This is a genomic window from Litorisediminivivens sp. KMU-197 (assembly GCF_056858395.1).
In genome coordinates, this window is the sequence record NZ_JBXEQG010000003.1 from 165,565 (window position 1) to 387,058 (window position 221,494).

Below are 221,494 nucleotides of genomic sequence, written 5' to 3' on the forward strand. Positions count from 1 at the left end.
CACGATGAACATGCAGCCCGCCGCCGAAGCCGGTTATGCCAACGATGCGAACCTGATCGCGATTCAGGAGTACGTGCCCGAAGCCACCATGGCCGATCTGGAAGCCATGGGCGGTGAAACCGTCGCCAGCATCCTGAACGAGATTTCGGATGGCGGCACCGAGGAAGACATCCAGGGCACCGTCGAAGCGCTCTACAATGACGCGCTGGGCATGGACCGCGCCGCAGTGCCGGCCGGCCCCGACTATGCGACCGAAGCCAACCTGATCAAGATTCGGGAATACGCTCCGAGCCTGACCATGGCCGAGCTGACCGCTCTGGGCGACGCCAAGATCGCGTCGATCCTGAACGCCATCTCGGGCACCGAAGGCCAGTCGGACACCGAGCAACTCGTTCAAGCGCTGCTGATGCAATAAGCTGACTTCGATTTCGTATCTCTGATACGGCAGGACCGGCCCCAGGGCCGGTCCTTTGCGTTCGGGGCATGGGCCCGGAAATGACAAACCCCCGAAGCATCAGCTCGGGGGTCGTCGTGTACTTTGTGTCCAAAGCCGGGTTAGCCTTACAGCATACCTTCGCGCTGGGCTTTCTTGCGTGCCAGTTTACGGGCACGGCGGATCGCTTCAGCTTTCTCGCGCGCTTTTTTCTCGGACGGCTTCTCGAAATGTTGCTTGAGCTTCATTTCACGGAAGACACCTTCACGCTGCAGCTTTTTCTTCAGGGCACGAAGCGCCTGATCGACGTTGTTGTCGCGAACACTAACCTGCATGTGGTTTTCACCACCTTTCTAGTTTTGAGTTGCAAGGAATTTGCAGGAAACGCGCGTATAGCAGCGCACAGGGCCTTTGTCCAGTGCGCCAGTGCCGCACAGTCTGCGCGGAACAGCCATGGCGCGCCCGGGGTTGACCATATCCTTCCGCATCATGACGCGGATCCATGTATCCATGCCGCGAACCGGGTTTCGCCGCCGCGCGCCGCGATGTACCCTTGAGACCACAGGAGACACCATATGACCGATCCGACCCCGCAAGACAGGCTGCTCACGGCGATCAAGCCGCATGTGCCCTTCGATGGCTGGACCGAGACCGCCTTTCGCGCCGCCATCGCCGACAGCGGTGTCAACGAAACGGTCGCGCGCGCCCTGTTTCCGCGCGGTGCGGTGGACCTTGCGCTGGCCTATCACCACAAGGGCGACGCGGCCATGGTGCAGCGTCTTCAGGACACCCACCTCGATGGCATACGGTTCCGCGACCGCATCGCTTTTGCCGTCCGCGCGCGGCTTGAGGTGGTCGAGGACCGCGAACTGGTGCGCCGGGGGATGACACTGTTTTCGCTGCCGCATCACGCCGCCGACGGCAGCCGCGCGATCTGGGACACCTGCGACAAGATTTGGACGGCGCTGGGCGACAGCTCGGACGACATCAACTGGTACACCAAGCGCGCCACGCTCAGCGCGGTGTATTCCGCCACGGTGCTGTACTGGCTGGGCGACACCTCGCCCGGGCATCAGGCGACCTGGGATTTCCTCGACCGGCGCATCGACAACGTGATGCAGATCGAAAAGCTGAAGGCGCAGGCGCGTGAAAACCCGGTGCTGTCGAAGCTGATGGCCGGGCCGAACATGCTGCTGTCACGCATTCATGCGCCGCGCCGGCGTGATGACCTGCCGGGGCGCTGGAGCGTGCCGCACACCGAAAAATAGGGATAGAGAATGACCAAGACGATGCAGGCGGTGGAAATCACCGAAGCCGGCGGGCCCGACGTGCTGCGCCTCACCGACCGCCCAATGCCGCTGCCACGCAACGGCGAGGTGGTGATCCGCGTGGCTTGGGCCGGAGTGAACCGCCCCGACGCGCTGCAAAGAGCGGGCAAATACGCGCCGCCACCGACAGCCTCCGATCTGCCGGGGCTGGAGTGCTCCGGCGAGATCGTGGCGCTGGGGGCAAATGTCTCGGACTGGGCCGTGGGCGACAACGTCTGCGCGCTCTTGCCGGGCGGAGGCTATGCGGAATACGTGGCCACCCCGGCGGCGCATTGCCTGCCCGTGCCCGAGGGCATGGGCATGAAGGAAGCCGCCTGCCTGGCCGAGACCTTCTTCACCGTCTGGTCCAACGTCTTCCAGCGCGGCGGTTTGCAGGGTGGCGAGCGGTTTCTCGTCCACGGTGGATCGTCCGGCATCGGCACCACCGCGATCCAGCTGGCGCAGCATTTCGGGGCGCGGGTCTTCGCCACCGCAGGCTCGGCCGAGAAGTGCAAGGCCTGCACCGATCTCGGTGCCGAGCGGGCGATCAACTACCGCGATGAGGATTTCGTCGAGGTGCTGAAGGCCGAGGGCGGGGCCGACCTGATCCTCGACATGGTCGGCGGGGACTATATCGTGCGCAACCTCAAGGCGCTGGCCGAAGATGGCCGGCTGGTGCAGATCGCCTTCCTTCAAGGGCCCAAGGCCGAGGTGAACTTTGCCCCGCTCATGACCCGGCGGCTGACGATCACCGGCTCCACCCTGCGGCCGCAGTCCGACCTCGCCAAGGCGCGCATCGCTGCCGACCTGCGCGAAAAAGTCTGGCCGCTTCTCGACGCGGGCAAGGTGGCGCCGGTGATGGACAGCGAATTCCCCCTGGCCCAGGCTGCCGCCGCGCATGAGCGGATGGAGGCCAGCCAGCACATCGGCAAGATCGTCCTCAAGGTCTCGGGCTGACGCAGGGTTCACCCGGACCGGTGGTTTGCGACCTCCCATGGCGCGGCCAAGTGGCTTCCCCGGCTTGACGGTCGGCTCAACCCTGACCGATCATCCAGCGGATCAGCAGCGCCACCGCCCACAGCGCGGTGACGCCCGCCAGCCAGAGGCCCGCGAACCAAAGCCAGCGCATCAGTGATAGCCCTCTTCCGGGTCCATCTTGCCGCGAAACACCCAATAGGCATAGGCGGTATAGCCAAGGATGATCGGGATCAGTACCACCGCGCCCACCAGCGTGAACATGAGGCTGGAGTCGGGGGCGGCGGCGTCCTGGATGGTCAGCGCGGGCGGCACCATCATCGGGTAGAAGCTGATGCCGATACCGACGAAGCTGACGATGAAGAAGCCCAGCGCCGACAGGAACGGCGCGAGGTCCCCGTAATTGCGCAGCCCGGTGAAGAACGTATAGGCCAGCCCCAGCATCAGCACCGGCACCAGCATCGTCCAAAGGCTGCCGGGAAGGCTGAACCAACGCTGGAAATAAACCGGGTCCTGAAACGGGGTCAGCAGGCTGACCACGCCGATCAGGGCCAGCGTCGCCACACCAAGCACCATGGAATAGCGTCGCATCTGGTCGTTGATCAGGCCTTCGGTCTTCAGCACCAGCCATGTCGCGCCCAGCAGGGCATAGCCCACGACCACCGCCACCCCGGTCAGCACCGAAAACGGTGTGAGCCAGTCGAACCAGCCGCCGGCATATTCGCGCCCCGCGACCTCGATCCCCTGAACCAGCGCGCCAAGCGCGATCCCCTGACACAGGGCCGCCACCAGCGAGCCACCGAAGAACGCCGCGTTCCAGCCGGTCTTCTGCTTGGTTCTCCACCGGTATTCAAAGGACACGCCGCGGAACACCAGCGCCAGCAGCATCAGGGTGATCGGCATGTAAAGTGCGGGCATGACCACCGCATAGGCCAGCGGGAAAACGGCAAACAGCCCGCCACCGCCCAGCACCAGCCAGGTCTCGTTGCCGTCCCAGACCGGCGCGACCGAGTTCATCATCAGGTCGCGATCGGCTTCGGACTTGGCGAAGGGAAACAGGATGCCCAGCCCCAGATCGAAGCCGTCTAGCACCACGTAGACCAGCACCGAGAACGCGATCAGCCCGGCCCAGATGAAAGCGAGGTCAAACTCCATGGTTCAGGCTCCCTGTTCGCGTGTCATTTCGTCCTGGTCGACCTGCTGCGCCGGGGTCAGCCCGGCGGTGCGGATCGGTCCGTCCCGCAGGCCCAGCCGCATGGTGCCCGGCCGTTTGTTCATCATGCGCAGGATGTAATAGGTCCCGGCCCCGAAGACAGCGAAATAGACAAGGATGAAGGCAATGAGCGAGGCTGCGACGGCAGGCGCATCCACCGGCGCGAGGCTGTCGGAGGTTCGCAAGAGGCCATAGACGGTGAACGGCTGGCGGCCGACCTCGGTGGTGATCCACCCGGCCAGCACCGCGACGAAACCCATGGGCCCCATTGCCAGCGCGGCGCGGTGCAGCCAGCGACTGTCGTGCAGCGTTCCGCGCCAGCGCGCCCAGAGGCTCCACAATCCCAGCCCCAGCATGGCGAAGCCCAGCCCCACCATGACGCGGAAACCGAAGAAGACGATGGCGACCGGCGGTTCCTCGTCGTCGGGGATGGTGTCCAGCCCGTCCAGCGGCGCATCGAGGTGATGCTTGAGGATCAGCGAACTCAGCTTAGGGATCTGCACGGCGTAATCGACGCGTGCCTCGTCTTGGTTGGGAATGCCGAACAGGATCAGCGGCGCGCCGTCGGGGTGGCTGTCGAAATGGCCCTCCATCGCCATGACCTTGGCGGGCTGGTGCTCCAGCGTGTTGATGCCGTGCATGTCACCGGCGAGGATCTGCAGCGGCGTCACCAGCGCCAGCATCCACATCGCCATCGAGAACATGCGCCGCGCCTCGGCCTCGGTCCGGTCGCGCAGAAGGTGCAGCGCGCCCACCGCGCCGACCACCAGCGCCGTGGTCAGGAAGGCCGCCAGAACCATATGCACCAGCCGGTAGGGAAACGAGGGGTTGAAGACGATCTGCCACCAGTCCTCGGGCACGAACTGGCCGTTTTCTGCGATCGAAAAGCCTGCCGGTGTCTGCATCCAGCTGTTCACGCTGAGGATCCAGGTCGCCGACATCAGCGTGCCGATGGCGACCATGGCGGTGGCCAGCATGTGCAGACCTTCGCCCACACGGTGCCGCCCGAACAGCATGATCCCCAGAAAGCCGGCTTCGAGGAAGAAGGCCGACAGCACCTCGTAGGCCATCAGCGGCCCCACCACCGGCCCGGCCTTGTCCGAGAACACCGACCAGTTGGTGCCGAACTGGTAGGACATGACGATGCCCGACACCACGCCCATGCCGAAGGCCACGGCGAAGATCTTCTTCCAGTAGTTGAAGAGCGTCAGGTAGGTCTCGTCACGCGTCCGGATCCACATGCCGTTGAGCACCGCGAGGTAGCTGGCAAGCCCGATCGAGAAGGCCGGGAAGATGATATGAAACGACACCGTGAAGGCAAACTGGAACCGCGCGAGGGTCTCTGCCGAGAAGCCGTCCAACATCATCAGTCACCCCGCCGCGAACCTTGGTCATGAGATCGACATAGGGCTGAGGCCCGGTGCGGTCCACGCGGCGCCCGGTCCCTGCGCCGCTTTGTCGCCGTTTTGGAAGAATCACTGTAAGCTGCGGCCGGTACACCATGGTGCGCCAAGCGGCGCCGACGGTCACCGCTTGCCTCGCAAAATTGCAGGCAAGTCCAAGGTGCGCGATCCGCTGCCGATGTCGGATATGAACCGGTTTCGCCGTGTATGGACGACGTAGCGCATTGGAAACGTGGCAATGAACAAACTGCGGAATGCCTATCGGCTCAGCGAAATTGACGGCAAGCGCGCGTTGACCTGTGCGCGCAATTGACGGCAAGATCACGTTGACCTGTAGGAAAATAACATTCATACAGGTGAAATATTGGTTGGGAGGCCGTCATGGCACTGGATGACACCAAGGGCGTGTGGAAATCGGGCAAGGGGCGCGGGCGCAAGACCCCGAAGGGCCGCCAGCTGGACGATGCCGCACTGGCCGAGGTCCAGGCGCTGCTGGGCGACCGGCCCCGCCGCCGCGACCTTCTGATCGAATACCTTCACCTGATCCAGGATGCCCATGGCCACCTGAGCGCAGCCCACCTGCGGGCCCTGTCCGAAGAAATGCGCATCGCGCAGGCCGAGATCTACGAGACCGCCAGCTTTTATGCGCATTTCGACGTCGTGCGCGAAGGCGAGGTGCCGCCGCCGGCGCTGACCATCCGGGTCTGCGACTCGCTGTCGTGCGAGATGGCCGGCGCGCAGCAATTGCAGAAGGCGCTGGAGGACGGTCTGGACGCATCGCAGGTCCGCGTGCTGCGCGCGCCCTGCATGGGCCGCTGCGACACCGCGCCGGTTCTGGAACTGGGCCACAACCACATCGACCACGCCACGCCCGAGAAGGTGCAGGCCGCCATCGCCGCCGGCGATACCCATGCGCATCTGCCGGATTACGAAGGCTATGACGCCTACGTGGCCCAGGGTGGTTACGAAACGCTGTCCGACCTGCGCGACAATGGCGACTGGGAAGAGGTTCAGACCAAGGTCAAGGAAAGCGGGCTGCGCGGGCTTGGCGGTGCGGGCTTCCCCTCCGGTACCAAGTGGGGCTTCGTGCGCGGCAATGAAGGCCCGCGTTACCTCGCCGTCAATGGTGACGAGGGCGAACCGGGCACCTTCAAGGACCGCTACTACCTCGAACGCACGCCGCACCTGTTCCTTGAAGGCATGCTGATCGCCGCTTGGGCGGTCGAGGCGGAGACCTGCTTCATCTACATGCGCGACGAATACCCCGCCGTGCTGGAAATCCTCCGCCGCGAGATTGCCGCGCTGGAAGAGGCCGGGGTGGTCGCCAAGGGCTATATCGACCTGCGTCGCGGCGCCGGGGCCTACATCTGCGGCGAAGAAAGCGCGATGATCGAGTCGATCGAGGGCAAACGCGGCCTGCCGCGTCACCGGCCGCCCTACGTGGCGCAGGTCGGCGTGTTCAACCGCCCGACGCTGGTCCACAACGTGGAAACGCTGCTCTGGGTCGCGCGGGTCTGCCGCGAGGGGCCGGAGTGCCTGAACACGACCGAGCTGAATGGCCGCAAGGGGCTGCGCAGCTACTCGGTCTCGGGCCGGGTGGCCAAGCCGGGCGTCTACCTGCTGCCCGCCGGATCGACGATCACCGACATCATCGAGGCCTGCGGCGGCATGGCCGAGGGCCACAGCTTCAAGGCCTACCAGCCGGGCGGGCCGTCCTCGGGCCTCTTGCCCGCGTCGATGGACGACGTGCCGCTGGATTTCGACACGCTGCAACCGCATGGGTCGTTCATCGGTTCGGCTGCGGTCGTCGTCCTGTCCGATCAGGACAAGGCCCGCGACGCCGCGCTGAACATGCTGCGGTTCTTCGAGGATGAAAGCTGCGGCCAGTGCACGCCCTGCCGGGTCGGCTGCGAAAAGGCCGTGAAGCTGATGCAGGCCGAGACCTGGGACGCGTCACTGCTGGAAGAGCTTTGCACCGCGATGGGCGATGCCAGCATCTGCGGGCTGGGACAGGCGGCGCCGAACCCGATCCGCCTGACCATGAAACATTTCGCCGATGAGGTCGGCGGGTCCGCGGCGGGCGTACCGCCGGAAGATGGGTATGGCACCCGACAGGGACTCGAAGGCGGGGAGAGCTGAGATGCCGGACGGAGCAAACGTGAAAACCGTAACATTCACCCTCGATGGACAAGAGGTTCAGGCCCAGCCCGGCATGACCATCTGGGAGGTCGCCAACGGTCGCGGCCTCGTCATCCCGCACCTCTGCCACAAGCCCGCGCCCGGCTATCGCCCCGATGGCAACTGCCGCGCCTGCATGGTCGAGATCGAGGGCGAGCGCGTCCTCGCGGCCTCGTGCATCCGCGAACCTTCCGAGGGCATGGTTGTCACCACCAACAACGCCCGCGCGACCAATGCGCGCAAGATGGTGATGGAGCTTCTGGTCACCGACCAGCCCGAGCAAGAGGTCGCGCACGACAAGTCGTCCCACCTGTGGGACATGGCCGAGGCGCAGGGCGTCGCGGAAAGCCGCTTTCCCAAGCTGGAAGAAGGCCGCATTCCGCTGCTCGATGACAGCCACGTCGCGATGTCGGTCAACCTCGATGCCTGCATCCAGTGCGGGCTTTGCGTCCGTGCCTGCCGCGAGGTTCAGGTCAACGACGTGATCGGCATGGCCGGTCGCGGCCATGATGCCTATCCGGTGTTCGACATCAACGATCCGATGGGTGAATCCACCTGCGTGGCCTGCGGCGAATGCGTGCAGGCCTGCCCGACGGGAGCGCTGATGCCCTCGACCGTGGTCGATGAGAACCAGGTCGGCGACAGCGAGGATTATGACAGCGAAACCAAGAGCGTCTGCCCGTTCTGCGGCGTCGGCTGCCAGGTGTCGCTCAAGGTCAAGGACGGCAAGGTCAAGTATGTCGAGGGCATCAACGGCCCCGCCAACGAAGGCCGGCTCTGCGTCAAGGGCCGCTTCGGGTTCGACTACATCCACCACCCGCACCGCCTGACCAAGCCGCTGATCCGGCGCGAGGATGCGCCCCCGAAGGGGCTGAACGTCGATCCTGGCGATCTGTCCACACATTTCCGCGAAGCCACATGGGACGAGGCGCTGGACGCCGCCGCCGGCGGCATGGCCCGGCTGGCGCAGACGCATGGCGGCAAGGCCATCGCCGGCTTCGGCTCGGCCAAGTGCACCAATGAGGAAGCCTACCTGTTCCAGAAGCTGATCCGTCAGGGCTTTGGCCACAACAACGTCGATCACTGCACCCGGCTCTGCCACGCCTCTTCCGTGGCGGCGCTGATCGAGAACGTGGGCTCCGGTGCCGTCACCGCCACCTTCAACGAAATCGAGAATGCCGACGTCGCGATCGTCATCGGTGCCAACCCGATCGAGAACCACCCCGTCGCCGCGACCTACTTCAAGCAGTTCGCCAAGCGCGGCGGGAAACTGATCGCGATGGACCCGCGCGGCGTGGGCCTCAAGCGCTATGCCAGCCACCGGCTGCAATTCCGCCCCGGCACCGACGTGTCAATGCTGAACGCGATCATGAACGTGATCGTCGAGGAGGGGCTCTACGACCGCCAGTACATCGAGGCCTTCACCGAGAACTGGGACGCCGAAAAAGAACACCTCAAGCAGTTCCCGCCCGAGAAGATGGCCGAGATCTGCGGCATCGAGGCCGACGTGCTGCGCGACGTGGCCCGCACCTTCGCCACCGCGAAGTCGGCGATGATCTTCTGGGGCATGGGCGTCAGCCAGCACATCCACGGCACCGACAATTCGCGCTGCCTGATCAGCCTCGCGCTGATGACCGGCCAGGTCGGCCGCCCCGGCACCGGCCTGCACCCCTTGCGCGGCCAGAACAATGTGCAGGGCGCGTCCGACGCCGGCCTGATCCCGATGTTCCTGCCGGATTATCAGTCGGTCACCGATGACAGCGTGCGCAATGCCTTCACCAGCGTCTGGGGCAGCGAGGATTTCTCGAACGAGAAGGGCCTGACCGTCACCGAGATTGTCGATGACATCCATGCCGGCAACACCAGGGCGATGTACATCCAGGGCGAAAACCCGGCGATGTCCGACCCGGATGTCGATCACGCCCGCGAGGCTTTCGCCAAGCTCGAACACCTCGTGGTACAGGACATCTTCCTGACCGAGACCGCCAACTATGCCGACGTGATCCTGCCCGCCTCGGCGCTCTATGAAAAGTCGGGCACCGTGTCGAACACCAACCGGCAGGTGCAGATGGTGCGCCCCGCCGTTGCGCCTCCGGGCGAGGCGCGCGAGGATTGGGCGGTGACCGTCGATCTGGCCAAGCGGCTGGGGCTGAACTGGACCTACACGCACCCGCGCGAGGTCTTTGCCGAAATGGCGCTGAACATGAAGTCGCTCGCCAACATCACATGGGACCGGCTGGAGACCGAGGCGGTGACCTATCCGTCTCTGTCGCCGGAAGATCCGGGGCAGGCGGTGGTCTTCGGCGACGGCTTCCCGCGCCCCGAGGGCCGGGCCAAGTTCACCCCCGCCAGCATCATCCCGCCGGACGAGGCGCCTGATGCCGAGTTCCCGATGATCCTGACCACCGGGCGGCAACTGGAACACTGGCATACCGGATCGATGACCCGGCGCAGCCATGTGCTCGACGCGGTCGAACCCGAGGCCAACTGCTCGATGCATCCCGCCACCCTGCGCCAACTCGGCGTCGAACCGGGCGAGATGCTGCGTCTGACCACCCGGCGCGGCACCATCGAGATCATGGCCCGCGCCGACCGCGCGATCAGCCCCGACATGGTGTTCGTGCCCTTCGCCTATGTCGAGGCGGCGGCCAACATCCTGACCAACCCCGCCGTGGACCCCTACGGCAAGATCCCCGAGTTCAAGTTCGCCGCGGTGCGGGTCGAGCCTGCAACGCCCCTCGTCGCCGAATAACCCATAACCCCGCCCCGCCGCCACGCGGGCACCAACGGAGAGAGACATGAAGGACATGGCCTACAAATCCGACATCGAGATTGCGCGCGAAGCACAGAAACGTCCGATCCAGGAGATCGGCGCCAAGCTGGGCATCAGCAGCGATGACCTGCTGCCCTACGGCCACGACAAGGCCAAAGTCAGCCAGAGCTTCATCGACAGCGTGCAAGGCAACAAGAACGGCAAGCTGATCCTCGTCACGGCGATCAACCCGACGCCGGCGGGCGAGGGCAAGACCACCACCACCGTGGGTCTCGGCGACGGTCTGAACCGGATCGGCAAGAAGGCGGCTGTCTGTATTCGCGAAGCCTCGCTCGGTCCTTGCTTCGGCATGAAGGGCGGCGCGGCGGGCGGCGGTTACGCCCAGGTCGTGCCGATGGAAGAGATGAACCTGCATTTCACCGGCGACTTCCACGCCATCACCAGCGCGCACAACCTGCTGTCGGCGATGATCGACAACCACATCTACTGGGGCAACGAGGCCGAGATCGACCTGCGCCGCGTGGTCTGGCGCCGCGTGCTGGACATGAACGACCGGGCGCTCCGTGACGTGGTGACCTCGCTCGGTGGCGTTGCCAACGGCTTCCCGCGCCAGTCGGGCTTCGACATCACCGTGGCCTCGGAAGTCATGGCCTGCCTCTGCCTCGCGCTGAACCTCGAGGACCTTCAGAAGCGTCTGGGTGACATCATCGTCGCCTACCGCCGCGACAAGTCGCCGGTCTATGCCCGTGACATCAAGGCCGATGGCGCGATGACCGTTCTGCTCAAAGACGCGATGCAGCCCAACCTGGTGCAGACGCTGGAGAACAACCCGGCCTTCGTGCACGGCGGTCCGTTTGCCAACATCGCGCACGGCTGCAACTCGGTCTCGGCCACCACCACGGCGCTGAAACTGGCCGACTACGTGGTCACCGAGGCGGGCTTCGGGGCCGACCTCGGCGCCGAGAAGTTCATGAACATCAAGTGTCGCAAGGCGGGCATCGCGCCTTCCGTCGTGGTCTGCGTGGCCACCGTGCGCGCGATGAAGATGAACGGCGGCGTCGCCAAGGCCGACCTCGGGACCGAGAATGTCGAGGCCGTCAAGAAAGGCTGCCCGAACCTCGGCCGTCACATCGAGAACCTGAAAAGCTTCGGCGTTCCGGTGGTGGTGGCGATCAACCACTTCGTCACCGACACCGAGGCCGAGATCCAGGCGGTCAAGGACTTCGTCAAGGCGCATGGCTCGGAGGCGATCCTGTCGCAGCACTGGGAGTTCGGCTCCAAGGGCTCGGAAGCGCTGGCCAAGCGGGTGGCCGAGATCGCCGACGCCAACATGGCGAACTTCTCGCCGATCTACGACGACGACATGCCGCTGATGCAGAAGATCGAGACTATCGCCAAGCGCATCTACCGCGCCGACGAGGTGCTGGCCGACGGCAAGATCCGCAACCAGCTGAAGGAATGGGAAGAGCAAGGCTATGGCAACCTGCCGATCTGCATGGCAAAGACGCAGTACAGCTTCTCGACCGATCCCAACCTGCGCGGGGCGCCCACCGGCCATTCGGTGCCGGTCCGCGAAGTGCGGCTTTCGGCGGGTGCGGGCTTCGTGGTGGTGATCTGCGGTGAGATCATGACCATGCCGGGCCTGCCGCGGACGCCCTCGGCGGAAGCGATCATGCTGAACGACATGGGCCAGATCGAAGGCCTGTTCTAAGACAAGGGCGGAGGCCGGGGGCATCGAGCCCCCGGCCTCCGGTCGCCGCGGAGCGGCTCCTGCCTCCGGCGGGGATATTTTTGGCCAGAAGAAGGACAGGGCATGCGGGACATGAGTGCGACGATCATTGACGGGAAGGCCTTTGCCGCCAAGGTGAGGGGCCAGGTGGCCGAGCATGTCTCGGCGCTGAAGGAAAAGCACGGCATCACGCCCGGGCTGGCCGTGGTGCTGGTGGGCGAGGACCCCGCGAGCCAGGTCTATGTCCGCTCGAAGGGCAAGATGACCAAGGAAGTCGGCATGAACAGCTACGAGCACAAGCTCGATGTCGACACCTCCGAGGAAGACCTGCTGGCGCTGATCGACCAGCTCAACAATGATCCCGACGTTCATGGTATCCTCGTGCAACTGCCGCTGCCCGATCACATGAACTCGGACCTGGTGATCAATGCGATCAACCCGGCGAAGGACGCGGACGGGTTTCACATCTCGAACGTCGGGCTTCTGGGCACCGGGCAGAAGTCGATGGTGCCCTGCACGCCGCTGGGCTGCCTGATGATGCTGCGCGACCACCATGGCTCGCTCTCGGGCATGAACGCGGTGGTGCTGGGCCGGTCGAACATCGTCGGCAAGCCGATGGCGCAGCTTCTGCTGGGCGACAGCTGCACCGTGACGATTGCGCACAGCCGGACCAAGGACCTGCCCGACGTGGTGCGCGGCGCCGATATCGTGGTGGCCGCCGTGGGCCGTCCGCAGATGGTGCCGGGCGACTGGATCAAGCCGGGCGCGACGGTGATCGACGTCGGCATCAACCGCATCGACAAGCCCGATGGCGGCACCCGTCTGGTGGGCGACGTCGACTATGACAGCTGCGCCGAAGTGGCCGGCGCGATCACCCCGGTCCCCGGTGGCGTCGGGCCGATGACCATCGCCTGCCTGCTGGCCAACACGCTGACCGCCTGCTGCCGTGCCAACGGCCTGCCTGAGCCCGAAGGTCTGACGGCATGAAGGACGCACCGCGCCCGGACCATCGGCTGATCGACGGCAAGATCGTCCGGCGGCGGATTCTGGGCGAGGTGCGCGCCTACGTCGACAGCCATGACAGCGTCGGACGGCTGGTCTCGATCAGTATTGGCGACAATCCCGAGGTCGCGGTCTATGTCCGCAATCAGGCGCGGGGCGCCGAGGCCGCGGGCCTGCGCTTTGACGAACAGCTCTGGGACAGCGATGTCACCCAGGACGAATGCAAGCGGCTGATCACCGAGATGAACGATGATCCGGACGTGCTGGGCATCATCCTGCAACGCCCGGTGCCCGATCACATCAACGTCCGCTCGCTGCAATCGGCGATCCACCCGCTGAAGGACGTCGAGGGCATGAACCCCGCGTCGATCGGCAACATCGTCTATTCCGACGTCGCGCTGGCGCCTTGTACCGCCGCTGCCTCGGTCGAGTTGATCAAGGAAACCGGGCTCGACCTCGAGGGCCTTGAGATCGTGATGATCGGCCACTCCGAGATCGTCGGCAAACCGGCCGCGATGATGCTGATGGCCGAGGGCGCGACGGTGACGGTCTGCCACCACATGACCCGCTCGGTGGCGATGCATTCGCGACGTGCCGACGTCGTCGTGGTGGCGGTCGGCAAGGCGCATCTTGTCGGGCCGGAGATGATCAAGCCGGGCGCTGCCGTGATCGACATCGGCATCAACCAGATCACCGATGGCGACGGCACGCGAATCGTGGGCGACGTGGACACCGACGCCGTCTGCGACGTGGCGGGCTGGATCACGCCGGTGCCGGGCGGCGTCGGGCCGGTGACGGTGGCGATCCTGATGCGCAACGCCACGGTCGCGCACCAAAGGCAGCTGGCTGCCGGCTGGATCGGATAAGCGGCCCCGCACCCCATCAGGCTCTGCCTGACTGACCCGCGCGGGATTCGGCGGCTCCGTCACGGAATTTCCATGCCAAATCGGAAGGTTGACGTTGCGATTACGCAACGTAAGCTGGGTTTGCGGCACCCTGGCTAACGGAAACTGTCTTGGAATACGGTGGAAAGCACTAGATGACACAGGTATGCAAGTGAAAGACCGGAGTCCTGCGCCTGACATGAACCGTATCCAAAGCCAGATGCAGGATCACGCCGCATTCCAGACCGGCACCCATGACTTCCAATCCGACATTGAACTGATCGTCAACAGTGACACCGTTTCGGTGATCCTCGAAACCGTGCGGCTGGCCACGGGAATGCGCTTTGCCGCCGTGTCGCGGGTGACGAACGACCGCTGGGTGGCCTGCCGCACTTCGGACGAGATTCACTTCGGCCTGAAATCCGGCGACGAGATCGAGATCGAGAACACCTTCTGCCAGACGGTGCGCGATCAGGCGGTGGCGGTGATCTTCGACGACGTCAATACCGACGAGGAGTATCTGAACCACCCGATCGCCAGCAAGTTCGGTATTGTATCCTATGCGTCGATCCCGATCTTCCGCCGCGACGGCAGCTTCTTCGGCACGCTCTGCGCCATCGACACGGTGCCGCGCAAGATCAAGCGGCGCAAGGTCATCGCCATGTTCGAGATGTTCGCCGCCGCCATCGGGGCGATCCTGGAAACCGAGGAACGCCTGACCGCGCAGGAGATGATGGTCGAACACGAACGCAGCATCGCCGCGACCCGCGAGGAATTTCTCGCCATCCTCGGCCACGACCTGCGCAATCCCGTGGCAGCGTTCGGGGCCGGCCTGCGCCAGCTTGACGGAGAGGACCTGACCGACCGCGGGCGCAAGCTGATTTCGCTCATGCGAGCCTCGGTGATGCGGATGGAGGACCTGATCGGCAACATGATGTTCCACGCCAAGGAACGGCTGGGCGGTGGCATAGCGGTCGAGGTGTTGGCCGATGCGCCGGTCGGTGACGCGATCACCCAGGTGGTGGAAGAAGTGCGCGCGGCCTATCCCGAAAACCAGATCGTGCTGGACATGGAAATCGACGCGCCGGTCAGCTGCGACGCGCGCAGGGTCGGGCAGGCTATCGCGAACCTGCTGTCGAACGCAGTACAGCACGGCGAACGCGATGGCCCGATCCGGGTGCATGCCTTCTGCGACACCGAGGGCTTGAACGTCTCCGTCACCAATCGCGGCCCGGCGCTCTGCGGCGATCTGACCAAGCGGCTGTTCGAGCCGTTCCGCCGCGCGGGGTCGGGCAGTGGAGACGGGCTTGGGCTGGGGCTTTACATCGCCTCGGCCATCGCCACGGCGCACAATGGCCACGTCGAGGTTAAAAGCGGCGACGGTGAGGTGACCTTCTCGTTCCGCCTGCCGCTGTTTCCGCAAGAGTGAGCGGGGCCCGGGACCGGGCCGCGCAACCCGCAGGATGACGGCTCAGCCGCGCACCATCCCGAGGATGTCGTAGGTTTGTTCGAGGATCGGCGTCGCGATTTCCCGCGCCCGCTCGGCGCCGCGTCCGAGGATGCGGTCGATTTCGGCCTGATCACCCATCAGCCGCGCCATCTCGGACGAGATCGGCGACAGCTTCGCCACCGCCAGCTCGGCCAGCAACGGTTTGAACTCCGAAAACTGTCGTCCGCCCGCCTCTGCCAGCACTTCTGCCACGGTCTGATTGTTCAGCGCGGCATAGATATTGACCAGGTTGCGCGCCTCGGGCCGGTCTTCCAGACCCTTGGCCTCCGAGGGCAGCGCCTCGGGGTCGGTCTTGGCCTTGCGGATCTTCTTGGCGATGGTGTCGGCATCGTCGGTCAGGTTGATCCGGCTGGCGTCCGACGGGTCCGACTTTGACATCTTCTTCGCGCCGTCGCGCAGGCTCATCACCCGGGTCGCGGTGCCCTCGATCACCGGCTCGGGGATCGGGAAGAAGTCCACCCCGAAATCGTTGTTGAACTTGATCGCGATGTCGCGGGTCAGCTCAAGGTGCTGCTTCTGGTCCTCGCCCACCGGCACATGCGTGGCGTGATAGGCCAGGATGTCTGCCGCCATCAGCGCCGGATAGGCGAACAGCCCCAGCGAGGCGTTCTCCTGGTTCTTCCCGGCCTTGTCCTTCCACTGGGTCATGCGCTTCATCCAGCCCATGCGGGCCACGCAGTTGAAAATCCACGCCAGTTCGGCATGGGCGCTGACCTGGGACTGGTTGAACAGAATCGAACGTTCCGGATCGAGGCCGGAGGCGATGAAGCCTGCCGCCAGTTCGCGCGTGGCACGGCGCAGGTCGGCCGGGTCCTGCCAGACGGTGATCGCGTGCATGTCCACCATGCAATAGATCGACTGGACACCGCTGTTCTGGCTGTCGGCAAACCGCTTCAGCGCACCAAGGTAATTGCCAAGATGCAGGTTCCCCGAGGGCTGAATGCCCGAGAAGACGCGCGGGGTGAAGGCAGATGGGGTTTGGACGCCCTCTGTCATGGGGTTTCTCCGTCTGGATTTCCGGTCGTTCAGCGCTTACCCATGGCACCCGGGGCCGTCAAGCCGACGCGCCCAAAGCAAAGTGAGCCCAGCCATGTCCGATCCCGTCAATCAGGCACCGATCAATCCCCTGCCACCGGTCATCGCCGCGCTGTTTCTGGTAATGGCCGGGATCGAGTTGACCCTTCAGGTCGGCGCGCAAGGCTATGTCGGCGGGCCGCAGGCGGTGGGCTGGCGGCTCTCGGCGATCCAGAGCTACGCTTTCTCTGGCGACATCTTCGACTGGATGCTGTCCAACGGCATCTGGCCGCCGGAACACGTCATGCGCTTCGTGACCTACCCCTTTGTGCAGGCAAATTTCACCCACGCCTTGTTCGTCGGCGTGATGCTGTTGGCGATGGGCAAATGGGTGGGCGAGGTCATGGGTGGCGTCCGGACGCTCGCGCTGTTCCTTTTCGCGTCGGTGACGGGGGCAGGGGTCTATGGGCTTCTTCTGGACGACCCGGTGCCGCTGGTCGGCGGGTTTCCCGGCGTCTACGGGCTGATCGGAGGCTTCACGCTGCTGCTCTGGCGCCGTCTGGGGGACGAGGGCGCCCCGCAGGCCCGCGCCTTCGCGTTGATCGGCATGCTGATGTTCATACGGTTGGTCTTCGGTCTGCTGTTCGGCGGGGATGCCACCTGGGCCGCGGATTTCGCGGGCTTCGTGGCCGGCTTCGGCCTGGCGGTTCTGCTGGCGCCGGGCGGCTGGTCGGCCTTCCTCGCGCGGGTCAGGCGGTGATGCGTAGGCCGGGCTTCAGCCCGGCGTGGCGGCCGCCGGGCTGAAGCCCGGCCTACGGCTCAATGGTGGCCCTGGGTGCGCACTCGTAGCTTTTGGAAGGCGCGATGTATCGGGAACAGGCTGCGGCGGGACGTTCCGCCAAGGGATCGGAGGCGCGGCCCGCCGATTAGAACATGTCGTCCGGCAGGAAGGGGATCAGGCGTGAAAAGCGGCGGACCTTGCCCAGCGGGTAGGGCAGGGCGAATCCGATACGCTCTTCCGGTCTGCGGTCGGCATTGGCACGGGAAATCTGCGCCCATGTCTCCGCACGGGTGATGTCTGCGCCCTCGGCAGCCTCCTGCAGCCATGCCTTCGCCAGCCGGTTGCGCATGTCGGTGATGGCCTCGGGGTCGCGATAGTGAATGCAGGCCTCGGTATCCCAGCGCAGCGAACGGCCGTTGAGGTTGGCCGAACCAACGATGGCGTGGCTGTCGTCCACCAGCGTCACCTTGGAGTGGATATAGATCGGACCCGCGCCATGGATCGATGGCACGTCGGGAGGCGCCTCGGCAGGGATGGCAGGGGCGATGATGGCCAGCCGGTCGCCATAGGCTTCGGTCAGTCGGGTAAGCCCGCGCACCTGAAGCGCATGGGCATGACGCGCGTCCCAGCCGAAGTCGCCGTCAAACAGCACCCGGTCGGCAAAGGACGGCAGAATGATTATCAGGTTGGTCTCGGTGCGTCCCGCAACATCGACCAGAGCGTCGAACACCGGTTTGTGGCGCAGGAACTGGGTCTCGAGGTAGATGCTGTGCCGCGCGGTTCCGATGACGTCGAGCGTGGTTTCCTCGATCTCGCTCACGCTGGTGCGGGGCCCCAACCGGCTGGGTCCGGGGCAGGGATCGGAAAAGGTGCGCAGCAGCCGGTGCTCGCTGTCCTCCTCACGCTTGTCGGGCAGCGGCATCGGCTGCGGGTCGAAGCCCTCCGGTGCGCCGCCGCAGTCAAGCGCATTGTTCCAGGTCTCGACGAAATGCGACACCAGCGCATGCGCAATGCCGCCATCGACGCGCACGGCGACGTCGTGCCATGTCTGCTCGGTCGGGCGGTCGTGGTCGGTCGTGTCGTACCGGCGTTCGTTGATGTCGAGCCCGCCGATGATACAGCGTTCCCGGTCGGCGATCATGAACTTCTGGTGGATGGTCACCGGGCGCAGGTAGGTGGTGCCGCGCAGCGCCGCCTTTTCGACCGGGGTCAGCTGTTTCGGGTCGCGCGCCTCCAGCTCGGCCAGTGCCTTGCGCAGGCGGCCCCGCATGACGAAGCGCCAGAACCAGCCGGCCTGCTGGCCGTGCGGCGCGCAGAGCACCTTCGCGTCGCCATCCAGGCTGTCACGCAGGGTGGTTGCCGCCGTCCACGAGAACTGGTGCAGGTCGTTGGTGAAGAACGGGTCGAAATCCGCCAGCAGCACCCGCAGGCGCACGCCCCGGTCGGTGATCTCGCGCAAAAGATCGACCCAGGTTTCAAGGCCACGCTCTTTCAGCTCGGGGCTGTGCAGCCGCATCGTCGGATCGAAGATGCGGAACGACATCAGCAGTTCTTCTTGCGCCGAGGCGGCGACGCGCTCCATCTCGGGAAAGCCTTCGGACGCGGTGATCAGGGGGATCGGGCGGGTCATGCGCTTTTCCTCCGTATCTTGGTGCGCAACTCGGTCCAGGTAAAGGCGCCGAAGACCTGGCCGAAGGCAAAGTAGCCCAGCGCGCCGGCAAGGATCAGCACCGCAAGCGCAGGGTAGCGGATGTAATCGGTGACAAGAAACCGCCCGAACGCGGCGTTGAGCACCCAGAGCAGCACGCCCATCGCCACGGATGCGAAGATGATGCGCCAGATGCGGGCCCGGAAGCGCGTGTCGAATTTCACCGTGTCGCCGAACTTGCGACTGCCCAAGGCCAGCATGGCAACCATCGCCCAGGCCGCCAGCGAGGTCGCAATGGCCGGCGCGATCCACCCGATCACGGGGGCGAGGCCGATGGCGATGGCGGCGTTGATGATCATCGCCCAGACGGCATAGCGGAACGGGCTGCGGGTGTCTTCGCGCGCGAAATAGATCGGTTGCAGCAGCTTCTGCAGGATGAAGGCGGGCAGCCCCAGACCATAGATCGCCACGGCGACGGCGATGGCCGCGCTGTCGTCCGGCCCGGTGGCACCGCGCTCGAACAGGACCGAGACCAGCGGCAGCGGGATCACCACCAGCGCCACGGCGCAGGGCAGCGACAGGATGAAGGCAAACTCGCTGGCGCGGGACAGGGCGTCACGCGCACCCGCATCATCGCCGGCCTTCAACCTGCGCGACAGGTCGGGCAGCAGCACGATGCCGGCGGCAATGCCGACCACGCCCAATGGCAGTTGATACAGACGGTCGGCGGCGTAGAGCCATCCCACAGCCTTGTCGAAATGCGACGCGACCTGCTGGCCAACCAGCAGGTTGACCTGCATCACGCCCCCGGCCAGTGCTGCCGGCAGGGCGATCACCGCCAGCCGCTTCATGTCGGGCGTCAGCCGTGGCATCCGCCAGTCCAGCCGGAAGCCCGCCCGCCGCGCCGCAACCCAGACCAGCGCCAACTGAGCGACCCCGGCAAAGGGCACGGTCCAGATCAGCACGGCGGCGACGGGGCCGCCAACCAGCGCGGCCACACCCATGGTCGCGATCACGAAGACGTTCAGCAGCACCGGCGCCGCCGCCGCAGCGGCAAAGTGACCGGCGGCGTTCAGGATGCCCGAGAACAGCGCCGCCAGTGAGATGAACAGCACATAGGGAAACACCACCCGGCCATAGTCCACCGTCAGCTCGAAGCGCGGATCGCCTGTGAAACCCTCGGCCGTGGCCCAGACCAGCGCCGGCATGAAGACCAGCGCCAGACCGGTCAGGCACAACAGGATGAAGGCAAGCCCGCTGAACGCCTCGGAGGCAAAGCCTACGGGGTCGTCCTCGGCCTCCAGCCGTTTGGAAAACATCGGAACGAAGGCCGCGTTGAAGGCCCCCTCGGCAAAGAACCGGCGGAACATGTTGGGAAGGCGGAAGGCGGCCACGAAAGCGTCCATCACCGGCCCCGGTCCGATCAGCCCGAGGATCATCACCTCGCGCGCCACACCAAGGACGCGGCTCATCAGCGTCCATAGCCCGACAGTGAACATGCCGGAGATCAGGCGGATCGGTTTCATGTTCTGCGTGGCCTCATGGCAGGGCGGAAGTGGGGCAGGGCGGGCGGTACGGGCTTGCTTATCCGATTGGCCAACGCGGCGGAAGGGGGCGGGTTCCGCGGCGTGCCCGGCCACCCGGTCCCTGCGGCATATGACTTCACGTCACGCGACACGCGCCCCGGACCCTGCCCCGACGGCTTGCGCCAAGGTCGGCAGGGAGGTCCCGGAGCAGGGTCCGGGACGGGCGGGGAATACATCCGGCTGTGGCGGGACAGGCCACAAAAAAAGCCCCGCCGGGCAAGGCGGGGCCAGTCGGGTGCCTAGGGCGAGGGGCCCGGCACCGGCGGTGTCGTTTCTTGACTTGAGAGTCGGATCAGTTGGGGCGGTGACCCATTTCGGCGCGGATCTGCTGGCGGAAGACGTCGATCGGGATGGTCTTGCCCTCGCGCCGGATGTGCCAATAGGTCCAGCCGTTGCAGCTTGGCGCGCCTTCCAGCGCCGCGCCGACCTGGTGGATCGACCCGCGCACATCGCCGCCGATCAGCGTGCCATCGGCGCGCACCTTGGCCTTGTGGCGCTTGTTCATCGAATATAGCTCTTCGCCCGGGCGCAGCATTCCGCGCTCGACCAACTGACCAAAGGGCACACGCGGAGCGGCCCGCTTGGAGGCCGACACCTCAAGACAGTCACGGTCGAACTTGCGGATTTTGGACAACCGCTTCTCGGCAACGTCCCGATAGGCCTCTTCACGCTCGATCCCGATGTAGTCGCGGCCCAGCATCTTGGCCACCGCGCCGGTGGTGCCGGTGCCGAAGAACGGATCGAGCACCACGTCGCCGGGGTTGGTGGACCCCACCAGCACCCGGTGCAGCAGCGATTGCGGCTTCTGCGTCGGATGCGCCTTCTCGCCGGCGGCATCCTTCAGACGCTCGCCGCCATTGCAGATCGGCAGCACCCAGTCTGAACGCATCTGGATACCTTCGTTCAGCGCCTTCAGCGCCTCGTAGTTGAAAGTGTACTTCGCGCCCTCGGACTTCGACGCCCAGATCATGGTTTCATGGGCATTGGTAAAGCGCTTGCCGCGGAAATTCGGCATCGGGTTCGACTTGCGCCAGACCACGTCGTTGAGGATCCAGTAGCCCTGGTCCTGCAGCGCGGCGCCGACGCGGAAGATGTTGTGGTAAGAGCCGATCACCCAGATCGCGCCGTTGGGTTTCAGAAGACGGCGGGCGGCGGCCAGCCAGTCGCGGGTAAAGCGGTCATAGGCCGCGAAAGATGAAAACTGGTCCCAGTGATCGTCGACCGCATCGACGCGGCTATTGTCCGGCCGGTGCAGGTCGCCGCGCAATTGCAGGTTGTAGGGCGGGTCCGCGAAAATCAGGTCGACGGACGCTTCCGGCAGGCGGTTCATCTCTTCGATGCAATCGCCGGCGAGAATCGTGTTGAGAGGGAGCGCTTGCGCGCCCTTGGCTTTGGTCATTGTCTTCATCTTCTGCCTCTGTCCCCGGCGCATTTTGCGCTCGTTGGTTGAGACAAGGATGAGTCAAAGCCGAATCGCGGTCAATTTCTTTTTTGAATCAAGAGGTTATGTTTTCCTCTTGATACAAGATATTGTGCACCGGTTTGAACGAACGTCTATGGTGTGGGGTGACCCCAAGATTTGTCAGCGCCGCCCTGTGGCTTTTCGTCGGGTAACCCGCGTTGGTCTCCCAGCCGTATCCCGGGAAGTGTTGCGCCAAATCCCGCATGACATAATCCCGCCTGATTTTGGCCACAATCGAGGCCGCCGCGATGGACACGCAAAGGCTGTCTCCCTTCACGATCGGCTCGGCCGGGCAGGTCAGATCGCGCGGCAGGAGGTTGCCGTCGATCAACAGGTAATCGGGCGGCTCGGGCAGGGCGGCCACGGCGCGGCACATGGCGATGTGGCTGGCGCGCAGGATATTGTGGCAGTCGATCTCCTCGACACTGGCAACGCCGATGCCGATCTGGGCGCAGGCTTCCAGCTCGGCCAGCAGGTCGCGGCGTCGGGCCTCGCTCAGTTTCTTGGAATCGTTCAGCCCTTCGGGAATGCAATCGGGGTCAAGCACCACCGCCGCGGCCATCACCGGCCCGGCCAGCGGGCCCCGGCCCACCTCGTCGACGCCGGCGATGCGGGCATACCCGCGTGTGCGGACCGTGATCTCGAAGCTGTAATCAGGCTGGCTCATGCAGGTCTGATAAGACGGCGGGTGGCGTGATGGCAAGGATTAGACGGCCGTGCCCTGCAATCCCAGTGGCCCCGGGCCCTGGGCCGGGCGCATAGGGTCGGCCTCGCGTCGCTTCAACTCGCAAAAGATGCGGGGCGCCCCTCGGAAGGAGCGCCCCGGTTGCGGTGCGGACCGCAGGGGAAGTGAGCCGCACCTCTGCTCGACCCAAGCGACCAGGATCAAGCAATCCCTGGATCAGCCGATGCGATAACCGCGTTGTCTCAGACAACGGGGCTGGTAACCGACGCGGGTCACCCTCCGGCCATGACGCCAGGTCTTGACGTGTATCTTGCAGGCTTGCGGCAGACGGTACGCCTGCCGATAATTGCGTTCCAGGCAGCGCTGGCCCAGCATCCTCACCGGCCCACGGATGGTCTCAAGCCGCCGCAGGCAATGGCGCGGCAGCACGGCCAGCCCGCGGTGGCCGTAGAACTTGCGGAAATGCAGGCTCGACCGGCCCTTGTTGAATTCGTGCAGCAACAGCAAGGCGCCCGCTCCGGCGATGAAGCGGTCGAGGTTGCGATTGCGGTCATGCGCGGCGGCCGGCACCGCCGATAGCGATGTCAGTGCCACGGCAGCGGCGGCGAGGGCGGCAACGAATTTGCGCGGCATGGGAATATCCTTTCGGGCGATCTTCCTTTCATCGACGATCCCGGGCAGACGGGGGACCGGTAATGCTCCGATGGTGGGGTGAACCCGGCAAGACAGGCAATAACGGCGGGTTGTTATCGAATAACACCTGCGCAAAGCCCCTGAGGTTATTGATAAACAGCCGCGTCTCCACCAGTTTGGGCGCATGACACGCACGCTTTTATCCCTCGCGCTGGCCGCGACTCTCTCGATGACCCCGGCTCTGGCCGGGGCCGCCTGTCTTGCCGAATACAAGGCCAAGCGGGATGACCCGCTGACCCTGTTCTACGAGGTCGCCCGCATCACCGGGCCTTGCACCGTCGAGAACGCCGAGCGGCAGCTGAAACAGGCCCTCGCGGCCCAGGGTCTCACCCTGCTCAAGATCCTGTCGGTCGGAGAACACTAAGCGTGGTTGACCTTCGGCGTGCCTTGGGGCGTCATGGCGTTCAGGCATCGTTCAGGGAGGCGCATGTGCAGGATCACGAACCCACCGCCTCGGAGGCGCGCCGGTCAGGTAGTCTGGTGGTTCAGGGCGGCATCATCGCGGTCGTTCTGATCCTCGCGATGGCGGCGATCCTGCTGTTTCTCAACCTGCCCGACGCCAATGCCTTCAACGCCCGCGTCGAACGCATCTTCGTGGAAAACGATGCGCTGACCAGCGATGCCGAGATCAAGCTGCTCGAGATCCTCGCCCTGTCGGGCACCGCGTTCTCCGAGACGCTGACCTCCTACCGCGTGGTGATCTTCGTTCTGCTGATCTTCGCGACGGCGCTGCTGGTAGCCTCACTGGTGTTTCTGGTGATGCTGATCGCGCTCAACCGCCGCATGGCGCAGATCGAGCGCTCCGGCATCCAGGTGTCGTCGCTGCTGATCAGCCGCGAAGAGCGGACGGTCTACCTCAACAACATGGGGTTCAAGCTGACCGACGCCGCGATGGAGACGCTCTGCGTGCTGGCCGAGGCGCGCATGGACGACGACGTGCTATCAGGCGCCGAAATCGAAGCCGTGGTGTCGGGCAAGGACGCTTCGGATTGCGAAGAAGCCGCCGGCGCGACCCGCATCAAGCGTCTGCGCGATACCCTCGGCAATCAGCTGGTGTCGGAACTTCTGGTCAAGAACATCGCCCGCAAGGGCTACATGCTGTCGGTCGGCAAGGATGTGATCCGGGTGCTGTAACCCGCCGCAACCGTCTCGCCCAAAGGGGGCGCTGCCCCCTTCGGCCTGCGGCCTCACCCCACCAGTTTACCCGGCAAGATGAAGATGGAGTGCTGAGCCCGGTCTTCATCTTGCCCGTAAACTCTGGGGGTCTGGGGGCAAAGCCCCCAGTGTGTCGACGCAGCGCAAGCGCCGCGAAACAAGGATCTCAGATCCCCGCCAATTCCTGCTCCAGATCGGCCATCTCGGCGCCACCGGCCATCAGCCTGCGGATCTCGTCGTGGTGCAGGTCGCCCGACCTGCCCGCGCCGATCACCTGTCCCAGCGCGAGGAAGGTATATCGGTCGGCCACTAACTGCGAGTGGATCTCGTTGTGGGTGATGAAGATGATCGCGATGTCGCCGCGCTTGCGCACGCGCATCATCGTCTTCAGCACCTCCATCTGCTGCTTCTGACCCAGGGCGCTCGTCGGTTCGTCCAGGATCAGCACCTTGGCCCCGAAATAGATCGCCCGCGCGATTGCCAGTGTCTGCCGCTGGCCGCCCGACATGGTGCCCACCGCCTGCTGCGGGTCCGAGATGTCGATGCCGATCTTGAGCATCTCGTCATGGGCGATCCTGTCCATCTCGTCCATCTTCAGCAGCCCCAGCCCCTTCGGGCCGCGATAAAGCTCGCGCCCCATGAAGAAGTTGCGCGTGACCGAGATGAGCGGGTTCACCGCGAGGTCCTGATAGACCGTGCCGATGCCCGCGTTCGACGCGTCGCGCGGATTGCGGAACTTGACCGGCTTGCCCTCGATGTAAAGCTGCCCCGAGGTCGGCTCATGCACCCCCGCCAGCACCTTGATCAGCGTTGATTTGCCGGCGCCGTTGTCGCCCAGCAGCGCATGCACCTCGCCGGGGTGAACCTCGAGCGAGACGCCGCTGAGCGCGGTGAAGGGGCCGAATTTCTTCACGATGTTCTCGACCCGAAGATACGGTTCCACCATGGCTCAGATCCCTCCCGTGATGCGTTTGCGGATGCGTTCGTTGGCGAACACGGCGGCCAGCAGGACGACGCCCACGAAGACCCGATACCACGACCCGTCGAGCCACGGGATATAGAACACCGCGTTGGCCACCAGTCCGAAGGTCACCGCGCCGAAGATCACCCCGATCACCGATCCGAAGCCGCCGGTCATCAGCGTGCCGCCCACCACCGCGATGGCGATGGCGTTCAGCTCCATCAGGTTGCCCTTGGCCGCGTCAGCGGTGTTGGTGTCGAACACCTGGCAGGCGGCGAAGATGGTGGCGCAGAAGGCGGTGAACATGAACAGGCCGATCTTGACCCGGTTCACCGGCACACCGTTGGCGCGGGCGGCCTCCTTGTTGTCGCCGGTGGCGAAGATCCAGTTGCCCAGCTGGGTGCGCGACAGGATGATATAGGCGGCACCCGCGATTACCATCCACCACACGACCCGGGCATCCACACCGGTCACCCATTGCTCGCCCCGTCGGTTGAGGTTGAACCCCATCTGAAAGGCGAGGTCATAGAGCCAGCCGAAGGCCTCGCCGCCGAAGATGTTGGCGAACCACGAGGTCTCCTTGTAATCCGGCAGGCCCGAAATTTGCGTCGACTGGTTGATCAGGCGGAAGCAGACCTCGGTTGTACCGCGCAGGAAGAACAGGAAGGCCAGCGTGACGATAAAGCTCGACAGACCCGAGCGCACCACGATGGTGCCGATCAGCCAGCCCAGCGACAGGGTCATCGCCAGCGTGATGAAAAAGGCCGCCATCGGCGTCGCCTCGCCCAACCCGAAGGGCAGGCCCCATTTCAGCATCATCGCGATCGACATGCCGGAGAAGCCGATCATCGAGCCGATCGACAGGTCGAATTCGCCCGCGATCATCAGCATCGCCGCGCCGGTGGCGATGATGCCGAACTGCGCGATGATGGCGAGGTTGTTCTTGATCCCCAGGGCATTCAGTGCGTTGCCGTTCGACGCGAGGGTGATTGCCACGATGGCGACGATCATCACCATGAAAGCCCCGGCCTCCGGCCGCCTGATCAGTTGCTGAAACTTCGTTTCCTGTTGCCGTCGGTCTGATTCGCTTCTTCCGCTCATTGGTCCCTGTCCCTCCCGTGGTCGTTCAGAAAAGACGCAGCCGGAGGCGAACCCCCGGCTGCGATCTGTTCAGTCTGCGAGCAAGTGCATCGGATCAGCGGTTCACGCCGGCCTCAGCCTCGACATTCTCGGCGTTCGACGCATCGACGAAACCGGGGCCCGACGGGATGTTGGCGCCCGGCAGCATGCCTGCGTAGTTGTTGTAGAGGTGCAGCACCATGACCGGCATGAAGCCCTGCAGGTATTGCTGCTGGTCGATGGTGAATGCAGCCTTGCCGTCCTTGATCATGTTGATCACGCCGGGGCTCATGTCGAAACAGGCCAGGTGTACCTCTGCGCCAACTTCCTCAACCGCGTCATAGGCCGCTTCGCAGACGTGCGGGCCAACCGCCAGCAGTCCGTCGATCTCGGGATCGGCCTGCAACGCCGCGGCGGTGCGGGTCTTGATCTGCGCCGGGTCGTTCGACACGTCGATCTGGTTCAGTTCGGCCCCCATGGCGTCAAAATAGCCGGTGCAGCGGTCGACCAGTGCGGTGTTGAAGGCCTCTTGGTTGAGGCAGAGTCCCTTGGTCACGCCTTCCGCCTTGGCCCGTTGACCGGCGGCGAAGCCCGCGTCCTTCTCGGGCTGGCCGACGTGCATCAGCGCGCCGACGTCCTTGGACGATTCGAGACCGGAATTCATGGTGATCACCGGGATCCCCGAATCGACTGCCGCCTTGATCGCGCCGCCAAGCGCGTCGGCATCGGGCAGCGAGGTGATAATGCCGTCCGGCTGCGTCGCCGCCGCGGATTCGATCAGCTTGGCCATGCCGGCCATGTCGCCGGAGGGGTCGTAGTTGTATTCGATCGTGGCGCCGATCGCCTCGCCAGCGTCCTTGGCGCCTTTCTCGACCACCGGCCAGAACGGGTCGGTGCCCTGGCTGTGGGTGATGACGACATAGCGTTCGTCCTGTGCCAGCGCAGGTAGCGCTACCATCGACGCGGCAGCGGCGGCGATCAGGGTTTTCTTCATGGTTGGTCCTCCCGTTGGTAATTGCGGACCCCCTGTCTTGGCGCGTCAGCCAAGATGCTGCTGGCCACGGCCCTTGTCCCGGGCGCTTGTGACGCGACACACCAGCAGAGGTATCCTACTTGTCGTCCGTCCTCCTCCCAGACTCCGGACAGTTGATTTGTTACGCAAAACAATAACTCAGGCAAGGTTTAATGGCCGCGCGCCCTGTTCACCCCGCGCCAACCTGTGACGACCGGGCGCTGCCGGTCCGAAGGGCGCCTGCCCGGGGTGCGCGCCGCTTGAGCCTTCCGGCCCGGCGGTCTATGTCTGCGCGCGTGTCTGCAGGAGCCCGCCCCATGCCCGTCTTTCTCTCGACCCAGGATGAAGGTTTCGACGCGGCCTTCGGCGCGCTGCTGACCGCGAAGCGTGAAGACAGCCCCGACGTCGACGACACCGTCGCGGCAATCATCGCCGCGGTGCGTGCGCGGGGGGACGACGCGGTCATCGAGCTGACCGAACGCTTCGACCGCATGGCGCTGACCGCCGACCGCCTCGCCTTTTCATCCGACGAGATCGAACAGCACTGCGCCGAGGTCGGTGCCGCCGAGCGCACGGCGCTGGAAACCGCGGCCGAACGCATCCGCGCCTACCACGTCCGCCAGATCCCCGATGACCAGCGCTGGACCGATCCCGAAGGCGCGACGCTGGGCTGGCGCTGGACGCCGGTATCGGCGGCGGGGCTCTACGTGCCCGGCGGTCTGGCGTCCTACCCGTCGTCGGTGCTGATGAACGCGATCCCGGCCAAGGTGGCAGGCGTCGGCCGGCTGGCGATCTGCGTGCCGACGCCCGACGGCGTGGTGAACCCTCTGGTGCTCTATGCCGCCCGGCTGGCCGGTGTCGACGAGGTCTACCGCATCGGCGGCGCGCAGGCCATCGCCGCGCTGGCCTACGGCACCGACACCATCGCGCCCGTCGACAAGATCACCGGTCCCGGCAATGCCTTCGTCGCCGCCGCCAAGCGCCGCGTCTTCGGCAAGGTCGGCATCGACATGATCGCCGGCCCGTCCGAGATCCTCGTGATCGCCGACGCCGACAACGACCCTGACTGGATCGCCCTCGACCTGATGAGCCAGGCGGAACACGACGAAAGCGCGCAATCGCTGCTGATCACCACAGACGCCGCGTTCGGCCGCGCCGTGGCAGAGGCCGTGGACAAGCGCCTTGAAACCCTCGACCGCCGCGCAATTGCCGGTGCCAGCTGGCGCGATTTCGGCGCTGTCATCACGGTGCGCGACCTCGACGAGGCGGCGGCGCTGTCCGACCGCATCGCGCCGGAACACCTTGAGCTTTGCGTCGCCGATCCCGAGGCGCTGTCGGACAAGATCACCCACGCCGGCGCCATCTTCCTCGGTCAATGGACGCCCGAGGCCATCGGCGATTACGTCGGCGGCCCCAACCACGTGCTGCCCACCGCACGCTCGGCGCGGTTCTCGTCGGGCCTATCGGTGCTGGATTTCATGAAGCGGACCACGATTTCGCAGCTCACCCCCGATGCCCTTCGCGCCTGCGGCCCGGCGGCCGAGGTGCTGGCGAAGTCGGAAAGCCTTGAAGCGCACGGGCTGTCGGTCACGGCCCGGCTGCGCAAGCTGAACGGATGACGCCATGGCCGTGGTGATCTTTCACAACCCAAGATGCTCGAAATCCCGCCAGACGCTGCAGCTGATCCGCGATGCAGGGCAGGAGCCCACGTTGGTGAAGTACCTCGATGCGGGCTGGACCAAACCGCAGTTGCAAGCGCTGTTCGCGGTGGCGGGCCTCACCGCCCGCGAGGCATTGCGCGCGAAGCAGGACAAGGTCGACCCCGCGGCTGACGAGGCCACGATCCTCGACGCCATGGTCGCCCACCCGGAGCTGGTCGAACGCCCGCTGGTCTGCTCGCGCAAAGGCGTCCGCATCTGCCGCCCGCCGGAGGCGGTGATGGACCTGCTCTAAGCGAAGCAGGCCACTGACAAAATGTGCGAGGGCACCTGTTACAGGCCCGGTCGCTCAGCCAGTGGCGTATGCGTCGAGGCTACTGCCAGGGAGCCGGGCCGTCGCTAAGCGTCTGTCCAAAGATGTTCTCGCGATGCCATTGCAGATTGGCCGGGTGCGGCGCGTCCCTGGGGTCGTCGGGCTTCAGCAACTTGCCATCCGACGGCAGCAAGCGGCAAATGACATCTTGCGGCACCTTGTTGTGCGAAACCAGGATCGTCTCGTGATCTTCCGCGACCGAAATCAAGCCCCTGTCAAACATCCAATGCAGCGTGCCTGACAAAGCGAGTCCGTTGCGGACTGAATCACTGCCCTGGCTTTCGACCGGCCTGATATGTGCTGCCTGCACCTCGGGCCGGCCACCGCCGTTACGCAGCATCAACCCGGACATGGCGCAGCGATACCCATAGGCTTCCCGAACTTTTCGGCGGAATGCTACGTCTCGGTAGGGTCGCCGGGTCAGACGCTCGATCACCGGCCTCTCGAAGACGACCGCGCCTTCGGACAACTGCATCGACTGCGGCGCATAGCGTCGCTCCTCGATTTGCTCCAGGTCGTGCGGCAGGCCGAGGTTGACGATCCGGGCGAAGTCCGCGTCCGGCAAGCGCCGCACCGCCAGTTGCACCGTCCCACCTGACTTCGGCGTGCCATCCGGATTGGTGAGAGAGCTTTCCAGCGGGCTGCCATCGATCAGTCGCGGTACGTTACGATCAAAGGGCAGGAAACTTCTTGGTTCGATCAGGGCTAAGAAACGCCCCTCGGCGCCCGGTTTCTGGATCACGCTCGCGATCTTGGCGACGGCAAAGTATCCGCGAGGTCCTGCTTTGACAGGCTCGTAGTAGACGGCCCAATCGCCCACAGCCTCCTCGACCGCTTTCAGGTAGGTTCGGGGGAAATCGTAACAATCTTCAGGAACATCCTCGTATATCGAGTCAGCCCTGTGAAGAAGAACAATCTTAACCATGCGGCCCAGGAAAACAGTCACGTGCAGGAAGGCAAGCGCTTTTCCCTGCGGAATGAGGCGTTCTCGGAACGCTGGTCAGGTTCAAGCACCCGGACCATGACCCGACCCTGCCTGGTTGCCTCTCCCTCTGCGGTAGGATGGGTGCTCAGCACCCATCCTACGGTCCGAAAGCACCGATTGCCGACCGCTGCGCGATCCGCTAGCAACGTCACGACCATACCCGCGAGGCCCCGCCCCATGAGCCGCATCATCGAGATTGACCTGGACGACGCCAACCTGCCGGCGCCGACGCCGGAGGTCGAGCAGGAGCGCAAGGTGGCGATGTTCGACCTGATGGAAGAGAACTCCTTCTCGCTGCCGCTGCGCGACGATCGCGCGGTGCCGCCCGGACCTTACCGGCTGGGCCTGTCGATCCGCGAAAAGCGGCTGGTGTTCGACGTCGCCACCGAAGACCACCAGAAGGCGGCCGAATTCCACCTGTCGCTCAGTCCGTTCCGGCAGGTGGTCAAGGATTACTTCCAGATCTGCAAAAGCTACTTTGACGCCGTCAAATCCCTGCCCGCCAGCCAGATCGAGACCATCGACATGGCCCGGCGCGGCATCCACAACGAAGGCGCGCGCATCCTGCAGGAACGGCTTGAAGGCAAGGCCGAGGTCGATGCCGATACCGCGCGACGGCTGTTCACGCTGATCTGCGTGCTGCATTTCGGGGCCTGACCGCGTGGTGCGCGCCCTGCCGCAATCGGTGCTGTTCTGCTGCGATCATAATGCCGTCCGCTCTCCCATGGCCGAGGGCATCATGAAGAAATTCTATGGCCACCAGACCTATGTACAGTCGGTGGGCGTTCACAACGACCTCGAGATCGACGGCTTCGCCATCGCCGTCTGTCAGGAAATCGGTGTCGAGCTTGACCGCCACCGGTCACGCTCCTTCGACGAGATGGAGCAATTGGGCGAGGCGCTGTCGTCCTTCGACATGGTGGTTGCCCTGTCGCCCGCCAGCCAGCACCGCGCAATGGAATTGACCCGGTTCTTCCATCTTACCGTCGAGCACTGGCCGATCCTCGACCCCACCGGACAGGGTGAGACCCGCGAGGCCAAGCTCGCCGCCTATCGCATGACCCGCGACCAGATCGTGAGCCAGCTGGTCGATCACTGGGGGCCGCGGCGCAACGGGGCCGGCTGAGGCCCTCGTTCGGCCGGATTGCGCCAAAGGCCGCCGATGTGATTTTGAAACCGGCCCGGGCGCGCCTATATTAGCGGCATGATGCGCAAGATCCTCACCGTCTCCGCCCTGATCCTCGCCCTGCCGCTATCCGCGCAGGAGACCGAGGAGGACGAGGGTTTCAACCTGATGGAAGAGGGCGCCCGGATGTTCTTTGAGGGCTTGATGGGCGAGATGGAGCCTGCCCTCCGCGAGCTTGAAGGTCTGGCCGAAGGCATCGAGCCACGGCTGCGCGATTTCGTTCGTGAAATGGGGCCGGCGATGCGCGATCTGATGGCCGAGGTCGAGGATTGGAGCGCCTATCACCCGCCTGAAATCCTGCCCAACGGTGACATCATCATTCGCCGCAAGACCCCGCAGGAAATGCTCGATGCGCCGCAGGAGACACCGGAAGAAGTCGAGCTTTAGCGACGCAAATGTTTCGCGCGCGAAACATTTCTGCTTTTTAACAACGGGTTAAAGGCATGTCCGTTGCATCCTACCCTTGGCCGTAGGAACGCCGTCGTGCCGGCATACGCAGGATCGACAGCATCGCGCCCAGCATGAACATCCCGGCCAGGAAACCGACCCCGGCAAAGACGGCACCTTCGAAGGTGACCGGTATGGCAGGTTTGTAGGCCTGCCAGGCGCGCTCGGCAATCTCGCGGTCCGTCAGGTGCGCGATGCGCAGGGCGCGGGTGAAGGGACCGGCGCCTTCGATCGCGGCCAGATCGACCGAGAGCCGGGCATGGCGGGCGACAGTCCGCGCCATGGTGGCGGAGCGCTGGCGTCCCATGGCGCTGCCTTCGGCCAGATCGTCGAGCGCCTGTTGCCGGCTCAGGCCAAGTTCGGCGGCGTCGGCATCGAAGTCGGCGACGACGCGCGACAGTTCGTCCACCGCACCGCCCAGCCGCTGGGCGTATTGCTGAGAGAACTCGGGAAACTGCGACAGGCTCGCCGCGCCGATGAGACCGCCAGCGAGCGACAGGACTTTCGCGACCATGGCCATTCCGTTTGCTGCTCGGGGGCAGGGTAACGCGGGGCGGGCAGAGGGATCAAGCCGGGAGCGCTGGGTGCATGGCGATCGACCGGACCGAGTGGCGCGGTCGCATCGGCCGCGGCCCGCCGCGACGTGCTCAGAGCACCCCGTCGTAGATGGCCGAGATGCGCTTGACCGCCTCTTCCGGCGGCAGCTCCTCGCTCTCGCCCGTCCGGCGCGAGGTCAGTTCGACCACGCCGTTCTTCAGCCCGCGCGGACCCACGGTAATCCGCCACGGCAGCCCGATCAGGTCCATGGTGGCGAATTTCGCCCCGGCCCGGTCCTTCCGGTCGTCGTAGAGCGGATCGAGCCCCAGCGCCTTGAGCGAGGCGTAGAGCGCGTCGCAGGCCGCGTCCGCCTCGGCGTCGCCCTGCTTGAGGTTGACGATGCCGCAGTGGAAGGGTGTCACGCCCTCGGGCCAGATGATGCCTTTGTCGTCGTGGCTGGCCTCGATGATCGCGCCCAAGAGCCGCGACACCCCGATCCCGTGGCTGCCCATGTGCACCGACACCTTGTTGCCGGCGTCGTCGGTGACGGTGGCGCCCATCGGCTCGGAATACTTGGTGCCGAAATAGAAAATCTGGCCGACCTCGATGCCGCGCGCCTGACGGCGGCGGTCCTCGGGCACCTTGGCAAACTCGGCCTCGTCATGGGTTTCGTCGGTGCGGGCGTAGCGCGAGGTGAATTCCTCCAGCACCGCGCGGCAGGCATCATGGCTGTCGTAGTCGATCTCGCGGTTGCCGAAACGCAGGTCGGTGATCGCGCTGTCGTAGAACACCTCGGATTCGCCGGTGTCGGCCAGCACCAGAAACTCGTGCGTGTCGTCGCCGCCGATGGGGCCACTGTCGGCGCGCATCGGGATCGCCTGCAGGCCCATGCGTTCATAGGTGCGCAGGTAGCTGACAAGATGGCGGTTGTAGGCGTGCAGCGCGTCTTCCTTGGTGAGGTCGAAATTGTAGCCGTCCTTCATCAGGAACTCGCGGCCGCGCATCACGCCGAAGCGCGGGCGGATCTCGTCACGGAACTTCCACTGGATGTGGTAGAGCGTCAGCGGCAGGTCCTTGTAGCTGCCGACGTGGCTGCGGAAGATGTCGGTGATCAGCTCCTCGTTGGTGGGGCCATAGAGCATGTCGCGGTCCTGCCGGTCGCGGATGCGCAGCATTTCCGGGCCGTAGGCGTCGTAGCGCCCGCTTTCGCGCCAGAGGTCGGCCGATTGCAGGGTGGGCATCAGCAGCGGGATGTGTCCGGCGCGGGCCTGTTCCTCGTGCACGATCTGCTCGATCCGGCGCAGCACCTTGTAGCCCAGCGGCAGCCACGAATAGATCCCCGCCGAGGCCTGCTTGATCATCCCCGCCCGCAACATCAGCCGGTGCGAGACGATCTGCGCCTCCGAGGGGGTTTCTTTCAGCACGGGCAGGAAATAGCGGGACAGGCGCATGTCAGGGGAACCTTTGGACATTCCGGGTTGCCCGCGGTTTTGCGGTATGGGGCGGGGGATGGCAAGAGGCGGGCTATGCAAACGCCGCGCCTTGCGTCACGCAGGACGGTTGGTGGGCACCCAACCTTGCCCGCCCTAGCAGTCCGATTGCCTGTCGTCGGATCGTCCCGCTCTTGCAACGACAGCCGTGACAGGCGATGTATCTGCAAAGGCAGAGGGCACGCGCATGGCGCTTCCGGTAGGGCAACAGTTGAAATTTTGGGGGATCGTGGCGCTCGTGCTGGTCGTGGCGCTGTGGTTCCTGGGCGATGTGCTGATGCCGTTCATCCTTGGCGCGGCGGTGGCCTATCTGCTTGATCCGGTGGCCGACCGGCTGGAGCGGCTGGGGCTGTCGCGGGTCGCCTCGGTGGCGCTGATCACCGTCTTCGCGCTGCTGGTCTTCGTGGTGCTGGCGCTGCTTGTCGTGCCGACGCTGGTGAAACAGGCCGCCGACCTGGTGGCGATCGCGCCGGAATTGTTCAACAATCTCCGCGACTTCCTTGTGGCCCGCTTCCCCGACCTTGTCGAGGCCGAGTCGGTGCTGCGCAAGTCGCTGTCCTCGGCAGGGACCAAGGTGCAGGAATATGGCGGCGCCCTGTTCGAGACGCTGCTGACCTCTTTCGCCTCGATCTTCAACGTGGTGCTGCTGTTCGTGATCGTTCCGGTGGTGTCGGTCTACCTGCTGCTCGACTGGGACCGGATGGTGGCCCGCATCGACGCGCTGCTGCCGCGTGACCATGTCCGCACCATCCGCCAGATCGCCCGCGACATCGACGAGGCGCTGGCCAGCTTCATCCGCGGCATGGGCACGGTCTGCCTGATCCTCGGCACCTATTACGCGGTGGCGCTGATGCTGGCGGGGCTGCAATTCGGGTTGATCGTGGGCTTCATCGCGGGGCTGATCACCTTCATCCCCTATGTCGGCGCGCTGGTCGGCGGCGCGCTGGCGGTGGGTCTGGCGCTGTTCCAGTTTTGGGGCGACTGGTTGCAAATTGCCATCGTGGCCCTAATATTCGTTGTGGGTCAGGTGATTGAGGGCAATTTTCTCACACCGAAATTGGTCGGGGATTCGGTTGGCCTCCACCCCGTCTGGTTGCTGCTTGCGTTGAGTGTTTTTGGTTCTCTGTTCGGGTTTGTCGGCATGCTGGTTGCCGTGCCTGTCGCCGCCGCACTGGGGGTGATCGCACGGTTCGCCACGCGGCAGTATCTGGACAGCATGCTCTATCGCGGATTGTCCGATGACTGAGCAGTCGAGCCGCGGAATGTGGATGATGACGGAGCAGTTGAGATTCGACCTGCCGGTGCGCCCGGCGCTGGGACGCGAGGACTTCTATGTCTCGCCCACCAATGCCGTCGCGCTTGCGATGCTGGATGCCTGGCATGACTGGCCGAACCGCAAACTCGTCCTGAAGGGCCCCAAGGGCAGCGGCAAGACCCACCTCGCGCATGTCTGGGCCGAGATGTCGGGCGCGCGGATCGTGCGCGCGGCGGACCTGCCGGGGGTGAGCGTCGCCGAACTGGCGCAGGGTTCGCTTGTCATCGAGGATGCCGAGGAGGCTGCCGGCAACGCCGATGCCGAGGCGCACATGTTCCACCTGCACAACCTCGTGCTGTCAGAGGGTCATGCGCTGCTGGTGACCGCGATGGACGAGCCTGCCCGCTGGAACCTCGACCTGCCGGACCTGCGCAGCCGGATGGAAGGCACGCAGCTGGTGGCCCTGAGCGAGCCGGACGACGAGTTGCTTGGCGCGGTGCTGAGCAAGCTGTTCGCCGACCGCCAGCTCAGCCCCAGCACCGACGTGGTGCCCTATCTGGTGCGCCATGCGCCACGGTCCTTTGGCGCGGCGCAGGAGATCGTGGCTTGGCTGGACGACCGGGCGCTGCGCACCGGCAAGCCGATGAGCCGGGTGATGGCGCAGCGGGCGCTTGCGGCCCTGGCCGAGCCCGGCGACTGAGCGGGAATGTCGCAGGCCGATTTCCTCCACTCGGGTTTCGCCGCCGCGGTGGCGCTGGACGATCTGGACCTGACCGGGCCGGGCCGTTTCTTCAACCGTGAGCTCAGCTGGCTGGGCTTCAACTGGCGGGTGCTGGAAGAGGCCGGCAACCCGCGTGTGCCGCTGTTGGAACGGGTGCGGTTCCTCGCGATTTCTGCGGCCAACCTCGACGAGTTCTTCACCGTCCGCGTCGCCGGGTTGCGCGAGCTTGAGAAAAAGGGCCATGCCACCCCTGCCTCGGACGGGCTGAGCCCTGCCGAGCAACTGAAGCTGATCCGCGAAGACGCCCGCCGGCTGATGGCCTCGCAGCAGGAAACATGGGCGGCGCTGCGTCGCGAGATGGAGACCCAGGGCATCGAGATCGTCGACCGCGTCGATCTGAAGCTTTCGGACAAGCAGCATCTGGACGACGTGTTCCTGCGGCAGGTGTTTCCGATCCTGTCGCCGCTGGCGATCGACCCGGCGCATCCGTTCCCGTTCATCCCCAACACCGGCTACAGCCTTGCGCTGGAACTGGAGAAGGAAAAGGACGGCAGCGTCCTGCAGGCCCTGCTGCCGATCCCGCACCAGACCGACCGGTTCGTGCGGCTGCCCTCGGCGGAGGGCAAGCACCGCTTCCTGCCGCTGGAACAACTGCTGCTTCTTCACACCGAGAGCCTGTTCCCCGGCTACCGTCTGCGGGCGCATTTCCTGTTCCGGGTGCTGCGCGACAGCGATCTCGAGGTCGAGGACGAGGCCGAGGATCTGGTGCGGGAATTCGAGGTTGCGCTGAAGCGCCGACGCCGGGGAGAGGTGGTGCGCCTGACCTTTTCGCGCGGCGCGCCAGAGCGGCTGCTGGCGGTGGTCAAACGCGAGTTGCATGTCCGGCAGGAAGAGATGATCGAGCTTGACGGCATGCTGGGCGTCGCCGACCTGAAAGAGCTGGTGCTGGAAAGCCGCCCCGATCTGCTCTGGCCCAACTTCACGCCGCGCGTGCCCGAGCGGGTGCAGGACCACGACGGCGACATGTTTGCCGCGATCCGCCAGAAGGACATGCTGCTGCACCACCCCTATGAGACCTTCGACATGGTGGTGCGCTTCCTGCAACAGGCCGCGCGCGACCCGCAGGTGGTGGCGATCAAGCAGACGCTTTACCGGACCTCGAAACGCTCGCCCATCGTCGAGGCGCTGTGCGAAGCGGCGGAGGACGGCAAATCCGTCACCGCGCTGGTCGAGTTGAAGGCGCGTTTCGACGAGGCCGCCAATATTCGCCAGTCACGGCGGTTGGAACGGGCGGGGGCGCATGTGGTCTATGGCTTCCTCGAATGGAAGACCCATGCCAAGGTCTCGACCGTGGTGCGGCGCGAGGGCAACGAACTGGTGACTTATACCCACTACGGCACCGGCAACTATCACCCCATAACGGCGCGGATCTACACCGACCTCAGCTTCTTTACCTGCGATCACGGGCTGGGCATCGACGCCACCAAGGTGTTCAACTACGTCTCGGGCTATGCCCGCCCGCACGACCTGAAGAACATCTCGATCAGCCCGCACGACATGAAACGCGACCTGCTGGCAATGATCGAGGCCGAGGCCACCCATGCCCGCGAGGGCCGCCCGGCGGCGATCTGGGCCAAGATGAACTCGATCATCGAGCCCGACGTGATCGACGCGCTGTACGCGGCCAGCCAGGCGGGGGTGAAGATCAGCCTTGTGATCCGGGGCATCTGTGGGCTGCGCCCCGGCGTGAAGGGGCTGAGCGAGAACATCCGCGTGAAATCGATCATCGGGCGGTTCCTGGAGCATTCGCGGATCGTCTGCTTCGGCAACGGCGGCGGGCTGCCGTCCGACAAGGCGCGGGTGTTCTTCTCCTCAGCCGACTGGATGGGCCGCAACCTGAACCGGCGGATCGAAACGCTGGTCGAGGCACGCAATCCCACGGTGAAGGCGCAGATCACCGAGCAGATCATGGCCGCCAATCTTGCCGATGTGGCGCAGAGCTGGGTGATGGGACCGGACGGCAAGTTCCGCCGGGCGGAGATTGCCGAGGGCGAGTTTGCCTTCAGTTGCCACAGGTTCTTCATGGAGAACCCGTCGCTGTCCGGGCGCGGGTCCGCCGGGGCCGAGGACGTGCCCAAACTGGCGCACGCGGCCGAGTAGCGCTCAGGCCGCCGTGACCCGCAGCACCGCGTCCGCCCGCTGCGGCCGGGTGGCATGGCCGCGCAGGACCGAGAACCTGACGGTGCCGGGCTGCGCGAGCTTGTCATCAGGCAGCTGGACGGTGATCTTCCGCCCGTCCTCGTCCAGCGTGACCGGTTGCACCGTGTCGTCGACCAGCACCACATCGCTGGTCAGGAACCGTCCGGTCAGCACCGCCGCATGATCCGTGGTGCCTGACGTCACCGTCTTGGGATCGGCCAGTTGCACCGCCAGCACCACGTCCTCTTCCAGCTTGTCGTCGCGGCGCGCGTCCTGATTGGTGCGGAACAGGGTGTCGAAGACCTCTTGCAGCTTGTCGGTCGCCTGTTTCGAGAACATGCCCGTCAGCCCGGCCATGCCGGCGAAGCCGAAGGGATTGACGTAATCCTGCGGATCGGTGCCGTTGCCGGCCCCCGAGGGGATCGACATGAACCCACCGCGCAGCAGCAGGTAGACCAGCACCGCCAGACCGATGCCGATCGGGATCCGCAGGATGTACCACCAGCCCCACGAGGCGACGAACTTGCCGTTGCCGACGTAGCTGGCAAAGGAGGTGGCTATGTGGATCGAAGCGCCGATGCCGCCACCCGCGGCCACGATCAGGAGCATCCGCGCCTCGAACGGCAGGTTGCGGCAGGTTTCACAATCAAGCCAGCCGGGCAGCGGGCCGGTGCCCGCCGTGGGGTCACTGTCCAGCGGCCAGACCCAGACCAACAGAAGCGAGAAATAGATCAGCGCCCCGAAGGTCAGCAGCCCGAGGATAGCCTGCAAATATCTCATGGTGCAATTCCAGATCGAAATTCACGCATAAGTATAGCAGATCCGCGCCATCGCGTCATGACCGACGCGAGACCGCACCACAACCGCAATTGTCGGATACCTTTCGCCACGGCCTCGGTTGACCCCGGCGCCCGCGGGTTGGCATAACCCTGAAAAACCTCGGGGATGGACATGGACGGCACCACCGACGCCAGGGAGCAGGATCACGGGCCGTTCGGACGGGCGCTGTTCGACGATCCCAGCGCACGCAAGCTGGCGCGGGTGGGGGTGGTCGACATCGGATCGAACTCGGTCCGGCTGGTGGTGTTCGACGGCGCGGCGCGCTCGCCGGCCTATTTCTACAACGAAAAGGTGATGTGCGCGCTGGGCGCGGGCATGTCCGAGACCGGCAAGCTGAACCCCGAGGGCCGCAAGCGGGCGCTGTCGGCGCTCAAACGGTTCCAGTACCTGGCGCGCGGAATGGACCTGCCGCCGCTGACCGCGGTGGCCACGGCTGCGGTGCGCGACGCCACCGACGGGGCCGAATTCTGCCATCAGGTCGAACGCGAGACCGGCCTGCGGATCCATGTTATCGACGGCGAGGAAGAGGCCCGCCTGTCGGCGCAGGGAGTGCTGCTGGGCTGGCCCGGATCCTACGGGCTGGTCTGCGACATCGGCGGCTCGTCGATGGAACTGGCCGAGATCAACGACGGCAAGGTCGGCCGGCGCGTGACCTCGCCTCTGGGGCCGTTCAAGCTGGCCGAGATCGAAGGCGGCGCCAAGGGGCGCAAGGCGCATATCAAGGCTGTGATCGAGGATCTGCACGCGCGGATGGGCACCCAGTCGAACCGGCTGTTCCTGGTGGGCGGGTCATGGCGGGCCATCGCGCGCATCGACATGGAGCGCCGCGGCTATCCGCTGCACGTGCTGCACGAATACCGGATGAGCACCAGCGCGGTGCGCGAGACCGCGAAATTCATCGCCGAGCAGGACCTCGAGGGGCTGCGCAAGCGGTGCAGCCTGTCGTCGTCGCGGATGGCGCTGGTGCCCTATGCCATCGAGGTGCTGAAGCGGCTGGTGCAGAGCTTCCGGCCCAAGGACATCGCGATCTCCAGCTACGGCATTCGCGAGGGCATGCTCTATCAGCAGATGCCGCAGCAATTGCGTGACCGCGACCCGCTGATCGAGGCCTGCCTGTTTGCCGAGGCCAAGGACGCGCGCATGCCGGGCTTCGGGCGTGATCTCTATGAATTCATCCTGCCGGTGTTCCGCAACGTGCGCCCGGTGAAGCTGCGGCTGGTGCAGGCGGCCTGCCTGTTGCACGACGTCAGCTGGCGGGCGCATCCCGACTATCGCGCCGAGACCTGTTTCGACAATGCCACCCGTGCCAACCTTGGCGGGCTGAAACACTGGGAGCGGGTGTTCCTCGGGTTGGCGCTGCTGCACCGCTATCGCAACAGCCGGTCGGGCACGCGGTTCGAGGAACTGTTCGGCCTGCTGGACGAGACCCACCAGCGCGAGGCCGAGATCCTCGGCAAGGCGATGCGCTTCGGGGCGATGCTGTGGATGTCCGAAGGTGGCCACATCGGCGAGTTGGGCTGGCGGCCGAAGAAGAAGCAGCTTGTACTGCGGCTGAGCGACGGCGCCTGGCCGCTGTATGGCGAGGTGGCCGAAGCCCGGCTGATGTCGCTGGCGGCCTCGCTGGGGGCCACGGTCGACGTCAAGCTGGTCGGCTGAAGCGCGCGTTTTCAGATTGAGTGCTTCCGCACACTCATTTTGAGGCAAGCGGAGAGGTGACGTGCCGGGGTGGGCGGGGCGCTGTCTGGCGGCGGAGGGTGTGAGGGGCCAGCCCCTCACACTCCCCGGAGTTTACGGGCAAGATAAAGGATCAGAGTTCTGACAGGCGCGCGAGGGCGTCTTTCAGCTTGGTCTCTTCCTCCTCGCGGGCTTCGAGGTTGGCACGGGTCTCCGCCACCACCTCTTCCGGTGCGCTTTCGGCGAACTTGGGGTTGTTCAGCCGACCGCGCAGCCCGCCCAGTTCTTTCGCCAGCTTGCCGAGGGTCTTTTCCAGCCGCGCCTTTTCGGCGTCGACGTCGATGATCTCGGCCAGCGGCAGGCCGAAGGTGGCGCCTGACACGGGCAGGGTCGCGGTGCCCTTGGGGAAGGCGTCGGTCTCGGTCAGGCTGTCGATGCGGGCGAGGCGCTTGATCAGGGTTTCGTTGCGGTCCCATGCGGCGCGGGCCTCCGGGTCCATCCCGGTAACCAGCATCGGCACGTGCAGACCGGCCGGAACGTGCATCTGGGCGCGGACCGAGCGGGTGGTCTCGATCACCTGGATCACCCAGTTCATCTCGCGGTCGGCGGCGCTGTCGACGAGGCGCGAGTCGTAGTCGGGCCAGTCGGCGTGCACCAGCAGGGTGTCGCGCGAGGCCAGGGTGCCCCAGAGCTCTTCGGTGATGAAGGGCATGATCGGGTGCAGCAGGATCAGGCACTGGTCGATGACCCAGCCCATGACCTGTCGTGTCTCGGCCTTGGTGGCCTCGTCGCCGTCGAGCAGGAGCGGCTTGGAGAATTCCACGTACCAGTCGCAGACCTTGCCCCAGGTGAAGGCATAGAGCGCCTGCGCGGCGTCGTTGAAGCGGTACTCGGCCAGCGCCTGATCGACGGTTTCGCGGACGCGGGCGGTTTCGCCGATGATCCACGTGTTGACCGGGTAGGTGGCGGCCGGGATGGTCCCGTCCGAGCCCACGGCGCCGTTCATCTCGGCGAAGCGGGCGGCGTTCCACAGCTTGGTGCCGAAGTTGCGGTAACCGGCGATGCGCTGCATGTCAAGCTTCAGCACCCCGCCGAGCGAGGCCATGGCGGCATTGGTGAAGCGCAGCGCGTCGGCGCCGTACTCGTCGATGATCTCGAGCGGGTCGACCACGTTGCCGGTGGATTTCGACATCTTCTTGCCCTTGGCGTCGCGGACGAGGCCATGCAGGTAGACGGTGTCGAAGGGCACCTGATCGACGACGGCCAGCTGCATCATCATCATCCGCGCGACCCAGAAGAACAGGATGTCCTGCCCGGTGACGAGGGTGGAGGTGGGGAAGTATTTCTTCAGCGCCTCGGTGTCCTCGGGCCAGCCCAGCGTGCCGATCGGCCACAGCCCGGACGAGAACCAGGTGTCCAGAACATCGGGATCGCGAAACACCGGGATCGCCTGCGGGCGGTGGCGCTGGTCGACTCCGGTGATGTCGGGATCGGTGCGGATGGTTTCGGCCAGCAGGTCGATGGCGGCCTTTTCGTCCTCGACCATCAGGAACTCGGCATCGTCGCCGAAGACCGCGTGCATCTGCGCCAGTGCCTCTTCCTCGGTGGTGGCGCAGAACGAGCGCCATTCCGATCCCATGCCCGGCGTGTGCCAGACCGGGATCTGGTGGCCCCACCAGAGCTGGCGCGAGATGCACCAAGGTTCGATGTTCTCGAGCCAATGGTAATAGGTCTTCTCACCCGATTCCGGCATGATCTTCACGGTGCCGTCGCGGACCGCGTCCAGCGCCGGCCCGACGATCTTGGCGGTGTCGACGAACCATTGGTCGGTCAGCATCGGTTCGATCACCACTTTCGAGCGGTCGCCGAAGGGCTGCATGATCGGCTTCGATTCAACGAAGGGGATGTGGGCCGGGCTTGAGCCCGGCTCTTCTTCCGCGGGTGCCGGGCTCAAGCCCGGCCTACCGGCATCCGTGTGTTGCGCGGGGGCCATCACCGCCAGCCCTTCGTCGGTGATCTGCTGCACCACCCGTTTGCGGGCCTCGAACCGGTCTAGCCCGCGCAGGTCGTCGGGGACGAGGTTGAGCGCGTCGGCCTCGGATTCGTTCAGGGTGCGGTCACCGGTGGCGGCCTCGACGGCGGTCTCCGAGGCCTCTGCGTAAGGGGCGCCGTCATCACGCATGCGCCCGCGGGTGTCCATCAGCCGGTACATCGGGATGCCGCCGCGCTTGGCCACCTGGTAGTCGTTGAAGTCATGCGCGCCGGTGATCTTGACCGCGCCGGAGCCGAAGTCGGGATCGGGGTATTCGTCGGTGATGATCGGGATCAGCCGGCGGTGCTCTTTCGGGCCCACCGGGATTTCGCAGAGCTTGCCGACAATCGGCGCATAGCGCTCGTCCGAGGGATGCACCGCGACCGCGCCGTCGCCCAGCATCGTCTCGGGCCGGGTGGTGGCGATCGAGATATAGTCGCGGGTCTCGCGCAGGGTGACGTTGCCGTCCTCGTCCTTCTCGACGTATTCGTAGGTTTCGCCACCCGCGAGAGGGTACTTGAAATGCCACATGTGGCCCGGGGTTTCGATGTTCTCGACCTCAAGGTCCGAGATCGCGGTTTCGAAATGCGGATCCCAGTTGACCAGCCGCTTGCCGCGGTAGATCAGGCCCTTGTTGTACATCTCGACGAAGACGCGGATCACCGCGTCGTGGAAGTTGCCCTCTTCGCCGGCAGGTGCGTTCGGTGCGCCCGACATGGTGAACGCCGCGCGGTCCCAGTCGCAGGAGGCGCCGAGGCGCTTCAACTGCTGGAAGATGGTGCCGCCCGACTGCGCCTTCCATTTCCAGATCTCGGCGGTAAAGGCATCCCGATCCCAGTCGCGGCGCGGCGGTTTGCCGTCCTCGGCCAGCTTGCGTTCGACGACCATCTGCGTGGCGATGCCGGCGTGATCGGTGCCGGGCTGCCACAGCGTGTCATAGCCCTGCATGCGCTTCCAGCGGATCAGGATGTCCTGCAGCGTGTTGTTAAAGGCATGGCCCATGTGCAGCACGCCGGTGACGTTGGGCGGCGGGATCATGATCGAATAGGTCTCGGGGCGCGAGGCATTGGCACCGGCCCGGAACGCGCCTGCCGCTTCCCATGTCGCGTAGATGCGCTCTTCCGAGGCCTTTGCGTCGAATGTCTTGTCCAGTGCCATGGGCTGCGTCCCGCTTGTCTTTCCTGCGTCCGGCAAGGGTCTAGCGAATGTGGCGGGCAAGGGGAAGCAGGTATGGCATCGGGCTTGATCGACAGGGCAAGGGTGGTGATGATGGGCCCATGGCAAAGGTGGCTGGCGACGATCCGGTGCCGTTCTGGCGGCTGTTCCTGCGGATGGGCGGGTGGCTTCCCTTTGTCTTTGCGCTGGCACTGGGGTTGCTGACCTTCATCGCGTCGCATCAGGTGGGACTGGCCGAGCGGTTCGACAGCGAGGGCCGGGAGGCCCGTGCCACGGTGCGCGACAAGTATTTCACCGAACAAACCGACAGCGACGGCGACCGGACAGTGACCTATTACCTCGATCTTGCCTTCGTGACCGACGCGGGCGAGGGAATCGCGCTGGCGCGGTCGGTGAACAACAGCCTCTACAACAGGGCGCAGGTGGGCAGCGAACTGCCGATCTGGTATCTCGAGAGCGAGCCCGAGAGAACCGAGGTCACCCGAGGATCGCACCGCAGCGGGTCGCGGGTGGCGCAGGTCATCGGGCTGGTCTTCGGGCTGCTGATGCTCGGCTCTGGCTGGTATGCCGGTTATTGGGCGGTGGCTGCGGTGCGGGCGCGAAGATACGGCGCGCGCGAGCCGGCCAAGGTGACCGGGCTGAAACGCACCTCTTTCGAGGTGAACAACAAGCCGCGCTACCGACTGATGTGGGAAGAGGCCAGCGGACGTGAGGGCGAGAGCCTGATGTACCGCCGCAAAGACCTCGAGCAGATCGCGCCGGGGACCGAGATCGAGGTTTATCAGGGGCTCAAGCGGGCGTGGTGGTCCGGCGATGTCGGGCATCGGGATCAGGCGTAGAGAGCAGATGGCCGCGAACTTCGGGTGACGTTCGGTCTGGACCGGGCCCGGAGCGAGGCCCTGCAGCCGTCAATCGGTGACCGGTTCGACCTCGCGTCTGACGTCCTCGATCTGGGCGCGGTGGTCGTGTCTTGCCCGCGCCGCCGTTACCAGCGCGCGGAAGATCGCCCGCTGGCGGCGGGCGTAGAACAGGTGCTCCGGATGCCACTGCACGCCCAGTGCAAAGGGGTCCGAGACGCGCTCGATCGCCTGCACCATGCCGCCCTGATCGCGGGCGGCGACCCGCAGGCCACGGCCCAGCACGTCCACGGCCTGCGAATGCAGCGCGTTGATCTGCATCGGTTTCACGCCGGAAAGACCCGCCAGCCGGGTGCCCCGGCAGATCGACACCCGTTTGCGCGGCAGGATCGTGTAGACCCGCCGCGAGGCCGTATAGACCCCATAGGCGTCCTGGTGCAGCGTGCCGCCAAGCGCCACGTTCAGCATCTGCGACCCGCGGCAGATGCCCAGCACCGGCTTGTCATGGGCAAAGGCCTCGTCCACCAGCCGCCGTTCCAGCGCGTCGCGGTCGGGGTCGAGCCGGGCCGAGGTGACAATCTTGCCGCCGTAAAGATCGGGCGAGATGTCGTCGCCGCCGCCGATGATGATACCGTCGACCGAGCTGATATCGGCGTCGCGCCCGGCCACCCAGCGTACCGCCCGGCCGCCCGCCATCCAGACGTTCAGCGCCACCAGCGGAAAGATCCGCCAGCCGGAGCGGCGCGATGTGGTCACCCCGATCAGTGGCGTCGTCATGCCAGCGGCTCCCGGGTGAGACCGGCGCCCAGCAGGATATCCCCGGCCCGCTGCGCCCAGCTGTGGCGCAACAGGGTCATGCCCTCGTGGGCCTGCCGCCAGGCCTTGGCCATGCCGCGCATCAGGTCGGGGTTGCCTGCCACCGTCTCGACCAGCACCCAGCGGTCCCATTCGCGCGGCAAGGACCAGCCGGGTTCGTCGATGCGGCTGTCGGGCAGCCGGAAATGGAAGGTTGGCCGGCTGTTCACCGGGTCGGGGAAAACCCGTGACAGGTGTGTCGGCGCCAGGTGCCCGAAGATCGGCAGCATGTCGAGCCCGCGATTGCGGGTCGGGTTGTGCGCCACGTAGAGGTCGATCAGCGCGGCCAGCGCGGCATCGTCAGGTAAATCCAGCAGGGCGCGCACGAAGCCGGTCGGATAGGGCTGGGTGAAGGGCAGCAGGCGGCGGGTGTCGTCGATCGGCCCGGCGTCGCGCAGCCAGTCCTCGAGCAGCGCATAGGCGGTCAGCGGCGCGCGGATGTCGGCGATGGCGTCCGACACGATCTCGATGTTGAAATGCACGCCGAACCCGAAGAACACCCCCGCCGAACTGCCGCGCGCGCCGGCCTGACGCAGGGCGGGCGTCAGGGCCGACAGCCGCGCCAGCCCCGCGTGATCCAGCGGGTCGGAGACGATCTCGACCGGGATCACCTCGCGCCCGAGCGCCAACGCGGCGTCACGCAACTGGCTCTTGGCGGACAGGCGCAGCGAGGTGTCGAGGTAGATTTCAAGCGACCCGATGCTGCTGTCGCGCAGGAACCACGCCGGTTCGGCGCCGGGTTCCAGCCGGCCGCCCAGCACCTCGCGGGCCACCTCTGCCACGGCCTGTTCCGACAGGCCGCCCAGTTCGATCTCGACCCCGATCATGCGCGTTCGGCCATCGGCGGTCTCAGGACGCGGGAGCGGGGCGAAGGGGGGGACGTCGGTCATGGGGCATGAGTTTAGGGCCGGCGCGGAAAAAGGAAACGCGCGTCGTCACAGGGGTTGCGGATTTTCGACCACCGCGCCCTGTCTGCCGGTCGGGCGCCGGAGCTAGAGCAGGAACAGGCTCAGGTAGAGCGCCGCCGCACCGCCGAAGATCGCCGCCAGTACGTTGCGGGTGACAAGACCGACCGCCAGTGTCGTCACCGCCGCGATCAGCCGCGCGGCATCGGGCTCGCCCCCGGTCGCGGCGGGCCAGACCACCAGCGGCGCCACGAGCCCCGGCAGGATGGCCACGGCGGTATAGCGCAGGTGCCGCAGCACCCAGGGCGGCAGGTCGCGGTCGCCGACCAGCCCGGTGAAGCTGAAGCGCAGAAGGAAGCTGCCGAGGCCCAGCCCGACGATCACCACCCAGATTTCCCATGTCTCGATCATGCGCGTCGCTTCTCGATCTGGCGTTCCGCCTCGGCCCCGGCCATCATGCCGGCGACCCCCGCGACCAGCAGGCCAAGGTTGTAGGGCAGGAAGGCGAAGACCAGCGCCGTCACCACCGAGACCACGGCCGCGATCACATGCGCGGGCGTCCGCAGGGCCGGCGCGATCATCGCGAGGAAGGTGATCGGCAGCGCGAAGTCGAGCGCCATCCAGTCGGGCACGCTGTCGCCCAGCATCGCGCCGGCGACCGTCGCCGCCCACCACGGCGGTGCCACCGCCAGCGACACACCGAAGAAATAGGCGACGCGGTTGGGCAGCGGCATCTGCGGTTCACGTTCGTATTGCAGGGTGGCGCTGGCAAAGGTCTGGTCGAGCGTGAAATAGGCGATCAGCCCGCGTTGCCACAGCGGTGCCCCGCCCAGATAGGGCGTCAGCCCGGCGGAATACATCGCCATTCGTAGGTTTACCGCCAGCGCCGAGACCAGCACAATCAGTGTTGGCACGTTCTCGACCATGAGTTGCAGCGCGGTGAACTGCGCCGCGCCCGCGATCACCACGATCGAGAAGCTCAGCGTTTCGACCACGTTCAGCCCGGCTTCGGCTGCGACCACGCCAAACAGCGCACCGAAGGGCACGATGACGACGAAAAAGGGAAAGGCGTGCCGAACGCCGCGCCAGAAATCGCGTTTGGGGGTGGAGGGTGGCATGGCTTCATCCTAGGTTCGGCTCAGCCCTACTAGGACAGCACAGGAGACGCAATTGGCCCCGACCGACGATGCCGCGCCTTATCTGATCGCCCCCGATCCGGCAGCCCCCCGGCTGACCCGGACGGTCGAGGGCGTCGACCACGACGGCCGGCGGCAGGAAATTTCGGTAGTCGAGGAACGGCCGCTGACGATCTTCCTCAACAGCCGCGAGATCGTCACCGCGATGACCATCGGCGATTACCCGGAATACCTGGCGCTGGGCTTCCTGCTGAACCAGGGCATGCTGCAGGCCGATGACGACGTGACCGGCGTCGACTATGACGACGATCTGGACGTGGTGGTCGTGCGGACCGCGCGTGAAACCAGCCACGAGGAGAAGCTGAAGAAGAAGACCCGTACCAGCGGATGCGCCGTGGGCACTGTCTTCGGCGACATGATGGAGGGGCTGGAGGGGCTGACCCTGCCGCAGGCGGAACTGCGGTCAAGCTGGCTTTATGCGCTGGCGCACCGCATCAACGTGACGCCCTCGCTCTACCTTCAGGCCGGGGCGATTCACGGCACCGTCCTGTGCCAGCGGGACCGGCCGCTGGTCTACATGGAGGATGTGGGCCGCCACAACGCCGTCGACAAGATCGCCGGCTGGATGTTCCGCGAAGCGGTGGGGGCGGAGGACAAGATCCTCTACACCACCGGGCGGCTGACCTCGGAAATGGTGATAAAGACGGCACTGATGGGGATACCCGTGCTGGCCTCGCGCTCGGGTTTCACCGCATGGGGGGTGGAGATCGCCCGGCAGGTCGGGCTGACGCTAATCGGCCGAATGCGCGGCAAGCGGTTCATCTGCCTGTCGGGGGAGGACCGCATCACGTGGGACGCGGACCCTTCGGCGGTGCCGGAGGAAAAGGGCAAGCACAGGCGCAAGGGGGCGGATACGTGAGCGGGAAAAATCGTCAACGATTTTTACAAAATCCGTCGACGGATTTTCCCCCCGTCCGGACCGGAGGTCACGCATGACGAAACCTCTTGGTGTGATCCTCGCCGGTGGTCAGGCGACCCGCATGGGCGGCGGCGACAAGGGCCTGCTGCGGCTTGGCGGGCTGGCCATCCTCGATCATGTGATCGACCGGCTCAACCCGCAGGTCGGCGGGCTCGTGCTGAACGCCAACGGCGATGCGGCGCGGTTCGCGGGCTATGGCCTGCCGGTGGTGGCCGATAGCATTCCCGGCTTCGCCGGCCCCCTTGCCGGGGTGCTGGCCGGGATGGACCATGCCGCCGAAGAGGGCGCCAGCAGTATCGTCACCGTCGCCGCCGACACCCCGTTCTTCCCCCGCGATCTGGTGACGCGGCTGCAGGGGGCCGCGGAGGGGCAGGCGCATCCGCTGGTGCTGGCCGCGACCGAACGGCAGGGCGCCGACACCCGCTCGATGAAGGGCGGACTGGTGCGCCACCCGACCTTCGGGCTCTGGCCCGTCGACCTGCGCGACGATCTGCGCGCGGCATTGGAGGGCGGCATCAAGAAAGTGGTGATCTGGACCGAGAAACACGGCGGACGCGAGGCGGTCTTCCCCGACGAGGACGCCTTTTTCAACGTCAATACGCCCGCGGATCTGGAGCAGGCCGAGGCCATGGTCGGATGAGGGTCTACGGCGTCACCGGCTGGAAGAACTCCGGCAAGACCGGGCTGATGGAGCGGCTGGTCGGCGAAATCACCGGCCGCGGCTTTGCCGTGTCCACCATCAAGCACGCGCATCACGCCTTCGACGTCGATCATCCGGGCAAGGATTCGCACCGTCATCGGGTGGCGGGGGCGTCACAGGTGTTGCTGGCCTCGCGCAGGCGGGTGGCGCTGATGACCGAACTGCGCGGCGCCGAGGAACCGACGCTTGCCGATCTGCTGGCCCAGCTTGCGCCCTGCGATCTGGTGCTGATCGAGGGCTACAAGCGCGACCGACACCCGAAGATCGAGGCGCACCGCGCCGCAACCGGACAGGACCTGATCGCGCCGGAGGACGAAACCATCCGCGCGGTGGCCTCGGATTCCGCGCCTCGGGTGGACAGGCCGGTGTTTCACCTCGACGATACCGTTGCGATTGCCGATTTCATCCTGCGGGAGGTCGGGCTGTGAGCTTCGACAGCTTCGCGATCGTCGACTGGTCGGGCGGCAATGACCGGGGGGCAGCGCCCAAGTCGGATGCGATATGGATCGGGCTGGTGCGCGGCGGGGTGTCCGAAGCGCCGGTTTATTGCCGCAACAGGGCGGCGGCCGAAGCCTATCTGGCGGCGCTGATCGCAGAGGAGACGGGGGCGGGACGCCGGCTGTTCATCGGGGTCGATTTTCCGTTCGGCTATCCGCAGGGGTTCGCCGAGGCGCTGACCGGACGCGCCGACCCTTTCGCGGTCTGGGCGTGGTTCGCGGACCGGGTCGAGGACGCGCCGCAGGCCAACAACCGCTTCGATCTGGCGGGCGAAATCAATCGCCGCTTCGGCGGAGACGGCCCGTTCTGGGCCAATGGGTTGCAGCGCGATATCGACTGCCTGCCACGCGGCAAGGCCGGCTACCGAAACCCGTTCCCTGGCCGCCGCGCCTGCGAAGAGGCCGCGCAGGGCGCCTTCACCTGTTGGCAGATGGCGGGCGCGGGTGCCGTGGGGTCTCAGGTCATGATGGGATTGCCCGTGCTTGAACGCCTGCGCCACAGGTTCGACATCGCGGTCTGGCCGTTCGAGCCGCTGGACCGCCCGGTGGCGCTGGTCGAGGTCTGGCCGTCGCTGATCGCCGACGCCGTGGCTGCCCGGCGGGAAGACGGCGAGATCAAGGACCGCGCGCAGGTGCGCGTTCTGGCCGAGGCGATCGCGGCTCTACCGCCGGAGACTCTGTCACAGGTGCTAGCGGTCTCGGCACCGGAGGAAGGGTGGATTTTCGGGTTGGGACATGAGGATGCTCTGCGTCAGGCGGCTTCGGGCGCGCTGATGCCTCCGCCGCTGCGCAACGATTGTTTCGCCCTGCCCGCCGGGGTCGACTGGGTGCCGGTGGACGCGGCGCTGGCGCACCTGCGGGACGGTCTGAACCCGGTGGTCGGCGAAGAATCGGTGGCGCTGGGCGCGGCTGCGGGCCGGGTGCTGGCGCGGGACATGCAGGCGCTCAGGTCGAACCCGCCGCAGGCCAACTCGGCGGTGGATGGCTATGGATTCGCGGGCGCGGTGCCTGACGGGGTGACCCGGATGCCCCTGCTGGACGGACGGGCGGCGGCAGGGGTGCCTTTCCCGGGGCGGGTGCCGGAGGGTCGCGCGCTACGCATCCTGACCGGGGCGGCGCTGCCCGAGGGCGTCGATACGGTGGTGCTTGAGGAAGACGTGACCTCGGACGGGGTGCAGATCGCCTTGCGCGGGCCACTGAAACGCGGGGCGAATACGCGGCCGGCGGGCGAGGACGTGACGCAGGGCCAGCCGGTGGCCCTGTCGGGGCGGCGCCTGACGCCGGCCGATCTGGCGCTGCTGGCGGCAGTGGGGCATGACAAAGTGCCGGTGCGCCGCCGGTTGCGTGTGGGGGTGCTGTCGACCGGTGACGAGATCCTGCCCCCCGGCGCGGACGCGGGCGACGGACAGATCTTCGATGCCAACCGGCCCATGCTGCTGGCTCTGGCGGAGCAATGGGGCTTCGATGCGGTCGATCTGGGCATCGCCCCCGATGACCGCGACGCGCTTCGGGCAAGGCTGGATCAGGCGGCGAACCTGGCTGACGTCGTGCTGACCTCGGGCGGTGCCTCGGCCGGCGATGAGGACCACATGTCGGCCCTCCTGCGCGAGGCCGGCGCCATGCAGATGTGGCGGATCGCGGTCAAGCCGGGGCGTCCGCTGGCGCTGGGGCTGTGGCAGGGGGTGCCGGTGTTCGGGCTGCCGGGCAACCCGGTGGCGGCACTGGTGTGCACACTGATCTTTGCACGTCCCGCGCTTGAGGTGCTGGCGGGCGGCCCGTGGCAGGAGCCCGAGGGCTTCACGGTGCCGGCGGGCTTTGCCAAGCGCAAGAAGCCCGGGCGGCGCGAATACCTGCGGGCACGGATGCGGGGCGGACGGGCCGAGGTTTTCGGTTCGGAAGGGTCGGGCCGGATCAGCGGGCTCAGCTGGGCCGAGGGGCTGGTGGAACTGCCCGACGGCGCGGCCGAGATCGCCGTGGGCGACCCGGTGCGGTTCATTCCCTTCGGCAGCTTCGGCTAGGCCGGGTCCAGGTTTCAGCGGGCACTTGCGGATGTGACTTAGGCCGGGCTTCAGCCCGGCGCTCCGGGTGCCGGGCTGAAGTCCGGCCTACGGGTCCGTGCCAGCATTGGGCGCCGAATCGACGCAACGGCGCGCTCGGGTCTGAACTTCTGCGGCAAACGAGAGATCATGTGGCCTGAACTGCAGTTGGTTTGCCACCTCGGGGGTCGGGGATTGCGCGGCTCTCTGTGCAGCCGCGGCCGATCAGAGGTGCGTGAGATCACGCACCCTACGGCATTATTACAGCCGTAGCTTCCGACCCGCAGACGGCGCCTTGTGTTCAGTTAAACGTGCCCGCCACCCGGCCCAGCAGCATGAAGGCGCGCGAGGTGCGGGTGTTGGAGAACGCCGAGACCTCGGAATCGCTGGCGCGTTCGGCGAAGCTCTGGAACGTCTTGTCGTAGACCCGCAGGAAGTGGTGCGCCGCGTCGCGGAAGATCGGGTCCTGCTTCATCCGGCCGGCGGTCAGCGCCAGCGACGACCGATCCCTTACGCCGCCCAGACCGGCGATCGCGCGTCCGCGCGCGCCTTCGGCGAAGCGGCGCCAGACGTCCGGCTTGGCCATGTCAGGGCGCAGGTCGTCCATGTAGATACCGTCCTGGCTGAGCAGCGTCAGCACGTCCTGCGCGGCCTGCACCAGCTGCGCGGTGGGGCGATGCTTGAGCGCGCGCCGCAGGGCCGAGAAGCCCTCACGGTCCTCGGCGGTTTCGGGGAAGTTCAGGGCGCGGATGAAATCCTGTGTCGACAGCGCCGGCTCCAGCGCCTCGGCGGGCGTCCCGAGCGCCAGCGCCGGCTGATCGTCGGCGGCAGGCGGGGCGGCGGCGGCAGGGCGCGCGGCGCCGGACGAGGCCGCGCGGTGCGACCCGATCTCGCGCGTTGACGAGAACATCGCCATCGTCGCCTCGGCCTTGCGCTGGGCAGCGGCAATTTCGTCCAGCTTGCGGCTGACCGAGGTGGCCGCCGTGCCGCCCTGGCTCTGGCTGACATAGGCGTGGCGCAGCGCGTCGATGGCAGTCTGCAACCGGGTGCTTTCGTCCCGCATCACCTTGGACGCGCGCGCCGCGGTTGCCGCGACCCAGATCATCCCCACCGGCATGAAGATTGCCAGAATGGTCATCAGGACCCGCAGGTTGCCGTCGCCCGAGGTGTCCGGCTCCAGCAGCACGAAGAACACCGCCGTCGCCAGCAGCCACAGAAGCGACAGCGCCACCGCGATGATCTCGACGCTGGTGATGTTGCCGCCCCGGCTGCGCTCGTAGATGCCGATCGGCGTTGGTGCCGACGGCGCCACCCGTGCCGGGCGCTCGGAGGTCTGCGGATCTTGGGTCGCGTCGGGCATGGCCGGGCTCTCGATGGACGGCGGTCTGAACCGTCAGATATAGGCGATCTTGAGGATCTCGTAATCCTTGGTGCCGCCGGGGGTGCGCACTTCGACGCTGTCACCCTCTTCCTTGCCGATCAGGGCGCGGGCGATGGGCGACTTCATGTTCAGCAGGCCCTTCTCGACACTGGCCTCGTGCTCGCCGACGATCTGCCAGGTCTTCTCTTCGTCGGTCTCCTCGTCGACGACGGTCACCGTGGCGCCGAACTTGACCGGGCCGGACAGTTTGGTGGGGTCGATCACGTCGGTCAGGCTGAGGATGCCTTCGAGTTCCTTGATGCGGCCTTCGATGAATCCCTGCTTTTCGCGCGCCGAATGATACTCGGCGTTTTCCTTCAGATCGCCCAGCTCACGCGCCTCGGCAATCGCCTTGATCACGGCGGGGCGCTCCTCGGACTTGAGCACCTTGAGTTCGGTTTGCAGCGCGGAATGGCCCGCGCGGGTCATCGGTATCTTTTCCATGGCCGGGTCTTGCCTTCAAAGCGAATGTTTGTCGAGTGTTTCTGCCTGCATCCGGGATGTAAAGCCTGACCGGCCCGCTTTCCAGAGCGGATTTTCGCTGCTGCGGCAGAGCCTGCGGCCCGGAAATTCGCAGGATTTTGCGCTAACATTCGTCGGCACCGGCTTGTGACGCAGCGCAGCACGTTGACCGCGTGTTCATTTCCGGGCAGGAAAAGCGCCAGGTTTACGCAGGTGCAGCAATTGCCGGAAGGACGGGACATGAGCGACTCTACGCGCGAGGCAATGGAATACGACGTGGTGATCGTGGGCGCGGGGCCGGCTGGCCTGTCCGCCGCGATCCGGCTGAAGCAGCTGGACGCCGATCTGAACGTCGTGGTTCTGGAAAAGGGCTCCGAGGTCGGCGCGCACATCCTGTCGGGCGCGGTGCTGGACCCCTGCGGTCTGGATGCGTTGATCCCCGACTGGAAGGAGAAGGGCGCGCCCATCAACGTGCCGGTCAAGGACGACAACTTCTACATGCTGGGCGAGGCCGGCAAGGTCCGCATCCCGAACTGGCCGATGCCCAAGCTGATGAACAACCACGGCAATTACATCGTGTCGATGGGCAACGTCTGCCGCTGGATGGCCGAACAGGCCGAAGGGCTGGGCGTCGAGATCTTCCCCGGCATGGCGTGCAGCGAGATCGTCTATGGCGACAACGGCGAGGTGAAGGGCGTCGTGGCGGGCGAATTCGGCCGCAACCCCGACGGCACCGAAGGCCCCAACTACGAACCCGGCATGGAACTGCACGGCAAGTACGTCTTCCTTGGCGAAGGCGTGCGCGGCCACCTGTCGAAAGAGGTGATCGCCAAATATGACCTGAGCGCCGGAAAAGAGCCGCAAAAATTCGGTCTCGGCATGAAGGAAATCTGGGAGATCGACCCGGACAAGCACCGCGAGGGAAGCGTCACCCACACCATGGGCTGGCCGCTGAACAGCAACGCCGGCGGCGGGTCGTTCATCTATCACCTCGACAACAACCAGGTCTACGTGGGTTTCGTGGTCCACCTGGGCTACAAGAACCCCCACGTCTTCCCTTACATGGAATTCCAGCGCTTCAAGCACCACCCGATGGTGGCCGAGCTGCTCGAGGGCGGCAAGCGCGTCGCCTATGGCGCGCGGGCCATCACCGAAGGCGGCTGGCAGTCGATGCCCAAGATGGTGGCACCGGGCGTGGCGCTGTTGGGCTGCTCGGTCGGCATGGTCAACGTGCCGCGGATCAAGGGCAACCACAACGCCATGCTCTCGGGCAAGGCGGCGGCCGAGGCGGCGCATGCCGCGATCAAGGCCGGCCGCGCGGCGGACGAGCTGTCCGACTATGAAAAGGACGTGCGCGAGGGCGCCATCGGCAAAGACCTCAAACGGGTGCGCAACGTCAAGCCGATGTGGTCGAAGTGGGGGCTCACCGCCTCGCTGGCGCTGGGCGGCTTCGACATGTGGACCAACGAACTGTTCGGCGGATCGCTGTTCGGCACGCTGGGCCATGGCAAATCGGATGCCGAGGCGACCGAGCCCGAGGACAAGCACAAGAAGATCGACTACCCCAAGCCCGACGGCAAGCTCAGCTTCGATCGGCTGACCAACGTAGCGTTTTCCTTCACCAACCACGAGGAAGACCAGCCCTGCCACCTGCGGCTGAAGGATCCGTCGATCCCGATCGACGTGAACCTGCCGAAATACGCCGAACCGGCGCAGCGTTACTGCCCGGCGGGCGTCTACGAGGTGGTCGAGAAGGACGGCAAGCCCGAGTTCGTGATCAACTTCCAGAACTGCGTGCACTGCAAGACCTGCGACATCAAGGACCCGTCACAGAACATCAACTGGGTCACACCCCAGGGCGGTGACGGGCCCAATTACCCCAACATGTAAACGCCGACGGGGCCGATCCAGCACAGGATCGGCTCCGATTGGCCTTCGAACCGCCTTTCGGCCCCTTGTTCACATGGACGTGAAACCGCCGATGGGGGTGAAAACCACCATGCTGCATTGCCTGTAAACCTTCGCCCGTCTAGGTTCAGCCGGTGAGCAGCAAAGGAGTGGCCTCTTGTCCACCAGCAAAAAGGCATGGATCGCAGCGCTCGGCCTCGGGGTCGGGCTGGCCCTCGCGGCAGTTGGCCCCACGTCGGCGGCAACGCTTTCGGGCGCTTACCTCGCGGCGCGGCAGGCCGGGTATCAGAATGATTTCGCCGAAGCCGCCCACTATTACGAACAGGCCATCCAGCATGACCGCGAAAACCCGACCCTGATCGAGGCGGCCACCGCCGCGCGCCTGTCGCTGGGCGCGGTCGACAAGGCCCGCGACCACGCGCTGAAGCTGCGCGAGATGGGGCACCGGTCCCAAGTCGCGCAGATGGCGCTGATCGCCGGGCACGCCAAGGAAGGCCGCTACGGCGACATCGTTGCAATGGTCGAGGATGACCGCGGTATCGGCCCGCTGATCGATGGGCTTCTGGTGGCCTGGGCGCGGTTGGGCGACGGCGACATGACCGCCGCGCTGGTCAAGTTCGACGAGGTTTCGCAGGAGAAGGGGCTCAAGGGCTTCGCGCTTTATCACAAGGCCCTGGCGCTGGCCTCGGTCGGCGATTTTGAAGGCGCGCAGGCGCTGCTCAGCGGTGACAGCGGCGCGGGGGCGATGCTGACCCGCCGTGGCGTGATCGCGCAGGCGCAGATCCTCAGCCAGCTGGGGCGCAATGCAGATGCCGCCGCGCTGATGGACGAAAGTTTCAACGGCCGCCTCGATCCCGGTCTGCAGGTGGTGCGCGACGCGCTTGACCTCGAGGCTCCGCTGCCCTTCGACATGATCGCCACCCCGCGCGACGGTATGGCCGAGGTGTTCTATACGATTGCCGGCGCGCTCGGCGGCGAGGCGGGCGACGATTACGTGCTGCTCTATACCCGCGTGGCCGAATACCTTCGCCCCGGCCACGTCGATGCCATCCTGTTGTCGGCGCAACTGCTCGAGACGCTGCTGCGTCACGACCTCGCGGTCGAAACCTACGGTCGTGTGCCCGCCGATCATCCCGCCTATCACGCCGCCGTGCTCGGCAAGGCCGAGGCGCTGCGCGCCGCCGACCGCGCTGGCGAGGCCATTGCAGAGCTTGAGAAACTGGTCGAGACCCACGGCCACCTGCCGGTGGTGCATGTCTCGCTGGGCGACCTCTATCGCGGCGAGACCGACTATGCCGCTTCGGTCGAGGCCTATGATACCGCTGTCGAACTCTACGGTGATCCCGAGGAGGCGCAGTGGTTCGTCCATTTCGCCCGTGGCATCGCCCACGAACGGCTTGATCAATGGACCGAGGCCGAGGCCGATTTCCGCAAGGCCCTAGAACTGAGCCCGGATCAGCCGCAGGTCCTCAATTACCTCGGATATTCGCTGGTCGAGAAGCGCAAGAACCTCGACGAGGCGCTGGCGATGATCGAGACCGCGGTACAGGCCCGGCCCAACTCCGGCCATATCGTCGATTCGCTGGGCTGGGTGCTCTACCGTCTCGGCCGCTATGACGAGGCCGTGGGTCACATGGAACGCGCCGCCGAGCTGATGCCGGTCGATCCGGTGGTCAACGATCACCTGGGTGACGTGCTCTGGGCCGTGGGCCGCAAGCTGGAAGCGCGCTTCCATTGGCACCGCGCGCTCAGCTTCGTCGATCCCGAAAACCCGGACCACGAAGCCGATCCCGACCGCATCCGCCGCAAGCTTGAGGTCGGGCTCGACGAGGTGCTGGCCGAAGAAGGCGCGCCGCCGCTGCGGGTGGTGGAGAATGGCGTCGACTGAGGCCTTTGCCCCGGCAAAGATCAACCTGACCCTGCACGTCACCGGCCAGCGTGCCGACGGCTACCACCTGCTCGATTCGCTGGTGGCCTTTGCGGGCGTGGGCGACGTCCTGCGGGTCACACCTGCGCCGCGGATGGCGCTGACGGTCACCGGGCCGATGGCGCAGGGGGTGCCCACAGACGCCCGCAACCTTTGCTGGCGCGCGGCCGAGGCGTTTGGCGAGACCGTTCACATCGAACTGGAAAAGCACCTGCCGGCCGCGGCCGGAATAGGCGGCGGGTCGTCCGACGCGGCGGCGGTGTTGCGGGCGATGGAGACCGCCTTTGGCCGACGGTTCGACGGCGACGCGCTGGCGCTGGGCGCGGATGTGCCCGTCTGCATGCAGGCCCGGGCCGCGCGCATCTCGGGGATCGGCGAGACGGTCGTGCCGGTGGACCTGTCGCCCCGCGATGCGGTCTTGGTCAATCCGCGCGTGGAGGTGCCCACCCCGGCGGTGTTCCGCGCGCTGAAGCGCAAGGACAACCCGGCCATGACGGACCTGCCGGCCGAGGGAGAGGCGCTGGACTGGCTTTGCACCCAGCGTAACGACCTCGAGGCTCCGGCCGTGGCGCAGGCTCCGGTCATCGGCGAGGTTCTGTCTGCCCTGCGCGATTCCGGTGCCGCCCTCGCGCGGATGTCCGGATCCGGGGCCACCTGTTTCGGCCTGTTCGACGACACGGCGACGGCCCGGGCGGCGGCGGACCGCCTGCGCGTCACCCATCCGGGCTGGTGGGTCGCGCCGACCCGATTGTCCTAAGGTTATCCGCGCGCCCCGGAGCTGATCCGGGACGACAGCGCGATCAGGTCACCCGCGCCACGACGTAATCCGCCAGATCGTAGAGCATCTCGCGGATCGGGTGATGCGGCAGAGGTTCCAGCGCCTTGCGCGCCTTGTCTGCCCACACCAGCGCATCCTTTCGCGCGGCCTCGAGCGCGCCGTGCCGCTCTAGCAGGCTCAGCGCATGTGCCAGGTCGCCGTCCTCCTGCCTGCCCTTCTCGATGGTGCGCTTCCAGAAGGCGCGCTCCTCGTCGTCGGCCTGCGCCACCGCCTTGATCACCGGCAGGGTCAGCTTGCGCTCGCGGAAGTCGTCACCGACATTCTTGCCGGTGGCGTCCGAGCCCCAGTAATCCAGCAAGTCATCGACCATCTGAAAGGCGATTCCCAACGCGTCGCCATAGTCGAACAGCGCCCGGATTTCCGCTTCTGGCCGGCCTGCGATGACGCCGCCGACCTCGGTCGCGGCGGAAAACAGCGCCGCCGTCTTGCCCCGGATGACCTGCAGATAGACGGCTTCGTCCGTCGCAAGGTTCTGTGCGGCCGAAAGCTGCAACACCTCGCCCTCGGCAATCGTCGCGGCAGCATTCGACAGGATGTCCAGCACCCGCAGATCGCCCGGCTCGACCATCAGCTGGAAGGCGCGGGCGAACAGGTAGTCGCCCACCAGCACGCTGGACTTGTTGTCCCACAAAAGGTTCGCTGTCGGCCGCCCGCGACGCTGGGCGCTTTCGTCCACAACGTCGTCATGCAGCAGCGTCGCCGTATGGATGAACTCGACCGTCGCCGCCAGCTTGATGTGATCGTCGCCGTCATAGCCGCACATCCGCGCGCAGGCGAGCGTCAGCATCGGGCGCAGCCGCTTGCCTCCGGCGTCGACAAGGTGCGCCGTCACCTCGGGGATTCGCGGCGCGTGTTTCGACGCCATCCGGGCCCGGATCAGCGTCCCCACCTCGGCGAGGTCCGCCTCCAGCACCTCGGCCAGCCGTTCATGCGGTTTGATCGTGCTCATGTCCAAGCCTGTCACACTCCTGTCACGGAGGCTCGACAACCCCCGCGTCCTGCCCTTACATCGCGCCCATGGAAGAGCTGCTGCGCACCAACGACATCACCGTCATCGCCTATGCCCGCGCCCTGTTGCAGGACGAGGGTATAGAATGCTTCGAGTTCGACGTAAATATGAGCGTGCTCGAAGGATCCATCGGCATTCTGCCCAGACGCCTGATGGTGCTGCGCGATGAGCTGCCCCGTGCACGCGTGCTGATGCATGCCCATGACATCCGGCTGGATGGCTGATCTCACCGATAACGCCTTTCTGGGCGGGCGTCTGCAGCTGCTGCAACCTGCCAAAGGCTATCGCGCCGGCGTCGATCCGGTGCTGCTGGCCGCCTCGGTCCCGGCCGAGGCGGGGCAATCGGTGCTGGAACTGGGTTGCGGGGTGGGCACCGCGCTGCTGTGCCTTGGCGCGCGGGTGCAGGGGCTGCGCTTGACGGGGATCGAGCTGCAGGCCGATTACGCCGGGCTTGCACGCGACAATGCGCTGCGCAACGGGCAATCGGCCGAGATCCACGCCGCAGACCTCGACCTGCTGCCCGACGCGGTCAAGGCGCGCCGCTTCGATCACGTGATCGCCAATCCGCCGTTCTTCCTGCGCGACAGTACCCGCGCCAGCGCCGATCCGGGCCGCGAAACCGGGCGCGGCGAATGCCTGCCGCTGGCCCGCTGGGTCGACGTCGCGGCACGGCGGCTGACGCCCGGCGGGCACGCCACCTTTATCCAGCGGGCCGAGCGTCTGCCCGAACTGATCGCCGAATTCGGGCAGCACCTGGGGTCGCTGGAGCTTCTGCCGCTGACCCCGCGTGCGGGACGGGCGGCGCGGCTGGTCCTGCTGCGCGGACGCAAGGGCGGGCGCGCGGCTTTCCGCCTGCATCAGCCGCTGTTGCTGCACCGCGGCGCCAGCCATCTGCGCGACGGCGATGACTATGCTCCGGCGGTCTCGGCGGTGCTGCGCGAGGGGGCGTTTTTGCCCTTCGAACCGGCATCAGTAGAATCTTAGGCAAAGTCTCTCTCCTTTTCGCGGCTGCAGCGTGACAGGCATGTAAAAATGTGATGCACTGACTTCGCACATGAACCAAAGGAGGACACTCATGAGCCTGAGTTCGCACCTGCAGGAACTGAAGAAGAAACACCAAGTCCTTTCGGAGAGAGTAGAAGAGGCGCAGCGCGCGCCAGGCACCGACGACCTGCAAATCGCGGATCTCAAGAAGCAGAAGCTGCGACTGAAAGAGGAAATCAACCGAATTTCCTCTGAGATGGCCTAAGCGACCTCCGGGGGCGGCACGATCTGATGTGCCGCTTCCAAGTCGGCCATCGGCCGCGCTTCGGCGGCCAGCCAGTCGATGAATGCGCGAAGCTGGGGGCGGTTTTCCGCCCCTTTCTTGCGCAGAATCCGGTACTGCGCATTGACCGACAACGCGATCGGGAACGGCGCGACCAGCAGTCCGCTGCGCAGGGCCCCCGCGGCCAGTGCCGCCCGTCCCAGCACCACGCCCGCGCCCGAGATCGCAGCGGCCAGCGCCTGATCGGCTTGGGCGATGTGCTGGCCGTGGCTGCAATCGGCTTCGATTCCCGCCACGGCGCACCACGCGGGCCAGTCCGGCCGCGGTTCGGCGAAGGCGGTGGAATCGTCATGCAGCAAGGGCGCTTCGGCAAGCGTCGCCGCGGATCCGTAGCGCTCGACCAGCGCAGGCGCCATCATCGGCGTCAGGAAATCGGTCATGAAGGGACGCGACACAAGATCGCCGTCATCGTCGCCTGTCCCGTAGCGGATGGCTATGTCGACGCCGTCGCGGGCGAAATTCAGCTTCCGCATGCTTGCCAGGAAACGCAATTCGATGCCCGGATGCGCCTCGGCAAAGGCGTACAGGCGGGGCGACAGCCACATGGCGGTGAAGGCCGGGCCGGCGGTCACCGTCACCACGGAATGCTCCTGCAGACGTCGCGTCGCGGTCCAGGCACGGCGGATCGCCTCGAACCCCTCGGACACGCCGGGTGACAGGGTGCGGCCCGCCTCGGTCAGGTCCACGGCGCGGTTGAGCCGCAGGAACAGTTTCTCTCCCAGATGCTCCTCAAGTGACTTGATCTGGAACGAAAGGGCCGCCGGAGTGACGTGCAACTCCTCGGCGGCATTGGCGAAAGACATGTGCCGCGCGGCGGCCTCGAAGGCACGAAGTGCTGTCAGGGGGGGAAGGGTCTCGGCCATGTCAGTCGGGCTTTTCAATGCGGCAATCGCAGGCATCGGACCCGCAAAACCGGGCGTACGGCGCAAATTGACTGATACAAGCAACGGTCTGTGCCATGTCTGAAATTACCACCTGAAATACTGTCGGCATCACGTGCCTTCCCGCCCATGATGGACGAGGTCGGCCGTTTCGGCAAATTCTTGTTCAAGTTTTCGTTAGAACGGGGTCTGGTTGCGCCGCAATTGGCTGCAAAACCGGTTCCATTGCAACTGAAAAGGCTGGCCCATGACAGGCCAGCCCCGGTCCTTGCGAATTGGCGAAAGCTCAGACGAAGAACTGCGCGCCGTTGGCCGAAATCGTCGAGCCGTTGATGAAACCGGCGTCGTCGGAAGCCAGGAATGTCACGCAGCGTGCAATTTCCTCGGGCTCGCCTAGGCGGCCTGCGGGGATCTGGCCGATGATCGACTCGCGGACCTTCTCCGGCACCGCCATGACCATCTCGGTGGCGATGTAGCCCGGGCAGATGGCGTTGGCGGTGATGCCCGCGCGCGCGCCTTCCTGCGCCAGCGACTTGACGATGCCGAGGTCACCGGCCTTGGTGGCGGCATAGTTGACCTGTGCAAACTGGCCTTTCTGACCGTTGATCGACGAGATCACGATGACGCGGCCGAACTTGCGCTCGCGCATGCCGGGCCAGACGGGGTGGATGGTGTTGAACACGCCGGTGAGGTTGGTGTCGATGACCTCTTTCCACTGCTCGGGGCTCATCTTGTGGAAGGGCGCGTCGCGGGTGATGCCGGCGTTGGCGACGACCACGTCGATCGGGCCCACTTCGGATTCGACCTTCTCGATCCCGGCCTTGGATTCGTCGTAGTCCGCGACGTTCCACTTGTAAGTCTTGATGCCGGTTTCCTCGGTGAACTTGCTGGCAGCCTCATCGTTGCCGGCATAGGTGGCGGCCACGTCGTAGCCTTCGGCCTTCAGCGCTTTGGAAATCGCCGCGCCAATACCGCGCGAGCCTCCGGTGACGAGTGCAACTCTTGCCATGGTCTTCCTCCATTCTGGCGTATTCGAAACGTTGTTACTGGGTTGGCTTTCCGGGCGCAACATTATTACTTTGCGCCGCGCCATCATTTTGCAATCGATCCCGTGCGTCGCGCTGGCCCTGATCCCAGGTGTCGCGCAACTTCTGAGGATCGGTGAAGTCGATCTTGTCGGCGGGTGTTTCACCAGAGGGCATGACGTAGTGCCGGCCCTCGACCTGCGGGATGTTGCGATAGTCGCGGGTCAGCAGGACAAGCGTCGTGCCCCGGTCCGGGTCGGGCATCGGCGCCTGGTCGGACATGCCGCCGTCGACCACCCGCTTGCCCTGCCACAGCGGCGGCTCGAACACCGGCGGGATCACCGCGGCGGCGGACACCAGATCGGCCAGTTTGCCGTCGCGCGCGGCCTGATTGGCATCGACGAGATGGGCGCTCAGGCCGATCTTTTCGGCCCAGTTGAAATGCGGTGAATTCACGATGTGCAACTCGGCCTCATAGGTCGCGGCCAATGCGGTGCCGGACATCGTGGGCAGCCCTGTTTCAGGCGGATGGGCAATGAGGATCTGAAACTGCGGGCCCTCGGCGATCTTTCGCGCGGCCTCGGCGTCCAGCACGCGTTCGACCACCTGGCAATAGACGGTCTGATGCGGGGTTATTCCGTCCTGGCCCGGCTCGAACCAGCCTATGTTGCTGTCCTGTTTCTCGAAGGCGGCACACATCTCTTCCAGCAGACGCTCTTCGACGCCCGCCAGGAAGGCCGCGCCGGCAAGCGCGCCGCCGCTGACCCCGGTGACCCGCTGCGGCGCAAGCTCCTGCACCCGCGTCACTTCCGACAGAAAGCCGCCCTGCCAGAAACAGCGCAATCCGCCGCCGGAAAAGACGATCTGGTCAGGGTTTTCAGGAACTACCGGCATGGCGGGAATGGGACCGCCCGAAGGCGGCCCCGTTAACTCAGTCGCGCTCCACGCAGAGCGCGACGCCCATGCCGCCGCCGATGCACAGCGTGGCAAGGCCCTTCTTGGCGTCGCGGCGCTGCATTTCGAACAGCAGGGTATTCAGCACGCGGGCACCCGAGGCACCGATCGGGTGACCGATGGCGATGGCGCCGCCGTTGACGTTCACGATCTCCGGATCCCAGCCCATTTCCTTGTTTACGGCGCAGGCCTGCGCGGCAAAGGCTTCGTTGGCTTCCACGAGGTCGAGGTCGCTGGCCTTCCAGCCGGCTTTTTCCAGCGCCTTGCGCGAGGCATAGATCGGGCCGACACCCATGATCTTGGGGTCGAGACCGGCTGTCGCGTAAGAGGCGATGCGCGCCAGCGGTTTGATGCCGCGCTTTTCGGCTTCCGCAGCCGACATCAGCAGCGCACCCGCCGCGCCGTCGTTCAGGCCCGAGGCGTTGGCCGCGGTGACCGAGCCGTCCTTGGTGAAGGCCGGGCGCAGTTTCTGCATCGAGTCCAGCGTCGCGCCGTGGCGGATGTATTCATCCTTGTCGACCACGATGTCGCCCTTGCGGGTCTTGACGGTGAAGGCAACGATCTCGTCGTCGAACTTGCCGGCCTTCTGAGCGGCTTCCGCCTTGTTCTGGCTGGCCAGCGCGAATTCGTCCTGCTGGTCGCGGCTGATCTGGTACTTCTCGGCGACGTTTTCGGCGGTCTGGCCCATGTGATAGCCGTTGAAGGCGTCCCAGAGGCCGTCCTTGATCATCGAATCGATGTACTTCAGGTCACCCATCTTCTGGCCATTGCGCAGGTTGGCCACGTGGGGCGACATCGACATGTTTTCCTGGCCGCCGGCAGCGACGATATCGGCGTCGCCCAGCTGGATGTGCTGCGCGGCCAGTGCCACGGCGCGCAGCCCCGAGCCGCAAACCTGGTTGATGCCCCACGCGGCCGAAGCCTCGGGCAGACCGGCGTTGATGTGGGCCTGGCGGGCGGGGTTCTGGCCCTGACCGGCGGTCAGCACCTGGCCGAGGATCGTCTCGGAGACGTCCGACTTGTCGATGCCGGCGCGTTCGACCAGCGCTTCCAGCACGGTGGCGCCGAGATCGTGGGCAGGCGTGTTGGCAAACGAGCCGAGGAACGAGCCCACCGGAGTCCGGGCGGCCGAGGCGATAACGACATTGGTCATGATTTCTTCCTTCACCAAGTTTGGCGCAGGACGATATCAGGTGTGCCCAACGGCCCCGACATCCCCCCGCCGCTCGGGAAGATGCCATAGCGTAACTTTGCGCTTGCAGCAACAGGTCTGCCCCTGCGCGCGGCCCCTATCCCATGCACGCAATCCGGGTATGCGACGAAGTCACGCAGTCGCGCGGTGGTCTTCGCTCCAGGGGGGATGAACTGTCGGCGCGCCGAAGAAATAGCCCTGCATGCAGTCGACGCCCATGGCCGTCAGCATCGCCACGTCTTCGGCCTTTTCCACGGTTTCAGCGACGGTGAACATGTCGAACTGCTGGGCGATGGACAGCATCGCCTGGGTCAACACCTGGTTGTCCGGATCGGCATGGATGCCACGGATGAACTGACCGTCGATCTTGAGGATGTCGAACTGGAACTGCTTGAAGTGGCGTAGCGCGGTATAACCCGCCCCGAAGTCATCGAGCGCAAAGGCGATGCCCTGGGTCTGTAGGTCCGACATGAAGCCAGTCACAATCTCGGGCACCATCATGGCGGAATTTTCGGTGATCTCGAGGATCAGCCGCTCGGCCACTGTCGGATCGGCCTTGAGCCCGCGCTCCAGCGTGCGCATCCAGGGGCGATAGCCGATCGAGCGCGCCGACATGTTGATCGCCAGCCGCAGCGTAGGGGTCCGCGCCAGCGCCAGCAGCCCCTTTTCCAGGGCGAGGCAGTCGATCCGCCGCCCGGTTTCGGTCTCTTCGATCACGCCGATGAAGTCGCGCGCGGGAATCACCCGGCCGGTGTCGTCGAGCACACGGATCAGCCCTTCGTAGAAGGCCATGCGGTCCGGCCGACGTGCCTGCACTACCGGCTGAAACGCCAGCATGACCTGTTTGTGTCTGACCGCGTCCTCGACCATCTGAAGGGTGTTCTGGTCGCGCAGAACAAGCGCCTGTGCCAGGGCATTTCCCCTGCGCCTGGGCTTTTCATCCTGTCTCGCCTGCTTCATCGTCGACCCCTTGATTGCGGACGAGGCCCAATTTGCGCCACAAGGTTTAAACTTGGGTTTACAAAAGCCGGCCGGACCGGTCCGGAAGGGGGAAACAGTGAACGATGCCCTGACACGTTGCGGCTGGGCCGGACCCGAGCCGATCTATATCGCCTACCACGATACCGAATGGGGCGTGCCCGAGCGCGACCCCCGCGCGCTTTGGGAAAAGCTGATCCTCGACGGCTTTCAGGCCGGCCTCAGCTGGATCACCATCCTCAAGAAGCGCGACGCCTTCCGCGACGCCTTTGCAGGCTTCGACCCGGAGGTCATCGCCACGTGGGGCGAGGATGAAGTCGCACGCCTACTCACCAACCCCGGCATCATCCGTCATCGTGGCAAGATCGAGGCTACCATCACCAACGCACGGGCCTACCTTGATCTGGGGCAGGGGTTCGACGATTTCCTGTGGCGTTACGTCGACGGGGTGCCCTTGCAGAATCGGTTCGCCTCGGATGCCGATATACCGCCTTTCACGCCGCTTTCAGAGCAGGTGTCGAAGGATCTGAAGAAGGCCGGTTTTCGGTTCTGCGGCCCGACGATTACCTATGCCTTCATGGAGGCCTGCGGGCTGGTGAACGACCACCTGACCTGCTGCCCGCGCCACGCGGCGTGCGCCGCGATGGCGGGGGCTGATCTGTCGACAGATCAGCCCTGATCCATCGATGGATCAGGTTCCCTCAGCCTGTTGACTCTGTCTCAAGCCCCTCGTATACGCGCGGCTTCATTGGTGTTGGTGGCCCCCGCGAGGGGATGCCTGTCGAAGCTCAGGCTTAGAGGACAACGCCCTTTGCAACTGGCACGAGGCCCACTCCGGGTCCGGCGCGCACCTACGGTCCGAGGCGGAGACGCGACATCGGCCCGAAAAGTGGGAACCGGTTTTCGGAACAAGCCGAATTGCCAATATAAAGGAGATCAGACGGTGACAAAACGCACCTCTGCCAAGTACAAGATCGACCGCCGCATGGGCGAAAACATCTGGGGCCGCCCGAAGTCCCCGGTCAACCGCCGCGAATACGGCCCCGGCCAGCACGGCCAGCGCCGCAAGGGCAAGCTGTCCGACTTCGGCCTCCAGCTCCGCGCCAAGCAGAAGCTGAAAGGCTACTACGGCGACCTGACCGAAAAGCAGTTCCGCCGCATCTACCGCGAAGCCGAGCGTGTGAAGGGCGACACCGGTGAGAACCTGATCGGCCTGCTCGAGCGCCGCCTCGACGCCGTGGTCTACCGCGCCAAGTTCGTCGCCACCGTGTTTGCCGCACGCCAGTTCGTGAACCACGGCCACGTCACCGTGAACGGCAAGAAGGTCAACATCCCCTCCTACCGTGTGAAAGAGGGCGACGTGATCGAAGTCCGCGAGAAGTCCAAGCAGATGGCCGCGATCCTCGAAGCCACCCAGCTGCCCGAGCGTGACGTGCCCGACTACATCGAGGCCGACCACTCCAAGCTGAAGGCCACCTTCACCCGCGCGCCGGGCCTGTCGGACGTGCCCTACCCGGTGGTGATGGAACCGAATCTCGTCATCGAATATTACGCGCAGAACTAAACCGTTCTGGCACCGATGTTCCGAAAGGCCGCGCTTGCTTGCGCGGCCTTTTGTTCATTCAGACCTTCGCGCCGACACCGAGGAGACAGGCATGACGCAGGACTATCCCATCTATGGCCGCATCGACGGCCCCATCGTGATGATCGGTTTCGGCTCGATCGGCAAAGGCACCTGGCCGCTGATCGAACGCCATTTCGAATATGATGCGGATCAGTTCGTGGTGATCGAGCCCGACAGCGGGCACCACAACTTCCTGCGCCAGCACAAGCTGAACTTCGTCGACACCGCGCTTACACCCGACAATTACCGTGAGGTGCTGGGCGGGCTGTTCCCGGATGGCAAGGGCTTCTGCGTCAACCTCAGCGTCGACACCTCCTCGCTCGACATCATGAAATTCTGCCGCGAGCTGGGCGTGCTCTACATCGATACCGTGGTCGAGCCCTGGGCCGGCTACTACTTCGACACCGAGGACAACGCCGCTCGCACCAACTATGCGCTGCGCCAGAAGGTGCGCGACGAGAAGGCCGCCAATCCCGGGGGCACCACTGCGGTCAGCTGCTGCGGCGCCAACCCCGGCATGGTCAGCTGGTTCGTCAAGGAGGCTCTGCTGACACTGGCCAAGGACACCGGTCGCGAGACCGAGGAGCCTGAAAACCGTGAAGGCTGGGCAAAACTGATGCAATCGCTCGGCGTCAAGGGTGTCCATATCGCCGAACGCGACACCCAGGCGCGGCGTACGCCACGCCCGCGCAACGTCTTCGTCAACACCTGGTCGGTCGAGGGCTTCATCGCCGAGGGCTTCCAGCCCGCCGAACTGGGCTGGGGCACCCATGAGACATGGTTCCCGGAAAACGCCCACCGTCAGGACACAGGCTGCAAGTCCGCCATCTGGCTGGAACGCCCCGGCGCGATCACCCGCGTCCACACCTGGTGCCCGACCCCCGGCCCGCAGTTCGGATTTCTCGTGACCCATAATGAGGCGGTGTCGATCTCGGACTATTACACCGTGGGCGAGGGGCATGAGCCCGAGTACCGCCCGACCTGCCACTACGCCTATCACCCCGCCGACGACGCGGTGCTGTCACTGCACGAGATGTTCGGTTCAGGCAAACAGCAGCAGAAGCACCACATCCTCACCGAGGACGAAATCGTCGAAGGTATCGACGAGCTGGGTGTCTTGCTCTTCGGCCACGAAAAGAACGCGCTCTGGTACGGCTCGCGCCTGTCGAACGAGGAAACCCGCGACCTCGCGCCCTACCAGAACGCCACCGGGTTGCAGGTGACTTCTGCCGTACTGGCTGGCATGGTCTGGGCGCTGGAGAACCCCGAGGCCGGCATCGTCGAGACCGACGAGATGGACCACGCCCGCTGCCTAGAGGTGCAACGCCCCTACCTCGGCCCGGTCGAAGCGCATTACACCGACTGGACCCCGCTTCAGGACCGGTGGGAGCATTTCCCCGAAGACATCGACGAAAGCGACCCCTGGCTGTTCCGCAACGTGCTGGCCAGCTGACCGACACGCCCCGCGGTCCCGGCCCCCGCGCCGGGACCGCGCTGGCAGCTATCCCCTGCGCTCGCGGTCTTCCCGCGCGGAATCAAGGCGAAGCCGCCGCGCAATCAAATGGACATGCTACCTGACATCCGGAACTTCTACGGTAGCTTGTAGATCAAGTGCCTACCACCCCCGTTGCATCGCCTCCCCGAGGGTCAGCGACCGCACGGCTCCGCATCCAGCCGCTTTGCTCCCTCACCGCCGTTCGTGATCCCGCAACAGCTTGATCGCCGCCGGTGCAGTGAACGCCGTGTCGTGGCCCGAGCTGTCCTCTTCGGCATAATCGGTCAGGTCGACCACCAGGATCGGCAACCCCTCCAGCCCCTCGGACGACGTGATCCCGCCCAGCCGTCGCGGTTGCCCGGTGAGCATGGCCGACAGGTCGAGTATCCTGTCCTTGGCCGAGGTCATCAGCACGAAGGGCTGCGGGAAGGGGTGCACCCGCTGCGCCTGCCGCAGGAACACGTCGGTATCTATGTCGGGCGAGATCAGCGCCACCCCTGACAGCCGCCGCAGCACCGCCCCCTTGCCGCCGATCGAGATCTGACGCAGCGTTTCCATCGTCAGTTGCGATCCCATCGAATGCGCCACCACCATGACCTCGCGGCCCGGCGTCAGCTTCAGCAGCAACGCTTCCAGCGCGTCCCGCGAATGGATCACGCTGTCGCGGTCATAGACATAGCCGCGCGGATCGCCCCCCGACGGCCATGAGAACGAGATCACCGGAACCCCGGGATCGAAGTCGTGCGCCATCTGCGCCAGCCGGTAGACCGCCTCGGGATGGGTGGTGTTGTAGCCATGAACGAAGACGATCACCTCGTCCCGCGTCCCCTGCGCCCGGTCGAGCGCAGCCAGAAACGCCCTGCTGTCCGGAATGGCCCAGGCATTCGACAGAACGAAATGCTTCGCCGGATCGGGCGTGACATCGAACGGCCACTCGATCTGCCCTTCCTGATGCGCCGGCGGGATCGAGACATCGACCCGCGCGAAGCTCAGGTCCTGCGCGCGCTTGGCGGTGAACTGCACGCCGTTCTCGATCAGCGCGGCCCGGTTCGAGGCTATGAACACCGGCTGTACCTCTCCGGCATCGACGCCGCGCTGCAGGGAAAACACCCCCCGCGGCCCGCAGGCGGCAAGGACAAGCAACAGGGCAACGGTCGTTATACGCGAAATCATGGCCCGAGATTACCGTAAAGCGATATTTTGGCAATAAGGTGCGCATTCGCGCCGGGTCGGCTCATGCGTCGGACAGGGCGGCACAGCACACCTTCCCTTGCCCGGCGCGGCGCTTTAGAACCTGCTGCAAAGGAGCCCGCCCATGACGCTACACACGCCACAGCCCGGCATCATGCAGATCGCCCTCTACCAGGGCGGCAAGTCGAAGATTGCCGGACGCTCCGAGGTGCTGAAGCTGTCGTCGAACGAAAATCCGCTGGGCGTGCCGCCTGCGGCGCAACGGGCCATCCGGGACGCGGCCGGGCAAGCGCATCTCTATCCCTCCACCGACCACGCCGCCCTGCGCGCTGCCATCGCAGAGGTCCACGGCCTCGACCCCGACCGCATCATTTGCGGTGTCGGCTCGGACGAGGTGCTGCAATTCGTGACACAGGCCTACGCCGGCCCGGGGGATGAGATCATCCACACCGCGCACGGCTTCTCCATGTACCCGGTCCTGACCCACATGGCCGGCGCCACCCCAGTGGTGGTGCCCGAGGCGGACCGCGTGGTTGACATCGACGCCATCCTCGGCGCGGTGACCGACCGCACCCGCATCGTGCTGCTCACCAATCCCGGCAACCCCACCGGCACGATGCTGTCGGATACCGAATTGCACCGCCTCGCCGATAGCCTGCCCGAGCGGGTGATCCTGGTGATCGACGCAGCCTATGCCGAATATGCCGAAGGCTACGACGGTGGCGCCCGGCTTGCCGGCGAACGGCCCAACGTGTTGATGACGCGCACCTTTTCCAAGATTTACGGTCTGGGAGGGCTGCGCATCGGCTGGGGCTACGCCTGCCGCGAGATGATCGACGTGCTGACCCGCCTGCGCCAGCCGTTCAACCTGTCGGAGCTGCAGATGCAGGCCGCCGAGGCCGCCGTCCGCGATCCCGCTTGGCGCCGCGACTGCGCCGCGCTGAACCGCGACCAAAGGGCCCGTCTGACTGGCGCGCTCCGCCAATTGGGCATCGCCTGCGACGACAGCCAGACCAACTTCGTGCTGGCCCGCTTTGCCAGCGAGGCCGAGGCCGGGCAGGCCGACGCCGCCCTGCAAGCCGACGGCATCCTCGTGCGCGCGGTCAAAGGCTACGGCTTCCCCGAGGGGCTGCGCATTACCGTGGGCGACGAGGATCAGACCGGCCGCGTGATCGCCGCGCTGACCCGCTGGCGGGAGGCAGGCGCATGAGCCAGGCAAACGGGCAGGTTTACGGCAAGGTTGCGCTGATTGGGCTGGGGCTGATCGCCTCGTCGATGTTCTGGGCGATGAAACGCGGTGGCGTTGCGGGCGAGGTTTCGGGCTATGCGCGTTCGGACGCCACCCGCGACACCGCCCGCAGGATCGGCCTGTGCGACACGGTTTGCGACAGCGCGGAAGCGGCGGTCGCGGGCGCCGATCTGATCGTTCTCGCCGTTCCCGTGGGCGCCATGGGGCCGGTCGCAGCAGCCATTGCCCCGCACCTGAAACCGGGCGCCACGGTGATCGACGTCGGTTCCGTCAAACGCTCGGTGGTCGAGGCCGTCGGCCCCCACATCCCCGATGGCGTCCATTTCGTGCCCACCCACCCGATGGCGGGAACGGAGCATTCCGGACCGGAGGCGGGCTTTGACACGCTCTTTGACAACCGCTGGACGCTGGTTGTCCCGCCCGAAGGCGCCGACCCCGCCGCCATCGACAAGGTCGAGGCCTACTGGCAGGCGCTGGGCGCCAATTGCGAACGCATGGAGGTCGAGCATCACGACCTCGTCTGCGCCGTGGTCAGCCACATCCCGCACCTGATCGCCTATACCATGGTGGGCGTCGCCGACGACCTCAGCCGCGTGTCCGATCAGGAAGTCATCAAGTTCTCGGCCGCCGGCTTCCGCGACTTCACCCGCATCGCCGCCTCGGACCCGACCATGTGGCGCGATGTCTTCCTCACCAACAAGGACGCCACGCTGGAAATGCTGGGCCGCTTCACCGAGGAACTTTTCGCGCTGCAACGCGCTATCCGTACGGGTGACGGTGAGGAACTGTTCGACTACTTCACCCGGACCCGCGCCATCCGGCGCGGGATCATCGAGGCCGGACAGGACACCGATGCGCCGGATTTCGGCCGCGACAAGAGGCACGGATGATACGGATCTGGGTGAGCATGATGGTCTGCGCGATGGCCCTGCCGGTGCTGGCAGACCCCATGGACACCAGCCCGAGACCCCGCGCGCGACCCGTGGTCGATGCCCCGCCCACCGCCAATGCACCGCGCTCCGGCACCGTGCTTGCGTCAGGCGAAGTGCTCTACACCGGCGAGATGCTCGCCGCCGGCGAAACGCTTCCCGCGGCCGAGGTGCTGTCGCTCTCGACCATCTCGCCGGTGCGTTCGGCCCGGCCCCTGAAGCGGCCAGCCGGCCTGCTGAAAAAGGCGATGGGCCAGCGCGAACGGCAGAAGGGCGGCGGGTTGTGCAACAGCCCCGGCATCATCGGCGATTACGTCGGCACCGTGCCCGGACGTCTGCCGGGCTGCGGCATCAAGGACGCAATCAAGGTCCGGTCGGTGTCCGGGGTCAAGCTGAGCCAGCCCTCGCTGATGAACTGCGGTGCGGCGCGGGTGCTGAACGGCTGGGTGCAGAACGGTTTGCGCAAGGCCGTGGGCCGGATGGGTGGCGGAGTTGCGGGGCTGCGGGTCGCGGCGCATTACTCCTGCCGCACGCGCAACAACCAGCCGGGGGCAAAGATCAGCGAACACGGCAAGGGCAAAGCCATCGACATATCGCAGATCCGCTTGCAGACCGGCGACACGCTCAACGTGCTGCGCGACTGGGGCAAGGGCGAGAAAGGCCGCGCCCTGCGCCGCATCCGCGACAGCGCCTGCGGCCCCTTCGGCACGGTGCTGGGGCCGGGTTCGGACGGCTTCCACCGCGATCATTTCCACTTCGACGCCGCCGCGCGACGGCGTAGTGCTGTCTGCCGGTAACGTCCGCTCAGCGCCGCCGGAAGGCCCGCATCAGTCGCGCCACCGGTGTCTGCTCACGTCGCGCGATCCGCTGCATCTCGCCCAGGAGGGCGTCACGGCGGGCGTCGTCCACCACTGTGACATCCTCGATATCCGACAGCGCTTGATAGGCCGCCTCGGCCTCGGCCCGGGTCAGGCCGCCGGTGTCGCCATGAAAGTCGATCCCGAAGGTCTCGGCCAGCCAGTCCAGATCATGCGCCCGTGCCAGCGCCACCTCCGCAAGGCCGGGTCTGAGACGCGGCCTAGCAAAACCCGGCACGACAGCGTCGGCAGCCATCACCAATCGCTTGAAGCGTTGCGGGCGTCGGGCGTACCAGGGGTGAGGCGGCGAGACCTTGTCACGGAAATAATCCTGCAGAATCGCGATCGCCTCGGCACTGATCGATTCGTTGTCGTGTTCGGCCTGCGCGGCGATGGTTTCGGCGGAGACTTCGGGAACGAAGCGGGTGCAGAAATCGGTGACCACATCGCCGCCTGCCAGGGTCTTGCGGTCGAAGGCGATCGCGCGCACCGGCCCGGGACCATGCACCAGGAGCGGCTCCAGCGCGTCACGGTAGCGGCTGGCCGAGATCGGCTTGAAGGCGGGTCGCTTCTTCAGGTCCTGCTGGATCACCGACATCATGTAGGACGAAGGCGGCCGCAGGTAGGCCACCACCTCGACACTGTCGCTGACCTCTGCCAGCACGCGCCCGAGATGCGTGACCTCCGCCACCTGCCATGGGCGAAACTCGATCTCACTGCTGATGAGCAGCCGCCGGATGTCGCCCTGTGCCAGCCGCTGGCGCGTGGCTTGCCACTGCGCCTCGGCCGCCCGCCAGGCCGCGTCGAGACTGCGCGCCAGGGTCTGCATCTGCACCGGGTCGTCGGGCAGACGCCCGCTGAGCGCCGGCATCATGATCTGATGGTTGGCATGCTTGCCCGGAGCCGGAAACAGCACGCCCGCGTCCTGCAGAACGCCGTCACACCGCGCCAGCGCACGCTGGATCGCGGTGGAGCCGGTCTTGTCCTGACCGAGATGAAAGATCACATGGGGTCGCGCCATGCCCGTTCATAGGATCGCGCAGGTCGCTTGACCAGAGGCAGGCGCGACTTGCTCACGTAGGCGCGCGCTTCCGTGGTGCAAAACCCCCGCGCGATCTCTCGCACGGGGGCATGTCGGCGAGGCGGTAAACCTCAGACTTTCAGATTGGGGATGATCTGCTTCTTGCGGCTGACCACGCCCGGCAGCACCACGGTGTCGCCGGTGGCTTCGGCGTCGAAGCTCTTGGCGGCAACCGTCTTCACCAGATCGTTGGGCACGAGCAGCGTGGATTCCTCTTTCAGGATGTCCACCACGAACAGCAGCACCTGATCGACGCCGTCCTCTTTCGCGACCTCGCCCATGGAGGTCATCAGGCTGTCCTTGCGGTCCAGCACGGTCTTGGGCGAGGTGGTCTCAAGAACCGAGACCCGGAACTTGGTGCCGTCGACGCCGTATTCCTTGCTGTCCATCCGCAGCAGTTCGGCATCCGAAAAGGCCGAGACGTCGGACTTGGCGGCAAACATCTCTTCCGCCAGCGTGCCGATATCGACACCCAGGTCATCGGCCAGCGCGTGCGCGACTGCCTTGTCTTCCTGCGTGGTGGTGGGCGAGCGGAATTCGAGCGTGTCGGAGATGATGCAGGACAGCATGGCGCCCTTCACGGCCTCGGGGGCCTGCGCGATGTCGTCGCCCATCATCTTGTACATCAGCGTCGCGGTGCAGGCGAGCGGCTCGATCCGAACGTCGATCGGCGATTTGGTCTCGATGCCGCCAGTCAGCTTGTGGTGGTCGATGATCGCGAGGATGTCGGCGTCGTTGATCGAGGCCGGCAGCTCGGCGGGGTTGTTGGTATCGACGATGACCACCGGCGCGTCGGCGGCCACGTCCGAGATGATCTCGGGCTTGTCGAGGTTCCAGCGCTTCAGCACGAAGGCGGCCTCGGTGTTGGGCTCACCCAGAAGCTTCGCCTCGGCCGGGGTGCCCTTGATCTCGGAAAGATACCAGGCCCAGGCGATGGGCGCGCCGGTGGAGTCGGTATCGGGGGATTTGTGGCCGAAAACCTGAATGGTCATGTCTGTCATCCTCGGGGAGTGTGGAATTTCCCGCGCCTTATAGGCGGGCGGCTGGGGGATGTCACCCTGCGGCACCCGGGTGCGACGATGCGGCCGAAGGTGGCCGAACCTTTGATGGATCGGTGAAAATCCGTTGACGGATTTTGCCACCTCAGCGCAGGATCGGCGGCTTGCCGGGATCGCTGCCCGGGGCCGGGCGGGCAGGGGCCTCTTCGGGCTGCGGCAGGTCGAAGCGCAGGCCATGACGCGCCAGCGCCGCCGCCAGCGGGTCCGCGGCGGTCAGGAAGGTCACGTCCAGCGCCCCGGCCTCGATGCCCGAGAACGTCAGCGCCTCGTTGATCGCTCCGGCCAGCGCGGCCTCGGCCCCGGGGGCCGCGTCGATGAAGCCCAGCAGGTGCCCCCGGCTGGCATCGGCATAGGTGACGCCGGCCAGATAGGCCATCCGCGCCAGCCCCCGCGCGCTGGCCAGCTTGCCGTCGAGCGCACCCAGCAGGGCATCCGGCAGACCGGCGGGCGGACGCACCTCCGATGGCCGCGCCTCGGCCTGCGACGGGCCCTGCGCCAGCATCTGCGCCAGCCAGTCCACCGCCTCTGACGGGATCAGGATCGACGAGGGCGCGACCTCGGGGTTGACCGCCAGCCCGATGCCCTGACCCGCCAGCATTGCCGCCACCGCCCGACCCGACAGCCCGACATAGGGCGTGGGCCGCCCGGTGAAGTCCGCCAGCCGCTCTTCGCGGTCGAACACCAGCACGTAGCGCGCGCCCTCCACCTCGAAGGTTTCGGGCTCGACGGCGTCACCCTGCGGCTCGCCGGTCAACAGCAGGAACAGCTCGCTGTCCGCCAGTCGGTCGTAAAAGCGCAGCCGCCGCGCGGCGTCCTCGGGCGCGGCCTGCATCGCCTCGTGCGCGGTATCAAGCGCGGTTTCCTCGGTCATGACAGCACCTCCTGAACGCGGGCGCGCAAGACCGGCAGAAGCTCGGCGGCGAACCACAGGTGTTTCTTCAGCCACCCGGTATTGCGCCACGACGGATGAGGCAAGGGGAACACCCGCGGGGCATGGTCGCGCCAGCCCTGCACGCAGTCGGTGACCGGGGCACGGGTCTGCAGGTGCCACTTCTGGGCATAGCCGCCGACCAATAGCGTCAGCGGAAAGTCCGGCAGGGTCTCCATCAGCTCCGCGCGCCAGGTCCGGGCGCAGACCACCGGCGGCGGCAGGTCGGACCCCGCCGCGGTGTAGCCGGGAAAGCAGAAGGCCATCGGCAGGATCGCCACCTGCGACGCGTCATAGAAAACCTCGTGCCCGACCCCCATCCAGTCGCGCAGCCGGTCGCCCGAGGGATCGGTGAAGGGCCGGCCGCTGGCGTGCACCCGCGCGCCGGGGGCCTGACCGACGATCAGGATGCGCGCGCCCGACGCGTATTGAAACACCGGGCGCGGAGCGTGCGCGGTTGCCGTCGCGGCGAAACGGTCGGCGCAGAGCCGGCAGCGGGCGATGTCGTCGAGAATGTCCATGCGGGGCTATGTGCGCATCGCGCCGGCCGGGCGCAAGCCTTGGCCGTCGGAGCGGAAAAATGCGCGACAGCCTGATTATCAAAAGTTCCGAGAAGGCGATTCGGCCGAAACGGCGATGTAAGCCGCCTGCCTCGCGTTGTCCGGGGATCGCGGTTACGCTAGGGAACCGGTGATACTGCGGGATGAGGGGGACACATGTATCGCGTCTGGAATTTTCTGACCAATTATTCGCTCCTTCTCATCTTCGGCGCGTTGATCGCGCTGGTCTGGGCCAATCTCGATGCCGTGGCACCGGTGGCCGGAGCGCCGCATTACTGGGCCGACATGTACCATGGCTTCGTCGAGTTCGTGATCTGGGATCACGCCCCCATCGGCCATTACCACGCCGCCCATATCACCGCTGCCGATCCGGCCTTCGCCGAGATGGTAGCCCGGGGCGCCGAAATCCATCGGCAGGCCGACGGCACCGATTATGTCTACGGCGAGGGCCACCGCACCCTGACGCTGCACTACCTCGTCAACGATCTCTTGATGGCGTTCTTCTTCGCCATCGCAGCCAAGGAGGTCTGGGAGGCGGTGATCCTCAGGCACGGCTCCCTGCGTGGCAAGAAGGCTGCCACTCCGCTCTTCGCCACCGCCGGGGGCATGTTCGGGCCGATCGCGGTCTATCTCGGCCTCGCCGCCGTCATGGGGTCCGAGACCTATTCGGCAGTCGCCAACGGCTGGGCCATCCCCACCGCCACCGACATCGCGTTTTCCTACCTCGTCGGGCGGCTGGTATTCGGCGCGGGCCACCCCGCCGTGCGCTTCCTGCTGCTGCTGGCGATTGCGGACGACGCGGCGGGGCTGATCATCCTCGCGGTGTTCTATCCCTCGGGTGAGCTTGCGCCGGCGTGGCTGCTGCTGTCGCTGGGCGCGGCCGTGGCGGTTTTCGTGCTGGCCAACTGGCTGCCGCGCCGGCTGGACCGGCACAGGCAGGATCGGCCCACATCGACCTGGGTGCGGCGGACGCTGTCGTTCTGGCCCTACCTGCTGGCCGCCTGCGCCAGCTGGTACGGCTTCATGATGTCCGGCCTGCACCCGGCGCTGGGCCTGTTGCCGATCGTGCCGACGATCCCCCATGCCGACCGTGACTTCGGCATTTTCGAAGAGTCCGAGAGATACCTGACCGACCTTCTGAACATGATCGAACATGCGCTGAAGCACCCGGTCGAGATCATCCTGTTCCTGTTCGGCCTGCTCAACGCGGGGGTCGAGTTTTCGTCGATGGGCGCGGCCACCTGGCTGGTGCTGGCGGGGCTTCTGGTGGGCAAGCCGGTGGGCATCCTGCTGTTCGGTTGGATCGCCGCGAAGCCTCTGAAACTGGGCATTCCGGAGGGCATGCGGATCGTCGATCTGGTGGTGATCGGCTTCGTCGCCGCCATCGGCTTTACCGTGTCGCTCTTCGTGGCCTCGGTGGCCTTCGACGCCGGGCCGGTGCAGGACGCGGCCAAGATGGGCGCGCTGTTCAGCTTCGCCGCGGCGCTGGTGTCGATCGCGGCGGGCAAGGTCTTCAAGGTCACGAAACAGACGATCTGACAGCAGCCGCGCGCGCTGCGCCATACGCACCGGCCTACGGGGTGAAGGCACCGGCGTTGCGGAAGCCGTGCAGCACCGCGTCGAGGTCTCTCTCGCGGGCATAGGGATAGGTCTCGCGCACGTAGGCTTCGCTGAAATCGGGCTGCAACTGCCGCAGCCGGGTCAAAGCCTGCGCGGCAAGCTCTGGCGCGTCGAAATAGCCGAACACGAAGACGCAGCGCTGCAACCCGCGGGGATAGTCCCCCGCCAGCGCCAGCAGCTTGCGCGCGGCCTCCAGCGCCCTGTCGCGCCGGTCAAGAAACATCTCGCAGGTGGCGACCTGTCCCAGCACCGCCGCGCGTCCGGGGTGTCCGGGATTGAGCCGGAAGATAAGATCGAGATGCTCCAGCGCCTCCTCGGGTTCGCCCAGCCACTCCAGCACGCAGCCCAGACCGTGCCGCGCCACCGCCGCCGAGGGATTGAGCCGCACCGCTTCGCGCGTATGGAACTCGCCCGAGCTGTACTCGTGCCGCCCGAAAATGTGGGCCAGCCCGAAATAGGCATGCGCCTCCCAGCTCGACTGGTCGGCGGCCAGCGCGCGGGAGGCGTAATCGAGAGCGCGCTCATAGGCCGCGTCCCTGTCCTTGGCCCAGCTCAGCAGGGCGAACCTGAAATGCACCCGCGCGATGCTGGCCAGCGCGGGCGCGAAGCCGGGGTCGATCTTCAGCGCCTCCTGCATCAGCCGCTCCTGCGCCTGATTGCTTTCGGGCGTGCCGTATCCCTCGCCGCGGATGCGCTCCAGCTCGCCCGCCTGTGCCAGAAGCTGCCAAGGCCCGACCGAAGCGGGACGCACGCGCGCGATCCGGCTGGCCTCGGCATGGGCGATCTGCGGTTCAAGCTGGGCGACGATGGCGTAGCTGACCTCTTCCTGAAAGGCGAAGATGTCGTCGAGGCTGCCGTCGAAGGTCTGCGACCAGCGCGACCGCCCGGTCTCGACTTCGGTAAGGCTGACGGCGATCTTCACCCGGTTGCCGGCGCACCGCAGCGTGCCGGTCACCGCATAGGCGGCGTCCACCTGCCTGGCGGCGTCGCGCAGGTCGGTCTCGCGCGCGGTCTTCCAGCCGATCGCCTCGGGGCCGATGACCGGGAACCAGCGCCAGTAACTCAGCGTGGTGCGCAGGTCGTCGGCCAGCCCAAGCGCGATCATCGCGTCCTGATCGCCCTGCGACAGCGCTTCGAAGGCAAACAGCAAGACCGCCGGCCGCGCCAGAAACTTCGCTTGCTCGGTCGCGCCGCCCCGCATGTCCCGCAGCCAGTCTTCGAACCCCTCCGAGCCCAGGTCGAAGCCGTCCATGAAAACGCCGGCAGCGGTCTCCAGCCGCACCCGTTCGGGATCCAGCCAGACATGCTGGCGGTTGGCGTCCAGCACGCCCTCGGGCAAGGACCGGCGCAGTACCGACAATTCCTGCCGCAGCGAGGCGCGGGCCTGCTCTTCGGGTCGGTCGCTCCACAGCAGGTCGGCCAGCCGGGCGCGTTCGGCCCGCATGCCGGGCTGCTGCGTGAGATAGGCCACAAGCGCCTGCCCGCGGCGTGACAGCCCCTCCAGCGGACCGTCTCCGGACCGGGCGGAAAACGCGCCTGTCAGCCCAAGATGCAATTGCGGAATCATCTGTGTCATCGCCGCCATGATACCGGATAAGGCGCTGGTGCGGCCAGATCTCTGCCTCTGCCGCGCCCTGCCGGCGCCACCCGATTGCACAGCCCGAGGCACCGAGGCCATAATATGACCAGATTCACTGTCTAATACCGCGTTAACCAAACCTCCGCTAAGATGAGGTCAGCAGATCCCGAGGCAGACCGCGACATGCTAGAGTTCGACACGGTGAGCAAGTCCTTTTGGACTGGCACGCAGCGCAAGGTGATCCTTGACCGCGCATCGTTTCGCGTCGACCTTGGGGAATCTCTGGGCATCCTCGCACCCAACGGCACCGGCAAGACCACGCTGATCAAGATGATGGCGGGGCTGGAAAAGCCGGACGAGGGCGAAATCCGCCGTGGCTGCCGCATCTCGTTTCCGCTGGGCTTCATGGGCGGGGTGGTCAGCAAGCATTCGGCGCATGAAAACGCCCGTTACATCGCGCGGCTCTATGGTATCGACCCGGATTATGTGGAAGCCTACTGTCGCTGGCTCTGTGGACTGGGCGAGTACTTCGATCAACCGCTCGGCACCTATTCGTCGGGCATGCGGGCGCGGTTTACCTTCTCGCTGATGCTGGCGCTGGACTTCGACATCTACCTGATCGACGAGGGCATGCCGAATTCGACGGATGCCGAGTTCAACAAGAAGGCCGCGTCGATCCTGGCGGAGCGGCTGCGCACCACGACGATCATCATCGTGTCGCACCAGCCCAACATACTTGAAAAATTCGCCCGCAAGGCGGGCGTGTTGCTGAATGGCCAGTTGCACATGTTTGAAACCTTGGAAGAAGCGAAACAGCTCTATGACTACGAAACCCAAGGCTAAGAAATTCCGCGTGCGCCGCGACCGGGGGACCGGCCGCGGCTCTGTCGGCCCCGAAGGGGCGGACCCCGTCGAAAGCACGGGCAAACCGCCCGTTCCAACCCCTGTGCAAGAAGTCCCGAAGCCGACCGCGTCCGAGGACACCGCCACCCCGCGCGAACAGCGCGACATTCGCAATTCCGCCACCATCGCCCGCATCACCGGCACCCGCCCCGAGACAGCCACCAAGGCCTCCGAAGCACCGCGCGACGGCGAAGTCTCAAGCGCCGCGCAGGTCGCTGGCGAGGTCGACATGGATGCGATCCGCAAGGAGGGTCTGACCGGCCGGCAACTGCGCATGGCCCGCCGGGTGGCGCAGAAACACGGGCTGGCGGTGACCAGCGATTTCGACGCCGTCCGGCAATTGCGCCAGCGCGGCATAGACCCGTTCCAGCGCGCCAACATGCTTGAATTGGTGGTGCCGGAAAAGGACGATGCCGCCGAAGGTCCGAAGGTGCAGCTTCCGCAGACGGTGCCGTCGAAGGACAGGACCCTGCCGTCCACCGAACAGGCCAGCCCGATGGAGCGCCGCATCCGCGAAATCGGCGACATCCAGAAGGACATCGCCAAGCGCCGCCGCCGCAAGTCGGCCCTGCTGCTCACCCGGCTCGCGTTCTTCGTGGGCCTGCCGACGCTGATCTGCGGCTATTATTTCTACGCGGTGGCCACCCCGATGTATGCCACCAAGTCCGAATTCCTGATCATCGCCAACGACGGCGGCGGCGGCGGCATGGGCGGTTTGCTTTCGGGCACCCAGTTCGCCACCAATCAGGACGCCATCGCGGTGCAGAGCTACCTGCAGTCCAAGGACGCGATGCTGCGGCTCGATCAGGATGTCGGCTTCCGCAGCCACTTCACGCAGGATTTCATCGACCCGATCCAGCGGCTTGGCAACGATCCGTCGAACGAAGAAGCCTACAGGCTTTACAAGAAGAACATCGAAATCGGCTACGACCCCACCGAAGGCGTCATCCGAATGGAGATCGTCGCCGCTGACCCCGAGGTCAGCGCGCAATACTCCAAGGCCCTGCTGACCTATGCTGAGGACCGCGTCGACAGCCTGTCGCAGCGCAAGCGCGGCGACCAGTTGAAAGGCGCCACCGAGGCGCTGGAAGAGGCCGAGGCCGCGCGCCGCGATGCGCAGCTGCGGCTGGTGGAATTGCAGCAGGTCTCCAAGGTGCTCGATCCCGAGGGCCGCATCGCCTCGCTCCGCCAGCAGATCGGCAGCGTCGAAGTGCAGATACAGGAGCGCGAGCTGCAATTGCAGGCGCTGCTCGACAACGCCCGCCCGAATGCCGCCAAGGTCGAGGGCGCTCAGGGCGACATCCGGCGGTTGAACGACCTGCTCGAACGGCTGCGCGCCGACATGACGCAGGCCGCCGAGGGCGAGAATTCGCTGGCCCAACTCACCGCCGAGATCCAGATGGCGCAGGCCGACCTCGCCACCCGCGATCTGATGCTGCAAGAGGCGCTGACATCGCTCAGCTCGACCCGTCGCGAAGCCAATTCGCAGGTCCGCTACCTGCAGACCGCGGTCGAGCCGGTGCCCTCCGAGGACCCCAGCTATCCGCGCAAGTTTGAGAACACGATCCTGGCGTTCCTGATCTTCGGCGGCATCTACCTGCTGATCTCGCTGACCGCCTCGATCCTGCGCGAACAGGTGTCGAGCTAGGGGGTCGGCTGTCGCGGAGCCTGTGGGTCGCCAACACTGGCCCAAAAGGCGCGCATGCGCCATGCCCGACCTCCCCCCCGGGAGGGCATATTCCAACAGAGGTCACGCACGGGGCGATTGCGGGTCTCGTGGAACAGATGCCCAACGAAACTGACAGGCCTCCCGAGGTCGGGCATGGCGCATGCGCGCCGGGTGCTCGGTTAAGGCGACATTACGCCCGAATTTGAACAGGCTGAGAGGTCCGCTTCAGGCCGGCTTCCCCATGAACCTCAATACCCCGCCCGACGGTCCACAAGGTGCAGCAGCGGCTCACCCGCCTCGCCCCGGCGGATGTTCTCGGCGATCACCTCCGCCCCCGGACCGGGCCGCGTTTCCGAGGCCACGTGCGGCGTGACCGTCACCCCGGGATGCGCCCAGAACGGATGATCCCGCGGCAGCGGCTCCACCCGGAACACATCCAGCGTCGCATGCGTCACCTGTCCGCTGTCCAGCGCCGCAATCAGCGCGTCATCATCGATCAGCGGCCCGCGCCCCGGGTTGATGACAAAGGCGCCCCGCGCCGGCAGCCCCAGCGTCTCCGCGTTCAGCACGTTCCGTGTCGCCGGCGTCCCCGGCAACAGCAGCACCACCACCTGCGCACCCGACAGCGCCGCGCGCAGCCCCTCGTCGCCGCTCAGGCAGAGTACCCCGGGCAGGTCCTTGGCGCTCCGGCTCCAGCCGGTTACCGGAAACCCCAGCCCGGTCAGCGCCTCGGCCACAGCGGCCCCCAACGCGCCAAGCCCAAGCAGCGTCACCGGCCGATCCATTGCCAAGGGTGCCGGCGCCCAGTGCCACCGGTGATCGGGGTTGACGATATGCGCGTCCATCCCGAGGTGATGGCGCAACACGTGCCCCGTCACCCATTCCACCATGCCCTCGGTCAACCCGCCGCCGACCATCCGCGTCAGGGGCTGGGTCAGCGTTTCATTGCCGACGATGCTCTCGACCCCGGCCCAGAGGTTCAGCACCGCCTTGGCGTTCACGTAAGGCCGGAAATCCTGCACCGGGGAATCCGGCGCATAGACGATGTAGTCCACATCCTCAGGCGGCATGTCCCGCGCGAGGTCATAGTTCAGCCCGAGCCCGTCCAGCGCCGCCCGCAGCGGCGGGGCCCAACGCTCCCACGCACACGAACCGCCGGCGGCAAACAGAATGCGGATCATACCGGTCCTCTCGGACGATGGACATGCGCCGATTGCACCAGCCCGAAGCCGATCATCAGGATCAGCATGGCCGAGCCGCCATAGCTCACCAGCGGCAGCGGCACGCCCACCACCGGCGCAAGCCCCATCACCATCGACATGTTGACCGCGAAGAACAGGAAGAAGGTCACCGCAATCCCCAGCGTCAGCAGCGCCGAAAACCGGTCGCGGTTCTGCAGCGCCGAGGCGATGCAGAAGGCGATGATCAGCGCATAGAGCCCCAGCAGTGAAAACGCCCCCACGAAACCGAATTCCTCGGCCAGCGTGGTGAAGATGAAATCGGTGTGCTTCTCCGGCAGGAAGTTCAGCCGCGACTGGGTGCCCTGCATGAATCCGCGCCCGGTCCAGCCGCCCGATCCCAGCGCGATCTTCGACTGGGTGATGTGATAGCCCGCGCCCAGCGGGTCAGTCGACGGATCCAGAAAGGTGTCGATGCGCCGGAACTGATAGTCCTTCAGCAGTTGCCAGTCGGTGCCGCGGCTTTTGAACACCGCCGTGACCAGCCCGCCTGCCGCCGCCAGCACCACCGCGAAATAGGCCCAGTGGACCCCCGCGATGAAGATCACCAGCCCGCCGCCGGTCATCAGCAGGATCGCGGTGCCGAGGTCCGGCTGGCGCAATGTCAGGAAGGTCGGAAACAGGATCAGCAGCACCGGCACCAGAACCCAGAACGGCCGCGAGGTCTTTTTCGTAGGCAGCCAGTCGTAATAGGCCGCCAGCACCATCACCAGCGTGATCTTCATCAGTTCCGACGGTTGCAGCCGCATGAACCCCAGATCGATCCAGCGTTGCGCGCCCATCCCGGTGGAGCCGACGAACTCCACCGCCAGCAGCAGCGCCACCGACAGGCAATAGCCCACCACCGCCATGTTGCGCCAGAACCAGATCGGCACCATGGCGACGATCAGCATCAGCGTGAATCCCATGGCAAAGCGCTTCATCTGCGGCTCGGCCCAGGGCGTGAACGACCCGCCCGCCACCGAATAGAGCATCAGGAAGCCGATGGCCGCAACCGACGCCAGCAGCAGCGCCAGCGGCCAGTTCAGGTAGAGCACCTTGCGGATGCCCGACGGCACGTGTTTGACGTTGTACTCAAGATAGGACATCGCGCTGCCTCAGGCCTCTTCCTTGCCCGGCCTGCCGTGCAGCAGCCGTTCGCGGGCAAGCCGCTCCTGCAATTCCTTGATCCGCTCCCGGTCCGACGATGGATAGGCTTCCAGCGGCGGATCGCCATTGTAGAGCGCCTGCAAGGTCACGTCGCGGGCGATCGGGGCCGCCGCGGTCGAACCGCCGCCGCCGTGCTCCACCACCGTTGCCACCGCAATCCGCGGCTTGTCGACTGGCGCGAAGTTGACGAAAAGCGCATGGTCCCGCCGGTTCCACGGCAGATCGCGGTTGTTGACAACGCCGCGCGCACGTTCGGCCGCAGTAATGTTGCGCACTTGGGAGGTCCCGGTCTTGCCGGCCATCTCCATCCCCTCGGCCACGATGCGCGAGCGGAAGGCCGTGCCTCGGTTGCTATTGGACACCGCGTTCATCGCGCTGCGGATGCGGCGCAGGTGGTTTTCGTTCAGCCCGATAGGCTCGCCGCCCTTGATCGGCTGTTCGACCCCCTCGATGCGCTTTATCAGCCGCGGCTCGATGGCGCGCCCGGTGGCCAGCCGTGCCGTCATCACCGCCAGTTGCAGTGTCGAGGCCAGCACGAAGCCCTGCCCGATGGCCGAGTTCACACTGTCGCCCACCAGCCACTCGGCGCCCCGGTTTGTCCGCTTCCATTGCTTGTCGGGGATCAGCCCGGCGGTGATCGCCGACATCGGCACGTCATGCACGACGCCCAGCCCCAACTTGCGGGCCATCGCCGCGATGTTCTCGATCCCCACCTTCACCGCGAGGTCATAGTAATAGACGTCACAGCTTTCGCGCAGCGATTCCTCAAGGTTCACGTGCCCATGCCCGGCCCGCTTCCAGCAGTGGAACCGCCGCCCCGAGACGGTCAGATGCCCCGGACACCACACCGTGTCATCCGGCCCCATCAGCCCCGATTCAAGCCCCGCCAGCGCGGTCACCATCTTGAAGGTCGACCCGGGCGGATAGGCATCCTGCACCGCCTTCGAGGCCAGCGGCCGCCGGTCGTTGTCGCGCAGCAGACCGTAATCCTTGACCGAAATTCCGCGCACGAACTTGTTGGGATCATAAGCCGGCGAGGACACGGCCGTCAGCACATCGCCGTTTGCGACGTCCAGCACCACGACCGAAGCGCTCTCGGTGCCCAGCCGCGCCTGAGTGTAGTTCTGCAGGGCGCTGTCGATGGTCAACTGCACCGTCTTGCCCTTGGTGCCCTCGCGCCGGTCCAGCTCGCGCATGATCCGCCCGGCGGCGTTGACCTCGACGCGTTTGGCCCCGGCCTCGCCGCGCAGCACCTCTTCCAGCTTGGTCTCGACACCCACCTTGCCGATCTGGAAGCGGGGAATGCGCAACATCGGCGGCGGGTCCTCATAGCGCGCAAGGTCGCGCTCGGACACCGGCCCGACGTAGCCCACCACATGCGCCAGATCGTGACCCAGCGGATAGGACCGCGACAGACCGACCTCGGGCGTGACGCCGGGCAGGGCAGGGGCGTTGACCGCCACCCGGCTGATATCCTCCCAGCTGACCCGGTCAGCGACCGTCACCGGCAGGAACGGTGCCGAGCGCTTCATCTCGGTCCGCGCCCGCTCCAGCTCTTCGGGGTCCAGCTCGACAAGTTTGCCCAACTCGGCCAGCACCGCGTCAACGTCGCCCGCATCCTCGCGCACCATGGTGATCCGGTAGGCGGGGGTGTTGGCGGCTACCGCCACCCCGTTGCGGTCAAAGATCTCGCCACGGGCCGGCGGGATCAGGCGGATGTTGATGCGGTTCTCTTCGGCGAGAAAGCGGAACTGGTCGGCCTGATCGACCTGCATGTGACGCATGCGAAAGCCCAGCAGCCCGATGAACCCGGCCTGCAAACCGCCCACGATCAGCCCGCGCCGGCTGACCCGGCGATGGCTTTCGGCGGTATCACGAGGCGGACGTTTCACAGCGATCTCCCGGCGGCGATTTCGGCATTGGTGCGGGCCTGCACCCCAAGGACGCTCTGCGACAGCAACACCACGACCGGATAGACACCCACCGTCATCAGCGCCTGCACCAGCGACATGCCCAGCGACGGCGCGGGCAGCAGAAAGACCATCAGCACCAGCCGGTAGCCCAGCGTCACCGCCAGCACCGTCAGCGCGATCAGGATCCACTCTGTCACGAACCCCGCATCCCGCAGGCCCGGGCCGCGCTTGCGCATGTTCTCGCAGGCGATGACAACCAGCGCGGCCATCAAGCCCGGAGGCCGCTGGAAGAAGAAGTCGGTGAGCAGGATCGCCGCCGCGACGAAGGTCGCCGGGACATACTCGGGCCGTCGCAGCGACCACGCGAGGCAAAGCGCCAGCAACAGGTCGGGCGCGGGCCAGCGGGCCGGGCCGGTCTGAAGCGGCAGCAGCGGGAAGAAGACCGCCAGAAAGGCAAGGCCGATGAAGGTCACGCGCATGACCCAGAGCCGAGGCGCCGCATTACCGTGCATCTTCGGCCACCTCCTGCTCGGGTGCATCCGGCTCTTCCGCGGACCCGATCGGTGTCACCAGCGTGCCCGCGGTCGAGACCTCGGGCGTGCCGTGATCGCGCAGCACCCGCAGGAACTCCAGCCGCTCGATATCCGCCGACAGCCTGACGCGCAGCCGCCCGCCCGGATCCTTGGCCACCTGCCCGATCACCAGCCCCGGCGGCAGCACCCCGGCATCGCCCGAGGTGATCACCCGGTCGCCGGGCCGCACCCGGTCGGGGTCTTCCAGAAAGTCGATCGGCGGCACCATCGAGTTGTCGCCCACCACCAGCGCCTTCTGCCCCGAGGGCTGGATCAGCGCCGGCACCTTCGACGAGGTGTCGGTCACCATGATCACGCGGCTGGTGCGCTCGCCCACGCCGGATATGCGCCCGACCAGCCCCAGCCCGTCCATCGCCGCCCAGCCGTCCTGGATGCCGTCGCGATTGCCCACGTTCAGCAGCAGCGATTGCCGGAACGGCGAGCCGCTGTCAGCCAGCACCACCCCGGTGATATAGGTCAGCCGCGGATCAAGCCGCACGTTGTTCAGATCGAGCAGCCGGGCGTTTTCCTGCTCCAGCTGCAGCGCCGCTTCTTTCCAGCTTTTCATCTGCTGCAATTCGCGCCGCAGCTCCTGGTTCTGGGCGTAAAGCGATTCGTAGGACTGGAAGTCGCGGATCAGGTTGATCGACGCGGTCACTGGCGCCATCGCCCACGAGAACCCCGGCATCACCCGGTCGATCACCTGCGCCCGGAAGCGTTCCACCCGCGGGCTGTCGATCCGCCAGACCAGAAACAGCGCAAACAGGCACAGCAGAAGCACGAAGATCATCAGCCGCCGGAGCGGGGTGCTGAAATCGTCCTGCTGTGCCCGATCGCGTGCCAAATGCGCCCCTGTTCACAGTTCAGCTTGTCATATCACGAAGCGTCGCGCCCGATCCAGCGGCCCGCCGATCACGTTTGCGCCGCAGGATGAGGCGCGTCGCCCATGCCGGCTCAGCTGTCGTAGTCGATGGCGTGACGCAGCTGCTTTTCGTATTCCAGAGCCTTCCCGGTGCCCAGCGCCACGCAGCTCAGGCATTCGTCCGAGATCGACACCGCCAGCCCGGTCTGCTCGCGCAGCGCCAGATCAAGATCGCCCAGCAGCGCGCCGCCGCCGGTCAGCATCACACCGCGGTCGACGATGTCCGCGGCAAGGTCCGGCGGCGTGGTCTCGAGCGCGGTCATAACCGCCTCGCAGATCGCCTGCACCGGCTCGGCCAGCGCCTCGGCCACCTGCGCCTGGGTCACTTCGGTCTCTTTCGGCACGCCGTTAAGCAGGTCGCGGCCGCGCACCTGCATCGTCGCGCCGCGCCCGTCGTCGGGCATCCGCGCGGTCCCGATCGAGGTCTTGATGCGCTCGGCGGTGGATTCGCCGACAAGAATGTTCTGCTGGCGGCGCAGGTAGTTGACGATGGCCTCGTCCATCCGGTCGCCGCCGACGCGGACCGAGCGCGCATAAACGATGTCGCCCAGCGACAGCACCGCCACCTCGGTGGTTCCGCCGCCGATGTCGACCACCATGTTGCCGGTCGGATCGGTGATCGGCATTCCGGCCCCGATGGCCGCCGCGATCGGCTCCGCGATCAGCCCGGCGCGGCGCGCACCGGCGCTCAGCACCGACTGGCGGATCGCGCGCTTCTCGACTGGGGTCGCGCCGTGCGGCACGCAGACGATGATCTTGGGCTTCGAGAAGGTCGAGCGTTTCGTCACCTTGCGGATGAAGTGCTTGATCATCTCCTCGGCGGTGTCGAAGTCCGCGATCACGCCTTCGCGCATCGGGCGGATTGCCTCGATGCTGCCCGGGGTCCGGCCCAGCATCAGCTTGGCATCCTCGCCCACCGCCAGCACCTTCTTGACGCCGTCCTTGACGTGATAGGCCACCACCGACGGCTCGGACAGGATCACGCCCTTGCCCTTGACGTAGACCAGCGTGTTGGCCGTGCCGAGGTCGATGGCCATGTCAGCGGAGAACAGGCCGGTCAGATCGGACAGTGAGAACATGTCGGGGTGTGCCTTTGCTTGGTGCCGGGTGCGGATGAGGGTCACATGACCTGTGGCCGCGACTCTGCACCAGAGCACGGCCAAACCGCTTATACGCAGGCGCTCGCAGCGTGGGAAGGGCCAGCTGCCACCGATCAGCGCGATTCTGCCAGACCCCGGCCAAACAGACCGGAATTCCGCCAATCGAAAACATGCCGAAATTGGTTGAAATATTGATTAATGACAATTTAAGATGAAGGTGAGTGCCGCATAGAGGCCAATATTTTGAATAAGTGCAATCGTGGTTCGATGGCGGTGGCTGCCAGACACCTGTGGATAATCCTCCGGCGCTCCTGTGGATAAAGGCCCCACGCGGGCATGCGCCGCCCTTCCACCACCGAGTCATGATCACGAACCGCCCCCTCGAAACGCCATCAATTCCGCCGTTCTCTCGCGGCATATCCCCCCGCAACCTGCCCGACAGCGCCCCTGATCCTTACCTATCACCACGGTGAAATCCGCCATCATGGGCCCCTCCGTCCGGGCCCGCCCCCCGCCGGCGCGTCCACGATACGCCGCAGGGATTCTCATCCGCGCCCCACGACAGAAGCATGCCGCAAACTTGCGACGCCGATGTCGGCGAATGTCGCTTTCCCGCCTTCACTGGTCGGGCTGGTTTTGCGCGAAGGTCTTTGCGTCGATATGCACGGGGCAAGATCCTTCAGGAGTGAGCCCGAGATGAAAACCCATGTCAAAGCGCTGGTCGTCGGTGGTGGTGCCGTCGGCACCTCGATTGGCTATCACCTGGCCCGGGCGGGCTGGTCGGATGTCATGTTGCTGGAACGTGACGAGCTGACCTCCGGCTCGACCTGGCACGCCGCCGGGCTGCTGCCGTTGTTCAACATGGGCTACGCGACAAGCCATATCCACGATTATTCCGTCGACTTCTACAAGACGCTGGAAGAGGAAACCGGCCTGAACGCCGGCTTCTACGTGGTCGGCAACCTGCGCATGGCGCAGACGCAAGAACGGATGGACGAATACGCGCTCTATGCCTCGACCGCCGAAACCGTGGGCATCCCCTACGAATGGATGAGCCCCGACCAGATCAAGGAGCGGTGGCCGCTGGTGCGCACCGAGGATCTGAAGGGCGCGATCTATCACCCCACGGATGGCTACATCAACCCGGCCGACGTGACACAGGCCATGGCCAAGGGCGCCCGCCAGCGCGGCGTCACCATCGAACGCCGCTGGCAGGTGGACGGCTACGAATGGTCCGGCTCCGAATGGAAGGTCACCGTCACCAAGATGGTCGAAAAGGGCGGCAACCTCGTGCCCTCCGACGAACAACAGGTCATCACGGCCGAGCATGTGGTCACCGCCACCGGCAACCATGCGCAGCGCACCGCGCGGCTTCTGGGCATCAAGATCCCGGCGATCCCGGTCGAACACCAGTACATCGTGACCGAGCCCGATCCGGCGCTGGCCGAATGGCGCGCCGCCGGCAACGAAGAGCACCCGGTGCTGCGCGACGCCGATGCCAAGTGGTACGTCCGCGAGGAACGCAAGGGCTGGATCCTCGGCCCCTACGAACGGAATGCGCCGGCCCGCTTCCTCTATGACGTGCCGGAATCGTTCCGCGCCGACCTGTTCCCGCTCGATCTCGACCGGATCGAAGAGGAATACATGTCGATGATCCACCGCATCCCGTCGTCGGAGACGGTGGGCCTCAAGGACGATTACAACGGCCCGATCTGCTACACCCCCGACGGTAACCCGCTGGTCGGCCCCGCGCCGGGCCTGCGCAACATGTGGCTGGCCGAGGGCTTCTCCTTCGGGATCACCGCCGCCGGCGGCACCGGGCACTATCTGGCGCAGATGATGGTCGAGGGCGAGGCCGAGATCGACATGGCCGCGCTCGACCCCAAGCGCTACGGCCGCTGGATGACGACCGAATACGCCGCGCGCAAGAACGAGGAGTGCTACGAGCACGTCTACATCCTGCACCACCCCGACGAAGAGCGCGAAGCCTGCCGCCCGCTGCGCACCGCGCCCTGCTATGACCGGATGAAGGCGCGCGGCGCGCAGTTCGGTTGCGTCAACGGCTTCGAGCGTCCCAACTACTTTGGCCCGCTGGACGCGCCCGAAAGCTTCGATCACGACGCGCGGTCGTTCCGCCGCGGCGGCTGGTGGAAATACGCGGTCGAGGAGGCCAAGGCGGTGCGCGAGGGCGTCGGCATGATCGATGCCACGGCTTTCACCAAGCATGCGGTGACGGGGGCGGGCGCGACCGAGTTCCTCGACTGGTTCACCACCAACAAGCTGCCCAAGGTGGGCCGCATCAACCTGACCTACGCGCTGACCGAGGCCGGCACCACGCGCACCGAATACACCATCGTGCGGCGCGGCGAGAACGACTATTACCTCGTCTCCGCCGGCGCGCTGACCGATTATGACGGCGATTACCTGAAGAAGTCCGCCGAGGACTTCATGGAACAGACCGGCAAGCTGGTGATCGTGCAGGACGTGACCACGCAGTGGGGCGTCTTCGCGGTGGCAGGTCCGAAGGCGCGGGCGCTCCTGGGCGACGTGGTCAAGGATGCCGATCCGGACACCGTGCTGTCCAACAAGCGTTTCCCGTGGCTGTCGATGCGGCAGATCGAACTGGGCATGTGCCCGGTGATGGCGATCCGCGTCGCCTATACCGGCGAACTGGGCTGGGAACTGCATCACCCGATCGAGATGCAGAACTACCTGTTTGACCTGCTCGAAAAGGCAGGCGAAGCCCATGGGCTCAAGCTGGTCGGCGCGCGGGCGCAGAATTGGCTCCGGCAGGAGAAAAGCTATCGCGCCTTCGGCACCGAGCTGGGCCGCGACGCCACGCCGATGGAGGCCGACCTGCCGCGCTTCGTCGATCTGGACAAGGACTTCCGCGGCAAGGCGGCCATGCAGGCGCTGGGCGTCCGGTCGCAATGCTGCACGCTGCTGGTCGACGGGCCCGAGGATGCCGACCCATGGGGCCGCGAGGCGCTTTATCTCGGTGACGAGAAGGTCGGGCGTCTGACCTCGGGCGGCTATTCGGTGGCCTTCGGGAAATCCATCGGCATGGGCTACGTGCGGCCCGAGCTGGCGGTGCCGGGGACGAAGCTCAAGGTGCGGATGCAGGGCCAGCTGTGGGATGCCGAGGTGGCCGAGGATTCGCCCTACGATCCGAAGAACGAAACCATCCGCAAGGACGGGTGACACCCGGATGGGTCATGCCGATGCCTGCGGCCTCGGAATGACCCATCCCACCCCGGACCGGTACGCCGCAGGGTGGGTGGCTCGTCGCGTCAGCGCAGAGCCACCTTTTTTTCGGTTATGTCATGTGAAGAACGGCGCTCGCCCGCGGCTGGTGCCGCTTTCGCTCATCCGGCGTTGTGCTGCATCCGCTCGACGTAGGCGCGCAGTTCCTCGGCCTCGTGCCGCGCGTCGCGCAGGCCTTCCATGGCGGCGTTCAGCTCGGCCTCGGTCTGCGCCAGCTGGTTGGTCAGCTCGGCCTCGCGCTGCTGCAGGTAGGTGATCGCCTGATCACGGGTCTCTTCGGCCTCGTGCAGCTCCTGGCTCATGCGCTCCAGCTCGCCGACGTCGGACTTCGACACCGCGGTAAAGCGGTTCAGCAGCCAGTTGGCGAACCAACCGAGGCAAAAGGCCACGAAGAGGATGATCGCGGTGGCGATGACAAACTCAGTCCTGTTCATGCGCGTCGTCCTCCGTGGATGAAGTTTCGCCTTCTTCCACGGAAACCTCAGCGGCTTCAAGGGTTGTTTGGCTGTCTTCTTCCGCCTCCGCCACGATCAGGCTGAATTCGATGCGCCGGTTGGCTTCGCGGCCCGCTTCGGTCTTGTTGCTCTCGATCGGCCGCGCCTCGCCATAGCCCTTGGCCCGGAAGGTCGAAGTCAGCACCCGCCGATTGCGCAACTCGGTCAGGATCGCCTCGGCCCGCGCCTGGCTGAGCGTCAGGTTCATGGTCTCGCGCCCCTGGCTGTCGGTATGGCCCGCGATTTCGAGGTTGATCGGCCCGCAGCCCTGCAGCACCTCGGCAATGTCGTCCATGATCGCCTGTCCGGCACTGTCCAGCGTATCCGATCCCGGTTCGAAGTTCAGCTTGCGGTCGCCCAGCACGGTCTGGATGCGGATCAGGCATTCCTGCGGCGTCGGCAACGCCGCCAGCGGATCGAGCGCCTCGACGTAGGTCACGTCGATGCTATAGGTCGCGCCCTCGCCCAGCTTCTCGGCCAGCAGGCCCGCGATCGCCGCCTTGGCGCCCTGGTCTCCGGTCTTGCCGCGCACCGTCAGATCGTCCGGGGTGGCGGTCGCCGCGCCGCTGTTGAGATAGGACAGCACCTCGATCGCCGCCAGCGCCCGCACCGGCCAACCGGCGGGCAGGTTTTCGTCGACCCGCGCCGTCATGTTGACCGCGGAGCCGGTGAAGGCCGCCTTGGCATAGCTCTCGGCGGTCTGCCGGGCGATCTCGGATGAAACCCGGCCGCGCAACTGCACCTGCCCCTCGGGGCTGAGCGTCACCGTAAAGTCGGGCGGGCCGTCATCGCTGGTCTCGGGCGTTTCCGGCAGGACGGCAGTCAGCGCAAAGACCGGCGGCAGCGCGTTTTCCAGCTCTCCCACGGTCTGGTCGAATGCCTCCTGCGCGGTGCCCTCCAGCGCGATCAGCGAAATGTCGGCGTCTGACAGGGTGACCGTGCCGCCGCCGAGGTCATGCAGCGCGGCCATCGACAGTTCCGCCGCTTCGACCCAACGGGTGCTCGGCACCCCGAGACCGATGGTGCAGTCGGCCTCGCCGGCCAGCCCGTTGACCTTCGCCGCCTCTACGATGCGGTCGCGGGAGGTCTCGCTATCGGCCGAACAGGCGTCGAAGCGGCCCTTCTTTCCGTCCAGCACATAGCGCAGCGTGAAGGGCGTGATCACCGGCCGCGGCGCCGAGATATCCAGCACCACCTCGACCCCGTCGGGCCGCCCCATGCGCAGCGCGGTCTCGGCGGCCAGCTTCTCCTCGGCGCTCTCGGTCATCGCGGTGACCTCGACCCGGGTCGCATCGACCGAGATCTTCGAGCGCGGCAGCCGGGTCAGCGCGTTCAACGCAAAACGCATCGCCCCGTCCCAGCCCTTGGGCACCTCGTGGTCGGCGGTCTCCATCAGGTCGGCCACCTGCTCGGCGCCGACCATCTTTTCCAGCCGGTCCACCATCGCTTCGTGCTTTGTCCCCTTGGGCACCAGCCCGATCAGCGACACCCCGGAATCGTTGCGCAGGATCTCGACCGAGAACCGCGGCGGCGCCAGGTCCTGCGTGTCCTCGACATCCATCTGGTCGATCACCCGCGCCGCATCCACGACCTGCCCGGCATTGCTGAGCGCCCGGAAGCGGTCGGCCTCGTTGGGGGCGGTGCCGATCACGAAGACCTGCAAGCCGGTGGCATCGGCCGAGGCCCATGTCAGACCGGCGGCCTGAAACTTCTCGGTGATGGCGGTACGCGACGCGTCCTCGACCTGGGTGACGGCGAAACCGGCTGCGACGACGGAAAACACGGCGGCAAGGCCGAAGGACGAGGCGGGCAGAACGTAGGTCGACAGACGCATGCCGGGAATCCGGAGTTTGGAAAGATTGATGTCAGATACGCCAGCCGGGCGGGGGGATCAATCACAGCGCCATGGCTGTGGCGAAAAACAGCACAGGCAGGATCCCGGCATTGCGGTTCGACCGGAACAGCATCAGCAGGCGGTCCATGTCGTCCATCCGCAGCATCCGCATCTGCCACGCCATGTGCCAGCCCATCGCCCATGGCCCGCCGAGCGCGATCACCAGCGTTAGGATTTCGCCCTGCGGCGCCGCCAGCAGGATCGCCAGCCCCATCAGCGAGATGCAGGCAATCAGGAACCACATCAGCCATTTCGGCGTCGCCTCACCGAACAGCCGCGCGGTGGACTTCACCCCGATCAGCGCATCGTCCTCCTTGTCCTGATGGGCATAGATCGTGTCATAGAAAAGCGTCCATGCAATCCCGGCGAGGTAGAGCACGAAGGCCGGCCACTCCAGCCGCCCGGTATGCGCGGTCCAGGCCAGCAGCGCGCCCCAATTGAAGGCGAGGCCCAGAAAAATTTGCGGCCACCATGTGAAACGCTTGGCGAAAGGATACACAGCCACCGGCAAAAGAGACAGGATTCCAAGGGCGATGGCGGCCATGTTGAATGTGAGCAGAATGCCGAAGGCGATCACCGCCTGCAAAACCATCCACAGGGTTGCCCCCAGCACCGAAACCTGTCCCGACGGAATTGGCCGGCTGGCGGTACGCGCCACGGAGCCGTCTATATGGCGGTCCGTGATATCGTTCCATGTGCAGCCAGCGCCGCGCATCAGGAAGGCGCCGATGCCGCAGCCGGCAAATATCCACAGGTCGTGCAGGCTGGTCTGGCCGGTGTGGACCATGGCCAGCAAAAGCCCCCACCAGCAGGGCAGCAGCAAAAGCCATGTGCCGATCGGCCGGTCGGCGCGGCTGAGCCGCAGGTAGGGCCGCAAAGCCATGGGCGCGTAACGGTCGACCCAGTTGCCGCGCACCGCGTCGGAGACCTGACCCCCGGTTTCCGGTGCCTTGGCCTCTGGTGTCGGGCGGGTCTCTGGCATATCTGTCATCCCATGAGTGGCACGGTCAGGCTGTATGTAGAACATGGGCTGGGGGAGGAGCAAACGCTTCCTCTGACCCGCGAGCAGGCACATTACCTCTTCGGAGTGATGCGGCTTGGCCGGGGTGCGGACCTGCTGGTGTTCAACGGCGCCGACGGTGAATGGCGGGCCGAGGTGCTGGAGGCCGGCAAACGGGGCGGTGTGCTCGTGTGCCGTGAACGGACGCAGCCGCAGCAGATGCCGCCCGACCTCTGGCTGGTCTTCGCCCCGGTCAAGAAGGCGCGCACCGATTTCATCGTCGAAAAGGCGGTCGAGATGGGCGTGCGCCGCATCCTGCCGGTGCAGACCGACTTCACCAATTCCGACCGCTTCCGCGTCGACAAGCAGCGCCTGCACGCGATCGAGGCCGCCGAGCAATGCGTCGCCACCTTCGTGCCGGAAGTGGCGGACCTGCAAAAGCTGAACCGCGTGCTGGACGGCTGGCCGCAGGATCGCCGGCTGATGTTCTGTGACGAGGCAAGGGCAGGGGAGGCTTCAGCCGTCGCCAGCCTCACCGCCACAGGCTCCGGCCCCTGGGCCATCCTCATCGGCCCCGAGGGCGGCTTTTCCGACGCCGAGCGCAGCCGCCTGACCGGCATGAGCCAGGCCCAGCCCATCGCCCTCGGCCCCCGCATCCTGCGCGCCGAAACCGCGGCGGTCGCCGCGCTGACCCTCTGGCAGGCCACGCTGGGGGACTGGCAATGAGCTTTTTCCGCCCCGAGGCCCGTGCCGCCCTCTGGCGCTGGCGCGAGGTCCTGACCGGGACGGGGCTTGTCACGCTCGGCCTGTGGTGGGGCTTTGGCGCAACTGGCTGGATGATCAACGGCGTCGGCTACGGGCTGGTCCTCGCCGCCGTCGCGCTGATCGTCCTCGGCCTGCAACGCGCCCGCTTCCGCGCCACCGGCGACGGCCCCGGCGTGGTGCAGGTGGTCGAAGGCCGCGTGGCCTATTTCGGCCCGCTCACCGGCGGCGCGGTGGACATCGCCGATGTCACCCGGCTGGGCCTCGACCGGCGCATGCATCCCGCGCATTGGGTGCTGCACCAGCCCGGCCACGATCCGCTGCACATTCCGGTGACCGCCAAGGGCGGCGACACGCTGTTCGACGCCTTCGCCACGCTGCCCGGCCTGCGCACCGAATACATGCTGCGCGAGTTGACCCGCGACACCTCGAACGAGGCGCTGATCTGGCAGCGCGACCGGACCGCCCCGGGGTTGCCCCCGACCTCGCATTGACACCTGCGGCGTTTGGCTCCAAGGCTTGTCTGACCTGACGGCCGAAAGCGGAGCAACCCCCATGTCCATCCCCCAGTCCGGCGGCGCTCCGGTCGAGCGTTACGAACAGCTTGTCGAGTACCTCGCAAGTGGTTGTAAACCCAAGGACATGTGGCGCATCGGCACCGAGCACGAGAAGTTCGGCTATTGCAAGGACACGCTGAAACCGCTGCCGTACGAAGGCCGCCGCTCGATCGAGGCGGTGCTGGAAGGGCTGCGCGACCGCCACAACTGGGCCGAGGTGCGCGAGGCCGGCAAGCTGATCGGGCTGGAGAAGGACGGCGCCAATGTCAGCCTCGAACCGGGCGGCGCGCTCGAACTCAGCGGCGCGCCGATGGAGACCATCCACCAGACCTGCGACGAGGTGAACGTCCACCTGCGCGAGGTCAAGGACATCGCCGACGAGATCGGCGTCGGCTTCATCGGGCTGGGCGCCGCGCCGATCTGGACGCATGAACAGATGCCGCTGATGCCCAAGGGCCGCTACAAGCTGATGGATGCCTACATGGGCAAGGTCGGCACCATGGGCCGGTCGATGATGCGCCGCACCTGCACCGTGCAGGTGAACCTCGATTTCGGGTCCGAGGCCGACATGGTACGCAAGATGCGCGTCGCCATCGCCCTGCAACCGGTGGCCACCGCGCTGTTTGCAAATTCGCCGTTCTTCGAAGGCCGGATCAACGGCCACAAGTCATGGCGCTCGCGCATCTGGCGCGATCTCGATCCCGTCCGCACCGGCATGGTCCCCTTCGTGTTCGAGCAAGGCTTCGGCTTCGAGCGCTGGGTGGAATACGCGCTCGATGTGCCGATGTACTTCGTCTACCGCGACGGCGAATACATCGACGCGCTGGGCATGTCCTTCCGCGACTTCCTGAAGGGCGAACTGCCCGCGCTGCCCGGCGAGAAACCCCTGATCTCGGACTGGGCCGACCACCTGACAACGCTCTTCCCCGAAGCCCGCCTCAAGAAGTTCATCGAAATGCGCGGCGCCGACGGCGGCCCGTGGCGGCGGCTCTGCGCGCTGCCGGCCTTCTGGGTCGGGCTGACCTACGATCAGGGCGCGCTGGACGCGGCTTGGGATCTGGTGAAAGGCTGGGGCCCGGAAACCCGCGAAGGTCTGCGCGTCGCGGCCTCCGAGCTGGGCCTGCAGGCCGAGGTGAGCGGCATCCGGATGCACGATCTGGCGCGCCAGGTGCTGGACATCGCCGAAGCCGGGCTGAAAGCCCGCGGCCGTACCGGCTCGGGCGGGCTGGTGCCGGACGAGACGCATTTCCTCAACGCGCTGATCGAAAGCGTCGAAAGCGGCAAGGTCCCGGCGGACGAACTTCTGGAGCAATACGAAGGCGACTGGGGCGGCGACCTGACGCGGATCTACGCAGCGCATTCGTACTAATAAGCCCCCCGGAAGGGATCGACGTCCAAGTGCCACAACAGGCGGGTTAACAGCGGCAAAGCCGCCCCGCATCGCCGGGCCGCCTCACGGCGCGGCGATACCGCCGGTGGACGCCTGACCCTCTCAGGGTTTACGGCAACCGCTAGCATGAAGTGGCCCTCACCAATGTCGGTTCGCCGCACCTCGGCCCGGCGATGCGGGGCTACGAACCCGCCAGCACCCTCAGGAACCCATCAATCTCCGCCTCCGACATCGACCAGTCACACACCAGCCGCGCCGTCAGAACCTCATCCTCCGGCCCCTCCAGCGCCCCGTTCACAGAATACCGCGCCCCGGCCGCATTCAACCGCCGGTGCACACCGCGCGGCAACGCACAAAACACCATGTTGGCCTGCGGCTCCCACAGCAGCTGCACCGAACAGCCCCGCAACCCATCGACCAGCCGCGCGGCATTGGCATTGGCCTGCCGCGCCATATCAAGCCACAACCCGTCGTCCAGATAGGCCGCCATCTGCGCCGCCAGAAACCGATGCTTGGAAAACAGGTGCGCCCCGCGCTTGCGCCGCAGTTCGAATTCGGCGGCCTTCGCCGGATCGAAAAACACCACCGCCTCGACCGCCATCAGGCCATTCTTGGTGCCGCCGAAGGACAGCACGTCGACGCCCGCCTTCCACGTCATCTCGGCCGGGGAACACCCTAGCGCCGCCACCGCATTCGCCAGCCGCGCGCCGTCCAGATGGACCGGGCTGCCATAGCCATGCGCCACGTCGCAAAGAGCCGCAAGGTCGTCCAGTCCGTAGACCCGCCCGTTTTCCGTCACCTGTGTCAGTGTCACCGGCCCGCATTGGGCCGTGTGCACGTCCGCCCGGGCATATTTCGCCATCGCCGCGTCCAGCGCGGTCACCGGCATCAGGTCATCCGCACCCACCAGCGTCAGCTTGGCGCCACCGGTGTAGAATTCCGGGGCGTTGCATTCGTCCTCCTCGACATGCGCCACCGGCGTGCAGAACACCGTGTCCCAAGGCCGCGTCAGGCTCGCCAGCGCCAGCACATTGGCCGCCGTCCCGGTTGGCACGAAATACACAGCCGCCTCCGGCGCCTCCAGCGCGTCGCGCACCCGGTCGCGGGCCAGCGCCGTCCACGGGTCGTTGCCGTAGGGCAGGGCGTGGCCTTCGTTGGCCGCCAGCAGGGCCTGCATGACCTTCGGATGCACCGGCCCCGCGTTGTCCGAGGCAAAGTTCATCCCAGCGGTTCCTCGATGATGTGGTCTTCCCAGTCGTCCTCGTCGACCTCGAACTCCGGCACCGTGCGGTGCTTCATCGACACCCCGGCCGCATGCACTGACTCCGGCGTGCCGGTCAGCAGGGGATGCCACTCCGGCAAGGACTTGCCCTGCCACAAGAGACGATAGGCACAGGTCCGCGGCATCCAGTAGGCGTGATCGTCGATGTTGTCGGGCGTCATCACGATGCATTCCGGCACGAACTGGTGACGGATCTCGTATTGCGCGCATCGGCAGGTTTCGTCGTCGAACAGCCGGCAGGCGACGCAGGTCAGCTCGACATGGCCGGTGTCCTCGTCCTCCAGCTTGTTCAGGCAGCACTTGCCGCAACCGTCGCAGAGCGCTTCCCACTCCGCCGGGTTCAGCTTCTTGAGCGGCTTTGTTTCCCAGAACCGGGGCGCAAGTCCGGTGCGGTCGATCGGATCGCTCATCGGTTCAGGATCTCGCGGGCGCGCAGGCAATCAGCATCCATCTGCGCGATGAAGGCCTCGAGGCTGTCGAAGGTCGCTTCCGGCCGAAGATAGCTGACCAGCCCGACCGAAAGCATCGCGCCGTAAAGATCGCCCGAGAAGTCGAACAGGAAGGTCTCGAGGTTCGGCAGCGCGCCACCGAACTGCGGCCGCACCCCCAGCGAGGCCGCGCCGTGATAGCTGCCCTTGTGCGGCCCGTCCTGCACGTCGACCAGTACGGCGTAGACGCCGAAGGCAGGCAGGTGTAGCCCGGTCAGGTCCATGTTGGCGGTCGGATAGCCCAGCGTTCGCCCGCGCTGTTCCCCGCCCACAACCGGGCCGGCAATCCGGTGCCAGTGGCCCAGCATCTCGGCGGCCAGCTCCGGTTTGCCATCCGAAAGCGCCTGCCTGATCGCGGTCGAAGAAACCTGTGCCAAGCCCTCCTGCACCAGCGGCGCGATGGTCACGTCAAAGCCCATCTCCGCGCCGAAGGCCTGCAGATCCGCCGCCGTTCCGGCCCGTTTGCGGCCGAAGCAGAAGTCCGACCCCACCACCACGTGGCTCAGCCCGAGTCCGTCGCGGATCACGGTCTCGCAGAACTCGCGCGGGGTCAGCCCGGCAAGGGCGTGGTTGAAATTCAACTCGTAAAGCTTTTCCACCCCCATCTTCTCAAGCCGCGAGGCCCGCGCCTGCGGCGACATCAGCCGGAACGGCGGCGCGTCGGGTGCAAAGAACTCACGCGGGTGGGGCTCGAAGGTGAGAATGCCCAGCGGCGCGTCGCTGCGACGGGCAAGATCGATCACCGAGACATGACCGCGGTGCACGCCATCGAAATTGCCGATGGCGACGCTGGCCCCGCGATCCTGCGGGTCGATGAACTGAAAATCGCGGATAATGCGCATGGGCGCAGGGGTAGCGGCGCGGCCACCTGCTGACAAGAGGCCGCGTCGTCTTCCGGTGCGTCCGTTGTTTCAGGTCCGGCTGGCTAGGCCTGAATCGGCCCGCGCAGGCGATAGATCGCGTCGCGCACCTTCTGCCAGTCGGTGGCTTCGTCAGTCTTGCCCGCGGCCTCGCATTCACGCATCTTCTCCGAGGCTTCGACAATCGCCTTGTCACCGTGGGCGGCAAGCAGGCGGTTGGCATAATCGCTGGCTTGAATGGCGTCCATTGGGGTCCTCCCTTCCCGATACGGAGTCACTTCAGGGAGGCCCACCATAGCACATCGGCGTCAAAATTCGACCGTCAGGCCCAGGTATAGTTGAAACTGATGGATATTCGCTCATCTGCCGAAACATTCATCGGCACCTCGTGCCGCAGCCAGCTTTCCCACAGCAGCACGTCGCCCACCTTGGGTGTTTCGTAGACGAAGGTCCGCAGCTCTTCGCGCGCCTGCTTGCGGCGCGGCGGCGCGGCCATCATCCGGGCCGAGCGCGGATCTTCCAGCTTCAGCGCACTGGCGCCCTCGGGCATCGAAACATAGGTGGTGCCTGAGATCACGCTGTGCGGGTGCAGGTGCGAGGAATGAAAGCCGCCCTCGGGCAGGATGTTGATCCAGATGTCCTCAAGCTTCAGCGCCCGATCGTCGAGGTCGAACTCCAGATCCCCGGCAAAGGCCGCGACATGCGCGTCGAGCGATTTCACCAAGTCGGCGAAGATCGGGAACCGCCAGGGCAGGTCCGACAGCGAGGCATAGGAGGTATAACCGGGATAGTCGTTGGCCTCGCACCACTCCTGCCCGGCCTCGTCATCCTCGGCGATGGTCATGCAGGAGGTTTCGAGTTCCCGCGCGTTGATGGCAGGGGACTGCTCGGACAGCGGCGCGCGATAGAGGCGGGTGACGAAGAGAGAGCGGATCTGGGGCATGACACCGGCTTTAGCGCGGAGCGGGCGAGGGGGCAATTCGTAGGATGGGTGATTTTCACCCATCGTGGCGAAAGATGGGTAGAGACCACCCATCCTACCGCACACGGCAGGCCGTCCGCGAAAACGCTTGCCAACCCCGCCCATCCCGCCTATAGGCACCCTTCATCCATGCACTCCAGCGGAATCAGGGTGACCCTCACCGGGGGCCCTCCGTTGATGTTGAGAAAGGAAACAGGCGATGAACGCCAAGGAACTGCGTGACAAGACGCCGGATCAGCTTCGTGAAGATCTGGCAAACCTGAAAAAAGAAGCCTTCAACCTGCGCTTCCAGGCCGCCACCGGCTCGATGGAAAACACCGCGCGCATGCGCACCGTCAAGCGTGACGTGGCCCGTGTGAAGACCGTGTTGAACGAAAAAGCCGCTGCGGCAGCCGCTGAGTAAGGAGCCAGACATATGCCCAAACGTATCCTCTCCGGCACCGTCACCAGCGATGCCAACGAACAGACAGTCACCGTGTCGGTTGAACGCCGCTTCAAGCACCCGGTCCTGAAGAAAACCATCCGTAAGTCCAAGAAGTACCGGGCTCACGATGAAAAGAACGCCTTCAAGGTCGGCGACACAGTCCGCATCATCGAATGCGCGCCGAAATCGAAGACGAAACGCTGGGAGGTTCTGGAGGCGTAAGCCTTCCGAGCCTTTTGGTTTGATCGAAACCCTGGGGAACAGGCAAGCAACGCCCCCCAAAGGTCAGGAGAAACCCCATGATCCAGATGCAGACCAATCTGGATGTCGCTGACAACTCCGGCGCTCGCCGGGTGCAGTGCATCAAGGTCCTGGGTGGTTCCAAGCGTAAATACGCCTCCGTCGGCGACATCATTGTCGTCTCGGTGAAGGAAGCCATCCCGCGCGGCCGCGTGAAGAAAGGTGACGTCCGCAAGGCCGTCGTCGTGCGCACCGCCAAGGAAGTCCGTCGTGAAGACGGCACCGCGATCCGCTTCGATCGCAACGCAGCCGTCATCCTGAACAACGCCGGCGAGCCCGTCGGCACCCGGATCTTCGGACCGGTCGTTCGCGAGCTGCGCGCCAAGAACTTCATGAAAATCATCTCGCTCGCTCCGGAGGTGCTGTAATGGCTGCGAAACTCCGCAAAGGCGACAAGGTCGTCGTGCTGGCCGGCAAGGACAAGGGCAAGGAAGGCACCATCGCTTCCGTCGACCCGAAATCCGGCAAGGCCATTGTCGACGGCGTCAACATCGCCATCCGTCACACCAAGCAGTCCCAGACCTCGCAGGGTGGCCGCGCCCCCAAGGCGATGCCGATCGACCTGTCGAACCTGGCCCTGCTGGACGCAAACGGCAAAGCGACCCGCGTCGGCTTCCGCATGGAAGGTGACAAGAAGGTCCGTTTCGCCAAGACCACGGGGGACGTGATCGATGCTTGATTCCGCAACCTACACCCCGCGCCTGCGCACGCTGTACCAGGACACGATCAAGGCCGCTCTGAAAGAAGAGTTCGGCTACAAGAACGACATGCAGATCCCGCGTCTGGACAAGATCGTTCTGAATATCGGTTGTGGCGCAGAGGCGGTGAAGGACTCCAAGAAGGCCAAGTCGGCCCAGGAAGACCTGACCCGCATCGCAGGCCAGATGGCCGTGACCACCAAGGCCAAGAAATCCATCGCCGGTTTCCGCGTTCGCGAAGACATGCCGCTGGGCGCCAAGGTCACGCTGCGCGGCGCGCGCATGTATGATTTCCTCGACCGGCTGATCACCGTCGCCATGCCCCGTATCCGCGACTTCCGCGGCGTCTCGGGCAAGTCGTTCGATGGCCGTGGCAACTATGCTCTGGGCATCAAGGAACACATCGTGTTCCCGGAAATCGACTTCGACAAGGTGGATGAGGCCTGGGGCCTCGACATCGTGATCGCCACCACCGCGAAAACCGACGATGAAGCCAAGGCGCTTCTGAAGGCATTCAACATGCCTTTCAATTCGTGACGCGGGCGAGAGGATAGAGACATGGCTAAGAAAGCAATGATCGAACGCGAGAAGAAGCGCGAGAAGCTGGTCAAGCAGTATGCTGCCAAGCGCGCCGAACTCAAGGAAATCGCAAACGACGAATCCAAGCCCATGGAAGAGCGCTTCAAGGCACGCCTGAAACTGGCGAAACTGCCGCGCAACTCTTCGGCAACCCGTTTGCACAACCGCTGCCAGCTGACCGGTCGTCCCCACGCGTACTACCGCAAGCTGAAAATCAGCCGTATCGCGCTGCGGGATCTGGGCTCCAAGGGCCTGCTTCCCGGCGTCGTGAAATCCAGCTGGTAAGGGAGGGTATATAGATGAACGATCCTATCGGCGATATGCTCACCCGTATCCGCAACGCATCGCTGCGCGGCAAGTCGACGGTGTCGACCCCGGGTTCGAAACTGCGTGCCTGGGTGCTCGATGTCCTCGCGGACGAAGGCTATATCCGCGGCTACGAGAAAACCACCGATGAGCGCGGTCACCCCGCCATCGAAATCAGCCTGAAGTACTACGACGGCGCCCCCGTCATCCGCGAAGTCAAGCGGGTGTCTACGCCGGGTCGTCGCGTGTACCTGGGTGTGAACGAGATCCCCACCGTCCGTCAGGGCCTGGGCGTCAGCATCGTTTCCACCTCGAAAGGCGTCATGTCGGATGCAAACGCACGCTCTGCCAATGTTGGCGGCGAAGTGCTTTGCACCGTATTCTAAGGAGGGCTTGCAGATGTCTCGTATCGGCAAACAGCCCGTGACCCTGCCCGACGGTGTGCAGGCGAACCTTTCCGGCCAGACCATCGAGGTCAAGGGCCCGAAAGGCACGCAAAGCTTCACCGCCACCGACGACGTGACGCTGACCGTCGAAGACGGCGCGATCACCGTCGCGCCGCGCGGCAAGTCGAAGCGCGCGCGCCAGCAGTGGGGCATGAGCCGCACCGTGGTCGCCAACATGGTCCACGGTGTGTCCAACACGTTCAAGAAAGAGCTTGAAATCCAGGGCGTCGGTTACCGGGCGCAGCTTCAGGGCAAGACCCTGAAACTGAACCTCGGCCTGTCGCACGATGTGGATTTCGAGATTCCGGAAGGTATCACTGTCACCGTTCCCAAACCGACCGAGATCATTGTCGAAGGCAATGACATCCAGGAAGTCGGCCAGGTTGCGGCGAACATCCGTGATTGGCGCAAGCCCGAGCCCTACAAGGGCAAGGGCATCCGCTACAAGGGTGAGTATATCTTCCAGAAGGAAGGCAAGAAGAAGTAAGGACGCGGACAATGGCAAACAGCAAAAGACAACTGTTCCTCAAGCGCCGTCTGCGCGTCCGGAACAAGCTTCGCAAGATGAACCGCGGGCGCGTGCGCCTGTCGGTGCATCGCTCGAACAAGAACATCTCGGCCCAGTTGATCGACGACGTGCAGGGCAAGACCCTGGCAAGCGCGTCCTCGCTCGAAAAGGACCTGGGTGTCGTGGGCAAGAACAACGTCGACGCGGCGACCAAGGTGGGCACTGTTATCGCAGAGCGCGCCAAGGCGGCCGGTGTCGAGGATTGCTACTTCGACCGCGGCGGCTTCCTGTTCCACGGTGGCATCAAGGCTCTGGCCGATGCCGCGCGTGAAGGTGGCCTGAAGTTCTAAGTGACACGGGGTGTGCCCTTCGGGGCGCACCCTGCTTGCAGGCCGCAAGGCCTCGATGATCCGGGGGTGCGCCCGCGCCCACCTGGATTGGACAACCGGGCCGATGGTCCGACCAGTTAAAGGAAATGCCACATGGCAGAACGTGAAAACAGAAGCCGGGGCGGCCGTCGCGATCGTGACGAAACTCCGGAATTCGCAGACCGCCTGGTCGCGATCAACCGGGTCTCGAAGACCGTCAAGGGTGGTAAGCGCTTCGGCTTCGCAGCCCTCGTCGTCGTCGGCGACCAGAAAGGCCGCGTCGGCTTCGGCAAAGGCAAGGCGAAAGAAGTGCCTGAGGCCATCCGCAAGGCCACCGAGCAAGCCAAGCGCCAGATGATCCGCGTGCCGCTGCGCGAAGGCCGCACCCTGCACCACGACATCGAAGGCCGTCACGGCGCCGGCAAGGTCGTTATGCGCACCGCACCGCAAGGTACCGGTATCATCGCCGGTGGTCCGATGCGCGCCGTGTTCGAGATGCTGGGCGTGCAGGACGTGGTCGCGAAATCGACCGGTTCGCAGAACCCCTACAACATGATCCGTGCCACGCTGAACGCGCTTGGCCGCGAATCGAGCCCCCGCATGGTGGCTCAGCGTCGCGGCAAGAAAGTGGCCGACATCCTGCCCAAGCGTGAAGACGCGCCGCAGGAAAGCACCCAGATCGCCGAGGAGGCCTGAGCACAATGGCAAAAACCATCGTCGTCAAGCAGGTCGGTTCGCCGATCCGCCGCCCCGAGATCCAGCGCAAGACGCTGATCGGTCTCGGCCTCAACAAGATGCACAAGACCCGTGAACTGGAAGACACGCCTTCCGTCCGCGGCATGATCAACAAGATCCCGCATCTGGTGGAGATCGTCGAAGAGCGCGGCTAAGCCCCCTTCCTCGTACAGAACAGGCGCCCTCCGGAGTGATCCGGGGGGCGTTTTTTGTTGCCAATTATCCAAATCGCTTTGGCGGAACCGGCCGCCGCCGTTCGGCTCACGCCGCGTCAACGATTTATGTGAATGCGGTCAATAGGTTATGCGTCGCCCGCGTCTAAGTTCGGTGTCGGGCTTGTCAACCCGTGCTGCGTTGCAGAAATTGCATGGCGGCTTGCCGAAACTGTGGATTGTTAGCGCCAGCGGGCGACCCTAACTCTTGGGCACGGAGGAAACGAACCCATTCGGGGAATCCGCCCCGACCCATCAAAGGACGATCCACATGGCATACGCTCTGTCCAATACAAGCTCCGCTACGGGCTTTTCGGCCCGGATCCGCGAACTGGCTTCGGCCTGGCATACCGCGCGCGCAAGACGCGGTGCCTATAACCAGACCTTCGACGAGCTCAGCGCGCTCGACGATCGCGACCTGGCCGACATCGGCATCTCCCGCGCACAGATCCCGGCCGTTGCGGCCGACGCCGCGAGGAAAGCGGCCTGACCCCAAGGCACGTGTCCCTAGGGCGCGCAGCCGCACTCATCACCCCGTCGCAGGCATCACGCCAAGGGATTGCACCGGACGCATGGCGGCTTGCCGCTTTTGCCAATTGTCGCGGACCGCACCCGACCACAGATCATGCTGCGACGCAGAAACACGCACGGGGAATACGCCCCGGACATCGAAAGGACGCCTGACAATGGCATACGCACACACCACCCAGACCGCCGGCTTCAACTTGGCCGAACGTTTCAACGCCTTCGCCGCGAACTGGAAACTGAACCGCGCGCGCCGCGCCGTGTTCAACACCACCTTTAACGAACTGAACGGCCTGTCGGACCGCGAATTGGCCGACATCGGCCTCGGACGCAGCGAAATCCGTCAGGTTGCACAGGAGCACGCCGAAAAGTCGGTGTAAGCTACAACGAACATCCGGGTGCCCCGGCACCCCGCAAACGCGGGCCGTCACTTCGGTCCGCGTTTTGCGTTTCATCCACAACAGGACTCTGCCTCAACTCCCTGATCCGACGAGAAATCTCTTTATGCTGCATTGCAGAAAACGCATGGCAGGTCGACCGAACTGTGCGTTGTTAGCGCCACCATACAGGTCTAGATAAGGGTCACGGAGGAAATGAGACCTCCCGGGGAATACGCCCCGCACACCGAAAGGACTTAAACATGGCTTATGCTCTGTCCAACACGACCCCCGCCGCCCACGGTATCCTGGGCAAACTGAACGAGATCGCCGCCGCATGGCAGGAAGCCCGCGACCGCCGCGCCGTTTTCACCCGGACTTACAACGAGCTCAGCGCTCTGTCCGATCGTGACCTGGCCGACATCGGCGTCGCCCGCCGCGACATCTCGGACATCGCACGTCAGGAAGCCGCGAAAGCGCTCTGACCACGGAATTTCACAGCCGCGTCCATTGACCGCTGTTCCACGCGGGCCGCTCCCTCGGCCCGCGTTTCATATTCCAGCCCCCGGAGAGGGACATGACCACCCTGCTGCTCATCGCGCTGATCCGCGCCCGCCGTAAACACGACGGCACCTGGGCCAGTTTCCTGCGCCTGACCTTCCGGAGAGGCTAGGCCGCTCGGCAAGGCGGGGCAGGGCGCAACGCAGGTCTTGCGTGACGTTCTCTCCCCCGCTATACGCCCCCGGTGGCCTCACGGGCCGCGACTCAAATCAACCAAGAAACGCCGTGGTCTGCCTGTTTCGCTTCGGGGCAGCATCCGGCAAGGAGAAGCGACATGAAACTGCACGAACTGCGCGACAACGAAGGCGCCACCAAGAAACGCAAACGCGTTGGCCGCGGCCCCGGCTCCGGCATGGGCAAGACCGCCGGTCGCGGTATCAAAGGTCAGAAATCCCGTTCGGGTGTGGCCATCAACGGCTACGAAGGCGGCCAGATGCCGATCTATCAGCGTCTGCCCAAGCGCGGCTTCAACAAGCCGAACCGCAAACAGTACGCCGTCATCAACCTCGGCCTGATCCAGAAATTCATCGAAGCCGGCAAGCTCGACGCCGGCAAGATCGACGAAGAGACCCTCGTGGCCTCGGGTGTCATCCGCCGCAAGCTGGATGGTGTCCGCGTGCTGGCCAAGGGCGAACTGACCTCGAAAGCCACCATCTCGGTCACCGGCGCATCGAAGTCGGCCATCGAAGCGGTCGAGAAGGCCGGCGGCTCTCTGACGGTCACGGCAGCGAAAGCGGCCGAATAAGCGGCTAGAACCGGGTTGTGAGCGGCGGCATCGCCGCTTACATAGCTTTAAGTTTTCCAAACGCCGCCCGCCGGAAAACGGCCAGGGGCGGCGTTTTCATAGAGCGAGATTAACGAGCCATGGTATCAGCAGTAGAGCAGATGGCGGCCAACACCAGCTGGGCGGCGCTCGGCAAGGCCACCGACCTGCGCAACCGCATCCTCTTCACCCTCGGGCTTCTGATCGTCTACCGTCTGGGCACCTTCATCCCGGTCCCCGGCATCGACGGCGCCGCGCTGCGCGAATTCATGGAGCAGGCCGGTCAGGGTATCGGCGGCATGGTTTCGATGTTCACCGGCGGCGCGCTGGGCCGCATGGGCATCTTCGCTCTGGGCATCATGCCCTACATTTCGGCCTCGATCATCGTCCAGCTTCTGGCCTCCATGGTGCCGGCGCTGGAGCAGCTCAAGAAAGAGGGCGAACAGGGCCGCAAGAAGATCAACCAGTGGACGCGCTACGGCACCGTGGTGCTGGCCACCTTCCAGGCCTACGGGCTGGCCGTCTCGCTCGAAGCGGGCGACCTCGTGACCGATCCGGGCTGGTACTTCCGCGCCGCCACCGTGATCACGCTGGTCGGCGGCACCATGTTCCTGATGTGGCTGGGCGAGCAGATCACCGCCCGCGGCATCGGCAACGGCATCTCGCTCATCATCTTCGTCGGCATCATCGCCGAGGTTCCGGCAGCCCTGGCGCAGTTCTTCGCCTCCGGCCGCTCGGGCGCGATCTCGCCCGCCGTGATCGTGGGCGTCATGCTCATGGTGGTCGCGGTGATCATGTTCGTGGTCTTCATGGAACGATCCCTGCGCAAGATCACCATCCAGTATCCGCGTCGCCAGCAGGGCATGAAGATCTCCGAGGCGCAGCAGTCCCACCTGCCGGTCAAGGTCAACCCGGCCGGCGTGATCCCGGCGATCTTCGCCTCCTCGCTGCTTCTGCTGCCCACCACCATCGCCACCTTCTCGGGCAACCAGACCAGCCCGATCATGTCGACGATCCTCGCCTACTTCGGCCCCGGGCAGCCGCTCTACCTGCTGTTCTTCGCGCTGATGATCGTGTTCTTCGCGTATTTCTATACCTTCAACGTGTCGTTCAAACCCGATGACGTGGCCGACAACCTGAAGAACCAGAACGGCTTCGTCCCCGGCATCCGCCCCGGCAAGAAGACCGCCGAATACCTTGAATACGTGGTCAACCGCGTGCTGGTTCTGGGCTCGGCCTACCTTGCCGCGGTCTGCCTGCTTCCGGAAATCCTGCGCGGTCAGTTCGCGATTCCCTTCTACTTCGGCGGCACCTCAGTCCTGATCGTCGTGTCGGTGACCATGGACACCATCCAACAGGCGCAGTCGCATCTTCTGGCGCACCAGTACGAAGGTCTCATCCAGAAATCGCAACTGCGTGGTAAAGGTAAGGCCCGCAAGAAACGCAGCCCCGTCCGGAGGTAACCCCCAACATGAATATCATCCTTCTCGGGCCCCCGGGGGCCGGCAAAGGCACGCAAGCCCGCAAGCTGGTAGACGAGCGCGACATGATCCAGCTCTCGACCGGCGACATGCTTCGCGACGCCAAGGAAAGCGGCACCGAGATGGGCAAGCGCGTCGCCGACGTCATGGCACGTGGCGAGCTTGTGACCGACGAGATCGTGATCGGGCTGATCGAGGAAAAGCTGGAAAGCGGCCCCGACGCCGGTTTCATCTTCGACGGCTTCCCCCGGACTCTGGCGCAGGCCGACGCGCTGGACGCGCTGCTGGCCAAGCACGGCAAGAGCCTCGGCGCGGTGATCGAGATGCGGGTGGACGACGAGGCGCTGGTTGCCCGGATCACGGCGCGTTCGACCTGCGGCAACTGCGGCGAAGTCTACAACGACGATACCAAGCCCTGGCCCGCGGACGGCAAATGCGCCAACTGTGGCTCGACCGACCAGAAGCGCCGCGCCGACGATAACGAGGACGCGCTGCGCACCCGGCTGATGGCCTACTACAAGCAGACCTCGCCGCTGATCGGCTACTATTACGCCAAGGGCAAGCTGCGCCCGATCAACGGCATGGGTACGCCCGACGATGTCCGCCGCGAGATCGAGATCCAACTGGGGTGATACAGACCGTAAGCCGGGCTTCAGCCCGGCACCCCGGACGCCGGGCTGAAGCCCGGCCTACGGTCTCGCGAAACCGCCCGTGAAACCGCCGAGGCACAAACCGCTTGACAGGGGGTTGACCCTGCCGCGCAGGTCCAATAGTCAGCCCTATCTCGCGATCAGCGAGCGATTCCCGGACGGGAACCGACCACCTCGAATTCAGCCGCGGCCCGGGCGCAGATTGCCTCGGGCTAACGTTGTGAAAAAAGGTTCCGGCACTACGGAACCGCAACGAAAAGGAAAGTGACACTTGGCACGTATCGCCGGCGTTAACATCCCGACCCACAAGCGGGTCCCGATCGCCCTGACCTACATCACCGGAATTGGCCACACCTCGGCCAAGGAAATCTGCGACGCCGTGAACATCGACGTCTCGCGTCGCGTGAACGAACTGTCCGACGCGGAAGTCCTGGCCGTTCGCGAATACATCGACGCCAACCTGACCGTCGAAGGCGACCTGCGTCGTGAAACGCAGATGAACATCAAGCGCCTGATGGATCTTGGCTGCTATCGTGGCCTGCGTCACCGCCGCAACCTCCCGGTCCGCGGTCAGCGGACCCACACCAATGCGCGCACGCGCAAAGGCCCGGCGAAACCCATCGCTGGCAAGAAGAAGTAAGGGAGGCTTACGCAAATGGCACGTGATACCCGTCGTGGGGCCAAGAAGAAGGTCTCCAAGAACATCGCAACCGGCGTTGCGCATGTGAATTCGTCGTTCAACAACACCAAGATCCTGATCTCGGATGTGCAGGGCAACGCGATCGCATGGTCGTCGGCCGGCACCATGGGCTTCAAGGGCTCGCGGAAATCGACCCCCTATGCCGCTCAGATGGCTGCGGAAGACGCAGGCAAGAAGGCACAGGAGCACGGCATGAAGACGCTGGAAGTCGAAGTTCAGGGCCCCGGTTCGGGCCGTGAATCGGCGCTCCGCGCGCTGGCCGCCGTCGGCTTCAACATCACCTCGATCCGTGATGTGACCCCGATCGCGCACAACGGCTGCCGCCCGCCGAAACGCCGCCGGGTCTGATCCGAATTTATCAAGTTTGGGGCCTTGCATACTGCAGGGCCCCATTCCGTCATTTTAACCTCGGGCGCTTTTGCCTTTCGGACATGGGGCAATCGCAGGAATGGAGGGACGCATGATCCACAAGAATTGGGCCGAGCTGATCAAGCCGACACAGTTGGAGGTCCGCCCCGGCAACGACCCCACACGCCAGGCCACCGCCGTGGCCGAGCCTCTGGAACGCGGCTTCGGTCTCACCCTCGGCAACGCGCTGCGGCGCGTGCTGATGTCGTCGCTGCAGGGCGCCGCCATCACCTCCGTCCAGATCGACAACGTGCTGCACGAATTCTCGTCCGTGGCCGGTGTCCGTGAAGACGTGACGGATATCGTTCTGAACCTCAAGGGCGTCGCGCTGCGCATGGAAGTCGAAGGGCCCAAGCGCCTGTCGATCAATGCCAAGGGCCCGGGCGTCGTCACCGCCGGCGACATCTCGGACAGCGCCGGTATCGAGGTGCTGAACAAGGAACATGTCATCTGCCACCTCGACGAGGGCGCGGACGTCTACATGGAACTGACGGTCAACACCGGCAAGGGTTATGTCTCGGCTGACAAGAACAAGCCCGAGGACGCCCCCATCGGCCTGATCCCGATCGACGCGATCTATTCGCCGGTCAAGCGCGTGTCGTATGACGTGCAGCCGACCCGTGAAGGCCAGGTGCTTGACTACGACAAGCTGACGCTGAAGATCGACACCGACGGCTCGGTCACGCCCGAGGACGCCGTGGCCTACGCCGCGCGGATCCTGCAGGACCAGCTGTCGATCTTCGTCAACTTCGACGAACCCGAAAGCGCCTCGCGTCAGGACGACGACGACGGTCTCGAGTTCAACCCGCTTCTGCTCAAGAAGGTGGACGAACTGGAACTGTCGGTGCGTTCGGCGAACTGCCTGAAGAACGACAACATCGTCTATATCGGCGACCTGATCCAGAAGACCGAAGCCGAGATGCTGCGCACCCCGAACTTCGGCCGCAAGTCGCTGAACGAGATCAAGGAAGTGCTGTCCGGAATGGGCCTGCACCTCGGCATGGATGTTGAGGATTGGCCGCCCGACAACATCGAAGATCTCGCCAAGAAATTCGAGGACGCGTTCTAAGCACGTCCCCGATCGGGTGCGCGCCCTTGGTGCGCACCCCCTTTTGTACAAAACACCCCCCTGTTTTGTACAAATTGTACAAAACTCGACCGGGCATTCGCCCCAAGGAGAGCCGGTGACACGCATCGCCGGCCGGACAAAGCAAAACCGCCCGTAGAGGGCAAAGAAGGAACAGACACATGCGTCACGCAAAAGGTTATCGCCGCCTCAACCGCACCCACGAGCACCGCAAGGCACTCTGGGCAAACATGGCCGGCTCGCTCATCGAACACGAGCAGATCAAGACCACCCTGCCCAAAGCCAAAGAGCTCAAGCGGGTGATGGACAAGCTGATCACCCTCGGCAAACGCGGGGATCTTCACGCCCGTCGCCAAGCCGCGTCGCAGCTCAAGGAAGACAAGGACGTCGCCAAGCTGTTCGAGATCCTCGGCCCCCGCTACGCCGACCGTCAGGGCGGCTACACCCGTGTTCTCAAAGCAGGATTCCGCTACGGTGACATGGCACCGATGGCGATCATCGAACTGGTTGACCGCGATGTCGACGCCAAGGGCGCAGCCGACAAGGCGCGCGTGGCCGAGATGGAAGCATCCGAAGAATAAAAAGACTGACCTCGTACGAGGGACAGGAAAGGGCCAGCCATCGCGGCTGGCCCTTTTTCGTTGGGTAGGGCTGGAAGGGAATGGCGCCTTAACGCGCGTCGAGTTCCTTCTTCACCAGCTTCTCGATCTCGTTCACCGGGTGGTTCGCCAGGTTCTTGTCGATTTCGGCAACTACCTTGTCGGCAACCTCTTGGTGCAGTTCAGAGCGGATATCGCCCAGGACGGACGGCGCCGCGACCAGGATCAGCCGGTCGAATTCGCCCTTATGTGCCTGTTTATAAAGCTTTTCCGCAAGGTCCGCTGCAAAACGTTCCTTCGCCAGCTCATGCCAATCGGTGTCGTCCATCGCCGAGCGCTGCTGCACCCCTGTGTCCTGCATCCGGCCCGGTCGGTTGGCAGATTGCTCCTGGTCCGAGGGATTTTCCTGTTCGTCCTTATCGGTGACCTCGAGGTTGGGGTTCTCATGGTCCGTCAGGTTGCGGAGAAACAGGGCCTTTTCGCTGTCGGCCACCACCACGAGGGTGTCGTTTTTCATCCGTGCCATATCAGGTATCTCCGTTTTCGCGCTTGTCGCGGCCTTCCACGCGGGTAGCGCCGGGGCCGTGCTCGGCCTGCTTCAGCAGGTCACGGGTGCCGACCTTGCGCTCGAGGTTGCCATCAGCGCGTCCCTGCTGGCTGGGGGTGTCTGCGTCGTCGATGAACTTCTCGGTCTCGCGTTCGCCGTCCTGCGATCTCTTGCGGTCTGCCATGGCAACCTCCTGACTTGGGAATTATCACTGTCAGGCAAACGCGCGGATCGCCCCCGCGGTTCCGGTCTCGGCTTGATAAGAGCGCGCGCGGGGGGCATATCAGGCGCAAGCTTCCGGAGGGGTATCATGCGGTTGATTGCGGCAATTCTGACGGTCCTGATGGTGCAGCCCCTGTGGGCCGAGACACGCGTGCCGCAGAGCCGGTCCGAGATCTCGCTGAGCTTTGCGCCCCTCGTGCGCGAAGCCGCTCCGGCGGTGGTCAATATCTACGCCAGCCGTGTGGTCGAGACCCGCCGCCGCAGCCCCTTCGCCGACGATCCCTTTTTCCGCGAATTCTTTCGTGATTTCGGGACGATACGACCGCGGGTTCAGAATTCTCTGGGCTCGGGCGTGATCCTGTCGGACGACGGCATCGTGGTGTCGAACTATCACGTGGTCGGGCAGGCCACCGACATCCGCGTGGTGCTGAACGACCGCCGCGAATTCGGCGCGCGTGTGCTTTTGGCCGACGAACAAAGCGACCTTGCGATCCTGCGGCTGGAAGGCGCCAGCGACATGCCGCACCTGCCGCTTCGCGACAGCGACACCGTCGAGGTGGGCGAACTGGTGCTGGCCATCGGCAACCCCTTCGGTGTCGGACAGACCGTGTCTTCGGGGATCGTGTCGGGGCTGGCGCGGTCCGGCATGGCGACCGGCAACATGCGCGGGTATTTCATCCAGACCGACGCGCCGATCAACCCCGGCAACTCGGGCGGGGCGCTGATCGACGTTGAGGGCCGGCTGATCGGCATCAACACCTCGATCCTGACGCGATCGGGCGGCTCGAACGGCATCGGCTTCGCCATTCCCGCGTCGCTGGTTGAACAATTCGTCGATCAGGCCCGCGACGGCGAGGTGCGGTTCCGCCGTCCCTGGGCTGGCATCACCGGTCAGGCGGTGGACGCCGACATCTCGGATTCGCTTGGACTGGCAGTGCCGGGTGGCGTGGTAATCTCGGAATTGCGGCCGGGCAGCCCCTTTGCGGCGGCCGGCCTGCGGGTGGGCGACGTGGTGCTCTATGTCGATGGCCAGCCGGTCAACACGCCGGCCGAGATGGCCTTTCGCATGGCGGTGCGCGGCATCGGGGCGGCGGCGCGGGTGACCTATGTCCGCGGCGGTGACGAGCTTGAGGTCGAGGTGGCGATGATCGCCCCGCCCGACATTCCCCCGCGGGAAGAGGTCCGGCTGGGCCGCCGCGAGGTTCTGCACGGGCTGGTTCTGGCGCGGGCCAATCCAGCGTTGCGCGATGAACTGGGTCTGCCCGACGGACCGGAGGGTGTCATGGTGGTCGAACCGGGAGAGCTGGGCACGCGGCTAGGGTTGCAGCCCGGCGACATCGTGCTGTCGGTGGGGCGGGTGCGCATCGACCGGCCGTCCGATGTCGGCGCGGTGCTGCGCCGGGCTTCGGGCCGCATCGGCATCGAGGTGCTGCGCGGCAACCGGCGCATCGCCCTCAGATTCCGGGTCTGAGCGGGTGGCGGACCTTTTCGACAACGCCCCCGACGCTCTGCCCGATACCGCCCCCCGTCCGCTGGCCGACCGGCTGCGGCCCAAGGCGCTGGACGAGGTGATCGGGCAGGAACAGGTGATGGGGCCGGAAGCGCCACTGGGCGTGATGCTGTCGTCGGGCGCTTTGTCGTCGCTGGTGTTCTGGGGGCCGCCGGGGGTGGGCAAGACCACCATCGCGCGGCTGCTGGCGGACGTTACCGACCTGCATTTCGTGCAGATCAGCGCGATCTTCACCGGCGTGGCCGAGTTGCGCAAGGTGTTTGAGCAGGCCAAGCACCGGCGGGCGAACGGGCAGGGGACGCTGCTTTTCGTCGACGAGATCCACCGTTTCAACAAGGCGCAGCAGGACGGGTTCCTGCCGCATATGGAGGACGGCACGATCCTTCTGGTGGGGGCGACCACCGAGAACCCGTCGTTTGAACTGAACGCCGCTTTGCTGAGCCGGGCACAGGTGCTGGTGCTGACGCGGCTGGAGTTGAGCGACCTCGAGCGGCTGGCACAGCGCGCCGAGCGAGAGATGGACCGCGCCTTGCCGCTGGACGGCCCGGCACGCGAGGCGCTGCTCGAGATGGCCGACGGCGACGGGCGGGCGCTGCTGAACCTGATTGAGCAGATCATGGCCTGGGACGTTGCCGACCAGCTCGACCCCAAGGCGCTGTCGCAGCGGCTGATGCGGCGGGCGGCGCAGTATGACAAGTCGGGCGACGCGCATTACAACTTGATCTCGGCCTTGCACAAATCGGTGCGCGGCTCGGACCCGGACGCGGCGCTCTATTGGTATGCGCGGATGCTGGAGGGCGGCGAGGACCCCCGCTACCTTGCCCGGCGGATCACCCGCATGGCGGTCGAAGACATCGGTCTGGCCGACCCGCAGGCGCAGGCGGTCTGCCTTCAGGCATGGGAAACATTCGAGCGGCTGGGCAGCCCCGAGGGTGAGTTGGCGATCGCGCAGGCGCTGACCTATATCGCACTGGCACCGAAATCGAACGCGGTCTACGTCGCCTACAAGGCGGCGCGGAACGAGGCCAAGCGCACCGGATCGGAGCCGCCGCCCAAGCATATCCTGAACGCCCCGACCAGGCTGATGAAGGAACAGGGGTATGGCGACGGCTATGCCTATGACCACGACGCCGAGGACGGGTTTTCGGGGCAGAACTACTTTCCTGACGGGATGACGCGGCCAGTTATGTACCTGCCGGTGGAGCGCGGGTTCGAGCGGGAGTTGAAGAAGCGGGTGGATTATTTCGCTAAGTTGCGGTCGAAGCGCGAGGGGTAGCGAGCCCCTCGCCGGATGACGTAGGCCGGGCTTCAGCCCGGCGTGGCGATTGCCGGGCTGAAGCCCGGCCTACGGTGTGCGCGCCTTGACAACCCGCCGGCACCGCGCGACAGACGCGGCATGACAGCAACCCTTCTTCAAGTCGCATTCGGCGGCGCCATCGGCGCGACAGCGCGGTACCTGACCGGCATCGCGGCGGTGCGACTGATCGGGCACGGCTTTCCCTGGGGCACGCTGATCGTGAACGTCGCGGGCTCTTTCCTGATGGGGGCGCTGGTGGTGGTGCTGGCGCATTACCACGCGACGCGGTTTGCGCCGCTTTTGATGACCGGGGTGCTGGGCGGGTTCACCACCTTCTCGGCTTTTTCATTGGACACGGTGGCGCTGTTCGAGCGCGGGCAGGTGACGACGGCGGCGCTTTATGTCGTGGGCTCGGTCCTTATGGCAATCGTGGCGCTGTTTGCCGGGATGATGACAGCGCGGGGGTATTTCGCATGAGCGGCGTGCAGAAGCAGATCGTGGCCGAGGGCGACGGCGGGCAGCGGATCGACCGCTGGCTCAGGCGGATGTTCCCGCACCTGAGCCAGGGGCGGATCGAGAAGATGTGCCGCAAGGGCGACCTGCGGGTCGACGGCGCGCGGGTGAAAAGCGCGACCCGGATCGAGGCCGGGCAAGAGGTGCGCATACCGCCGATTCCCGACGAGGAACTGTCGAAGCCAGCGCCGAAGGCCACCGACATTTCGCAGGCCGACGCCAGGATGATCCGGGATGCCGTGATCTGGAAGGACGATCACATCATCGCGCTGAACAAGCCGCCGGGCCTGCCGACGCAGGGCGGCAGCAAGCAGACCAAACACGTGGACGGATTGGCCGAGGCACTGAAGTTCGGCTATGACGAAAAGCCCCGGCTGGTGCATCGGCTCGACAAGGACACCTCGGGCGTGCTGCTGCTGGCGCGGACACAGGCCATGGCGCGGGCGCTGACCGCCGCGATCCGCCACCGCGAGACGCGCAAGATCTACTGGGCCGTGGTGGCCGGCGTGCCGACGCCCTACCTTGGCGAGATCAAGTACGGGCTGGTGAAGGCCGCCGGTCACGGCCGCCACGGCGAGGGTGAGAAGATGCGCGCGGTGCACCCCCGCGAGGTCGAGGCCACGCCGGGTGCCAAGCGCGCGATCACGCAATATGCGACGCTCTACCGGGTGGCCAGCCGCGCGGCGTGGGTGGCGATGGAGCCGATCACCGGGCGAACGCACCAGTTGCGGGCGCACATGGCCGAGATCGGGCATCCGATCATCGGCGACGGCAAGTACGGCGGCTCGGGTCAAGAGAATCTGGGCGATGGCTGGGGCGCCAAGTTGGGCGGGATCATCTCGTCCAAGCTGCACCTGCACGCCCGGACGATGACCTTCGAGCACCCCGAAACCCGCAAGCAGGTCAGCATCACCGCGCCGCTGCCCGCGCATATGTCCGAGACGTTCGAGACGCTGGGATGGACCGAGGATCTGGCCGCGGACGACCCCTTCGAGGCGCTGCAATGAGGCCGTTGCGGCTGGCGATCTTCGACGTGGATGGCACGCTGGTCGACAGCCAGGCCGATATCGTCGCGGCGATGCACGCCAGTTTCGATGCGGTCGGGCGTACCGCGCCACCCCGGTCCGAAGTCCTGTCGATCGTCGGCCTCTCGCTCGATCTGGCGATAGCGAAATTGGCGCCGGACGCATCGCGAGACACGCTGGGCATCATGATGAGCGCCTACAAGGACGCCTACATCAGCCGTCAGAAACCCGGGGTCGCGGCGCCGCTGTTTCCCGGCGTTCTGGAGATGCTGGCCGAGCTTGAGAAACGCGACGGCTGGCTTCTGGGCATCGCGACCGGCAAATCCCGGCGCGGGCTGACGGCCCTGTTGCAGGCGCATGGACTCGAGCGGACCTTCATCACCGAGCAGGTGGCGGATTATCACCCGTCGAAGCCGCATCCGGCGATGCTTCACGCCGCGGTGGGCGAGGCCGGGGTCAATGCAACGGATGCGGTCATGATAGGCGACACCACCTTCGACATGGACATGGCGCGGGCCGCAGGGGTCTTCGGCATCGGCGTGAGCTGGGGGTATCACCCGCGCGAGGAACTGACGGCGGCCGGCGTGATCCTCGATGACATCGCGGAATTGCCGGCGCTACTGGACGACAGATGGGGGCACCGGGCATGAGCGAGTGGAAAGCCAAGCGGTTCTGGAAACAGGCGACGGTGCAAGAGACGGCCGGCGGTTTCGGCGTCGCTCTGGACGGTCGTCCCGTCAAGACCCCGGCAAAGGCGCCGCTGGTGATGCCGACCCGCGCCATGGCCGATGCGGTGGCCGAGGAATGGAACGCGGTGGACGAACATATTGACCCCACCAGGATGCCCTTCACCCGCACCGCAAATGCCGCCATCGACAAGGTCGCGGTACAGCAGGCCGAGGTGGCCGACATGATCGCCGATTACGGCGGCACCGACCTGCTGTGCTATCGCGCGGGTGTGCCTGAAGCGCTGCGCGACCGCCATGACGCGGGCTGGGACCCGCTGCTGGACTGGGCGGAAAGCACCTATGGCGCGCGGCTGGCGGTGACCAGCGGCGTGATGCACCTGGCTCAGGACGACGCGGCGCTGAAGCCGTTGCGCGACGTGGTCCACCAGTGCAATCCGTTCGAACTGGCCGCGCTGCACGATCTGGTGTCGCTGTCGGGGTCGCTGGTGATCGGTCTGGCGGTGACCCGGGGGCACCAAACGGACGAGGCATTGTGGCGCTTGTCGCGTATCGACGAGACCTGGCAGGAAGAGCAATGGGGCGCGGATGAAGAGGCCGCCGAGCAGGCCGCGATCAAGCGCGCGGCCTTTCTGCACGCGGCGCGTGTCTGGCGCCTGTGCCACGCGCGTTGACCTTTCGTCATGCGCCGTGTTGTCGGTTCGGCGACGGTGAATTTACCCCGCAAGGCTTGACCTTCGCGCCAAATTATTCACACACTCAGCCCTGTCAGGGGGCCTCGGCCCTCTTGGACACCGAATCCGGCCCAGGGCCGGCGAGACCGTTTGCGTAAAACGGCTGAAAACAGGAAGAGGTAATCCATGAACAAATCCGTATTTCTTGGCGCGATGACCGTCGCCGGTCTTGCTGCCGGCGCTGCCGCCGCAGCCACGCTGGACGATGTGAAGGCACGCGGCAAGCTTAACTGCGGTGTGACAACCGGTCTCGTGGGCTTTGCCGCCCCCGACGCCAACGGCAACTGGGACGGCTTCGATGTCGGCATCTGCCGTGCGATCGCAGCCGCTGTGCTGAACGATCCGACCGCTGTGGAATTCGTGCCCACGACAGGCAAGACGCGCTTCACCGCGCTGGCCTCGGGCGAGATTGACACGCTGGCCCGCAACACCACCTGGACCTTCTCGCGCGATGTCGACCTGAAGTTCGAATTCGTGGGCGTCAACTACTACGACGGTCAGGGCTTCATGGTTCCGAAGTCGCTGGGCGTGTCCTCGGCCAAGGAACTGGACGGCGCCACCGTCTGCATCCAGACCGGCACCACCACCGAGCTGAACCTGGCGGACTACTTCCGCAAGAACAACATCTCGTATGAGCCGGTTCCGATCGAAACCAACGCCGAAGCACAGCCGCTGTACCTGGAAGGCGCCTGCGACGTCTACACCACCGACGCCTCCGGCCTGGCCGCGACTCGCGCCGCGTTCGAGAATCCGGGCGACCACGTCGTTCTGCCCGAGATCATCTCGAAAGAGCCGCTGGGCCCGCTGGTCCGCCACGGCGACAACGACTGGGGCGACATCAACCGCTGGGTGCTGAACGCGCTGATCGCCGCGGAAGAGTACGGCATCACCTCGGCCAACATCGAAGAGCTGTCGCAAGGCACCGACAACCCGGAAATCAACCGTCTGCTGGGCACCGAAGGCAGCCTGGGCGAGATGCTGGGTCTGGACGCCGACTGGGCCAAGCGCGCCATCATGGCGGGCGGCAACTATGGTGAACTGTTCGAGAAGCACATCGGTGAGAACACCCCGGTGGGCCTGTCGCGCGGCCTGAACGCACAATGGACCGACGGCGGCCTGATGTACGCCCCGCCGTTCCGCTAAACACTGATACGGCAGGGGCGCGGGTCATGCCGCGCCCCTGCTGCCCTTTGCAAGACAACAAGAATATCCGCGACCGGTCACAGAGCGGGACAGCCGCCGGCCAGACGATACAGCGGAAACCCAGGGATCTGAAAATACATGTCGACTTTCTCCGACCCACCGGCGGAGTCGTTCCGGCTTTCGCAGCTTGTCAACGACACCCGATATCGATCCATCACATTCCAGTTCATTGCGCTGATCCTGCTGATCTTCGCCATGGCCTATCTTGGATGGAACCTTGTCCAGAACCTGGCCGCGGCCGGGTTGAACATTTCCTACGACTTTCTGGGCGAGCCTGCCGGCTATGACATCAACCAGACCCTGATCGACTACAACAGCCAGTCGAGTCACTGGCGCGCCGCCATGGTGGGTGTGCTGAACACGCTGCTGGTGGCTGTCCTGGGCTGCATCATGGCCACCATCGTCGGCGTCTTCGTGGGTGTGCTGCGGCTGTCGCCGAACTGGCTGATCCGCAAGCTGATGTCGGTCTATGTCGAGATCTTCCGCAACGTGCCGGTGCTGATCTGGATTCTGGTGATCATGGCGATCTTCGTGGCCGTCCTGCCGCAGCCGCGCGACTTCCGCGGCGATCCGGCCGAAGCTTCGATGCTGTGGGATGCCTTCGCCTTCACCGGCCGAGGCTTCTATCTGCCGGCACCGGTGTTCGGACCCGGCGGTTGGTTGGTGGTCGCGACCTTCATTGCCTCGATCGTGGCGATCGTGTTCTACCGTCGCTACACCACCAAAAAGCTTTATGACGAAGGCGTGCTTTTGCCCCGTGCCTGGCCCACGGCGGCGCTGTTCTTCATTCCATCGCTGCTGGTGTTCTTCGTGCTTGGCATGCCGATCACGCTGGAATACCCGGAGCTGAAGGGCTTCAACTTCCAGGGCGGCATCTACATGCGCAACTCGCTGATCGCGCTGTGGTTTGCCCTGTCGATCTATACCGCCGCCTTCATCGCCGAGAACGTCCGCGCCGGCATCCTGGCCGTTTCGAAGGGCCAGACCGAGGCTGCGGCCTCGCTTGGGCTGCGCCCCAACCGGATCATGAATCTGGTGGTACTCCCGCAGGCGCTGCGGGTCATCATTCCGCCGCTGATCTCGCAGTATCTGAACCTGACCAAGAACTCGTCGCTGGCGATTGCCGTGGGCTACATGGACCTGACCGGGACGCTGGGCGGCATCACGTTGAACCAGACCGGCCGCGCCATCGAATGCGTGTTGTTGCTGATGTTGTTCTACCTGACGATCTCGCTCGCCATTTCGGCGCTGATGAACGTCTACAACAACGCCGTTAAGCTGAAGGAGCGCTGATCATGTCCGACATGCATGCCGAAAGCGTCGCCTACGTCCGTGAAACCATGCTGCCCGAGGCAGAGCCGCCTGCATCCGAAGTTGGTGTCGTCCACTGGATGCGCGAGAACCTCTTCAAGGGGTGGGTCAACACCCTGATGACATTGCTGGCGATCTTCGTGATCTACAAGATCGTCGCGGGCGCGCTTCCATGGTTCGTCAACGGCATCTGGTCCACGGATTCGCTGGCCGAGTGCCGCGAGATCCTGCAGGGCACGACGGGGGGCTGTTTCTCGGTCCTGACCGAGCGCTGGAACCAGCTGCTGTTTGGTTTCAAATATCCGACCGATCAATACTGGAGGCTGATCCTTGCCTTCTTGCTGCTGGGTTTGGCCGCCGCGCCTGTATTGTTCAGCCATTTGCCCAAGGGTATGCTGATCTTCACCGGCCTCTACCCCTTCATCGCCTTCTGGCTGATCTGGGGCGGCAGCATCCTGGCGCCGCTGGTGGCGCTGGCAGGATTCGTGATCGGTTACATCGCCTTCAAGAAAGTCGAGCACCAAAGCTTCGCGATGGGTGCGCTGGCCTTCCTTGTCGCCGCGGTGGTGACATGGGCGCTGGGCGGGTTCCTTGTTGACGCCATGCCGGGTTTCCTGGCACTCGAGCAGGTGGCGTCGCGCGACATGGGTGGCTTCATGCTCAACATGATCCTCGGCGTGGTCTGCGTGTCGCTTTCGCTGCCCATCGGCATCCTGCTGGCGCTGGGCCGGCAGTCGGACATGCCGATCATCAAGTGGATCTGCGTCGTCTTCATCGAGTTCATCCGCGGCGTGCCGCTGATCACGCTGCTGTTCGTCGCCAACGTGGTGCTGGCCTACTTCCTGCCGCCGGGGACTAACTTCGACCTGATTATCCGCGTCATCATCATGATCACCGCGTTTTCGTCGGCCTATATTGCCGAGGTGATCCGGGGCGGTCTGGCGGCGCTGCCGCGCGGCCAGTACGAGGCGGCGGACAGCCTGGGCCTCGACTATGCTCAGGCAACGCGGCTGATCATCATGCCGCAGGCGCTGAAGATCTCGATCCCCGGCATCGTCAACGTGGCGGTGGGCCTGTTCAAGGACACCACGCTGGTGTCGGTGATCTCGATGTTCGACCTTGTCGGCATGATCCGCGGTCCGATCCTGGCCTCGACCGAGTGGAACGGCGTTTACTGGGAGCTGTGGGGCTTCGCGGTCCTGCTGTTCTTCATCGTCTGCTACTCGATCTCGCAATATTCACAATGGCTGGAGCGTCAGCTTCAGACCGATCACCGTTAAGAAAGGGGTTTGGACATGGCTCAACCTGCACAAACTCAACTGCACATCACCGACGAAGTCGCGATTCAGATCGAGAACATGAACAAGTGGTACGGCACCTTCCACGTGCTGCGCGACATCGACCTGACGGTGCACAGGGGCGAACGGATCGTGATCGCGGGGCCTTCGGGGTCCGGTAAATCGACGCTGATCCGCTGCATCAACGCGCTGGAAGAACACCAGAAGGGCAAGATTACCGTCGATGGCACGATCCTGTCGTCGGACCTCAAGAACATCGACAAGATCCGGTCCGAGGTTGGCATGGTGTTCCAGCACTTCAACCTGTTCCCGCATCTGACGATCCTTGAAAACTGCACCCTCGCGCCGATCTGGGTCCGCAAGACACCCAAGAAGGAAGCCGAGGAAATCGCGATGCATTTCCTGCGCAAGGTGAAGATTCCCGAGCAAGCCAACAAGTATCCCGGCCAACTTTCCGGCGGTCAGCAGCAGCGCGTGGCAATTGCCCGGTCGCTGTGCATGAAGCCGCGGATCATGCTGTTTGACGAACCGACTTCGGCGCTCGATCCCGAGATGATCAAAGAGGTTCTGGACACCATGGTCGAGCTGGCCGAGGAAGGCATGACCATGCTCTGCGTGACCCACGAGATGGGCTTCGCGCGGCAGGTGGCGAACCGTGTGATCTTTATGGACGCCGGCCAGATCGTCGAACAGAACGAACCGGAAGAGTTCTTCAACAACCCCCAGAACGAGCGCACCAAGCTGTTCCTGAGCCAGATCCTGGGGCACTGACGCGCCGCGGATTGCCAAGATCCCGTCCCGGGCCTGACCCGGGACCTCCTTGCGCCGCCCCTTCCCGAGACGGCGGCGCAGGCCACAGGTACCATGATCGTCGGCTGTCTCAGCCCAATTCGCGCGGTATCACGAAGTCGCGCGCCACGGTCGTTCCGAACCGTGCCTCTGCCCAACTGCCCGGAACATCAGCCACAAGCGTCGCGCAGGTGGGATAGTCGCGGAACCGGGGATGATCCGGCGGGTGCGCCACCATCCGCGCGGCGAATTCGGCGATGCCCGGATTGTGGCCGATCATCAGCAGCGTCGTGCCCTCGGCATCTTGTAGCTCCGCCAGCATCTCTTCAGCGCCGGCGTGATAGAGGTTGGCCGTGAACCGCACCGGACAGGTCAGTGCCAGCCCTTCAAATGTCGCGCGCGTGCGGGTGCTGTCGGAACTGATCGCCGCGTCCGGCAGGTGGCCCCGGTGTCGCAGCCAATCGCCCATGGCCTTTGCCGCCCGCGCCCCGCGTCGGTTCAGGGGCCGCGCATAATCGGCAAGGCCGGGGTCGCCCCAGCTTGATTTGGCATGTCGCATCAGGATCAGGCGTCGGACCATTCCGGGTGAAAGCTCCTCATGTGGAACGCCGATTGCGCTTCGGCCCGGCCCCACGATTGCGAGACCGGGCAAGCCCTCCGTACCGCGCAGCCCCGCGTCATGCAATCGCGCCCCGGTGCCGTGTCCAGATAGGCCTTGCAGCGCGGCACATCGTAGGTCTGCGCCCCGGCCAGCGCGCCGACAGGGCAGGCGGTAAGGCAGGGTTTGTCGTCGCAACTGTCGCAGGGTCTTGACGGGGCAGGGGGCAGGTCCACCGTCTGTGACAGGGCCAGCGCCCCGCGAAACGACACCATAAGACCGGCGCGGTCATGCACCAGCACACCCGCGGGCGAGTTCCAGACCCGCCCCGTGGCCTTGGCCCAGGCGATGAAGGGAGCATAGGGGCGGCCGTCCGACGGAAAAAGTGCCGCGGCGCCGATGTCCCGCGCCCAGCCGCCCAGCACACGCTTCGACCACCGGTCAAGCGGGTCGGCAAGGCCGTCACGGTATTCGGCACTTTCTTGGAAAGCCGGCCAAAAGGCGGGCTCGGCCGGACCGATCATCAGCAGCGTGGCGCAGTCCTTCGGTGCGCCGTCCTGCGGCCCCGGGTGAAACCCGCCCAGCACCCGCAGGTGCCGCGCCTCGGCGTCGGAGACTAGCGTTTCATAAACGGCAGCCACAGGCTCCACCCCAGTTGCGTCGGCCTTTCGTCCTGCCACTCCAGCCCGATGGTCATGCCGTCGTGCCCGGCCTCGGGCTGGGGCCGGTAGGTGCGGAACAGCCGGTCCCAGACAGAAAGCGCGAAGCCGTAGTTGCTGTCATGCTCGTGACGATGCACGGAGTGATGCACCCGGTGCATGTCGGGCGTCACCAGCACCCGGCGCAGCGCCGCGTCGAGCCAGAGCGGCAGGCGCAGGTTCGAATGGGTGAAGAGAGCCGTGCCATTCAGCAGCACCTCGAAGATCAGCACCGCGACGGCGGCCGGACCCAGCAGATAGACCAGCCCGATCTTCAAGAGCATCGACAACGCGATTTCGACCGGATGGAAACGGATCGCCGTTGTCACGTCGAACTCGACATCGGCATGGTGCACCCGGTGCAGCCGCCACAGCAGCGGCACCTTGTGGGTGATCAGGTGCTGAAGCCAGATCGCGAAGTCGAAGATCAGCACCGCCAGCCCGATCTCGAGCCACGCGGGCCAGTCCAGAAGGTTGAACAGCCCCCAACCCTGCGCCTCGGCGTCCACCGCCGCGCCGATGGCCAGCAGCGGCAACCCGAAGGCCAATGCACGCAAGGTCAACGTGTCGACGACGGTGATCCCCCAGTTGGTCAGCCAGCGTCGCGTGCGGGGCCGCTGACGGTCCCTGCGCGGTGTCCATGCCTCGAGCGCGGCGAAGAGGGTGAACAGCCCGAGGAAAAACCCCAGGCGAATGACGGCTTCATGCTCCATGCGGTGCAATATATGCAGCAGACCGCATGTAACCAATCACTGCTTCGGCATGTCCCGGATCAGCGATCCCGCGCCGTGTTCGGTGTAAAGCTCCAGCAGGCAGGCATTGGGGGCGCGGCCATCGAGGATCACCACCGCGCGCACCCCGCGTTCGATCGCATCCAGCGCGGTCTCGGTCTTGGGGATCATGCCGCCGGCAATCACGCCGTCGCTTGTCATCTGCCGGATTTGGGCCGCCGTCAATTCGGTCACCACCTCGCCGCTGTCATTCTTGACGCCGGCCACGTCGGTCAGCAGCAGCAGCCGGTCGGCCTTGAGCGCCCCGGCGATGGCCCCCGCCGCGGTGTCGCCGTTGATGTTGAAGGTCTCGCCCTTCCGCCCGGCGCCCAGCGGCGCGATCACCGGGATGGTATTGGACCGGAACATGTCATGCAGCACCGCGGTATTGATCTCCTTCGGCGTTCCGACAAACCCCAGATCGGCATGGGTCTGCTCGCAGACGATCAGGTTGGCATCCTTGCCCGACACGCCCACCGCCTTGCCACCCTGACCGTTGATCGCCTGCACGATGCGCTTGTTCACGAGGCCAGAGAGCACCATCTCGACCACGTCAACCGTTGCCTTGTCGGTGACCCGCTTGCCGTTCACAAAGCTCGACTCGATCCCCAGCTTGTCCAGCATGGCATTGATCATAGGGCCGCCGCCGTGCACTACCACCGGGTTCACGCCGACCTGCTGCATCAGCACCACGTCGCGGGCGAATTCCTCCATCGCCTCGTCCGAGCCCATGGCGTGACCGCCCAGCTTGATGACGACGATGGCACCGGTGTAGCGCTGCAGATAGGGCAGGGCCTGGGAAAGCGTGCGGGCGGTGGCGATCCAGTCGCGGTTCATGTCCTGTTTTCTCATGTCTGGCCCTCTGGTCACGCCGTTATCACAAGCGCCCGTGCCGGGCGCAAGCACAATGCCCCGCGCCGAAGGTCAGGCAGGTCCAGTGCTTCTTCTGGCCGAAAACATCCCGGGGGGAGCCGAAGGCGGGGGCAGCGCCCCCGATTGCGCGGCCTCAGCGGTCCAGACCGGCCTCGGCCTCGATCGCCTTGCGCGACTTGCGGGCACGCTCGGTGGCGGACTTGAGCTGGCCGCAGGCGGCCATGATGTCCTCGCCCCGGGGCGTGCGAATCGGGCTGGCATAGCCCGCCTTGTGCACGATGTCGGCAAACTTCTCGATCCGCTCCCAATCGGAGCGCTCGTAGGGCGAGCCGGGCCATTCGTTGAACGGGATCAGGTTGATCTTCGCCGGGATGCCCTGAATCAGTTTCACCAGCCGCCTCGCGTCGGCGTCACTGTCGTTGACGCCCTTGAGCATGACGTATTCGAAGGTGATCCGCTCGGAGTTCGAGATCCGGGGATAGTCGCGCAGCGCGCCGAGCAGTTCCTCGATGTTCCAGCGCTTGTTGATCGGCACCAGCGTGTTGCGCACCTCGTCGGTGGTGGCGTGGAAGCTGACCGCCAGCAGGCAGCCGATCTCTTCGGCGGTGCGCGCGATTTCTGGCACAACGCCCGATGTCGACAGCGTGATGCGGCGGCGCGACAGTTGGATGCCTTCGGGGTCCATAGCGATCTTCATCGCGTCGCGCACGTTCTCGAAGTTGTAGAGCGGCTCGCCCATTCCCATTAGCACGATGTTCGACAGAAGCCGTGTCTCGTTCTTCGGCGCACCGCGCTCGGGCCATTCGCCAAGGTCGTCGCGGGCCAGCATGACCTGGCCGATGATCTCGCCCGCGGTCAGGTTGCGCACCAGTTTCTGGGTACCGGTGTGGCAGAACGAGCAGGTCAGCGTACAGCCCACCTGGCTTGAAATGCAGAGCGTGCCGCGGTCGGCCTCGGGGATATAAACCACCTCGACCTCGTGTCCGCCGGCGATGCGGACAAGGTATTTGCGCGTGCCGTCGGCCGAGACCGACTTGGTCACAACCTCCGGCAGTTCGATCACGAAATGCTCGGCCAGTTCGGCGCGATAGGCCTTGGAGAGGTTGGTCATCACGTCGAAGTCGCGGACGCCCCATTGGTAGATCCACTGCCAGATCTGGCCGACCCGCATCCTGGCCTGTTTTTCCGGCGTGCCGATCCGGATCAGCGCGTCGCGCATGGCGTCGCGGGTCAGACCGACGAGGTTGGTCTTGCCGGACTCGGGCAGCTTGCGGGGGATGGTCAGCACATCCTGGGTGATCGGCGCGGTCATAACGGGGCTCTCATGTCGAACGAAGTGCCCCACATATAGGATTCGGGGCAGGAATCAAAGAATTTGCGCGCCCGGACCCGGACGCGCAACTTGCTGCCTGTGCGGCAGGGATGACGGATGCGACCCGCGAGGGCCGCAGCACCGGTTACCCGGCGCAGCGCTTTTCGGCGTCCTCGATCATGGCGGTGAAGCCCAACAGAGAGAACGTGTCCTTGGTGACGGTCCCGCGCGAAGAACGCGCGGTCAGCACCGCCTCGGACCCGCGCTTCATCGCGGTGATGATCTTGGCGTCATCTGCCGGGCTCGCCGCCCAGGCCCATTCCCCTTCGGTGAACAATTCGAACGACGTGCCGCTGATATCGATATTGACGGTCGATCCGCTGGCGAAAGGGTAGCCGCCGGTGAAGGTCAGCTGCGGTTTGTTCACCCCCGCCTCGGGGCGGTAGAAGGCAAACAGCAGGATGTCGCCACGCCGCACGGCCACCACGCGGCCATCCCTCGTGTTGACGGTTTCCTTCGGCCGGGTGACCGCCCAGCACTCTTTCGGATCGTCCTCGGTGAACACGCTCCAATCGGTCTGGGCCGCGACGCGATTGGTACTTTCCTGCTGTGCTGCCACGCCGGTTGCGACCGCCAGTGCAATCACTGCGGCCATACTGCGCGCAATACGAAAATTCATATGTCCAGCCTCCAAGCTGTCCTCAGCCTCAATTTCTGATCTTTGGCGGCGCCCCTTTTGGCTCATGGGTCTTGCGCGGCCATTTCCTTCTCGACCAAAGCATATTAGCGTCAAAGGTGCGACGGGCGAAAGGTCCGTTGGCAGAAAATCGCCAATAGTTGAACGGTGTTTGATGACCCAATCCCCCCTGTCCGCCGCGGTGCCTCTGGTCGAGGTCTGGCGCGGAAATATTCTCGAGTCGGCCCATGCGGGTCATGCGGTGATCTGCGATTCCAGGGGCGATATCGTGGAGGCCTGGGGCGACCCGGATTTGCCCATACTGCCACGGTCGTCGATCAAGATGGTTCAGGCGCTGCCCCTGCTGACCAGTGGCGCGGGCGCGGGGTTGTCCGAGCGGCACCTGGCGCTGGCCTGCGCAAGCCACGACGGCGGCGCGATCCATACCGACCTGGCGACCTCCTGGTTGACCGACATGGGGCTTGGCGAGGACGACCTGCGCTGCGGGCCGCAGATGCCGGTCGACCGCGCGGCGCGCACCGCGCTGGTCAAGGCCGATGCCTCGCCCTGTCAGGTGCACAACAACTGCTCGGGCAAGCACTGCGGTTTCCTGATGCTGAACCGGCATATCGGTGGCGGGCCAGAGTATATCCTGCCCGACCATCCCGTGCAGCGCGCCGTGCTCGAGGCCTTCGAAACGGTAACGCGGGAAACCAGCACCGGCTACGGCATCGACGGCTGCTCGGCGCCGAATTTCGCGGCCTCTATGCACGGGATTGCGCGGTCGATGGCGTATTTCGCATCGGCTGAGGGCCGTGACGATGCCATGAGCCGGGCCGCCGCGCGGCTGGTGGCCTCGATGTGCGCCCACCCCGATCTGGTGGCGGGCGAAGGCCGCGCCTGTACCGAACTGATGCGCGCCGTGCCGGGTGCGGTGGTCAAGACCGGGGCCGACGGTGTCTTTACCGCGATTCTGCCGAAGCAAGGGCTGGGTGTGGCGTTGAAGATCGCCGATGGTGCCACGCGGGCCAGCGAGGCCGCGATTGCTCAGATTCTGATACGGCTGGGCGCGTTGGAGCCGGAGCATCCTGCGGCCCGTCGCCGTGTCAACGTGCCGATACTCAGTCGGCGCGGGATCGAGGCCGGCGTCATCCGCGCATCGGGCGCGCTGCAATGACGATCGAGGCCGTGGTCTTCGACATCGGCAACGTGCTGATCGAGTGGAATCCTCAGCGGTTCTTCGATGTACGCCTCGGGCCGGAACGCCGGACGCGGTTCTTTGACGAAGTTCCGCTGATGGCGATGAATGACCAGGTCGACCGCGGTGTGGACTTCGCCTCTGCCGTCAACGATCTGGCCGAGGCGCACCCGGCCTGGGCCAGCGAGGTCAGGCTGTGGCGCGACAACTGGATCGAACTGTGCAGCCCGGCCATCGACCGCTCGGTCAGGCTGCTGCGCGGCCTTAGGGCCAATGGCGTGCCGGTCTATGCGCTCAGCAACTTTGGCGTTCGCACCTTCGAGATCGCCTGCCAGCACTATCCGTTCCTGACCGAGTTCGACCAGGCCTATATCTCGGGCCATATCGGGTCGATCAAGCCTGAGTCGCAGATTTACCAGCTGCTCGAGACTACGTGCGGCGTGGCGCCCGAGGCACTGCTCTTTGCCGACGATCGCGCCGACAACATCGCCGTGGCCGAGGCGCGCGGATGGCAGGTACACCTGTTTCAGGGCGCGGACGGCTGGGCCGCGCGGCTGGTGTCCGAGGGACTTCTGACCGAGGAGGAGGCCGAATGAGCTTTCCGACCATCCCCTTTGCCGAAGGTGAACGCCTGCTGGACTGGATCGCCCTGACCGAGGCGTTGAAGGCCGGGCACCGCCTGCCGCGGGCCGAGATCGGAGACACCGTTCTGCGCCGTGGCGAGGATACCCTGCTCAGCCGGGCGGCATGGATCGACGGGCTGGGCTCGCTGGTGAAGACCGCCACGATCCATCCCGGCAACGGCACTCGCGACCTGCCCAGCGTCAACGGTGCGGTCAGCCTGTTCGACGACAAGACCGGCGTGCTTGAGGCGATGGTCGACTTTCATCTGGTAACCAAGTGGAAGACCGCCGGCGATTCCCTGCTGGGTGCCCTGCGGCTGGCGCGTCGTGACGCGCGCAAGGTGCTGATTATCGGGGCCGGCACGGTGGCACGATCGCTTTACGAGGCCTATTCGGCAGGTTTCCCGGAGGCGCAGTTCGCGGTCTGGAGCCGCACCGCCTCAAAGGCGCGTGAGCTTGCAGCGGCGTGCGCAGGCATGACGGTCGCGGACGAGCTTGAGGCCGCGGTGCGCGAGGCCGACATCGTCACCAGCGCCACCATGGCCACGGCGCCGGTTTTGCGCGGTGACTGGCTGCAGCCCGGCCAGCACATCGACCTGATCGGGGCCTACCGGGCCGACATGCGCGAGGCCGATGACACGACCATGCAGCGCGCCCGCGTCTTCGTGGACAGCTTCGACACGACGGTGGGACACATCGGCGAGATCCAGATGCCGCTGGACAGCGGTGCGATTGCCCGGGCCGACCTGCTGGCGGACTTCTACGAACCGGAGAAGATGCGGCGGAAAAACGACGACGAGATCACGCTGTTCAAGAACGGCGGCGGCGCGCATCTGGATCTGATGACGGCGCGCTTCGTGCTTGACCGCTGGTCCACGCAGGGCTGACGCGTACCGGCCCGGCGACGGTTCGGCTAGGCCGTGACCGGCTGGGGCCGGTGTTCCTTCACCGGCAGGTGGACGATGGCCGAGAAGGCGCCGACGCCGACGCCGATCCACCACACCATGGTGTAATCGCCATAGACGTCATACATCCGCCCGCCCAGCCAGACGCCAAGGAAGCTGCCCAGCTGGTGACTGAAGAACACGATGCCGTAGAGGGTGCCCATGTAGCGCAGCCCGTAGAGATGCGCGATCAACCCCGAGGTCAGCGGCACCGTCGCCAGCCAGAGTGAGCCCATCGCCAGCGAAAACAGCAGCACCGTTGCCGGGGTGATCGGGAACAGCATGAAGGCAGCGGCGACGATGGTCCGCCCGGCATAGATGCCGGCCAGCAGGTATTTCTTGGAATAGCGCTTGCCCAGATACCCCGCCGTCAAGGTGCCGGCGATATTTGCCAGCCCGATAAGCGCTATGGCCCAGGCCCCAAGTGCCGAGGTCGTCGTGATGCCGATGGAATGCAGCACGCCGCCGGGCAGGATCGGCCCGCACATCTCGGTCACCAGTGCCGGGAAGTGCGCGGTGACAAAGGCCAGTTGATAGCCGCAGGAGAAGAACCCGAGGAAGATCAGCGTATACGACGGATCGCGGAACGCGCGGCTGAGGATTTGACCCATGGTCTCTTCCAGTTCGGCCCGGCTGACCGGCTGCGGCGCGCGCATCAGCGGCAGTGCCAAGAGCGCACCGAGGATCACCGCTGCGAAAACCAGAAACACCGACTGCCAATCCATCACGCTCAGCAGGTACTCCGCCACCGGCGCGCCGAACACTTGCCCGGCGCTGCCTGCCGCGGTGGCGATGGCAAGGCTCATTGACCGGTGGTCGTCCGAACTGGCGCGGCCCACCACGGCAAGGATCACCCCGAAGCCGGTGCCGGCGATGCCAAAGCCCACGAGGATTTCCAGCATCTGGTGCGCCTCGGGCGTAACCGCGAAGGACGACAGCACCAGTCCCGCGGCATACATCACCCCGCCCAGCACGATCGCCACGCGGTCGCCCATCTTCTCGGCCACCGCGCCGAACAGCGGTTGGCCGATGCCCCATGCGAGGTTCTGGATCGCGATGGCGAGCGAGAACTCGGTGCGCAGCCAGCCGAAATCCTCGGCAATGGGTATCTGGAACACGCCGAAGCTGGCCCGGATGGCGAAGCTGAGCAGCATGATGAAGCAGCCGACAATCAGGACGGGCGTGAAGAGGGGGGTCTTGGCCTGCATGGCTGGCTCCTTGGATCAGGCCGGCAATCTACTTGTTCTGAACGCTTGGTCAATTCAGCAATTGTGATGGCTGCAATTCGGGTGTGTGGCGATGGCCCTTCGCGGCCCGGGACAGGGTGGGAAATGGTGCGGGCGGTCTGGGCAAGACCAACGCCGCGGGTTAAGTGCAGGTCATGAAGACGATGCAGGACATCTATGCCGCCAAGGTGGCTGAGGGCGCGTTGGAGCCCGACGAGGCGCAGCGGGCCGTGCTGCCGGAATTCGAACGCATTCGCGCGGCGTTGACCGAGCCGGTCAAGCGCGGCTTCTTCCGCAAGGCGCCTGAGCCGCCGAAGGGGCTGTATCTCTGGGGCGGTGTCGGGCGCGGCAAGTCGATGCTGATGGACCTTCTCGTCGACACCCTGAAAGCGCAGGAGGTGGCCGTCCGCCGCGTGCATTTTCACGCTTTCATGCAGGAAATACACCGCGGCATGCACGCCGCGCGCCAGCAGGGCGCCGAGGACGCGCTGGCGCCGGTGGCCAAGGACGTGGCAAAGGACCTGCGCTGCCTGGCCTTCGACGAGATGCAGATCACCGACATCACCGACGCCATGGTGGTGGGGCGGCTGTTCGAGTTCCTGTTCGACGCCGGCGTGGTGGTGGTGACCACCTCGAACCGGGTGCCCGGGGATCTCTACAAGGACGGGCTGAACCGCCAGCTGTTCCTGCCCTTCATCAAGCTCATCGAAGGGCGGCTGGTGGTCTGGGAACTGCTCAGCCCGCGCGATTACCGGCAGGACCGGCTGTCGGGCGCACAGGTGTACTTCACGCCCGCCAACGAGGCGTCGCGCGCCGAGATCCAGCAGATCTGGGAGCATCTGACCGGCGACGAGGGGGCGCCGCTGACGCTGGTGGTCAACAAGCGCGAGGTCACGGTCCCGGCGTTCCACAACGGGGTTGCGCGGGCGCGGTTCTACGACCTCTGCGGGCGGCCGCTGGGGCCGGCGGATTATCTTGCGCTGGCCGAGGCCGCGCGGGTGCTGATCCTCGAGGACATCCCGCAGCTTGGCCGGTCGAATTTCAACGAGGCGAAGCGCTTCGTGACCCTTGTCGATGCGCTTTACGAAGCGAAGGTGAAGTTGATCGCCAGCGCCGCGGCGGAGCCCGAGATGCTTTATGTCGAGGGGTCGGGGGCGTTTGAATTCGAACGCACGGCATCGCGCCTGCGCGAGATGCAGGCCGAGGGATGGGGGCAGGGCCCGGCGCCGGAAGCCTGAGGCTTCTGGTGGTTGGCAGGATGTCGCCGCGCCTGCGCGCGCCGACGGACCGGGGGGCCAGTCCCCGGACCCCCGGGATATTTTCGGCCAGAAGAAGGGCGGGGCGCCTCAGAGCCGTGTCAGAACGGCGCCTTGACGCGGAATTTCAGACCCGCGCCGCCGTCGGGGTGACGCAGGCGCAGTTCCTCGGAATGCAGCATCAGGCGGTCGTGCGCGCGGGCGGCGCCCTTGGCGTAGAGCGGATCGCCGAGGATCACGTGGCCAAGCGCCTTGGCATGCACCCGCAGCTGGTGGCTGCGCCCGGTCTTCGGCATGAAGCGCACCCGGGTCTCGTCCGCGCCGTAGGAAACCACGCGCCAGTCGGTCTGGGCTGGACGGCCGGTGTCGTGGCAGACCTTCTGCAAGGGCCGGTTCGGCCAGTCGACGATCAGCGGCAGGTCGACGGTGCCGGTGCGCGGCTCCAGCCGGCCGTCGAGGCGCGCGACATAGGTCTTCTTGACCATGCGCTTTTCGAACTGCAGGCCGAGGTGGCGCTGGGCGTGGGCGCTGAGCGCAAAGATCATCACGCCTGATGTGTCACGGTCGAGCCGGTGCACCAAGAGTGCCTGCGGAAACACCTCCTGCAAGCGCGCGATCAGGCAATCGGCGAGCTCCGGCCCCTTGCCGGGCACCGACAGCAAGCCGGCGGGCTTGTTGACCACGATGATTTCGTGGTCCTCGTGCACCACTTCCAGCGGCGTGTCGGGGGGGTGATAGTCGCTCATGGCCTGCCCTCTCGCAAATGCGGGGCGGTCCCGCAAGGGCCGAAGCTAAGCCCCGGCACGTCGCATGCGGCGCAGCATCGAGACCGAGTAGATCACCAGCGCCGCCCAGATCAGCGGAAAGGCGATCATGCGCGAGGTGCCGAAAGGTTCGTCGAAGACGAAGACGGCGATCAGGAAGATCATCGTGGGCGCGATGTATTGCAGGATGCCGATGGTCGACAGGCGCAACAGCTTGGCGCCGTTGGCATAGAACAGCAGCGGCACGGCTGTTACCGCACCGAGACCGAAGAGCAGCGCGGTGTCGATGGCCGACGCGCCGAAGTTGGTCTGGCCGCTGGTCTGCATCCAGCCGAAGTACACCAGCGCCGGGGCCAGCAGGATCAACACTTCGAGCAGAAACCCCTGATTGGGTCCGACCGGCAGCTGCTTCTTGGCCAACGCATAGAACCCCCAGCTCAGCATCAGCCCGATGGCGGGCCAGGGAAGGCGGCCGGCGTCCATCGCCAGCACCAGCACCGCAAGCGCGGCGAGGCCCACCGCGACCATCTGCGCGCGGCTCAGGCGTTCGCCCAGAAGCACCGCGCCGAGGAAGATCGAGAACAGCGGGTTGACGTAATAGCCGAGCGCTGCGTCCAGCGCCCGGTCGTTGGCGATGGCCCAGACGTAGATGCCCCAGTTGATCGAGATCAGCGCCGCGGTGACGCAGGCCCAGACCAGCGTGCGCAAGCTGCGCAATGCCTCGCGCAGGTCGCGGGTCCGGCCCAGGACGATCAGCACTGCGCCCGCCACCGGTACAGACCAGATCACCCGGTGCGCCACTACCTCGACCGGGGGGATATGGGCGAGGAGCTTCATGTAGAGCGGCAGGAACCCCCAGATCACATAGGCGGCCATGGCGAAGACAAAGCCCTGCGGGGTGTCCTCGGCGGCCTTGGGGGTCAGGGCTTCGGCAGAGCGCATGGGGGGGATCCTTGTACCTGAGACGCGCCCCGGACCTGATCCGGGACCGCGTGAAGAATGCGGTCAGCCCAGGTCTTTCGCCAGTCTGTCGAAGGCGGCCAGCCGCCCGATAAGCGCCTGCATCTGGTCCACCGGGATCATGTTAGGCCCGTCGGAGGGCGCGTTGTCGGGGTCTTGGTGCGTTTCGATGAAGAGCGCCGCGACGCCAACCGCCACTGCCGCGCGTGCCAGCACCGGGGCGAACTCGCGCTGGCCTCCGGAAGTGGTGCCCTGACCGCCGGGCTGCTGCACGGAATGGGTGGCGTCGAAGACCACCGGGTAGCCGGTCCGCGCCATCGTCGGCAGGCCCCGAAAATCGCTGACCAGTGTGTTGTAGCCGAACGAGGTGCCACGGTCGCAGAGCAAGATGCGGGTGTTGCCGGTCGAGGCGATCTTGTCGGCGACATTGCCCATGTCCCACGGCGCGAGGAACTGGCCCTTCTTGACGTTGATCGCCGCGCCGGTTTCGCCGGCGGCCAGCAGCAGGTTGGTCTGGCGGCAGAGGAAGGCGGGGATTTGCAGCACGTCAACGGCTTCGGCCACCGGTGCGCATTGGGCGTCGGAATGCACGTCGGTCAGCACCGGGCAGCCGAATTCGTCGCGTATCTTCGACAGGATCGTCAGGCCTTCGTCCATGCCGAGGCCCCGCTTGGTGGCAATCGACGAGCGGTTGGCCTTGTCGTAGCTCGACTTGAAAATGAAGGGGGTCGCGGTCGGTGCGCAGGCCTGGGCGATCTTCTCGGCCATCATCCGCGCGTGATCGAGGCTTTCGAGCTGGCACGGCCCGGTGATCAGCGCGAAAGGCTTGTCAGCGGCGATCTCGATCTCGCCCACGGTGACGGTTTTCATGTCGGTCATTGCTCGCTCAGCACCTTTTCGATCCGCGCCACGTCGGCGGGGTTGTTGAGTTCCCAGAACACGCGGCCCTTGGCCTGCACCTCGACGCAGCGCACCGGGGTGCCGTGGACGAGGAAGCGCAGCTGTTCAAGCCCCTCCAGCAACTCCAATTGGCTGACACCCCATGACGTGTAGGCACTGAGCGCCTCGGGCCGGTAGGCGTAGACGCCGACATGATGATAGACCGGGATGTCGGTCGTGGGCACCTTGCCCGGGTCAATGTAGGGCACGATCTCCTTGGAGAAATAGAGCGCCCGGTGATCGGCGCCGAAGACGGCGGTGGTGCCGCCGACGCGGCCGTGCTGGCGATCCTCGACGAACATCGCGTAGGTGGCGGGGTCGCATTGCAGCACCGGGGTGGCCATCTGCGCGCCCGGGTCGGCCTGCATGGCGGCGATCAGGTCCTCGACGAACCACGGCGGGGTCAGCGGCGCGTCGCCCTGGAAGTTCACCACCAGATCGGCCTCGATTGCTCCGCTCGCCAGCGCCTCGGCACAGCGGGCGGTGCCGTTTTCCGCCTCGGGCGAGGTCATCAGGACCGAGGCGCCGAAAGCCTCGGCCGCGTCGCGGATGCGGTTGTCGTCGGTGACCACGTGGACTTCGGCGACGCCGGCGATGGACTGCGCGGCCTCCCACGACATCTGGATGAGGCTCTTTCGCGACCCGTCTTTCTGCGTCAGCTCCGCCAGCGGCTTCCCGGGATAGCGCTGCGACGCATAGCGGGCAGGGATCAGGATGACGGTCTTCATGCCACGCCTGCCTTCAGCACATCGTGGATGTGCAGGATGCCGACCGGGTGATCGTCTGCGTCCACCACCATCAACGCGCCGATCTTGCGCTCGTTGAGGATGGCCAGCGCCTGCGCGGCAAACACGTCCGGCGTCACCGTTACCGGGTTGCGGCTGGCCAGTTCGCCGGCGGTCTTTTTCATCAGCCCGGCCATGTTGCGGCGCAAATCGCCGTCCGAGATCACGCCGACCAGTTTGCCGCCCTCGACCACCGCGGCGATGCCGAAGCTTTTCGAGGTCATGGTGATCAACACCTCGTCCATGGTCATGTCGGCGGGCACCAGCGGCAGCATGTCGGGGCCGTGCATCAGATCCTCGACGCGGGACAGCTGCGCGCCCAGCTTGCCGCCGGGGTGGAAGACCTGGAAATCCTCGGACTGGAATCCGCGCAATTCCATCACCGCCACCGCCAGCGCATCGCCCAGGGCCAGCGTCAGCGTGGTCGAGGTGGTGGGGGCAAGGCCCATCGGGCAGGCTTCCGGCAGTTTCGGCAGGGTCAGCCTGTAATCGGCGGCCTGCATCAGCGTGCTCTCGGGGTTAGATGAGATGCCGATCATCGGGATCGAAAAGCGCCGCGTGTGCAGCAGGATGTCGCGCAATTCCGACGTCTCGCCGGAATTCGAAATGAGCAGGCAGACATCGTGCCGGGTGATCATGCCCAGATCGCCGTGGCTCGCCTCGGACGCATGCACGAAATAGGACGGGGTGCCGGTCGAGGCCAGCGTGGCCGAGATCTTGCGGCCGATGTGGCCCGACTTGCCGATGCCCGAAACGATCACGCGGCCCTCGACCCCGGCCAGCAGGCGGGCCGTGGCGTCGAAATCATCGGGCAGCGCGTCGGCCAGCGTGTCGAGCGCCTGCGCCTCGGTCCGCAGCACGCGCCTGCCGCTGTCGGTGACCGTCTGGGGGGATGCCGTGTCCATGGCGTTTGCCTCTTGTCTTTGCTCCCCGATACACCTTTGCGCCATAACGCGCCAGTGCGGGCGGCGGCCCGATCCGTTGCCAGATTGGTCAGCGCGTTCCGAAGATCGCCGGGGCGTGATCGGCCATGTAGATGCGCATCCACGGCGTGTAGGCCTCGGGGTGGGCTGCGATGTCGGCTTCCAGGTCGGTGCGGGTCATCCAGCGGACGGCCTGCACCTCGTCGGGGTTGGGGGTCACCGCAAGGTCACGGCTGGCCGCCACCGTGAAAATCTCGACCACCTCGTGCTCGGTCAGGCCGCCGCCCACGTCGGCGCGGTATTCCACCTGTTGTAGCCACTGCGGCACGGTGCCGCGGATGCCCAGCTCTTCGTCTAGCCGCCGCACCGCGCAGGCCTCCGCCGGCTCGTCCCACAGCGGATGCGTGCAGCAGGTGTTCGCCCAGAGTCCCGGCGTGTGGTACTTGCCTGCCGCGCGCTGTTGCAGCAGCACGGCGTCGCCGTCCAGAACGAAAACCGATACCGCCTTGTGCCGCAGGCCCTTCTCGTGCGCTTCCAGCTTCCCGACCGGCGTCAGAACGCCGTCGACCCAGGCGGGAACCTTCGTGTCCATGTGATCCTCGTCTTGCTGGCGGCGATGGCGTCCTGCGTTACCCGCGGTGGCCCGCCAAATCAACCCGCGCCCTGGCGCGGGCCTGTCAATTCGACCATCGGCCCCGCCCGAAGGCCTGTCAATCCGACCAATCAGCGTGGTCGGGTGGCTTGACCAGAGCGTCGCGCTGCTATGTGTTTGCCTCAGATTGTGAGGAGACACCGATCATGAAAATGCTTGTTCTGAGCTCGACTCTGGCCATGGCACTGGCCGCCCCCGCCTGGGCCGAAAGCCACGCCGCCGATCTTGACCTGACGGCGACCGGCGATGCGGAGGCCGGCGAAACAGCTTTCCGCAAGTGCCAGTCCTGCCATGTCGTGATGGATGACGACGGCGAGGTACTGGCCGGCAAGAAGGCAAAGACCGGACCGAACCTCTATGGTGTGGTGGGTCGCACCGCGGGCGTCGTCGAGGATTTCCGCTATGGCAAGGATATGGTGGCCGCAGGCGAGGCCGGGCTGGTCTTTGACGAGGCCAACTTCGTAGCTTACGTGATGGACCCGAAGGGCCACATTCAGGAAGTGCTGGACGACAGCTCGGCCCGTTCGAAAATGTCGTTCCGGGTGCGGAAGGAAGACGAGGCGCGTGACCTTTATGCCTTCCTCAAGGACGTCGGGCCGGAGATGGAAGACGCCGCCGACGAAGGCAGCTGACGGCTTTCGGGGGGCGGCCTACCGCCCCTCGCACCCCTTGATGTCGACCGCGCGATCGGCGCCCAGCACCGTGATACGCAGGCCTGAACGGTCCAGTGCGAAGGGCGCGCCTTCGACGTGGCTCATCTCGGTGGTGGCGATCAGGCGGTCGCCGCTGCGGCGGGTTTGCGCCTCGGCCACCCAGACCGCGGGGTTGGCGGTTTCGATCACCACGAATTCGGTCCCGCCCGCGGGCGGCATGTTGATCTCTGCCGTCAGCGCGAGGCCCCCGCGCGCCGGCGAGATGCGACAGGCGACCTGACCCACACCGGCTTCGCGTTCCGTCAGCGGGCGATTTGCCAATGCGGCAACGATTCGAGGATCGCGTTTGCCCTCGGCGGGCAAGGTGCCGCTGAAGGTCAGCTCTGCCGGAACACAGATGTCCTTGCAGACGCCCAGTTCCATCCTTGCATTGACGCGCACCTTGCGACCGGAGGCACCGGGGCGAATGATCAGCGGCACCACGACATCGCTGGGATAGCCGACCGAGGTCATGCCGTTTTGATCCATCGCCTTCGGCGTCGGCCACTGGATGCCGAGCGACCCGACATTGCGGCTGCCGGCCCAGTCGAACCGCGGCGGAATGCCGGCATCGCCGGGGCTGCGCCAATAGGTCTTCCACCCCGGTTGCAGGTCGATCAGCACACCCGCAACATGCGTGCCGTCGGCCTTGCGCCAGCCGGGCAGGAATTCGGCCCGCGCGATGTCGGACTGTGCGATAGCGGAAGACGCAAGGCCGATCATACAGGCGGCAAGGGTCAGAAGATGGTGTTTCATACCTTATCACATGCGTGAAGGACCCCTGAAATCCAACTCACTTTGTGGCGAGCCTTGCCCTCTGCCGTGCTTCGGCCCATCTTTGAACGAAGGATCAGAACATGAGGCAGCGCGCATGACCGAGACCGAGGCCGATACCAGCGAGTTGACCGGACAATTGCTGATCGCCATGCCGGGCATGCTTGACCCTCGGTTCGCGCATTCGGTGGTTTACCTCTGTGCCCACTCCGAGGAGGGCGCGATGGGGCTGATCATCAACAAGCCGGTGGCGGATCTGAACCTGGGAGATTTGCTGAAGCAGCTTGACCTGTCGGTGACCGACGATTTCATCCCCGGACGCATCCATTTCGGTGGTCCGGTCGAGCAGGCGCGCGGATTCGTGCTGCACACGCCGGATTACAAGTCACCGGTGGCAACGCTGCTAGTGGACGATGCGGTGTCGATGACCGCCACTATCGATGTGCTTGAAGAGATCGGCGCCGGACGTGGCCCGAAGCGCAAGCTGGTGGCGCTGGGCTATGCCGGCTGGGGGCCGGGGCAGTTGGAGGCGGAACTGGCGCAGAACGGATGGCTCACTTGTGAGGCCACCCCGGATCTGCTGTTCGGCCTGCCGGACCAGGACCGCTGGGAGGCGGCGCTGAAAGAACTTGGCGTCGATGCGCTGGCGCTTTCGTCGACCGCCGGACATGCGTGAGATGACCCCGTCACGGGCCTGATCCGGGACGCGCGCGCGCCTAGTGGCTTTGCCAGAGCCACGCGCCGTCGTCGCGCATGACGCGGGTCGCGCGCTGCTCGTGCCAGAGGTGCAGGCAATGTGCCATGGCCTCGACCAGCGCCAGCCCGTATTCGCCCTCTCCGATGGTGCGCTTGAACAGCGGCGGGAAGCATTCGGCTGCGGTGTGTGGCCGGGCCAGATGCGCCGAAAGCCGTTTCAGTGCGCCATGATGGTTGTCGATCAACTGGTGCAGGCGCAGGGGCAGCCCGGTGAAGGGCAGCTTGTGACCCCCGAGCACGAGGTGATCCTCACGCGCAAAGGTCAGGAACCTCTCGCAGCTTTCCAGCCACTCGGCCACCGGGTCGGCCTCGGGCTCGGTGGCATAAACGCCGAGGTTCGAGGATATCGATGGCAAGATCTGGTCACCCGCCAGCACAAGGTGGTCGTCGAGGCTCCAGAACGTGGCGTGATCCGGGGCATGGCCATTACCGAGCCGCACGCGCCAGCGGCGGCCGCCCATGGTGATTTCGCCGCCCTCGCGCAGCCGCGTGAAGCCCAGTGGCAAGGGCCAGGCGGTGTCGGCGAAGTTGAAGGGGCGGTCTGTCTGGCGCTGGGCGAGGATCGCGGGATCCATCCCGCAGGAGCGCCAGAATGCCACCGTCTCGGGCGAGGGCACGTGTTGCTCGTCCAGGGTCAGCATCCGCGCCATCAGCCATGAGGTTCGGGTGGCCCAGAGGTCCGCGCCCTTCTCGGACCGGAACCAACCGGCGAGGCCGACGTGATCCGGGTGATGGTGGGTCACTACGATGCGGCCCACGGGTTTGCCCGCCAGCGGCCCGGCCAGCAGCCTTTCCCAGATCGCCCGCGTGCGTTTCGAGGAAAAGCCGCTGTCGACGATCGTCCAACTGTCGCCGTCATCCAGCGCGTAGACGTTGACGTGATCCAACGCCATCGGCAGCGGCAGCCGCATCCAGAGGATACCTTGGGCGACCTCTATCGCTTCGCCTTCAGCTGGCGGCTCGGGCCATGGATACCGTATGCCGCCGCGTTCGCCGTCCATCAGGAGGCAAGGTCTTCGGGCGTGATCGCGTAGAGCGAGGCCGCGCCGATACGGGCCTCTTCCAGCAGGCTGGCGTGACTGGGCAGCAGACGCTCGATGTAGAACCGGGCGAGCCGGCCGCGGGCGCTGTCCGCGCCTTCGGATTCCGCGGCCTTGAGGTGGTAATGCCCGCCCAGTACCCGGGCAAAGCCCATCAGGAAGGGTACGGCGCCGGCGAAGCGTTCGTTCAGGTCGGTCATGCTGGCCAGCGCGTCCACCGCTTCGCGCAGGGTCTCGGAGGCCTGCCATACCGGTTCGGCCAGATCGGGCAGGGTGCCGCGCAGCCCCTCGGCGTGGGCTTCGATTTCGTCCAGCAGGGCGTTCATGGCCTCGCCGCCGTCCATCATCTTGCGGGCTACGAGGTCCATCGCCTGGATGCCGTTTGTGCCTTCGTAGATCGCCGTCACCCGGACATCACGATAGAACTGCGCGGCGCCGGTCTCCTCGATGAAGCCCATGCCGCCATGCACCTGCACACCGGTCTCGGCCACGCGCATCCCGGTTTCGGTGCCGAAGGCCTTGGCGATCGGCGTCAGCATCGCGGCACGCGCGGTCCACGCGGGATCGCCGGTGGCATGGCCCATGTCGATGGCCTGTGCACAGGCCACGGCAATGGAGCGGGCGACAAAGGTGTCGGCGCGCATGGTGGCCAGCATCCGCCGCACATCGGCGTGGTCCACGATGGTGCCGGTGCCGCCCTCGACCGGGGTGCGGCCCTGCTTGCGGTCCATGGCATAGGCAAGCGCGGTTTGCGTAGCGGCCTCGGCCTGACCCAGACCCTGCACACCGACGCCCAGTCGGGCGTTGTTCATCATGGTGAACATCGCGCGCATGCCGTCGTTCGGTTCGCCCACCAACCAGCCGGTGGCGCCGTCGTATTCCATCACTGCGGTGGGCGACCCATGCAGGCCCATCTTGTGTTCGAGCGAGACGACACGGAGCGAGTTGGCCTTGCCGGGTTCGCCGTTCTCATCGGGGATGTACTTGGGCACAAGGAACAGCGAGATGCCCTTGGTGCCTGCCTTGGCGTCGGGCAGGCGGGCCAGCACGAGGTGGCAGACATTGGCCGCGAAGTCATTGTCACCCCAGGAGATGAAGATCTTCTGCCCCGAAACCGCATAGGTGCCGTCGCCATTGGGCTCTGCCTTCGAGCGCAGCGCGCCGACGTCTGATCCGGCCTGCGGCTCGGTCAGGTTCATGGTGCCGGTCCATTCGCCCGAAATCAGCTTGGGGATATACAGCTCTTTCAACGCGTCCGAGGCGTGGTTTTCCAGCGCCTCGATCTGGCCCTGGCTCATCAGCGGCGCTAATTGCAGCGACAGGCACGCGCTGGACATCATGTCGTTGACCGCCGTTGTCAGCATCATTGGCAGGCCCATGCCGCCGTGCGCGGGGTCCGCCGACATGCCGATCCAGCCGCCTTCGCCGATCGCCTTGTAGCCCTCGGCAAATCCGGGCGAGGTGCGCACCACGCCGTTTTCCAGCACCGCCGGGTGCAGGTCGCCGCTGCGCTGGTATTGCGCCAGTTTCTCTTCACAGAGTTTCGCTGCTTCGGACAGCACGGCCTGCGCCATGTCGGAGGTGGCTTCGGCGAACTTGTCGGTGCCGGACACGGGCGCCAACGGGACCACGTGGCGCAGGATCAGGTCGTAGTCGTTTAGGGGTGCGATATAGGCCATGGGATCCATCCAGACAAAGGCTTTGCATAAAGGTCCCCGACAGCTATACGCGGGCGCAGTTTTCCAGCAACCCAAACGCGGCGTCACGGCTCATTCATGGCTCAGGTGATTACTCAACGGCTTACTCCGGCGCAAGACGGCGTGGCACGCGCAGTGGATGTGTTGCGTGCCGGTGGCCGGGTCGCCTTTCCGACTGAGACGGTCTACGGGCTGGGCGCCGACGCGCGGGACGGCGCTGCGGTGGCGGGGATCTATGCTGCCAAGGGGCGGCCCAGCTTCAACCCCCTGATTGCCCATATGGCGGATGTGGCGATGGCGCGGCGCTACGTCGAATGGCTGGACATGGCCGACCGGCTGGCGCAGGCGTTCTGGCCGGGGCCGCTGACGCTGGTTCTGCCGCTGCGCGCGGATGCCGGAATTTCCGAGCTGACGACCGCCGGGCTGGCGACGCTGGCGGTGCGTGTGCCGGCGCATCCGCTGGCACAGGAACTGCTGCGCGCCTTCGACGGCCCGCTGGCGGCACCCTCTGCCAATCCTTCGGGGCGGATCAGCCCGACAACGGCGGCGCATGTACTGGCCGGTCTCGACGGTCGGATCGAAGCGGTGCTGGATGGCGGGGCCTGCGAGGTCGGGCTGGAATCGACCATCGTGGCGGTCATGCCCGAACCGGTGCTGCTGCGCCCCGGAGGGCTGCCTGCCGAAGCGCTCGAGGCGATGTTGGGCGGGCCGCTGGACACCGGCGGCTCGGCCGAGGCGCCCTCGGCCCCCGGGCAGCTTTTGTCACACTACGCGCCCGCAGCCGGTCTCAGGCTGAACGCCACCGAGGCGCGTACCGGCGAGGTTCTGTTGGGCTTTGGCGCGGTCGCGGGCGACATGACCCTGTCGGCCAGCGGCGACCTGCACGAGGCCGCCGCTGGCCTCTTCGGTGCGCTGCATGCGCTGGATGCGCGCGGCGCAGGGGTGATTGCGGTGGCACCGATCCCGGAACACGGTCTGGGGCGGGCGATCAATGACCGCCTGCGCCGCGCCGCCGCGCCAAGGGACTGACGTTTCAGTGTCGCCGCGTGATCATGTCATGCAGGCGGGTCACCAGCCGGCCGGCGGTCGTCTCAAACAAGGCGGGGAACACCGCGTGCACCAGCGCGGCACCTGCGGCCATGAACAGCAGGCCCGAGAAGCGCAGCGCAAACCGCATGTGTCCGAAGTAGGTTTCCCCGACCTTGGCGGGGTGTGCGGTGAAAAAGCTGGCGGGGCCTTGCGTGGCGGGCATGGGGGTCTCCTTACGGTGTCTGATTGCATCCTATCGGATGCCACGCATCGGCAGGTCCCAAATTCACTTGCATATGCTGTCAATGTTGGGACAAAATCCCGCCCATGCCCAAGCTTGACGAACTTGATCTCAGAATTCTCGCCGCCCTGCAAAGGGATGCCACGCTCAGCATGGATGCCTTGGCCGAGGCCGCGGGTCTGTCGCGCAATGCCTGCTGGCGGCGGATGCGGCAGTTGGAGGATGCGGGCGTGATCCGGGGCCGCGTTGCACTGCTGGACGCGGGCAAGATCGGCTGTCCGTTGCAGGCCTTCGTGCTGGTGCGCACCAACGCCCATGACGCCGACTGGATGACGAAGTTCAACCGCGCGATCAGCACCTTGCCGGAAATCACCGGCGCGCATCGCATGTCCGGTGATCTGGACTATATCCTTCGGGTGAGGGTTGCGGACGTCCCTGCTTATGATGCCTTCTACAAGAAGCTCATCGCCATGGTGCCGCTTTCGGACATTTCCGCCAGCTTCGTGATGGAGGACATCAAGGACACCACCGCCCTGCCGCTGAAAGTGAGGCCACATGCACGAAGATGATATTTCCACCACTGCCGAGGCCGCCGAATCGGACGCCATGCCCCGCCGGGTCGAGGTTTCGGCGCTTGAGGATGGCGCTGCGCCGGCGCACGACGGCTGCGTCACCGACAAGCCCGTCGGCCGCAAGAGCCCGGCGGAATGGGCTTATGAGCGGCTGGTGCTTTATATCCGCGACTTCGAGGCCGAACTGGACAGCGAACACGAGGCCGCGATGGGTTTCACCGGCTCGGACGCGGGCACGCTCCGGATCGAGGGAATGGGGTACTTCGACCCCGACATCCTGACCTTCTACGGCACCGATCCTGCCGGGCGGCGCACCCAGCTTGTTCAGCATGTCAGCCAGCTGAACGTGATCCTGCGGGCGCTGCGCAAACCCACCGATGACGATGCCCCGCGCCGTATCGGCTTCCGGCTGGCGCAGAGGCTCGGGGATGCGGCCCGGAACGATCCGGAAGCGACATAATTGCGCGGTCGCACGGGCGTGACACCGCCCGGGGAATCCGTTACATCGGCGGCAAACCAGTTCAGAGGACAACGACATGGCCGATCATCACGATCACAAGCACGGCGAAATGGACATCACCGTTCAGGAAGAAACCTTCAACGGCTTCGTCACCTGGTCGATGCGTGTGGTGATCGTCAGCATTCTGGTGCTGATTTTCCTCGCGATCTTCAACACCTGATCGGTCCGTACCCATGCCCAAGCTGATCGCGGCCTGTCTGGGCCTGCTGATGCTGGCTGCCTGCGGCGAGACCGTACAGCGCACCCGCTACGACGACCCGGAGGTCGTGTCCCGTGCCGCCTATCGCCATGACGGGCCGCCCGCACTGACGCTTTACACGATGATCAACACCCGCAGCGGGGCCGGGGCGCACACCAGCCTGATGATCAACGGCTCGCAGCGGGTGATCTTCGATCCGGCCGGCTCGGTGCAGCATCCGCGTATCGCCGAGCGGGCCGACGTGCTTTACGGCATCACACCCAAGGTCAAGGATTTCTATGCTCGCGCCCATGCCCGCAGCACCCACTACGTGGTGATCCAGCGGATCGAGGTGTCGCCCGAGGTCGCGGAAAAGGCGTTGCAACTGGCAATCTCGAACGGACCTGTGGCGCAGTCCTTCTGTTCCCAATCGACGGCGAAGCTTCTGCAACAACTGCCGGGCTTCGAATCGATCCGCCCGACGTTCTTTCCGGTCAGCCTGAGCGAACAGTTCGGCGCGTTGCCCGGTGTCGTGACCACCGAGCTGCGTGAGAACGACGACGAGGACCTCTCCAAGGCCATCGCCAGCTTCGACGCGCAGTAACGCGGAAGGCTTTTAGTCGGTAGGCCAGAGGCAGATGGCGTCAATCTGCCTCTGGCATCGATCTCCAAGCGCGGCTTCGCTTTCAGCTTCCACTGAACGGCTGTTCGAGGCCGGCGAATCCCGTTTAGAGCTTGACGCGTCATCCTCTGAACGGGGGCCCGCGGCCTCAGATCAGGGTCGCGATGATCGCGCGCAGCGTCTCGATCCCATCGCCCTTTTCGGACGAGGTTACCACGATCTCGGGGAAGGCCGCCGGATGCGCCGAGAGCCGCTTGCGCACCTGATCGAGCACCTTGTCACGTTCGGCCGCCTTGACCTTGTCGGCCTTGGTCAGCACGCATTGAAACGTCACCGCGCTCTTGTCGAGCAGGGTGAGGATCTCTTCGTCGACCTTCTTGACCCCGTGCCGTGCGTCGATCAGCACGAAGGCGCGGCGCAGGGATTGGCGGCCGGACAGGTATTGCTTCAGCAGCTTCTGCCACTTCTCGACCACCGGCAGCGGCGCGTTGGCATAGCCGTAGCCAGGCAGGTCGACAAGGTAGTGGCTGTCGGCCAGCGTGAAGAAGTTGATTTCCTGCGTGCGGCCCGGCGTATTCGAGGCCCGCGCGATGCCCTTTCGGCCGGTCAGCGCGTTGATCAAACTGGACTTGCCGACATTGGAGCGGCCGGCAAAGCAGATCTCGATCCGGTCGTCGGGCGGTAGGCCGGACATGGCCACCACGCCCTTCAGGAAATCCTTTTCGCCCGCAAACAGCAGGCGGCCCTTTTCGCGGGACTGCGCGTCGGGCTCTTCGGCGATGGGAAAGGGAAGGTTGGTCATGCGCGTCCGATCTTGTCGCCGATTTCAATGTGCCCGCTTTCCACCACCTCGGCCATGACGCTGAAATCCCGATGATCCCAGGTCTCGAGCGTGCCGAGGATGTCGGCGTCATGCGTACCGGTTTCGGGGTTGGCGTGGGTCATCAGGCAGCGTGTGGTGCGCTCGCGTGGGATCACGACGGCGGTGCCGACGCGGACCTCGCGGTCGATCCAGTCGAACTCTTCCCAGGGGGCGAGTCCGTCGAACCAGATGTTGCCGCGCCAGCGATGGATGGAAAGCTCACGGCCAATTTTCTGAGACACGGCCCGGTGCGAGGACATGTTGCAGAGCGTGACCGAGGGAAAGTCGCTGTCGGTCATTCCGCGGGTCTGCGCCCGCACTACCCGGTCCGATCCGGCGCGGCCGTCCGGCACCAGGGGCCGGGTCCAATCGATCAGCCTGTCGCCTTCTGTGTCGGGCTGAAGGCTGAGTGCGCCCAGCGTCGGATGCCGCAGGGTGACGGTCTCTTCTGCCTCGTCCAGCGTGGCCTCAATCGCCTGCAGACCCGGCGCTTTCGCACCCCGCGTGAAGTTGCGGCAGGGCACCCATTCCGTTCCATCCGCCTCCGAAGCCTCGTGCGCCACCGCCCAGGCCCGGTCCCACGGCAGGCTTTGCCCGGCAGTCAAAGCGATGCGAGCCACGGCCTCTCGGCCATGGCTCTTGATGGGATAGCGCAGGATATCGGTGATCCTGCCGGTCATTTCTTGGCGGCTTCCGCAGCCTTCTTCTTGTTCTTGCCGGTGATATTGCCGAACAGGTCCGGCTTGTACCCATGGCTGCGCATGATCAGGTACTGCTGGATGAAGGTGATCGTGTTGTTGGCGATCCAGTAGATCACCAGCCCGCTTGCGAAGCTGCCGAGCATGAACATGAACACCCAGGGCATCCAGGCAAAGATCATCTGCTGGGTCGGGTCGGTGGGGGCCGGGTTCAGCTTTTGTTGCAGCCACATCGACACGCCCAGAAGCAGCGGCAGGATGCCGATGAAGATCAGCGCAAGGATGGTGCCCGGCTCGGGCGCGGCCCAAGGCAGCAGCCCGTAAAGGTTGTAAAGCGACGACGGATCGGGGGCCGATAGGTCGTTGATCCAGCCGATCCAAGGGGCGTGGCGCAGCTCGAGCGTGACGAAGATCACCTTGTAGAGCGAAAAGAAGATCGGGATCTGCAGAAGAAGCGGCAGGCAACCCGAGGCCGGGTTGACCTTTTCCTTCTTGTAGAGCGCCATCATCTCCTGCTGCATCTTCTGGCGGTCGTCGCCAGCGCGTTCCTTGAGCTTTTCCATCTCGGGCTGAAGCTCGCGCATCTTGGCCATAGAGGAATAGGATTTGTAGGCCAGCGGGAAGAGCAGTGCCTTGATGATGATGGTCAATCCGATGATCGCCCAGCCCATGTTGCCGATCAGCTGGTTGAGCCAGTGCAGCACGGCAAAGATCGGTTTGGTCAGGAAGAAGAACCAGCCCCAGTCGATCGAGTCGATGAAGCGGTCGACGCCGGCGGCCTGGTATTCGCGGATGGTGTCCCATTCCTTGGCGCCGGCGAACAGTTGGGTCGTCACCGCGACCTGTGCGCCGGGCCCGACCTGGCGGGTCGGCAGCACGGTTTCGGTCTGATAGATGTCGCGACGGGCGTCATACTTTGCGGCGGATTTGAACGCCTCGCCCGGGGTCGGGATCAGCGTGGTCATCCAGTAGTGGTCGGTGAAGCCGATCCAGCCGTTTTCCGTAACCTGCGTGACCTCGGCCTGCGCACCTTCACGCGGGTCGATGTCGAAATCGGTCATGTCGTCATAGTCGATTTCGGCCAGTTCGCCGTCGGCCATGGCCACGACGCCTTCGTGCAGCACGAAGAAGTTCTTCAGGTCGGCGGGTTCGCCATGGCGGGCGAGGATACCGTAAGGGGCAAGCGAGATGGTGCTTTCGCCAGTGTTCTCGACGCTCTGGGTGACGGTGAACATGTAGTTCTCGTCCACCGCGATCTCACGCGTGAAGACCTGGCCTTGGCCATTGTCCCAGGTCAGCGTGACGGAGTTGTCTTCCGTCAGGGTGGCGCTGCCTTCGACCTGCCACAGCGTGTTGGGCCCGGGCACCAGCTCGGGGCTCAGGCCCTGGCCTGCGGCCCAGCCATAGAGCGCGTAATAGGCGCCGGCCTCGCCCACGGGCCTCAGCAGGCTGACGATCGGGGCGCCGGGATCGAGGGTTTCGCGGTAATCCTTCAGCGCCAGCGTGTCGATGCGGCCGCCGAGGGTCGAGATGCTGCCGGACAGGCGCTCGGTCTCGATCTCGACGCGCGCTGCGTCATCCGCGGTGTCGGCGGCAGCCTCTTCGGTCGCAGGCGCGGTGTCGGGCGCGGCATCCGGCGTGGCGGCAACGTCGCCCACCGGGGTCGTGACGTCCTCGGCCACCGGCGCGGTCTGGTCGGTGACCTCCGGCTCGGGCGGCGGGAAGAGCACGAACCAGATCAGGATCACGACGAAGCTGAGCGCGGTTGCGAGGATGAGGTTCTTGTTCTGATCGTCCATGAGGGACCGTCACCTGTCCTTGTGTATCAGCCGGGGTTCAACAGTTCGGCGGCCGAAAGGTCAAGGGCAGAGTGGCATATTCGCCGGGGATGCGTCCATTGGCGTCGCGGTGGTGCGGGGACGGTCCGGCGTCTTGACCATGGCCGTCACGTGACGCACAGCTCGTTGCGAAGGTCAGTCGCCGCGGCGGCGGGTCAGATCGGTCAGGGGGGCGATCTGCGGCGGACGGGCAATCCGGGTGTCATGGGTGGAGATCCAATCGGCCAGTTGGTCACCCGGCATCGGGGTCGCGATCCCGAAGCCCTGCACGTGGTCACACCCCAGTTGCGCGAGCAGCGCGTTCTCGCCGACCGTCTCGACGCCTTCGGCGAGGGTTTGCAGTTCCAGCCGCTCGGCCATGGTCAGGATCGTGGTGATCATACGCTGCTGATCCGGATCGATGTCGCAGTTCGTCACGAAGGACCGGTCGATCTTCAGCCGCGTGATGGCGAATCGTCGCAACGAGGTGATCGAGGCGTGGCCGGTTCCGAAATCGTCCAGATCGATGAGGCAGCCCATGTCCGCGAGCCCGGCGATGTTGCGCACGGTGATGTCATCGGGGGCACCGGCGACGACATGTTCCAGTATTTCCACCGCAAGCCGCGCGGGCGCAAGATCGAACCTGTCCAGCTCCCATTGAAGCCGCTCGACCAACTGCGGATTGCGCAACTCCGTGGCTGTGAAGTTGACACCGACGTGCGGAACCTCCACGCCCGAGGCATCGAGACCGCGCAGGGTGGAAAGCGCCTGGTAAAGCATCACTTCCCCGAGCCGGTCGCTCAGGCCCGCAGCTTCGAGCCCCGGCAGGAAATCCGAGGGCGGAATCAGCCCGCGGACCGGGTGCATCCAGCGCGCCAAAGCCTCCAGCCCGGATATCCGGCCCGTATCGGTCGAAATCTGTGGCTGAAACCACGCGGAAATATCGCCGTTCTCAAGCGCCTTGACCGCCTCGTCCATCATCGTGGCCCGTTGCCTGCGGCTGCGCTGGAGATCCGGCGAGTAGGCCCGGATCGCGCCCGGCCCATGGCGGCGCGCTTCGTAGAGCGCGACATGGGCTGCGTCCAGAAGCGCCGCGGCATCGGGTGCGGGTGCACGGGCGGCCAGACAGAACCCGATACTCGCCGAGACGTAGAGCGGAGCCCTGTCGATATGCATCGGGTCTTCGAAAAAGGACTGTATGCGAACGGCCATCTGCACCGCGGTCTCGACATCGAGCCGCCGCACCGGAGCCAGCAGGATTCCGATCTGCCAGTCGCCCAGCCGCACCAGAGTGTCAGCGCCGCGCATCCCTGACCCAAGGCGGCCCGCCACCACATCGATCACTCGTTCGCAGGCCGCAGGGCCGAATCGGTCGGCCAATTCCGCAGGTTCGTCTAATTCGATGAACAGGGCCGCTGTCGTCCGCCCTTCGGCACGGCAGGTATCGAGTACGGCCTGAACGCGTTCCTCGAAACCGTCCTTTAGCTCAAGTCCGCTGACGGGGTCCCGATCTGGCAGGGACACGCGGCCCGAGGCCAGGGTCAGCACCGCCAGCCAAGTCAAAGGCCCCCCGACTGCCACGATAGCCAGCGGCGTTTCACCCCCGAGCCAATAGGCCCCCAGTGCGGCCATCGCGAACAGGACGGGCAACGCGCGACCGGCCCGCTTGCTGCGCAGTAACGGGCGCATTGCCGCGGCGCTGATGGCAGAGGTGACCGGCATTGACGCTCCTGTCCGCGATAAAACGTTGCGGACAGAATTAGCGGAGGCCCTTCACTCAGACGTTAATCAACCAAGAGAACATTGCCGGAACTTTCCTAAAATTTTTCCTATTTCAGTCCCAGTCCTGCGAAATCGAAAAGTCCAGCGTCCAGCAGGTGCGACGGACGGGCGTTCATCAGCGCCCGGAACATCACCTGCCGTCGGCCGGGGCTGTTCTTTTCCCATCCATCCAAGATCGCCTTAACCTGCTGGCGTTGCAGCCCGTCCTGCGACCCACAGAGATCGCAGGGGATGATGGGATACCCCATTGCAGCGCTGAACTTGTCGCAATCGGCCTCGGCCACGAAGGCGAGGGGGCGGTAGAGAAACAAGTCCCCTTCTTCGTTGACCAGCTTCGGCGGCATGGTGGCCAGGCGACCGCCGTGGAAGAGGTTCATGAAGAAGGTCTCGAGGATATCGTCGCGGTGGTGTCCGAGCACAACGGCCGAACAACCCTCTTCGCGGGCGATGCGATAGAGGTTGCCTCGTCTCAGCCGCGAACACAGCGCGCAGAAGGTGCGGCCCTCGGGGACCTTGTCCATGACGATAGAATAGGTGTCCTGGTACTCGATCCGGTGCGGCACGCCCATCCGTTCAAGGAACTCGGGCAGGACGGTGGCAGGAAATCCCGGCTGGCCCTGATCGAGGTTGCAGGCCAACAGGTCCACCGGCAGCAGACCGCGCCATTGCAGCTCATGCAGGACGGCAAGCAGGGTGTAGCTGTCCTTGCCTCCGGACAGGCAGACCAGCCATTTCGGCTTGTCACTGCCGCGCTCGACCATGCCGAACTGCTCGATCGCCTCGCGGGTCTGGCGCACGATGCGCTTGCGGAGCTTCTTGAACTCGGTGGTTGCGGGGGCGCCTGCGAACAGGGCGTGGATGTCTTCGGGTGTGTCCAACATGGCGCGGGTTTAGGGCCGTCGGCGCAGCGAGGCAAGTGTCTCGCGCAGGGCCGATCCGCTGACGAAGCCGGCGGACTCAGTCCGGAACGTTGTCTATACCGCCGGCGCCCCACGGGTGGCAGCGCAGGATGCGGCGCAGGGTCAGCCAGCTGCCTTTCAGCCCGCCGTGCCGCTCCAGCGCCTCCATGGCATAGGCCGAACAGGTCGGGTGGTAGCGGCAGTTGTGACCGACCCAGGGCGAAAAGATCAGCCGGTAGGCGCGCACGGGAAGCGAGACGGCAAAGGCCAGCGGGGTCATTTGCGGCCCCCATGCACCTTGCTCAGCGCAAAGCGCAGGTCGTTCTGGAGGTCGGAGAAATCGCGGGCCGCAGTCGTCCCCGCACGGCCGACCAGCACGTAGTCCCAGCCGGGTCGTCCGGCCTTGGGCAGGATCAGGCGTGCGATTTCGCGCAGGCGGCGCTTGGCGCGGTTGCGGGCGACGGCATTGCCGACTTTCTTCGAGCAGGTGAAGCCGACGCCGATGGCATCATCATCGTCGCGGCGTTCACGGGCCTGCAACAGGAAGCCGTCGGTCGCCTGACGGCGCGCGCGGGCGGCGGCCAGAAACGACGGCCGCCGGGTCAGCACCCGCAGCGTCACCTTGGTGTCCGGACACGAAGAAACCGCCGGGGCAGGTGATCCCGGCGTGGCAGTGCTGCCAGTCTCGGGGGCCTCCGGCGGTGTCATCTTTTCGCAGTCGGGTGAGGGCTTACGCGCTCAGCGACTTGCGGCCACGTGCACGACGGGCGTTCAGGATCTTGCGACCGGCCTTGGTGGCCATGCGCGCACGGAAGCCATGGCGCCGCTTGCGCACGAGGTTCGAGGGTTGGTAGGTGCGTTTCATCGCTCCGTCTCCGATACTGGGCCGCGCACGCAGTCAAGCTCACGCGGATTCGCGCGCGGCGGCAATTTGAAGCCCGTGCTATAGGAGGGGTTTCGCGCCAAGTCAAACCCCGATCCCGGGCAAAGCCGCGATGCTGCAACATTTTTTGTCGCAGGGGCCTGCGAATGTTTCAATCGAGACATTGGAGGGGGATTTCACCGTGAATTCCGTCACCTTGCATCAAGCGGGCGTGATGCCTCTGTGCCAACGCGGTGAAAACCATCATCTTGTTTCGAAATCCAGCCCTTCGCATCAGGAACCCAGCCAGCATGACCGACGCTTCATCCTCCGAGCGCAAACCGGGCCTTGTCCGGCACCTGCCGCTGATCGCGATTCTGATCGCGGCGGTGGTGGGGTATTTCACCCTGCGCGATTACCTGTCGTTCGACACCCTGCGCGAACACCGCGAGCTGTTGCTGGGCTGGCGCGATTCGCATTACCTGCTGCTGGCGCTGGGCTTTGTGGGGATTTACGTGGTTATCGTGGCGTTCTCGCTGCCCGGCGCGGCGGTGGCCTCGGTCACCGGGGGGTTCCTGTTCGGGCTGGTCGCGGGCACAGCGTTCAACGTGACGGCGGCCACCGTGGGCGCAATGGCGATCTTTCTCGCGGCGCGCTGGGGGCTGGGGCAGACGCTGACTGCCAGGCTCGAGGCCTCGGAGGGCGCGGTGGCCCGCGTCAAGGAGGGCCTGCGCGACAACGAGATCAGCGTGCTTCTGCTGATCCGGCTGGTGCCGGCGGTGCCGTTCTTCGTCGCCAACCTGCTGCCGGCGCTTGTTGGCGTGAAGTTTCGCAACTTCGTCTGGACCACCGCGACAGGCATCATCCCCGGTGCCATTGTCTTTACCTCCATCGGGGTCGGGCTAGGTGCCGTGTTTGACCGGGGCGAGGATCCGGACCTGAGCCTGCTCTGGGAGCCGCATATCCTGTTGCCTCTTCTCGGACTGTCGGCGCTGGCCGCACTGCCCATCGTGATCAAGGCCGTGCGCGGCAAGAAAGGCGTCTGACATGCAGGAGATCAAGACCGACCTGCTGGTTATCGGCGCGGGCTCCGGCGGGTTGTCCGTTGCGGCCGGCGCGGTGCAGATGGGCGCCGACGTGGTGCTGCTGGAAGGTCACAAGATGGGCGGCGACTGCCTGAACTACGGCTGCGTGCCGTCGAAGGCGCTGATCGCCAGCAGCAAGGCGGCCCACGCACAGGCGCACTCCGGCGTGTACGGGGTGCAGAGCGTAGAGCCGCAGGTCGACTACACCGCCGCGATGGCACACGTCCAGGAGGTTATCGCACAGATTGCGCCGGTCGATTCGGAGGAGCGATTCGAGGGCCTTGGCGTTCGGGTGATCCGCGAATACGGGGCCTTTCTTTCAGATTCCGTCGTGCAGGCGGGCGCGTACCGTATCACGGCGCGGCGGATCGTGATTGCCACCGGGTCTTCACCGCTGGTGCCGCCGATCCCCGGCCTCGACGCCGTGCCCTACCTGACCAATGAGACCCTCTTCGATCTGCGTGAAAAGCCCGAGCATCTTCTGATCATCGGCGGTGGGCCCATCGGCATGGAACTGGCGCAGGCGCACCGCCGGCTGGGCTGCGCGGTGACCGTGATCGAGGGCGAAAAGGCGCTAGGCAAGGACGACCTCGAGACCGCCGCCATCGTGCTGAAACAGCTCCGTGCGGAAGGCATCGAGATCGCCGAGGACGCCATGGCCGCCGAGGTGCGCGGCGCGGCCGGTGCGATAGAGGTAGAGGCCAAGGACGGGCGCGTCTTCAAGGGCTCGCATCTGCTGGTGGCGGTGGGGCGCAAACCCAACATCGACCTGCTCGACCTCGACAAGGCTGGGATCGAGACCACCAAGGCGGGCATCAAGGTCGACGACAGCCTGAAGACTTCCAGCCCCAAGGTCTACGCCATCGGCGACGTTGCGGGCGGGCTGCAGTTCACCCATGTGGCGGGGTATCACGCCAGCACCCTGATCCGATCGGCGCTGTTCGGGCTGCCTGCCAAGACCTCAACGGCGCACATTCCGTGGGCCACCTACACCGCGCCCGAGCTGGCGCAGGTCGGGATGACAGAGCGCCAGGCGCGCGAGGAACACGGCGCGCGGCTTGAAGTCGTTCGTTTCGAGTTCCATCACAACGACCGCCTGATCGCCGAGCGCAGGACCGAGGGCCTCATCAAGGTGATGGCGGTCGGGGGGCGCCCGGTGGGCGTTTCGATCGCCGGACATCAGGCAGGCGAACTGGCAAACCTCTGGTCGCTGGTCATTGCCAACAAGCTGAAGATGAAGCACGTCGCGGCGATGGTTTCCCCCTATCCCACGGTGGGCGAGATCAACAAACGGGTTGCCGGGGCCTATTTCTCACCCAGATTGTTTGATAATCAGTTGGTTAAGCGCGTCGTGCGCTTGGTGCAGCGCTGGGTGCCATAGAAGGGGCGGGTATGCTCAATTCGCTCTCGGGGCGATTTCTTATCCTGACAACCGTCTTCGTGATGCTGGCGGAAGTGCTGGTCTTTGTCCCCTCGGTAGCGCGGTTCCGGCAGGACTATCTGCTGGGGCATCTGGAACGGGCGCAGATCGCATCGCTGTCGTTGCTGGCAGCCGATATGATCGACCGCGACCTCGAAGAGGAGTTGCTGCGCAATGCCGGGGTCTACAACGTGGTTTTGCGCCGTGACGAGGCGCGGCAACTTGTGCTCTCGTCCCCGATGCCGCGCGCCATCGACGCGACCTATGACCTGCGTGACCCGTCACCGATCGCGCTGATCATGGACGCCCTGAAGCGGCTGATCGATCCCGAACCGCGGATCATACGGGTGATCGGCAACCCGTTGCGCGACGCCGGGCTCCTGATCGAAGTGTCCATGGAGACCGCGCCTCTGCGCGCGGCGATGATCGACTACGGGCTGCGCATTCTGTTCCTGTCAGCGGTGATTTCGGTGGCAACCGCTTTCCTGCTGTTCCTTGCCGTCCGGGTATTCCTCGTCAAGCCGATCAAGCGGGTGGTCGGGCAGATGGCGACCTATGCGGCCGCGCCGGAAGACGGCCGCCGCATCATCCAGCCCTCTGCCGGCGTGCGCGAACTGCGCGAGGCCGAGGAAGCCTTGCAATCGCTGGAGACCGAGCTCACCCACGCGCTGAAGCAGAAGGAGCGGTTGGCGCAGTTGGGCGGCGCGGTCGCCCGCGTGAGCCACGATCTGCGGAACATCCTGACATCGGCACAGCTGTTCACCGACCGGATCGAAATGTCCGAAGATCCGGGCGTCAAGCGGCTGGCACCTAAGCTGGTCAACTCGATCACACGCGCCGTGAACCTTTGCGAATCCACGCTTGCCTTCGGACGCGCCGAAGAGCCCTCACCAGTGCTGACGCGCTTCGCCTTGGCGGAACTGGTGTCGGACGTTGTGGAGAGCGAGCGCCTCGCGACCGGCGACTATGATGTCAGCTTCTCGGAGGATGTGCCCGCCTCGCTTCAAATCCGCGCCGATGCCGAACAACTCTACCGCGTCATCGCCAACCTCGTGCGCAACGCACGGCAGGCGATCACCGCGACCGGCAAGCCGGGTGAAATCAACGTGTCGGCACAAGACGCCGAGGACGCCTGGCGCATCCGGATCTCGGACACCGGGCCGGGCTTGCCGCCCAAGGCCCGGGAATACCTGTTCAAGGCGTTTCAGGGCGGTGCGCGTAAGGGCGGCAGCGGCCTGGGGCTGGCAATTTCGGCCGAGTTGATTCGCGGCCACGGCGGTGCGCTGGAGCTGGTTTCGACTGGTCCCGAGGGCACGGTCTTCGAAATCTGCCTGCCGCGCGGAGGGTGGTGAAATTCCCTGAATTTCGCCCTTGCAAACCTTCAGGGTGTCCCTTAAACCCCGGCTCCAACGGACCGATAGCTCAGCTGGATAGAGTACCTGACTACGAATCAGGGGGTCGGGGGTTCGAATCCTCCTCGGTCCGCCACTTTCCCGAAATTGGCGGTATGACACGAACGGCGCTGGCCGTGGGCACTTTATGCCACCACTCCAAGCGTCCGACGAAAAAACGGCAGCCCGTGAGAGCTGCCGTCAAATCTGGATTCGGCAATCGGACCGGGAACCGAAGTTACGAGCTCTTCCCGGATTTGGATCGCGGCATCGCCGGCGGAGACGAAGGCTGACGCTTGCGGCGAAGGCGCGTGGTCTTGGCCGGCTTGGTGTCTTCGGCCTTGGGAGCCGGCTTGGGTGCACTGCCTGTCGCGGACGCCGGGTTCACGGACGAACCTGCTGCTGGCTGTGCCTCTGACTTCGCAGGCTCGGGTTTTGTCTCTGCCTTGGGGGCAGTGGTCTTGGAAGCTTCGGCCTTTGTGTCGGCCTGCGTCGCATCGGCTTTTGTTTCGGCCTGCGACGCATTGGTTTTTGAGCCGGTTTTCGGCGCATCAACCTTGGTGGCTTCGGACTTGGTGTCCGCCGTGGGCGCGGCGGGTTTGATCTCTGCCTTCGCCGCCACCGGCTTGTTTTCAGGCTTCGGTGCAGGTTTCGGGGCCTCTGCCTTGGCGGGCTGGGGTGTCGCGTCCGCTTTAGCCGCAACCGGCTTGGCCTCGGCCTTGGCCGATGCCCGTGTCGCGGTTGCCTTGGGTGCCTTGGTCTTCGCTTCGGTCTTTGCCGGAGCTTTCGCGACCTTGGGTTCGGCCGCCTTGGGGGCCGCCGGTGCCTTCACGGGTTCGACCAGCTTTGCGGCAGGTTTGGCCGCTGCTTTCTTCGCTGCGGGCGCTTTTGCAGCAGGCTTGGTTGGCGCGGCCGGGGTGTTGCCGGCAGGGGCCGAAACGATCGGCGCCACGGGCGAGAGTTTTGCTGCTGTCTGAAAGGCCGACGTCATGATCACTTCGGCCAGCCGCAGATTGCGTTCGAGGGTCTTGTTGGCCAGCCGCATGCAGGCGGCCGACATCTCAAGTTGTTTCACGAGCAGATTCATCAAGTGCTTTCCCGTTGTCATGCAGAGTTTTGAAGAGCAGGCCCGGGCCCGCAGGTCCCCGGGTTTCCAGCCGTGCGCGGTTCGATTCCACGGTCCGCGTCAGCGGCGAGATCCAGGCCTGTGTCACCTGGTCGGCGCGCTTGCCGGCCATGAGTGCCATTCCCGCCGCCCAGTTGGCTTCGAGAAAGGCCGCAGGTTTTTCCTGGAACATGCGCTGGTTTTCATCGGTCTCAACCGACCATCCACCCAGCATGCCGAGGCTGCGATAGGCGACGACGCTGTTGGCCTGCGCGGTCAACTCACCGACGGCGAGACAGGTCTTCCAGGTGTCCAGAGCCTGTTGCACAGAGGCACGCATATGGGTCGCATCCTTCGAAGGCGCGGGCCAGCGCAGATACCGTTTGCCTGTCCGGGACAAGGCGCGGTAGCCGCGATCAGCGGTTCGTTTCCCGCGACCTATAGCACATTTAGCTGCACTTGCATTGCAGAAATGCTGCGTTGCGGCGTGGCAATGCGCCGCTGTTGCCGATCAGCATGAACCGGTGAAACAGTTTGAAATCTCAAGGGGTAAGCTGGTCGCTACCGGGCGATCAGAGCTTCCAGAATGGCCTTGGCGCTTTCGGTTGACCAGTCGGCCTCACCCTGCAGGCGAGCGATCTCCTGTCCGTCACGGCCGAGAATCACCGTGGTCGGCAGGCCGATGACACCCATGCCTCGGGCGATCTTCTGTTTCGGATCGCGGTGCAGCGGCAGGTTGTCGACTCCGATCTGATCGAAAAAACGGGTCATGCCGGGGCCGGGGTTGCGCCCAGTGGCCAGCGTCAGGACCTCGAAGTCCTCGCCACCCAGATCGGTCTGCAGATCGGCAAGCATTGGCATCTCCTTGCGGCAGGGCGCACACCAGGTGGCCCAGAAGTTCACCAACACGACCTTGCCAAGGTAGTCATCCAGACTGAGTGGGTTGCCGTCGAAGTCGGTGAACTCCCGCGCTTCAACCGTGACCGGCTCAGCGTGCAGCATCAGCTTTTGCATGTCGCCTTCACGCAGGGCCTCAAGCTCGGCAAGACCGGCAGCATTTGCGCTTGCGCCCAAGCCCATATAGAGAGCGGCGGCAACAGCGATTGCCTTCAGACCGGGACCGGTGAGCTTCATGTCAGATAAATCCTCGAACAAGATGTGGGGCGGCCGCTTTGCCGCCGGACCCGATGCGATCATGGAGGCGATAAATGCCTCGATCGGGTTCGACAAGCGCATGGCGGCGCAGGATATTGCAGGCTCGCGCGCCCATGCCGCGATGCTGGCGGCACAGGGCATCATCGACGGTAAAGATGCCGAGGCGATGCGGGAAGGCCTTCTCACGATCTTGTCAGAGATCGAGCGCGGCGAGTTCGCCTTTTCGACGGCGCTGGAAGACATCCACATGAACGTCGAGGCGCGGCTGAAAGAAGTGATCGGAGAGCCTGCCGGGCGGCTTCACACCGGACGGTCCCGCAACGACCAGGTGGCGACGGACTTCAAGCTGTGGGTTCGCGACCAGTTGGATGCAGTGGACGCAGGCCTGACGGCGCTGATGAAGGCGCTGGTGGCGCAGGCCGAGGCCGGCGCGGATTGGGTGATGCCGGGCTTCACCCATTTGCAGGTGGCGCAGCCGGTGACATGGGGCCACCACATGATGGCCTACGTCGAGATGTTCGCCCGCGACCGTGGCCGCATTCGCGACGCCCGCGCACGGATGAACGAATGCCCGCTGGGCGCGGCCGCGCTGGCCGGCACCTCGTTCCCGATCGACCGTGATGCGACGGCAGACGCGCTGGGCTTCGACCGGCCGGCGGCCAACTCGCTCGATGCGGTCTCGGACCGGGACTTCGCGCTTGAATTCCTGTCGGCGGCCTCGATCTGCGCCATGCACCTCAGCCGGCTGTCGGAAGAGCTGGTGATCTGGTCCTCGGCGCAGTTCCGTTTCGTAACGCTCAGCGATCGGTTCTCGACCGGATCGTCGATCATGCCGCAGAAGAAAAACCCCGACGCCGCCGAGCTCATCCGCGCCAAGATCGGCCGCATCTTCGGCGCCAACGTCGCCTTGATGACGGTGATGAAGGGGCTGCCCTTGGCCTATTCCAAAGACATGCAGGAGGACAAGGAACAGGTCTTCGACGCCGCCGACAACCTGATGCTGGCACTGGCCGCGATGGAGGGTATGGTGCGCGACATGCAGGCCAACCGGCCGCAACTCGAGGCCGCGGCGGCCACCGGATTTTCCACCGCGACGGACCTTGCCGACTGGCTGGTGCGGGTGCTGGGGATGCCGTTCCGCGACGCGCACCATGTCACCGGGTCGTTGGTGGCGATGGCCGAGGGCAAGGGCTGCGACCTGCCGGACCTGACGCTGTCGGACATGCAGTCGGTGCACGGCGCGATCACCGAAGAGGTCTTCGAGGTTCTGGGCGTGCACAATTCGGTGGCCTCGCGTATATCTTATGGCGGCACCGCGCCCGAGCGGGTGCGCGAACAGGTGGCACGCTGGAAGGAGGCGCTGGCATGAGGGTTCTGGCAGTGATGGCGGTGGCCGCCTTGGCCGGCTGCGGTGTCGACGGCGCGCCCGAGCGGCCCGAGAAGGGCGAGCCTGCGGGGCCGTTCAACGTCTCTGTCACCGGCACGGCCGAGGTCGGCATTGTCGGCGGGTCGAACTGAGCCGATGCGGGACGTCTCGCCACTTCGTTGGGCCTATCTGGCGCTGGCGCTCTGGGGGGCCGTGCATCCGATGGCCTGGTTCTTGGTCTGGTTCGCCGAGAATGGGGTCAGCCTGTCGGGCCTGATCGAGGCCTGGCACGTGAACGCCGCGACATCCGGGCTGGTCTGGGACCTGACGATCGCGGCGCTGGCGCTGAGCCTGTGGGTGATCGCCGAGGTCGCGGTCCGGCGCAACTGGATGGCTTTGCTGGCAATCCCGGTGACATTTGGGATCGGGCTGGCTTGCGGATTGCCGCTCTATCTGTTTCTGAGGACGGCGCCGGTGCGCTAGTGCGGGATTTTCGGGGCTCTGCCCCGGACCCCGGAGTTTGACCGGCAAGATGAAGGGCTGGGCCGCGCAAGGAGGCGAGGTTGGATCATTTTCTATACCGTGACGGGGCGCTCTTCGCCGAGGACGTGCCCGTGGCCGAGATCGCGGCGGAGGTGGGCACGCCGTTCTATCTCTATTCCACGGCCACCTTGCTGCGGCACTTCCGGCTGTTCGATGAGGCGCTGGACGCGATGCCGCATCTGGTGTGCTATGCGATGAAGGCGGCGTCCAACCAGGCGATCCTGAAAACACTGGCCGACGCCGGCGCCGGGATGGACGTTGTCTCGGGCGGGGAATACGCCCGTGCAAGGGCGGCGGGTGTGCCGGGCGAACGGATCGTGTTTTCGGGCGTCGGCAAGACGGCGGAAGAGATCGCGGCGGCGCTGAAAGGCGGGATCCGGCAGTTCAACGTCGAGAGCGAGCCGGAGCTGGCGACAATCTCGGAGGTTGCCTCTGGACTGGGCGTTTCGGCGCCGGTGACCATCCGGGTCAACCCGGACGTGGACGCAAAGACCCACGCCAAGATCGCCACCGGCAAGTCGGAGAACAAGTTCGGCATCCCGATCAGCCGCGCGCGGGAGGTCTATGCCCATGCGGCCTCACTTCCCGGGATCGAGGTGATCGGCATCGACGTGCACATCGGCAGCCAGTTGACTGACCTTGAGCCATTCCGGATGGCCTATCGGAAGGTGGCCGAGTTGACCGAGGTGTTGCGCAGCGACGGACACGACATTCGGCGGTTGGACCTCGGCGGCGGTCTGGGTATCCCTTACACCCGTTCGAACGAGGCACCGCCGCTGCCTGTGGAATACGGGCAGCTCATCAAGGATGTTCTTGGTCATCTCGATTGCGAGGTCGAGATCGAGCCGGGGCGGCTGATCGCGGGCAATGCCGGGGTGCTGGTGAGCCGGGTGATCTACGTCAAGCAGGGCGAGGACCGGCAGTTCCTGATCCTCGACGGGGCGATGAACGATCTGATCCGGCCCGCGATGTACGATGCCTGGCACGATATCGTGCCGGTGGTGGAGGCGGAACCGGGGCTGGAGCAGGTGCGCTATGACATCGTCGGCCCGGTGTGCGAGTCGGGCGACACCTTCGCCAAGGGCCGGCTGATGCCGCCTTTGCAGGCGGGTGACCTCGTGGCCTTTCGTTCGGCCGGGGCCTATGGCGCTGTTATGGCCAGCGAATACAACACCCGCCCGCTGATCCCCGAGGTCATGGTGAAGGACGATAAATTTGCCGTCATCCGCGCCCGACCGACCTTTGACGAAATCATAAATCGAGATACCATCCCCGAGTGGCTGTAGGCGCGGACCCCGTGCCGCGGCCCTTGTGAGATGGAGCGGTACAATCCCCCAGACCAGCTATCGTGAAAGCCTGAGCCGGATACGCGGCGCACTGACCCTGACCTGGGCCGGCCTCTGGGCCGAGCGCGTGACGCGGGCGTTCTGGCCCTTGTGGTCGGTGGTGCTGGGCGGGCTCGCGCTTTTGATGCTGGGCGCGCAGGACATGCTGCCGGTCGAGGCGGTCTGGGTGCTGATCGTGCTGTTCACACTCGGCGCGCTGGTGGCGCTGGGCTTGGGCATTCGCTGGTTCCGACCGCCGCACCGGCAGGAGGCGCTGGACCGGCTGGACGGCACGCTGAAGGGCCGGCCCCTGCAAACCCTGCGCGACAGCCAGGTGATTGGCGCCAGAGACGCGGCCTCGGTCGCAGTCTGGCAGGCGCACCAGGCGCGCATGGCCGAGCGGGCGGCACAGGCCAAGGCCGTAGCGCCGGACCTGCGCGTCTCGCGCCGCGATCCTTTCGCGCTGCGCTATGTGGCGGTTCTGGCGCTGGCCGTGGCATTGCTGTTCGGCTCGTTCTGGAAGGTGTCGTCCGTCGCGACCATGACACCCGGCGGGGCTGCTTTGGCCAGCGGTCCGACGTGGGAGGGCTGGATCGAGCCGCCCGCGTACACAGCCCTGCCATCGCTTTATCTGGCCGATCAGACCGCGCCGACCCTGGAGGTCGCCGAGGGTAGCCGGATCACCCTGCGCCTCTATGGCGCGGTCGGGGATCTGACTGTATCCGAGACCGTGTCCGGCCGCACCGAAGAGGTCCCGAGCGCCGCCGAGGCTTCGCAGAGCTTCGAGGTTGCGCGCCCCGGCACGCTGTCCATTGAAGGCCCCGGCGGACGCCAATGGGAGATCACGTTGGCCGAGGATGCCCTGCCCAGCGTGCGTGTCACCGATGAGATCACCACCGCTGCGCGTGGCGAGATGTCTCTGCCTTTCGAGGCCAAGGATGACTACGGCATCCGCGACGGCGTGGCGCGGATCACGCTTGACATGGCGGCGCTGGATCGACGCTACGGGCTGGCACGCGCGCCCGAGCCGCGTGCGCCGCTGGAGGTGCCATTGCCTCTGCCGATCTCGGGCTCGCGTGCGGATTTCACCGAGACGCTGATCGAGGACTTCTCGCAGCACCCTTGGGCGAACCTGCCGGTGACCATCGAACTGCAGGTGACCGACGACAGCGATCAGCAAAGCCCGCCGGACGTTCTGAACGTGCCGCTGCCCGGACGACGGTTCTTCGATCCGCTTGCCGCCGCGATCATCGACCAGCGGCGCGCCTTGCTGTGGACACGCGACAACGCCGCCGACGTTACCATGATCCTGAGGGCGGTGACCTACAAGCCTGACGACTTGTTCAAGTCCGTGGTGCCCTTTCTGCGGATGCGGACCATCCAGCGCCGTCTGGAGACATTCGCCGAGGCGGGCATGACCGAGGTGCAGCGCGACGAATTGGCCGCCGCGATGTGGGAGCTTGCGGTTCTGCTCGAGGACGGTGACCTCTCGGACGCGCTGGAACGGCTGCAACGCGCGCAGGAGCGGCTGGCCGAGGCGATGAAGAACGGCGCATCGGAGCAGGAGATTGCCGAGCTGATGCAGGAGCTGCGCGAGGCCACGCAGGATTACATCCGTCAACTGGCGCAACAGCAGCGCGAGAACGGCGAAGACAATCCCGAAATGGCGCAGAACCCCGAGAACATGATGGAGATGTCGCAGGACGACCTCCAGCGCATGATGGACCGCATTCAGGAGCTCATGGAACAGGGCCGCATGGCCGAGGCCGAGCAGGCGCTGGCAGAGTTGCAGCAACTGCTCGAGAACATGCAGGTCACGCAAGGTCAGCAGGGTCAGGGTCAGCAATCGCCGGGTCAGCAGGCGATGGACGGTTTGGCCGAGACGTTGCGTGACCAGCAGGGATTGTCGGACGAAGCGTTCCGCGACCTTCAGGAACAATTCAACCCCGGTGCCAACCAGGGCCAGAGCCAGCAGAACCAGGGCCGTGACGGCCAGCAGGGGCAGGGCCAGCAGCACCAGCAGGGCGAAGGGCAAGGCCAAGGCGAGCAGCAGGGTCAGCAGGGCGGCGGCGATCAGCAGGCCGAACAGGGTCGGCAGGGGCTCGCGGACCGGCAAGAGGCCTTGCGGCAGGAACTCGAACGTCAGCGTGGTTCGATGCCGGGACAGGGCACCGAAGCCGGCCGCCGGGCACAAGACGCCCTGCGCGATGCCGAGCGGGCGATGGACGGTGCCGAGGACGCGTTGCGTGGCAACGATCTGCCCGAGGCCATCGACCGACAGGCCGAAGCGATGGATGCACTTCGCGAAGGCATGCGAAACCTCGGAGAGGCCATGGCCGAGCAGCAGCGGCAGGAGGGTGGTCAGGGCGACAGCGCCGGTGCTCGCGATAGCCAGCGGCGTGATCCATTGGGCCGCGATCAGGGCAACACCGGCACCATCTCGAGCGATGAGAACCTGTTGCAGGGCGAAGACGTCTATCGTCGTGCGCGTGAACTGCTGGACGAGATCCGCCGTCGCTCCGGTGATGGCGAACGGCCCGAGGTCGAGCGCAACTACCTTGAACGTCTGCTTGACAGGTTCTGACAAAGGGGCCATCTGCGCCGCCTTCGGGCCCGGATGTCCGGCTTATTCCACAGGCCTTGCCGCTTCCGAGGACATCCCGTCCAGCCACTTCAGCAATTCCAGCACGCGGGCGTCCAGCCAGCCGCGAAGACCGTCGGCCCAGCGCACATAGGCGTCGAGCGCGGCAGCGGTGTCGGGCAGCGCCTCTCCGATCTGATCGGCATAGACGTAGACCGCCACCGCGATTGCCACCAGCAGCAGGACAAGGCCGAACCCGCGTCGAAAGCCCGAACGGGCTTCCCTGTCTGGGCTTGCGGCGATCTCTTCACTGGCTTCGCTGCGGCGTGGCTGATCCGAGGAGCGCAGGGTCGAGTTGATCTCTTCGATGTCGGGCAGCAATTCGCGCCTTGACCCGCTGGCAGCCGCAGCGGCGGCGGCAACGTCAGGCGCGTCGGGATCCTTGCCGCGCAGTCGCGCCATGCGCTCGCGGCTTTGTTGCACGCGCAGGTCGGCCTCGTTGCTCATGTCGTCCAGCCCGAGATCCGGCTGGCTTTCGACAGCGCCTCGATCGGCCTCGCGCTGGCGGGCCTCGCGCTGGGCCTCTTCGCGCAACACGCTGGTCACTTCTGGATCAAGCTGTCGTGGACGCGGGGCCGGGGCGGGCTCGGGGGTTGGCGGTTGCTCGGGGACCGGCTTGGCCTCGGGCGCGGATTCGGGTTCGGGCGCAGCGGGGTCGGGCACCGGCGCATCCTGCGCTTTGGCGACCTCCGGGTCCGGCGAAGGCGAGAGCTGCGGCTCAGGCGTTGCAGAGGCCTTTGCCGCGTCGAGCTCCTGTTCGGCCTCGGCGTCGGCGTGCTGCTGGAACCACGTATTGCCGCAGTTGGAGCATTGCACGTCCCGCCCGCCTTCGGGGATCACGTCGTCCGGAACCTCGTATTGCGCCCCGCAATTCGGGCAATTCAACCGCATGTTTTCCCACCTGTCGCTCGGTTCGGCCTCAGGTGTGCATCATAAGTGGGTCTACCGGCAAGGAAAAGCGCAAGCCGCCCTGCGGCGCGGATTGCAACCGCGCTATGGCTGATGCATTACAGGCCAGCCAATCTTGGCGGCAGAACCAGACCGGGGCAGGGCAGAGCGTGATCGAGCTTGACGAAGTGGCCTACAGCTATGGGGGCGGCGAATTGCTGTCTGGCATATCGCTGCGGCTCGCCCCCGGATCGTTTCATTTTCTGACCGGGCCGTCGGGCGCGGGCAAGACCACCTTTCTCAAGCTGTGCTATGGCGCACTGGTGCCAACCGGCGGACAGGTGAGGCTTTTCGACAAGGACGTGCGCGAGCTTGACCGCGACGGTATCGCCATGGCGCGTCGCCGTATCGGGGTGGTGCATCAGGACTGCCAGTTCCTGGATCACCTGCCGGTCGCCGAGAACATCTCGCTGCCTCTGGCTGTGTCGGGACAGGACAAGCTCGAGGCGCAGTCCAATCTCAAGGAGCTCATGGGTTGGGTCGGCCTGTCGGACCGTGCCGGGGCCCTGCCGCCGCAACTGTCGGGCGGTGAGCGTCAGAGGGCCGCCTTGGCCCGGGCGCTGATCCTGTCACCGGACGTGGTGCTGGCGGACGAGCCCACTGGCAACGTCGATTGGGAGATGTCGCAACGGCTTCTGCAATTGCTGATCGAGCTCAACAAGATGGGCAAGACCATCATGATCGCCACCCATGACCTCAGCCTGATCCGCGCGGCCAAGGCGCATGTGCAGGCCCGCGTGTTGCGCATTTCGCAAAAGCGCTTGCAACTGGCGGGGGCGGACCTGTGAGATTGCCGCAGATCCCCGGCCTCGGCAGCCTGGTCTCGGTCGATGCGGGCGCGGACCGGGTGGTGCCGCCCACGGGCTTCACCGCGCGGCTGACGGTGTTCACCGCCGGCGCGATGGCCTTCCTCGCGGTCTTCGCGATGGCGCTGTCACTGGCCTCGGGGCGGTTGGCGACCAACTGGGCCGATGCGCTGGCGGGCAGTGCCACTCTGCGCATCTCGGCCCCGGCCGGGCAGATGGCGGCACAGGTCGAACGGGCACTGGCGATCCTGTCACAGACCCGTGGGGTCGCCGAGGCGCGTGCGCTGGACCCGGACGAACAGCGTGCCCTGCTTGAGCCGTGGTTCGGCCCCGACCTTCCGGTCGAGAGCCTGCCAGTGCCGCAACTGATCGAGATCCGCGAGGAAGGCGCCGGTTACGACCCGGACGGGCTGCGCCTGCGCCTTCAGGCCGAACTGCCCGGCGCGGTGCTGGACGACCATACCCGCTGGCGGCGTCCGCTGGTGCAGGCGGCGGGGCGGCTCAAGCTGCTGGGCTGGGTGGCGATCGCCTTGATCTTCGGCGCCATGGGGGCAATGATCACGTTGGCGGCCAACGCCGCGCTGGCGGCCAATGCCCAGGTGATCCGGGTTCTACGACTGGTGGGCGCGACCGACAGCTACATCGCCGGTGCCTTCGTCCGGCGCTTCACGCTGCGCGCGGCGCTTGGGGCCGGGGGCGGTGTACTGGCGGGGCTGATCGCGGTGCTGTTGCTGCCCGGCGCCGGGGCGGAGGCCGGTATCCTCACCGGCCTGCGGTTCGAGGGCGGGCACTGGCTCTGGCCGCTGCTGGTTCCTCCGCTGGCCGCGCTGGTGGCCTTTGCCGCGACACGATGGGCGGCCCTGCGGGTTCTGGAAGGTCTGAGTTGATGCAATACGCGCGGTCGGTGGTCTTCAATTTCCAGATGTACGTCATGATGGCCGTCATGGGCATCCTGTTCTTCCCGCTGGCTCTGGTCAGCCGCAAGGGCGCCATCTGGACCTGCAAGACCTGGTGCCGGTGGGTGATGTGGACGGCCGGCTGGATGGTAGGGTTGAAATGCGAGGTGCGCGGCAAGGTGCCCGAGGGCGAGGTCATGATCGCCGCCAAGCACCAGTCGTTCCTCGACATCATCATGATCTACCAGGCCATTCCCGCCGGCAAGTTCATCATGAAGCGCGAACTGCTCTGGACGCCGTTTGTCGGACAATACGCCAAGCGCGTCGGCTGTGTGCCGGTGGCCCGTGGCAAACGCGGTGCGGCCATCAAGAAAATGGTGGCGGATGTCGCGCGCGGTCAGGAAATTCCCGGCCAGCTGGTGATTTACCCGCAGGGCACCCGCGTGGCGCCATCGAAATACCTGCCTTACAAGGTGGGCAGTCACGTCCTGTATTCCGAACTGGGTCAGCCCTGCGTACCGGCAGCGACCAATGTGGGCGTGTTCTGGCCGCGCAAGGGCGTGCTGCGCAAGCCGGGCCTCGCGGTGGTGGAGTTTCTCGAGCCGATCGCGCCGGGCCGCGACCGTGCGGCCTTTCTGGCAGAGCTGGAAGAGAAGGTCGAACGCCGCTCGCAGGAATTGATGCTGGAAGCGGGGTTCGACGATTTTCCTGCGGAGACCAGGCACCTTACCCTGGCATAGGGCGAGTTCGCCACTTGCCGGTGCAAGGTCCGCAGGTGCGACTTGCGTAATCTCTCGATTCTACGGGGTGGCGGTGGCGGGGATGGTCCCGCCACCGGCGTTACCTACATGTGAATGGCGCCGTCGCCGCAGGCCAGGGCCGCCTCGCGCACGGCTTCCGAGAAGGTTGGGTGCGCGTGGCAGGTAAGTGCCACGTCTTCGGCCGAAGCGCCGAACTCCATCGCCACGCAGATTTCGTGGATCAGGTCGCCGGCACCCGGGCCGATGATGTGGCAACCGAGCACGCGGTCGGTCTCTTTGTCGGCGATCAGCTTGACGAACCCTTCGCCGGCGAAGACTGCCTTGGCGCGGGCATTGCCCATGAAGGAGAACTTGCCGACCTTGTAGGCGCGGCCCGCATCCTTGAGTTGCTGCTCGGTCTGGCCCACCGCGGCGACCTCGGGGTGGGTGTAGATCACGCTGGGAATGACGCCATAGTTGACGTGGCCGTGCTTGCCGGCGATGACCTCGGCCGCCGCCATGCCCTCGTCTTCGGCCTTGTGCGCCAGCATAGGTCCCTCGATCGCATCGCCGATCGCATAGATGCCCTCGACACTGGTCTTCCACGTGCCGTCGACCTTGACCTGGCCGCCCTTGGTTGTCTCGATGCCCAACTTGTCGAGCCCCAGCCCGTCGGTATAGGGCCGCCGCCCGGTTGCGCAGAGCACCACGTCGGCCTCGGCCGTCTGTTCGCTGTCGTCCTTGCGGCTGCGGTAGGTGACCGTGGCCTTGCCCTTGCCGGCCTCGACGCGCGAGACTGCGGCATTGAGGGTGAAGCTGAGCCCCTGCTTCTCGAGCAGCCGCTTAAATTGCTTCTGCACCTCGCGGTCCATGCCGGGGGTGATGTGGTCGAGAAACTCGATCACCTGCACCTCAGCGCCAAGCCGCGCATAGACCGAGCCCATCTCGAGCCCGATCACGCCGGCGCCGATGACGATCATCTTTTTCGGCACCTTGCCCAACGCCAGCGCGCCCTCGGAGGTCACCACCACCTTCTCGTCGATGGTCACATCGGCACCAGGCACCGGCGCCGGTTCGGAGCCGCTTGCGATGATGATGTTCTTCGCCTCGTGGACCTCGTCGCCGACCTTGACCTTGCCGGCCTCGGGGATCGACCCCCAGCCCTTGAGCCAGTCAATCTTGTTCTTCTTGAACAGGAATTCGATGCCCTTGGTGTTCTGGCCGATGACGTCTTCCTTGTAGGCCAGCATCTGTTTCCAGTCGACCGAGGGGGATTTGCCCTTGAGGCCCATCTTGGCGAAGTTGTGCTCGGCCTCGTGCAGCTGGTGCGAGGCATGCAGCAGCGCCTTCGAGGGAATGCAGCCAATGTTGAGGCAGGTGCCGCCCAATGTCTCGCGGCCCTCGACGCAGGCGGTCTTGAGCCCCAGTTGCGCGCAGCGGATCGCGGCGACGTAGCCGCCGGGGCCGGCGCCGATGACGATCACATCATAGCTTGCCATTGTGTGTCCTTTCTTGAAGCCGGGCTTCGGGGGCTCTGCCCCCGGACCCCCGGGATACTTTCAGCCAGAAGAAGAGGCGGGTCGCGCTCATAGCAGGGCCGCCACGAGCAGGATGAGGATGGCGAGAAGGCCCAGCGCCCAGAAGAGGCTGCGCCACGGCACCCAGCCGAAGGCATAGGCGGGGATGTAGAGCACCCGCGCCAGGAGGTAGAGACCGCACGCGGCGCCTGTGATGGCGCTGGCCTTGTCGGCGAATGTGATAACAAGCGTGGCGATGGCGAAGAGGATCAGGCTTTCGAAGTGGTTGGTCATCGCCCGGTGCAGCCGCGCGGTGCGCGGGGTGACCTGTTCCATCAGCGGCTTTGCCATGCGGTGCGGATCACGCGGGGAAAGCGTCTTGGCGGTACCGAGCTCGCGGTTGGCCGGGACCGCCATGAGGGCGATCTGGACGATCTGCAGCAGTGCGGCGAGGGTGAGGGCGGTGAGTTCGGGGGTCATGTCGCGGCCGGCCCCGCTTTTTGTGTGGAGCGGTCGGTCTGCCAGGGTGCCTGATCGTTACTCTTGCTCATCGCCGAAAGTCTTTCGCAGCCTCGATTGGCGGACTGTAGCCCGCCCCGCGTCACGGATGTAGGCCGGGCTTCAGCCCGGCCCAATCAATTACAAATCCATCAGCAACCGCCGCGGGTCCTCCAGCGCCTCTTTCACCCGCACAAGGAAGGTCACCGCGCCCTTGCCGTCGACGATGCGGTGGTCGTAGCTGAGCGCCAGGTACATCATCGGGCGGATCTTGATCTCGCCGTTGACCACCATCGGGCGGTCCTGGATCTTGTGCATGCCGAGGATGCCCGACTGCGGCGGGTTCAGGATCGGCGAGGACATCAGCGAACCGTAGACGCCGCCGTTGGAGATGGTGAAGGTGCCGCCCTGCATCTCGGCCATGCTGAGCTTGCCGTCACGGGCGCGGGCGCCCTTTTCGGCGATGGCCTTTTCAATCTCGGCAAAGCTCATCTGGTCGGTGTCGCGGATCACCGGCACCACGAGGCCCTGCGGCGTGCCGGCGGCGATGCCCATGTGGACGAAGTTCTTGTAAACGATGTCGGTGCCGTCGATCTCTGCGTTGACCTCGGGGACCTCCTTCAGAGCGTGGACGCAGGCCTTGGTGAAGAACGACATGAAGCCCAGTTTGACGCCGTGCTTCTTGGCGAACAGGTCCTTGTACTCGTTTCGGAGCGCCATGACCTCGGTCATGTCGACCTCGTTGTAGGTGGTCAGGATCGCGGCCGTGTTCTGCGCATCCTTGAGACGGCGGGCGATGGTCTGGCGCAGGCGGGTCATCTTCACCCGTTCTTCGCGACCGGCGTCCTCGGCCGAGACCGGCGCGCGTGGGGCCTGGGCCGGAGCCGAGGCTGCGGGAGCCTGCGATGCGGCGGAGATCGCCTTGGAAACGTCTTCCTTCATCACGCGACCATCGCGGCCGGAACCCGAGACCTGATCGCGCGACAGGCCCTTCTCGGCCATCAGCTTCTTGGCCGAGGGCGCGTCTTCCACATCCTCTTCAGCCTTGCCGGCGGGGGGCGTGGTGTACTGGCTGCCGCCGCCGGGGTGCTCGACCTCGTCGCCTGTCTTGGCCGGCGCGCCGCCCTCGGTGGAGATCACTGCAAGTTTTGCCGAGGCTTCGACGGTATCGCCTTCCTGCGCCAGCATTTCAGACAACACGCCGGAGGCGGGTGCTGGGACCTCGACGCTGACCTTGTCGGTCTCGAGTTCGCAGAGCATTTCGTCCTGGGCGACCGGTTCGCCGACCTTCTTGAACCAGGTGGACACCGTGGCCTCGGTCACGCTTTCGCCCAGTGTCGGCACCATGACGTCGATGGTTTTGCGGTCGGCACCGCCGTCGTCGGTGCCACTGTCTGCGTCATCCTCGTCCTCGGTCGTGGCCTCTGGGGCGCGTTCCTCGATCTGTTCGCCGGCTTCGCCTGATTCCGCGATGTTGGCCAGCAGGGCGTCGACGCCCACGGTTTCGCCTTCCTGCGCCACGATGTCCGACAGCTTGCCCGCGGCAGGCGAGGGCACCTCGACGGTGACCTTGTCGGTCTCGAGTTCGCAGAGCATTTCGTCCACGGCGACGGTGTCGCCGGGTTTCTTGAACCATGTGGCCACGGTGGCCTCAGTCACGGATTCGCCAAGGGTGGGGACGCGTACTTCGGTGGGCATGGCGTTACTTTCCTTCGATCGTCAGCGCCTGGTCGACCAGGGCGGCTTGTTGAGCTTTGTGGTTCGAGGCGAGACCGGTGGCGGGCGAGGCGCTCGCGGGGCGTCCGACATAGACCGGGCGCTTGTGCTTGGCCTTGATCCGGTTCAGCACCCATTCGACATTGGGTTCCATGAAGGTCCATGCGCCCTGGTTCTTGGGCTCTTCCTGGCACCAGATCATCTCGGCGTTCTTGAAGCGCTCTAGCTCCTTCACGGCAGAGATGGCGGGGAACGGATAAAACTGCTCGAACCGCATCAGGTAGATGTCGTCGATGCCGCGATTGTCGCGTTCCTCCAGCAGATCGTAATAGACCTTGCCCGAGCACATCACGACGCGCTTGATCTTGTCGTCTGCCTTAAGCTCGGTGTCCGAGTTGCCCTTCTGGGCGTCGTCCCAGAGCACCCGGTGGAAGCTCGACCCGGTGGTGAAATCCTCGGCTTCGGAGATCGCCAGCTTGTGCCGCAGCAGGGATTTCGGCGTCATCAGGATCAGCGGCTTGCGGAAGGTGCGGTGGATCTGGCGACGCAGGATGTGGAAATAGTTCGCCGGCGTCGTGCAGTTGGCCACGATCCAGTTGTCCTGACCGCACATTTGCAGGAAGCGTTCGAGCCGCGCCGAAGAGTGCTCCGGTCCCTGGCCCTCGTAGCCGTGCGGCAGCAGGCAGACGAGACCGGACATGCGCAGCCACTTGCTTTCGCCCGAGCTGACGAACTGGTCGAACATGATCTGCGCGCCGTTCGCGAAGTCGCCAAACTGCGCTTCCCAGGCCACAAGGGCGTTGGGCTCCGCCAGAGTATAGCCGTATTCGAAACCGCTGACCGCGTATTCCGACAGCGCGCTGTCGATCACGTCATAGCGTGCCTGGCCCTCGCGGACGTGGTTCAATGGGTAATAGCGTTCCTCGGTGTCCTGGTTGATCAGGGCCGAATGCCGCTGCGAGAAGGTGCCGCGCGCCGAATCCTGGCCCGACAGACGCACCGGGTAGCCTTCGGTCAGCAGCGAGCCGAAGGCCAGCGCCTCACCCGTGGCCCAGTCGAAGCCCTTGCCGGTCCTGAACATCTCGCGCTTGGCATCAAGCAGCCGGCCCACCGTCTTGTGCAGCGGAAAGCCTTCGGGCACGCGGGTGATCGCGGTGCCGACCTCTTCCATCGTCTCGGGCTTGATGGCGGTTTCGCCGCGCTGGTAATCCTCTTCGTCGCGCCGGTCGAGATGCGACCAGCGGCCATCGAGCCAGTCGGCCTTGTTGGGCTTGTAATCCTTGCCGGCCTCGAACTCCTCGTTCAGCTTGGCTTGGAAGGCGGCCTTCATGTCCTCGATCTCGCCCTCGGGGATCAGCCCGTCCTTGACCAACCGTTCGGTATACAGCGACAGGGTCGTTTTGTGACCCTTGATCTTCTTGTACATGATCGGATTGGTGAACATCGGCTCATCGCCTTCGTTGTGACCGAAGCGGCGATAGCAGAATATGTCGATGACCACGTCCTTGTTGAACTTCTGGCGAAACTCGGTCGCAACCTTGGCAGCGTGTACAACCGCCTCGGGGTCGTCACCATTGACGTGGAAGATCGGCGCTTCCACCACCAGCGCGTTGTCGGTGGGATAGGGCGACGAACGCGAGAAGTGCGGCGCGGTGGTGAACCCGATCTGGTTGTTGACGACGATATGGATCGTGCCACCGGTCTTGTGGCCGCGCAGGCCCGACAGGGCGAAACATTCCGCCACCACGCCCTGCCCGGCAAAGGCCGCGTCGCCGTGCAGCAGCACCGGGATCACGGTCTTGTGCTCGGCGTCCTTGCGCTGGTCCTGCTTGGCGCGGGCCTTGCCCAGCACCACCGGGTTGACGGCCTCCAGGTGCGAAGGGTTGGCGGTCAGGCTAAGGTGCACGGTGTTGCCGTCGAACTCGCGGTCCGACGAAGCACCGAGGTGGTACTTCACGTCGCCCGATCCGTCGACGTCCTCGGGCTTGAAGCTGCCGCCCTGGAATTCGTTGAAGATCGCCTTGTAGGGTTTGTTCATCACGTTGGCCAGAACCGACAGGCGGCCGCGGTGCGGCATGCCGATCACGATTTCCTCGACGCCCAGCGCGCCGCCCCGCTTGATGATCTGCTCCATCGCCGGGATCAGGCTTTCGCCGCCGTCCAGCCCGAAGCGCTTGGTGCCCATGTACTTGACGTGCAGGAATTTCTCGAAACCCTCGGCCTCGACCATCTTGTTGAGAATGGCTTTCCGGCCCTCGCGCGAAAACTTGACCTCCTTGCCGTAGCCCTCGATCCGCTCTTTCAGCCAGGCGCTCTGCTCGGGGTCCGAGATGTGCATGTACTGCAGCGCGAAGGTGCCGCAGTAGGTCCGTTTCACGATTTCCACGATCTGCCGCATCGAAGCGATCTGAAGCCCCAGTACGTTGTCGATGAAGATCGGCCGGTCGAGGTCGGCGCCGGTGAAACCATAGGTCTTGGGGTCCAGCTCGGGATGCGGGCTGTCCTGCCGCAAGCCAAGGGGGTCCAGATCGGCGGCAAGGTGGCCGCGGATTCGGTAGGCCCGGATCAGCATCAACGCTCGGATGCTGTCCAGCACCGCGCGCTGGATCTGGTCGTCGGTCAGTTCGACGCCCTGCGACTTGGCCTTGTCCGAGATCTTCTTGCCCGCCGCCTTGGCCTCGGCCGGAGGCGCGGGCCATTCGCCGGTCAGCGCGCCGGTGATCTCGTCTCCCGGCTGCGGCGGCCAGTCGGTGCGCGCCCAGGATGGGCCGGTGGCCTCTTTCTTGACGTCGATGTCGTCGTCACCCAACTGACGGAAGAATGCCTGCCACGCCTCATCCACGGAGGCCGGATCGTTGGCGTAGCGCGCGTATATCTGCTCCAGATACTCCGCGTTGTGGCCCTGCATGAAGCTCGAGGCCTTGAAGATGTCGTTGGGGCTTTGGTCGGTCATTGTGGCACCTTTGGCGAACGTGAACCGGTTTGCTGTTTCGGCAGGGCGGGTTAACCCCGCCTTACCATAGGACGTTTCCGCCCGATTTCATGCGGTGGGACGGGCAATCCGCCCATCCCCCAGGGGTCAGCCCTTGTCGATGGCTTCCTTGACGGCCTCGCCCAGCGTCGCCGGGCTGTCCGCCACCACGATGCCCGCGCTGCGCATCGCTTCGATCTTGTCCTCGGCACCGCCCTTGCCGCCGGCGACGATGGCGCCCGCATGGCCCATGCGGCGGCCCGGAGGCGCGGTACGGCCGGCGATGAAGCCCGCCGTCGGTTTCCACCGGCCCTTCTTCTTCTCGGAGGCGAGGAATTCTGCCGCCTCCTCTTCCGCCGAGCCGCCGATCTCGCCGATCATGATGATCGATTGGGTCTCGTCGTCTGCGAGGAACATTTCGAGCACGTCGATGTGCTCTGTGCCTTTGATCGGGTCGCCGCCGATGCCCACCGCGCTGGACTGGCCGAGGCCGAGGTCGGAGGTCTGCTTCACCGCCTCGTAGGTCAGCGTGCCCGAGCGGCTGACCACGCCGCAGGAGCCACGCTTGTGAATGTGGCCGGGCATGATGCCGATCTTGCAGGCGTCGGGCGTGATGACACCCGGGCAGTTCGGCCCGATCAGCCGCGACTTCGAGGTCTCGAGCGCGCGCTTCACCTTCATCATGTCGAGCACCGGGATGCCTTCGGTGATGCAGACAATCAGTTCCATCTCGGCGTCGATCGCCTCGAGGATCGAGTCGGCGGCGAAGGGCGGCGGGACGTAGATCACGCTCGCGTTGGCCTCGGTCTTGTGCTTGGCTTCATGCACCGAGTTGAAGACCGGCAGGTCCAGATGCGTCTGACCGCCCTTGCCGGGGGTGACGCCGCCGACCATCTTGGTGCCGTAGGCAATCGCCTGTTCGGTGTGAAAGGTACCCTGCGAGCCGGTAAGGCCCTGACAGATCACCTTGGTATTTTCGTCTACGAGGACTGCCATGTTCGGCTACTCCTGTTCATTTCGTAGGATGGGTGCTCGGCACCCATCTCTCGTCAATCCATGGTAAAGATGGGTAAATTTACCCATCCTACGATCAGCCCTTCACCGCCTTCACGATCTTCTGGGCGCCATCCTTCAGGTCGTCTGCGGCAATGACGTCAACATCCGAGTTGTTGATGATTTCCTTGCCCTTCTCGACGTTGGTGCCTTCCAGACGCACCACCAGCGGCACCTTGAGACCGACCTCTTTCACCGCGGCAATCACGCCCTCGGCGATCACGTCGCAGCGCATGATGCCGCCGAAGATGTTGACCAGGATGCCCTTCACGTTGGGGTCCGAGGTGATGATCTTGAACGCCTCGGTCACCTTCTCCTTGGTGGCACCGCCGCCGACGTCGAGGAAGTTGGCAGGCTCGGCGCCGTAGAGCTTGATGATATCCATCGTCGCCATGGCCAGACCTGCGCCGTTCACCATGCAGCCGATTTCACCGTCCAGAGCGATGTAATTGAGGTCGTACTTCGACGCCTCCAGCTCTTTTGGGTCTTCCTCGGTGGTGTCGCGCAGCTCGGCAATGTCGGGGTGGCGATAGACCGCGTTGCCGTCAAAGCCCATCTTGGCGTCGAGGCACTTCAGATCACCGCTGTCGGAGACGATCAGCGGGTTGATCTCCAGCATCTCCATGTCCTTCTCGATGAACATCTTGTAGAGCGTGCCCATCAGCTGAACGCATTGCTTGATCTGCTTGCCTTCGAGGCCCAGCATGAAAGCGATGCGGCGGCCGTGGAACGGTTGATAGCCGGTGGCCGGATCGACGCTGAACGACAGGATCTTTTCGGGGGTCGACGCCGCCACTTCCTCGATGTCCATGCCGCCCTCGGTCGAGCAGACAAAGGACACGCGGCTGGTTTGGCGGTCCACCAGCAGGGCGAGGTACAGTTCGGTCTCGATGCCCGAGCCGTCCTCGATATAGATGCGGTTGACCTGTTTGCCGGCCTCGCCGGTCTGGTGCGTGACCAGCGTGCGGCCCAGCATCTTCTTGGCTTCCTCGGCGGCTTCCTCGACCGATTTGGCCAGACGGACACCGCCCGCCTCGCCGGCGCTGGCCTCTTTGAAGGAGCCCTTGCCGCGGCCGCCGGCGTGGATTTGCGCCTTGACCACCCAAAGCGGACCGTCCATCTCGCCGGCCTTGGTCTTGGCCTCTTCCGCTTTGAGAACCACACGCCCGTCGGATACCGGAGCGCCGTAGCTGCGTAGCAGAGCCTTTGCCTGATACTCATGAATGTTCATGGATCATCTGTCCCGTCTTGCTGCAATTGCATTGTCCAATGCCATGAATAGAGAGGGAATCTAAACGGGTTATTGACCGCAGGCACATGTTAGCGGCGAAATTCCTACATTTGTGATCACACGATTTCTGGCTGTGATCACATCTGGCGGTTTCAAATTTCGCTGCATTGGCTAAAGCGAATCGTTCCATACAGACGTGCGTGTGGCGGCATCGGTGCTGCTTTGCAGCGCCAGCCGTACTGGAAAGGGCTCGCTGGCTGGCCACCCGATATTTCCGGTGCCACACAAGCGCCCGCGTTTCACAGGCCCGCGTAACTTTCCCGCGCACCCACGCCTTGATGATCCCGACAAAAAAAGGGCGCCCCAATGGGACGCCCTGTCGAAATGAGTGCCGAACTTATCAGCTAAGCGAGTTGTCGATACCCTTGCAGGCATCCACGAGGCCCTTCACGGCCTTGACCGAGGCGTCGAACATCTCTTGTTCTTGCTTGTTCAACTTGATGTTGACGATCTTCTCGATGCCGCCGGCACCGATCACGGTGGGCACTCCGACATACATGCCGTTCAGCCCGAATTCGCCGTCGCAATAGGCGGCACAGGGCAGGACGCGCTTCTGGTCCTTCAGGTAGGCCTCGGCCATCTCGATCGCCGACGTCGCCGGAGCATAGAAGGCAGAGCCAGTTTTCAGCAGGCCGACGATTTCGGCGCCGCCGTCACGGGTGCGCTGCACGATGGCGTCCAGCTTCTCCTGAGTAATCCAGCCCATCTCCACCAGGTCGGGCAGCGGAATACCGGCGACGGTCGAGTAACGCACCGACGGCACCATGGTATCGCCGTGGCCGCCCAGCACGAAGGCGGTCACGTCCTTCATCGACACGTCGAATTCGGAGGCGAGGAAGTGACGGAAGCGCGCCGAATCCAGCACGCCGGCCATGCCGCAGACCTTTTCGTGTGGCAGGCCGCTGAATTCGCGCAGGGCCCAGACCATCGCGTCGAGCGGGTTGGTGATACAGATGACGAATGCGTCAGGGGCATTGTCCCGAATGCCTTCGCCCACGGCCTTCATGACCTTGAGGTTGATGCCCAGCAGGTCGTCACGGCTCATCCCCGGCTTGCGCGGCACACCGGCGGTCACGATGCAGACATCGGCGCCCGCGATGTCTGCGTAGTCCTGGGTGCCTTTAAGCGAGGCGTCGAAGCCCTCGGCCGGACCGGATTCAGCGATGTCGAGTGCCTTGCCCTGTGGAATGCCTTCGGCAATGTCGAACATGACGACGTCGCCCAGTTCCTTGAGTGCAACGAGGTGGGCGAGCGTGCCACCGATCTGTCCTGCGCCGATCAGGGCAATCTTGGGTCTGGCCATGGAAGTCTCTCCGGTCCGGTTCAAATTGCACGATGGGGTAGAGCGGTTTCCGTTTCTATGCAAGGGCGCTGCAATGCGGCACGAATTTTCGCAACTTCTGGCGGATCCGTTTGGATAGCGCTAAAGACCCGGCAAAACGGGCGTTTGCACAGGTTCGACGATGTTGGAGTTCACCCCGGGATTTTTCGCCGTTGCGCTTCCCGCCGTTGCCTTCGCCGGCATCTCGAAGGCTGGGTTCGGCTCTGGCGCGGCTTTTGCCAGTGCCTCGATTCTGGCAATTGTTTTGCCACCAGGACAGGCGTTGGGCATCATGCTGCCGCTGCTGATGTTGGTGGATGCCGCCAGTCTTGGACCCTATTGGAAACGCTGGGCGTGGCCCGAGACTCGTGCGCTGATGCTGGGTGCCTTGCCCGGTGTGGCGCTGGGCGCGCTGCTGTACAGAGTCACCCATGATGACGCGATCCGACTGTTAATTGGTGTCATTTCAATCGGATTCGTAGCTTGGCAAATCAGCGTGAGCCGGGGCTGGATCCGTCCGGGCAGGCGCCCGATGCCGGAACGCGCAGGCTACCTTGCCGGCGTTGCAGCCGGATTCACCAGCTTTGTCAGCCATGCGGGTGGGCCGCCCGCCGCGGTCTATCTGCTCGGGCGGCAGTTGGACAAGACCACGTATCAGGCCTCGACGGTTTTGACCTTCTGGGCGATCAACATATTCAAGTTCGTGCCCTACAGCTTTCTCGGCATCTTCTCTGCCCAGACATTTCTGGCGGGCGTTTATCTTGCGCCGGCCGCCCTCGTCGGAGCCTGGCTGGGCGTCAAGGCACATACCCGTATTCCCGAACGGGCGTTCTTCTTGCTGGCCTATGCATTATTGACTTGCACCGGGGCCAAGCTGATCTGGGATGCGCTCACATAGGTCGTGCGCGACAGGTGCTGCCGAAGTCAGGCATCGTTCCCGGCGGCCGGCAAAGCTTCGGCCAGCGTCTCAAAGGCCTGGCCACTCGCCAGAAGACAGGTCATGCCATTCACCATCGTCACGGTGATCGTCCAGCTTCCTGATTCCTCGGAAGCGAAGACCTCCATGACGGCGTTGTCGCCACCCAGGCCGATCGCCTGCCGGCTTTCGCCGTAGGTCTCGGCCAAGCGTGCGATCACTGTGTCGCGCGGCGCGCATTGGCGCTGGCCTTGGGCCTGAAGCTGAGTTGCGGCCAGAAGAAGGATGCTGGCCCCCATCATGATAACTGCATTACGTTTCATAACATTACCTCCGTGGGGCGCAGGTTCTGCGTTGCCTCCCGGCCCGGTTTTGACGGAGCCGCCTCTGGTAGGGGCGACACAGGTAGAACCCTTGCACACAAAGGTTGGTTCCTTCCTAAAGCGAGCGAACGTTGCATCAATCGGTGAGTTTGCGCTGCACTGCGGCAAATCACCCCTTGTATTTTTCGCAAAAGAGTGCCCCTAATCCGCGCAACTTTATTCTGATGGGAGTTTCACGATGGACATGCGCACGCGCCCCTACCGTTCCGTCCTATACATCCCCGGCTCGAAGACGCGGGCGCTCGAAAAGGCGCGGAACCTTGCTGTCGATGCGATCATCTTCGACCTTGAGGATGCGGTCTCGGTCGACGAAAAGGCCAACGCGCGCGCCATTCTGGCCGAGGCGCTGGCGCAAGGCGGCTATGGTGCGCGCATGCGTATCGTGCGGATCAACGGGCTGGACACCGCATGGGGCCGCGATGACGCCCGCGCGGTGGTGGACATGCAGCCTGACGCGGTGTTGCTGCCCAAGGTGAACTCTGCTGCCGATCTCGACGCGCTGGCCGAGATTACCGGCGACCTGCCGATCTGGGCGATGATGGAGACGCCGCAGGGCATGCTTCGCGCCGAGGAGATTGCAGCCCACCCGAAACTCGCCGGTTTCATCATGGGCACCAACGACCTCGCCAAGGACCTGCAGTGCCGCTTCCGGCCTGACCGACTGCCGCTGATGACCTCTCTGGGGCTGTGCATGCTGGCGGCTAAGGCGCATGGGGTGGTGATCGTCGACGGGGTCTACAACGCCTTCAAGGACGAGGACGGACTGCGTGCCGAGTGCCAGCAGGGCCGTGACATGGGCATGGACGGCAAGACGCTGATCCATCCGGCGCAGGTAGAGATTGCAAATCAGGTGTTTGCCCCATCGGGCGAAGAAATCGACCTTGCCGAGCGTCAGATCGCCGCGTTCGAGGAGGCCGAGGCGAAGGGGCAGGGGGTCGCCGTGGTCGATGGCCGCATCGTCGAGAACCTGCATGTTGCCACGGCCCGTGAGATACTGGCAAAAGCAGAGGCAATCGCAGCCCTCTCAGCGGAGTAAGCCCCCATGTTCCTCCTTGTCCTCGGTCTCGCCCTCTGGGCGCTGGCGCACTTTTTCAAACGCATGCATCCTGAACGCCGTGCGGCGCTCGGCAACAAGGGCAAGGGGTACGTCGCTCTGGCGCTGGCGGTTTCGGTGGTGCTGATGGTTCTGGGCTATCGCGCCGCGCCCTACATCGATGTTTGGTCTCCGCCGACCTGGGGCAAGCACCTGAACAACCTGATGGTGCTGGTCGCCTTCTATATGACCTCGCCCGCGCCCAAGAAGGGCCGGCTGCTCAACGGCATGCGCCACCCGATGCTGCTGGGCTTCAGCCTCTGGGCCGTGGCGCACCTGCTGGTCAACGGTGATGTCGCTTCGATCGTGCTGTTCGGCGGGCTGCTGGTCTGGGCCTTGGCCGAGATCGTGGTGATCAACCGGGCCGAGCCGAATTGGACTCCGCCCGCCCCTGGCAGCTACGGCAAGGATGCGATGTTCTTTGCCGTCTCGATCCTGCTGGTGGGCATCGTCGGTTGGATCCACGGGATGATCGGCCCCTCACCCTTCCCCGTCTGACATATAAACACCGGAGACCTGCATGGCCCTGAACACCCCTGCCAAAACCAATCCGGGCCGCTTCTTCGAGGATTACACCCTCGGCGAGGTCATCCGCCACGCGGTGCCACGCACCGTGTCGGGGGGCGAGAGGGCACTGTATCACGCGCTCTATCCTGCCCGCCACGCGCTCTATTCCTCGGACGAATTTGCACGGGACTGCGGTCTGCCCGCCGCGCCGATCGACGATCTGGCGGCCTTCCACGTGGTCTTCGGCAAGACGGTCCCGGACATCTCGCTCAACGCGGTGGCCAACCTCGGCTATGCCGAAGGCCGCTGGCACCAGCCGGTCTATCCCGGCGACACCCTGCATTCGGAGTCCGAGGTCATCGGGCTCAAACAGAACTCCAACGGCAAGACCGGTGTCGTCTGGGTCCGCACCCGGGGCATCAACCAGCGCGGCGAGACAGTGATGGACTATGTCCGCTGGGTCATGGTCCGCAAGAACGATCTCGACGCGCCCGCGCCCGAGACGGTGGTGCCCGACCTGCAAAAGGTCATCCCCGCCGCCGATCTGGTGATCCCGGAAGGCCTCGACTTCACAGGCTACGACTTCACGCTTGCCGGTGAACCGCACCGCTGGGGCGATTACGCAGTGGGCGAAATGATCGACCACGTCGATGGCGTCACCATCGAAGAGGCCGAGCACATGCTCGCCACACGGCTCTGGCAGAACACTGCGAAGGTGCATTTCGACGCCACGAACCGCGACGACGGGCAGCGGCTAATTTACGGCGGGCATGTGATCTCGATGGCGCGGGCACTGTCCTTCAACGGGTTGGCCAATGCGCAGATGATCGTCGGGTTGAACGGCGGCGCGCACGCCAACCCCTGTTTTGCCGGGCGCACGGTCAAGGCATGGTCCGAGGTCCTCGACAAGGCCGAGATCGCCGCTCCGGGCGTCGGGGCGATCCGTCTGCGGCTTGTGGCAACGGCGGAAGGCGCACCGTTCGACCTGAAAGGCGAGGATGGAAAGTACCGCCCCCACGTCCTGCTGGATTTGGATTACTGGGCGCTGATGCCCCTGTGAGATGCGTCGTACGACCGGAATTCACAACGACGCCCTCGGGTGGGAGGTCCCGCCCTGAAACGCCCGGGGCGCGTGATCACAGGCTCGTCCGGCCCGTGAACGCTAACACTTCCTATAGCAGACCGTCGCCCGTTTGCTTTGGTCTCGGCAAGCGAATCGCGCAGGCAGCGCAAGGCGCCGCGAGATGTGATCACGCGCAAACTCCCGTGATCACAAATTCTGCAAAAAAGGAAAAACCGCGCTAAAAAACCGCAGCGGTTTCGCGCGGTGCCCTGTGACATGACGAAAAAAATCTCTATCACTACGTCCAAGAGAACCCGAAAGGATGCGCCATGGCCGATGTGAACCGCGGCAACAGACCGCTCTCGCCCTTCATGCTGGGCAAGTACTACCGGTTTCAGCTTAATTCCGTGACCTCGATCCTTACCCGGATTACCGGCAACGCGCTGCTTCTGGGCGCGCTTCTGGTCGTCTGGTGGCTGCTGGCCGCCGCCTCTGGCCCCGATTACTTCGATACCGTCAACTGGATCGTCACCAGCTTTATCGGTGACGTGATCATGTTCCTGTCACTTTGGGCGCTTTGGTATCACACGCTGGCCGGCCTGCGTCACCTTGTGTGGGATCAGGCCGTCGCGCTGGATATCCGCACCTCGGACATGCTCGGCTGGGGCGTGATCGGCGGCTCGGTCCTGCTTACCCTAATCACCGTCATCTTCATCTGAGAAAGGCGCAGCCATGTCTTTTCTGACCGACTACAAGCGCGCCGTGGGTTGGGGTTCGGCCAAATCCGGCACCGAACACCATGTGCGGATGAAGATCTCCTCCGTCGCCTTGGCGATCCTGATCCCGCTGTTCGTGTTCAACTTCGGCGCCATCCTCGGTTCCCCTTATGACGAGGTCGTTGCACACTACGCGCGGCCCTATCCGGCGATCCTTGCTGCCTTGACCATCGTGGTGGGCTTTTTGCACTTCAAGGACGGCGCCCAGATCATGATCGAGGATTATGTCCACGGCCTGCCCGGCAAGCTGCTGATCCTCGGCGTGATCCTGCTGTCCTATGCCGCCATGGCGATCGGGCTCTTTGCCCTCGTCAAACTGGCCCTTTGAATTCCGGAGCGTGTAATGGCTGAATATTCCTACGAGACGCATGATTATGACGTCGTGGTTGTCGGCGCCGGCGGCGCGGGCCTGCGCGCCACGCTGGGCATGGCCGAACAGGGCCTGCGCACCGCCTGCGTGACCAAGGTGTTCCCGACCCGGTCGCACACCGTGGCGGCGCAGGGCGGCATCGCGGCCAGCTTGTCGAATATGGGGCCGGACCACTGGCAATGGCACATGTACGACACCGTCAAGGGCTCGGACTGGCTGGGTGACACCGACGCGATGGAATACCTCGCCCGCGAGGCGCCGAAGGCGGTGTATGAGCTTGAGCATTATGGCGTGCCGTTCTCGCGGACCGAAGAAGGCAAGATCTACCAGCGCCCCTTCGGCGGTCACACCACCGAATTCGGCGAAGGCCCCGCCGTGCAGCGCACCTGCGCCGCCGCCGACCGGACCGGCCACGCCATCCTGCACACACTCTACGGACAGTCGCTGAAGCAGAAGGCCGAGTTCTACGTTGAATATTTCGCCATCGACCTGCTGATGAGCGAGGACGGCGCCTGTCAGGGCGTGCTGTGCTGGAAGCTCGACGACGGCACCATGCACGTCTTCAACGCCAAGACCGTGGTGCTGGCCACCGGCGGCTACGGCCGCGCCTATTTCAGCGCAACATCGGCCCACACCTGCACCGGCGACGGCGGCGGCATGGTGGCCCGCGCCGGCCTGCCGCTTCAGGATATGGAATTCGTGCAGTTCCACCCCACCGGCATCTACGGCTCGGGCTGCCTGATCACCGAAGGTGCGCGGGGCGAGGGGGGCTACCTCACCAATTCCGAAGGCGAGCGTTTCATGGAGCGCTACGCGCCCCAGTACAAGGATCTCGCGCCGCGCGACTATGTCAGCCGCTCGATGACCATGGAAATCCGCGAAGGCCGTGGCGTAGGCGAAGAGGGCGATCACATCCACCTCAACCTCAGCCATCTTCCGGCCGAGGCTCTGGCCGAACGTCTGCCGGGTATCTCGGAATCCGCCCGTATCTTCGCCGGCGTCGACGTCACGAAAGAGCCGATCCCGGTGCTGCCGACCGTGCACTACAACATGGGCGGCATTCCGACGAACTACTGGGGCGAGGTGTTGAACCCCACCGAGGACGACCCCAACCGCATCGTGCCCGGCCTGATGGCGGTGGGCGAGGCGGGCTGTGCCTCGGTGCATGGCGCCAACCGTCTCGGCTCCAATTCGCTAATCGACCTCGTGGTCTTCGGCCGTGCGGCCGCAATTCGCGCTGGCAAGGTGGTAAACCCCGAAAGCGCGGTGCCGTCCGCGCCCAAGGCTCAGATCGACAAGGCGCTGAACCGCTTCGACGATCTGCGCAACGCCAAGGGCGGCACCCCCACCGCCGAGCTGCGTCTGGAGATGCAGAAATGCATGCAGGAGGACGCTGCCGTCTTCCGCACCGCCGAGACCATGGCCCAGGGCGTCGAGAAAATGACCAAGATCGCCGCCAAGCTGGACGATCTGCATGTCACCGACCGGACGCTGGTGTGGAACTCCGACCTGATGGAGACGCTGGAGCTGACCAACCTGATGCCCAACGCCCTGGCCACCATCGTGGGCGCCGAGGCGCGCAAGGAATCCCGTGGCGCCCACGCCCATGAAGATCACCCAAAGCGTGACGACGAAAACTGGCGCGTGCATTCGATCGCTACGGTCGATGGAAACAAGGTGGAACTGAGCTACCGTCCTGTGGTCAAGGATCCGCTCACCTCGGAGGACGAGGGCGGCATTGCGCTGAAGCGGATCGCTCCGAAGGAAAGGACGTTCTGATGAAACCTGCTTATGCACTCTCCGCCGTGATCCTCGCCGCCAGCCTGACCCCCACCGTGTCCCTCGCGCAGGAGGCCTACGGCGAAAAGGGATGGATCGGTGATCCCGCGCCCGAGGTTGTCGTGGTCGAGGCCGATGTCTACGCACCGGTCGAGACGACGGTTTACGTAGAAGCCCATGTCGATGTCGCGCCTGTGTCCTACGGCTGCATCATGGGCCACGGGGTGCTTCAGCGCGGCACCCTGATTTGTCCGGGCCACTGAGGACGATGGGCATGCCGGGCAGGTTGATCCCGCTTGTCATCGCGCCGCTGGTGCTGTCGGCCTGCGCGCCGTCGACGCAAGACCGGCTTGCACGCGACGCTGCCAAGTCCGTGATCGCGCGCGCGACGCTGCAATACCTGCCCGGCGTCGCGGTCGAGCCATTCACCGACTGCATCATCGAAAACGCCAGCTCAAGCCAGATCCTCGCCCTTGCGGCGGACAGCGTGACCGGACCCACGGCCGCGACCTGGGAAACCATCTCGGTGATTCATCGCAAACCCGAGACCGTCCAATGCCTGCTGACCGACGGCGTCAGCGCCTTGCTGTAACAGGAGCCCGACATGGTCCAACTGACCCTCCCCAAGAATTCGCGCATCACCACCGGCAAGACCTGGCCCAAGCCCGAGGGCGCCACCAACGTGCGCAAGTTCCAGATATACCGTTGGAACCCGGACGAGGGCGGCAAACCTTCGGTCGACACCTACTTTCTCGACATGGATAAGTGCGGACCGATGGTTCTGGACGCGCTGATCAAGATCAAGAACGAGATCGACCCGACGCTGACCTTCCGCCGGTCGTGCCGCGAAGGCATCTGCGGCTCGTGCGCGATGAACATTGACGGCATCAATACACTTGCCTGCATTTACGGGCTGGACGAGGTTGACGGCGACGTAAAGATCTATCCGCTGCCGCACATGCCGGTGGTCAAGGACCTGATCCCCGACCTAACGCATTTCTACGCCCAGCATGCCAGCATCATGCCGTGGCTGGAAACCAAGACCAACCGTCCCGCCAAGGAGTGGAAGCAGTCGATCGAGGACCGCAAGAAGCTCGACGGACTGTATGAATGTGTGATGTGCGCCTCCTGCTCGACGTCGTGCCCGTCCTACTGGTGGAACGGGGACCGCTATCTCGGTCCGGCGGCGCTGCTGCATGCCTACCGCTGGATCATCGATTCGCGCGACGAAGCAACGGGCGAGCGGCTGGACGACCTGGAAGACCCCTTCAAGCTTTACCGCTGTCACACGATCATGAACTGTACAAAGACCTGCCCCAAGGGCCTGAATCCTGCGCTCGCGATCGCACAGATCAAGAAGATGATGGTCGAGCGTACCGTCTGACGGTGCCGCGAATGTGGTCCGGGGCGTCCAGCTACGCGGCTGGTTGTCCCGTGCCGGCTGCTGCGCGGTCGACAGCCGGCGCTTGAGGCCTAGGTCTCGGGTGCACACAATCTCCGGCCTGACCCAATGATCATCATCATCGGCCTTCTGATAGCCTTTGTCCTCGTGCTGATTTTCTCACGCCCTGCGTTGCGTCATTGTCGCTGGCGGCGCCGGAAGGCAGGCGATCTCGTCCATTGGCGCTGTGCCTTCTGTGGCGCCGAAACCACGAGTTCCGATCTCACGCCACCGAAAACGTGCTTTCGTAACAAGCCCTGAGCGGTGCGATGAAAAACTTGTCTCAGGCGCATTTTTTTCCTTGATCGAATCCCGCCCCCGCTCCATATGGCGCTTCAAGACGCCAACGCACGCGCCTCTGTCGAGGTGGGCCTAGCACCCACGCGGTTACGTAGCGACGGTAACGTCTCCCTTGGAACTGAGCGGTCTGCGCCGGGATGCCCGGAATGGCCGGGTCTGATTGGAGATGACCATGAACGCATACGTAACCGGGCTGACCGCCCGTGACGGCTCTTTTGTCACCACCGCCGATGCCGATCGTCTGGGTATCTCCCGCATCGAGGCCTACATCCGCGCGCACGATTTCGCACGCCCGACGCTGGTCATCGATACCGACGCCGTTGCCCGCCAATACGCGGCGCTGGCACAGGGCCTCGGCCGTGCACGTATCCACTACGCCGTGAAGGCCAACCCGGCCCCGGAAATCCTGCGCAAACTGCACCAGCTCGGCTCGCATTTCGACGCCGCCAGCCGGGTCGAGCTTCAGATGTGCCTCGACGCCGGCGCGCGTCCCGATCAGCTGTCCTTTGGCAACACCATCAAGCGCGCCTCGGACATCGCCTGGGCGCATGGGCAGGGCATCGACTTGTTCGCCGTCGACGCCGAGGAAGAGATCGAGAAGATCGCCGCCAACGCCCCCGGCGCGCGCGTCTACCTGCGCATCATCGTCGATGCGACCGAGGCCGAATGGCCGCTGACCCGCAAGTTCGGCTCCGGCCGCGACAAGGCGCTGGCGCTGATTGAGATGGCGAAGGATTACGGCCTGAACCCGGTCGGTCTGTCGTTCCACGTGGGTAGCCAGACCCGTCGCGCCGCGATGTGGGCGCCGATCCTCGACCAGGTGGCCGCCGTTTGGCATGCTGCGCGTGATGCGGGCCACGACCTGAGCCTCCTGAACATCGGCGGTGGCTTCCCGGCCTTTTACGGCCGCGAGATCGACGCGCCGGCGCTCTATGCCGCCGAGGTCATGCGCCTCGTCCAAGAACGGTTCGGCGATGTTCCGGAGATCATGGCAGAGCCGGGCCGCGGCCTGGTGGCAGAGGCTGGCATGATCGCTGCCGAGGTGCTGCTGGTGTCGCGCAAGTCCGACAATGACCTTCACCGCTGGGTCTACCTCGACATTGGCCGCTTCTCAGGCCTGGCCGAGACCGAGGGCGAGGCGATCCGCTACCAGTTTGTGACCGAGCGCGATCACGAACCGACCGGTGCCTGCATCCTGGCCGGCCCTTCCTGCGATAGTGCCGACGTTCTGTACGAAAAGCAGCCGGTGCAGCTTCCGCTTGGCCTCAAGGCCGGCGACAAGGTAATGATCCGTGCCTGCGGGGCCTATACCTCGACCTATGCCTCGATTGGCTTCAACGGCTTCCCGCCGCTGGATGTCGTCGCCATCTGATACGACGAAGTCTCGGGGAGGAGACGTGGAGGGCGCGCCGCAGGGTGCGCCCTTCGCCATGAGAGAGCAGGGGGCTCAAGCTGTTCGCGCCAGCTCTGAAGGCGCACTAAAGGCCTGCGCGAACCATCGGCGGGATTGCTCGATCGGGATGCCGGCGCTTTCGGCCACACGCGCCTGTGCCTCGGCGCAGAACGACCACAGTCCGACGCTTACCTTGCCGAAGCCTGCACCGTGACTGCCCAGCACCTCGGGGCAGGATCCGATACGGCGATAGATACGCTCCATCCGCGCGTCAAAGACGCCGACGAAATTGCGCACGCCGAAATTCTGCATGATCTCGCCGCCGGCCAGCATCAGCGCCGCCGCGACATGGCAGCTGGCGCCGCGCGACAGGCAGAAGCGGGTGCATTCCCAAATCTCGGGACTGGTCACTGTGCCTCCGCCGATCAGATGCGTGAAGTGCTCGTTTACCATGCAGCGGCCTGTCGTCGGCAAGAACCGCATCGATCCGCCATGACCGCCATCGGGCGTCTGCCAGATCACGTAAAGCGGGTTCAGGGCGTCATATGCATCGCGCTCCTCGCCAGCATCGTCGACGCTGACATCCCAACCCAGGCGGGTCTTGAACTGGCAGGCACGGTCGCGGAACATCGCGTGCTGAAGCTGCGGTTCGCTGGCCAGTCGGTCTGCATACAGGTAACGGATCATAACGGCTTTCCTCTCCGGGGTTCGGAGGGAAAGCTGCGGCGTCACCGGTTAAGACCCACTCAGCGCGGAGCGCGGGTCTTAACCTTCAGACAACGATCAGCCCGCGACTCAGGGCGCGGGCAACGGCGTGAGTGGTGTTCAGTGCGCCCAGTTTAAAACGGGCCGATTCAATGTAGACCCGCAGCGTGTGTTCCGAGATCGACAGCGTCTCGGCCGCTTGCGCCCGGCTGTAGCCAACCGCCAGCAGCGTCATTGCGTCCACCTCACGGGGGCTGAGCGCCTGGCTCTGGTCGGGTATTCGACCGGGCTCGAATTCCAGCGCCTTCTGATTGAAGAGGTGCGCCACGAGGATCAACTCCCGCCGATGTGCTTCGCAGAAGCCGGCCCATTCGTCATCGTCGCAATTGTGGCTGACGGTAAATAACGCGAACTGGCCATTCGGACCGCGGATCGGGATCGAGAATCCCTGATTGCCGACGCCGTGTTCTGTCGCTTCTTTCTGAAAGGCCCGCGCTGCCTTGGACGACCAGTCGAGCCGTTTCCAGTCGACCGGGTGAAAACGCTGGAAGCACCCCAGGACAACCGGGTCGATCCGCAAGAAGCCCTGTTCCAGATAGCGTTCAACCCATGTGGAAGAGTAGGTCCCGCAGCCATATTGCTCGCCGTTGCTGCTGACCCAGTGATACACCATGTGGTCCACGCCAAAGGCATCCCGGAGCCCGGTGATGATGTCCTGCATGTCGTCAAGCGCGACGGACTCCTCCAGCCGCGCGAGTTCCCTGTCCAACCGAGGCAAGATCGCCCGCACGTTCACTTTGTGTCACCTCCGTCGCACTCGCGACCTCGGCCATGGCGACGAGCCGGGCGTCATCCAATTGCTCGGCCAAGGCCGGCAGCCCGTTCGACGTGGCATAATTTCTGAGGTCGGCGAGTACGTCCAATATCCAGTCGTGTTGCATGTTCGACTCTCAATTCTAATGGTTAACGAAGCATTAATCTGACTCTAGCACGCCGAAGGTTTCGGAAATATTCACGTATTTCCCCTCCCCAAAAACGGCGAGTAGGAACAAACCAAGTACCTGGAATCGCGGGGTGCGTCCTGACCCCCTTGGCTGAGTGGCATTCGGCCCGCGTCCCCAAGTGGGTCCACGGGCCGATTCTTTCAGGCTGAATGGCCTCAGTCGCGACGACCGGCCTCCAGGGCGTCTTCGAAGGTGCGCAGCCCGGTCTTGGGCGCCTGCACCAGCACCGACATGTTGCCGGGCTTGTGCTGGTTCTGCATCATCTTCATGTGCGCGGCGGGCAGGTCGGCCCAGTCGAACACTTCCGACATGCAGGGATCGAGCCGCCGTTCCAACATCAGCTTGTTGGCCGAAGCCGCCTGTTTCAGGTGCGCGAAGTGCGATCCCTGAAGGCGCTTCTGGTGCATCCACATGTAACGCACGTCGAAGGTCAGGTTATAGCCGGTGGTGCCGGCGCAGATCACGACCATGCCGCCCTTCTTGACCACGAAGGTCGAGACCGGGAAGGTGCTCTCACCCGGGTGCTCGAACACCATGTCGACGTTCACACCCTTACCGGTGATGTCCCAGATCGCCTTGCCGAACTTGCGCGCTTCCTTGAACCACTCGGCATATTCCGGGGTGTTCACCTTGGGAAGCTGGCCCCAGCAGTTGAAGTCCTTGCGGTTCAGCACGCCCTTGGCGCCCAGTCCGAGCACGAAGTCGCGCTTGCTTTCGTCCGAGATCACGCCGATGGCGTTGGCGCCGGCCGTATTGATCAACTGGATCGCATAGGAACCGAGACCACCGGAGGCGCCCCAGACCAGCACGTTCTGGCCCGGCTTCAGGTCGTGCGGCTCGTGGCCGAAAAGCATCCGGTAGGCAGTTGCCAGCGTCAGCGTGTAGCAGGCGCTCTCTTCCCAGGTTAGGTGCTTGGGACGCGGCATCAACTGCTGCGCCTGTACCCGGGTGAACTGCGAGAAGCTGCCGTCCGGCGTCTCATAGCCCCAGATCCGCTGGCTGGCGGAATACATAGGGTCGCCGCCGTTGCAGTGTTCGTCGTCGCCATCGTCCTGGTTGCAGTGGATGACGACCTCGTCGCCGACTTTCCAGCGGGTCACCTTTTCGCCCACTGCCCAGACGATGCCCGAGGCATCAGAGCCGGCGATGTGATAATCCGCACCATGCACGTCGAACATGCTGATCGGAACACCCAGACCGGCCCAGATGCCGTTGTAGTTGACCCCGGCGGCCATCACCAGGACCAGCACGTCATGGCTGTCCAACTTGGGCACATCGACGACTTCCAACTTCATCGCCTTGTCCGGTTCGCCCTGGCGTTCCTTGCGGATCGCCCAAGCGTACATCTGCTTGGGCACATAGCCCAGCGGGGGCATTTCACCCATCTCGTACAGGTCCTTTTCAGGCGCCTCGTAAGCAGCGATGCCGCCATGCGTGTCCAGAGCCATGTGGGCCTCCTTGTCTTGTCGTCCGCAGTTTTGTGCCGCAGCGCAGAATCGCGCGGTCTACGTATGGAATATAAGCCTATACGCAACATTGCAACATATAATGTGGCCGTTTTGTAATTTTATAACCGAGCCGTTGCAGCAACTACTTCGCAAGCGCAGCACGGTCCTGTGCCAGGTGCGCAATCGAGCGGGCATAGAATGCAACAATCTCCGCCTGCTCCGGCAGGATGGCAAAATCCCCGCTGTCGTTGTTGATCAGCCGCCGCTTTAGCATGATATCGAGCCCGTCCCGGACCGTAGACGCGCCAGCGCCAAACTCGGCGGCTGCGCAGGCCATGAGGTCGGTCTCACGTCGCGGTCCGCCCTGCAGGCAATATGCCACCAAGGGCACCGGCAACACCGGCACTACCGCGGCAATCCGGTTCATCAGGTCCGCGGCCAAGGCTTCAGGCACGCGACCGTGACTGTCTACGAATCCGCGCAGCCCGACCGGGTCGCCGAAACTCACTGCGGCCTTGCCGAACCGCCGGAAGCGTCCGGTGATCCGCTGCCACACATGCCGGGCCACGAAGCCTGCGCCCTCGCTCAGCCGTCCGCGAAACCTCCGCACGCCGGAGCGGTCGGCTGCGATCAGTACCCGGTCTTCCAGCACGCGGTCGTAGTTCAGCGCCACCGGCACGAAGACGATGTCGCGCCCGCCGTCGTCCCAACCTTCCACGATGTATTTCAGCAAACCGACCTTGGGTGGTGCCAAGGCGCCGGTCAGGCTCAGTCCGCCTTCGGGAAAGATTGCCTGCGTCACGCCGCCCGCTGTCGCCAGCGCCACGTAACGCGCCAGCACCCGGCGATAGAGCGCATCGCGCGACTTTCGCCGGATGAAATAGGCCCCCATTGACCGGATCAGCCCCGATAGCGGCCAGACCCGGGCCCACTCTCCTACCGCATAGGCCAGCGCAGACGTTCGCGCCGCCAAGTACGTGACCAGGACGTAATCCATGTTCGATCGGTGGTTGATGACATAAACCACCGTCGCCGACGGGTCGATGTCCCGCAGGGCCTGCGTATCTGCATGTTCCAAACGCACGTCATACAGCGTCCGCGACAGCCAACGGGCCGCCCGGATGCCAAAGCCGAAATAGGCCGTGGCCGAAAACGAGGGCACGATCTCGCGCGCATATTGCCGCGCCCTTTCCGAGGCGACGTCCTCGCGCACACCGTGCTCACGCGCATATTCTATGATCGCCTCGTTGACCTGTGGATCATAGACCAGTCGCTCGATCATGTCGGACCGTCGGGCCAGCTTGAACGGCTGGATCGGGCGCTCTAGCCTTTCGTTGATCCGGCTCACCACGCGCTCCATCCTGCGGCGCAGAAACCAGCGCACGGAGGGAAACAGGAAGTGAGACGCGAAAGTGACCACCGCGAAGGCAAGGATCAACAAAAACAGCCAGATCGGGAGTTCGATGGTCTTGGTCATGTGCTCACGTTTGCATTTTGCTGCAAATGCGTAAACATGAGAGCACGCCGCAACGCAGCGAATTGACAGCGCCACATTCTTTCGCCTATCACTTCCTCGACGAAACAAAATTGCGCATCCGAATCGAGAGGCCCAGATGACCGAGACCAAGAAGGACAAGCCCTGGCTGATCCGTACCTACGCTGGCCATTCTACCGCGTCCGCCTCGAACGCGCTTTATCGCTCGAACCTCGCCAAGGGGCAGACCGGGCTTTCGGTCGCCTTCGACCTGCCGACCCAGACAGGCTATGACAGCGATCACGTGCTGGCCAAGGGCGAGGTCGGCAAGGTGGGCGTGCCGGTGTGTCACCTGGGCGACATGCGCGCGTTGTTCGATCAGATCCCGCTGGATCAGATGAACACCTCGATGACGATCAACGCGACCGCGCCCTGGTTGCTGGCGCTCTATATCGCGGTGGCCGAAGAGCAGGGCGCGTCCGTCAAGGACCTGCAAGGCACGGTGCAGAACGACCTGATCAAGGAATACCTGTCGCGCGGCACCTATATCTGCCCGCCGAAGCCCAGTCTCAAGATGATCGCCGACGTGGCCGAGTATTGCTACAAGGAGATCCCGAAATGGAACCCGATGAATGTTTGTTCCTATCACCTGCAAGAGGCCGGCGCGACGCCGGAACAGGAACTGGCCTTCGCTCTTGCCACCGCCACGGCCGTCCTTGACGAGCTGAAGCCGCGCATCCCCGAAGAGGACTTCGCCACCATCGTCGGCCGCATCTCATTCTTCGTGAACGCGGGCATCCGCTTCGTCACCGAGATGTGCAAGATGCGCGCCTTCGTCGATCTCTGGGACGAAATCTGCCGCGACCGTTACGGCGTGGAAGATCCGAAGATGCGGCGCTTCCGCTATGGCGTGCAGGTCAACTCGCTGGGCCTGACCGAGCAGCAGCCGGAAAACAACGTCTACCGCATCCTGATCGAGATGCTCGCGGTGACCCTGTCGAAAAAGGCCCGTGCCCGCGCAGTGCAACTGCCCGCCTGGAACGAAGCCCTCGGCCTGCCGCGTCCGTGGGATCAGCAATGGTCGATGCGAATGCAGCAGATCCTCGCCTATGAGACCGACCTGCTGGAATTCGACGACCTGTTCGACGGCAACCCGGCGGTCGATGCCAAGGTCGAAAAGCTGAAGGACGGCGCGCGCCACGAACTGGCCAACCTCGACGCCATGGGCGGCGCGGTGGCCTCGATCGAATACATGAAATCCAGACTGGTCGAAAGCAACGCCGACCGCTTGAACCGGATCGAGCGCAGCGAGACCACGGTCGTCGGCGTCAACCGCTGGACCGAGACCGAGCCTTCGCCCCTGATGACCGAGGACGGCGGCATCATGACGGTCGACCCCGCCACGGAGGCCGATCAGATCGGCCGTCTGGACATCTGGCGCCGCGAGCGTGATGCGGACGCGGTCGAAAAGGCGCTGGCCGATCTGCGGGCTGCCGCGCGTGACGGAGCCAACATCATGCCGCCGTCAATCGCCGCCGCCAAGGCTGGCGTCACAACCGGAGAATGGGCCGCCGAGATGCGGCAGGCATACGGCGAATACCGCGGCCCGACGGGCGTGTCGCCTTCGGTGTCGAACCGCACAGAGAACCTCGACGAACTGCGCGACGCGGTGAACGCGGTCAGCGATCGTCTTGGGCGCCGGCTCAAGTTCCTGGTTGGCAAGCCTGGTCTCGACGGCCATTCCAACGGGGCCGAGCAGATCGCCTGTCGCGCGCGGGACTGCGGAATGGACATCTCGTATGAAGGCATCCGTCTGACGCCCGAGGAAATCGTCAGGGCCGCGCAGGAAGATCAGGCGCATGTGGTGGGCCTGTCGATCCTGTCCGGGTCGCACATACCGTTGATCGAGGACCTGATGGATTGGATGCGGGCCGCCGGGCTCGGCAATGTCCCGGTAGTCGTCGGCGGCATCATACCGGACGAGGACGCGCGGAGGCTCAAGGCCATGGGCGTGGCGCGTGTCTACACACCCAAGGATTTCGCGCTGAACACGATCATGGGCGATATCATCACTCTCGCGGATCCCGCTTCCGTCGCTGCCGAGTGACGCCTCGTCGGATGGGTGCCCCGCACCCATCCACCTTCAGGCTGATTGCTGCACGCAAAGCCGCGCCGGCAACGGTTCGGCCAGACGCTGCTGCCAGTAACCCACCCGCTCGGGACGGCCCAGAAGATAGCCCTGTGCGTTGTAAATGCCGATCTTCTGCAGGCTTCGCAGCTGCTGTTCGGTCTCCACGCCCTCGGCGATCAGGCGGAACCCGATGTCCCGTGACATCGCCTGAACCGCCCGCAAAATTCCCGGGTCTGCCTCCGTGTCACCGGCCCCCTGCACGAAGCGGCGGTCGATCTTGACGATGTCGATATCAAGCTCGTGCAAACGCTCGAGGTTGGACAGGCCCGTGCCAAAGTCATCGAGCGCAATGCGCACGCCGCGACTGCGCAACTCGTGCAGCAATTCGCGGGTCTTTCCGAGATTGCGGATCACCGCATCTTCCACCAGCTCGAAAACGATCCGCGACGGATCCACCCAGCGCGACAGCGCCGCGGTGTAATCGAGGTTGTCCTCGATCGACCGTTCAAGAAAACGCGACGAGACGTTGAACGCACAATAGAGATCCTCGGCGGTGTCACTGAACGCTTTGACCGCCTCGGCAGCCACGTGCACCGGTGGGGTCAACTCGCGGTGGTAGTTGCCGCGGGTCACGCCTATGAATTTCTCCGGCAGCAGCACGTCGCCATCGCCGCGTACCCAGCGGATCAGAGCCTCGACCCCGATGGCGCGGCCCGTCAGCGTGTCAAAGACCGGCTGAACGAAATAGGTGATTTCTTCGCGGCGCACGGCTTCGGCCAAGTCCTCGGCCCTGGGACCGGTGCGCCGGGCGATCATCGTCTTGAGGGTCTCGCCCTCGGTGACCCGCACGCAGTTGCCGCCGGCCTGTTTGGCGGTATAGAGCGCCTCGTCGGCGTAATACAGCGCCCCCATCATGTCCTGCCCGGTGTCGATGCGCGTCACGCCGGCGCTTGCCGTCCGCCGGATCGAGACCCCGTCCACTTCCATCGACATTGCCCCCACCGCGGCCACCAGATCGGAGGCCCGCTGCAAGGCTTTTGCGGTGTCCACCTGCCGCATGTAGATGCAGAACTCGTCGCCGCCGTGGCGAAACAGGGTTTCGCCTTCGCGGCATTCGGCGCGCAGGGTCTCGGCGACACGGCGCAGAAAACTGTCGCCGGCGCGGTGCCCGAAGCCGTCGTTCACGCTTTTGAATTCATCGAGGTCGATGAAAACCATCGCGTTTGATCCGTCTTGCGTGGTTCGGGCGAAAAGCCCGCGCAGGTAACGCCGCGACCTGGCTTCGGTCAGGTCGTCGAATTCCACCATGTACATCAAGCGCGCGTTCTCGGCCGTCAGGACGGCCAACCGCTCGTTCAGCGCCTCGCGCTCGGTACGCCGCCGACGGCTGTGCGCGTGCCACGTGACACCGCCCAAGGCAGCGACACCCGCCGAGATCAAAAAGCCGAAAATCACCGTGGCCGACACGTCACCATGCCTTCCTGAACTTGTTCCCCTTGGCTCAACCATAGGGATAATCTCTGGACTTACAAAGCCTAAAGCGTCCTTCCGAAGTCGCTTGTGATCCCGGGACCCGGCTGTCAGACTTCACGCCATTGCGACAGCGTAACGGAGTGCGTCATGACCGTTCATATCGGGGCCAAGCCCGGAGATATTGCCGAGACCGTCCTGATGCCGGGCGATCCCTATCGCGCCCGCTGGGCAGCCGAAACCTTTCTGGACGATGCAAAACTGGTTAACGAGGTGCGGGGCATGTTGGGCTACACCGGCACCTGGAAAGGCAACAGGGTGACAATCCAGGGGTCCGGCATGGGCATGCCGTCGCTGTCGATCTATGCAAATGAACTGATCGCGGAATACGGTGCCAAGACGCTGATCCGGATCGGTTCCTGCGGGGCCATGCAGAAGGATGTGGAGATACGCGATGTGATCGTGGCAATGACCGCGACCACCCTGTCCACGCCCTCGCGCGGCATCCTGCGCGAGCTGAACTTCGCCCCCTGCGCCGACTGGAGCCTGTTGCGTGGCGCCGTTGCGGCGGCGGAAGCCAAGGGCACGCCGACGCATGTCGGAGGCATCTATTCCTCGGATGTCTTCTACGACGAACGCCCCGACCTCAATGAGCAGATGACGCGCCACGGCATCCTGGGTGTCGAGATGGAAGCGGCGGAGCTCTACATCCTTGCTGCCCGCCACAAGGTACGGGGGCTGGCGGTGCTGACAGTGTCGGACCATTTGCTGACCGGAGAGGCATTACCCTCCGACCAGCGCGAAAAGAGTTTCGGCGACATGGTCGAGATCGCTCTGGAGGCCGCGTTTGCCTGAGGCCCGGCTCGCGCCCCGTTCCTGGCTGCCGGAAAAAAGCGCGGCGCTGATCGAGAAGGTGTCGGGCCGAGTTGCTGCTGCGACCAGCGATGAGATCGCAAAGCGCATCGGCACGCTTGCCGCCATGAACCGGCGTATCCACGAGCGCGAATGCTTCAATCTCAATCCGGCCACCAACGTAATGAACCCCGCTGCCGAGGCCCTTCTGGCCAGCGGCATCGGCACACGGCCTTCGCTCGGCTATCCCGGCGACAAGTACGAGATGGGGTTGGAGGCAATCGAAGAAATCGAGGTCATTGCCGCCGAACTGGCCTGCGAGATCTTCGACGCGACCCATGCCGAGATCCGGGTGCCCTCGGGCGCGATGGCCAACCTTTACGGTTTCATGGCGCTATGCCAGCCCGGGGACGCGGTGATCGTACCACCGGCCGAGATCGGGGGGCACGTCACCCACCAGGATGCGGGGGCGGCCGGACTGTTTGGTCTGACGATCTACGAGGCTCCTGTGGATGCCAAGCGCTACACGGTGGACCTTGCCGCACTGGCGGAACTGGCCGAAGCGGTGGAGCCGCGGCTAATAACCATTGGCGGTTCGCTCAACCTTCTGCCGCATCCGGTCAAGGATATCCGCGCGATCGCCGACGGGGTAGGGGCCAAGGTTCTGTTCGACGCAGCCCATCAATGCGGCGTCATCGCCGGCGGCGCTTGGCCAAACCCGCTTGATGAGGGTGCGCATCTCATGACGATGAGCACCTACAAGTCGCTGGGCGGTCCGCCCGGCGGGCTGATCGTGACCCGTATCGCAGAGATCGCGGAGCGGCTGGAGGCGATTGCCTTTCCCGGCCTGACCGCGAATTTCGATGCCGCGAAATCGGCGGCGCTGGCGGTTTCGCTGCTTGACTGGCGCGACTTTGGCGAAGCCTATGCGGCGCAGATGGTGGCGTTGGCAAGGGCGTTGGGCAAGGCTATGACCGACGAAGGGCTGCCGGTGTTCCGCACAGCCGAAGGCCGCACCCGGTCACACCAATTCGCGCTGGAGGCTGAAAGCTTCGGCGGCGGGCAGACCGCGTCCAGAACGCTGCGCAAGGCGGGGTTCCTCGCCTGCGGAATCGGGTTGCCGCTGGATCCGGTCGACGGCGACATGAACGGGCTGCGTATGGGCACGCCGGAACTGGTGCGCTGGGGAATGACCGAGGAACACGCCCCGCAGTTGGCGCGGCTCGTTGCACAAGCGCTAACCTCCGACGCGCCGGAGACGCTGGCCGCGGATGTCGCCCAGTGGCGCGCGAGCTTCGACGAGTTGCATTTTATCCATCAATAAAGGGATGCAGGCAGCTTCCAACCTACGCCCCGTGCGTTCTGTCATAGCCGTTTCGCGGCGACGGCTGCCAGTTGCGCAGGGCGGTGCGGTCGGGCTCGAACACCTCGATCTTGAGCGGATGGCAAAGGGCCGTGTCTGACGAGTGTTGCGCCCCGCAGTCGCCCCCGGGGCAGGCGCTGAGCGCGCCAAGAAGGTCGATTTCGGCGAAGAACTCGATGTAGTCTCCCGGACGCACCGGGCTAGCCTTCATGAAATACTGGCCGGTGTCGCGGGTGAAACCGGTGCACATGAAGACGTTGAGCACGTCGTGGACGTGAAACTCGCTCTCGTGAAGCGGCAGGCCGGTATGGCCGGCCAGCGCGCGGGTCAGGTTCGAGTGGCAGCAGTGGTGGTATTGCGTGCCGCTGAGCAGGTTGCCGGTGTAGGGATCGCAACGGGTGCCGATCACGTCGTGGACCGATCCGCCGTCAGCGTCGATATCATACCAAGCGAGCGTGTCTTCCGTGATCGTCGCCATTGCCCGAAGGTGCGGCAGGTTCGACCAAAGGCGTTCGCCTGTGGTGACATGCGTGCCATGCAAGGCCCGGGTCTTGCCTGAAAAGAACCGCTCGCCCAGATCGTCGGCGTTCCACAGGTTGAGGTCGCCCACCTGCGGACCTTCGACAGAGCTGATGCGAAAGAATTGCCCGGCACGCGCCGTGAAGGTCTCAGCCTCGCGAGGGGGGACGATGACTTCGGTCACCTTCCGGGCGTTGGCGCGAGCGGCCTGCTTGAGCGCCAGTTGAGGGTCGGGCAGTGTCTCTGGCGGATAGCAGATCACCGGTGGTGCGGAACGTCGGGTCTCGGCGTCGGGTGGAGCTTGGGTCATGGTCGGCCTCCTTGCGCGGATGTGACCCTGCAAGCCTCGGATTGGCAAGAGCGCAGGCCGCGCACTGCGCTTTGTCAGGCCGGGACGATCGATAGTCGCGATGCACGGATCTGCCGCCCGGATTGTTTCACTGATCCGGCGAAGATCCGCCGTCCAGCCCCTTGATCCCCTGACAAACAGGGCCAGTTGACGGGTTCGTGTTGGCTTTCCGGCTGGCTTTTCGCTAAATTCCCACAGTAATAGGCCGCACAGAACCGGCCACAGGAAAGAGCAGGCTGATGGAAACGGAAACTCTGGCGCTCGCACAAGAGATCGATTTCTCTATGTGGGGGCTGTTCGCGCGGGCCACGCTGACGGTGAAACTGGTGATGATCGCGCTGATCGTGGCCAGCTTCTGGTCGTGGTCGATTATCGTCTACAACCTGATGTCCTATCGTGGGGCCCGGCGCGAGGCGCGTCGCTTCGACCGGGCGTTCTGGTCGGGTGAGCCGCTGGATGAGCTCTTCGAGCAGATGGGGCCGGAACCGAATGGTCGGTCTCAGAAGGTGTTCGCTGCCGGGATGATGGAGTGGCGCCGCTCGCATCGCGAATCCGGTGAGCTGATCCCGGGCGCGCAGGCGCGGATCGACAGGTCGATGAATGTGGCGATCGCCAACGTCAGCGACGAATTGCAGCGCGGGCTGAACGTGCTGGCGACGGTGGGCTCCACCGCGCCCTTCGTCGGTCTGTTCGGCACCGTCTGGGGCATCATGAACGCCTTCATCGAGATTGCCGAGCAGCAGAACACCTCGCTGGCCGTGGTGGCGCCCGGCATCGCCGAGGCGTTGATGGCCACGGGTCTCGGCCTGCTGGCAGCGATCCCTGCGGTGATCTTCTACAACAAGCTGAGCGCCGACGCGGACCGCATCTTGTCGGGCTACGAGAGCTTCGCCGACGAGTTCGCCACAATCCTCAGCCGCCAGTTGGACTCCTAGGTCATGGGCGCTCACATCGTCAAACCCGGAGCATCCGGCGGAGGCCGCAGACGCCGCAGAGGCGGAGCGCGGCCGATGTCCGAGATCAACGTCACGCCCTTCGTCGACGTGATGCTGGTGCTCTTGATCATCTTCATGGTCTCGGCGCCGCTGCTGACGGTCGGCGTACCGGTGGAGCTGCCGAAAACGGCCGCCAGCGCGCTGCCGGGCGAAAGCGAAGAGCCTCTGACGGTGACGCTGACCGCCGACAACCGCATCCTGATCCAGACCACCGAGACGCCGAGCGACGAACTGGTCGGAAAGCTGCGCGCGATCGCCGAGCAACGCACCGGCGACAGGGTCTTCCTGCGGGCTGACGGCGCGGTGCCATATGCCGAAGTGATGGAGGTGATGGGCGCGCTCAATGCCGGCGGGTTCGGCAACATCGGTCTGGTGACCGAGACCGGCGGGCCGCGGCTCGACGGGCAGGACGACGGCTGAGGCGGGGCGCACCGGCGAATGGCCTTTTACTCTGACATGATGAACCGGGACGGGAGGGCTCATATCGGGCACTACGTGTCCGGTGTGGCGCATGTCGGGTTGATCGGATGGCTGCTTGTCGGGCCGCTGTTCGAGGTGGAGCCTCTGCCGTTCAATGTGACCACCGTCACCACTGTTTCGGAAGAGGAGTACGCGGCGCTGACCGGGGCGGAAGTGCCGTCTGATGTGGCACCGCAGGTGCCCGACGCCCCGGCCGAGCCGGTAACGCCGGAGGCGCCCGAGTTGGCGCCGCCTGCGCCGCAGGAAGAGACCCCGCCGCCAGCCCCGGCAGAGCCGCAGGAGGTGACGCCGGCGCCTGTGCCGGAAGCGCTGCCGGAAATCCCCGAGCCGCCCGCGCCCGTTGCCGAGGCCGATGATACACCGCCGCCGGAACCCGCACCCCCCGCGCAAGAGGACGTGACAGTGGTGCTGCCCGAGACGTCGCCGCGCCCGGTGCCGCGCGAAGCGCCGCGCGTCGCTCCGGAACCGGTGGCGCCGCCCGAACCAGATGTCCAAATCGAAGACACCCCGCGTGAAGCGGTCGTGCCCGAGGAAAGCGAGACCCCCGCAGAGGTTCAGGACGAGCAGGACGCCGCACAGCCGGAAGAGGCGACCGATCAGATCGTGACCGAAGCGGATGATCCCGCATCGGGCGCGCCCGAACGCTCGATCCGGCCGCGCGGTCGTCCTCGTGTCGCGCCAACGGTGGCGCAGCCGGCAGAACCTGCCGAAACGCCGGAGCCCGAGGCACCGGCCGCGCCCGTAGCGGATACCGCCGATGCGGTCGCGGACGCGCTGGCCGAAGCGCTTGGCGGATCCTCCGATCCGGTGCCCTCTGCGCCCTCCGGTCCGCCGCTGACCTCGGGCGAGCGTGACGCGCTGCGGGTTGCGGTGCAGCAATGCTGGATCGTCGATGTAGGCTCGGCCGCTTCACGCGTGACCGTGGTGGTGGCGATGCAAATGGAAGAGAATGGCCGCGTGATCGGTAGTTCGATCCGCATGGCGGGAAGCGAGGGCGGCGATGCCACCGCTGCTCAGAAGGCATTCGAATCGGCGCGCCGGGCGATCCTGCGCTGCCAGAAGGACGGCTATGACTTGCCGGCCGACAAATACGACCAGTGGCGCGACATAGAGATGACCTTTAATCCCGAGAATGTAGGGAGATGACCATGACTGACCGACTGACCCGGACCCTTGCCGCCTGGCTGACCGGCCTCGCGCTGATGCTGAGCGCCACGCTGGTGCAGGCGCAGCCCTTGCGGATCGAGATCACCGAAGGCGTGGTGGAACCCTTGCCCTTCGCCGCGCCCGATTTTATCGCCGAGAACGCCGAGGCGCAGGAATGGGGTGCTCGACTGGCGCAGGTTGTGGCCGACGACCTGACCGGAACGGGGCTGTTCCGGCGCATCGGCGCAGACGCATTCATCTCGCGCCCGACCAGTTTCGCTGCGCCGGTGCAATACCCCGACTGGAAGGCGATCAATGCGCAGGCGCTGATCATGGGCGCGGTCTCGGCCGATGGCGCCGGCGGCCTGACGGTGAAGTTCCGGCTCTACGACGTGTTCTCGGACCAGGAGTTGGGCAAGGGCCTTCAGTTCCAAGGCACCACCGACGGCTGGCGGCGCATGGCGCACAAGGTGGCGGATGCGGTCTATAGCCGGATCACCGGCGAGAGTGGCTATTTCGACAGCCGCGTGGTCTTCGTCAGCGAAACCGGCCCCAAGGACGACCGCAAGAAGCGGCTGGCGATCATGGACTACGACGGCGCCAACGTGCAGTACCTGACCGACAGTTCGTCGATCGTGCTGGCGCCGCGGTTTTCGCCCACCGGCGACCGGGTGCTCTATACCTCCTACGCCACGGGCTTTCCGCGTATCCACGTGCTTGACGTCGGCAACACCCAAAGCCGCATTCTTGAGACCCAGACCGACGCAATGTCCTTTGCCCCGCGTTTCGCGCCGAACGGGCAGCGCGCGGTCTTTTCGCTGTCCGAGGGTTCGAACACCGACATCTACCTGATGGATCTCACCTCGGGCGCAACCCAGCGGCTGACCAACACCCCCGCGATCGAGACCGCGCCCTCCTACAGCCCCGACGGCAGCCAGATCGTCTTTGAAAGCGATCGCTCGGGCAGCCAGCAGCTTTACATCATGCCGGCGAACGGCGGCGAAGCGCGCCGGATTTCCTTTGGCGAGGGTCGCTACGGCACGCCGGTCTGGTCGCCGCGCGGCGACCTGATTGCCTTTACCAAGCAGCACAAGGGCCGCTTCCACATTGGCGTGATGCGCACTGACGGCAGCGAGGAGCGCCTGCTGACGGCGTCCTTCCTCGACGAGGGCCCGACCTGGGCGCCCAATGGCCGGGTGATCATGTTCACGCGCGAAACGCAGGGCGCCACCGGACAGGCCAACCTCTATTCGGTCGATATCTCGGGGCGAAACCTCAAACGGGTAAGCACACCAGGCGCGGCCTCGGATCCGAGCTGGGGGCCGCTGCAGTAGTTGCTTAATGAAGGATGGGAAGGCGCGGCGGGTTATGCTACCCTCGCGTCCAACAATGGCAGAATGCCAGATGGCGGAGCAGGACAGACCATGAAACATCTCACTAAAATCGTGCTATTCGCAGGCGCGCTGGCGCTTTCGGCCTGTACCCAGGCGGACCGGTTCGACAATGCCGGTGTCGGCGCAGGTTCGGGGGCAGGGCTCGGAGCTGGCGCAGGCGCGGGCGCAGGTGGTCCGGGCGACCCCAGCAGCCCGGCCTATTTCCAACAGGCAATCGGCGATCGGGTGCTGTTTCTCGTCGACCAGTCGACCCTGACGGCGGAAGCGCGCAGCATTCTTGACGGGCAGGCGGCCTGGCTGATGCAGAACACAGACTACTCTGCGGTGATCGAAGGCCACGCCGATGAACAGGGCACTCGCGAATACAACCTCGCGCTCGGCAATCGCCGGGCCAGCGCGGTGCGCGAATACCTTGTCTCGAAGGGGGTGCCGACGTCGCGGCTGCGGATCGTGACCTACGGCAAGGAACGCCCGATCGAAATCTGCTCGGAAGAGGCCTGCTATGCGAAGAACCGTCGCGCGGTGACGGTCATTGCAGGCAGCGCAATCAGTTAACCAAGGGCGCCCTATGTCGGGGCGAGGATGATGATGCGGATAGTTTCGATGCTAGTGTTGGTTCTGGCGCTGCCCCTCGGGGCGGCGGCGCAGGATCGTGAACAGACCCTCGCCGACATCCGGCAGGACCTGACGCTGCTGAATATCGAAGTCCAGCGGCTGAAGCGCGAATTGTCGACCACCGGCGCAAGCGGCGTGGGCGGCGGTGGCGGTACGCTGCTCGACCGTGTGGATGCCATCGAATCGGAACTGACGCGGCTGACCTCGAAGACCGAGGAGATGCAGCACCGCATCGACCGCATCGTGACTGACGGCACCAACCGCATCGGCGATCTTGAATTCCGCCTCGTCGAGCTGGAGGGCGGCGACGTCAGCCAGTTGGGCGAAACCTCGACGCTCGGCGGCGCGGCCGAGGCGCCCGCTGCACCCGAAAGCCCCATTGAACTGTCACCAGCCACGCCGCAGGACAGCGACGGGCCGCAGCTTGCCGCCAGTGAGGAAGAGGATTTCCGGCGCGCTCAGACGGCTTTGACCGAGGGCGATTATGTCCGTGCGGAAGAGTTGTTCCGGGTGTTCAACGAGACTTATCCCGGGGGGCCTTTGGGTCCTGCGGCCTCGCTTGGACGTGGCAAGGCGTTGGAAGAGCAGGGTAACCTTAAGGATGCGGCGCGGGCCTATCTCGATGCCTATTCGGTCGAACCCGAGGGCACCGTTGCCCCCACCGCATTGCTGTTTCTGGGCCGCGCGCTGGGCGAATTGGGCCAGCTCGAGGCGGCCTGCCAGATGCTGAGCGAAGTCGGGACACGTTTCCCCTCGGCGGTCGAGGTGACGGAAGCGCAATCCGAGATGCAGATGCTCTCCTGCCTCTGACAGCTGCAGCCCGACCAAGGCTCTTTGCGTATGGTGCCAGCGGGCCACATGCGCCGCTGAGAAAGAGAAAATGACCCTGAAATGCGCGGTTTAGGTCTTCAAAGCCTGTTTGCCGATGCGATGGGCGCGGCGCTGGGGCCCGATTTCCCGTCCGAGATCGGGCTGGCGGTCTCGGGCGGCGGCGATTCCATGGCCATGCTCACGCTGGCGCACAACTGGACACGCGACTTTGGTGTCACGCTGCGGGTGGTGACTGTCGATCACGGGCTAAGAGCCGAGAGCGCGGCAGAGGCGGAGTTCGTCGCGCGGGAATGCACGGCGCTGGGTCATTCTCACGACATCCTGACGTGGACCGGCTGGACCGGGCGCGGCAACCTGCAGGAGGCCGCGCGTAACGCCCGACTGCAATTGATCGACGGGTGGCGCGGATCGCTACGCCATGTCTTGATGGCGCATACCGCCGACGATCAGGCCGAGACGGTGCTGATGCGGCTGGCGCGCGGTTCGGGCGTCGACGGACTGGCGGCCATGGCGGATACGCGTGTCGTGCCGGGAAAGGACGGCGGCTTCCTGATTGTCCGTCCCCTGCTGGGCGCGCGGAGGGCGGACTTGCGGCACTATCTGAGCACCCTGCAGGGAAGCTGGATCGAGGATCCTTCAAACGACGATGACAGCTTCGACCGGGTCCAGATGCGCAAGGCGTTGGAGGTGTTGGAACCGCTTGGTCTGGGTGTCGACCAATTGACGCAGACGGCCGCACGGATGGCCCGTGCCCGCCACGCCCTGCAGCGGCGCGCACAGGAGGCGGCGGCGGGTATGGTGCGGGCCGAGTGGCGCGACCTGCTTTTCGATCGCGATGGGTTGACGGCACTGGATGAGGAAACCCGGCTGAGGCTTCTGGCGGCGGGCCTGATGTACGTGTCGGCGCAGACGTATCGGCCGCGCGCGAAGGCGCTCGAAGAGGCTGCCGACCGGGTTCTGTCTGGCGGGACGGCAACGCTGCACGGCTGCCTGATACGCGCCGAGAAGGCCGAACTGCGGATTTGTCGCGAATACGACGCGGTTGCAGGGCAAAGCGCCCCCACCGGCGATCTTTGGGACGATTCGGTTCGCATCACAGGCGGCGTCGTCGCCGGTCTGACGGTAAAGGCCCTCGGCGAGGAAGGTGCGAGGCAACTGCCGCGCCGGCCCGAAGGCTTGCCGTATCAGAGCCTTGTCACCCAGCCGGCGGTTTTTGATGGCGACCGGCTGGTGGCCTTTGCGCCGTCGGGGTTCGGCCCGGAATATGATCTGGAGTATGCGGTCGGGCAGGGGACATTCCACGCTTTCCTGCATTCGCATTGAATGTAGACAAGATGGCCCCTATTTTTCACCGCAAGGGCGCGCTATAGAGCCCGCCAAACCCAACCTGCGGGAGACCACCTTGGGCAATTTGCGCAATATCGCCTTCTGGGTCGTGCTGTTCGTGCTGATCCTCACGCTCTTTAACCTGTTCTCCGGTGGCGGCTCGACGCTGCAAAGCCAGAGCACCCCTTACTCGGATTTCGTCCAGTTGGTAGAAGAGGACAAGGTCGCCTCGGCGGTGATCGACGGGGAAACCATCCGCTATCGCGGCAACGACGGGCGCGACTACGTGACCGTCCGCCCAGACGATGCGGAAGTGACGCAGTTGCTGCTGAATAACGGTGTCGACGTCAACGCCGAAAGCCAGGAACAATCGGGCTTCCAGAGCTTCATCCTGAGCCTGCTGCCCTTCCTGCTGCTGATCGGTGTGTGGATTTACTTCATGAACCGCATGCAGGGCGGCGGCAAAGGCGGCGCCATGGGCTTTGGCAAGTCCAAGGCCAAGATGCTGACCGAAAAGCAGGGCCGGGTGACCTTTGACGATGTGGCTGGCATCGACGAAGCCAAGGAAGAGCTGGAAGAGATCGTCGAGTTCCTGCGCAACCCGCAGAAGTTCTCGCGCCTTGGTGGCAAGATTCCCAAAGGCGCGCTGCTGGTGGGCCCTCCGGGCACCGGTAAAACGCTTCTGGCGCGCGCGATCGCGGGCGAGGCGGGGGTGCCGTTCTTCACGATCTCCGGCTCCGACTTCGTTGAAATGTTCGTGGGTGTCGGCGCCAGCCGTGTCCGCGACATGTTCGAGCAGGCCAAGAAGAACGCGCCCTGCATCGTCTTCATCGACGAGATCGACGCCGTAGGTCGCCATCGTGGCGCCGGCTATGGCGGCGGTAACGACGAGCGCGAACAGACGCTGAACCAGCTGCTGGTCGAAATGGACGGTTTCGAGGCCAACGAGGGCGTGATCATCATCGCCGCCACCAACCGTAAAGATGTGCTTGACCCGGCGCTCCTGCGCCCCGGCCGTTTCGACCGCCAGGTCACGGTGCCCAACCCCGACATCAAGGGCCGCGAGAAGATCCTCAACGTCCACGCCCGCAAGATCCCGCTGGGTCCCGACGCCGACATGCGCATCATCGCGCGCGGCACGCCGGGCTTCTCCGGTGCCGACCTTGCCAACCTGGTGAACGAGGCCGCGCTGATGGCGGCTCGGGTCGGAAGGCGCTTCGTGGTCATGGAAGACTTCGAGAACGCCAAGGACAAGGTCATGATGGGCGCCGAGCGCCGGTCGATGGTCCTGACCGACGAACAGAAGGAAAAGACCGCCTACCACGAGGCCGGCCACGCCATTGTAGGCCTGTCGCTGCCGCAGTGCGATCCGGTCTACAAGGCCACGATCATCCCGCGCGGCGGCGCGCTGGGCATGGTGGTGTCTCTGCCGGAAATTGACCGGTTGAATTGGCACAAGTCCGAGTGCGAGGAAAAACTGGCGATGACCATGGCCGGCAAGGCCGCCGAGATCATCAAATACGGCGAAGAGAACGTTTCGAATGGCCCGGCGGGCGACATTCAACAGGCGTCGGCTTTGGCGCGGGCCATGGTGCTGCGCTGGGGCATGTCGGACAAGGTCGGCAACATCGATTATTCCGAGGCGCACGAGGGCTATACTGGCAACACCGCCGGGCTGTCTGTCAGCGCGCACACCAAGGAAATGATCGAGGAAGAGGTCAAGCGCTTCATCCAGCAGGCCTATGAGCGTGCTTTCCAGATCCTGACCGAGAAAAAGGAAGAATGGGAGCGTCTGGCGCAGGGTCTTCTGGAGTACGAGACGCTGACCGGCGAGGAAATCCGGCGGGTCATCAAGGGCGAACCGCCGCAGACCGGCGAAGACGAGGACGACACGCCCGATCAAGGCGACACTCCTAGCCTCGCGTCGATCCCGAAGACCAAGCCCAAGTCGAAACCGGCGGGCGACCTGAAGCCGGAGCCGTCGGCTTAGAAGCAGTTCAGATTACGACCTGCGGCCTCGGAGTGAAGAACTTCGAGGCCGTTTTCGTATGCGGAACGGCTTTTCGAACCGATCCCTGATATCGCATGTATTTTCTTGAACTGCTTCAGCCGCAACGGCAGGTACGCATTGCTTGTGGCGCGATGTTGCAGCGCGTCCGGAAGAAACGAGGCTGGCCTCCGCCATTGAATGATTTTAAAGAGAGCGGAGGCGGCCTCGAAGCACCCTCGACGAGGTCGTCGTCTCCGGCCGAACAGTCCCAGAGCCCAGAGAAACCGCAATGCGCAAGACCCCCGAGAAGATCGAGACCATGGCCGAGCTGCGGGAGGCGATCGACGACATCGACTGCGAACTGATCGCGCTTCATGCCGAACGCGTAACCTACATCGACCGCGCGCCAGTTTTGAAAGCACGGACCGGCATCGCTGCGAACGCGCCGTCGCGGGTGGCGGACGTTCTGGCGAAGGTGCGTGCGGCCTCGGCCGCCAAGGGATACGATCCCGATCTGTCAGAAGCGATGTGGCGGCTGCTTATCGAAGCAATGATCGCGCGAGAAGAGCGGGTGATGGGCACCGAAGGCGTCGACGGCTGAGCGTTCCGCTGGCATGACTGGGTGCTTGGACCGTTGGTCCGCCTTAGACCGGCAGCATCGTGCCCTGCAGAAGCGCGATCTCGGTCTCGCGATCACCTTCGATGGCCAACACCGTACTGCGGACGATCACCAGCCGCCTTCCGGCCTTCACCACTTCGCCGATTGCGCGCAGGCTGTCGCCGCGCGCAGGGGCCAGCAGATTGATCTTCATTTCGGTGGTCAGCACCTCTGCGTCGTCGGGCATTACCGTCAACGCGGCATATCCCGCGGATGAGTCTCCTAATGTGAAGGTCAGCCCGGCGTGGCCGAAGCCATGCTGTTGACGCGCCCCTTCGATGATGGGGGCGTCAATAGTAACCTGACCGCGCCGGATGTCCGTCAAGGTCGCCTGAAAGGTCTTCATCAGCGACTGGCGCGCGAAACTGTTTTCGACAGCGGCAGATTTTTGAGGCGACAAATCCATAGTTTTCCCTTAGGTCCGGCGACACCGATTGCGTCAGAGTTGGATTGATCTTTCAAGCGTGGAACATGCGCTTTTAAACTATGGACCGCGTATCTGCCAGAATGTCGAATACGGAAGTCGAAAACAGAAAGCCACGGCGTGACCCGGAACTCGCTCGCGGCGTTGCCGGAGGGGTCCGAAAGCTGCTGAAGTCGCGCATCGCGCAGGCGGCGTTTCTGGGCATGACGGCGGTAGCCGTGGCAGCCGAGCCGTTCGGAACGCACGGAGCGCTGAGCTTCGGTCCGCGCGTCATCTACTGGTCGCTGGTCGTTGCGGTCTCGATCCTGTTCGGGAAAGCGTTTCACGAATTTGCGCGTCGCACGACATCAAGCCCGGGCTCATGGCAGGTGCCGCTGCGTGGTGCTGCCCTGATGGCATTGGTATTCACGCCTTTCGTCTACGCATACTCGCACGTCTTCATCAGTCTCGGTGCACCGCTGACGCCGCATCTGCCCGAGGTGACAGTCGCGGTTTTCGTGGTGTCGCTGACTGTCTATTCGCTGGTGCATATCGTCCAGACACAGATGCAGACAGCCGAGCCGAAGTCTGATGCGGACGCTAGGAAACCGCGTTTGACCCGGCGCTTGACCGCGGCGAACGCGCGAATTCATCGTCTCTCGGCGGACGATCACATGACGCTCGTGGCTACGGATGCGGGGCTCGAACGGTTGCGGATGCGCTTGGCCGACGCGGTGGTCGAGATGGATCCAATTCGCGGCACCCATGTGCACCGGTCGCATTGGGTGGCGCTGGCTTCGGTCGATGGGGTGAAGCGTCAGGACGGCAAGCTTTTCGTGTGCTTGGTCAACGGAGAGGTCCTGCCTGTCAGTCGCACCTATCGACCCGAGTTGGAAGCGGCAAGGCCCGAGCTTTTCTGAACCATCGGAATGGCCAGCGCGCGATGCCCGGTCAGGATTGCGAGTGCCCGGGGGGACATCAGCCGGGTCAATGCTGTACTGTTGCAGCGCAATCCGCCGGTGTAGGTGCCGAAGGCCGGCAAAATCAGGCGGTCTTCGTCAAGCAGGAAGCAAGGACGGGAATTGCCGCGAAGGCTGGCCTTCGGGTGGTAGTGACCTGAGATCTCGTGTCGGGTACCCGGCTCGGCGATGTGGCGAAAGGTCAGGCCGCCACTGACGTGACGCGCCAGATGGGCGCCAGGCAGGGCGATGGGGCCGGGATCGTGGTTGCCCTCGATCCAGATCCAACGCCGACCGGCCTGCAGGCGGGTGATCCAGGCAATCGCCGCTTCGGGCAGGTCGCTCATCGCCTGAAGGTCATCGAAACTGTCACCCAGGCAAATGACCGTGCAAGCGGCGGTGGCGTGAATTTCTGCTTCCAGCCGGGTCAACGTATCTTCAACGTCATAGGGCGGCAGTTGCGCACCGCGCAACCGGGCCTGTCGGGACGATTTTCCGAGATGGAGGTCAGAGACGCACAGCAGGTCCGCCGACGGCCAGTACAATGCACCGGATGGCCGTGCGGACAGCCGTTGTCCGGCGAAGCTGAAGTCATAAGCGTTCATGATATGTTCATCGCGTCAAAGAAGGTTGAACGCAAGTGCCTATAGCTGATCGAGCCCCGCTTCGGCCATAAGTGCCGCAGCCTCGTCCTCCATGATCCGCTCGCGACCCGCGCCGTGAATGGGAACCTTGCCCACCTCCAGCAGCATCGGCGCGGCCAAGGGCGTGACCCGGTCAAGCCGCAGCAGGTCGATGCGGCCTTCAACCCGCTCGGCCATATCACGGATGCGGTCGAAATCAACCAGCCCACGCATGGCCTCGGCGTGGGTTATTCGCATTAACAGATGGTCGGGTTCGTATTTCAGCAGCGTATCATAGAGGATATCGCTCGAGAACGTCGCCTGCCGCCCGGACTTCCGACTGCCCGGCAGGTTGCGGTTGATCAGCATGGCGATGTTCGCCGAGGCCCGGAAGGTCCGTTTCATCACCGCGTTCCCCGCGAGCCAGCCCTCCAGCCCGGCCTCGAGCGCAGCGATGTCGAACAACGGCGCCGGGTCTTCCAGCGGCTTCAGCCCCCAGATCAGCGTCGCATAGTCGGTGGCGACGAAACCCAGCGGATCGAGGCCAAGCTCTTCCATCCGTTTGGTGATCAAAAGCCCCAGCGTCTGTTGGGCATTGCGCCCGGCGAAACCATAGATGCAGGCGTGTTCGCGTGCATCGTGGCGGAAGCTTTCGATCAGCAGCCGCCCCGGCGCGGGCAGGCGCGACACATCGCGGTGCAGCGCCAGCCAGTCGCGGGTGTGGTCCGGCAGATAGGGCCAGTCCTCGGCCTGCAACATCCGCAGGATGCGCTGCGACAGTTGGGTGGACGTTGCGAACTTGGTGCCACCAAAGGTGGCAATTCTGGGCTTCTTGTGGCTGTCGCGGCTGACCTCCACCACCAGTTCGCGCAGCCCCTCGTAGCGCACGATCTGGCCGCCGATCAGGAAGGTATCCCCGGCACTGAGCGTGGCGGCGAACCCCTCTTCGATCTCGCCCAGAGGCTTGCCGCCACGTCCCTTGAACCGCACCTTCAGCAGGTCGGTGTCCTGGATCGTACCGATATTCATGCGGATGATCTGGGCCGAGCGGGGATCGCGCAACTGCCACAGCCCGTCGTCGCGCTGCTTGAGCCGCTGCCATTGGTCGTAGGCGCGGAAGGCATAGCCGCCGGTCGCGCAGAACGCGAGGCAATAGTCAAATGCGGCGCGGCTCAATCCCGCGTAAGGCCCGGCAGTCTTCATCTCGGCATAAAGCGCGCTGGCATCGAATGGCCCGGCACAGGCGGCAATCAGGATGTGCTGGCACAGCACGTCCAATGGCCCGGCCCCGCGAGGATCGCCGTCGAGGTCGTGTTCGCGCGCGGCCTGCAGGGCCGCATGGCACTCCACCACTTCGAAGCGGTTGGCCGGCACCAGCCGTGCCTTCGACGGCGCGTTGTAGCGGTGGTTCGCGCGTCCGATACGCTGGATCAACCTTTTGACGTTCTTTGGCGCACCGACCTGAATCACTAGATCCACATCACCCCAGTCAATGCCCAGATCAAGCGAGCCGGTACACACGATGGCGCGCAATTCGCCGCGCACCATCGCCTGCTCCACCTTCTCGCGTTGGCCCCGGTCGAGCGAACCATGGTGGATGCCGATAGGCAGATCCTCGTCGTTGACGAGCCAGAGGTTGTGAAAAAAGATCTCGGCCTGCGCGCGGGTGTTGTGAAAGATCAGCGTGGTCTTATGACGTTTGACCTCTTCCAGCACGCGCGGGATGGCATAGGCTGCCCCCCCACCGGCCCAGGGCGGTGCATCGGGCAGGTCGAGCATGGCAATGTCGGGGTCCGGTCCGGGGTCTGCCTCGACAATCGTGCAGGGGTCCGGATGGCGGGCCAACAGGTGGGCGATGGCCCCGGGGTCTTCCACCGTCGCCGACAACCCCACGCGCCGCAGGTCGGGACGCAACCTCTGCAACCGCGCCAGCGCCAGCATCAGCTGATCGCCCCGCTTGCTCTCGGCCAACGCGTGGATCTCATCCACCACCACCCGTTTCAGACCGGCAAAGATGCGCGGCGCATCCTCGTAAGAGGTCATCAGCGCAAGGCTCTCCGGTGTTGTCAGCAGAATGTGCGGCGGATCGGCCCTCTGGCGTCGCTTGACGCTGTAAGACGTGTCGCCGGTCCGGTCCTCGACGCGTATCGGCAGCCCCATCTCCGTCACCGGCGCGGTCAGGTTGCGCTTGATGTCCGCCGCCAGCGCTTTGAGCGGTGAGACATAAAGCGTATGCATCCCGTCATGTCCGCCGTCCGCAAGATCCGCCAAGGTCGGCAGAAACCCCGCCATGGTCTTGCCGCCACCGGTGGGTGCGATCAGCAGCACCGAAGGCTCGCCGGATCGTGCGATCATCTCGGCCTGATGCGGATGCACCTGCCAGCCACGGGCGGAGAACCAGTCAGAGATGATCGGGGGCAGGGTACTCATCCGCCACATCTAGTGCGTCCCGGGCGGATTCAAAACCGTGCTTCTTCGGTTCGGAAATATCCCGGGGGTTTGGAGGCTGGCCCCCATCACACCAAACTGCGCGCCGCAGGCGCTCAATGTGAACGGCCTTACTTCACGATCTTCTCGTCCTTGACGAACATGTTCGCCCAGGCCCTGTCGACATACTCGGGTGTCATCGTCGGTGCCACGCCTTCGAAGGCGCAGATCGACAGGATCTGGTCGATCAAGAACACCGGCTGATAATTGGCATAAACGTTCTGGATCGTGGGATACTTCACCTGCAGCAGGTGAATGAGGCTCGCCTCGTCCAGAGGCAGCCCCTTCTTCTTGGCGACAAGGGCGAAGATCTTCAGGAAGTCCTTTTGTCCTGGCCCGTCGATCTTGATCTTGAAGAAGATCCGGCGCAGCGCGGCCTGGTCGAATATCTCATTCGGATGGAAGTTGGTCGAGAAGACCACCAGCGTGTCGAAGGGCACCTCGAATTTCTCGCCTGATTGCAGGGCGAGGATGTCACGGCCTTCCTCCAGCGGCACGATCCAGCGGTTGACCAAGGCCTGTGGCGGTTCTTCCTGACGGCCAAGGTCGTCGACGATGAAGATACCGCCCGAGGATTTTAGCTGCAGAGGCGCCTGGTAGGTCCGTGCGGTCGGGTTGTAGACGAGGTCGAGCATCTTCAGCGACAGTTCGCCGCCGGTGACCACGGTCGGCCTGACGCAACGCACATAACGCGTGTCGTAGCGGTTTGCCGAGCGACGCAGCTGATTGGGATTGTCGACCTGCTCTTCGGCGGCTGAGTGGACAATGGGGTCGTAGACCGTGATGACCTGACCGGAATACTCGATCGCGCGCGGAACGAATATCTTGTCACCCATGGCATTGCGGATGCCGTTCGAAATCGAGGATTTCCCGTTGCCCGGCGGGCCGTACATCAGGATCGAGCGCCCGGCCGACACCGCCGGCCCCAACTGATCCATCAGCGTCGGTGGCAGGATCAGCTCGCCCATCGCGGTCGTCAGTTGATCGCGGGTGATCTGGATATTGCGGATCGACTGGCGCTTGATCTGTTCTTGGTAGACATCCAGCGGCACGGGCATGGCCCCGTAATATTCCGACTGTGCCAGCGCATCCAGCGCCCTGGCCTTGCCGGCGTCGGTCAGCTCGTAGCCCATCTCGTTGCCCGAGTTGGCGTTGAGCGTACCGGTCGCCTGCAGGAACTTCTGCCCGCGCGCCATGTCGACCAATTCCTGTGTCACCGGCACCGGCAGGCAGACCGCCCGCGAAATCTCGGTCACGATGTCGAGGTTCGAGCGGAACATCGTCTTCAGCAGGATGTCGCGCATCATCGTCAGGGGCAGCTGCATCTCGTCCAGCCGCTTGGGGGCGGGGGGCGCGGTGACGTTGCCGACGGCCATGTTCATGTAAAGATCCTCCGGTCCTGCGCGCCCAGTCTGGCGGCCAGTGGTTCAGATTTGGTGAAGCGCATTGCCCTCAGCTCCCATAGATCGCGCCGAGCGCGAGATAGAGGGCGAGTGTCCCGCCAAGAGCCAGCCCCATCGGGAAGTCGCTGCCGCTTTGCCAGCTCTGCCAGCCGGGGGCCATGCGCCGCAGCGGCGTGTGTTTCGCCAGCCGGTGCGCGGCGAAGGCGCCCAGCAATGTGGTGGCCAGCAGCATCATCACGAAGACGGTATCAGCCGGGTGCAGGAACGGCGCGGCGGCGGCGGCGAACTTGGCATCGCCCGCGCCGACCAGACCGCCGGCGTTCATGACGATGCCCAAGAGCAGAACAATCACGAGATTGACCAGCCGCCAAGGGTATTCGTCCAGTGGCAGCGCGACCACGCCCACCACCACGAAGACCGCGGTCAGGGCCAGCACCGCCTTGTTGGGGATCTTCATTCGCGACATGTCGGTCCAGCAGACGTAGATGCAGATCGGCAGGGCGAAGGGCAGGAACCAGAGCGCCGACCAGGTGGTGATGGCAAGCTCCATCGTCTAGTTCGCCACGCCGGCTTCCAGTGCGCGAAGCGAGCGGACGGCGGCCTCGAAATACTGTGGATGGGTCTCGATGGCGTCGCGGAACAAGCCCTTGCCGGTTTCGACATCGCCGCGCTTCACCGCCGACAGACCCATGGTGTAGAGCAGTTCAGCGCGCTCCTGCTGGCTCATCGGGACCACGGGAAGCTGGTAGTTGCCCTGTGCGCCACGTGCCAGCACAAGGTTGTTCTTGGCAGTGAACATCTTGCTGTCCTGCCGGATTGCCTGGGTAAAGAGCCGCTCGGCCCCGTCATAATCACCCCGGGTCAGCTTGGAATAACCCCAGTTGTTCATCACGCTCGCGGGCGTGGTGGTCAGCCCGACGGCGGTCTCGTAGAAGCTGTCGGCTTTCTTCCATTCCTCGTTGCCATCGGCGATCATCGCCTCGAGCCGATAGCGCTTGAAGGTCTCGACGGTGGGCGGGACGGCGTCCAGCACCTCTTCGGCCTTGTCCCATTGCGCGTCACGGATGTAAGCGTCGGCCAACTGGATGCGATCGTCGTCGGTGGAGTCTTCCATCCCGATGATGTGTTTCCAGGCCGAGACCGCCTCGGTCGGGCGCTTGGCCCGGATCAGCGACAGCGCGAGTCCGCGTTGCAGGTCGATCCGGTCAGGCTGGCCCTTAACGGCGCGCTGGAAATAGCTGACCGCTTCGTTGGGGTCGGCGGCGCCCAGCATGACCTCGTTGAGGTCGCTCTCGTCGATGACGTTGATGTCCTGCAGCTTGCGGTCGACAGCGTCCTTGTCGATCTCCTTATCGCAGGCCGACAGCGCCAGCACGGCGCACAGACCGAGGGGCACGAAGATGGGATGGCGCATTTTTGCGTCCTTTTCTGCTCTTGCCTCTTACAGTGCGGACTGGATCAGGTAATCCGAGGTCCCGCGCCGCACCAATTTATAGTCTTCTTGTTCGTCTACAGCGAATGTCACGTTGTCGAGTTTCGCCAGCGCCAGCCGCAGGTTGTCGCGGATGGCATCGCTGGCACCGTTGTCCAGCGCATAGGCCTTGCGGAATACCTGACTGGCCTCGGCGGTCTTGCCGCGCTCCATCAGCACCACGCCAAGATTGTTCCAGACCTCGGGCCAGTCTTCTTCTTTCTTGACGGCCCGGCGCAGCAGGGTCTCGGCCTGGTTCAGGCGCCCCAGCGCCAGGTTGGTGGTGCCGAGGCCTGTCAGCACCTCGGCATCGAAACCACGCTCCAGCGCGGCGCGGTGAAAGGCGTCGAGGGCAAGGTCGTATTCGCGCGCCGCCAGCAGCCTGTGACCGACCAGAAGCTGGTCCACGGCTTCCGCGCGGCGGTCGACCTGTGGTGCATAGGGACTGTCCGGCGCACGTGTGAAGCCATCCTGCGCACAGGCGGCCAGCAAGATGACTAGGGCCAGGAATCCGGCGAATTTGGTCAGGACCACCAACGTGTTGCTCTTGCACTGCCTCGGTTTGCGCCGGTGTCTGACCACGGGTTTGCGACCGCAGTTGCCCGGCTTTGGGCCGAGCCTATCGCAGGGCGCATGGCTTGCGGAGAAATTCCTTCAAGGCCGCCTTGAAAAACACTGATAACGTTGCGGATTTGCCAAGGTGGGGTCCGGTCCGTCGACGGAGCAGGCCGTTTTGGTCCGGAGCACGAAATGACGAGCGGAACCGGGGCCGCCGGCTCGGGCGCGTTTTGTACAAATTGTACAAAACGACCCCCAGTTTTGTACAAAAGCCCTCGGGTCTTGGGCGAAGCAGGGACGACGCGCCATCGCCAGACGAATTCTGCAAAAGACCGGATGCCGATCCATCGGTGGATCGGCCCCCGCATATTCAGTTTGCGAGACTTCCGAGCTGCATGATGCCGTGCGCGGACGGCCCCACCAGAATGATCAGCAGCGGCGGCACGGTCAGGCCCATCGTCACCAGTGTCATCTTGGTGGGCAGCTTGTTGGCGGCCTCCTCGGCTTTCATCACTCGCTTGTCGCGCATCTCGGCGGCATAAACCCGCAGCGCCTCTGCAATTGATGTCCCGAAGACCTGAGCCTGTACCAGCACCGTCACGAAGGATGAGATATCCTGCACCCCGCAGCGGTCGCCCATGTCGTTGAGGACCGTGGTCTTGTCTTTGCCGGCCTTGATCTCGTGGCTGACGACCTGGAACTCATAGGCCAGTTCCGGATAACCGACCCGGATCTCCTTGCTCACTCTCAGGATCGACTGGTCGAGTGATTGTCCGGCCTCGACGCAGACCAGCATCATGTCGAGCGCATCGGGAAAACCCTCCTCGATCTGCTGGTTGCGCTTCTCCGAGCGTTTGTTGATCCAGTAGCTGGGCATGTAGTAGCCCGCCCCGCCCGGACCGAGAATATACATCAGCATCTGCTGATTGGTGGCGTTCTCTTCGCCGATGATCACGTAATAGTAGAACAGTCCTCCGCACAGACCGACAACCGCCAGCACCACCTGCGCGGCATAGAAGAACCGAACTGCATCGCGGCCGCGATAGCCGGCCTGCATCAGCTTCTTGGCGATCGTGGAATACTGCTCTTCGTCCTTCGGTTCGAGGAAGGCGCCGTATTTTTCGAGCTTCTCATTGCGGGACTTGCCCTGGCGCAGGGTCTCACCCTTGCGCGCCTTCGGCTGCCGCGACTGCGCCGCCAGCTTGTCCATGGGGTCGGGGCGTTGCCTGAGCAGCATCGACAGCGCCAGCAGCAGCAGCAGCACTCCGAGACCGCCGACCACAACTACCGGGGCCATGGGCCCCAGCAACTCAAAGAAAAAACCTCCGGGCTCAAACAT

The 221,494-nt window shown here is 65.0% G+C and carries 224 protein-coding genes and 1 tRNA gene (1 of these 225 cut by a window edge); 123 read left to right on the forward strand and 102 right to left on the reverse strand.

Annotated features, from left to right (window positions below):
• Window positions 1-415, forward strand: partial view of a hypothetical protein gene (locus AC04PT_RS08655; protein ID WP_482873252.1) — the 3' portion only. Its footprint begins 227 nt before the window's first position; only the last 415 of its 642 coding nucleotides appear in the window; the start codon falls outside the window, past its left edge; the stop codon is at window positions 413-415.
• Window positions 416-561: 146 nt separating this feature from the next.
• Here the strand turns inward: AC04PT_RS08655 and rpsU are convergent, their stop codons facing one another.
• Window positions 562-768: a 30S ribosomal protein S21 gene (gene rpsU, locus AC04PT_RS08660; protein ID WP_008207378.1), complete on the reverse strand. Its 207-nt coding sequence runs from the start codon at window positions 766-768 to the stop codon at window positions 562-564.
• A 240-nt stretch (window positions 769-1,008) separates the two neighbouring features.
• On the opposite strand from rpsU, the gene AC04PT_RS08665 reads away from it, so the two are divergent.
• Both AC04PT_RS08665 and AC04PT_RS08670 read left to right on the forward strand, forming a co-directional pair.
• A complete protein-coding gene (locus tag AC04PT_RS08665) occupies window positions 1,009-1,701 on the forward strand; it encodes a COQ9 family protein (protein WP_482873253.1) in 693 nt (230 codons plus the stop codon).
• A gap of 9 nt (window positions 1,702-1,710) precedes the next feature.
• Window positions 1,711-2,697 (forward strand): NAD(P)H-quinone oxidoreductase, encoded by a 987-nt coding sequence (locus AC04PT_RS08670; protein WP_482873254.1) that lies wholly within the window; start codon window positions 1,711-1,713, stop codon window positions 2,695-2,697.
• Between the two features lie 171 nt (window positions 2,698-2,868).
• On the opposite strand, the gene cydB is transcribed toward AC04PT_RS08670, so the two are convergent.
• On the reverse strand, window positions 2,869-3,870 hold the full coding sequence (gene cydB / locus AC04PT_RS08675; RefSeq protein ID WP_482873255.1) for a cytochrome d ubiquinol oxidase subunit II: 1,002 nt from the start codon (window positions 3,868-3,870) through the stop codon (window positions 2,869-2,871).
• A 3-nt stretch (window positions 3,871-3,873) separates the two neighbouring features.
• The gene (locus AC04PT_RS08680; RefSeq protein WP_482873256.1) at window positions 3,874-5,292 is read right to left on the reverse strand and encodes a cytochrome ubiquinol oxidase subunit I; all 1,419 of its coding nucleotides are present in this window, start codon (window positions 5,290-5,292) and stop codon (window positions 3,874-3,876) included.
• 420 nt (window positions 5,293-5,712) lie between these two features.
• Here AC04PT_RS08680 and AC04PT_RS08685 point away from each other — a divergent pair, with 420 nt between their 5' ends.
• From AC04PT_RS08685 to AC04PT_RS08710, 6 genes are all read left to right on the forward strand, one after another.
• On the forward strand, window positions 5,713-7,470 hold the full coding sequence (locus tag AC04PT_RS08685; RefSeq protein ID WP_482873257.1) for an NAD(P)H-dependent oxidoreductase subunit E: 1,758 nt from the start codon (window positions 5,713-5,715) through the stop codon (window positions 7,468-7,470).
• A 19-nt stretch (window positions 7,471-7,489) separates the two neighbouring features.
• Window positions 7,490-10,261, forward strand: a complete 2,772-nt coding sequence (gene fdhF, locus AC04PT_RS08690; protein WP_482873258.1) for a formate dehydrogenase subunit alpha — start codon at window positions 7,490-7,492, stop codon at window positions 10,259-10,261.
• Window positions 10,262-10,316: 55 nt separating this feature from the next.
• Window positions 10,317-11,993, forward strand: coding sequence for a formate--tetrahydrofolate ligase (locus AC04PT_RS08695; protein WP_482873544.1), 1,677 nt, complete (start codon window positions 10,317-10,319; stop codon window positions 11,991-11,993).
• Between the two features lie 111 nt (window positions 11,994-12,104).
• The gene (gene folD, locus AC04PT_RS08700) at window positions 12,105-12,998 is read left to right on the forward strand and encodes a bifunctional methylenetetrahydrofolate dehydrogenase/methenyltetrahydrofolate cyclohydrolase FolD (protein WP_482873259.1); all 894 of its coding nucleotides are present in this window, start codon (window positions 12,105-12,107) and stop codon (window positions 12,996-12,998) included.
• Window positions 12,995-13,879 carry a bifunctional 5,10-methylenetetrahydrofolate dehydrogenase/5,10-methenyltetrahydrofolate cyclohydrolase gene (locus AC04PT_RS08705; protein WP_482873260.1) on the forward strand — a complete coding sequence of 295 codons (885 nt, stop codon included), beginning with the start codon at window positions 12,995-12,997 and terminating at the stop codon, window positions 13,877-13,879. Before folD ends, AC04PT_RS08705 begins: the two co-directional genes overlap by 4 nt.
• Before the next feature lie 217 nt (window positions 13,880-14,096).
• On the forward strand, window positions 14,097-15,326 hold the full coding sequence (locus AC04PT_RS08710) for a GAF domain-containing sensor histidine kinase (RefSeq protein WP_482873261.1): 1,230 nt from the start codon (window positions 14,097-14,099) through the stop codon (window positions 15,324-15,326).
• 42 nt (window positions 15,327-15,368) lie between these two features.
• Here AC04PT_RS08710 and trpS read toward each other — a convergent pair whose 3' ends face one another.
• Window positions 15,369-16,403, reverse strand: coding sequence for a tryptophan--tRNA ligase (gene trpS, locus AC04PT_RS08715; RefSeq protein ID WP_482873262.1), 1,035 nt, complete (start codon window positions 16,401-16,403; stop codon window positions 15,369-15,371).
• Window positions 16,404-16,497: 94 nt separating this feature from the next.
• On the opposite strand from trpS, the gene AC04PT_RS08720 reads away from it, so the two are divergent.
• Window positions 16,498-17,181 carry a rhomboid family intramembrane serine protease gene (locus tag AC04PT_RS08720; protein WP_482873263.1) on the forward strand — a complete coding sequence of 228 codons (684 nt, stop codon included), beginning with the start codon at window positions 16,498-16,500 and terminating at the stop codon, window positions 17,179-17,181.
• Window positions 17,182-17,347: 166 nt separating this feature from the next.
• On the opposite strand, the gene AC04PT_RS08725 is transcribed toward AC04PT_RS08720, so the two are convergent.
• The 5 genes from AC04PT_RS08725 to AC04PT_RS08745 form a co-directional block, all read right to left on the reverse strand.
• Window positions 17,348-18,832, reverse strand: a complete 1,485-nt coding sequence (locus AC04PT_RS08725; protein WP_482873264.1) for a phospholipase D-like domain-containing protein — start codon at window positions 18,830-18,832, stop codon at window positions 17,348-17,350.
• Entirely contained in the window at window positions 18,829-20,376 is a 1,548-nt protein-coding gene (gene murJ / locus AC04PT_RS08730) for a murein biosynthesis integral membrane protein MurJ (protein ID WP_482873265.1), read from the reverse strand. The genes AC04PT_RS08725 and murJ overlap by 4 nt, the downstream gene beginning before the upstream one ends.
• Before the next feature lie 352 nt (window positions 20,377-20,728).
• On the reverse strand, window positions 20,729-21,844 hold the full coding sequence (locus AC04PT_RS08735) for a DNA methyltransferase (protein WP_482873266.1): 1,116 nt from the start codon (window positions 21,842-21,844) through the stop codon (window positions 20,729-20,731).
• An 88-nt stretch (window positions 21,845-21,932) separates the two neighbouring features.
• Window positions 21,933-22,565, reverse strand: coding sequence for a ribonuclease HII (locus AC04PT_RS08740; protein WP_482873267.1), 633 nt, complete (start codon window positions 22,563-22,565; stop codon window positions 21,933-21,935).
• A 234-nt stretch (window positions 22,566-22,799) separates the two neighbouring features.
• Window positions 22,800-23,216 carry a hypothetical protein gene (locus AC04PT_RS08745; protein ID WP_482873268.1) on the reverse strand — a complete coding sequence of 139 codons (417 nt, stop codon included), beginning with the start codon at window positions 23,214-23,216 and terminating at the stop codon, window positions 22,800-22,802.
• Window positions 23,217-23,400: 184 nt separating this feature from the next.
• Between AC04PT_RS08745 and AC04PT_RS08750 the strand changes: the two genes are divergently transcribed.
• Window positions 23,401-23,640, forward strand: a complete 240-nt coding sequence (locus AC04PT_RS08750) for a hypothetical protein (protein ID WP_482873269.1) — start codon at window positions 23,401-23,403, stop codon at window positions 23,638-23,640.
• A gap of 65 nt (window positions 23,641-23,705) precedes the next feature.
• Window positions 23,706-24,410 (forward strand): winged helix-turn-helix domain-containing protein, encoded by a 705-nt coding sequence (locus AC04PT_RS08755; RefSeq protein WP_482873545.1) that lies wholly within the window; start codon window positions 23,706-23,708, stop codon window positions 24,408-24,410.
• 187 nt (window positions 24,411-24,597) lie between these two features.
• Here the strand turns inward: AC04PT_RS08755 and AC04PT_RS08760 are convergent, their stop codons facing one another.
• From AC04PT_RS08760 to AC04PT_RS08770, 3 genes are all read right to left on the reverse strand, one after another.
• On the reverse strand, window positions 24,598-25,377 hold the full coding sequence (locus AC04PT_RS08760) for an ATP-binding cassette domain-containing protein (protein WP_482873270.1): 780 nt from the start codon (window positions 25,375-25,377) through the stop codon (window positions 24,598-24,600).
• 3 nt (window positions 25,378-25,380) lie between these two features.
• Window positions 25,381-26,493 (reverse strand): ABC transporter permease, encoded by a 1,113-nt coding sequence (locus AC04PT_RS08765; protein ID WP_482873271.1) that lies wholly within the window; start codon window positions 26,491-26,493, stop codon window positions 25,381-25,383.
• A gap of 94 nt (window positions 26,494-26,587) precedes the next feature.
• On the reverse strand, window positions 26,588-27,505 hold the full coding sequence (locus tag AC04PT_RS08770) for a sugar ABC transporter substrate-binding protein (RefSeq protein WP_482873272.1): 918 nt from the start codon (window positions 27,503-27,505) through the stop codon (window positions 26,588-26,590).
• Window positions 27,506-27,840: 335 nt separating this feature from the next.
• Between AC04PT_RS08770 and hisD the strand changes: the two genes are divergently transcribed.
• Window positions 27,841-29,142 carry a histidinol dehydrogenase gene (hisD, locus tag AC04PT_RS08775; protein WP_482873273.1) on the forward strand — a complete coding sequence of 434 codons (1,302 nt, stop codon included), beginning with the start codon at window positions 27,841-27,843 and terminating at the stop codon, window positions 29,140-29,142.
• A gap of 4 nt (window positions 29,143-29,146) precedes the next feature.
• Window positions 29,147-29,476: an arsenate reductase (glutaredoxin) gene (gene arsC / locus AC04PT_RS08780; RefSeq protein ID WP_482873274.1), complete on the forward strand. Its 330-nt coding sequence runs from the start codon at window positions 29,147-29,149 to the stop codon at window positions 29,474-29,476.
• A gap of 79 nt (window positions 29,477-29,555) precedes the next feature.
• Here the strand turns inward: arsC and AC04PT_RS08785 are convergent, their stop codons facing one another.
• A complete protein-coding gene (locus tag AC04PT_RS08785) occupies window positions 29,556-30,479 on the reverse strand; it encodes an HNH endonuclease (RefSeq protein ID WP_482873275.1) in 924 nt (307 codons plus the stop codon).
• 237 nt (window positions 30,480-30,716) lie between these two features.
• Between AC04PT_RS08785 and AC04PT_RS08790 the strand changes: the two genes are divergently transcribed.
• The 3 genes from AC04PT_RS08790 (at window position 30,717) to AC04PT_RS08800 (ending at window position 32,112) form a co-directional block, all read left to right on the forward strand.
• Window positions 30,717-31,196: a UPF0262 family protein gene (locus AC04PT_RS08790; RefSeq protein ID WP_482873276.1), complete on the forward strand. Its 480-nt coding sequence runs from the start codon at window positions 30,717-30,719 to the stop codon at window positions 31,194-31,196.
• A gap of 7 nt (window positions 31,197-31,203) precedes the next feature.
• Window positions 31,204-31,665 carry an arsenate-mycothiol transferase ArsC gene (locus AC04PT_RS08795; RefSeq protein WP_482873546.1) on the forward strand — a complete coding sequence of 154 codons (462 nt, stop codon included), beginning with the start codon at window positions 31,204-31,206 and terminating at the stop codon, window positions 31,663-31,665.
• A gap of 78 nt (window positions 31,666-31,743) precedes the next feature.
• Entirely contained in the window at window positions 31,744-32,112 is a 369-nt protein-coding gene (locus AC04PT_RS08800; RefSeq protein WP_482873277.1) for a hypothetical protein, read from the forward strand.
• A gap of 70 nt (window positions 32,113-32,182) precedes the next feature.
• Here the strand turns inward: AC04PT_RS08800 and AC04PT_RS08805 are convergent, their stop codons facing one another.
• The gene (locus tag AC04PT_RS08805) at window positions 32,183-32,686 is read right to left on the reverse strand and encodes a DUF2937 family protein (protein ID WP_482873278.1); all 504 of its coding nucleotides are present in this window, start codon (window positions 32,684-32,686) and stop codon (window positions 32,183-32,185) included.
• Between the two features lie 133 nt (window positions 32,687-32,819).
• Window positions 32,820-34,160, reverse strand: a complete 1,341-nt coding sequence (gene proS, locus AC04PT_RS08810; protein WP_482873279.1) for a proline--tRNA ligase — start codon at window positions 34,158-34,160, stop codon at window positions 32,820-32,822.
• 226 nt (window positions 34,161-34,386) lie between these two features.
• Between proS and AC04PT_RS08815 the strand changes: the two genes are divergently transcribed.
• The 3 genes from AC04PT_RS08815 to AC04PT_RS08825 are packed head-to-tail and all read left to right on the forward strand — an operon-like array spanning window position 34,387 to window position 38,335.
• Complete coding sequence (locus AC04PT_RS08815) at window positions 34,387-35,445, forward strand: AI-2E family transporter (protein ID WP_482873280.1); 1,059 nt, start codon at window positions 34,387-34,389, stop codon at window positions 35,443-35,445.
• Entirely contained in the window at window positions 35,438-36,154 is a 717-nt protein-coding gene (locus tag AC04PT_RS08820; RefSeq protein ID WP_482873281.1) for a P-loop NTPase family protein, read from the forward strand. Before AC04PT_RS08815 ends, AC04PT_RS08820 begins: the two co-directional genes overlap by 8 nt.
• Window positions 36,155-36,160: 6 nt before the next feature.
• Window positions 36,161-38,335: an RNA degradosome polyphosphate kinase gene (locus tag AC04PT_RS08825; protein WP_482873282.1), complete on the forward strand. Its 2,175-nt coding sequence runs from the start codon at window positions 36,161-36,163 to the stop codon at window positions 38,333-38,335.
• Between the two features lie 3 nt (window positions 38,336-38,338).
• On the opposite strand, the gene AC04PT_RS08830 is transcribed toward AC04PT_RS08825, so the two are convergent.
• A complete protein-coding gene (locus AC04PT_RS08830) occupies window positions 38,339-39,154 on the reverse strand; it encodes a hypothetical protein (RefSeq protein WP_482873283.1) in 816 nt (271 codons plus the stop codon).
• A gap of 171 nt (window positions 39,155-39,325) precedes the next feature.
• On the opposite strand from AC04PT_RS08830, the gene AC04PT_RS08835 reads away from it, so the two are divergent.
• On the forward strand, window positions 39,326-40,870 hold the full coding sequence (locus AC04PT_RS08835) for a Ppx/GppA family phosphatase (RefSeq protein WP_482873284.1): 1,545 nt from the start codon (window positions 39,326-39,328) through the stop codon (window positions 40,868-40,870).
• A 151-nt stretch (window positions 40,871-41,021) separates the two neighbouring features.
• Here AC04PT_RS08835 and AC04PT_RS08840 read toward each other — a convergent pair whose 3' ends face one another.
• Window positions 41,022-44,078: a valine--tRNA ligase gene (locus AC04PT_RS08840; RefSeq protein ID WP_482873285.1), complete on the reverse strand. Its 3,057-nt coding sequence runs from the start codon at window positions 44,076-44,078 to the stop codon at window positions 41,022-41,024.
• A 119-nt stretch (window positions 44,079-44,197) separates the two neighbouring features.
• Here AC04PT_RS08840 and AC04PT_RS08845 point away from each other — a divergent pair, with 119 nt between their 5' ends.
• Window positions 44,198-44,935, forward strand: coding sequence for a DUF3592 domain-containing protein (locus AC04PT_RS08845; protein WP_482873286.1), 738 nt, complete (start codon window positions 44,198-44,200; stop codon window positions 44,933-44,935).
• Window positions 44,936-45,004: 69 nt separating this feature from the next.
• On the opposite strand, the gene AC04PT_RS08850 is transcribed toward AC04PT_RS08845, so the two are convergent.
• The 4 genes from AC04PT_RS08850 to AC04PT_RS08865 all read right to left on the reverse strand — a co-directional run bounded on the left by AC04PT_RS08850 (window position 45,005) and on the right by AC04PT_RS08865 (window position 47,831).
• Complete coding sequence (locus tag AC04PT_RS08850) at window positions 45,005-45,730, reverse strand: gamma-glutamyl-gamma-aminobutyrate hydrolase family protein (RefSeq protein WP_482873287.1); 726 nt, start codon at window positions 45,728-45,730, stop codon at window positions 45,005-45,007.
• Window positions 45,727-46,698: an amidoligase family protein gene (locus AC04PT_RS08855; RefSeq protein WP_482873288.1), complete on the reverse strand. Its 972-nt coding sequence runs from the start codon at window positions 46,696-46,698 to the stop codon at window positions 45,727-45,729. The genes AC04PT_RS08850 and AC04PT_RS08855 overlap by 4 nt, the downstream gene beginning before the upstream one ends.
• Window positions 46,699-46,800: 102 nt before the next feature.
• Window positions 46,801-47,124 carry an AzlD domain-containing protein gene (locus AC04PT_RS08860; protein ID WP_482873289.1) on the reverse strand — a complete coding sequence of 108 codons (324 nt, stop codon included), beginning with the start codon at window positions 47,122-47,124 and terminating at the stop codon, window positions 46,801-46,803.
• The gene (locus AC04PT_RS08865) at window positions 47,121-47,831 is read right to left on the reverse strand and encodes an AzlC family ABC transporter permease (RefSeq protein WP_482873290.1); all 711 of its coding nucleotides are present in this window, start codon (window positions 47,829-47,831) and stop codon (window positions 47,121-47,123) included. The genes AC04PT_RS08860 and AC04PT_RS08865 overlap by 4 nt, the downstream gene beginning before the upstream one ends.
• Before the next feature lie 52 nt (window positions 47,832-47,883).
• Between AC04PT_RS08865 and AC04PT_RS08870 the strand changes: the two genes are divergently transcribed.
• The 4 genes from AC04PT_RS08870 (at window position 47,884) to AC04PT_RS08885 (ending at window position 52,043) form a co-directional block, all read left to right on the forward strand.
• On the forward strand, window positions 47,884-48,768 hold the full coding sequence (locus AC04PT_RS08870) for a formate dehydrogenase accessory sulfurtransferase FdhD (protein WP_482873291.1): 885 nt from the start codon (window positions 47,884-47,886) through the stop codon (window positions 48,766-48,768).
• Between the two features lie 73 nt (window positions 48,769-48,841).
• Window positions 48,842-49,468, forward strand: a complete 627-nt coding sequence (gene mobA, locus AC04PT_RS08875) for a molybdenum cofactor guanylyltransferase MobA (RefSeq protein ID WP_482873292.1) — start codon at window positions 48,842-48,844, stop codon at window positions 49,466-49,468.
• Window positions 49,465-49,956, forward strand: coding sequence for a molybdopterin-guanine dinucleotide biosynthesis protein B (gene mobB / locus AC04PT_RS08880; protein ID WP_482873293.1), 492 nt, complete (start codon window positions 49,465-49,467; stop codon window positions 49,954-49,956). The genes mobA and mobB overlap by 4 nt, the downstream gene beginning before the upstream one ends.
• Entirely contained in the window at window positions 49,953-52,043 is a 2,091-nt protein-coding gene (locus AC04PT_RS08885) for a molybdopterin-binding protein (RefSeq protein ID WP_482873294.1), read from the forward strand. The genes mobB and AC04PT_RS08885 overlap by 4 nt, the downstream gene beginning before the upstream one ends.
• A gap of 319 nt (window positions 52,044-52,362) precedes the next feature.
• Here AC04PT_RS08885 and AC04PT_RS08890 read toward each other — a convergent pair whose 3' ends face one another.
• Window positions 52,363-53,421 (reverse strand): hypothetical protein, encoded by a 1,059-nt coding sequence (locus AC04PT_RS08890; protein ID WP_482873295.1) that lies wholly within the window; start codon window positions 53,419-53,421, stop codon window positions 52,363-52,365.
• Between the two features lie 33 nt (window positions 53,422-53,454).
• Window positions 53,455-53,925 (reverse strand): transcription elongation factor GreA, encoded by a 471-nt coding sequence (gene greA, locus AC04PT_RS08895; RefSeq protein WP_482873296.1) that lies wholly within the window; start codon window positions 53,923-53,925, stop codon window positions 53,455-53,457.
• Window positions 53,926-54,183: 258 nt separating this feature from the next.
• On the opposite strand from greA, the gene AC04PT_RS08900 reads away from it, so the two are divergent.
• The 3 genes from AC04PT_RS08900 (at window position 54,184) to AC04PT_RS08910 (ending at window position 58,535) form a co-directional block, all read left to right on the forward strand.
• Complete coding sequence (locus AC04PT_RS08900) at window positions 54,184-55,833, forward strand: electron transfer flavoprotein-ubiquinone oxidoreductase (protein ID WP_482873297.1); 1,650 nt, start codon at window positions 54,184-54,186, stop codon at window positions 55,831-55,833.
• Between the two features lie 175 nt (window positions 55,834-56,008).
• The gene (locus AC04PT_RS08905; RefSeq protein WP_482873298.1) at window positions 56,009-57,739 is read left to right on the forward strand and encodes a tetratricopeptide repeat protein; all 1,731 of its coding nucleotides are present in this window, start codon (window positions 56,009-56,011) and stop codon (window positions 57,737-57,739) included.
• On the forward strand, window positions 57,726-58,535 hold the full coding sequence (locus tag AC04PT_RS08910) for a 4-(cytidine 5'-diphospho)-2-C-methyl-D-erythritol kinase (RefSeq protein WP_482873299.1): 810 nt from the start codon (window positions 57,726-57,728) through the stop codon (window positions 58,533-58,535). The genes AC04PT_RS08905 and AC04PT_RS08910 overlap by 14 nt, the downstream gene beginning before the upstream one ends.
• A gap of 43 nt (window positions 58,536-58,578) precedes the next feature.
• On the opposite strand, the gene AC04PT_RS08915 is transcribed toward AC04PT_RS08910, so the two are convergent.
• Window positions 58,579-59,565, reverse strand: coding sequence for a polyprenyl synthetase family protein (locus AC04PT_RS08915; RefSeq protein WP_482873300.1), 987 nt, complete (start codon window positions 59,563-59,565; stop codon window positions 58,579-58,581).
• 68 nt (window positions 59,566-59,633) lie between these two features.
• Here AC04PT_RS08915 and AC04PT_RS08920 point away from each other — a divergent pair, with 68 nt between their 5' ends.
• The 3 genes from AC04PT_RS08920 (at window position 59,634) to AC04PT_RS08930 (ending at window position 60,874) form a co-directional block, all read left to right on the forward strand.
• Complete coding sequence (locus AC04PT_RS08920; protein ID WP_482873301.1) at window positions 59,634-59,849, forward strand: putative signal transducing protein; 216 nt, start codon at window positions 59,634-59,636, stop codon at window positions 59,847-59,849.
• Complete coding sequence (locus tag AC04PT_RS08925; protein WP_482873302.1) at window positions 59,842-60,609, forward strand: tRNA1(Val) (adenine(37)-N6)-methyltransferase; 768 nt, start codon at window positions 59,842-59,844, stop codon at window positions 60,607-60,609. The genes AC04PT_RS08920 and AC04PT_RS08925 overlap by 8 nt, the downstream gene beginning before the upstream one ends.
• 91 nt (window positions 60,610-60,700) lie before the next feature.
• Window positions 60,701-60,874, forward strand: a complete 174-nt coding sequence (locus tag AC04PT_RS08930) for a YdcH family protein (protein WP_482873303.1) — start codon at window positions 60,701-60,703, stop codon at window positions 60,872-60,874.
• Here the strand turns inward: AC04PT_RS08930 and gcvA are convergent.
• From gcvA to AC04PT_RS08955, 5 genes are all read right to left on the reverse strand, one after another.
• Window positions 60,871-61,815, reverse strand: a complete 945-nt coding sequence (gene gcvA / locus AC04PT_RS08935) for a transcriptional regulator GcvA (protein ID WP_482873304.1) — start codon at window positions 61,813-61,815, stop codon at window positions 60,871-60,873. The genes AC04PT_RS08930 and gcvA overlap by 4 nt on opposite strands.
• A gap of 304 nt (window positions 61,816-62,119) precedes the next feature.
• Entirely contained in the window at window positions 62,120-62,842 is a 723-nt protein-coding gene (phbB, locus tag AC04PT_RS08940) for an acetoacetyl-CoA reductase (RefSeq protein ID WP_482873305.1), read from the reverse strand.
• Between the two features lie 34 nt (window positions 62,843-62,876).
• A complete protein-coding gene (locus AC04PT_RS08945; RefSeq protein ID WP_482873306.1) occupies window positions 62,877-63,752 on the reverse strand; it encodes a patatin-like phospholipase family protein in 876 nt (291 codons plus the stop codon).
• A gap of 37 nt (window positions 63,753-63,789) precedes the next feature.
• Window positions 63,790-64,965, reverse strand: a complete 1,176-nt coding sequence (locus AC04PT_RS08950) for an acetyl-CoA C-acetyltransferase (RefSeq protein WP_482873307.1) — start codon at window positions 64,963-64,965, stop codon at window positions 63,790-63,792.
• Between the two features lie 171 nt (window positions 64,966-65,136).
• A complete protein-coding gene (locus tag AC04PT_RS08955) occupies window positions 65,137-65,964 on the reverse strand; it encodes an EAL domain-containing protein (protein WP_482873308.1) in 828 nt (275 codons plus the stop codon).
• Between the two features lie 109 nt (window positions 65,965-66,073).
• Between AC04PT_RS08955 and AC04PT_RS08960 the strand changes: the two genes are divergently transcribed.
• The 3 genes from AC04PT_RS08960 to AC04PT_RS08970 all read left to right on the forward strand — a co-directional run bounded on the left by AC04PT_RS08960 (window position 66,074) and on the right by AC04PT_RS08970 (window position 69,059).
• Entirely contained in the window at window positions 66,074-66,661 is a 588-nt protein-coding gene (locus tag AC04PT_RS08960) for a DNA-3-methyladenine glycosylase I (RefSeq protein ID WP_482873547.1), read from the forward strand.
• Between the two features lie 264 nt (window positions 66,662-66,925).
• The gene (gene rpsD / locus AC04PT_RS08965) at window positions 66,926-67,546 is read left to right on the forward strand and encodes a 30S ribosomal protein S4 (protein ID WP_482873309.1); all 621 of its coding nucleotides are present in this window, start codon (window positions 66,926-66,928) and stop codon (window positions 67,544-67,546) included.
• A 91-nt stretch (window positions 67,547-67,637) separates the two neighbouring features.
• Window positions 67,638-69,059 carry a homospermidine synthase gene (locus AC04PT_RS08970; RefSeq protein WP_482873310.1) on the forward strand — a complete coding sequence of 474 codons (1,422 nt, stop codon included), beginning with the start codon at window positions 67,638-67,640 and terminating at the stop codon, window positions 69,057-69,059.
• A 234-nt stretch (window positions 69,060-69,293) separates the two neighbouring features.
• On the opposite strand, the gene AC04PT_RS08975 is transcribed toward AC04PT_RS08970, so the two are convergent.
• The gene (locus tag AC04PT_RS08975; protein ID WP_482873311.1) at window positions 69,294-70,274 is read right to left on the reverse strand and encodes an alpha/beta hydrolase; all 981 of its coding nucleotides are present in this window, start codon (window positions 70,272-70,274) and stop codon (window positions 69,294-69,296) included.
• A gap of 142 nt (window positions 70,275-70,416) precedes the next feature.
• On the opposite strand from AC04PT_RS08975, the gene hisC reads away from it, so the two are divergent.
• From hisC to AC04PT_RS08990, 3 genes are read left to right on the forward strand one after another with little or no spacing between them, the layout of a single operon-like run.
• Window positions 70,417-71,502, forward strand: a complete 1,086-nt coding sequence (gene hisC, locus AC04PT_RS08980; RefSeq protein WP_482873312.1) for a histidinol-phosphate transaminase — start codon at window positions 70,417-70,419, stop codon at window positions 71,500-71,502.
• Window positions 71,499-72,431 (forward strand): prephenate/arogenate dehydrogenase family protein, encoded by a 933-nt coding sequence (locus tag AC04PT_RS08985; RefSeq protein WP_482873313.1) that lies wholly within the window; start codon window positions 71,499-71,501, stop codon window positions 72,429-72,431. Before hisC ends, AC04PT_RS08985 begins: the two co-directional genes overlap by 4 nt.
• Window positions 72,428-73,267, forward strand: a complete 840-nt coding sequence (locus AC04PT_RS08990) for an extensin-like domain-containing protein (RefSeq protein ID WP_482873314.1) — start codon at window positions 72,428-72,430, stop codon at window positions 73,265-73,267. The genes AC04PT_RS08985 and AC04PT_RS08990 overlap by 4 nt, the downstream gene beginning before the upstream one ends.
• A gap of 7 nt (window positions 73,268-73,274) precedes the next feature.
• Here the strand turns inward: AC04PT_RS08990 and AC04PT_RS08995 are convergent, their stop codons facing one another.
• The 4 genes from AC04PT_RS08995 to AC04PT_RS09010 all read right to left on the reverse strand — a co-directional run bounded on the left by AC04PT_RS08995 (window position 73,275) and on the right by AC04PT_RS09010 (window position 76,915).
• The gene (locus AC04PT_RS08995; RefSeq protein ID WP_482873315.1) at window positions 73,275-74,348 is read right to left on the reverse strand and encodes a hypothetical protein; all 1,074 of its coding nucleotides are present in this window, start codon (window positions 74,346-74,348) and stop codon (window positions 73,275-73,277) included.
• Window positions 74,349-74,479: 131 nt separating this feature from the next.
• Complete coding sequence (locus tag AC04PT_RS09000) at window positions 74,480-75,400, reverse strand: manganese-dependent inorganic pyrophosphatase (RefSeq protein ID WP_482873316.1); 921 nt, start codon at window positions 75,398-75,400, stop codon at window positions 74,480-74,482.
• Window positions 75,401-75,551: 151 nt separating this feature from the next.
• Window positions 75,552-76,337, reverse strand: a complete 786-nt coding sequence (locus AC04PT_RS09005) for an SseB family protein (RefSeq protein ID WP_482873317.1) — start codon at window positions 76,335-76,337, stop codon at window positions 75,552-75,554.
• Window positions 76,334-76,915: a uracil-DNA glycosylase family protein gene (locus tag AC04PT_RS09010; protein ID WP_482873318.1), complete on the reverse strand. Its 582-nt coding sequence runs from the start codon at window positions 76,913-76,915 to the stop codon at window positions 76,334-76,336. Before AC04PT_RS09010 ends, AC04PT_RS09005 begins: the two co-directional genes overlap by 4 nt.
• A gap of 195 nt (window positions 76,916-77,110) precedes the next feature.
• On the opposite strand from AC04PT_RS09010, the gene AC04PT_RS09015 reads away from it, so the two are divergent.
• Window positions 77,111-78,493, forward strand: coding sequence for a Na+/H+ antiporter NhaA (locus AC04PT_RS09015; RefSeq protein WP_482873319.1), 1,383 nt, complete (start codon window positions 77,111-77,113; stop codon window positions 78,491-78,493).
• Window positions 78,494-78,527: 34 nt separating this feature from the next.
• On the opposite strand, the gene AC04PT_RS09020 is transcribed toward AC04PT_RS09015, so the two are convergent.
• A complete protein-coding gene (locus AC04PT_RS09020) occupies window positions 78,528-80,150 on the reverse strand; it encodes a hypothetical protein (RefSeq protein WP_482873320.1) in 1,623 nt (540 codons plus the stop codon).
• A 186-nt stretch (window positions 80,151-80,336) separates the two neighbouring features.
• On the opposite strand from AC04PT_RS09020, the gene AC04PT_RS09025 reads away from it, so the two are divergent.
• Window positions 80,337-80,996: an ABC transporter ATP-binding protein gene (locus AC04PT_RS09025; RefSeq protein WP_482873548.1), complete on the forward strand. Its 660-nt coding sequence runs from the start codon at window positions 80,337-80,339 to the stop codon at window positions 80,994-80,996.
• Window positions 80,974-82,704 (forward strand): KpsE/RkpR family capsule polysaccharide export protein, encoded by a 1,731-nt coding sequence (locus AC04PT_RS09030; protein ID WP_482873321.1) that lies wholly within the window; start codon window positions 80,974-80,976, stop codon window positions 82,702-82,704. Before AC04PT_RS09025 ends, AC04PT_RS09030 begins: the two co-directional genes overlap by 23 nt.
• A 269-nt stretch (window positions 82,705-82,973) precedes the next feature.
• On the opposite strand, the gene AC04PT_RS09035 is transcribed toward AC04PT_RS09030, so the two are convergent.
• From AC04PT_RS09035 to AC04PT_RS09060, 6 genes are all read right to left on the reverse strand, one after another.
• On the reverse strand, window positions 82,974-83,906 hold the full coding sequence (locus AC04PT_RS09035) for a 2-hydroxyacid dehydrogenase (protein WP_482873322.1): 933 nt from the start codon (window positions 83,904-83,906) through the stop codon (window positions 82,974-82,976).
• Window positions 83,903-85,051, reverse strand: coding sequence for a rod shape-determining protein RodA (gene rodA / locus AC04PT_RS09040; RefSeq protein WP_482873323.1), 1,149 nt, complete (start codon window positions 85,049-85,051; stop codon window positions 83,903-83,905). Before rodA ends, AC04PT_RS09035 begins: the two co-directional genes overlap by 4 nt.
• Before the next feature lie 9 nt (window positions 85,052-85,060).
• Window positions 85,061-87,004 (reverse strand): penicillin-binding protein 2, encoded by a 1,944-nt coding sequence (gene mrdA / locus AC04PT_RS09045; RefSeq protein ID WP_482873324.1) that lies wholly within the window; start codon window positions 87,002-87,004, stop codon window positions 85,061-85,063.
• Window positions 87,001-87,537, reverse strand: a complete 537-nt coding sequence (locus AC04PT_RS09050; RefSeq protein WP_482873325.1) for a rod shape-determining protein MreD — start codon at window positions 87,535-87,537, stop codon at window positions 87,001-87,003. The genes mrdA and AC04PT_RS09050 overlap by 4 nt, the downstream gene beginning before the upstream one ends.
• Window positions 87,527-88,441 (reverse strand): rod shape-determining protein MreC, encoded by a 915-nt coding sequence (mreC, locus tag AC04PT_RS09055; RefSeq protein WP_482873326.1) that lies wholly within the window; start codon window positions 88,439-88,441, stop codon window positions 87,527-87,529. The genes AC04PT_RS09050 and mreC overlap by 11 nt, the downstream gene beginning before the upstream one ends.
• A gap of 110 nt (window positions 88,442-88,551) precedes the next feature.
• Window positions 88,552-89,598: a rod shape-determining protein gene (locus tag AC04PT_RS09060; protein WP_482873327.1), complete on the reverse strand. Its 1,047-nt coding sequence runs from the start codon at window positions 89,596-89,598 to the stop codon at window positions 88,552-88,554.
• Between the two features lie 717 nt (window positions 89,599-90,315).
• On the opposite strand from AC04PT_RS09060, the gene AC04PT_RS09065 reads away from it, so the two are divergent.
• The gene (locus tag AC04PT_RS09065; RefSeq protein WP_482873328.1) at window positions 90,316-92,820 is read left to right on the forward strand and encodes a GcvT family protein; all 2,505 of its coding nucleotides are present in this window, start codon (window positions 90,316-90,318) and stop codon (window positions 92,818-92,820) included.
• Window positions 92,821-92,984: 164 nt separating this feature from the next.
• On the opposite strand, the gene AC04PT_RS09070 is transcribed toward AC04PT_RS09065, so the two are convergent.
• The 3 genes from AC04PT_RS09070 to ubiA form a co-directional block, all read right to left on the reverse strand.
• Entirely contained in the window at window positions 92,985-93,317 is a 333-nt protein-coding gene (locus AC04PT_RS09070) for a hypothetical protein (protein ID WP_482873329.1), read from the reverse strand.
• Window positions 93,304-95,211, reverse strand: coding sequence for an OmpA family protein (locus tag AC04PT_RS09075; RefSeq protein ID WP_482873330.1), 1,908 nt, complete (start codon window positions 95,209-95,211; stop codon window positions 93,304-93,306). Before AC04PT_RS09075 ends, AC04PT_RS09070 begins: the two co-directional genes overlap by 14 nt.
• 61 nt (window positions 95,212-95,272) lie before the next feature.
• Window positions 95,273-96,253, reverse strand: a complete 981-nt coding sequence (ubiA, locus tag AC04PT_RS09080; RefSeq protein ID WP_482873549.1) for a 4-hydroxybenzoate octaprenyltransferase — start codon at window positions 96,251-96,253, stop codon at window positions 95,273-95,275.
• Window positions 96,254-96,265: 12 nt separating this feature from the next.
• Between ubiA and AC04PT_RS09085 the strand changes: the two genes are divergently transcribed.
• The 3 genes from AC04PT_RS09085 to AC04PT_RS09095 all read left to right on the forward strand — a co-directional run bounded on the left by AC04PT_RS09085 (window position 96,266) and on the right by AC04PT_RS09095 (window position 98,959).
• Window positions 96,266-96,997, forward strand: coding sequence for a 16S rRNA (uracil(1498)-N(3))-methyltransferase (locus AC04PT_RS09085; protein ID WP_482873331.1), 732 nt, complete (start codon window positions 96,266-96,268; stop codon window positions 96,995-96,997).
• Entirely contained in the window at window positions 96,994-97,527 is a 534-nt protein-coding gene (locus AC04PT_RS09090) for a hypothetical protein (protein ID WP_482873332.1), read from the forward strand. Before AC04PT_RS09085 ends, AC04PT_RS09090 begins: the two co-directional genes overlap by 4 nt.
• 61 nt (window positions 97,528-97,588) lie before the next feature.
• The gene (locus AC04PT_RS09095; protein WP_482873333.1) at window positions 97,589-98,959 is read left to right on the forward strand and encodes a glutamate--cysteine ligase; all 1,371 of its coding nucleotides are present in this window, start codon (window positions 97,589-97,591) and stop codon (window positions 98,957-98,959) included.
• A 202-nt stretch (window positions 98,960-99,161) separates the two neighbouring features.
• Here AC04PT_RS09095 and AC04PT_RS09100 read toward each other — a convergent pair whose 3' ends face one another.
• The 5 genes from AC04PT_RS09100 to AC04PT_RS09120 form a co-directional block, all read right to left on the reverse strand.
• The gene (locus tag AC04PT_RS09100; RefSeq protein WP_482873334.1) at window positions 99,162-100,202 is read right to left on the reverse strand and encodes a threonine aldolase family protein; all 1,041 of its coding nucleotides are present in this window, start codon (window positions 100,200-100,202) and stop codon (window positions 99,162-99,164) included.
• Window positions 100,199-100,672 carry a YcgN family cysteine cluster protein gene (locus AC04PT_RS09105; protein ID WP_482873335.1) on the reverse strand — a complete coding sequence of 158 codons (474 nt, stop codon included), beginning with the start codon at window positions 100,670-100,672 and terminating at the stop codon, window positions 100,199-100,201. Before AC04PT_RS09105 ends, AC04PT_RS09100 begins: the two co-directional genes overlap by 4 nt.
• Window positions 100,669-101,592, reverse strand: a complete 924-nt coding sequence (locus tag AC04PT_RS09110) for a bifunctional riboflavin kinase/FAD synthetase (RefSeq protein ID WP_482873336.1) — start codon at window positions 101,590-101,592, stop codon at window positions 100,669-100,671. Before AC04PT_RS09110 ends, AC04PT_RS09105 begins: the two co-directional genes overlap by 4 nt.
• A gap of 83 nt (window positions 101,593-101,675) precedes the next feature.
• Window positions 101,676-101,858: a hypothetical protein gene (locus AC04PT_RS09115; protein WP_482873337.1), complete on the reverse strand. Its 183-nt coding sequence runs from the start codon at window positions 101,856-101,858 to the stop codon at window positions 101,676-101,678.
• Between the two features lie 74 nt (window positions 101,859-101,932).
• Window positions 101,933-102,553 carry a 2OG-Fe(II) oxygenase family protein gene (locus AC04PT_RS09120; RefSeq protein WP_482873338.1) on the reverse strand — a complete coding sequence of 207 codons (621 nt, stop codon included), beginning with the start codon at window positions 102,551-102,553 and terminating at the stop codon, window positions 101,933-101,935.
• A 238-nt stretch (window positions 102,554-102,791) separates the two neighbouring features.
• Between AC04PT_RS09120 and rpmC the strand changes: the two genes are divergently transcribed.
• The 21 genes from rpmC to rplQ all read left to right on the forward strand — a co-directional run bounded on the left by rpmC (window position 102,792) and on the right by rplQ (window position 114,301).
• Window positions 102,792-102,995 (forward strand): 50S ribosomal protein L29, encoded by a 204-nt coding sequence (gene rpmC / locus AC04PT_RS09125; protein ID WP_482873339.1) that lies wholly within the window; start codon window positions 102,792-102,794, stop codon window positions 102,993-102,995.
• A gap of 12 nt (window positions 102,996-103,007) precedes the next feature.
• A complete protein-coding gene (rpsQ, locus tag AC04PT_RS09130; protein WP_048529579.1) occupies window positions 103,008-103,238 on the forward strand; it encodes a 30S ribosomal protein S17 in 231 nt (76 codons plus the stop codon).
• A 77-nt stretch (window positions 103,239-103,315) separates the two neighbouring features.
• Window positions 103,316-103,684 carry a 50S ribosomal protein L14 gene (gene rplN, locus AC04PT_RS09135; RefSeq protein ID WP_007427594.1) on the forward strand — a complete coding sequence of 123 codons (369 nt, stop codon included), beginning with the start codon at window positions 103,316-103,318 and terminating at the stop codon, window positions 103,682-103,684.
• Complete coding sequence (gene rplX, locus AC04PT_RS09140) at window positions 103,684-103,995, forward strand: 50S ribosomal protein L24 (protein ID WP_482873340.1); 312 nt, start codon at window positions 103,684-103,686, stop codon at window positions 103,993-103,995. Before rplN ends, rplX begins: the two co-directional genes overlap by 1 nt.
• Entirely contained in the window at window positions 103,988-104,551 is a 564-nt protein-coding gene (rplE, locus tag AC04PT_RS09145) for a 50S ribosomal protein L5 (RefSeq protein WP_482873341.1), read from the forward strand. The genes rplX and rplE overlap by 8 nt, the downstream gene beginning before the upstream one ends.
• Before the next feature lie 21 nt (window positions 104,552-104,572).
• Window positions 104,573-104,878, forward strand: coding sequence for a 30S ribosomal protein S14 (gene rpsN, locus AC04PT_RS09150; protein WP_482873342.1), 306 nt, complete (start codon window positions 104,573-104,575; stop codon window positions 104,876-104,878).
• 14 nt (window positions 104,879-104,892) lie between these two features.
• A complete protein-coding gene (gene rpsH, locus AC04PT_RS09155; protein WP_482873343.1) occupies window positions 104,893-105,285 on the forward strand; it encodes a 30S ribosomal protein S8 in 393 nt (130 codons plus the stop codon).
• A 13-nt stretch (window positions 105,286-105,298) separates the two neighbouring features.
• Window positions 105,299-105,832, forward strand: coding sequence for a 50S ribosomal protein L6 (rplF, locus tag AC04PT_RS09160; RefSeq protein WP_482873344.1), 534 nt, complete (start codon window positions 105,299-105,301; stop codon window positions 105,830-105,832).
• 11 nt (window positions 105,833-105,843) lie between these two features.
• Window positions 105,844-106,203, forward strand: a complete 360-nt coding sequence (rplR, locus tag AC04PT_RS09165; protein WP_482873345.1) for a 50S ribosomal protein L18 — start codon at window positions 105,844-105,846, stop codon at window positions 106,201-106,203.
• 132 nt (window positions 106,204-106,335) lie between these two features.
• The gene (rpsE, locus tag AC04PT_RS09170; protein ID WP_482873346.1) at window positions 106,336-106,917 is read left to right on the forward strand and encodes a 30S ribosomal protein S5; all 582 of its coding nucleotides are present in this window, start codon (window positions 106,336-106,338) and stop codon (window positions 106,915-106,917) included.
• A gap of 5 nt (window positions 106,918-106,922) precedes the next feature.
• Window positions 106,923-107,111 (forward strand): 50S ribosomal protein L30, encoded by a 189-nt coding sequence (gene rpmD, locus AC04PT_RS09175; RefSeq protein WP_482873347.1) that lies wholly within the window; start codon window positions 106,923-106,925, stop codon window positions 107,109-107,111.
• A gap of 328 nt (window positions 107,112-107,439) precedes the next feature.
• Window positions 107,440-107,658, forward strand: a complete 219-nt coding sequence (locus tag AC04PT_RS09180) for a DUF1127 domain-containing protein (RefSeq protein ID WP_482873348.1) — start codon at window positions 107,440-107,442, stop codon at window positions 107,656-107,658.
• 196 nt (window positions 107,659-107,854) lie between these two features.
• The gene (locus tag AC04PT_RS09185; RefSeq protein WP_482873349.1) at window positions 107,855-108,073 is read left to right on the forward strand and encodes a DUF1127 domain-containing protein; all 219 of its coding nucleotides are present in this window, start codon (window positions 107,855-107,857) and stop codon (window positions 108,071-108,073) included.
• A gap of 260 nt (window positions 108,074-108,333) precedes the next feature.
• Window positions 108,334-108,555 (forward strand): DUF1127 domain-containing protein, encoded by a 222-nt coding sequence (locus tag AC04PT_RS09190; RefSeq protein ID WP_482873350.1) that lies wholly within the window; start codon window positions 108,334-108,336, stop codon window positions 108,553-108,555.
• A 350-nt stretch (window positions 108,556-108,905) separates the two neighbouring features.
• Window positions 108,906-109,376: a 50S ribosomal protein L15 gene (rplO, locus tag AC04PT_RS09195; RefSeq protein WP_482873351.1), complete on the forward strand. Its 471-nt coding sequence runs from the start codon at window positions 108,906-108,908 to the stop codon at window positions 109,374-109,376.
• A gap of 119 nt (window positions 109,377-109,495) precedes the next feature.
• Window positions 109,496-110,857, forward strand: coding sequence for a preprotein translocase subunit SecY (secY, locus tag AC04PT_RS09200; protein WP_482873352.1), 1,362 nt, complete (start codon window positions 109,496-109,498; stop codon window positions 110,855-110,857).
• An 8-nt stretch (window positions 110,858-110,865) separates the two neighbouring features.
• Window positions 110,866-111,507 (forward strand): adenylate kinase, encoded by a 642-nt coding sequence (locus AC04PT_RS09205; RefSeq protein ID WP_482873353.1) that lies wholly within the window; start codon window positions 110,866-110,868, stop codon window positions 111,505-111,507.
• Window positions 111,508-111,796: 289 nt separating this feature from the next.
• Window positions 111,797-112,165, forward strand: coding sequence for a 30S ribosomal protein S13 (gene rpsM, locus AC04PT_RS09210; RefSeq protein ID WP_482873354.1), 369 nt, complete (start codon window positions 111,797-111,799; stop codon window positions 112,163-112,165).
• Window positions 112,166-112,180: 15 nt separating this feature from the next.
• Window positions 112,181-112,573 carry a 30S ribosomal protein S11 gene (gene rpsK / locus AC04PT_RS09215; protein ID WP_482873355.1) on the forward strand — a complete coding sequence of 131 codons (393 nt, stop codon included), beginning with the start codon at window positions 112,181-112,183 and terminating at the stop codon, window positions 112,571-112,573.
• 112 nt (window positions 112,574-112,685) lie between these two features.
• Complete coding sequence (locus tag AC04PT_RS09220; protein WP_482873356.1) at window positions 112,686-113,702, forward strand: DNA-directed RNA polymerase subunit alpha; 1,017 nt, start codon at window positions 112,686-112,688, stop codon at window positions 113,700-113,702.
• Between the two features lie 179 nt (window positions 113,703-113,881).
• On the forward strand, window positions 113,882-114,301 hold the full coding sequence (gene rplQ, locus AC04PT_RS09225) for a 50S ribosomal protein L17 (RefSeq protein WP_482873357.1): 420 nt from the start codon (window positions 113,882-113,884) through the stop codon (window positions 114,299-114,301).
• A gap of 88 nt (window positions 114,302-114,389) precedes the next feature.
• Here the strand turns inward: rplQ and AC04PT_RS09230 are convergent, their stop codons facing one another.
• Both AC04PT_RS09230 and AC04PT_RS09235 read right to left on the reverse strand, forming a co-directional pair.
• Window positions 114,390-114,845 (reverse strand): host attachment family protein, encoded by a 456-nt coding sequence (locus AC04PT_RS09230; RefSeq protein ID WP_482873358.1) that lies wholly within the window; start codon window positions 114,843-114,845, stop codon window positions 114,390-114,392.
• Window position 114,846: 1 nt separating this feature from the next.
• Complete coding sequence (locus AC04PT_RS09235) at window positions 114,847-115,050, reverse strand: hypothetical protein (RefSeq protein WP_482873359.1); 204 nt, start codon at window positions 115,048-115,050, stop codon at window positions 114,847-114,849.
• A 126-nt stretch (window positions 115,051-115,176) separates the two neighbouring features.
• On the opposite strand from AC04PT_RS09235, the gene AC04PT_RS09240 reads away from it, so the two are divergent.
• The 10 genes from AC04PT_RS09240 (at window position 115,177) to AC04PT_RS09285 (ending at window position 125,436) form a co-directional block, all read left to right on the forward strand.
• Window positions 115,177-116,559, forward strand: coding sequence for a trypsin-like peptidase domain-containing protein (locus AC04PT_RS09240; protein ID WP_482873360.1), 1,383 nt, complete (start codon window positions 115,177-115,179; stop codon window positions 116,557-116,559).
• Between the two features lie 4 nt (window positions 116,560-116,563).
• The gene (locus AC04PT_RS09245) at window positions 116,564-117,874 is read left to right on the forward strand and encodes a replication-associated recombination protein A (protein WP_482873361.1); all 1,311 of its coding nucleotides are present in this window, start codon (window positions 116,564-116,566) and stop codon (window positions 117,872-117,874) included.
• 120 nt (window positions 117,875-117,994) lie between these two features.
• Window positions 117,995-118,372 (forward strand): fluoride efflux transporter CrcB, encoded by a 378-nt coding sequence (gene crcB, locus AC04PT_RS09250; RefSeq protein ID WP_482873362.1) that lies wholly within the window; start codon window positions 117,995-117,997, stop codon window positions 118,370-118,372.
• On the forward strand, window positions 118,369-119,415 hold the full coding sequence (locus AC04PT_RS09255) for an RluA family pseudouridine synthase (protein WP_482873363.1): 1,047 nt from the start codon (window positions 118,369-118,371) through the stop codon (window positions 119,413-119,415). The genes crcB and AC04PT_RS09255 overlap by 4 nt, the downstream gene beginning before the upstream one ends.
• Window positions 119,412-120,083, forward strand: coding sequence for an HAD-IA family hydrolase (locus tag AC04PT_RS09260; protein WP_482873364.1), 672 nt, complete (start codon window positions 119,412-119,414; stop codon window positions 120,081-120,083). The genes AC04PT_RS09255 and AC04PT_RS09260 overlap by 4 nt, the downstream gene beginning before the upstream one ends.
• Window positions 120,080-120,793 (forward strand): ATP12 family chaperone protein, encoded by a 714-nt coding sequence (locus tag AC04PT_RS09265; RefSeq protein ID WP_482873365.1) that lies wholly within the window; start codon window positions 120,080-120,082, stop codon window positions 120,791-120,793. The genes AC04PT_RS09260 and AC04PT_RS09265 overlap by 4 nt, the downstream gene beginning before the upstream one ends.
• 186 nt (window positions 120,794-120,979) lie before the next feature.
• Window positions 120,980-121,996: an amino acid ABC transporter substrate-binding protein gene (locus AC04PT_RS09270; protein WP_482873366.1), complete on the forward strand. Its 1,017-nt coding sequence runs from the start codon at window positions 120,980-120,982 to the stop codon at window positions 121,994-121,996.
• Between the two features lie 138 nt (window positions 121,997-122,134).
• Window positions 122,135-123,349: an amino acid ABC transporter permease gene (locus tag AC04PT_RS09275; protein WP_482873367.1), complete on the forward strand. Its 1,215-nt coding sequence runs from the start codon at window positions 122,135-122,137 to the stop codon at window positions 123,347-123,349.
• Between the two features lie 2 nt (window positions 123,350-123,351).
• Window positions 123,352-124,647, forward strand: coding sequence for an amino acid ABC transporter permease (locus tag AC04PT_RS09280; protein ID WP_482873368.1), 1,296 nt, complete (start codon window positions 123,352-123,354; stop codon window positions 124,645-124,647).
• A gap of 15 nt (window positions 124,648-124,662) precedes the next feature.
• A complete protein-coding gene (locus AC04PT_RS09285) occupies window positions 124,663-125,436 on the forward strand; it encodes an amino acid ABC transporter ATP-binding protein (protein ID WP_482873369.1) in 774 nt (257 codons plus the stop codon).
• Window positions 125,437-125,545: 109 nt separating this feature from the next.
• Here the strand turns inward: AC04PT_RS09285 and AC04PT_RS09290 are convergent, their stop codons facing one another.
• From AC04PT_RS09290 to AC04PT_RS09315, 6 genes are all read right to left on the reverse strand, one after another.
• On the reverse strand, window positions 125,546-126,034 hold the full coding sequence (locus tag AC04PT_RS09290; protein WP_482873370.1) for a SixA phosphatase family protein: 489 nt from the start codon (window positions 126,032-126,034) through the stop codon (window positions 125,546-125,548).
• The gene (locus tag AC04PT_RS09295; protein ID WP_482873371.1) at window positions 126,019-126,693 is read right to left on the reverse strand and encodes a ferredoxin; all 675 of its coding nucleotides are present in this window, start codon (window positions 126,691-126,693) and stop codon (window positions 126,019-126,021) included. The genes AC04PT_RS09290 and AC04PT_RS09295 overlap by 16 nt, the downstream gene beginning before the upstream one ends.
• Window positions 126,669-127,463, reverse strand: coding sequence for a sterol desaturase family protein (locus AC04PT_RS09300; protein WP_482873372.1), 795 nt, complete (start codon window positions 127,461-127,463; stop codon window positions 126,669-126,671). Before AC04PT_RS09300 ends, AC04PT_RS09295 begins: the two co-directional genes overlap by 25 nt.
• 36 nt (window positions 127,464-127,499) lie before the next feature.
• Window positions 127,500-128,372: an acetylglutamate kinase gene (gene argB / locus AC04PT_RS09305; protein ID WP_482873373.1), complete on the reverse strand. Its 873-nt coding sequence runs from the start codon at window positions 128,370-128,372 to the stop codon at window positions 127,500-127,502.
• 154 nt (window positions 128,373-128,526) lie between these two features.
• Window positions 128,527-129,705: a dual-specificity RNA methyltransferase RlmN gene (gene rlmN / locus AC04PT_RS09310; RefSeq protein ID WP_482873374.1), complete on the reverse strand. Its 1,179-nt coding sequence runs from the start codon at window positions 129,703-129,705 to the stop codon at window positions 128,527-128,529.
• A 145-nt stretch (window positions 129,706-129,850) separates the two neighbouring features.
• Window positions 129,851-130,360: an invasion associated locus B family protein gene (locus AC04PT_RS09315; protein ID WP_482873375.1), complete on the reverse strand. Its 510-nt coding sequence runs from the start codon at window positions 130,358-130,360 to the stop codon at window positions 129,851-129,853.
• 196 nt (window positions 130,361-130,556) lie between these two features.
• Between AC04PT_RS09315 and AC04PT_RS09320 the strand changes: the two genes are divergently transcribed.
• The 3 genes from AC04PT_RS09320 to AC04PT_RS09330 are packed head-to-tail and all read left to right on the forward strand — an operon-like array spanning window position 130,557 to window position 133,089.
• A complete protein-coding gene (locus tag AC04PT_RS09320) occupies window positions 130,557-131,558 on the forward strand; it encodes an asparaginase (protein ID WP_482873376.1) in 1,002 nt (333 codons plus the stop codon).
• Window positions 131,555-132,175: an HAD family hydrolase gene (locus AC04PT_RS09325; protein ID WP_482873377.1), complete on the forward strand. Its 621-nt coding sequence runs from the start codon at window positions 131,555-131,557 to the stop codon at window positions 132,173-132,175. The genes AC04PT_RS09320 and AC04PT_RS09325 overlap by 4 nt, the downstream gene beginning before the upstream one ends.
• A complete protein-coding gene (locus tag AC04PT_RS09330) occupies window positions 132,172-133,089 on the forward strand; it encodes an ornithine cyclodeaminase family protein (protein WP_482873378.1) in 918 nt (305 codons plus the stop codon). The genes AC04PT_RS09325 and AC04PT_RS09330 overlap by 4 nt, the downstream gene beginning before the upstream one ends.
• 26 nt (window positions 133,090-133,115) lie before the next feature.
• Here the strand turns inward: AC04PT_RS09330 and AC04PT_RS09335 are convergent, their stop codons facing one another.
• Window positions 133,116-134,354 carry an MFS transporter gene (locus tag AC04PT_RS09335; RefSeq protein WP_482873379.1) on the reverse strand — a complete coding sequence of 413 codons (1,239 nt, stop codon included), beginning with the start codon at window positions 134,352-134,354 and terminating at the stop codon, window positions 133,116-133,118.
• A 173-nt stretch (window positions 134,355-134,527) separates the two neighbouring features.
• On the opposite strand from AC04PT_RS09335, the gene zapE reads away from it, so the two are divergent.
• Window positions 134,528-135,610 carry a cell division protein ZapE gene (gene zapE, locus AC04PT_RS09340; RefSeq protein ID WP_482873380.1) on the forward strand — a complete coding sequence of 361 codons (1,083 nt, stop codon included), beginning with the start codon at window positions 134,528-134,530 and terminating at the stop codon, window positions 135,608-135,610.
• 119 nt (window positions 135,611-135,729) lie between these two features.
• Here the strand turns inward: zapE and AC04PT_RS09345 are convergent, their stop codons facing one another.
• The 6 genes from AC04PT_RS09345 to idi all read right to left on the reverse strand — a co-directional run bounded on the left by AC04PT_RS09345 (window position 135,730) and on the right by idi (window position 140,591).
• Window positions 135,730-136,374, reverse strand: coding sequence for an RluA family pseudouridine synthase (locus tag AC04PT_RS09345; protein ID WP_482873381.1), 645 nt, complete (start codon window positions 136,372-136,374; stop codon window positions 135,730-135,732).
• A 45-nt stretch (window positions 136,375-136,419) separates the two neighbouring features.
• Window positions 136,420-137,334: an EamA family transporter RarD gene (rarD, locus tag AC04PT_RS09350; RefSeq protein WP_482873382.1), complete on the reverse strand. Its 915-nt coding sequence runs from the start codon at window positions 137,332-137,334 to the stop codon at window positions 136,420-136,422.
• 63 nt (window positions 137,335-137,397) lie between these two features.
• On the reverse strand, window positions 137,398-138,231 hold the full coding sequence (kdsA, locus tag AC04PT_RS09355; RefSeq protein WP_482873383.1) for a 3-deoxy-8-phosphooctulonate synthase: 834 nt from the start codon (window positions 138,229-138,231) through the stop codon (window positions 137,398-137,400).
• On the reverse strand, window positions 138,228-139,019 hold the full coding sequence (locus AC04PT_RS09360; RefSeq protein ID WP_482873384.1) for a 3-deoxy-manno-octulosonate cytidylyltransferase: 792 nt from the start codon (window positions 139,017-139,019) through the stop codon (window positions 138,228-138,230). The genes kdsA and AC04PT_RS09360 overlap by 4 nt, the downstream gene beginning before the upstream one ends.
• Complete coding sequence (locus tag AC04PT_RS09365) at window positions 139,016-139,981, reverse strand: KpsF/GutQ family sugar-phosphate isomerase (protein WP_482873385.1); 966 nt, start codon at window positions 139,979-139,981, stop codon at window positions 139,016-139,018. Before AC04PT_RS09365 ends, AC04PT_RS09360 begins: the two co-directional genes overlap by 4 nt.
• Window positions 139,982-140,069: 88 nt before the next feature.
• Window positions 140,070-140,591 (reverse strand): isopentenyl-diphosphate Delta-isomerase, encoded by a 522-nt coding sequence (idi, locus tag AC04PT_RS09370; protein WP_482873386.1) that lies wholly within the window; start codon window positions 140,589-140,591, stop codon window positions 140,070-140,072.
• A 206-nt stretch (window positions 140,592-140,797) separates the two neighbouring features.
• Here idi and AC04PT_RS09375 point away from each other — a divergent pair, with 206 nt between their 5' ends.
• Complete coding sequence (locus tag AC04PT_RS09375; protein WP_482873387.1) at window positions 140,798-141,283, forward strand: c-type cytochrome; 486 nt, start codon at window positions 140,798-140,800, stop codon at window positions 141,281-141,283.
• Between the two features lie 18 nt (window positions 141,284-141,301).
• Here AC04PT_RS09375 and AC04PT_RS09380 read toward each other — a convergent pair whose 3' ends face one another.
• Window positions 141,302-142,099: a protein-disulfide reductase DsbD domain-containing protein gene (locus AC04PT_RS09380; RefSeq protein ID WP_482873388.1), complete on the reverse strand. Its 798-nt coding sequence runs from the start codon at window positions 142,097-142,099 to the stop codon at window positions 141,302-141,304.
• Between the two features lie 115 nt (window positions 142,100-142,214).
• Here AC04PT_RS09380 and AC04PT_RS09385 point away from each other — a divergent pair, with 115 nt between their 5' ends.
• Window positions 142,215-142,793 carry a YqgE/AlgH family protein gene (locus tag AC04PT_RS09385; protein WP_482873389.1) on the forward strand — a complete coding sequence of 193 codons (579 nt, stop codon included), beginning with the start codon at window positions 142,215-142,217 and terminating at the stop codon, window positions 142,791-142,793.
• 40 nt (window positions 142,794-142,833) lie between these two features.
• On the opposite strand, the gene AC04PT_RS09390 is transcribed toward AC04PT_RS09385, so the two are convergent.
• A complete protein-coding gene (locus AC04PT_RS09390) occupies window positions 142,834-143,874 on the reverse strand; it encodes an MBL fold metallo-hydrolase (protein ID WP_482873390.1) in 1,041 nt (346 codons plus the stop codon).
• Complete coding sequence (locus AC04PT_RS09395) at window positions 143,874-145,592, reverse strand: acyl-CoA dehydrogenase family protein (RefSeq protein ID WP_482873391.1); 1,719 nt, start codon at window positions 145,590-145,592, stop codon at window positions 143,874-143,876. Before AC04PT_RS09395 ends, AC04PT_RS09390 begins: the two co-directional genes overlap by 1 nt.
• A 96-nt stretch (window positions 145,593-145,688) precedes the next feature.
• Here AC04PT_RS09395 and AC04PT_RS09400 point away from each other — a divergent pair, with 96 nt between their 5' ends.
• Window positions 145,689-146,639, forward strand: a complete 951-nt coding sequence (locus tag AC04PT_RS09400) for an L-threonylcarbamoyladenylate synthase (RefSeq protein ID WP_482873392.1) — start codon at window positions 145,689-145,691, stop codon at window positions 146,637-146,639.
• Between the two features lie 4 nt (window positions 146,640-146,643).
• Here AC04PT_RS09400 and AC04PT_RS09405 read toward each other — a convergent pair whose 3' ends face one another.
• On the reverse strand, window positions 146,644-146,862 hold the full coding sequence (locus AC04PT_RS09405) for a DUF6356 family protein (RefSeq protein ID WP_482873393.1): 219 nt from the start codon (window positions 146,860-146,862) through the stop codon (window positions 146,644-146,646).
• Between the two features lie 104 nt (window positions 146,863-146,966).
• Between AC04PT_RS09405 and AC04PT_RS09410 the strand changes: the two genes are divergently transcribed.
• The 4 genes from AC04PT_RS09410 (at window position 146,967) to AC04PT_RS09425 (ending at window position 148,754) form a co-directional block, all read left to right on the forward strand.
• On the forward strand, window positions 146,967-147,449 hold the full coding sequence (locus AC04PT_RS09410) for an Lrp/AsnC family transcriptional regulator (RefSeq protein ID WP_482873394.1): 483 nt from the start codon (window positions 146,967-146,969) through the stop codon (window positions 147,447-147,449).
• Entirely contained in the window at window positions 147,436-147,912 is a 477-nt protein-coding gene (locus AC04PT_RS09415; RefSeq protein WP_482873395.1) for a DUF6173 family protein, read from the forward strand. The genes AC04PT_RS09410 and AC04PT_RS09415 overlap by 14 nt, the downstream gene beginning before the upstream one ends.
• Before the next feature lie 76 nt (window positions 147,913-147,988).
• Window positions 147,989-148,132, forward strand: coding sequence for an aa3-type cytochrome c oxidase subunit IV (locus AC04PT_RS09420; RefSeq protein WP_482873396.1), 144 nt, complete (start codon window positions 147,989-147,991; stop codon window positions 148,130-148,132).
• Between the two features lie 13 nt (window positions 148,133-148,145).
• Window positions 148,146-148,754: a hypothetical protein gene (locus AC04PT_RS09425; protein WP_482873397.1), complete on the forward strand. Its 609-nt coding sequence runs from the start codon at window positions 148,146-148,148 to the stop codon at window positions 148,752-148,754.
• Window positions 148,755-148,920: 166 nt separating this feature from the next.
• On the opposite strand, the gene yihA is transcribed toward AC04PT_RS09425, so the two are convergent.
• From yihA to rpmH, 8 genes are all read right to left on the reverse strand, one after another.
• A complete protein-coding gene (yihA, locus tag AC04PT_RS09430; protein ID WP_482873398.1) occupies window positions 148,921-149,574 on the reverse strand; it encodes a ribosome biogenesis GTP-binding protein YihA/YsxC in 654 nt (217 codons plus the stop codon).
• Entirely contained in the window at window positions 149,571-150,314 is a 744-nt protein-coding gene (locus tag AC04PT_RS09435; RefSeq protein WP_482873399.1) for an MOSC domain-containing protein, read from the reverse strand. The genes yihA and AC04PT_RS09435 overlap by 4 nt, the downstream gene beginning before the upstream one ends.
• The gene (yidC, locus tag AC04PT_RS09440; protein WP_482873400.1) at window positions 150,311-152,131 is read right to left on the reverse strand and encodes a membrane protein insertase YidC; all 1,821 of its coding nucleotides are present in this window, start codon (window positions 152,129-152,131) and stop codon (window positions 150,311-150,313) included. Before yidC ends, AC04PT_RS09435 begins: the two co-directional genes overlap by 4 nt.
• 174 nt (window positions 152,132-152,305) lie before the next feature.
• Window positions 152,306-153,871 carry a putative bifunctional diguanylate cyclase/phosphodiesterase gene (locus AC04PT_RS09445; RefSeq protein ID WP_482873401.1) on the reverse strand — a complete coding sequence of 522 codons (1,566 nt, stop codon included), beginning with the start codon at window positions 153,869-153,871 and terminating at the stop codon, window positions 152,306-152,308.
• 107 nt (window positions 153,872-153,978) lie between these two features.
• Window positions 153,979-154,812, reverse strand: coding sequence for a tRNA 2-thiocytidine(32) synthetase TtcA (gene ttcA, locus AC04PT_RS09450; protein WP_482873402.1), 834 nt, complete (start codon window positions 154,810-154,812; stop codon window positions 153,979-153,981).
• Window positions 154,813-154,888: 76 nt separating this feature from the next.
• Window positions 154,889-155,110, reverse strand: a complete 222-nt coding sequence (gene yidD / locus AC04PT_RS09455; RefSeq protein WP_482873403.1) for a membrane protein insertion efficiency factor YidD — start codon at window positions 155,108-155,110, stop codon at window positions 154,889-154,891.
• The gene (gene rnpA, locus AC04PT_RS09460; RefSeq protein WP_482873404.1) at window positions 155,107-155,538 is read right to left on the reverse strand and encodes a ribonuclease P protein component; all 432 of its coding nucleotides are present in this window, start codon (window positions 155,536-155,538) and stop codon (window positions 155,107-155,109) included. Before rnpA ends, yidD begins: the two co-directional genes overlap by 4 nt.
• 22 nt (window positions 155,539-155,560) lie before the next feature.
• Window positions 155,561-155,695, reverse strand: coding sequence for a 50S ribosomal protein L34 (rpmH, locus tag AC04PT_RS09465; protein ID WP_005980833.1), 135 nt, complete (start codon window positions 155,693-155,695; stop codon window positions 155,561-155,563).
• Window positions 155,696-156,003: 308 nt separating this feature from the next.
• Here rpmH and AC04PT_RS09470 point away from each other — a divergent pair, with 308 nt between their 5' ends.
• The 4 genes from AC04PT_RS09470 (at window position 156,004) to AC04PT_RS09485 (ending at window position 159,685) form a co-directional block, all read left to right on the forward strand.
• Window positions 156,004-156,738, forward strand: coding sequence for a TVP38/TMEM64 family protein (locus AC04PT_RS09470; protein ID WP_482873405.1), 735 nt, complete (start codon window positions 156,004-156,006; stop codon window positions 156,736-156,738).
• 1 nt (window position 156,739) lies between these two features.
• A complete protein-coding gene (locus AC04PT_RS09475; RefSeq protein ID WP_482873406.1) occupies window positions 156,740-158,158 on the forward strand; it encodes a dihydrolipoyl dehydrogenase family protein in 1,419 nt (472 codons plus the stop codon).
• Between the two features lie 11 nt (window positions 158,159-158,169).
• Window positions 158,170-159,549, forward strand: coding sequence for a sensor histidine kinase (locus AC04PT_RS09480; RefSeq protein ID WP_482873407.1), 1,380 nt, complete (start codon window positions 158,170-158,172; stop codon window positions 159,547-159,549).
• Between the two features lie 59 nt (window positions 159,550-159,608).
• Window positions 159,609-159,685, forward strand: a tRNA-Arg gene (locus tag AC04PT_RS09485).
• 141 nt (window positions 159,686-159,826) lie between these two features.
• Here the strand turns inward: AC04PT_RS09485 and AC04PT_RS09490 are convergent.
• The 3 genes from AC04PT_RS09490 to AC04PT_RS09500 form a co-directional block, all read right to left on the reverse strand.
• The gene (locus tag AC04PT_RS09490) at window positions 159,827-160,675 is read right to left on the reverse strand and encodes a prolipoprotein diacylglyceryl transferase (RefSeq protein ID WP_482873408.1); all 849 of its coding nucleotides are present in this window, start codon (window positions 160,673-160,675) and stop codon (window positions 159,827-159,829) included.
• Window positions 160,650-161,021, reverse strand: coding sequence for an antifreeze protein (locus AC04PT_RS09495; protein ID WP_482873409.1), 372 nt, complete (start codon window positions 161,019-161,021; stop codon window positions 160,650-160,652). The genes AC04PT_RS09490 and AC04PT_RS09495 overlap by 26 nt, the downstream gene beginning before the upstream one ends.
• Before the next feature lie 233 nt (window positions 161,022-161,254).
• Window positions 161,255-161,827, reverse strand: a complete 573-nt coding sequence (locus AC04PT_RS09500) for a TlpA family protein disulfide reductase (RefSeq protein WP_482873410.1) — start codon at window positions 161,825-161,827, stop codon at window positions 161,255-161,257.
• On the opposite strand from AC04PT_RS09500, the gene argH reads away from it, so the two are divergent.
• From argH to AC04PT_RS09525, 5 genes are all read left to right on the forward strand, one after another.
• Complete coding sequence (argH, locus tag AC04PT_RS09505) at window positions 161,826-163,217, forward strand: argininosuccinate lyase (protein ID WP_482873411.1); 1,392 nt, start codon at window positions 161,826-161,828, stop codon at window positions 163,215-163,217. The two genes, AC04PT_RS09500 and argH, sit on opposite strands and share 2 nt — an antisense overlap.
• Window positions 163,214-163,366, forward strand: a complete 153-nt coding sequence (locus AC04PT_RS09510; protein ID WP_482873412.1) for an argininosuccinate lyase — start codon at window positions 163,214-163,216, stop codon at window positions 163,364-163,366. The genes argH and AC04PT_RS09510 overlap by 4 nt, the downstream gene beginning before the upstream one ends.
• 4 nt (window positions 163,367-163,370) lie before the next feature.
• Window positions 163,371-163,697 carry a DUF2834 domain-containing protein gene (locus AC04PT_RS09515; RefSeq protein ID WP_482873413.1) on the forward strand — a complete coding sequence of 109 codons (327 nt, stop codon included), beginning with the start codon at window positions 163,371-163,373 and terminating at the stop codon, window positions 163,695-163,697.
• Between the two features lie 80 nt (window positions 163,698-163,777).
• The gene (lysA, locus tag AC04PT_RS09520) at window positions 163,778-165,043 is read left to right on the forward strand and encodes a diaminopimelate decarboxylase (RefSeq protein ID WP_482873414.1); all 1,266 of its coding nucleotides are present in this window, start codon (window positions 163,778-163,780) and stop codon (window positions 165,041-165,043) included.
• 25 nt (window positions 165,044-165,068) lie between these two features.
• Window positions 165,069-167,666, forward strand: a complete 2,598-nt coding sequence (locus AC04PT_RS09525; protein WP_482873415.1) for a TIGR02302 family protein — start codon at window positions 165,069-165,071, stop codon at window positions 167,664-167,666.
• Window positions 167,667-167,708: 42 nt separating this feature from the next.
• Here AC04PT_RS09525 and AC04PT_RS09530 read toward each other — a convergent pair whose 3' ends face one another.
• Window positions 167,709-168,614, reverse strand: coding sequence for a zinc-ribbon domain-containing protein (locus tag AC04PT_RS09530; RefSeq protein WP_482873416.1), 906 nt, complete (start codon window positions 168,612-168,614; stop codon window positions 167,709-167,711).
• Window positions 168,615-168,781: 167 nt separating this feature from the next.
• Here AC04PT_RS09530 and AC04PT_RS09535 point away from each other — a divergent pair, with 167 nt between their 5' ends.
• Genes AC04PT_RS09535 through AC04PT_RS09545 form a run of 3 tightly spaced genes read left to right on the forward strand, consistent with a single transcriptional unit; the run spans window position 168,782 to window position 171,113 of the window.
• The gene (locus tag AC04PT_RS09535; protein ID WP_482873550.1) at window positions 168,782-169,459 is read left to right on the forward strand and encodes a cell division ATP-binding protein FtsE; all 678 of its coding nucleotides are present in this window, start codon (window positions 168,782-168,784) and stop codon (window positions 169,457-169,459) included.
• 2 nt (window positions 169,460-169,461) lie between these two features.
• Window positions 169,462-170,364, forward strand: a complete 903-nt coding sequence (locus AC04PT_RS09540) for a cell division protein FtsX (protein ID WP_482873551.1) — start codon at window positions 169,462-169,464, stop codon at window positions 170,362-170,364.
• Complete coding sequence (locus AC04PT_RS09545; protein ID WP_482873417.1) at window positions 170,364-171,113, forward strand: lysophospholipid acyltransferase family protein; 750 nt, start codon at window positions 170,364-170,366, stop codon at window positions 171,111-171,113. Before AC04PT_RS09540 ends, AC04PT_RS09545 begins: the two co-directional genes overlap by 1 nt.
• Before the next feature lie 104 nt (window positions 171,114-171,217).
• Here the strand turns inward: AC04PT_RS09545 and lpdA are convergent, their stop codons facing one another.
• The 7 genes from lpdA to mdh all read right to left on the reverse strand — a co-directional run bounded on the left by lpdA (window position 171,218) and on the right by mdh (window position 181,462).
• Window positions 171,218-172,612 (reverse strand): dihydrolipoyl dehydrogenase, encoded by a 1,395-nt coding sequence (gene lpdA, locus AC04PT_RS09550; protein ID WP_482873418.1) that lies wholly within the window; start codon window positions 172,610-172,612, stop codon window positions 171,218-171,220.
• Between the two features lie 87 nt (window positions 172,613-172,699).
• Window positions 172,700-173,110 carry an MAPEG family protein gene (locus tag AC04PT_RS09555; protein WP_482873419.1) on the reverse strand — a complete coding sequence of 137 codons (411 nt, stop codon included), beginning with the start codon at window positions 173,108-173,110 and terminating at the stop codon, window positions 172,700-172,702.
• Between the two features lie 159 nt (window positions 173,111-173,269).
• A complete protein-coding gene (gene odhB / locus AC04PT_RS09560) occupies window positions 173,270-174,826 on the reverse strand; it encodes a 2-oxoglutarate dehydrogenase complex dihydrolipoyllysine-residue succinyltransferase (protein WP_482873420.1) in 1,557 nt (518 codons plus the stop codon).
• Between the two features lie 4 nt (window positions 174,827-174,830).
• Complete coding sequence (locus tag AC04PT_RS09565) at window positions 174,831-177,797, reverse strand: 2-oxoglutarate dehydrogenase E1 component (RefSeq protein WP_482873421.1); 2,967 nt, start codon at window positions 177,795-177,797, stop codon at window positions 174,831-174,833.
• 126 nt (window positions 177,798-177,923) lie between these two features.
• On the reverse strand, window positions 177,924-178,811 hold the full coding sequence (gene sucD, locus AC04PT_RS09570) for a succinate--CoA ligase subunit alpha (protein WP_482873422.1): 888 nt from the start codon (window positions 178,809-178,811) through the stop codon (window positions 177,924-177,926).
• Between the two features lie 94 nt (window positions 178,812-178,905).
• Window positions 178,906-180,099, reverse strand: coding sequence for an ADP-forming succinate--CoA ligase subunit beta (sucC, locus tag AC04PT_RS09575; RefSeq protein ID WP_482873423.1), 1,194 nt, complete (start codon window positions 180,097-180,099; stop codon window positions 178,906-178,908).
• A 400-nt stretch (window positions 180,100-180,499) separates the two neighbouring features.
• The gene (gene mdh / locus AC04PT_RS09580) at window positions 180,500-181,462 is read right to left on the reverse strand and encodes a malate dehydrogenase (RefSeq protein WP_482873424.1); all 963 of its coding nucleotides are present in this window, start codon (window positions 181,460-181,462) and stop codon (window positions 180,500-180,502) included.
• 160 nt (window positions 181,463-181,622) lie between these two features.
• Between mdh and AC04PT_RS09585 the strand changes: the two genes are divergently transcribed.
• Window positions 181,623-182,378, forward strand: coding sequence for a sulfite exporter TauE/SafE family protein (locus AC04PT_RS09585; protein WP_482873425.1), 756 nt, complete (start codon window positions 181,623-181,625; stop codon window positions 182,376-182,378).
• Window positions 182,379-182,404: 26 nt separating this feature from the next.
• Here the strand turns inward: AC04PT_RS09585 and AC04PT_RS09590 are convergent, their stop codons facing one another.
• A complete protein-coding gene (locus tag AC04PT_RS09590; RefSeq protein WP_482873552.1) occupies window positions 182,405-182,698 on the reverse strand; it encodes a hypothetical protein in 294 nt (97 codons plus the stop codon).
• A gap of 259 nt (window positions 182,699-182,957) precedes the next feature.
• Here AC04PT_RS09590 and AC04PT_RS09595 point away from each other — a divergent pair, with 259 nt between their 5' ends.
• From AC04PT_RS09595 to AC04PT_RS09640, 10 genes are all read left to right on the forward strand, one after another.
• Window positions 182,958-183,815 (forward strand): HpcH/HpaI aldolase/citrate lyase family protein, encoded by an 858-nt coding sequence (locus AC04PT_RS09595; protein WP_482873426.1) that lies wholly within the window; start codon window positions 182,958-182,960, stop codon window positions 183,813-183,815.
• 6 nt (window positions 183,816-183,821) lie between these two features.
• Window positions 183,822-184,370: an NnrU family protein gene (locus AC04PT_RS09600; protein ID WP_482873427.1), complete on the forward strand. Its 549-nt coding sequence runs from the start codon at window positions 183,822-183,824 to the stop codon at window positions 184,368-184,370.
• Window positions 184,371-184,392: 22 nt separating this feature from the next.
• Window positions 184,393-185,439 carry a MaoC family dehydratase gene (locus tag AC04PT_RS09605; protein WP_482873428.1) on the forward strand — a complete coding sequence of 349 codons (1,047 nt, stop codon included), beginning with the start codon at window positions 184,393-184,395 and terminating at the stop codon, window positions 185,437-185,439.
• A gap of 332 nt (window positions 185,440-185,771) precedes the next feature.
• Window positions 185,772-186,161 (forward strand): succinate dehydrogenase, cytochrome b556 subunit, encoded by a 390-nt coding sequence (sdhC, locus tag AC04PT_RS09610; protein WP_482873429.1) that lies wholly within the window; start codon window positions 185,772-185,774, stop codon window positions 186,159-186,161.
• Between the two features lie 13 nt (window positions 186,162-186,174).
• Complete coding sequence (gene sdhD, locus AC04PT_RS09615; protein WP_482873430.1) at window positions 186,175-186,546, forward strand: succinate dehydrogenase, hydrophobic membrane anchor protein; 372 nt, start codon at window positions 186,175-186,177, stop codon at window positions 186,544-186,546.
• 15 nt (window positions 186,547-186,561) lie between these two features.
• Window positions 186,562-188,367, forward strand: coding sequence for a succinate dehydrogenase flavoprotein subunit (gene sdhA / locus AC04PT_RS09620; protein WP_482873431.1), 1,806 nt, complete (start codon window positions 186,562-186,564; stop codon window positions 188,365-188,367).
• Window positions 188,367-188,630: a hypothetical protein gene (locus AC04PT_RS09625; protein ID WP_482873432.1), complete on the forward strand. Its 264-nt coding sequence runs from the start codon at window positions 188,367-188,369 to the stop codon at window positions 188,628-188,630. Before sdhA ends, AC04PT_RS09625 begins: the two co-directional genes overlap by 1 nt.
• An 11-nt stretch (window positions 188,631-188,641) precedes the next feature.
• Window positions 188,642-188,959 carry a hypothetical protein gene (locus tag AC04PT_RS09630; protein ID WP_482873433.1) on the forward strand — a complete coding sequence of 106 codons (318 nt, stop codon included), beginning with the start codon at window positions 188,642-188,644 and terminating at the stop codon, window positions 188,957-188,959.
• Between the two features lie 12 nt (window positions 188,960-188,971).
• Window positions 188,972-189,751: a succinate dehydrogenase iron-sulfur subunit gene (locus AC04PT_RS09635; protein ID WP_482873434.1), complete on the forward strand. Its 780-nt coding sequence runs from the start codon at window positions 188,972-188,974 to the stop codon at window positions 189,749-189,751.
• Between the two features lie 529 nt (window positions 189,752-190,280).
• The gene (locus AC04PT_RS09640) at window positions 190,281-191,480 is read left to right on the forward strand and encodes a type III PLP-dependent enzyme (protein WP_482873435.1); all 1,200 of its coding nucleotides are present in this window, start codon (window positions 190,281-190,283) and stop codon (window positions 191,478-191,480) included.
• Window positions 191,481-191,555: 75 nt separating this feature from the next.
• Here the strand turns inward: AC04PT_RS09640 and AC04PT_RS09645 are convergent, their stop codons facing one another.
• From AC04PT_RS09645 to AC04PT_RS09660, 4 genes are all read right to left on the reverse strand, one after another.
• The gene (locus AC04PT_RS09645; RefSeq protein WP_482873436.1) at window positions 191,556-192,188 is read right to left on the reverse strand and encodes an acyl-homoserine-lactone synthase; all 633 of its coding nucleotides are present in this window, start codon (window positions 192,186-192,188) and stop codon (window positions 191,556-191,558) included.
• 85 nt (window positions 192,189-192,273) lie between these two features.
• On the reverse strand, window positions 192,274-192,927 hold the full coding sequence (locus tag AC04PT_RS09650; protein ID WP_482873553.1) for a helix-turn-helix transcriptional regulator: 654 nt from the start codon (window positions 192,925-192,927) through the stop codon (window positions 192,274-192,276).
• 438 nt (window positions 192,928-193,365) lie between these two features.
• On the reverse strand, window positions 193,366-194,658 hold the full coding sequence (ccrA, locus tag AC04PT_RS09655) for a crotonyl-CoA carboxylase/reductase (RefSeq protein ID WP_482873437.1): 1,293 nt from the start codon (window positions 194,656-194,658) through the stop codon (window positions 193,366-193,368).
• 142 nt (window positions 194,659-194,800) lie between these two features.
• The gene (locus tag AC04PT_RS09660) at window positions 194,801-196,135 is read right to left on the reverse strand and encodes a 1-acyl-sn-glycerol-3-phosphate acyltransferase (protein WP_482873438.1); all 1,335 of its coding nucleotides are present in this window, start codon (window positions 196,133-196,135) and stop codon (window positions 194,801-194,803) included.
• Window positions 196,136-196,271: 136 nt separating this feature from the next.
• Between AC04PT_RS09660 and AC04PT_RS09665 the strand changes: the two genes are divergently transcribed.
• Entirely contained in the window at window positions 196,272-198,239 is a 1,968-nt protein-coding gene (locus AC04PT_RS09665) for a methylmalonyl-CoA mutase family protein (protein WP_482873439.1), read from the forward strand.
• Between the two features lie 36 nt (window positions 198,240-198,275).
• On the opposite strand, the gene AC04PT_RS09670 is transcribed toward AC04PT_RS09665, so the two are convergent.
• Complete coding sequence (locus tag AC04PT_RS09670) at window positions 198,276-199,730, reverse strand: putative bifunctional diguanylate cyclase/phosphodiesterase (RefSeq protein WP_482873440.1); 1,455 nt, start codon at window positions 199,728-199,730, stop codon at window positions 198,276-198,278.
• A 153-nt stretch (window positions 199,731-199,883) separates the two neighbouring features.
• Between AC04PT_RS09670 and deoD the strand changes: the two genes are divergently transcribed.
• Both deoD and AC04PT_RS09680 read left to right on the forward strand, forming a co-directional pair.
• A complete protein-coding gene (gene deoD, locus AC04PT_RS09675; RefSeq protein WP_482873441.1) occupies window positions 199,884-200,588 on the forward strand; it encodes a purine-nucleoside phosphorylase in 705 nt (234 codons plus the stop codon).
• The gene (locus AC04PT_RS09680; RefSeq protein ID WP_482873442.1) at window positions 200,581-201,909 is read left to right on the forward strand and encodes an aminotransferase class I/II-fold pyridoxal phosphate-dependent enzyme; all 1,329 of its coding nucleotides are present in this window, start codon (window positions 200,581-200,583) and stop codon (window positions 201,907-201,909) included. Before deoD ends, AC04PT_RS09680 begins: the two co-directional genes overlap by 8 nt.
• Before the next feature lie 22 nt (window positions 201,910-201,931).
• Here AC04PT_RS09680 and AC04PT_RS09685 read toward each other — a convergent pair whose 3' ends face one another.
• Window positions 201,932-202,777 (reverse strand): urea carboxylase-associated family protein, encoded by an 846-nt coding sequence (locus tag AC04PT_RS09685; protein WP_482873443.1) that lies wholly within the window; start codon window positions 202,775-202,777, stop codon window positions 201,932-201,934.
• Window positions 202,778-203,055: 278 nt separating this feature from the next.
• On the opposite strand from AC04PT_RS09685, the gene tolQ reads away from it, so the two are divergent.
• From tolQ to AC04PT_RS09730, 9 genes are all read left to right on the forward strand, one after another.
• Complete coding sequence (gene tolQ / locus AC04PT_RS09690; RefSeq protein WP_482873444.1) at window positions 203,056-203,751, forward strand: protein TolQ; 696 nt, start codon at window positions 203,056-203,058, stop codon at window positions 203,749-203,751.
• Between the two features lie 3 nt (window positions 203,752-203,754).
• Complete coding sequence (gene tolR / locus AC04PT_RS09695) at window positions 203,755-204,231, forward strand: protein TolR (RefSeq protein ID WP_482873445.1); 477 nt, start codon at window positions 203,755-203,757, stop codon at window positions 204,229-204,231.
• 18 nt (window positions 204,232-204,249) lie between these two features.
• Window positions 204,250-205,437, forward strand: coding sequence for a hypothetical protein (locus AC04PT_RS09700; RefSeq protein ID WP_482873446.1), 1,188 nt, complete (start codon window positions 204,250-204,252; stop codon window positions 205,435-205,437).
• 56 nt (window positions 205,438-205,493) lie between these two features.
• Window positions 205,494-206,771 carry a Tol-Pal system beta propeller repeat protein TolB gene (gene tolB / locus AC04PT_RS09705; RefSeq protein WP_482873554.1) on the forward strand — a complete coding sequence of 426 codons (1,278 nt, stop codon included), beginning with the start codon at window positions 205,494-205,496 and terminating at the stop codon, window positions 206,769-206,771.
• A gap of 90 nt (window positions 206,772-206,861) precedes the next feature.
• On the forward strand, window positions 206,862-207,386 hold the full coding sequence (pal, locus tag AC04PT_RS09710) for a peptidoglycan-associated lipoprotein Pal (RefSeq protein WP_482873447.1): 525 nt from the start codon (window positions 206,862-206,864) through the stop codon (window positions 207,384-207,386).
• A 48-nt stretch (window positions 207,387-207,434) separates the two neighbouring features.
• Entirely contained in the window at window positions 207,435-208,256 is an 822-nt protein-coding gene (gene ybgF / locus AC04PT_RS09715) for a tol-pal system protein YbgF (protein WP_482873448.1), read from the forward strand.
• Between the two features lie 81 nt (window positions 208,257-208,337).
• Window positions 208,338-209,600 (forward strand): tRNA lysidine(34) synthetase TilS, encoded by a 1,263-nt coding sequence (gene tilS / locus AC04PT_RS09720; RefSeq protein ID WP_482873449.1) that lies wholly within the window; start codon window positions 208,338-208,340, stop codon window positions 209,598-209,600.
• A 79-nt stretch (window positions 209,601-209,679) separates the two neighbouring features.
• On the forward strand, window positions 209,680-211,593 hold the full coding sequence (gene ftsH / locus AC04PT_RS09725) for an ATP-dependent zinc metalloprotease FtsH (protein ID WP_482873450.1): 1,914 nt from the start codon (window positions 209,680-209,682) through the stop codon (window positions 211,591-211,593).
• A 289-nt stretch (window positions 211,594-211,882) separates the two neighbouring features.
• A complete protein-coding gene (locus tag AC04PT_RS09730; RefSeq protein WP_482873451.1) occupies window positions 211,883-212,194 on the forward strand; it encodes a chorismate mutase in 312 nt (103 codons plus the stop codon).
• Between the two features lie 43 nt (window positions 212,195-212,237).
• On the opposite strand, the gene AC04PT_RS09735 is transcribed toward AC04PT_RS09730, so the two are convergent.
• The gene (locus AC04PT_RS09735) at window positions 212,238-212,597 is read right to left on the reverse strand and encodes a PaaI family thioesterase (RefSeq protein ID WP_482873452.1); all 360 of its coding nucleotides are present in this window, start codon (window positions 212,595-212,597) and stop codon (window positions 212,238-212,240) included.
• A 140-nt stretch (window positions 212,598-212,737) separates the two neighbouring features.
• Here AC04PT_RS09735 and AC04PT_RS09740 point away from each other — a divergent pair, with 140 nt between their 5' ends.
• Window positions 212,738-213,574: a LytTR family DNA-binding domain-containing protein gene (locus AC04PT_RS09740; protein WP_482873454.1), complete on the forward strand. Its 837-nt coding sequence runs from the start codon at window positions 212,738-212,740 to the stop codon at window positions 213,572-213,574.
• On the opposite strand, the gene pdeM is transcribed toward AC04PT_RS09740, so the two are convergent.
• The 7 genes from pdeM to AC04PT_RS09775 all read right to left on the reverse strand — a co-directional run bounded on the left by pdeM (window position 213,532) and on the right by AC04PT_RS09775 (window position 221,494).
• Entirely contained in the window at window positions 213,532-214,218 is a 687-nt protein-coding gene (gene pdeM / locus AC04PT_RS09745) for a ligase-associated DNA damage response endonuclease PdeM (protein ID WP_482873455.1), read from the reverse strand. The two genes, AC04PT_RS09740 and pdeM, sit on opposite strands and share 43 nt — an antisense overlap.
• A gap of 39 nt (window positions 214,219-214,257) precedes the next feature.
• A complete protein-coding gene (locus AC04PT_RS09750) occupies window positions 214,258-216,666 on the reverse strand; it encodes a ligase-associated DNA damage response DEXH box helicase (protein ID WP_482873456.1) in 2,409 nt (802 codons plus the stop codon).
• Between the two features lie 128 nt (window positions 216,667-216,794).
• The gene (locus AC04PT_RS09755; protein ID WP_482873457.1) at window positions 216,795-218,105 is read right to left on the reverse strand and encodes an ATPase; all 1,311 of its coding nucleotides are present in this window, start codon (window positions 218,103-218,105) and stop codon (window positions 216,795-216,797) included.
• Between the two features lie 70 nt (window positions 218,106-218,175).
• Complete coding sequence (locus tag AC04PT_RS09760) at window positions 218,176-218,676, reverse strand: prepilin peptidase (protein WP_482873458.1); 501 nt, start codon at window positions 218,674-218,676, stop codon at window positions 218,176-218,178.
• A gap of 3 nt (window positions 218,677-218,679) precedes the next feature.
• The gene (locus AC04PT_RS09765) at window positions 218,680-219,540 is read right to left on the reverse strand and encodes a tetratricopeptide repeat protein (protein WP_482873460.1); all 861 of its coding nucleotides are present in this window, start codon (window positions 219,538-219,540) and stop codon (window positions 218,680-218,682) included.
• Window positions 219,541-219,567: 27 nt separating this feature from the next.
• Window positions 219,568-220,125 carry a tetratricopeptide repeat protein gene (locus tag AC04PT_RS09770; RefSeq protein WP_482873555.1) on the reverse strand — a complete coding sequence of 186 codons (558 nt, stop codon included), beginning with the start codon at window positions 220,123-220,125 and terminating at the stop codon, window positions 219,568-219,570.
• Between the two features lie 400 nt (window positions 220,126-220,525).
• Complete coding sequence (locus AC04PT_RS09775; protein ID WP_482873461.1) at window positions 220,526-221,494, reverse strand: type II secretion system F family protein; 969 nt, start codon at window positions 221,492-221,494, stop codon at window positions 220,526-220,528.

Coding starts and splice junctions, on each gene's coding strand:
- secY (WP_482873352.1), top strand. CDS start 109,496: ATGGTATCAGCAGTAGAGCAGATGGCGGCCAACACCAGCTGGGCGGCG.
- AC04PT_RS09065 (WP_482873328.1), top strand. CDS start 90,316: ATGAAAACCCATGTCAAAGCGCTGGTCGTCGGTGGTGGTGCCGTCGGC.
- AC04PT_RS09110 (WP_482873336.1), bottom strand. CDS start 101,592: ATGCGCATTATCCGCGATTTTCAGTTCATCGACCCGCAGGATCGCGGG.
- AC04PT_RS09280 (WP_482873368.1), top strand. CDS start 123,352: ATGTCCGACATGCATGCCGAAAGCGTCGCCTACGTCCGTGAAACCATG.
- AC04PT_RS09490 (WP_482873408.1), bottom strand. CDS start 160,675: ATGAATCTGCTCGTGAAACAACTTGAGATGTCGGCCGCCTGCATGCGG.
- AC04PT_RS08925 (WP_482873302.1), top strand. CDS start 59,842: ATGGCTGATCTCACCGATAACGCCTTTCTGGGCGGGCGTCTGCAGCTG.
- AC04PT_RS09205 (WP_482873353.1), top strand. CDS start 110,866: ATGAATATCATCCTTCTCGGGCCCCCGGGGGCCGGCAAAGGCACGCAA.
- AC04PT_RS09070 (WP_482873329.1), bottom strand. CDS start 93,317: ATGAACAGGACTGAGTTTGTCATCGCCACCGCGATCATCCTCTTCGTG.
- ybgF (WP_482873448.1), top strand. CDS start 207,435: ATGCTAGTGTTGGTTCTGGCGCTGCCCCTCGGGGCGGCGGCGCAGGAT.
- AC04PT_RS09775 (WP_482873461.1), bottom strand. CDS start 221,494: ATGTTTGAGCCCGGAGGTTTTTTCTTTGAGTTGCTGGGGCCCATGGCC.
- rpmD (WP_482873347.1), top strand. CDS start 106,923: ATGGCAAAAACCATCGTCGTCAAGCAGGTCGGTTCGCCGATCCGCCGC.
- AC04PT_RS09365 (WP_482873385.1), bottom strand. CDS start 139,981: ATGGACACGGCATCCCCCCAGACGGTCACCGACAGCGGCAGGCGCGTG.
- AC04PT_RS08845 (WP_482873286.1), top strand. CDS start 44,198: ATGGCAAAGGTGGCTGGCGACGATCCGGTGCCGTTCTGGCGGCTGTTC.
- AC04PT_RS08685 (WP_482873257.1), top strand. CDS start 5,713: ATGGCACTGGATGACACCAAGGGCGTGTGGAAATCGGGCAAGGGGCGC.
- AC04PT_RS08910 (WP_482873299.1), top strand. CDS start 57,726: ATGGCGTCGACTGAGGCCTTTGCCCCGGCAAAGATCAACCTGACCCTG.
- AC04PT_RS09405 (WP_482873393.1), bottom strand. CDS start 146,862: ATGCCCGCCACGCAAGGCCCCGCCAGCTTTTTCACCGCACACCCCGCC.
- yidD (WP_482873403.1), bottom strand. CDS start 155,110: ATGACCCCGCTGGCCTTTGCCGTCTCGCTTCCCGTGCGCGCCTACCGG.
- AC04PT_RS08665 (WP_482873253.1), top strand. CDS start 1,009: ATGACCGATCCGACCCCGCAAGACAGGCTGCTCACGGCGATCAAGCCG.
- AC04PT_RS09445 (WP_482873401.1), bottom strand. CDS start 153,871: ATGCCGGTCACCTCTGCCATCAGCGCCGCGGCAATGCGCCCGTTACTG.
- AC04PT_RS08670 (WP_482873254.1), top strand. CDS start 1,711: ATGACCAAGACGATGCAGGCGGTGGAAATCACCGAAGCCGGCGGGCCC.
- rlmN (WP_482873374.1), bottom strand. CDS start 129,705: ATGACCGCGCCGATCACCCAGGATGTGCTGACCATCCCCCGCAAGCTG.
- AC04PT_RS08765 (WP_482873271.1), bottom strand. CDS start 26,493: ATGAGCGGAAGAAGCGAATCAGACCGACGGCAACAGGAAACGAAGTTT.
- AC04PT_RS08865 (WP_482873290.1), bottom strand. CDS start 47,831: ATGCCACCCTCCACCCCCAAACGCGATTTCTGGCGCGGCGTTCGGCAC.
- AC04PT_RS09035 (WP_482873322.1), bottom strand. CDS start 83,906: ATGATCCGCATTCTGTTTGCCGCCGGCGGTTCGTGTGCGTGGGAGCGT.
- mobA (WP_482873292.1), top strand. CDS start 48,842: ATGACGAAACCTCTTGGTGTGATCCTCGCCGGTGGTCAGGCGACCCGC.
- AC04PT_RS09325 (WP_482873377.1), top strand. CDS start 131,555: ATGACGATCGAGGCCGTGGTCTTCGACATCGGCAACGTGCTGATCGAG.
- AC04PT_RS08740 (WP_482873267.1), bottom strand. CDS start 22,565: ATGAGCCAGCCTGATTACAGCTTCGAGATCACGGTCCGCACACGCGGG.
- gcvA (WP_482873304.1), bottom strand. CDS start 61,815: ATGGCCGAGACCCTTCCCCCCCTGACAGCACTTCGTGCCTTCGAGGCC.
- AC04PT_RS09275 (WP_482873367.1), top strand. CDS start 122,135: ATGTCGACTTTCTCCGACCCACCGGCGGAGTCGTTCCGGCTTTCGCAG.
- AC04PT_RS09300 (WP_482873372.1), bottom strand. CDS start 127,463: ATGGAGCATGAAGCCGTCATTCGCCTGGGGTTTTTCCTCGGGCTGTTC.
- crcB (WP_482873362.1), top strand. CDS start 117,995: ATGACAGCAACCCTTCTTCAAGTCGCATTCGGCGGCGCCATCGGCGCG.
- AC04PT_RS09120 (WP_482873338.1), bottom strand. CDS start 102,553: ATGCCCCAGATCCGCTCTCTCTTCGTCACCCGCCTCTATCGCGCGCCG.
- tolB (WP_482873554.1), top strand. CDS start 205,494: ATGCTGAGCGCCACGCTGGTGCAGGCGCAGCCCTTGCGGATCGAGATC.
- AC04PT_RS09400 (WP_482873392.1), top strand. CDS start 145,689: ATGGCTCAGGTGATTACTCAACGGCTTACTCCGGCGCAAGACGGCGTG.
- AC04PT_RS09625 (WP_482873432.1), top strand. CDS start 188,367: ATGAAACCTGCTTATGCACTCTCCGCCGTGATCCTCGCCGCCAGCCTG.
- AC04PT_RS09100 (WP_482873334.1), bottom strand. CDS start 100,202: ATGAACTTTGCCTCGGACAACGCGGGGCCGGTGCATCCGAAGGTCATG.
- AC04PT_RS08835 (WP_482873284.1), top strand. CDS start 39,326: ATGGACGGCACCACCGACGCCAGGGAGCAGGATCACGGGCCGTTCGGA.
- AC04PT_RS09235 (WP_482873359.1), bottom strand. CDS start 115,050: ATGGCAGACCGCAAGAGATCGCAGGACGGCGAACGCGAGACCGAGAAG.
- AC04PT_RS09290 (WP_482873370.1), bottom strand. CDS start 126,034: ATGGTCCGACGCCTGATCCTGATGCGACATGCCAAATCAAGCTGGGGC.
- AC04PT_RS09645 (WP_482873436.1), bottom strand. CDS start 192,188: ATGATCCGTTACCTGTATGCAGACCGACTGGCCAGCGAACCGCAGCTT.
- AC04PT_RS09470 (WP_482873405.1), top strand. CDS start 156,004: ATGACCGACGCTTCATCCTCCGAGCGCAAACCGGGCCTTGTCCGGCAC.
- AC04PT_RS08705 (WP_482873260.1), top strand. CDS start 12,995: ATGAAGGACGCACCGCGCCCGGACCATCGGCTGATCGACGGCAAGATC.
- proS (WP_482873279.1), bottom strand. CDS start 34,160: ATGCGCCTGTCCCGCTATTTCCTGCCCGTGCTGAAAGAAACCCCCTCG.
- AC04PT_RS08815 (WP_482873280.1), top strand. CDS start 34,387: ATGGCGCTTCCGGTAGGGCAACAGTTGAAATTTTGGGGGATCGTGGCG.
- rpsH (WP_482873343.1), top strand. CDS start 104,893: ATGAACGATCCTATCGGCGATATGCTCACCCGTATCCGCAACGCATCG.
- tilS (WP_482873449.1), top strand. CDS start 208,338: ATGCGCGGTTTAGGTCTTCAAAGCCTGTTTGCCGATGCGATGGGCGCG.
- AC04PT_RS09650 (WP_482873553.1), bottom strand. CDS start 192,927: ATGCAGGACATCATCACCGGGCTCCGGGATGCCTTTGGCGTGGACCAC.
- AC04PT_RS09285 (WP_482873369.1), top strand. CDS start 124,663: ATGGCTCAACCTGCACAAACTCAACTGCACATCACCGACGAAGTCGCG.
- AC04PT_RS09105 (WP_482873335.1), bottom strand. CDS start 100,672: ATGAGCGATCCGATCGACCGCACCGGACTTGCGCCCCGGTTCTGGGAA.
- ccrA (WP_482873437.1), bottom strand. CDS start 194,658: ATGGCTCTGGACACGCATGGCGGCATCGCTGCTTACGAGGCGCCTGAA.
- AC04PT_RS09005 (WP_482873317.1), bottom strand. CDS start 76,337: ATGACCGAGGAAACCGCGCTTGATACCGCGCACGAGGCGATGCAGGCC.
- AC04PT_RS09380 (WP_482873388.1), bottom strand. CDS start 142,099: ATGAAACACCATCTTCTGACCCTTGCCGCCTGTATGATCGGCCTTGCG.
- cydB (WP_482873255.1), bottom strand. CDS start 3,870: ATGGAGTTTGACCTCGCTTTCATCTGGGCCGGGCTGATCGCGTTCTCG.
- AC04PT_RS09375 (WP_482873387.1), top strand. CDS start 140,798: ATGAAAATGCTTGTTCTGAGCTCGACTCTGGCCATGGCACTGGCCGCC.
- AC04PT_RS09750 (WP_482873456.1), bottom strand. CDS start 216,666: ATGAGTACCCTGCCCCCGATCATCTCTGACTGGTTCTCCGCCCGTGGC.
- rpsK (WP_482873355.1), top strand. CDS start 112,181: ATGGCACGTGATACCCGTCGTGGGGCCAAGAAGAAGGTCTCCAAGAAC.
- rnpA (WP_482873404.1), bottom strand. CDS start 155,538: ATGACACCGCCGGAGGCCCCCGAGACTGGCAGCACTGCCACGCCGGGA.
- AC04PT_RS09600 (WP_482873427.1), top strand. CDS start 183,822: ATGTTCCTCCTTGTCCTCGGTCTCGCCCTCTGGGCGCTGGCGCACTTT.
- AC04PT_RS08970 (WP_482873310.1), top strand. CDS start 67,638: ATGACGCAGGACTATCCCATCTATGGCCGCATCGACGGCCCCATCGTG.
- sucC (WP_482873423.1), bottom strand. CDS start 180,099: ATGAACATTCATGAGTATCAGGCAAAGGCTCTGCTACGCAGCTACGGC.
- deoD (WP_482873441.1), top strand. CDS start 199,884: ATGACCGTTCATATCGGGGCCAAGCCCGGAGATATTGCCGAGACCGTC.
- AC04PT_RS08830 (WP_482873283.1), bottom strand. CDS start 39,154: ATGAGATATTTGCAGGCTATCCTCGGGCTGCTGACCTTCGGGGCGCTG.
- AC04PT_RS08725 (WP_482873264.1), bottom strand. CDS start 18,832: ATGACCCGCCCGATCCCCCTGATCACCGCGTCCGAAGGCTTTCCCGAG.
- rpsN (WP_482873342.1), top strand. CDS start 104,573: ATGGCTAAGAAAGCAATGATCGAACGCGAGAAGAAGCGCGAGAAGCTG.
- AC04PT_RS09345 (WP_482873381.1), bottom strand. CDS start 136,374: ATGAGCGACTATCACCCCCCCGACACGCCGCTGGAAGTGGTGCACGAG.
- AC04PT_RS08760 (WP_482873270.1), bottom strand. CDS start 25,377: ATGGTGGAACCGTATCTTCGGGTCGAGAACATCGTGAAGAAATTCGGC.
- greA (WP_482873296.1), bottom strand. CDS start 53,925: ATGGAAAAGATACCGATGACCCGCGCGGGCCATTCCGCGCTGCAAACC.
- AC04PT_RS09320 (WP_482873376.1), top strand. CDS start 130,557: ATGACCCAATCCCCCCTGTCCGCCGCGGTGCCTCTGGTCGAGGTCTGG.
- AC04PT_RS08790 (WP_482873276.1), top strand. CDS start 30,717: ATGAGCCGCATCATCGAGATTGACCTGGACGACGCCAACCTGCCGGCG.
- AC04PT_RS08770 (WP_482873272.1), bottom strand. CDS start 27,505: ATGAAGAAAACCCTGATCGCCGCCGCTGCCGCGTCGATGGTAGCGCTA.
- rarD (WP_482873382.1), bottom strand. CDS start 137,334: ATGCGCTCTGCCGAAGCCCTGACCCCCAAGGCCGCCGAGGACACCCCG.
- AC04PT_RS09000 (WP_482873316.1), bottom strand. CDS start 75,400: ATGACCATTCAGGTTTTCGGCCACAAATCCCCCGATACCGACTCCACC.
- AC04PT_RS09315 (WP_482873375.1), bottom strand. CDS start 130,360: ATGGCCGCAGTGATTGCACTGGCGGTCGCAACCGGCGTGGCAGCACAG.
- AC04PT_RS09480 (WP_482873407.1), top strand. CDS start 158,170: ATGCTCAATTCGCTCTCGGGGCGATTTCTTATCCTGACAACCGTCTTC.
- rplN (WP_007427594.1), top strand. CDS start 103,316: ATGATCCAGATGCAGACCAATCTGGATGTCGCTGACAACTCCGGCGCT.
- AC04PT_RS09060 (WP_482873327.1), bottom strand. CDS start 89,598: ATGTTCTCACTGTCCGATCTGACCGGCCTGTTCTCCGCTGACATGGCC.
- sucD (WP_482873422.1), bottom strand. CDS start 178,811: ATGGCAGTCCTCGTAGACGAAAATACCAAGGTGATCTGTCAGGGCCTT.
- AC04PT_RS09220 (WP_482873356.1), top strand. CDS start 112,686: ATGATCCACAAGAATTGGGCCGAGCTGATCAAGCCGACACAGTTGGAG.
- AC04PT_RS09630 (WP_482873433.1), top strand. CDS start 188,642: ATGCCGGGCAGGTTGATCCCGCTTGTCATCGCGCCGCTGGTGCTGTCG.
- AC04PT_RS09555 (WP_482873419.1), bottom strand. CDS start 173,110: ATGACCCCCGAACTCACCGCCCTCACCCTCGCCGCACTGCTGCAGATC.
- AC04PT_RS09685 (WP_482873443.1), bottom strand. CDS start 202,777: ATGACCCAAGCTCCACCCGACGCCGAGACCCGACGTTCCGCACCACCG.
- AC04PT_RS09190 (WP_482873350.1), top strand. CDS start 108,334: ATGGCTTATGCTCTGTCCAACACGACCCCCGCCGCCCACGGTATCCTG.
- AC04PT_RS09260 (WP_482873364.1), top strand. CDS start 119,412: ATGAGGCCGTTGCGGCTGGCGATCTTCGACGTGGATGGCACGCTGGTC.
- AC04PT_RS08825 (WP_482873282.1), top strand. CDS start 36,161: ATGTCGCAGGCCGATTTCCTCCACTCGGGTTTCGCCGCCGCGGTGGCG.
- AC04PT_RS08750 (WP_482873269.1), top strand. CDS start 23,401: ATGACACGCACGCTTTTATCCCTCGCGCTGGCCGCGACTCTCTCGATG.
- AC04PT_RS09255 (WP_482873363.1), top strand. CDS start 118,369: ATGAGCGGCGTGCAGAAGCAGATCGTGGCCGAGGGCGACGGCGGGCAG.
- AC04PT_RS09385 (WP_482873389.1), top strand. CDS start 142,215: ATGACCGAGACCGAGGCCGATACCAGCGAGTTGACCGGACAATTGCTG.
- AC04PT_RS08735 (WP_482873266.1), bottom strand. CDS start 21,844: ATGAAGACAATGACCAAAGCCAAGGGCGCGCAAGCGCTCCCTCTCAAC.
- AC04PT_RS09030 (WP_482873321.1), top strand. CDS start 80,974: ATGACTACGAAACCCAAGGCTAAGAAATTCCGCGTGCGCCGCGACCGG.
- AC04PT_RS09500 (WP_482873410.1), bottom strand. CDS start 161,827: ATGAAGCTCACCGGTCCCGGTCTGAAGGCAATCGCTGTTGCCGCCGCT.
- hisC (WP_482873312.1), top strand. CDS start 70,417: ATGACGCTACACACGCCACAGCCCGGCATCATGCAGATCGCCCTCTAC.
- AC04PT_RS09700 (WP_482873446.1), top strand. CDS start 204,250: ATGGCCTTTTACTCTGACATGATGAACCGGGACGGGAGGGCTCATATC.
- AC04PT_RS08745 (WP_482873268.1), bottom strand. CDS start 23,216: ATGCCGCGCAAATTCGTTGCCGCCCTCGCCGCCGCTGCCGTGGCACTG.
- rplQ (WP_482873357.1), top strand. CDS start 113,882: ATGCGTCACGCAAAAGGTTATCGCCGCCTCAACCGCACCCACGAGCAC.
- AC04PT_RS09115 (WP_482873337.1), bottom strand. CDS start 101,858: ATGGACGCCATTCAAGCCAGCGATTATGCCAACCGCCTGCTTGCCGCC.
- AC04PT_RS09665 (WP_482873439.1), top strand. CDS start 196,272: ATGACCGAGACCAAGAAGGACAAGCCCTGGCTGATCCGTACCTACGCT.
- AC04PT_RS09590 (WP_482873552.1), bottom strand. CDS start 182,698: ATGATGGGGGCCAGCATCCTTCTTCTGGCCGCAACTCAGCTTCAGGCC.
- mobB (WP_482873293.1), top strand. CDS start 49,465: ATGAGGGTCTACGGCGTCACCGGCTGGAAGAACTCCGGCAAGACCGGG.
- AC04PT_RS08695 (WP_482873544.1), top strand. CDS start 10,317: ATGGCCTACAAATCCGACATCGAGATTGCGCGCGAAGCACAGAAACGT.
- ubiA (WP_482873549.1), bottom strand. CDS start 96,253: ATGCCAGAGACCCGCCCGACACCAGAGGCCAAGGCACCGGAAACCGGG.
- AC04PT_RS09765 (WP_482873460.1), bottom strand. CDS start 219,540: ATGCGCCATCCCATCTTCGTGCCCCTCGGTCTGTGCGCCGTGCTGGCG.
- rplF (WP_482873344.1), top strand. CDS start 105,299: ATGTCTCGTATCGGCAAACAGCCCGTGACCCTGCCCGACGGTGTGCAG.
- idi (WP_482873386.1), bottom strand. CDS start 140,591: ATGGACACGAAGGTTCCCGCCTGGGTCGACGGCGTTCTGACGCCGGTC.
- phbB (WP_482873305.1), bottom strand. CDS start 62,842: ATGGCAAGAGTTGCACTCGTCACCGGAGGCTCGCGCGGTATTGGCGCG.
- AC04PT_RS08955 (WP_482873308.1), bottom strand. CDS start 65,964: ATGAAGCAGGCGAGACAGGATGAAAAGCCCAGGCGCAGGGGAAATGCC.
- yidC (WP_482873400.1), bottom strand. CDS start 152,131: ATGGACGATCAGAACAAGAACCTCATCCTCGCAACCGCGCTCAGCTTC.
- AC04PT_RS09605 (WP_482873428.1), top strand. CDS start 184,393: ATGGCCCTGAACACCCCTGCCAAAACCAATCCGGGCCGCTTCTTCGAG.
- folD (WP_482873259.1), top strand. CDS start 12,105: ATGAGTGCGACGATCATTGACGGGAAGGCCTTTGCCGCCAAGGTGAGG.
- AC04PT_RS08950 (WP_482873307.1), bottom strand. CDS start 64,965: ATGACCAATGTCGTTATCGCCTCGGCCGCCCGGACTCCGGTGGGCTCG.
- ttcA (WP_482873402.1), bottom strand. CDS start 154,812: ATGTTGGACACACCCGAAGACATCCACGCCCTGTTCGCAGGCGCCCCC.
- pdeM (WP_482873455.1), bottom strand. CDS start 214,218: ATGAACGCTTATGACTTCAGCTTCGCCGGACAACGGCTGTCCGCACGG.
- AC04PT_RS08710 (WP_482873261.1), top strand. CDS start 14,097: ATGAACCGTATCCAAAGCCAGATGCAGGATCACGCCGCATTCCAGACC.
- argH (WP_482873411.1), top strand. CDS start 161,826: ATGTCAGATAAATCCTCGAACAAGATGTGGGGCGGCCGCTTTGCCGCC.
- AC04PT_RS09510 (WP_482873412.1), top strand. CDS start 163,214: ATGAGGGTTCTGGCAGTGATGGCGGTGGCCGCCTTGGCCGGCTGCGGT.
- AC04PT_RS09010 (WP_482873318.1), bottom strand. CDS start 76,915: ATGGACATTCTCGACGACATCGCCCGCTGCCGGCTCTGCGCCGACCGT.
- AC04PT_RS09640 (WP_482873435.1), top strand. CDS start 190,281: ATGAACGCATACGTAACCGGGCTGACCGCCCGTGACGGCTCTTTTGTC.
- sdhD (WP_482873430.1), top strand. CDS start 186,175: ATGTCTTTTCTGACCGACTACAAGCGCGCCGTGGGTTGGGGTTCGGCC.
- arsC (WP_482873274.1), top strand. CDS start 29,147: ATGGCCGTGGTGATCTTTCACAACCCAAGATGCTCGAAATCCCGCCAG.
- AC04PT_RS09410 (WP_482873394.1), top strand. CDS start 146,967: ATGCCCAAGCTTGACGAACTTGATCTCAGAATTCTCGCCGCCCTGCAA.
- AC04PT_RS09730 (WP_482873451.1), top strand. CDS start 211,883: ATGCGCAAGACCCCCGAGAAGATCGAGACCATGGCCGAGCTGCGGGAG.
- AC04PT_RS09230 (WP_482873358.1), bottom strand. CDS start 114,845: ATGGCACGGATGAAAAACGACACCCTCGTGGTGGTGGCCGACAGCGAA.
- AC04PT_RS09050 (WP_482873325.1), bottom strand. CDS start 87,537: ATGCACGGTAATGCGGCGCCTCGGCTCTGGGTCATGCGCGTGACCTTC.
- AC04PT_RS09755 (WP_482873457.1), bottom strand. CDS start 218,105: ATGAACATGGCCGTCGGCAACGTCACCGCGCCCCCCGCCCCCAAGCGG.
- AC04PT_RS09635 (WP_482873434.1), top strand. CDS start 188,972: ATGGTCCAACTGACCCTCCCCAAGAATTCGCGCATCACCACCGGCAAG.
- AC04PT_RS08990 (WP_482873314.1), top strand. CDS start 72,428: ATGATACGGATCTGGGTGAGCATGATGGTCTGCGCGATGGCCCTGCCG.
- tolQ (WP_482873444.1), top strand. CDS start 203,056: ATGGAAACGGAAACTCTGGCGCTCGCACAAGAGATCGATTTCTCTATG.
- rpmC (WP_482873339.1), top strand. CDS start 102,792: ATGAACGCCAAGGAACTGCGTGACAAGACGCCGGATCAGCTTCGTGAA.
- rodA (WP_482873323.1), bottom strand. CDS start 85,051: ATGTCCTATCTTGAGTACAACGTCAAACACGTGCCGTCGGGCATCCGC.
- AC04PT_RS09585 (WP_482873425.1), top strand. CDS start 181,623: ATGTTGGAGTTCACCCCGGGATTTTTCGCCGTTGCGCTTCCCGCCGTT.
- AC04PT_RS08985 (WP_482873313.1), top strand. CDS start 71,499: ATGAGCCAGGCAAACGGGCAGGTTTACGGCAAGGTTGCGCTGATTGGG.
- AC04PT_RS09335 (WP_482873379.1), bottom strand. CDS start 134,354: ATGCAGGCCAAGACCCCCCTCTTCACGCCCGTCCTGATTGTCGGCTGC.
- AC04PT_RS09740 (WP_482873454.1), top strand. CDS start 212,738: ATGGACCGCGTATCTGCCAGAATGTCGAATACGGAAGTCGAAAACAGA.
- AC04PT_RS09090 (WP_482873332.1), top strand. CDS start 96,994: ATGAGCTTTTTCCGCCCCGAGGCCCGTGCCGCCCTCTGGCGCTGGCGC.
- AC04PT_RS09025 (WP_482873548.1), top strand. CDS start 80,337: ATGCTAGAGTTCGACACGGTGAGCAAGTCCTTTTGGACTGGCACGCAG.
- AC04PT_RS09595 (WP_482873426.1), top strand. CDS start 182,958: ATGGACATGCGCACGCGCCCCTACCGTTCCGTCCTATACATCCCCGGC.
- AC04PT_RS08805 (WP_482873278.1), bottom strand. CDS start 32,686: ATGGTCGCGAAAGTCCTGTCGCTCGCTGGCGGTCTCATCGGCGCGGCG.
- AC04PT_RS09240 (WP_482873360.1), top strand. CDS start 115,177: ATGCGGTTGATTGCGGCAATTCTGACGGTCCTGATGGTGCAGCCCCTG.
- AC04PT_RS09270 (WP_482873366.1), top strand. CDS start 120,980: ATGAACAAATCCGTATTTCTTGGCGCGATGACCGTCGCCGGTCTTGCT.
- AC04PT_RS08720 (WP_482873263.1), top strand. CDS start 16,498: ATGTCCGATCCCGTCAATCAGGCACCGATCAATCCCCTGCCACCGGTC.
- argB (WP_482873373.1), bottom strand. CDS start 128,372: ATGAGAAAACAGGACATGAACCGCGACTGGATCGCCACCGCCCGCACG.
- AC04PT_RS09390 (WP_482873390.1), bottom strand. CDS start 143,874: ATGGACGGCGAACGCGGCGGCATACGGTATCCATGGCCCGAGCCGCCA.
- lpdA (WP_482873418.1), bottom strand. CDS start 172,612: ATGGCAAGCTATGATGTGATCGTCATCGGCGCCGGCCCCGGCGGCTAC.
- rpsQ (WP_048529579.1), top strand. CDS start 103,008: ATGCCCAAACGTATCCTCTCCGGCACCGTCACCAGCGATGCCAACGAA.
- AC04PT_RS09475 (WP_482873406.1), top strand. CDS start 156,740: ATGCAGGAGATCAAGACCGACCTGCTGGTTATCGGCGCGGGCTCCGGC.
- sdhA (WP_482873431.1), top strand. CDS start 186,562: ATGGCTGAATATTCCTACGAGACGCATGATTATGACGTCGTGGTTGTC.
- AC04PT_RS08800 (WP_482873277.1), top strand. CDS start 31,744: ATGATGCGCAAGATCCTCACCGTCTCCGCCCTGATCCTCGCCCTGCCG.
- AC04PT_RS08850 (WP_482873287.1), bottom strand. CDS start 45,730: ATGACGACGCCACTGATCGGGGTGACCACATCGCGCCGCTCCGGCTGG.
- AC04PT_RS08900 (WP_482873297.1), top strand. CDS start 54,184: ATGAGCGACTCTACGCGCGAGGCAATGGAATACGACGTGGTGATCGTG.
- AC04PT_RS08920 (WP_482873301.1), top strand. CDS start 59,634: ATGGAAGAGCTGCTGCGCACCAACGACATCACCGTCATCGCCTATGCC.
- AC04PT_RS09660 (WP_482873438.1), bottom strand. CDS start 196,135: ATGACCAAGACCATCGAACTCCCGATCTGGCTGTTTTTGTTGATCCTT.
- sdhC (WP_482873429.1), top strand. CDS start 185,772: ATGGCCGATGTGAACCGCGGCAACAGACCGCTCTCGCCCTTCATGCTG.
- zapE (WP_482873380.1), top strand. CDS start 134,528: ATGAAGACGATGCAGGACATCTATGCCGCCAAGGTGGCTGAGGGCGCG.
- AC04PT_RS08840 (WP_482873285.1), bottom strand. CDS start 44,078: ATGGCACTGGACAAGACATTCGACGCAAAGGCCTCGGAAGAGCGCATC.
- rplR (WP_482873345.1), top strand. CDS start 105,844: ATGGCAAACAGCAAAAGACAACTGTTCCTCAAGCGCCGTCTGCGCGTC.
- AC04PT_RS08995 (WP_482873315.1), bottom strand. CDS start 74,348: ATGGCGCGACCCCATGTGATCTTTCATCTCGGTCAGGACAAGACCGGC.
- pal (WP_482873447.1), top strand. CDS start 206,862: ATGAAACATCTCACTAAAATCGTGCTATTCGCAGGCGCGCTGGCGCTT.
- AC04PT_RS09760 (WP_482873458.1), bottom strand. CDS start 218,676: ATGGAGCTTGCCATCACCACCTGGTCGGCGCTCTGGTTCCTGCCCTTC.
- AC04PT_RS09415 (WP_482873395.1), top strand. CDS start 147,436: ATGCACGAAGATGATATTTCCACCACTGCCGAGGCCGCCGAATCGGAC.
- AC04PT_RS09545 (WP_482873417.1), top strand. CDS start 170,364: ATGCAATACGCGCGGTCGGTGGTCTTCAATTTCCAGATGTACGTCATG.
- AC04PT_RS08680 (WP_482873256.1), bottom strand. CDS start 5,292: ATGTTGGACGGCTTCTCGGCAGAGACCCTCGCGCGGTTCCAGTTTGCC.
- AC04PT_RS09265 (WP_482873365.1), top strand. CDS start 120,080: ATGAGCGAGTGGAAAGCCAAGCGGTTCTGGAAACAGGCGACGGTGCAA.
- AC04PT_RS08855 (WP_482873288.1), bottom strand. CDS start 46,698: ATGACCGACGTCCCCCCCTTCGCCCCGCTCCCGCGTCCTGAGACCGCC.
- rpsU (WP_008207378.1), bottom strand. CDS start 768: ATGCAGGTTAGTGTTCGCGACAACAACGTCGATCAGGCGCTTCGTGCC.
- odhB (WP_482873420.1), bottom strand. CDS start 174,826: ATGCCCACCGAAGTACGCGTCCCCACCCTTGGCGAATCCGTGACTGAG.
- rpmH (WP_005980833.1), bottom strand. CDS start 155,695: ATGAAACGCACCTACCAACCCTCGAACCTCGTGCGCAAGCGGCGCCAT.
- kdsA (WP_482873383.1), bottom strand. CDS start 138,231: ATGACCGACATGAAAACCGTCACCGTGGGCGAGATCGAGATCGCCGCT.
- AC04PT_RS09530 (WP_482873416.1), bottom strand. CDS start 168,614: ATGCGGTTGAATTGCCCGAATTGCGGGGCGCAATACGAGGTTCCGGAC.
- trpS (WP_482873262.1), bottom strand. CDS start 16,403: ATGACAGAGGGCGTCCAAACCCCATCTGCCTTCACCCCGCGCGTCTTC.
- AC04PT_RS09435 (WP_482873399.1), bottom strand. CDS start 150,314: ATGACCGGCAGGATCACCGATATCCTGCGCTATCCCATCAAGAGCCAT.
- AC04PT_RS08890 (WP_482873295.1), bottom strand. CDS start 53,421: ATGCCCGACGCGACCCAAGATCCGCAGACCTCCGAGCGCCCGGCACGG.
- AC04PT_RS09085 (WP_482873331.1), top strand. CDS start 96,266: ATGAGTGGCACGGTCAGGCTGTATGTAGAACATGGGCTGGGGGAGGAG.
- AC04PT_RS08930 (WP_482873303.1), top strand. CDS start 60,701: ATGAGCCTGAGTTCGCACCTGCAGGAACTGAAGAAGAAACACCAAGTC.
- AC04PT_RS08785 (WP_482873275.1), bottom strand. CDS start 30,479: ATGGTTAAGATTGTTCTTCTTCACAGGGCTGACTCGATATACGAGGAT.
- AC04PT_RS09020 (WP_482873320.1), bottom strand. CDS start 80,150: ATGACACAGATGATTCCGCAATTGCATCTTGGGCTGACAGGCGCGTTT.
- AC04PT_RS09185 (WP_482873349.1), top strand. CDS start 107,855: ATGGCATACGCACACACCACCCAGACCGCCGGCTTCAACTTGGCCGAA.
- AC04PT_RS08915 (WP_482873300.1), bottom strand. CDS start 59,565: ATGAGCACGATCAAACCGCATGAACGGCTGGCCGAGGTGCTGGAGGCG.
- AC04PT_RS08860 (WP_482873289.1), bottom strand. CDS start 47,124: ATGATCGAGACATGGGAAATCTGGGTGGTGATCGTCGGGCTGGGCCTC.
- AC04PT_RS09395 (WP_482873391.1), bottom strand. CDS start 145,592: ATGGCCTATATCGCACCCCTAAACGACTACGACCTGATCCTGCGCCAC.
- AC04PT_RS09330 (WP_482873378.1), top strand. CDS start 132,172: ATGAGCTTTCCGACCATCCCCTTTGCCGAAGGTGAACGCCTGCTGGAC.
- AC04PT_RS09180 (WP_482873348.1), top strand. CDS start 107,440: ATGGCATACGCTCTGTCCAATACAAGCTCCGCTACGGGCTTTTCGGCC.
- AC04PT_RS08975 (WP_482873311.1), bottom strand. CDS start 70,274: ATGATTTCGCGTATAACGACCGTTGCCCTGTTGCTTGTCCTTGCCGCC.
- AC04PT_RS09420 (WP_482873396.1), top strand. CDS start 147,989: ATGGCCGATCATCACGATCACAAGCACGGCGAAATGGACATCACCGTT.
- murJ (WP_482873265.1), bottom strand. CDS start 20,376: ATGAAACCGATCCGCCTGATCTCCGGCATGTTCACTGTCGGGCTATGG.
- AC04PT_RS09360 (WP_482873384.1), bottom strand. CDS start 139,019: ATGAAGACCGTCATCCTGATCCCTGCCCGCTATGCGTCGCAGCGCTAT.
- AC04PT_RS09515 (WP_482873413.1), top strand. CDS start 163,371: ATGCGGGACGTCTCGCCACTTCGTTGGGCCTATCTGGCGCTGGCGCTC.
- AC04PT_RS09565 (WP_482873421.1), bottom strand. CDS start 177,797: ATGACCGACCAAAGCCCCAACGACATCTTCAAGGCCTCGAGCTTCATG.
- mdh (WP_482873424.1), bottom strand. CDS start 181,462: ATGGCCAGACCCAAGATTGCCCTGATCGGCGCAGGACAGATCGGTGGC.
- tolR (WP_482873445.1), top strand. CDS start 203,755: ATGGGCGCTCACATCGTCAAACCCGGAGCATCCGGCGGAGGCCGCAGA.
- rplE (WP_482873341.1), top strand. CDS start 103,988: ATGCTTGATTCCGCAACCTACACCCCGCGCCTGCGCACGCTGTACCAG.
- AC04PT_RS09735 (WP_482873452.1), bottom strand. CDS start 212,597: ATGAAGACCTTTCAGGCGACCTTGACGGACATCCGGCGCGGTCAGGTT.
- rplO (WP_482873351.1), top strand. CDS start 108,906: ATGAAACTGCACGAACTGCGCGACAACGAAGGCGCCACCAAGAAACGC.
- rpsE (WP_482873346.1), top strand. CDS start 106,336: ATGGCAGAACGTGAAAACAGAAGCCGGGGCGGCCGTCGCGATCGTGAC.
- rplX (WP_482873340.1), top strand. CDS start 103,684: ATGGCTGCGAAACTCCGCAAAGGCGACAAGGTCGTCGTGCTGGCCGGC.
- AC04PT_RS09095 (WP_482873333.1), top strand. CDS start 97,589: ATGTCCATCCCCCAGTCCGGCGGCGCTCCGGTCGAGCGTTACGAACAG.
- AC04PT_RS09015 (WP_482873319.1), top strand. CDS start 77,111: ATGTATCGCGTCTGGAATTTTCTGACCAATTATTCGCTCCTTCTCATC.
- yihA (WP_482873398.1), bottom strand. CDS start 149,574: ATGACCAACCTTCCCTTTCCCATCGCCGAAGAGCCCGACGCGCAGTCC.
- AC04PT_RS09425 (WP_482873397.1), top strand. CDS start 148,146: ATGCCCAAGCTGATCGCGGCCTGTCTGGGCCTGCTGATGCTGGCTGCC.
- AC04PT_RS08945 (WP_482873306.1), bottom strand. CDS start 63,752: ATGCCGGTAGTTCCTGAAAACCCTGACCAGATCGTCTTTTCCGGCGGC.
- AC04PT_RS09075 (WP_482873330.1), bottom strand. CDS start 95,211: ATGCGTCTGTCGACCTACGTTCTGCCCGCCTCGTCCTTCGGCCTTGCC.
- AC04PT_RS08820 (WP_482873281.1), top strand. CDS start 35,438: ATGACTGAGCAGTCGAGCCGCGGAATGTGGATGATGACGGAGCAGTTG.
- hisD (WP_482873273.1), top strand. CDS start 27,841: ATGCCCGTCTTTCTCTCGACCCAGGATGAAGGTTTCGACGCGGCCTTC.